This window comes from Streptomyces sp. ISL-10 (genome assembly GCF_018614575.1).
GTDB lineage: Bacteria > Actinomycetota > Actinomycetes > Streptomycetales > Streptomycetaceae > Streptomyces.
Window position 1 is genome coordinate 1 of sequence record NZ_JAGGOJ010000017.1, and the last position, 228,021, is coordinate 228,021.

Below are 228,021 nucleotides of genomic sequence, written 5' to 3' on the forward strand. Positions count from 1 at the left end.
CGCCCGAGAACACCCCGTCGGGTGCCCGTTCAGTCGGCCGCCCGCAGATGCACGATGTCGCCCGCGCTCACCGCGACGCGTTCGCCGTCCTCGGCCACCAGGACCACCCGGCCGTCGCCGTCCACCGCCACGGCTTCCCCGGTGACCGAGCGGCCGCCCGGCAGCTCCGCGCGCACGGTGCGGCCCAGGGTCGCCGAGCCCGCCGCGTACGCCTCCTGGACCCCGGACGCGCCGGGATCGCCGCCGGCCGCCCGCCACCGGCCGTACCACTGCTCCAGCGAGCGCAGTACCGCCCGCAGCAGAGGGTCGCGGTCGGTGGACACGGCGTTCGCGAGCGCGAGGGACCCCGCCGTGGGGACGGGCAGCTCTTCGGCGCGCAGGGACACGTTGACGCCGATGCCGAGGACGACCGCGTCGTCCCCGGCGCGCTCGGCGAGGATGCCGCCGGCCTTGCGCTCCTCGCCGTCGACGGTGACCAGGAGGTCGTTGGGCCATTTGAGGGACATGTCGGTGCCCGCGGCCCGTGCGAGGCCGGTCGCGGCGGCGACCCCCGCGAGCAGCGGGAGCCAGCCCCAGCGCTCGACGGGGACCTCGTCGCCGGGGCGCAGGAGTACGGAGAAGAACAGACCCGACCGCGGCGGCGCGATCCAGCTGCGGTCCAGTCGGCCGCGGCCCGCAGTCTGCTCCTCGGCGACGAGCACCGCTCCCTCCGGCAGCGACGCGGCCCGCCCCGCGAGGTCGGAGTTGGTCGAGCCGGTGGCGGCGACCACGTCGAGCGAGGTCCACAGGGAGCCGGGGACCAGCAGGGCGCGGCGCAGCGCGGGGATGTTCAGCGGGGGGCGGCCGAGGTCGGACCAGGGGCTTGCGGGCGCACCGTCAGGCGCATTGTCTGGCGTCATGCAAGCCAGGTTAGGTGTGGTAAACACCGCACTGCCGAACGGTATCCACGCCGATACGCTACGAGTCAGTAGCAACGGAACCCACTCATCGACTTCCGTTACCGTCCCCGTGATCAGCCAGGGAGCCGCATCCCGATGTCCGAGCCGGAACAGAACGACATCCACACCACCGCGGGAAAGATCGCCGATCTTCAGCGCCGTATCGACGAGGCGACGCATGCCGGCTCCGCACGTGCCGTGGAAAAGCAGCATGCCAAGGGCAAGTTGACCGCCCGCGAGCGGATCGATCTGCTGCTGGACGAGGACTCGTTCGTGGAGCTGGACGAGTTCGCGCGCCACCGTTCGACCAACTTCGGCCTGGAGAAGACCCGCCCGTACGGCGACGGCGTCGTCACCGGTTACGGCACGGTCGACGGCCGGCCCGTCGCGGTCTTCTCGCAGGACTTCACCGTCTTCGGCGGTGCTCTCGGCGAGGTGTTCGGGCAGAAGATCATCAAGGTGATGGACTTCGCCCTGAAGACCGGCTGCCCGGTCATCGGCATCAACGACTCCGGCGGCGCACGCATCCAGGAGGGCGTCAGCGCGCTCGGCATGTACGGCGAGATCTTCCGCCGCAACACGCACGCGTCGGGCGTCATCCCGCAGATCTCGCTCGTCGTGGGCCCGTGTGCGGGCGGCGCCGTCTACTCCCCCGCCATAACCGACTTCACGGTGATGGTGGACCAGACGTCGCACATGTTCATCACCGGCCCCGACGTCATCAAGACGGTCACCGGCGAGGACGTCGGCTTCGAGGAGCTCGGCGGCGCGCGCACGCACAACACCACCTCCGGTGTCGCGCACCACATGTCGGGCGACGAGAAGGACGCGATCGAGTACATCAAGTCCCTGCTGTCGTACCTGCCGTCGAACAATCTCTCCGAGCCGCCGGCGTTCCCCGAGACCGCCGACACGGCCGTCACCGAAGAGGACCGGGAGCTGGACACGCTCATCCCGGACTCGGCGAACCAGCCGTACGACATCCGCACGGTGATCGAGCACGTGCTGGACGAGGGTGAGTTCCTGGAGACGCAGTCCCTGTTCGCACCGAACATCGTCACCGGCTTCGGCCGGGTGGAGGGCTTCCCGGTCGGCATCGTGGCCAACCAGCCGATGCAGTTCGCCGGCTGCCTGGACATCAACGCCTCGGAGAAGGCGGCCCGTTTCGTGCGCACCTGCGACGCGTTCAACGTGCCGGTGCTGACCTTCGTGGACGTGCCGGGCTTCCTGCCGGGCGTGGACCAGGAGTACGGCGGCATCATCCGGCGCGGCGCGAAGCTGATCTACGCGTACGCCGAGGCCACCGTCCCGCTGATCACGGTCATCACGCGCAAGGCGTTCGGCGGCGCGTACGACGTCATGGGCTCCAAGCACCTGGGTGCGGACCTCAACCTCGCCTGGCCGACCTCGCAGATCGCGGTCATGGGCGCGCAGGGCGCGGTGAACATCCTGCACCGGCGCACGATCGCGGCGGCGGAGGACCAGGAGGGGACGCGGGCGCGGCTCATCCAGGAGTACGAGGACACGCTGCTGAACCCGTACACGGCCGCCGAACGCGGCTACATCGACGCCGTGATCATGCCCTCGGAGACGCGGGCCCAGGTCGTCAAGGGGCTGCGTCAGCTGCGCACGAAGCGGGAGAGCCTGCCGCCGAAGAAGCACGGCAACATCCCCCTCTAGGCCGGACAGGAGTCGTCATGATCAAGGTCGTACGCGGGAACCCGACCCCGGAGGAGCTGGCCGCCGCACTGGCGGTGGTTCAGGCCCGGGCCGCGGCCAGTGCCGAGGCCGCGGCTGCCGGGGCCGCTCTGTCCCCGACGCCGGAGGGCTGGTCGGACCCCGCACGTATCGCACGGGCCAGCAGGCCGCAGCCGGGCCCGCGGTCGTGGGCGCGCAGCTACTGGCCCGTCTGAGGCCCCTGGACAGCAAGGGCCGGGCCCGCGTCGCGGGGGCCCGGCCCTTGCTGGACGGTCTCGCCGAAGGACTCCCCCAGAGCCGGTGGAGGTGCTGCGCGCGGTCTCGGCCCGCTGTACGACCGCTTCGCGGTGAGTCGCGGGCCGTGAGCCGCTGTCCGCGGTGGACGCGGACCACGCAGCGGGCGGTTCTGGAGTGCGCGCGGGCGGGGTGTTCGTGGTCCCGGCGGGGGAGACGGGTTTGAGTACGCGTACTCAGGCGCGGGGCGGCGCGCACCCGCAGGATCGAATGCATGCTCTGGTCCGACCCGAAGAACGAGCCGCCCAAGGAACTGCGCGACATGCAGGCGATGCTCCGCCGCGCGGGGATTCTGCTGGCGCTGGCCATGGTGGTGGGGATGTTCGTGGTGGGCCTGCGGTGAGGGCGCGGCGGGGGCCGCTGCCGGAACCGGGACTCCGGCGAGGACGCTGCGCGGCGCCGCGGCCGCAGGCGCACCCGGCCCCGCTGGGCGCAATCCCACCCACGGCCGCCAGGCCATAGGGGAAGTGTTGAGGCGCGGGGTCCGGGGGCATAGCCCCGCAAGTACGCCGCACCGGCACAGCACCGCCGGGCATCGGCCCACCCGCCACACCGACGTGCGAAGCGCGGGGGCAGAGCTCCTGAAGAGGAGGACCGGCCGGGGACGGAGGTCCCGCGAAACAGCGTGCGGGCGGCCGCCTAACATGGCCGCATGACCTCCCCCGCCCGTCCGCGTCTCGTGCTCGCGTCCGCCTCTCCCGCGCGGCTCAACCTGCTCAAGCAGGCCGGGCTCGATCCGCATGTCATCGTCAGCGGTGTCGACGAGGACGCCCTCAGCGCGCCCACCCCGGCCGAACTCGCGCTGGCGCTCGCCGAGGCCAAGGCCGCCGCGGTCGCCGCGCGGCCCGAGGCCGCCGGTGCGCTGCTCATCGGGTGCGACTCCGTGCTGGAGCTCGACGGCCAGGCGCTCGGCAAGCCCGCCGACGCCGAGGAGGCCACCGCCCGGTGGAAGGCGATGCGCGGCCGTGCGGGTGTGCTGCGGACCGGACACTGCGTCATCGACACGTCCACCGGCCGGCAGGTGTCCGCGACCGCGTCCACGACCGTACGGTTCGCCGAGCCGACGGACGCCGAGATCGCCGCCTACGTCGCGAGCGGCGAACCGCTGCACGTGGCGGGCGCGTTCACGCTCGACGGGCTCTCCGCCCCCTTCGTCGAGTCCATCGAGGGCGACCACAGCAACGTCATCGGCCTCTCCCTGCCACTGCTGCGCAAGCTGTTCGCCGAGCTGGGCATTTCGATCACCGACCTCTGGGTCTGACGATCCTCCGGGTCCGGCGATCTCCGGGTCCGGCGATCTCCGGATCCGACCGCCGGGCCGGCGGTCCCGCAGTCGGTCACGCGGTCGGTCACGCGGTCGGTCACGCCGGCGCGGCCTCCTTCGGGGCCGCCTCCTGCTCCGGAGCGTCGTCGCCGCCGTACGCGATCAGGGACAGCACCAGCAGGCCGAGCACCAGCATCATCCAGGCGAACGCCGGCCAGCCGACCAGGCCCACCGTCAGCGCGCCCAGCACCCCGTGCACGACCGCACAGCCGATCAGCAGGATGCGGGTGAAGCGGCCGGGCGCCCGGTCGCGTATGCCCATCAGGAGCAACAGCGCGCCGCACAGCGCGAGGAACAGCCCCGAGCCGATCCCCATGCCCCAGGTGCCGGCAGCCATCGCGTCCGGGTCGAGACCGTCCAGCGACATGCTCTGCGCCTCGACGAAGCGGGCCATGATCCCGTTGATCACGACGATGCCGACGGCCTCCACCAGCAGGACGATCGCAGCCACGACGGCCACCGGTCTGCGCACCATGGCGCCCCCAACCCTCAGTTACCGGACGTACGTACGACAGCGCGAACGCTACTGACCAGTAAACGCAGGGACAAGAGGCGTGACACTCTCCGTCACGCGGCAAAGTTTCATTGGGCCATTCGTAGGGACTCCACAAAGAAACCCATTCGGCCGCTGCGTCCTCGAACAGAGACCTTGGCCACACCAGGGGGCTACTGTGCGGGGGAGGAACCCGTCGTACCGTGGTGCGACAAGGGATTTCGCGTGTCCGCGAGCCTCGAATCACGCTCCGTGTGGGCAAGCTCACCATTGGGGACGGGTCGAAAGGCCGTGTCGGCAGTCCCTAAACTCAGCTTGTTTCAAGGAGGGAGCCATCGTGCGCAAGGTGCTCATCGCCAACCGTGGCGAAATCGCTGTCCGCGTTGCCCGAGCCTGCCGGGACGCCGGGATCGCGAGCGTAGCCGTCTACGCCGATCCGGACCGGGACGCTCTGCATGTCCGGGCGGCCGACGAAGCGTTCGCCCTGGGCGGTGACACTCCGGCCGCCAGTTACCTGGACATGGCCAAGGTGCTGCAGGCCGCGGCTGATTCGGGAGCGGACGCCGTCCACCCCGGCTACGGCTTCCTGTCCGAGAACGCGGAGTTCGCCCAGGCCGTGATCGACGCGGGGCTGACCTGGATCGGTCCGCCGCCGCAGGCGATCCGCGATCTGGGTGACAAGGTCGCCGCCCGTCATATCGCCCAGCGCGCCGGCGCCCCGCTGGTCGCAGGCACGCCCGACCCGGTCTCCGGGGCGGACGAGGTCGTCGCGTTCGCGCAGGAACACGGTCTGCCGATCGCCATCAAGGCCGCGTTCGGTGGTGGCGGCCGTGGTCTGAAGGTCGCCCGCACGCTGGAAGAGGTCCCGGAGCTCTACGACTCCGCCGTCCGCGAGGCCGTCGCCGCCTTCGGCCGCGGCGAGTGCTTCGTCGAGCGCTACCTGGACAAGCCGCGTCACGTGGAGACCCAGTGCCTGGCCGACTCGCACGGCAACGTCGTGGTGGTCTCCACGCGTGACTGCTCGCTGCAGCGCCGCCACCAGAAGCTGGTGGAGGAGGCCCCGGCGCCGTTCCTGACGGCCCAGCAGAACGCCGAGCTGTACCGCGCGTCGAAGGCCATCCTCAAGGAGGCGGGCTACGTCGGCGCGGGCACGGTCGAGTTCCTCGTCGGTGTCGACGGCACGATCTCCTTCCTCGAGGTCAACACCCGTCTCCAGGTCGAGCATCCGGTCACCGAAGAGGTCACCGGCATCGACCTGGTGCGCGAGATGTTCCGTATCGCCGACGGCGAGAAGCTGGGCTACGACGACCCGGCCGTGCGCGGTCACTCGTTCGAGTTCCGGATCAACGGCGAGGACCCGGGCCGCGGCTTCCTGCCCGCGCCCGGCACCGTCACCACCTTCCGCCCGCCGACCGGCCCGGGTGTCCGCCTGGACGCGGGCGTCGAGTCCGGCTCCGTCATCGGCCCGGCGTGGGATTCCCTGCTCGCCAAGCTGATCGTCACCGGCGCCACCCGTGAGCAGGCGCTGCAGCGCGCGGCGCGTGCGCTGGCGGAGTTCGAGATCGAGGGCATGGCGACCGCCGTTCCGTTCCACCGCGCGGTCGTGGCCGACCCGGCGTTCACCGCCGACCCGTTCAGGGTCCACACGCGCTGGATCGAGACCGAGTTCGTCAACGAGATCAAGCCGTTCGCCGTCCCGGCGGAGGCCGAGGAGGACGAGGCCGGCCGCGAGACGATCGTCGTCGAGGTCGGCGGCAAGCGCCTGGAGGTCTCGCTGCCCTCCTCGCTGGGCATGACGCTGGCCCGCACGGGTCTGGCGGCGGGCGCGAAGCCGAAGCGCCGGGCGGCGAAGAAGTCCGCGTCGGCCGCCTCGGGCGACACGCTCACCTCGCCGATGCAGGGCACGATCGTCAAGGTCGCCGTCGAGGAGGGCCAGGAGGTCACGGAGGGCGACCTGATCGTCGTCCTCGAGGCGATGAAGATGGAGCAGCCGCTGAACGCGCACCGCTCCGGCACCGTCAAGGGCCTCGCGGCGGAGGTCGGCGCGTCGCTGACCTCCGGCGCCGTCATCTGCGAGATCAAGGACTGACGCAGGACGTCAGCATGTGGGGCCCGTCCCCGGTCCGCCGACGCGGACCGGGGACGGGCCCCACATACATGTCCACGTCACGGCGGGCCGCCGATCCGGCAATGGCATCCTTGAACCGGGGCGGACTCCGGAAGGACGAGGCGATGGCAACCAGTACGGTCGGCACGACCGCGGATACGACAGCGGGCGCGCCCGCACCGCGGCCCATGCGGGCCGATGCCCGCCGCAACTACGAACGTCTGCTCACCGAGGCGCGCGCCGTCTTCGCAGAACACGGCACCGACGCGTCGCTGGAGGAGATCGCCCGCCGATCGGGGGTGGGCATCGGCACCCTGTACCGGCACTTCCCCAACCGCCACGCGATGATGAGCGCGGTCTTCCAGGAGGCGCTGGCGGACCTGTTGGCACGCTCCCGCGAACTGGTCGGCGCCGAGCAGCCCTGCGGGGCGCTCGTGGAGTGGCTGCGCGCCCTCATCACACATGCGGGTGAGTACCGGGGCCTGGCCCGCGCGCTCATGTCGGCGGCAGCGGACAGGGAATCGGCGCTGGCGGCGTGCAGCGTCCCCCTGCGCGAGGCGGGGATGCGGCTGCTGGCACGGGCGCAGAAGAGCGGCGCGGTGCGGGCGGACGTGTCGATCGGCGACCTGATGCAACTGACGAACGCGATCGCGCTGGCGGCGGAGGAAAGCCCGGAGGACGGGGAGCTGGCGGACCGCCTGCTGACGCTGACGCTACGGGGACTGAAGGCGGACCCGGCGACTGCCCAGAGCGGGTGAGCCGCGCGGCGGCCATACCCGAGCCGACCACAACGGGCCGCAGAATCCGAGGCGGACCTGAACCGGGACCGACGACCACCCCGAGCGGGTGAGCCGCGCGGTGACCATGCCTAGCCGACCACAACGGACCGCCGGACCCGAGGCCGACCCGAACCAGGACCGACGACTGCCCCGAGCCCGTGAGCCGCGCGGTGACCATGCCTAGCCGACCACAACGGGCCGCGGGACCCGAGGCCGACCCGAACCAGGCCCCGACGACCACCCCGAGCCCGTGAGCCGCGCGGGCGACCCCAGGTCGGTCCGCAGCGCTGCTGTCGGCGTGTTGCCGTGATCAGGACGACGCCGGAGGCGGTCCCCGCCTGCTGGCTCTGTCTCCGGTGGTCCGGAGCGCCTGGGCGGCACGCCCGGCGGTGGCGCGCCGCATCGGTGAGCGGGCCGACGCGCACACCACGGAGGGTGGGACGCCACCGAAGCGCGAGCAAGGCCGGGCAAGGAGTCCTGACCGACAGCCGGCGTCGTGGGCGCGGCGAGGAGGCGTTGCGGACCATGGCCGCGTCGTCGTGGGCGGCGGCCCTTGGCTTCGTGACGACGGCCCGGCGTCGTGTGCGGCGACCAGGCATCGTGACCGATGGTCAGGCGTGATGGCCAATGGCCCGGCATCGTGGCCGCCGCGTCGGGCGCCCGTGATCAGGCGACGTAACCCATGGCCTGTGGCCGTGATCGGGCGTCAGCCACTGTTCGTGGCGCAGTAACGACCGGCTCATGATCCGAAAGCCGCGATCCGGTCGTCGGGCCGCGCCAGCGGCCTCAGCGGCGGCGGAGGTCCGCAACCCGGGGTGAACGGTCCTGGAGCTGCTCCGGGGCCAGCGCGCCGCCCGCACTGCGCAGCGGGGCGCGGGTGCGGCGCTGGCCGGGGAGAGGGGGAACCTCGTGGCGGGCGGGAGCCGACGCCGCGGCCGTCGCCCCCGCCACGGTGATCTGTACGCCCTGGTCCGCCAGTGCCTGCAGCTCCGTCGCCGCCCGGTCGTCATGAGGCGGAGGCTCGTCCGTCACCAGTCGGGTGATCACGTCCGTCGGCACGGTCTGGAACATCGTGTCGGTGCCGAGCTTGGTGTGGTCGGCCAGCACGACGACCTCCGCGGCGGCCTGCACCAGCGCCCGGTCCACGCTCGCCGAGAGCATGTTGGACGTGGACAGCCCTCGCTCGGCGGTGAGCCCGCTCCCCGAGAGAAAGGCGCGCGAGACGCGCAGTCCCTGGAGCGACTGCTCGGCCCCGCTGCCCACCAGGGCGTAGTTGGAGCCGCGCAACGTCCCGCCGGTCATGACGACTTCGACCCGGTTGGCATGGGCGAGCGCCTGCGCCACCAGCAGCGAGTTGGTGACCACGGTCAGCCCGGGGACGCGGGCGAGCCGGCGTGCCAGCTCCTGCGTCGTGGTCCCGGCGCCCACCACGATGGCCTCGCCCTCTTCGACGAGTCCGGCGGCGAGGTCGGCGATGGCCGTCTTCTCGGCGGTCGCGGACAAAGATTTCTGCGGGAAGCCGGACTCGCGGGTGAAGCCGCCCGGCAGTACCGCACCGCCGTGCCGGCGGTCGAGGAGTCCTTCTGCCTCCAGTGCCCGCACGTCCCGCCGTACGGTCACTTCGGAGGTCTGGACGACGCGGGCGAGCTCCCGGAGCGACACGGCTCCGTTGGCGCGCACCATTTCGAGGATCAACTGACGACGTTCTGCAGCGAACACGAAACTGACAGTAACCCCACCGCCCGTCAGTTTTCAGCTCTATGCGCCGGATAGCGGAAATTGCGCATTTGAGAGGCCACCAAGTGGTATAGGCGGCCTCTCAGTTGATCGCTCGCTGCGCGGAGTGCCGGGGTTCGCCGGGTTTCGTCCCTCCGCCGGGCACCGTCAGCTCTCGGCGGTCGCCTTGCGGGTGTGCAACTGGCGTGCCACCTCCGCGATCGAGCCCGACAGAGACGGGTACACGGTGAAAGCGTTTGCGATCTGTTCCACCGTCAGGTTGTTGTCGACGGCGATCGAGATGGGGTGGATCAGTTCCGAGGCGCGCGGTGAGACGACGACACCGCCGACCACGATGCCCGTGCCCGGCCGACAGAAGATCTTGACGAAGCCGTCCCTGATGCCCTGCATCTTGGCGCGCGGGTTGCGCAGCAGGGGCAGTTTGACGACGCGGGCGTCGATCCTGCCTCCGTCCACGTCCGCCTGCGAGTAACCGACGGTCGCGATCTCGGGGTCGGTGAAGACGTTCGAGGAGACGGTCTTCAGGTTCAGCGGGGCGACCGCGTCGCCCAGGAAGTGGTACATCGCGATACGGCCCTGCATCGCGGCCACCGAGGCGAGCGCGAAGATGCCGGTGACGTCACCGGCCGCGTAGACGCCGGGAGCGGAGGTGCGCGAGACCTTGTCGGTCCAGATGTGGCCGGAGTCCTTGAGCCGTACGCCGGCCTCCTCCAGGCCCATGCCCGCGGTGTTCGGGATCGCGCCGACCGCCATCAGGCAGTGCGTGCCGGAGATGACCCGGCCGTCGGAGAGCGTGACCTCGACCCGGTCGCCGACCCGCTTGGCGGACTCGGCGCGGGAGCGGGCCATGACGTTCATGCCCCGGCGGCGGAAGACCTCCTCCAGGACCGCCGCGGCGTCCGGGTCCTCGCCCGGCAGGACGCGATCACGGGAGGAGACGAGCGTGACGCGCGAGCCGAGTGCCTGGTAGGCGCCGGCGAACTCCGCGCCGGTGACACCGGAACCGACCACGATGAGCTCCTCGGGGAGCTCGTTCAGGTCGTACACCTGCGTCCAGTTCAGGATGCGCTCGCCGTCGGGCAGGGCGTCGGGGATCTCGCGCGGGTGACCGCCGGTCGCGATCAGGACGGCGTCCGCGACGAGCGTCTCCTCGCTGCCGTCGGCGGCGCGCACGACCACCTTGCGGGAGCCGTCCATCGCCTGCTGCCCGTCGAGGCGGCCGCGGCCGCGCATGACGCGCGCGCCGGCGCGGGTGACGGAGGCGGTGATGTCGTGCGACTGGGCGAGCGCGAGACGCTTGACACGCCGGTTGACCTTGCCGAGGTCGACGCCGACGACACGGGCCGCCTGCTCGATGTGCGGGGTGTCGTCGGCCACGATGATGCCCAGCTCCTCGTAGGAGGAGTCGAAGGTCGTCATGACCTCGGCGGTGGCGATCAGGGTCTTCGAGGGCACGCAGTCGGTCAGCACCGACGCCCCGCCCAGACCGTCGCAGTCGACGACGGTCACCTCCGCACCCAGCTGGGCGGCGACGAGCGCCGCCTCATAGCCGCCGGGTCCGCCACCGATGATCACGATCCGGGTCACGAAAAAGTCCGCCTCGCATTGTCGGTCCCGGCCCGCCTGCCCGCTCTGCCGGGGGTCCGGGGCTCTCCCCGGGGAATGCAGTACGTACTTCATTGTCCCGCACCGCGTCCCGGTTCTCGCCCCGGGGGCGGTATACGGCCGCGACCACGACACTTGCCCTCCTCGGGGCGTCCGCCGGTCGTCGCGCACGCCCTGACATGTCGGCCGCTCCGGCGCGCGCTCCCGTACCCTCGACCCCATGTCGCTCTACGCCGCGTACGCCGGCAACCTCGACGCGCGGCTGATGACCCGCCGCGCACCGCACTCGCCGCTGCGCGGCACCGGCTGGCTCAACGGCTGGCGGCTGACCTTCGGCGGCGAGCAGATGGGCTGGGAGGGAGCGCTCGCCACGATCGTGGAGGCACCGCGGTCCCAGGTCTTCGTCGCGCTGTACGACATCGCGCCGATGGACGAGGACTCGATGGACCGCTGGGAGGGTGTCGGCCTCGACATCTACCGGCGCATGCGGGTGCGGGTGCACACGCTGGACGGCGAGGAGGCGGCCTGGGTGTATGTGCTGAACGCGTACGAGGGCGGGCTGCCGTCCGCCCGCTACCTGGGCGAGATCGCGGACGCGGCGGAGTCGGCGGGGGCACCCCACGACTATGTGATGGAGCTCCGCAAGCGCCCCTGCTGAGGTCCGGACCCGGCCTCGGAGAGCACCTTCCGGCACACCTCGGTGTCCGCGCGGTGACGATGCGCTCATTCGTCGGAAACGACAAGGCAACGATCCGAAGACCGTGTGCTGCGTCATCTACGCGCGTAGGGATTGTCGGGTTACCCTCATCGGCGTGAACGCTTCTGTGAATCCGGACCTCGTCGGCGTCCTCGCCGACCCCCATGCCGCGGCCGACGCCGCCGCCGCGCGGCTGCGCGAGCTGACCGGCACCGAGACCCATGACGTGGCGCTCGTGATGGGCTCCGGCTGGGCCCCCGCGGTCGACGCGCTCGGCGCGCCCGAGGCCGAGTTCCCCGTCACCGAGCTGCCCGGCTTCCCGCCGCCGGCGGTCGAGGGCCACGGCGGCAAGATCCGCTCGTACCGCATCGGCGACAAGCGCGCGCTGGTCTTCCTGGGCCGTACGCACTTCTACGAGGGCCGTGGCGTCGCCGCCGTCTCGCACGGCGTGCGCACCGCCGTCGCCGCCGGCTGCAAGACCGTCGTGCTGACGAACGGCTGCGGCGGTCTGCGCGAAGGCATGCGCCCGGGTCAGCCGGTGCTGATCAGCGACCACATCAACCTCACCGCCACGTCGCCCATCATCGGCGCCAACTTCGTGGACCTGACGGACCTGTACTCGCCGCGGCTGCGGGCGCTGTGCAAGGAGGTGGACGAGTCGCTGGAGGAGGGCGTGTACGTCCAGTTCCCCGGCCCGCACTACGAGACCCCGGCCGAGATCAACATGGTCCGCGTGATGGGCGGCGACCTCGTCGGCATGTCCACGGTCCTCGAGGCGATCGCCGCACGCGAGGCGGGCGCCGAGGTGCTGGGCATCTCCCTGGTGACGAACCTGGCGGCGGGCCTGACGGGCGAGCCGCTGAACCACGAGGAGGTCCTGCAGGCCGGTCGGGACTCGGCGGCGCGGATGGGCGAGCTGCTGACGCGGGTGCTGGACCGCATCTGAGCCGGTGCGCACGGGGGCGGGGCTGTTTCTACTCGGGGCGCCGCCCCGGCCCCTTGGCGCTGTGCCCGGGGGTACGAGCCCCGGACCCCGTACCGCGCTTGGCGCGGGGGCCTCAGTCTTCCCTCGGGCTTCGCCGGGGCCCGGAGGGGCCGGTCTCCGGCTCACCAAGCCCCGCCCAGCCGGGCTAGCGCCAACGGGCCCGTCGCCGACTCATCAAGCCCCGACCGGGCCCCCCGGGGCTGTCCCGGCCCCGCTGGGGGCACCCCCCTCGGCCGCCAGGCCCTAGGGGGAGATTGAGGCGCAGGGTTCGGGGCCGGGCCCCGACGAGCGCGCCGCGCCGGAGCCCAGCCGCGAATGGGCTGAGAAATCCAGCCCCGGTGGGGGCGCCTCCCACGGCCGCCAGGTCGTAGGGGGAGAACGAAGCGCGGGGCCCGGGGCAGCGCCCCGCAAGCCCGCCCCGCGGCTCCCGGCTTCGCCGGCGTACGAAGCACGGGGCTCGGGGCTCGGGGCGAAGCCTCGACGGGGCCCACGGGGGGCAGCGCCCCCGGTGGAGGCAGCGGCGCGCAGGAGCGGAAAAGCATCGCGCGCCGGTGCCCGGCGCGCACACTCGACGTACTCACACACGAGAGGCGGACCAACCGTGCAGCAGGACCTCATCGCGCGGGCCCAGGCGTGGCTCGCGGAGGACCCGGACAGCGAGACCCGGGACGAGCTCGGCAAGCTCATCGAGGCGCGCGACCTCGCCGAGCTGGCGGACCGGTTCGGCGGGACGCTGCAGTTCGGGACCGCCGGGCTGCGGGGGGAGCTGGGGGCCGGGCCCATGCGCATGAACCGGGTCGTCGTCATCCGGGCCGCCGCCGGGCTCGCCGCGTACCTCAAGGCCAAGGGCCAGGACGACGGTCTCGTCGTCATCGGCTACGACGCCCGCTACAAGTCCGCCGACTTCGCGCGCGACACCGCCGCCGTCATGGTCGCCGCCGGTCTGCGCGCCGCCGTGCTGCCGCGGCCCCTGCCCACGCCCGTCCTGGCCTTCGCCATAAGGAAGCTGGGCGCGGTCGCGGGCGTCGAGGTCACGGCGAGCCACAATCCGCCGCGGGACAACGGCTACAAGGTCTACCTCGGCGACGGCTCGCAGATCGTGCCGCCCGCGGACGCCGAGATCGCCGCCGAGATCGGCGCGATCGCGAGCATCGACGACGTACCGCGTGCCGAGGACGGCTGGGAGACCCTTGGCGACGAGGTCGTCAAGGCGTACCTGGAACGTACGGACGCGGTCCTCACCGCCGCCTCGCCGCGTACGGCCCGTGTCGTCTACACGGCCATGCACGGCGTCGGCAAGGACGTGGTGCTCCAGGCGTTCGCACGGGCCGGCTTCCCCGCGCCCGCGCTCGTCGAGGCACAGGCTGAGCCCGACCCCGCGTTCCCCACTGTCTCGTTCCCCAATCCGGAGGAGCCCGGCGCCATGGATCTCGCCTTCGAGACGGCCCGCCGGGTGCGTCCGGACGTCGTCATCGCCAACGACCCGGACGCGGACCGCTGCGCGGTCGCCGTCCCCGACGACTCCGCCGAAGCCGGCTGGCGCATGCTCCGCGGCGACGAGGTCGGCGCACTGCTCGCCGAGCATCTCGTCCACAAGGGAGCCACCGGGGTCTTCGCCGAGTCGATCGTGTCCTCGTCCCTGCTGGGGCGCATCGCCCGGGCGGCGGGGCTCGGCCACGAGGAGACCCTGACCGGTTTCAAGTGGATCGCGCGGGTCGACGGTCTGCGCTACGGCTACGAGGAGGCGCTCGGCTACTGCGTCGACCCAGGCGGTGTGCGCGACAAGGACGGCATCACAGCCGCGCTCCTCGTCGCCGAACTGGTCTCCGAGCTCAAGGAGCAGGGCCGTACGCTCGACGACCTGCTCGACGATCTCGCCGTCGCGCACGGCCTGCACGCCACCGACCAGCTCTCGGTGCGGGTCGAGGACCTGGGCGTCATCGCGAACGCAATGCGCGCGCTGCGCGAGCGGCCGCCGGTGATGCTGGCGGGCCTGCGGGTCACGAGCGCCGAGGACCTGACGCGGGGCACGGACACGCTGCCGCCCACGGACGGGCTGCGCTATTACCTCGACGGCGAGTTCACCGCCCGCGTGATCGTCCGGCCGAGCGGCACCGAGCCGAAGCTCAAGTGCTACCTGGAGGTCGTGGTCCCGGTCGCCGACGCGAGCGAGCTGGCCACGGCCCGGGAGCGTGCGGCCGGGGTGCTCGCGGACATCAAGCGCGACCTCTCGTCCGCGGCGGGCATCTGACAGCTCGGCGCGCCGGACTCGACGGCCCGCGGTCCGGCCGATGCCGGGGCAGCCGCACGACGAGGGCGTGGGGCCGCCCCGGTACAGGCCGAGGCGGCCGACCCGGCAGGGCCGGCACTGGTACAGGCCGGGCCTCGCGCCCCGTCAAGGTCGACCCCGGCACAAGCCGACCCCGACGGCCCGCAGGCGCTCCGACACAGGCCGTCCCCAGCGGCCCGGTGACCTCTCCGGGGCCCGTCAGGCCGGCACCGGCACAAGCCGACCCCCACGGCCGGCAGGTCAGCCCCGGTACAGGCCGAGCGCCGGGGTCGGTTCCGGTACAGATCAGACCCGGCGAACCGTCGGGCCGCCCCAGTACAGACCGGACCCGGCGAACCGTCAGGCCGCCCCGGTACACGCCGGATCCGGCGGCCGGCAGGCCGCCCCGGCACAGGCCGGCTCACATGGCCCGGCGGCCCCTCCGGGCCCCCGTGCCCGTCAGGCCAGGGCGAGCACCAGGACCAGCAGCACCGCGCCCGCGGCCACCGGCGCGAGCACCTCGTACGCCCAGCGCACCTGGGGCTCGCCCTGTGCGGACGAGCGCGGGGCCAGGTGTTCGGCCATGTCGCGCAGGTCCGCGATCGTCTGGTCCGCCGGCGCCATCCGCGTCTGTGAGTCGGTGACGTCCGCCGTCACCGACGTGGCGCCGTGCGGGTCGTCCGTCGCGCTGTGCATCTGCCGCCGGGCGGCCCGCTTGCGCTGGCGCAGGGAGACGGGGATGGCCCACAGCTGGTACTTCGTGCCCTCGGTGGTGAAGAGCTCGCTGGAGTACCCGGCCCGCACGTCCGCGACGGCGCCCCACGGCAGCGTGATCGTCCGGAACGGGTTCCTGATCCTCAGCCGCTCCTCGTTCACGAACACCGCGGGACGCATGCTGAAGGCGACGATCAAAGGCACCACGAGCAGTGCGGCCGCCAGCGCAAGCCACGGCGTGCGGCCCTCGCCGCGCACGAGCGCGTCCACGACCATCCAGGCGATGAGCGCGAGCAGCAGTCCACCGCCCGCCATCCCGGCGGGCGACCGGAAGACACGGTCGGCGTAGGAGGAGTCGGCCGGCTGCTGGGGGCTCGTCATGGGTCCGATTCTGCCGTACGCCCGGAACCGGTCGCCGGGACCGGTCCCCCGCCGGGACCGCCACGCGATCCTTCTGTGACCTCTCCGGGGGCCGCACCCCCCTGTACAGGTCGCTACGCGCGTAGATATGCTCATCTGGTGACCATGCCCACCATTGCACCAGCATTCGCTGACGTGACCGCGTCCGACAGCACGCTGCGCCGCTTCCTGCACGGGCTGCCCGGCGTCGACGCCGTCGGCCTGGAAGCGCGAGCCGCGTCCCTCGGCACCCGTTCGATCAAGACCACGGCGAAGGCGTACGCCATCGACCTGGCCATCTCGATGATCGACCTGACGACGCTCGAAGGCGCGGACACCCCGGGCAAGGTCCGGGCGCTCGCCGCCAAGGCCGTCCATCCCGACCCGACCGACCGCACGACCCCGCGCACCGCCGCGGTCTGCGTGTACCCCGACATGGTGGCGACCGCCAAGGCCGCCGTCGCGGGCTCCGGCGTCAAGGTCGCCTCCGTCGCGACGGCCTTCCCGGCCGGCCGTGCCGCCCTCGACATCAAGCTCGCGGACGTCCGTGACGCCGTGGCCGCCGGCGCCGACGAGGTCGACATGGTGATCGACCGCGGCGCCTTCCTGTCCGGCAGGTACCTCCAGGTCTTCGAGGAGATCCGGGCCGTCAAGGAGGCGTCCGGCGACGCCCGGCTGAAGGTCATTTTCGAGACCGGCGAGCTCTCCACGTACGACAACATCCGCCGCGCCTCCTGGCTCGGCATGATCGCCGGCGCGGACTTCATCAAGACCTCGACCGGCAAGGTCGCGGTCAACGCCACCCCGGCGAACACCCTGCTGATGCTCGAAGCCGTCCGCGACTTCCGGGAGCAGACTGGGGTACAGGTGGGCGTGAAACCCGCCGGCGGCATCCGCACCAGCAAGGACGCGATCAAGTTCCTCGTGCTGGTGAACGAGACGGTGGGCGAGGACTGGCTGACCAACCACTGGTTCCGCTTCGGCGCCTCCAGCCTGCTGAACGACCTGCTGATGCAGCGCCAGAAGCTGGCGACCGGCCGCTACTCCGGCCCCGACTACGTGACGGTGGACTGATCATCATGGCTTCCGCATTCGAGTACGCACCCGCCCCCGAGTCACGGTCGATCGTCGACATCGCGCCCTCGTACGGCCTGTTCATCGACGGCGAGTTCACCGACGCCGCCGACGGCAAGGTGTTCAAGACCGTCTCGCCCGCCAGCGAGGAGGTCCTCGCCGAGGTCGCACAGGCCGGCACCGAGGACGTCGACCGCGCGGTGAAGGCCGCCCGCAAGGCGTTCGAGAAGTGGTCGGCGCTGCCCGGCTCCGAGCGCGCCAAGTACCTGTTCCGGATCGCGCGGATCATCCAGGAGCGCAGCCGCGAGCTGGCCGTCCTGGAGACGCTGGACAACGGCAAGCCGATCAAGGAGACCCGCGACGCGGACCTCCCGCTGGTCGCGGCGCACTTCTTCTACTACGCGGGCTGGGCCGACAAGCTCGACCACGCCGGCTACGGGGCGAACCCGCAGCCGCTCGGAGTCGCCGGCCAGGTCATCCCGTGGAACTTCCCGCTGCTGATGCTGGCCTGGAAGATCGCCCCCGCCCTCGCCACCGGCAACACGGTCGTACTGAAGCCCGCCGAGACGACCCCGCTCTCCGCCCTGTTCTTCGCGGACATCTGCCGCCAGGCCGGCCTGCCCAAGGGCGTCGTCAACATCCTCCCGGGTTACGGGGACACCGGCGCCGCGCTCGTGGAGCACCCCGGCGTCGACAAGGTCGCCTTCACCGGCTCGACCGCGGTCGGCAAGGCCATCGCCCGCCAGGTCGCCGGGACGCGGAAGAAAGTCACCCTGGAGCTGGGCGGCAAGGGCGCCAACATCGTCTTCGACGACGCCCCCATCGACCAGGCCGTCGAGGGCATCGTCAACGGCATCTTCTTCAACCAGGGCCAGGTCTGCTGCGCGGGCTCGCGCCTGCTGGTCCAGGAGTCGGTCCAGGACGAGCTCCTGGAGTCGCTCAAGCGCCGGCTGTCCACGCTGCGCCTCGGCGACCCGCTCGACAAGAACACCGACATCGGCGCGATCAACTCCGAGGAGCAGCTGACCCGGATCACCACGCTCGTCGAGGCGGGCGAGGCGGAGGGCGCCGAGCGCTGGTCGCCCGCCTGCGACCTCCCGACGTCCGGGTACTGGTTCGCGCCGACGCTGTTCACGAACGTCACGCAGGCGCACACCATCGCACGCGACGAGATCTTCGGCCCGGTGCTGTCCGTGCTGACGTTCCGTACGCCGGACGAGGCGGTCGCCAAGGCGAACAACAGCCAGTACGGCCTGTCCGCCGGCATCTGGACGGAGAAGGGCTCCCGCATCCTCGCGGTGGCGAACAAGCTCCGCGCGGGTGTCGTGTGGGCCAACACGTTCAACAAGTTCGACCCGACCTCGCCCTTCGGCGGCTACAAGGAGTCGGGCTTCGGCCGCGAGGGCGGCCGCCACGGTCTGGAGGCCTACCTCGATGTCTGATCAGACGCGCCTGAGTGTCTTCAAGACCTACAAGCTGTACGTGGGCGGCAAGTTCCCGCGTTCCGAGAGCGGCCGGGTGTACGAGGTGACGGACTCCAAGGGCAAGTGGCTGGCCAACGCACCGCTGTCGTCCCGCAAGGACGCGCGTGACGCGGTCGTCGCGGCCCGAAAGGCGTTCGGCGGCTGGTCGGGCGCGACGGCGTACAACCGCGGCCAGATCCTCTACCGCGTCGCCGAGATGCTGGAGGGCCGCAAGAGCCAGTTCGTGCACGAGGTCGCGGACGCGGAGGGTCTGTCCAAGTCCAAGGCCGCCGGCGTGGTCGAGGCCACGATCGACCGCTGGGTCTGGTACGCGGGCTGGACGGACAAGATCGCCCAGATCGTGGGCGGGGCGAACCCGGTCGCGGGCCCGTTCTTCAACCTCTCCACCCCGGAGCCGACCGGTGTCGTCACGGTCCTCGCGCCGCAGGAGTCGTCCTTCCTGGGGCTGGTCTCGGTCGTCGCCCCCGTGATCGCGACCGGCAACACCGCGGTCGTCGTCGCGTCCGAGAAGGCCCCGCTCCCGGCCCTGTCGCTGGGCGAGGTGCTGGCCACCTCCGACCTGCCGGGCGGCGTGGTGAACGTGCTGTCCGGGCGTACGGCGGAGATCGCCGCCCCGCTCGCCGCGCACCAGGACGTCAACGGCATCGATCTGACCGGCGCCGACGGGGTGCTGGCTAAGGAGCTGGAGATCGCGGCTGCGGACAACCTCAAGCGGGTTCTTCGTCCACAGGCTGTGGACAACGACTGGCCGGCCGACCCCGGCACCCACCGCCTGACGGCCTTCCTGGAGACCAAGACGGTCTGGCATCCCACCGGCTCGCTCGGCGCCTCGGGTTCGGCCTACTGACACCCACAAGCCGAAGCCCCTGCCTCTCCGTCCGGAGGCAGGGGCTTCTTCACGGGCGCTACGGCAGCAGCGCGCCGGTGACCGGGCCGGCCACCGGCAGGTCCTCCAGCGCCTGTCCCTTGGTGATGTTGTCCGTCACCATCGCGGTGCTGACCGGCTCGAAGTCGGCGACCTGGGTACCCACCGAGTTGCCGAGCGGGTCCACGCCGGTGTTCGCCAACGGGTGGAGCTGCATGCTCTTGAGCCGGCTGACGCCGTCCACGGACCGGGCGACCGTATCGGTCACGGTCTCCAGCGGAGCGGCAGCGAGCACCGAGCCCGGACCGGCGACGGGCTGCGCACCGACGAAACCGTCGGCCGGCACCGCCGGCGCGGCCTGCGCGGCCGCCGAGCCCGCGCCCAGTGCCGCACCCGCCGCGGCAACGGTCAGCCCGGCGCGCAGAAGCGTGTGGCGCCGGTGGGAAGAAGCTGCATGACGAGCCATGAATTCCTGCCTGTTCGAGTAATCGTGAGCGCACGGACAGTAGTTGAGATGTGAGACGGGCAACCACCCCGCCTCCTGGGGGTCCCCCGGGCGGATCGATGCCTCACACTTGTCTCCCGTGAGTTCCCAACCCATCCCGACCCGCGTGGTGCTGATCGCGGGCCCCTCCGGTTCCGGAAAATCGTCCCTCGCGGCCCGCACCGGGCTGCCGGTCCTGCATCTGGACGACTTCTACAAAGAGGGCAACGACCCGACGCTGCCCCGGGTGACGGGCAGTTCCGACATCGACTGGGACTCACCTGCGTCGTGGGACGCCGACGCCGCGGTCGCCGCCATAGCGGAGCTGTGCGCCACCGGCCGCACGAACGTCCCCGTGTACGACATCTCGGCGAGCGCGCGCGTAGGCCGCGAGACGTTCGAAACGGCCCGCACCCCGCTGTTCGTGGCCGAGGGCATCTTCGCGGCCGACATCGTCCGCCGCTGCCAGGAGCTCGGCGTACTGGCCGACGCCCTGTGCCTGCGCGGCCGCCCCGCGACGACGTTCCGCCGCCGCCTCGTGCGTGACCTGCGCGAGGGCCGCAAGTCGGTCCCGTTCCTGCTGCGCCGCGGCTGGCGCCTGATGCGCGCGGAACGCGGGATCGTGGCCCGTCAGACCAGCCTGGGCGCGCACCCGTGCGGCAAGTCCGAGGCCCTGGGGCGTCTCGCGGACGCGGCGGCCGGCCGCTGCCGTATGCCCGTGGCACGCCAGCCGGCCTGACGCGGTTCCCGCCCGCGGACATGGGAGTGGGGCCGGACAGAACCCCCCGATCTGTCCGGCCCCACTCCGTTTTCCCCCGTGGATCCCCGTGTCCCCCGCGGATCCGTCCCGCCGTCTCCCCCGAAACAGCGGCCCCGTTCCCCCGTGTCCCCCGTGCCTTCAGGCCACCAGCTCGCCGAAGGACTCCTCCTCGTCACGGCCGAAGCTGAGGACCTCGTCCTCGCGCAGCCGGCGGAGCGACCGCCAGATGCTCGACTTCACCGTGCCGACACTGATGTCCAGGATCTCCGCGATCTCCGGGTCCGTGCGGCCCTCGTAGTAGCGCAGGACCAGCATCGTCCGCTGGAGTTCGGGAAGCCTGGCGAGCGCCTGCCACAGGACCGCGCGCAGCTCCGTGCCCCGCATCGCGTCGGTGTCGCCGACTGTCTCCGGCAGCTCCTCCGTCGGGTACTCGTTGAGCTTGCGCCGGCGCCAGGCGCTGATGTGCAGATTGGTCATGGTGCGGCGCAGATAGCCGCCGACCGCCGCCTTGTCGCTGATCCTGTCCCAGGCGCGGTACGTCGAGAACAGCGCGCTCTGCAGCAGGTCCTCGGCCTCGTACCGGTCGCCGGTCAGGTGGTAGGCGGTGGCGTACAGAGAGGCGCGGCGTTCCTGGACGTAGGCGGTGAACGCGGCTTCCGCGGACCCCGACTCCGGCAGGTTCGACCGCTCCCCCGTTGCCTCTCCGTACGCCGTTCCCCCGTCAGTCACGGCCACCATGTACGTCGCCTTGTGCTGACGCCCGGCGCCGCGAACGCACCCCCGCCCTCCCCCATGCTCCGGGCTTCGCCCGAGAAGGGAGGTGCCCCCAGCCGCGCCGGACTTCTCCGCGCTCCGTACGACGTCGTGGAGACGCGTGACAACTGCGCTTGAGGTGGTGCTGTGCAGTGCGTTCATCTCGCGCCCCCCGTCGAGTGGAGTCTGCTTCGTTCCGTGTGACAAGAAGCTTGCCCGGGCTCTTTCATCGCGGTGTCCGCCGACTGTCACAGGCGCGTCACAGAGGCCGGGGACAATGGTGATGGTCCAAGGAGTCGAACGTTGACGACCGCATGGGCCAGAATGGGCCCGTGCCTTTCCTGTTGCTGATCGAGGACGACGACGCCATCCGCACGGCCCTCGAACTCTCCCTGTCCCGCCAGGGCCACCGTGTGGCCACCGCGGCGACGGGAGAAGACGGCCTGCAGCTGCTGCGCGAGCAGCGGCCGGACCTGATCGTGCTGGATGTGATGCTGCCCGGTATCGACGGCTTCGAGGTGTGCCGCCGCATCAGGCGCACCGATCAGCTGCCGATCATCCTGCTGACCGCCCGCAGCGACGACATCGACGTGGTCGTCGGGCTGGAGTCCGGTGCCGACGACTATGTGGTCAAACCGGTGCAGGGGCGGGTGCTGGACGCCCGTATCCGCGCCGTACTGCGCCGCGGCGAGCGGGAGTCCACCGACTCGGCGACCTTCGGCTCCCTGGTGATCGACCGCTCCGCGATGACGGTCACCAAGAACGGCGGCGATCTGCAGCTCACGCCGACCGAGCTGCGACTGCTGCTGGAGCTGAGCCGCCGGCCGGGACAGGCGCTGTCCCGCCAGCAACTGCTGCGCCTGGTGTGGGAGCACGACTACCTCGGCGACTCGCGTCTGGTGGACGCGTGTGTGCAGCGGCTGCGGGCGAAGGTCGAGGACGTGCCGTCCTCACCGACCCTGATCCGTACGGTGCGTGGCGTCGGCTACCGGCTGGACGCTCCCCAGTGACCCACGGGCTTGGCGCGTGCGCGCCGGACGGGACCGTTCGGTGAGCGGTGGTACGGGCAAGGGCACGGCGGACGGCGCGGACGGCGCGGACGGCGCGGACCGTATCGGGGGCGGCGCGCGGCGCGGGCCGCTCGCCGGACTGCGGCTGACGAGTCTGCGGCTGCGCCTCGTGGTCGTCTTCGCGCTGGTCGCGCTGACCGCGGCGGTCTCCGCCTCCGGCATCGCGTACTGGCTCAACCGCGAGGCGGTGCTCACCCGCACCCAGGAAGCGGCGCTCGGCGACTTCCGGCAGGAGATGCAGAACCGCGCGGCGGCGCTGCCGCTGCGGCCCACCCAGGCCGAACTGCAGAAGACCGCCGAGCAGATGGCGAGCGGCGGCGACCACAGCGTGGTGCTGATCGCCGAGCGCGCCGAGGGCAAGCCGATCACCGGGGTGTCCGACCGCGACGAGTTCACGCTGGCGGACGTGCCGCGGTCGCTTCAGGACGCGGTGAACGACCGGCAGGACGTCGGCGCCGGCAACTCCGATCCGTACCACCTGTACTGGCAGCGCACCGAGCGCCGGGGCGAGCCGTATCTCGTCGGCGGTACGCGGATCACCGGCGGCGGGCCGACCGGCTATCTGTTCACCTCGCTCGACCAGGAGCGGCAGGACCTCAACTCCCTGGCCTGGTCGCTCGGCATCGCCACACTGCTGGCCCTCATCGGCTCGGCGCTGCTCGCCCAGGCCGCCGCCACGACCGTGCTCAAGCCGGTGCACCGGCTGGGCGAGGCGGCCAGGCGGCTCGGCGAGGGCAAGCTCGACACCCGGCTGCGGGTCTCGGGTACGGACGAACTCGCCGAGCTGGCACGGACGTTCAACAAGACGGCCGCTTCGCTGGAGAAGAAGGTCGCGGACATGAGCGCGCGGGAGGAGTCGAGCCGGCGGTTCGTCGCCGACATGTCCCACGAGCTGCGCACCCCGTTGACCGCGCTGACCGCCGTCACGGAGGTGCTCGAGGACGAGGCCGACAGCCTCGATCCGATGATCGCCCCGGCCGTGAACCTCGTGGTGAGCGAGACGCGGCGGCTGTACGACCTCGTGGAGAACCTGATGGAGGTCACCCGCTTCGACGCGGGCACCGCGAGGCTCGTGCTCGACACGGTGGACGTGGCCGACCAGGTCACCGCGTGCATCGACGCCCGTGCCTGGCTGGACGCGGTCGAACTGGACGCCGAGCGCGGGATCATGGCCCGCCTGGACCCCCGCCGGCTCGATGTGATCCTGGCCAATCTGATCGGCAACGCCCTCAAGCACGGCGGCTCCCCGGTACGGGTGTCCGTGCGGCTGGGCGACAACGATCTGATCATCGAGGTGCGGGACCACGGGCCCGGCATCCCCGAGGACGTCCTGCCGCACGTCTTCGACCGGTTCTACAAGGCCAGCGCCTCGCGGCCGCGCTCCGAGGGAAGCGGTCTCGGTCTGTCGATCGCCGTCGAGAACGCCCATATCCACGGCGGCGACATCACAGCGGCCAACTCCCCGGACGGGGAAGGCGCCGTCTTCGTCCTGCGCCTGCCCCGTGACGCGTCCGAGAGCGCGGACTGCGAGGCGGCCCGGGCGGACGACGCGGACAGCGAAAACGGCGGCCATGGTGTCGGCCGCGAGCGGGGAGAGGGGGACGCGCAGTGATACTCCCCGGAACATCGGCGGCCCGCCGACCGGCGGCCGCACTGGCCGCTCTGGCCGCTCTGGCCGGCGCCCTCGCGCTCGCGGGCTGCGGGATCAGGCCCACACAGGTGCCCGTGGACGCCGGCCCCGCGCCCTCGCGTGTGCCGTGCGAGGTGTCCGGCGTCGACGTCGCCCCGCAGGCGGGGCGTACGGGCGTCCCGGTCCGCGTGTATCTGGTGTGCGCCTCACAGCTGGTGTCGGTCGACCGCACGGCGGGGACGACGGAGGAGAAGGCCCCGGCCGACCGCGTCGCGACCGCGCAGGCGCTGCTCGACGAGCTCCAGCGGGAGCCGTCGGCCCCCGAGCACGAGGCGGGCTTCTCCACGTATGTACGCGGGCCGCTGCTGCTGAACGCCGGACGGCGCGACGACCCGGCCGGGGCGCTGCGCCTGAGCCGCCAGCCGGAGGACCTGCCGCCGGCCGCACTGGCACAGATCGTGTGCACCCTGCTGGAGAACGGGGCGACGGCGGACGGCTCGGTGCTGCTGGGCGGCCCGGGCGACTACGCCCCGCGCGCCTACACCTGCCCGGACGCGACGAAGGAGCGCCCCGACGCGGTGGTCCCGACAGCGGGCCCGCCGGGCCCGCCGCACTGAGCCTGGGTTCGGCGGCAGGCGGCATACGGCCGGTTTCGCCGGGGCCTGCGCACCGAGCCTGCGGGTTCGGGGACGCGACACCACGGGCTCATCTCTTCGGGTCGCCTCACGGGGTCGGTGCCCATACGTCCGGCGGAAGCGGGGTCGCGTGCCGCTCGGCTCCGAGCAGGGGCGGGACGGCCCGGTCTTCGAGGGGCGCGGGGCGCGGCCCCGGCGGGGCACGCTCACCGCGCGCCTCGCGCGCCTCGCGCGGCCGGTGCCGCACACCCCGCGCAAACGCGCGGCGTTCCGCCCGGGTCCGGGTGACGGCGGCGGTCCTTCCGACGGGGGCGGAACCGTTTCGCGGGGAGGCGGCGTCTTGGGGGGCGTGCAGCGTCAAGGCCTGGGCGGCAGTGCCGCCATCCTCTTCCGTGCGACGGGGCTCGTACTCCTCCTCGCCCATCTGCTGCTCGTCGCTTGGCTGACATTGCGCCCACGCGACGTGCTGTGGGTGACGGCGGCGAATCTCGAACCGTTCGCCGGGATCCAGGCAGCCCTGGCGCTGGGGCCGCTGGAGGCCGCCCGGCACATCGGCGAGGGGCTGCTCCTGCTGTCGCCGCTCGGCGTGCTCCTGCCCATGGCCGGCGGCCGGCTGGCGGTCTCCCCGTGGGCCTCGCTGACCCGTACGGTCGCCGCCGGAGTGCTGCTGTCGCTCGGCATCGAGCTGCTCCAGACCGGCGTGCCCGGCCAGATCGTCGACATCGACTCGATCATGCTCAACACCTGCGGCGTCGCGCTCGCCCACCTCGCCGTCGTCCCCGCGGGCCGTGCCCGGCTGCGCCGCAGGATGCTGCACCCGGGCGGCCGGTCGGCTCTGCGCGGGGGCGGCCGTGGTCACGAGCCTCGGACCATGCTCCGGGACGAGGGTTCTCAGGGGGCGACCCCGACGATTCCCAGGGTCGGGATCGCCCCGTAGAGCGACGCTTCACCCGCATTCGCGGCGCGACCATGGAGGCATCGGGAGCACACATCCAAAGGCTCCCCGACCGCTCTCGTGAAGGAGCCCACCATGGCCGCACTTGCCCGCCCCCGTGACTGGGGGCACCTCCCACGCCGGAGGCGCGAGGGGAGCGTGCTCGGCGGAGTGTGCGCAGCGCTGGCCCGGCGTTTCGGCACCTCTGCGACGACCATGCGCGTGATCTTCGTCGTCTCGTGCCTGCTGCCCGGGCCGCAGGTCCTGCTCTACCTGGCGCTGTGGCTGCTGCTGCCGTCGGAGAAGCCCGCCACCGCCGCCTGGTGAACGGGCCCCCGGGCACCAGAACCCTCGCGGCTCCACTACACGCACAGTGGGGCGCACCCCCAGTTCGGGTGTGCGCCCCACGCGGGTGCGGCCATCGCGGCACGTCGGCCGGGACGTCGGCACGGGCTCGTCAGCCCGCGAGTCCGCCAGGGAGTCCGCCGAGCAAGCCGCCGCGGAGCTCGCCCGTCTTCAGGCCGCCGAGCAGGCCGGTGACCGGCGCCGTGGCGTCCTTGGACGACAGCACCTTGCCGGCCGTGCCCTGGACGGCTCCGGGCAGCGCGGCGGCGGAGTTCTTCAGCGCCGCCTGGCCGCCGGCGAGGGCCTGCGGGGCACCCGTCGGGAGCTTGCCGGCGGCTTCCTGGACCGGGGCGAGGTGGGAGACGGGGCCGAGCGCACCGGTCGCGTCGGGCAGCGCGGGCGCGGCGGATGCGGTGCCGGCGGCGGCAGCGGCGAAGGCGGCGCCGAGGGCGGCGACACCGAGGGTCTTTGCGGATTGCTTCATCGCAGACAAATCCTTGGGGACGACAATTGTGAGCGGCTCCGCAAGCTAGTCAGCTTCGCACAGGCGCCGCAAACACCGCGAAGCGGCCGGAAATTGACGCTCCCGGCCGCTTGGGTGTACGCGTGTCGCCGTGTACGGCGGGCGTTCAGTTCCCGGTCGTCGCGGTCTGCCGGAACAGCCATTCGGACTTCAGCTCGGCATAGCCGGGCTTGATCACATCATTGATCATCGCCAGTCGTTCATCGAAAGGGATGAATGCCGACTTCATCGCATTGACGGTGAACCACTGCATGTCGTCGAGCGTGTATCCGAACGCCTCGTTCAGCAGCTCGAATTCACGACTCATGCTGGTGCCGCTCATCAGCCGGTTGTCGGTGTTGACCGTGGCCCTGAAGTGGAGTCTGCGCAGCAGGCCGATGGGGTGGGCGGCGTAGGAGTCGGCCGCGCCGGTCTGCAGGTTGGACGTAGGACACATCTCCAAGGGGATGCGCTTGTCCCGGACGTACGCGGCGAGCCGGCCCAGCTTCACGGATCCGTCGTCGGCCACCTCGATGTCGTCGATGATGCGCACCCCGTGGCCGAGGCGGTCGGCTCCGCACCACTGGAGCGCCTGCCAGATCGAGGGCAGCCCGAAGGCCTCGCCGGCGTGGATCGTGAAGTGGTTGTTCTCGCGCTTGAGGTACTCGAAGGCGTCCAGGTGACGGGTGGGCGGGAAGCCCGCCTCGGCTCCGGCGATGTCGAAACCGACGACGCCGGCGTCGCGGTAACGGTTGGCCAGTTCGGCGATCTCCAGGGCGCGGGCGGCGTGCCGCATCGCGGTCAGCAGCGCGCCGACGCGGATGCGGTGACCGCTCTCCCTGGCACGGCGCTCCCCTTCGCGGAAGCCGTCGTTGACCGCCTCGACGACCTCTTCGAGGGTGAGCCCGCGCTCCAGGTGCTGCTCGGGGGCGTAGCGGACCTCGGCGTAGACGACGCCGTCCTCCGCCAGGTCCTCGGCGCATTCGGCGGCCACGCGGAAGAGCGCGTCGCGGGTCTGCATGACGGCGCAGGTGTGCGCGAACGTCTCCAGATACCGTTCCAGGGACCCGGAGTCGGCGGCCTCGCGGAACCAGATGCCGAGCTTGTCGGGCTCGGCCTCGGGCAGGGTCTCGTAGCCGATGTCACGGGCGAGTTCGATGATCGTGCCGGGACGCAGACCGCCGTCGAGGTGGTCGTGGAGCAGCACCTTCGGGGCGCGGCGGATCTGGTCCCCGGTGGGCGAATTGAGGGTCTGGCTCGTCATCTGCGCACTCTAGCCCCTACGCGCGTAGAGCGCGCCCCCCGGCGAGCCCTGTCGATACGTAACAGTGACCGTGCGTACGGGTGGAGTACACCTGGCCTTCTGAGACTGTTGGGCCATGGCACACCACGCAGTGCCCCGGTGGCGGGGGCGTCCGGCCGGACCGGGCGGAGGACCGACGGTCCTAGGTGACACCGCCGTTGGACGGGCGGAGCGCACCGGGCGGACAGTGGCGCAGGCCCGGCTCGGCCGCCTGCCCGGGCGCCTCGGCACCGTCGGCGGCGCGGACGCGGCGGTGGCGGGGGTGGTCCTGCTGCTCCCCGACGGCGAGCCGGAATCGGAACGCCGGGCGTCGGCGCTGTCGTACGCGGCGGCGCTCCCGCTGGGCCGCGCGCTGGCGCGCGCGGGGCGTTCGGAGGGGCTGCTCGTGCACTGGGTGCGCTACCGCTCGCGCGGCTGGAACGGCCCGGACGCGTGCCTCGCCGCGGATGCGAAGTGGGCGGTGGAGGAAGTCGTACGCCGCTACGGCGATGTTGCGGTGTGCCTGGCCGGGCACGGCATGGGCGGCCGGGCGGCCCTGCACGCGGCGGGCCACCCGGCGGTCGACTCGGTGCTGGCGATGGCGCCCTGGCTGCCCGAGGACGACGTGGCGGCGCAGCCGGAGCCGGTGGAGCAGTTGGTGGGCCGGCAGGTGCTGATCGTGCACGGCACGAACGACCGCACGACGGACCCGGAGCTGTCGTACCGCCTGGCGGAGCGCGCGAAGAAGTCGAACCGGGACACGTGCCGCTTCGAGGTCCACTCGGACGGGCATGCGCTGCGGCAGCACCAGGAGGAAGTCCTGGCGCTGGCGGCGGACTTCGTGCGGGGCTCACTGTTCACGGGGACGTACGCGCGCCCTGTGGCGGACGCGATGGCGGCTCCGCCGCCGCTGGGCCTGCGGATGCCGCTCGCGGCGGGCTTCGGCCGCGCCCTGCGCGCGTAGCCGGCCCCGGGTCCGTTGCGCCCCCGAGCCCCGGCGGGGGTGGGGGCCGGGGCCTCCGGAAGCGGGGTACCCGGACCGCTTTCCCGTACCTGCGCTACGCCAGCAGGTTGCCCCGGCGGGAGAGGAGGAAGCGTTTGAAGGCTGCGACCGGGAGTGTGTCCGGGTGGCCGTCGAGCCAGGCCAGGCCGATTTCGCGGACCGCCTTCGGTGCCGTGACCGTCAGTTCGACGACGCCGGGGCGGGCGACGGCCGGGGGCGGCAGCAGGGCCACTCCCAGGCCCGCCGCCACCAGGCCGCGCAGGGTCTCCGCCTCCTCGCCCTCGAACGCCACGCGCGGTGTGAAGCCTGCCTCCGCGCACAGGTCGTCGGTGATGCGGCGCAGGCCGTAGCCCGGTTCGAGGGTGACGAAGGTTTCGTCCGCGGCCTCGGCGAGGCGCACGCGTTTGCGCGAGGCCAGGCGGTGGTCGTCGGGGACGACCAGCAGCAGGCGCTGTTCGTCGAGGCGGCGCGCCACCAGGTCGGGCGCGTCCGGGACCGGCGAGGTCAGGCAGAGGTCGAGTTCGCCGGCCCGGAGCCGTTCGATCATGGCCTCGCCGTAGTTCTGGACCAGGGTGAAGCGGATCCCGGGATGGTCGGCGCGGAAGGCGCGGATCAGGCCTGGCACCGTCTCGGAGCCCATTGTGTGGAGGAAGCCGAAGGCGACCTTGCCCGCCCGCGGGTCTGCGTCGGCCCGGACCGACTCGGCCGCCCGCTCGATCTCGGACAGCGCCCGTTCCACCGAGGTGAGGAAGGCGCGGCCGGCCGGGGTGAGGGACACCGTACGGCCCTTGCGGGCGAACAGCGTGACGCCGAGGTCCTGTTCGAGCCGGACCATGGCGCGCGAGAGGGTCGACTGCGGCACGCCCATCTCCTGAGCGGCACGGGTCACATGCTCCTGCCGCGCGACTCCCGCGAAGTACGCGAGCCGTGGCGCGAGCAGCAGCGCGATGTCTTCTTCGTAACTGGCCTGTGACAGGCGTGCCCCTGAGCTGCGTTCATGCGCCATGGGAACGATTATCCCCCTTTCATGCATTGGACGCATGAAAAACGGCGGCCTAACTTCGACATATGCCTCCTGCCAGTACCAAGGCGCCCACCACCGTGGGCGCCGCCCCGCCGTCCCCCGATCTCCGACTCGCCCCCGGCGCTCCCGGCTACCGCCGCATGAGCTTCGCTCTCTTCGCCGCGGGCATGGCGACCTTCGCTCTCCTGTACTCCACGCAGGCGCTGCTGCCCGCCGTCTCCGCCGATTTCGGCGTGAGCGCGAGCGCCGCCAGCTGGACGGTGTCCGCGGCGACGGGTGCGCTGGCCCTGTGCGTACTGCCGCTGAGCGCGGTGTCCGAGCGTTTCGGGCGGCGCAGGGTCATGACCGTGTCGCTCGCGGTGGCGGTCGTGCTGGGTCTGCTGGTGCCCCTCGCGCCGAACCTTCAGTGGCTGGTGGCGCTGCGCGCCCTGCAGGGCGCGGCTCTGGCGGGGCTGCCCGCCTCCGCGATGGCGTACCTCGCGGAGGAGGTCAGGCCCAAGGCGCTGGTGGCGGCGATCGGCCTGTTCGTCGCGGGCAACAGCATCGGCGGCATGAGCGGCCGCATCCTCACCGGCTGGGTCGCGCAGGTCGCGGGCTGGCGCGTGGGGCTCGCCGCGGTCGGTGTGATGGCGCTGGCGTGCGCGCTTGTCTTCCGGGCGCTGCTCCCCCGCGCCCGGCACTTCACGCCCGGTTCGCTGAACCCCCTCGCCCTGGCGAGGACCGTCCGCGGCCATCTGTCCGACCCGCTGCTGCTGCGGCTGTACGCGATAGGCGCGCTGTTCATGACCGTCTTCGGCGCGGTCTACACGGTGATCGGCTACCGCTTGGTGGAGGCGCCGTTCGACCTGCCCCAGGGCGTGATCGGTTCCATCTTCCTGGTCTACCTCGTCGGCACGGTCTCGTCCGCCGCCGCGGGGAAGCTGGTCGCCCGGCTGGGCAGGCGCGGCGCGCTGTACCTCGCGGTCACCACGACGGCCACGGGTCTGCTGCTCTCGCTCGCCGGCTCGCTGGCCGCCGTGCTGCTCGGCCTGGTCCTGATCACCGCCGGGTTCTTCGCGGGGCACGCCGTCGCGTCGTCCTCGGTGAGCCGTACGGCGAAGACGGGCCGGGCCCAGGCGTCGGCGCTGTACCAGTCGGCGTACTACCTGGGCAGCAGCGCGGGTGGCACGCTCGGCGCGGTGGCCTTCCACGCCGGCGGCTGGTCCGGCACGGTCGCGCTCGGCCTGCTGGCGGTGCTCGGCGTCGTGTCGGTCACGCTGTACGGGACGCATGCGGCCCGCGTCCACGACCGGCGCGTCGCGGCAGCCGCGTAACGGCGCGCGCCCTTCAGCGAATACGTCCTGAATACGTCCTCCTTCGGTGCAACTGACGCTCCCCTTCGCGTGTCTCAACCGGCAGACCGTCCCACCGGAAGGCACTCGAAGGGGAGTTGGGGGACATGAGGCGTATAACAGGACGTACGGCAGTGGTGCTGGGCCTGACCGGCATGCTGATCCCGGTCACCGCGGTGCTCGGCGCCGCACCCGCGCAGGCGGCGTCGTGCACGACGTCGACGGGCCCGTACCAGAGGCAGGTGGAGAAGTTCCTCGGCCGCCCGGTCGACGGGCGCCAGTCGGCGGCCGACTGCGCGGCCACCCGCTCCTTCCAGGCCAAGCACGCCATCACGCCGACCATCGGCTACGCGGGCCCGATCACCTGGCGCACGATGAGCACGATGCTCGCCCAGCGGGCCGCCGGGAAGAACCCGAACAAGTCCGGCACATGCCCGGTGAACAAGGGGCGGATCGCCTGCGTCGACCTGACCAGGCAGCTCAGCTGGATCCAGGACGGCAGGACGCTCAAGTACGGCCCGGTGCCCGTGCGCACCGGAAAGAACGGCACAGAGACCCGCACCGGCGCCAAGAAGATCTACTGGCGCAACATCAACCACTGGTCGACGATCTACCACGTGCGGATGCCGTACGCGCAGTTCTTCGACGGCGGACAGGCCTTCCACTCCACGACGAAGTCCATGTGGAACCCGCCCGGGTCCGGCGGCTGCGTGAACATACGCGCCGCGGACGCGAAGGCATACTGGAACCTGTTGAAGAACGGCGACGACGTCTATGTGTACGGGCGCAAGCCCGGCACGTGAGCCCGTCGGTCACACGCGCCCCAGGGCCCCACGGAAGCGGCCCGGTGGTTCCCCGATCTCCCGGCCCGGGCCTGATTGTCAGTGGGCTGCGGTAGCTTTCGAACCGCCGGTGCCGATGGGTGACAGGGACGGACCCGATGAGTGACCTCGCAACGAAGCAGGATCTCGACGCACAGCTGGAGCGGCATCGCCGGGAGCTCACCGGCTACTGCTACCGCATGCTGGGCTCGTCCTTCGAGGCCGAGGACGCGGTCCAGGACACGATGATCCGCGCCTGGCGGAACATCGAGAAGTTCGAGGGGCGCTCCTCGCTGCGCTCCTGGCTGTACCGCATCGCGACGAATGTGTGCCTGGACATGCTGAACGCGGGCAATCGCCGGGCACGCCCGATGGACCTGACGGACCCGACCCCGGTCGCCCGGGCGCAGCTCAACGCCCGGCCGGAGGTCACCTGGCTGGAACCGGTGCCGGACGGGCGGGTGCTGCCGTCGGTCGTGGACCCGGCGGAGACGGCCGTGGAGCGGGAGACGATCCGGCTGGCATTCGTCGCCGCGTTGCAGCATCTGCCGCCGAAGCAGCGTGCGGTGCTGATCCTGCGCGAGGTGCTGGCCTGGAAGGCGAGCGAGGTGGCCGAGCTGCTGGGCACGACGGTGGCTTCGGTGAACAGCGCCCTCCAGCGCGCCCGCGCGACGCTCGCCGAGCAGGAGCCAACGGCCTCGGACGCGGCCGACCCGCTCGACGAGGAGCAGCAGGACCTGCTCAACCGCTATGTCGCGGCCTTCGAGGGATACGACATGAAGGCCCTCACGGCGCTGCTGCGCGAGGACGCGACGATGTCCATGCCGCCGTACGACCTGTGGCTGCGCGGCCACGACGACATCGTGGGCTGGATGCTCGGCGTCGGCGAGGTCTGCCGCGGCTCCCGGCTGGTCCCGACGGTGGCCAACGGCGCCCCGGCGTTCGCGCACTACCACCCGAGCCAGGAGGGCGAGGGCTATGAGCCGTGGGCCCTGATCGTCCTGGAGCTGCGGGACGGCAAGGTCGGCGGGATGGACTTCTTCCTGGACACCAAGCGCTGGTTCCCGCTGTTCGACCTGCCGGCACGGCTGGACGCGTCCGGGACGCCGATGACCGACGAGTAACTTTCTCCGCACCGCCGGTGCCGCCCCGGCGGACGGCCCACCCCTCGGCTCGCGACCCCTCCACCTGGGGACGCGAGCCGATCACTTAAGATCATTTTCAGGACTGTTGATACCGGGGGTGTGACAGCCATTGCGTAATGAAGCGCGACACGGATCCATCGCCACCAGAGTGCCTGACCAGTACTCCAGGCGAATGGACGCGAAATCGCACACTGCGTGCAGCTGCGAGTGCGCCCTGCTGCAGGGCGTGGTGAACGATGTACAGGGGTTTGCAAAACTGACGGAGCGTGAGCGGCAGTCGGCGTGAGTTCTCGGCTGGAGGCCGGGCTGATGGCTCACCTCCACCACGAGTTGCTGTGCCCCTCGGGACATTGTCCCGAGGACACCTCACCAACGACCAAGAGCAGTCGCACTGTGCCGGGTTGTCGACGTGGGCCGGCCCGCGCCGACCGCGGCTGGTCCTGCCGGACCCCGACTTCGAGCGGGCACTCGACGCGGCTCTGCCGCACCGCGAGGTCCACCGCTCCGGCGTGCTGCTGCGCCCCCCGCTGGACGAGGGCACCCCAGGCCGCGAGGCCGGTGACCGTGGCGGTGACGGAGGTGAGGCGATCGTGTCCTGGGACGGTGTACGGGTACGCGTGCCGGCCCGTTCGCTCGGGGAACAGGGCCCGCTCGCCCCGGGGGCCACGGTGAGCCATCGCGTCTCCCCCGCCCGGCCCGCGCTGTCGCCCGGCTTCTTCTACGCCATGGGCAGCCGGGAACCGCGCCTCGACGCCGAACTCCTCCGGGTCTACGTCCACATCACCGCACCCGAGCACGCCCCTGGGCTCTGGGGAGCCGTGCTCGGCGCCCTGGAGGACGCCGGAGCGCACTACCACGCCAAGGTGCTGTCGAGCCCTGACGAGTACCCCCGGCGCGATGCCCTCGTCGTCTATCTGGGCAGCGAGTCCTGGGACGCCTGCCACACCGTCGCCGGCGCCGTCCGGGGCGCACCCGGCACGGGCGAGGACGTGTCGGTGTTCGCCCACCGGCTGGGCCCAGGTGCCGCCGTCGCCTGGGAGCCCGACGATCCGCGGCCGGGTGCGGGCGGGCTGAGCTTCGGCCGGCACCGGGCGGCGGCCCTGGCCGAGGCCGCCGTACGGCTGTCCGGCGGCGGAGACATGACGGCTGCCGCGCAGGCGTTCACCGAGGCCGGTGCCGACCCGCTGGCCCCGTACCGGAACGCGGGCTCTCCCGAGCTTCCGGGACGCTGAACCGGCGCCTGGCCTCCCGGTTCGCTTCCCTCGGCCCCGCCCGTCCCGCCTGCGGGCACCGTGGCCGGGGCCGGACGCATCACATCCCCCACATCATGCGGAAGGGCACACCATGCACCACCCCCCAGCGGACGGCACGCCTCTCGCTGCTGTCGACGTACGGCAGTTGCGGAAGGAGTTCGGCGGCAAGGCCGCTGTGGACGGCATCGACCTCACCGTCCCGGCGGGCAGCTTCTACGGGCTCGTCGGCCCCAACGGCGCCGGCAAGACGACCAGTCTGTCGATGATCACCGGTCTGCTGCGACCGGACTCGGGGACCGTGACGGTCGCCGGCCACGACGTCTGGCGGGACCCGTACGAGGCCAAGCACCGGATCGGCATCCTGCCCGACGGGCTGCGTCTGTTCGAGCGGCTGTCCGGCCGCGAACTGCTGCGCTACACAGGGCGTCTGCGGCAGCTGCCAGCGCATCAGACCGAGGAGCGGGCCGAGGAGTTGCTGGAGGTCCTCGGGCTCACCGAGGCCGCCGGCAAGATGGTCGTCGACTACTCGACCGGCATGCGCAAGAAGATCGGGCTTGCCGCGGCCCTGCTGCACAATCCGCCGGTGCTGTTCCTCGACGAGCCGTTCGAGAGCGTGGATCCCGTCTCCGCCGAGACGATCCGTGAGGTGCTGCGGCAGTACACGGGCACCGGTTCAACGGTGATCTTCTCCAGCCATGTGATGGAGCTCGTGTCCGCGCTGTGCAGCCATGTCGCTGTCATGGCCGCGGGCCGGGTCGTCGCCGACGGGACGCTGGACGAGGTGCGCGCCGGGCGGACGCTCGGCGAGCGGTTCATGGAGCTGGTGGGGTCCCCCGCCACAAAGGCGAAGGGAGGCAGCCTCGCATGGTTGGGGTCTTCGTCGGGCTGAAAGTCGCCCTGCTGCGCAGCAGTCTGCGGCGCAGCAGGTCCCGGGCCGTCGGCTTCGTCGTCGGGACGACCGCGGCCGTCGTCGGCGCCTCCTGGACGTCCGTGCACCTTGCCGGGGCGCGCCCGGCGAACGAAGCGGCCGATCTCACGGTGCTCGCCTTCACCGGCCTCGCCGTGGCATGGCTCGCGCTGCCGCTGTCCTTCGGCGGGGGCGGTGACGAGAGCGCCGACCCGACGCGGCTCGTGGTCCTCCCCGTACGCCCTCGGGCACTGATCACCGGTGCCACCGCCGCCGCGCTCGTCGGCCCGGGGCCGCTGTGCTCACTGATCCTCATCGTGGGCGCGGCGGCCGGTGCCGCCCGTGCCACCGGAGGGTCCTCGGCCGCGGCAGGGGCGGCCGTGGTGGCCTCCGCCCTGATGCTGCTGCTGTGCGTGATCGGTTCACGTGCCGTACTGGCCTCCTTCGCACGGGCGTTGACCGGGCGGCGCGGCAAGGACGCGGCGGCTCTGGGCGGCGTTCTGACGGCGGTCGGCGGCTATGCGGCGTATCTGCTGCTGAGCACGGCCGGTTCCGGTCCACAGCTGCCGTCCTTCGTGGTGCGCGTGCTCCGCTGGACGCCGCCGGGCTGGATCGCGGACTGCATCCGAGCCGCCGCCGAGGGGCGTGCGGAAGTCGTGCTGGCGGAGACGGCGGCGGCCGTCGCGCTGACGGCGCTGCTGATGGTCTGGTGGCACAGGTCGCTGAACCGGCTGATGACCACCGTGGACGCGTCGACGGCCCAGGCCGTCCGGGAGCGCGGCGCGCGCTCGGGGACCACGGCCCGGCTGTTGACGTCGAGCCGCACGCTGCTGATCGCCCATCACCAGTTCACGTCGTTCCTGCGCGCGCCGCGGCACCGGATGACGCTGATCGCCGCGCTGGCGTACGCGCTGCTGTTCCCTGTGGTGTGCGTGCCCGTCGGGGCGAAAAGCCCCTACGTGGCCGTCGGCGGTGCCTGGGTGTTCGGACTGACCGCCCCGGGCGTGCTGTTCGCGATGGACGGGTCGGCGATCTGGAGCAACATCGCCACGTTGCGTACGCGTGCGCAGGCCCGTGCCGAACTCGCGGGCAGGATGCTGCCGCAGATGGCGCTGATCGTGCCGTGGGTCACCGCGACGGCCGTGGTCGTCGCGCTGCTCACCGGGCGGGGCGATCAGCTCGCGGCGGCCCTGGGGCTGACGTTCGCGCTGCTGGGGCTGACGTTCGCGATCGGCATGGTCGTCAGCGTCTACTGGCCCTACCCGTACCCGGAGGACCCCTTCGAGGTGAGCGCGCCCGGGCAGAACGGCGGCTATCACACGGCCAACTTCGTGGGCACCCTCCTCGGCCTGCTCGCCGTCTCCCCGTTCGTCGTCGGTGCGGTCGTGCTGGAGGGGTCGCCGCATTCCTGGCTGCTGCTGCCGCTGGGTACGGCGTACGGCGGGCTCGCGGTCGTGATCACGTTGCGGTCCATGGCCCGTCGGCTGCATGCGCGGGCGCCGGAGGTCCTCACCGCGCTGCGGGCCTCCTGACCCGCGCCCTGTCCATAAGGCCCTGCCCGGCCGTGCCCGCGCGGCCGGGTCCGACGACCCGAGGAACACGTCACGATGGGTGCACGGGTGGCGAGCGGGGCGATGGATGTCGCGTCGCTGATCGGTTTCCTGCTCTATCTCTTCTGTCTGGTCGGTCCCGTCGCCCAGTTGGCCGGCGAGGTGGGCGGTCTGCAGGCGGGCGTGGCCGCGGTGCGCCGTATCCACGAGGTGCTCGATCTGGAGACGGAGGACGAGGCCTACGGCCCCGGGCGGGGACCGGAGGCCGACCCGGCCGCGATGGGGGCGGCGCTCGCCTTCGACGACGTGGTCTTGCCGCTACCGCGAGGACGGTCCCGCTGTCCTGGACGGGGCCTCGTTCGAGGTGCCGTCCGGCGGGCTGACCGCGGTGGTCGGCCCTTCCGGCGCCGGCAAGAGCACCCTGTTCGCCCTGCTGGAGCGGTTCTACGACGCCGAGCACGGCAGCGTCCGCGTCGACGGGCACGATGTGCGCGACTGGGACCCGGCGGAGCTGCGCCGGACCATCGGCTACGTGGAGCAGGACGCGCCCGCCCTCGCGGGCAGCCTGCGCGACAACCTCCTGTTCGCGGCCCCCGGTGCCACCGACGCCGACGTGGAACGGGTGCTCCACCAGGTCGGCCTGCGGACGCTGGTCGACAACCTGCCGGAGGGCCTGGACACCCGCGTGGGCCATCGCGGGAGCGCGCTGTCGGGCGGCCAGCGCCAGCGGGTCGCGATCGCCCGCGCCCTGCTGCGCAGGCCACGGCTGCCGCTGCTCGACGAGGCGACGTCCCAGCTCGACGCCCTGAGCGAGGCCGAGTTGAGGGACGTCGTGTCCCGGATCGCACGGTCCACCACCGTGCTGGTGGTGGCACACCGGCTGTCCACCGTGGTCGGGGCGCGCCGCATACTCGTCATGGAGAACGGCCGCGTCCGGGCGGCCGGCTCGCACGCCGACCTCCTGCGCGACGACGGTCTGTACCGCCGCCTGGCGGCGACGCAGGGCCTCGCTCCGGAGGCGGGCCGCGCACCGCACCGGTGAGCCGCCCATCAGGAGATCTCCCGCACACGGGCCGGCGCGACGGCGCACAGCCCGGCCCGCGAGCCCGGCGGGATCCGAAAGAGAGGGCCTAGGGCCCGGCACGCACAGTGGACTCCCCCAGCCCGGCCGACCCGGACAGCCCGACGAGGCCGAGCAGGGCGACGAGGTCGGGCGGGGCGTTCCGCAGGCTGATGCGGGCGCCGTGGCGGCGGGCGGTGAGCTGGAGGCGGGCGAGCGCGTCGACGACGGCGAGCGAGGTCTGGGCGAGCCCGCCGACGTCGCACACCACCTCGGCCCGGCAGCGCCGCGCCGCACCGTCTCCCGCCGCCGTGTCCGGGTCCGGCGCAGTGTCCGCCACCGCTCCGCTGCCGGCCGGCGACAGGTCGTCGTCCCACGTCGTTCCGGGGCACGCCGCCGTTGTGCCGGCGTCCCTCAGCAGGGCGCTCAACTCCTCGCACAGGCGTGGCGCATCGCCGGGGGCGACCCTCCCGGCGATGCGTATGACGATCGGCTGCATGGCGTCCACATGGGGATGACCGCCGCCGCGGCGGGAAGTCATCGCCGCGGGCGCGGACGTGCCCGCGGCGCGCGTCGGCCCCGGCTCAGGCGATGCGGTCGAGCACGATCGGGGCGGCGGTGAACGCCGTGCCCGCCGGGGCCACGTCGTACGCGCCCTCAAGGGACTTCAGCGCATAGTCGAACTTCTCCGGGGTGTCCGTGTGCAGCGTCAGCAGCGGCTGCCCGGCGGTCACCGTGTCGCCCGGCTTGGCGTGCATCTCGATGCCCGCGCCCGCCTGGACCGGGTCCTCCTTGCGGGCGCGCCCCGCGCCCAGACGCCAGGCGGCGATGCCGATGTCGTACGCGTCGAGGCGGCTCAGGACGCCCGAGGACGGTGCCGTGACGACGTGCTGCTCGCGGGCGACCGGCAGGGTGGCGTCCGGGTCGCCGCCCTGGGCCGCGATCATCCGGCGCCACACGTCCATCGCGGAGCCGTCGGCCAGCGCCTTCGCGGGGTCGGCGTCCTTGATGCCGGCCGCGTCGAGCATCTCGCGGGCGAGCGCCAGGGTGAGCTCGACGACGTCGGCGGGGCCGCCGCCGGCCAGGACCTCGACGGACTCGCGGACCTCGAGCGCGTTGCCCGCCGTAAGACCCAACGGTGTGGACATGTCGGTGAGCAGGGCGACGGTCCGCACACCGCTGTCGGTGCCCAACGCGACCATGGTGGAGGCCAGTTCGCGGGCGTCCTCGATGGTCTTCATGAACGCGCCGGTGCCGACCTTCACGTCCAGGACGAGGGACCCGGTGCCCTCGGCGATCTTCTTGGACATGATCGAGGAGGCGATCAGCGGGATGGCCTCGACGGTGCCGGTGACGTCCCGCAGCGCGTACAGCTTCTTGTCGGCGGGAGCGAGCCCGTCGCCGGCCGCGCAGATCACTGCGCCGGTGGTGTCGAGGACGTGCAGCATCTCCTCGTTGGACAGCAGCGCGCGCCAGCCGGGGATGGACTCCAGCTTGTCGAGCGTGCCGCCGGTGTGGCCGAGGCCGCGGCCGGACAGCTGGGGCACGGCCGCGCCGCAGGCGGCGACCAGCGGCGCGAGCGGCAGCGTGATCTTGTCGCCGACTCCGCCCGTGGAGTGCTTGTCGGCGGTCGGGCGGGTCAGGGAGGAGAAGTCCATGCGCTCGCCGCTGGCGATCATCGCGGCGGTCCAGCGGGCGATCTCCGTGCGGGTCATGCCGTTCAGCAGGATGGCCATCGCCAGGGCCGACATCTGCTCGTCGGCGACCTCACCGCGCGTGTAGGCGTCGATCACCCAGTCGATCTGCTCGTCGCTCAGCTCGCCGCGGTCCCGCTTGGTGCGGATGACGGAGATGACGTCCATGGCATTCCTCCAGAGTCGCTCCACGCACAGAGGGAGCTCTACGCGCATAGAGAAAGGGTAGGGGTGCGGCCCTTCCACTGGAGCGGAAGGGCCGCGGGAGACCGCCCTGTCACGGGCTGCCGGGATGGGCCGGGCGCGGCCCGGGAGAACCCGGCCGGAGATGGCCCGGACCGAAGGCCTGCGGAAGCATCTCGGACAGCGGCAGGACCCCGGCCGGGGTGTCCAACAGCAGGTCCGCCCCGCCGAACTCGTACAGCAACTGCCGGCAGCGGCCGCACGGCACGAGCAGCTCGCCGCGGCCGTCGACGCACGTGAAGTGCGTGAGCCGGCCGCCGCCGGTCGCCTGGAGATGCGAGACGAGCCCGCACTCCGCGCACAGGCCGAGCCCGTACGAGGCGTTCTCGACGTTGCAGCCGGTGACCGTGCGCCCGTCGTCCACCAGGGCCGCCACGCCGACCGGGAAGCCCGAGTACGGGGCGTACGCGTGCGACATGGCTTCGCGCGCCCGGGCCCGCAGGGCCTCCCAGTCGAAGGCAGCAGCGGTCACTTGCCCTGGCCCTTGAAATACGGCTGACCATTCGCCTTGGGCATCCGCAACCGCTGTGCGGAGACGGCCAGCACCAGCAGCGTCGCGACGTACGGAGCGGCGTCGACGAACTGGCTGGGCACCTCGTCGGTGAGCGCGTACCAGGTGAACAGCAGCGCCGAGACGGCCGCGGTGACGACCGCCTGGATGTACTTCTTCTTGTACAGCTGCCAGATGACGACGGCCACCAGCAGGATCGCCAGCAGCAGGAGCATGGCGTGCACGTTCACGGCGCCGCCGCGCAGCTTGAGGCTGTCGGTGAAGCCGAACAGGCCGGCGCCCAGGGCCATGCCGCCGGGCATCCAGTTGCCGAAGATCATGGCGGCGAGACCGATGTAGCCGCGGCCGCCGGTCTGGCCCTCCTGGTAGATGCCGGTGGAGACGATCGCGAGGAAGGCACCGCCGAGACCGGCGAGCGCACCGGAGACGACGACGGCGATGTACTTGTACTTGTAGACGTTGACGCCGAGGGACTCGGCGGCCACCGGGTTCTCACCGCAGGAGCGCAGCCGCAGGCCGAAGGACGTCCGCCACAGCAGCCACCAGGTTCCGGGGATCAGCAGCAGCGCGACGATGGTCAGCAGCGACAGGTTGGTGATCAGGCCGCCCAGCACGCCGCCGAGGTCGGAGACGAAGAACCAGTGCTTGGCCTGCAGATCCCCCAGCCAGTCCGAGAGCCCCGGAACGGTGATGCGGTCGATCGCGTCGATGCGCGGGGACTGCTTGGACGAGCCGCCCTCGGCCTCGTCGAAGGTGAAGTTCGACAGGTAGCGGGTGAGACCGGTGGCCAGGATCGTGATGGCCACACCGGAGACGATGTGGTTCACCTTGAACGTCACCGTCATCACCGCGTGCAGCAGACCGCCGAGCGCACCGCCCGCGATGCCGACCACGACACCGGTCCACGGGCCCCACTGGTAGCCGGCCCAGGCGCCGAACCAGGTGCCGAGGATCATCATTCCTTCGAGGCCGATGTTGATCACACCGGCCCGCTCCGCCCACAGGCCGCCGAGGCCGGCGAGGCCGATCGGCACGGCCAGTTGGAGCGCTCCGGAGATCTGGCCCACGGAGGTGAGGTCGTCGGCGCCGCTGATGACGCGCACCAGGGAGAAGAGGGCCAGGCCGGCCGCGATGATCAGCAGGATGACGGGCAGGCTCAGCTTGCGGCGGCCGCCGCCCTTCCTGGGCGCGGTGCTCGCCATCGAGACCGTGCTCGTGGACTCGCTCATGCCGCAACCTCTTCCTTGTTCTTACGGGCCTGCGCGGCAAGCTCCTCGCCGACCTTCTGCTGCTGACGGCGAAGCCCGTACTGGCGGACGAGTTCGTAGGACACGACGACCGCGATCACGATCAGGCCCTGCATGATCGTGGCGATCTCCTTCGGGTAGCCCTCCAGCCCGAGGCCCTCGGCGGTCTTGTCGAGGAAGGCGAAGAGCAGCGACGCGAAGAGGATGCCGATCGGGTTGTTGCGGCCGAGCAGGGCGATGGAGATGGCGGTGAAGCCGACGCCGACCGGGAAGCTGAGGCTGTAGGTGTGCGTCTGGCCCAGGAGCATCGGCATACCGGCGAGCCCCGCCATGGCACCCGAGATCAGCATCGCGGTGAGGATCATGCGCTTGGAGTCGACGCCGCTCGCCTGGGCGGCGGATTCGCTGGCTCCGGTGGCGCGCAGGTCGAAGCCGAAGCGGGTGCGGTTGAGCACGAACCAGTAGACGATGCCCAGCGCGAAGGCGACGAACGTGAAGCCGTAGATGAAGCCGCCCTCGCCCATGTCGAGGCCGGGGAACCAGCCCGACTCGGCGATCTCACCGGTCGTCAGCTGGTTGGAACCCTCCGGCTGCACGCCGAGGTTCTTCGGCAGGATCATCCAGGCGATCAGGCTGGTGGCGATGGCGTTCAGCATGATCGTGGAGACGACCTCGCTGACACCGCGGGTGGTCTTCAGAACGCCGGCGATACCGGCCCAGAAGGCGCCGACGGCCATGGCGACGAGCACGATCAGCAGGATGTGCAGCGGGCCGGGCAGCTCGACCGCGGCACCGACGGCGGCGGCGAACATGACCGCGAGGCGGTACTGGCCGTCGACGCCGATGTTGAACAGGTTCATCCGGAAGCCGATGGCGACGGCGAGCGAGGCGAGGTAGTAGATGCCGGTCTGATTGATGATCAGCACCTGGACATCGGTGAAATTGATCTGCTCCACCATGAGCGCGTACGGCTCGAAGGGGCTGCGGTCCGACAGGAGCAGCACCACGGAGGTGAGCAGGAAGGCCACGACCAGCGCGAGCACCGGGCCGGCCAGGCCCAGGATCAGCCGGTCCTTGTCGAACTTCTTCATCGGGCCTCACCGTTCTCGGGCTGCTCGGGTGCTTCCAGGTGGCCGGAGGCGGCGCCGGTCATGGCCGAACCCAGCTCCTCGGGGGTGATCGCGGCGGGGTCGGCGTCCGCGACCAGCCGGCCGCGGTACATCACCCGCAGGGTGTCGGAGAGCCCGATGAGCTCGTCCAGGTCGGCGGAGATCAGCAGGACGGCGAGGCCCTCGCGGCGCGCCTCGCGGATCTGGTCCCAGATCTGCGCCTGCGCGCCGACGTCCACGCCGCGGGTGGGATGGGCGGCGATCAGCAGCTTGGGCGTGTGGCTCATCTCGCGGCCGACGATCAGCTTCTGCTGGTTGCCGCCGGACAGGGAGGCAGCGGTGACTTCGATGCCGGGCGTACGCACGTCGTACTCGCGCACGATCCGCTCGGTGTCCTTGCGGGCGGCGGCGAGGTCGAGCAGGCCCCTCCTGCTGTTGGGCGCCTCGGTGACATGGCCGAGGATGCGGTTCTCCCACAGCGGGGACTCCAGCAGGAGTCCGTGCCGGTGGCGGTCCTCGGGGATGTAGCCGATGCCGGCCTCGCGCCGCTTGCGGGTGGGCGCGTGCGAGATGTCGGCGGTGTCGAGGGTGATGACGCCGCCGTCGGGATCGCGCAGACCGATCAGGGCCTCGATCAGCTCGGTCTGGCCGTTGCCCTCGACGCCGGCGATGCCCATGACCTCACCCTTGTGGATGGTGAAGTCGATCCCGCCGAGAACCTCGCGGACGACGCCGTCGGGGTCGGTCGCGGTGAGCCGGAGGCCCTGGACGGCCAGCATCGGGACGTCCGTCACCGTCGACTCGCGGGTCTCCGGTGAGGGCAGCTCGGTGCCGACCATGAGCTCGGCGAGCTGCTTGGTGGTCGTCGTCCTCGGGTCGGCGGTGCCGACGGTGGTGCCGCGGCGGATCACGGTGATCTCGTCGGCGACCGACAGCACCTCGCCCAGCTTGTGCGAGATGAAGATGACGGTCAGGCCCTCGGCCTTGAGCTCGCGCAGGTTGGCGAAGAGCGCGTCGACCTCCTGCGGGACGAGCACGGCGGTCGGCTCGTCGAGGATCAGGGTGCGGGCGCCGCGGTACAGGACCTTGAGGATCTCGACGCGCTGGCGGTCGGCGACGCCGAGCTGCTCGACGAGGACGTCGGGGCGCACGTTCAGGCCGTACGCGTCCGAGATCTCCTTGATCTTGTTGCGGGCCTTGGCGCCGATGCCGTACAGCTTCTCGCCGCCGAGGACGACGTTCTCCAGCACCGTGAGGTTGTCGGCCAGCATGAAGTGCTGGTGGACCATGCCGATGCCGCGGGCGATGGCGTCGGAGGGGCTGGAGAAGGTGACCTGCTCGCCGTCGACGGTGATGGTGCCCTCGTCCGGCTTCTGCATGCCGTAAAGGATCTTCATCAGGGTCGACTTGCCGGCACCGTTCTCACCGACAAGGGCGTGCACGGTGCCCTTGCGGACGGTGATGTCGATGTCGTGGTTGGCGACGACGCCTGGGAAGCGCTTGGTGATGCCGCGCAGTTCTACGGCAGCAGCCATCGGCAATGACTGACTGGACGCGTTGATGACGCACTCTCCTTGGCGGGAAAGGGGGCCCGGGGGCAGGGCGGGAGCTGCTGGCGGGCAGGCGGGTAGGCGGAGCTCGGCGGGCAGGGGTCGGTGGGGCGAAGTTATCGCGCCGGGGAGGGTTCTACGCGCGTAGCAATGCCGAAGAGCGAAAACCGATGGCCATGACTCGGTCCGGGTCCCGCGGCGGCGGCTGTCCGCCGCCGCGAGTCCCGGACCGTGGTCCGACCGACCGGCTGATGCCCGGGGACTACGGAGCCGTCTTGACCTTGATCGTGCCGGCGGTGATGTCGGCCTTGGCCTTGTCGACCGCGGCGATGACGTCGGTCATCCCGGTGAAGGCCGGGTTGGACCGGGCCAGGGCGACGCCGTCGTCCTGGAGGCCGTAGCGGATCTCACCGGTCTGCGGCTTGCCGTCCTGGACCGACTTGATCAGGTTGAACACGGCGCCGGAGACGTTCTTGGTCACCGAGGTCAGGATCCGCTCCTTGTAGGCGGCCAGACCCTTCTGGTTGTACTGGTCGGAGTCGACGCCGATGGCCCACTTACCGGCCTTGGCGGTCGCCTCGATGGAGCCGGCGCCGGCGAGACCGGCGGCGGCGTAGATCACGTCGGCGCCCGCGTCGAGCTGGCCCTGCGCGGCGGCCTTGCCGAGGTCGGGCTTGGAGAAGCCTCCGAAGTCCGGCGGCTGGGTGAGGTACTGGACCTTGACGTTGACGTTCTTGTCGGTGTCCTTGACACCCTGGACGAAGCCCGCCTCGAACTTCTTGATCAGCGGGGTCTCGACACCGCCGATGAAGCCGACGGTCTTGGACTTGGTCACCTTGGCGGCGGCGACGCCGGCCAGGTAGGAGCCCTGCTCCTCGTTGAAGACGAGGTTGGCGATGTTCGGGCCGGTCTTCGAGGTGTCGTCGATGAGGCCGAAGGTGACCTTCGGGAACTTCGGGGCGACCTCGGCGATGGCCGGCGCGTACGCGAAGCCGACGCCGATCACCGGGTTGTTGCCGGCGCGGGCCAGAGCGGTGAGGCGCTGGACCTTGTCGGGGTCACCCTCACCCTCGCTGGGCTCCTGCTCGGTGCCCTTGATGTCGAGTTCCTTCTCGGCCTTCTCCAGACCGGCGAACGCGGCATCGTTGAAGGACTGGTCGCCGCGGCCACCGATGTCGTAGGCGATGGCGGCCTTGCCGCCCTTGTCGTCCGAACCTGCCTGGGACGACGAGTCGCTGCCACACGCGGTGGCAGACAGCGCGAGAGCCGCGGACGCGATGCCCACGGTGGCGATCCTGGTGATCCGGCGCACTGGGGGGCTCCTTAAAACCTGACCGAAAGCGCCACTTCCGGCGCTGGGTTCGCCGCGATCGTAACGCGCGTAGATGTCAGTTAAAGACCCGTTCATCAGTCGTTATCGGATCGTCGCGAACAAGCCATGCATCGGGTACGGCCCGGCGGGGCGGGCCCGTTCGCCTCCGCACCCCGGCGTGTCGTCGGGCGCACATCCGCAGGACGCCTGGTCCGGGCGGTGACGTCAGGGTGCGCCGAGCCCCTCCAGCAACGCCGCGGCGGTGAACAGCTCGACACCGGCCGTGATCGCCTCCTCGTCGACGTCGAAGTCCCCACGGTGCAGGTCGCGGCGGGTGGTGTCACCCGGGACGCGCACTCCCAGCCGTGCCATCGCGCCCGGCACGTGCTCCAGGTACCAGGAGAAGTCCTCGCCGCCGAGGCTCTGCTCGGTGTCCTCGATCGCATACGATCCGCGCCGCGCGGCGTGCGCGTCGCGGAGCAGCTCGGTGACGGCCGGGTCGTTGACGACGGGCGGCACCCCGCGGATGTAGTCGATCTGCGACTTGGCCCGGTGCAGCGTGGCGATCTCGTCGATCGCGGCATGCACCAGATCCGGGGCGGCGCGCCAGCCGGCCAGGTCCAGGCAGCGGACGGTGCCGGACAGCTCGGCCTGCTGGGGGATGACATTGGGCGCGTGACCGGCCGTGATACGCCCCCAGGTGACGGCGAGACCGGAGCGCGAGTCGACGCGGCGGGAGAGCAGCGCCGGGACCTCGATGGCGAGCTTCGCGGCGGCCGTGACCAGGTCCGTCGTCAGATGCGGCCGGGCGGTGTGGCCGCCGGGGCCGTCGAGCGCGACCTCGATCCGGTCGCAGGCCGAGGTGATGGGGCCGGCCCGCAGGCCGATGGAGCCCGCGTCGACCCGGGGGTCGCAGTGGACCGCGATGATCTTGCCGACGCCGTCGAGGACACCGCACTCGATCGCGTCGGCCGCACCGCCGGGCAGCACTTCCTCGGCGGGCTGGAACAGCAGCCGGACCGGCTGGGGCAGCAGGCCCTGCCGGTCGAGCTCGGCGAGCACCAGTCCGGCGCCGAGGACCGTGGTGGTGTGCACGTCGTGGCCGCAGGCATGGGCGCGGTCGGGCACGGTGGAGCGGTAGGGGACGCCGCTCTTGGTGTCGGGGATCGGGAGGGCGTCGATGTCGGCGCGGATCGCCAACAGCGGCCGCCCGGGAGCGGGGGCGGCGCCGATGTCGCAGATGAGCCCGGTGCCCATGGCCAGGACCCGCGGCTTCAGACCGGCCCGCTCAAGGCGGTCCTTGATCGCCGCGGTGGTGCGGAACTCCTGGTTCCCCAGCTCGGGGTGCATATGGAGGTCGCGCCGGAAGGCGATCAGCTCCGTACGCAGCGGCTCGGTGAGCCTGCCGGGCAGTGCGGCGTCGCCCGGCAGCTCACCCGTGGGGGACGCTGCGTCTGCGCCGGGCTGTTCGGCTTCTTCGGACTCGCGGGACATCAACTGGTTCACCCAGTGAAGGGTATGCCCCTCAACGCCTCAACTGCCGTGCGATCAACAAAAGATCAGCCTCATAGGGGAAGAAAACCTGGTCCGAGGCGCATAGTCGATTGTCGTAGTGGGTAAACTCACTCGCCTACTTTGTCAGGTTTACCGGTGTCCACGGTCCCGGGCGCACCCCTTCAAGCGGGCGCAGCCAGCCGGTGCACCCCCCGGGCCGTGCCCGTGACGACGGCCAGGAACCCTTGGGCGCGCGGCGATGCGCTCTCCCTCAGCCACTCCGGCGCGATGTCGCAGACCGCCACCTTGATCCCCGTACCCGCCAGGGCCAGGGGAAGGGTGTGGACGACCGTCGAAGGAAAACTCAGCACCGTTGACCCTATCGGGCCCCTGCGGGCGATCAGCTCCAACGGCAGATCGGGGCGGACCACCTCCAGACCCGTCTCGACGGCGAGCCGGCGCAGCTTGTCGGAGCTCTCCCGGCGGTGGGCGAAGTAGCGGGTGGCACCGTGTGCCCGGGCGAGCGACGCCACCGCGTCCAGGTACTGCTCCAGGTCCACCACGCCCGTCTCCACGAGCGAGGTGCCGACCATGTCGGCCCCCCGGGTGATCGTCGGCGGCCCGAAGCGCTCCCGCGTCCAGACGAAGTCGTTCGACCGGACCGTGATCCCCGGGGGCGGCTCCACGGGCATCGAGGTGAAGACCTCGACGGTGCGGGCCCGGGACGGAGTCAGCCTGCGCCGCGCCATGAAGGTGACCGGCGCGAGCACCAGCTCCCGCGGACCGCGCCGGCCACCGCGCCGGTGCCAGCGCACCAGCTGCTCCCCGCGGGCCACCTGCGCGACGAACTCCATGGTCGCCGTGCCGTCGTCCACCACGGTCAGGTCCTTGCCGCCGACGAGGGTGAGCAGCAGCTGTACGTAACGGGAGAACGGGTCGCCTATCACGATCCGCTCGGCCCTGCGCAGGACGGGGCCGAGCTCGCGAATGGTCCGCAGGGGCGCCCCGGCCCCACCGCGCGCCTCCTGCCAGCGGACGCTGAACCCCTCGCCGCGGGCCAGCTCCGCCATACGGCGCAGCTGGCCCCGCGACATGGGATCGGTGGGCGACAGAACGACCACGGTGAGATCGGCGGCCGGGCTCTGTCCGGACCGGGCGGTGCCCGGCCGGACATGGGCCCACTCCAGCACGTTAAGGAGCTGGACCGGGCTCTCGACGAACGCGAGATTCACTGGTTTCACCTCGTGATCCCGGATGTCACCCGGGCCGTTGCGGGTCGCCGCCCGGTGGGCGGTTTCCATGGGGACTCTCGGTGAGCGGAGGCACCACCGGGGTGGGCGCCTGGGCCGTCACCGGCTGGGGCGCGGCGGTGACCGCGTCGGCCGGCCGCCTCGGCCGGGCCCCCGGCGACGGCCAGGGGCGTCGACCGTCGCCGCCGGTGGGCGGTTTCCGCAGCGCGGGCTGCGGCGGCGGGAGGCGTCGCGCGCCACGGCGGGAATGTTGCGGGTCGCCGCCGAGGGGCGGTTTCCGCAGCGCGGGCTGCGGCTGCCGGGACTGTCGCGCGGTCCGCCCCGGGCGTAGCCGGTGGCCTCCCGCAGACGGTCTCCGCAGCGCTCGACACGGCGGCCGGAGCCGTCACGCGGCACGCCCCAGGCATAGCCGGTCGCCGCCAGTAGGCGGCTTCCCCAGCAGCCACGACAGCAGCCGGAAGCGTTGCCCGCCATACCCCCACCACCAGCCATCGCCGGAGACGGACGGCTTCCGCAGCACAGGCAACGGCAGCCGAGGCCATCGCGCGCCACGCCCCAGGCGCAGCCGGTCGCCGCCAGCAGACGGTCTCCGCAGCGCTCGACACGGCGGCCGCAGGCGTCGCGCGCCGCCCCGCGGCGGCCCGGGCCGCCCGTGGACCGGGGCGGCGGCGGATCGGGCCGCGGGCGGGGGGCGGCGTGTCAGACCGCGGCCGGCTCACGGTCGTCCGCCTCGGCCACGACGCCCGCGACGCGGCGCAGCTTCTTCATCGGCCCGAGCTCGCTCTCGTACACCTTCTTGACGCCGTCGCCGAGCGCCTCCTGCACGACGCGGATGTCGCGGACGAGGCGGGTGAGGCCCTGCGGCTCCACGGAGGCGGCCTGGTCGGAGCCCCACATGGCGCGGTCGAGGGTGATGTGGCGCTCGATGAAGGCAGCGCCCAGGGCGACGGCGGCGAGCGTGGTCTGCAGACCGGTCTCGTGGCCGGAGTAGCCGATCGGCACGTTCGGGTACTCGGCCTGCAGCGTGTTGATGACGCGCAGGTTCAGCTCCTCCGCCTTCGCCGGATACGTCGACGTGGCGTGGCAGAGCAGGATGTTGTCGCTGCCCAGGACCTCGACCGCGTGGCGGATCTGCTTCGGGGTGGACATGCCCGTCGACAGGATGATCGTGCGGCCGGTGGCGCGCAGGGCGCGCAGCAGCTCGTCGTCGGTGAGGGAGGCGGAGGCGACCTTGTGCGCCGGGACGTCGAACTTCTCCAGGAAGGCGACGGCCTCCGTGTCCCACGGGGAGGCGAACCAGTCGATGCCGCGCTTCTTGCAGTGCTCGTCGATCGCGCGGTACTCGTCCTCGCCGAACTCGACCCGGTGGCGGTAGTCGATGTACGTCATACGGCCCCAGGGGGTGTCGCGCTCGATGTCCCACTGGTCGCGCGGCGTGCAGATCTCCGGCGTGCGCTTCTGGAACTTGACCGCGTCGCAGCCCGCGTCGGCGGCCGCGTCGATCAGCTTGAACGCGTTCTCCACGTCACCGTTGTGGTTGATGCCGATCTCACCGGTGACGTAGACGGGGTGACCGGGGCCGGCGATCTTGCTGCCGAGGGTGCGCAGGCGGGTGGTGCTCATGGGGGGTAATTCCTTACTTCTCGGGGGACAGGGGGGTGGTTTCAGGGGTGTGGAGGTGCGCGCCGAGGAGCCAGGCGGCGATCTCGCGGATCGCGCCCTCGCCTCCGGGCGTGGCAGTGACGACACGCGCGGCGGCCCGTACGGAGTCGTGCGCGCTCGCGACGGCCACGGGCCAGCCGACGAGGTGGAAGCACGGGAGGTCATTGACGTCGTTGCCGACGTAGAGCACGCGCTCGGGCGCGATCCCCCGCTCCTCGCACCACTGCTTGAGGGCGATGTCCTTGCGGTCGATGCCGTGCAGGACGGGGACCTGGAGCTTGCGGGCGCGGGCGGCGACGACCGGGTTCTGCTCGGTGGACAGGATCAGCAGTTCCAGTCCCGCCTTGCGCAGGTGGGCGACGCCCAGGCCGTCCCCGCGATGGACGGCGACGATCTCGCGGCCGTCCGCGTCGATGAGGACCCGGTCGTCGGTCTGGGTCCCGTCGAAGTCCAGGACGACCGCGTCGACGTCGCCGCGGGCGGGCAGCGCGGCGGCGTCCAGCAGCGGCGCGAGCGCACGGGCGCGGGCCAGGTCGTGCGGGTCGTCGACCTCCAGGACACGGGCGGGGTCGGTGCGCACCAGCGCGGTGCGGCCGAAGAACCGGTGTCCTGCCTCGCGGAAACCGGCCGCGTTCATCGCGTACGCGGCGCCGGTCTCCAAAAAGTCCTGCGGGCGGTCCTGACGGCGGGGCCGGAAGGACGCGTCGTGGTTGACGCCGTAGCCGGAGCCGGTGGCCGTGGTGGCCTCGACGAGGACGGCGGTGGAGGCGACGGCCTGTTCCGCCGAGGGACCCGCCGCGTCGGCCTCCTCGCTCTCGCGCCACACGAAGCCGTGGAAGGGGGCGACGGTGACCGCGCTGTCAGCGCCGTCCTCGACGACCGCGCGGGCGACGCCCTCGACGTCCTCGCGGGTGACGAACGGGCTGGTGCACTGCACGAGCAGGACCACGTCGACGAGCTCGCCGTGCACGGCCTCGTGCGCGTCCATGGCGTGCAGGACGGCGGACTCGCTGGTGGCGGTGTCACCGGCGATGGCGGCGGGCCGCAGCACGACCTCGGCGCCCGCGCCGCGCGCGGCGGCGGCGATGTCGGCGTCGTCGGTGGAGACGGCGACGTGTGTGATCAGCGGTGCGTCGAGGCAGGCGCGCACGGCGCGGGCGACGAGCGGCACACCGGCGACGTGCGCCAGATTCTTGGCCGGGACGCCCTTCGATCCGCCCCGGGCGGGGATCACGGCGAGAACGGTCATCGGGGCTCCTGAGCAGTGCGGGTGCGGTTCGTCCCGGATCCGGCCGGGCCGGTCGCCGGACGGCGGGTCAGGCGGTGCGCGGGGCGCGTACGGTTCCGCCCCGATCCGCCCCGGCTGAGCACCGGACGGCCGGTCAGGCGGTGCGCGGGCCACGTGGGGTTCGGCCCCGATCCACCCGTGCCGGGTACTGGGCTGTGCGCGGGGCGCGTACGGTTCGGCCCCGATCCACTCCGGCCGAGCACCGGACGGCCGGTCAGGCAGGGCGCCGGACGGTGCGGTGTCGGACGGTGCGGTGTCGGGCGGGCGGCGTCGGCGGGGGTCACAGCTCCCCCATCCGCCGGATGACAGGCGCCACGCGCTGGACGCCGTGGCGGTAGGCGCCGCGCGCGACCTCGCGGACCGCATCGCGCACCACCCGGCGCAGGCCGGTGACCTCCGCCTTCGGGGCGGTGCCGGCCAGGGGCGTGCCGTCGGGGGCGAGGTGGTGGCGGGCGAGGAGTTTCGGCAGGTAGCCGGGCGCCGTGCTCGGCGTGTAGTACGGCGCGATCGGCGCGGGCTCGGGGACGAGCAGCAGCTCAGCCACCCGCGCGCGGGCCGAATCGAAGGCGCTCTCGTAGGAGCCGTCGGCGGCGACTCCCTGACGGGCCAGCCAGGCGGCGTCGGGCACCGGGCGGTGGCCGCCGTCGAGCTGGTCGAAGGAGGTGAGCAGGCCCGAGCCGAGGAAGTGGTGGTTGCCGAGCACCTCGCGCACCCCGAGGTCGCTGAGGATCGCGGTGGGGATGCGCCGGTGCAGCGATTCGAGGGCGGCGGTCGAGGAGACGGTGACCAGCAGGTCGGTGCGGTCCAGGACCTCGCCCATGTTCCCGTACACCAGGCGGAAGTTGGGCGGCAGTCCGCCGGGCAGCCTTTCCGCCAGCTTCTGGTAGGGCAGTTCCTCCAGGTGCGTGGTGTGCTCCCCCGGCTTGGACCGGAGCTTGAGCAGGACCTCCCGTCCCGGGTGCAGCCGGGCGTGCTCGACGAGGCGGCGCAGCAGGTACGTACGGTCGGCGCGGCTGTCGGGCACGGAGGGCTGGGCGGCGAAGACGACGGTGTCGCGGCCCTCCTCCGGCCGGTACGGGTCGCCGCCGAGGAAGGGCAGCGCGGCCTCCGTGACGGCCGAGGCGTCGGCGCCCACACCCTCGTACACGGCGCGGAAACGCTCCGCGTCGTGGCGGGAGTTGGCGAGGACGACATCGGCGCCGTGGCGCAGCAGCAGCCCGTCGGCGAGCTTCTCGTAGACGACGCCGACGTAGCCGGTGACGACGACAGGCCGGCGCGGCAGCCGCAGCGCGGCGAGGCCGTGCAGCACGGCCTGCACACCGCCGCCGACCAGCGCGAGGACGACGATGTCGTACGAGCCCTCCTCGACCGCCCCCAGGAATTCGCTTCCCGTCACCTCGCGCATCGCATCGGCGCGCACGCCCACCTCGGCGAGCTGGCGGGGCGTCGGGGTGGCCCGGCCACGCAGCAGAAAGCCGTTCAGCTCCACGGAGGTGCTCGGGGCGATACGGCGCGCGGTGAGCGCACCCCATTTCCACCGGGTGTCGGAGTCGGCGAGTACGGCTACGCGTACGGCCTCACTGTTGCGAGTTGGCACGTCGAGGACGCTAGAAAGGCATTTCGTTTCACGGCCCAACTCGACTGCAACAACGGGTTAACAGAGCGCCTACGGACGGGGCGACCACGCGGGAAACGGGCTGGTTAACAAAGTCGACGCCCTGCGTTCACCTTCCATCCCTCCGGCGGTCGAGACGAATGCCGCGCGGCGGCCTAGCGTCGCGCGGGTGGTCAAGCTCTCCGTCATCGTGCCGTTCTACAACGTGCAGACATACGCCCCGGACACACTCAAGAGCCTGCAGGCGAACGCCCGCGAGGACTTCGAGTTCCTTCTCGTCGACGACTGTTCGACGGACGGCACTCCGGAGATCCTCGAGCGGGCGGAGCGCTCGGTTTTGGGCGCGGTCCTCATCAGACATGAGCAGAACGGCGGGCTCGCCACCGCCCGCAACACCGGTCTGGACGCCGCGCGCGGGGAGTACGTCACCTTCCTCGACGGCGACGACTGGCTGGCGCCCGGGCACTTCGAGGCACTGCTCGCCGCCCATGAGGGCCTCGGCGTCGACTTCGTCCGCACGGATCATGTGCAGTGCACGGGCCGCGAACGCAAGGTGCACCGGGCACCCGTGGGCCCGCGCGGCGAGGTGCTGCGACCGCGCGACTGGATTCTGCCCGCCGACCGCTCCACCGGCGTCGACTACCCCTACGCCTGGGCCGGGATGTACCACCGCAGGCTCGTCGACCGGGGACTGCTGCATTTCACGCACGGACTGCGCACGGCGGAGGACCGGCCGTGGATCTGGCGGCTGCACCGCGAGGCTGAGACATTCGCGACGATCAGCCGGCTCGGAATCTTCTACCGGCGGGGAATCGCCTCCTCACTGACGCAGATCGGTGACATCCGGCAGCTCGATTTCATCAAGGCATTCGACCAGGTGCTCGATGAAACGGCGAATGATCCGGAGGCCGACCGCCTTCTTCCCAAAGCAGTCCGTACATACTGTGCCGTCATTTCCCACCACTTGGGATCGATCGAAAGGTTCGAGCCCGCCGTGGCAAGGAAATTGCGCGCCATGAGCGCCGCCGCCCTGAAGCGTATGCCGCAGGACGTTCTCAACGAGGCGCTCGACTCCATGGACATCGAACGCGCCTCCCGGCTTCGCCGGGTGCGCCGCCGCCCCGCCCCCCTCACCGTGGAGGCGGCGGCCTGATGCCCACAACCCAGATCTTCTACGCCTCCTCGCTGTACGGAGCGGCGACGGTGGCCGCCGCGATCGACAGCGGCTGCTTCACCCCCGCCGACCGGCGGCTGCTGCTCGTCGCGAACAACGCGACCACGCCCGAGACCACGCCGTCCCTGGACGAGATGCCCGGCTTCGAGCGGCTGCGCGGCCGCTTCGACGGAGTGCTGTCGTGGAACGAGGCCATCTCCCCCTTCCACCCCGGCGGCTGGTCGCCGCGCCAGGACGACATTCCCCTGTGGGAGAGGTACCTGCGGCAGCTGTGGGACCTCGGGGACGACCGCGTCGAGCTGGCGGTCGAGTCGATCCAGGTCGCGCCCGCGCTGGCGATCGCGCAGCTCTTCCCGGACGCCGCGCTCGACGTGTACGCGGACGGTCTGATGAGCTACGGCCCCACCCGCAACAAGATCGACCCGCTGGTCGGCGAGCGGGTACGGCGTCTGTTCCACCTGGACCTGGTGCCGGGACTCGAGCCGCTGCTGCTGGCCGAGTACGGCGCCGAGCCGCGGCTCGTGCCGACCGAGGCGTTCGTCAAGATCGTCGCGGAGCTGTCGGACGTCGTCCCGGACGCCGTCCCCGGTGTCGGCGAGGGACCGGCCCTCCTGCTGGGCCAGTACCTGGCGGCGCTCGGCATCATCACGCCCGCTGAGGAAGAGGCGCAGCACCTGCGCATGCTCAAGGGCGCTGTCGACGTGGGCCATCGGAACGTGGTGTTCAAACCGCACCCGACGGCACCGGCGTCCTGGACGCGGACGCTGGAGCGCGAGGCGGAGGCGCTGGGCGTCGAACTGACCGTCGTGGACCGTCCGCTGCTCGCCGAGGTGCTCTACCGGCAGCTGCGGCCCCGGCTGGTCGTGGGCTGCTTCTCGACGGCGCTGTTCACGGCGGCGACGTTCTTCGGCATTCCCGTCGCCCGGCTGGGCACGGAGCCGCTGCTGGACCGGCTCACTCCGTACCAGAACAGCAACCGGGTGCCGCTGACCGTCGTCGACGCGCTCGTGCCCGACCTGGCGAAGGGCGCCGCCGGCGCTCCGGCCGAGGCGGATGAACGGCTCACGGGTCTGCTGAGCTCGGTGGGCTTCGCGATGCAGCCGCAGATCAGGCCGGACCTGCGCCCGGCGGCGGAACGGTTCCTGAGCACGGCGCTCGACGCGTCGACGGCACGCTACTTCAAGCGCCGCCGCCTGACGGTCCTGGGCCTCCCGGGCGGCCTCCCGGTCCCGCGCCACGCGGCGGTCCGCCGCGTGGTGCGCCGTGCGCGCCGCCTGAAGCGCGCCCTGACCTGAGGGCCGGGCTCCGGTCCCCCTACGCCCGGCGGGCGTAGGGGACCCCACCGAACCCCGCCCCCAAAGCGCCGGCGACGCCGGCTTTTCAGCCTGTCCTGGGGTCCCGGGGGCGAAGCCCACAAGGCCCGTCAACTCGGTCTCGGTTACCGCCGGGGGGCCGCTCGCCGGGCTCGGCGGGCGCGCTGGAGGCCGGCGACCGGGCCTGCTGCGCGGCCCGCACTTCACGCGGCTCGCGGTCGGCACCGACGCCGAGCCGCCGTCCGCCCTGCCCGCCGCGGTGCGGGTCCACCGGATCGGCCCGTACGAGGCATACGGCGAGGGCCTGTTCCTCGTACGACCCGACGGCTACGTGGCTGGGTGGGTGAGGACGCGACCGGGCTGTCCGCGTACCTCGCCCGGGTCACGGGCTGCTGAGCGACAGCTTCACCGCGAAGCCGAGGAACAGCGCGCCCGCCGCGGACGTCGCACCGGCCGAGAGCCGCTTGCGGCGACGGAAGGCCGCGGCGAGCCGCGAACCGCCGAATATCAGGGTCGTCAGGTACAGGAAGCTGCTGAGCTGGAGCAGGGCGCCGAGGACCAGGAAGGAAACGGCCGGGTACGCGTACGACGGGTCCACGAACTGCACGAAGAAGGAAATCAGGAACAGGATCGCCTTCGGGTTGACCAGGCTGATGATCAGGGCGCGGCGGTACGGCTTCTCCGGCGGTCCCGTCGTGGGCGCGGGCTCGGTGCCGTGGGCCGGTGTCCGGCCGCGGGCGCGCCACATCGCCCAGGCCGCCCGGAGCATACCGACGGCCATCCAGGCCAGATAGCCCGCGCCCGCGTACTTGACGATCGTGAACAGCAGCGGGGTGGTCTGGAGCAGCGAGGCCGCGCCCAGCGCGGCCAGCGTCATCAGGATCGCGTCCCCCGTGAAGACGCCGGCGGCCGCCCGGTAGCCCGTGCGGGTGCCCTTGCGGGCGGCGACGGACAGCACGTACAGCGAGTTCGGTCCCGGCAGCAGAATGATCAGGACGAGGCCCGCGAGATAGGTCGGAAGATCGGTCACACCCAGCATGAAGCGGAGTGTCGCACGAGGGTGCGACACTCCGCCTCGGGGTTTCGCATGCCGGAAGATCAGAAGGCGTCTGTGGGCACATACGTGCCCCACACCTCCCGCAGCGCGTTGCACACCTCGCCGACCGTGGCGCGCGCCCTGAGCGCGTCCTTCATCGGGTAGAGCACGTTGTCCGTGCCCTCGGCGGCCTTCTTCAGCGCGGCGAGCGCCTCGTCCACCGCGCCCTGGTCGCGCTCGGCGCGCAGCCTGGCGAGCCGCTCCGCCTGCTGGGCCTCGATCGCCGGGTCGACGCGCAGCGGCTCGTAGGGTTCCTCGGCGTCGAGCGTGAAGCGGTTGACGCCGACGACGACGCGCTCGCCCGAGTCGGTCTCCTGCGCGATGCGGTAGGCGCTGCGCTCGATCTCGTTCTTCTGGAAGCCGCGCTCGATGGCGTTGACCGCGCCGCCCATGTCCTCGACGCGCCGCATGAGGGCCACCGCCGCCGCTTCGACGTCGTCCGTCATCTTCTCGACCACGTAGGAGCCGGCGAACGGGTCGACGGTGGCGGTCACGTCCGTCTCGTACGCGAGGACCTGCTGGGTACGCAGCGCGAGGCGGGCGCTCTTGTCCGTCGGGAGGGCGATGGCCTCGTCGAAGGAGTTGGTGTGCAGCGACTGGGTGCCGCCGAGGACCGCCGCGAGGCCCTGCACGGCGACGCGGACCAGGTTCACCTCCGGCTGCTGGGCGGTGAGCTGCACTCCGGCCGTCTGCGTGTGGAAGCGCAGCATCAGCGATTTGGGGTTCTTCGCGCCGAACTCCTCCTTCATCACCCGCGCCCAGATGCGCCGTGCGGCGCGGAACTTGGCGACCTCTTCGAGGATCGTCGTCCGCGCGACGAAGAAGAACGACAGGCGGGGAGCGAAGTCGTCCACGTCCATGCCGGCGGCGACGGCGGTACGGACGTACTCGATGCCGTCGGCGAGGGTGAACGCGATCTCCTGCGCGGGCGAGGCACCGGCTTCCGCCATGTGGTAGCCGGAGATCGAGATGGTGTTCCACTTCGGGATCTCGGCCTTGCAGTACTTGAAGATGTCCGCGATCAGCCGCAGGGACGGCTTGGGCGGGAAGATGTACGTGCCCCGGGCGATGTACTCCTTCAGCACGTCGTTCTGGATCGTGCCGGTCAGCTTGTCGGCCGGGACGCCCTGCTCCTCGCCGACCAGTTGGTAGAGGAGGAGCAGCAGGGCGGCGGGGGCGTTGATGGTCATCGACGTGGAGACCTTGTCCAGCGGGATCCCGCCGAACAGCACACGCATGTCGTCGATCGAGTCGATGGCGACGCCGACCTTGCCGACCTCGCCGTGCGCGATGGGCGCGTCGGAGTCGTGGCCCATCTGGGTCGGCAGGTCGAAGGCGACGGACAGGCCCATCGTGCCGTGGGCGATGAGCTCCTTGTAGCGGGCGTTGGACTCGACCGCCGTGCCGAAGCCCGCGTACTGGCGCATGGTCCAGGGCCGGCCGGTGTACATCGTCGGGTACACGCCGCGCGTGAAGGGGTAGGCCCCGGGCTCGCCCAGCTTCTCGGCCGGATCCCAGCCCGCCAGGTCCGCCGGTCCGTACACCGGCTCGATGGGCAGTCCCGACTCGGACTCGCGCGCCATATCTCTGTGCCTCCCGCTGAAGCTACTGGCTGGTAACGACCCTTGCGACGGACTGTAGCGGCGAGCGTGCGACGGGTGGAGGGCCGCACGCTGGGACCTTGCTCACAGGTGCTCGCACTCGTCGCCGTCCCCCAACTGTTACCCCCATGATGCGCGAGATCGCGCAACCGGGCGGCGGAGGTATCTGTCTCACCAGGCACAAGGACAAAAGAGGCGATCATGCTCAGGGGGGCGATCATGCTCAGGAAAGACGTTGCGGTCAGACAAGGCGTTGCGGTCAGAACGCTGGCAGCGGCGGCCGCGATGGCCGTGGCCGTGGTGACGGCGGGCTGCACGGCACAGGCCGCCGTCACGGCGCCGAAGGACGACGCCAAGCCGAGTGCGGCACCCACCACCGTCACGCCGTCGGCCTCGGAGACGGCCGCGCCGTCCGAGAAGCCGTCTCCGTCGCCCAGCGCTTCCGTGCCCGCGCCGAAGATCCTCATGGCGCCCGGCGCCAAGGGGGAGCAGGTGCGCGAGCTCCAGGCCAGGCTGGCGCAGATCGGCTGGTTCGACGACAGGCCCACCGGGACGTACGGCCCGGTCACCACCACGGCGGTCAAGGGCTTCCAGGGCAAGCGCGGCCTGCCCTCCACCGGCAGCACCGACGAGGTGACCTGGCAGAAGCTGCTCGGCATGACGACGAAGCCGACCCGCGCCGAGCTGGACGGCAAGGAGGTCGAGAAGCCGAAGGCGAAGCTGGACCCGCGCTGTATGACGGGCCGGGTGATGTGCATCAGCAAGACCACCCGGACCCTGTCCTGGATGATCGACGGCAAGGTCCACTCCACGATGGACGTCCGCTTCGGCTCGCAGTACACGCCGACCCGCGAGGGCGCGTTCGGCGTGGGCTGGAAGTCCCGGCACCACGTGTCGACGATCTACCACACGCCCATGCCGTACGCGATGTTCTTCAGCGGCGGCCAGGCGGTCCACTACTCGTCCGACTTCGCGGCCCGCGGCTACAACGGCGCCTCGCACGGCTGCGTCAACGTCCGGGACAAGGGAAAGATCGCGGCGCTCTTCGACCAGGTGCGCACGGGCGACAAGGTCGTCATCTACTGGTGAGCGGCGGGCCTGCGACAAGCCACGGGCCCGCAATGAGCGGGCTCGGGCTTCGCGGAACCTGGAAGAGGAAGAGAGGGCGCGGGCGGGACCGGGGGAACGTGTCCCGCCCGCGCCATGTGCGCTGAGCCGTAGGTACGGGGGGAACCCCGGCTCTTCGCGCGGCCGATGACCAGTCGGCTCACTTCTTACTGCGCCACGCGGCGAAAAAACGTCACACCGCGTGCGCCAGGAAGGAAAACAGCAGCTCAGGAGAGGTAAATGGCCGGGCTCGCGGAGGCCGTGCCGGATGCCGTCGGCGTCGGCGCCGGGTCCTGCGGGACGAGCGTGAAGGAGATGGGCGGGAGAGGGGCCAGGTCGCCGGAGTCGGCGCCGCTGGTCCCCCCGACGTCCGCGTCGCGGTCGGCGTCGCCCTTGCCGTCTCCGTCACCGGAGCCGTCGTCCTTCTTGTCGCCGCCGCCCTCGCCCCTGCCGCCGCCGTCCTCGCCGTCGAGCAGCCGGTCGCAGAACCGCTGCACGCGCTCGGCACCGTTCGCCTGCTCCTCAAGGCTCTTCTTGCGCTCCGGGGCGATCGTGCCGTTGCGGTAGTCCCGGCACGACTCGACGGCCTTGCGACGCAGCTCGGCGTTCCGCTCCACGTCGCCCGCGCCGGGCGTCGCCAGCCCGCCGTCGCCCGCTCCCGAACCGCCGGGGGTCGCCGTGCCGTCCTGACCCGAGGCCGAGGCAGAGGGGTCGCCGCCGGCCGAAGGCGGCACCGGGGGCGTAGCGGCGCCGGGGGGCGTGGAGGCGCCGTCCGCCCCCGGGCTGCTCGACGTCATCGGGCCGGGTGTCTCGGCCGCCGAAACCGAGGACGCGGGCAGCGGGTGCTCGTCGCCGCTGAAAGGGGTGGGCAGGACGCCGGTGCCGGCCGCGACCGCCACCCCGCCGAGCGCACAGGCGGCCACCGCGGCGGCGATCCCGAAGCGCATGGGGCGGCCGAAGCGCAGCCCGCGGACCGGCACGGCGGGGCGGGTCACGCCTACCGTGCCGAGCACGCCGCCCGCGGGCGCCGCCGCATCGGCCCTGGCCTTGCGGAACGCGGCCATGGCGGCCGCCTCACCGGGCAGCTCGCCGTCGTCGTAGCGATATCCGGGATCGGCGGTGACGCCGTCCAGGACCTCGAAGAGCCGTGCGGCCTGCGTACGGGCGTGTTCGTCGGCGGCTTCGACAGGCTCTCCACGCAGCAGCTTCTCCGCCGCGTCCCTGTCAAGCCACTCGTACCGCTCGTCGGCCATCACATGTCCTTCTGCGTCCGCGAGCGGGAATGCGTCACACCGGCGGGCGCGGTGGCGCCGGGCCGGCGGCCGCGCTGCGGGGGGACTCCGTCGAGATCCGGAGCGGGTCCTTCCTCCGTCGTACCGGCCGGGTGACCATCGCTCATCTGCGGCTTCGACCCGGCTTCGCCCGTGTGGCCGCCCTCGTACAGCAGTTCGGCGAGCCGCTTCAGCCCGCGATGCGCCGCGGTGCGTACGGCGCCGGGGCGCTTGCCGAGCGTCTGCGCGGCGCTCTTCGCGTCGAGCCCTACGACGACCCTCAGGACGACGGCCTCGGCCTGGTCCTGCGGCAGCTGCGCGATCAGCGCCATGGTGCTGTTGGTGGTGATGGACTCCATGGCCTCGTCCGCCGTGTCGGACTCGGCGGGCTTGCCCGTCAGCTCGGTCTCGTCACCGCCGACGGCGGGCCGGCGGCCGCGCATCCGGATGTGGTCCAGCGCACGATTGCGGGCGATACGGGCGGCCCAGCCCCGGAACCGGTCGGCGTCACCGCTGAAGCGGTCGAGATCGCGCGCGATCTGCAGCCACGCCTCGGACGCGACGTCCTCGGCGTCACTCTCACCGACGAGCGTGCGTACATAGCCGATCAACCGCGGATGCACAGCGCGGTACACAGTCCGGAAGGCGTCTTCGTCCCCGTCCTGAGCCGCGAGCACCGCGGCGGTCAACTCCGCGTCGTCCCCCAGCACTACCTCAACCTGTCTGAATTGCAGCTGGTCACCACTGCCGCGCCACCCTGCGCGAACCAGCACGCTACGTCGTCGTCCGGGTGCACGTCCATGCCTAGTACAGGCGGCAACAACCTAACAATGCAGCGCGGTGTGACAGAAACCGCACGCACGGCGCTGAGAGAGGTACGGGGTACCACTGCGACCCCGTCCGAAGCGACGACCGGGGCCTCTCCTGTGGGGGGTGGCGGCCCCGGTCGTCCTTCTTTTCGCCCCTGCCCGGGCCGCGCAACCGGATGAGCGGCGCTCTCGATCCGTAATGGATTCGATACGCAAGGCGGGGCCCGGCGCCCGCCCACCACGGCTCCGCCCCGTGTTCCGGATGCTCGCAGCGGTCCTGCCCGACCCGACAACAGGGTCGCCGCATGACACACGAGTTCGACCGGGCCCCGTCGCAGACGGCGGCCGCGGAGGCCGGGCGCGTGGCGGGTAGTTCGTCCGCGGGGCTTTGCGACCCTCTGGGCGGGCGCGCAACTCGGCGACGCCGGGGCGTGCCTGATGGCCCGGGGCCGTACGAAGGAGGCGCTCGACGCCGTCAGCGTGGCGATACCCGGCGACTGGCTCGGCGGCTGACCGCGCTCGCCGGGCCGCCGGGGCCGCCGACCTCCCTCACCCCTCCTGCGTCTCCGCGGAGTCGGGGCTGTAGGGATCGAATCCGATGAAGTCCAGCGGGTCGTCGTCCGCGTCGTACCCCGGGAAGCCCTCCCACCGGAACCGTCCACGCAGCCACTCCAGCAGCGTGCCGGTCAGCCCCATGGGCAGCGGACCGCCCTGGTCGGCGTGCCGGGGAATCACGATCAGCGGCCAGGCGTCCGGGTCCTCGCCCTCCGTGAGCCAGCAGATCTGGTCGCCGTCGATGGTCGACGCGAACGGCAGGAAGCCGCCCTTCTCCGGCCACACCGGCAGGGGTTGGTACTCGGGGAAGTCCGCCCGCAGCTCGCGGTAGGCGTCCCGGTACCACTGCTCGCCCACGAGTCCGTACCGCCCGGTGTCGAGCGGCGGGGAGAGCCGCAGCCAGTGCAGCAGTTCGCCGCCGCCGTACGTCTCCATGAGCGTCACGTACTCCGCCGGCAGGCGGGTGCCCAACTGCTCGTACACCCACTCCCAGTCGGCATCGCCGAGATACGGCTCCGGGGGCGGCGGCAGCAGCGTCCGCAGCGCGTCCAGGCCGCTGCCCTCCGTGAGGGCGGCCCGGCGGCGTGCGTCCGCCTCAGGGTCCGCGCGCGGCGTGGGCGGCGGCGTCCAGGGCTGTGCGTCCGTGAGGTACGCGGTCCGCGCCGCGACCGCCGGCAGCGGCCCGAGCGTGCCGCCGCCGGGGAGCGGCAATCCCTCGCGCAGCAGCGCGGCCAGGGTCGGCGCGAGTGGCATCCCGTAGCTGTGCCAGGGGCTCGCGGCCTGGTACACGGCGTCCGTGTCGAAGACGACGACCGGCCACTCGTCGGGGTCGGCGGAGACGGATGTGTCCCAGAACAGACGGCTCGTCGACCGCGTCTCCCCCAGCGCGAGCAGCCCGCCCGGATCCGGCCAGAAGACGGGCGGCTCGTGCGACGGGACCGCTTTCGCAACGATGCGGCAGGAACGGTGCGTGGCCCGCAGCCAGGAGCCGTAGTCGAAGCGGTCCTCCTGCACGCACGGGACGTGCAGCCAGACGAACTCCCCGATGTCGAGCGGTCCGTGGGACGCCAGCGTCTTGTAGTCGGCGGGCAGTCGCACCCCGAGCCAGGTCTCGACGGTTTCCCAGTCGACCGGGACGGACCACGCGGGCGGCAGCAGCGCCTGGAGCGAGGAGATGTCCGACACGCGTCAGCCGATCGCGATGCGCGGGTTCGCCGACGGCTTGACCCAGCCCATGAACTGGTCCATCGTCGCGCGCGGCACCGACACACAGCCCGCCGTCGCGCCCTTGCCGTTGATGTGGAGGAAGATGCCGGCTCCACGGCCCGGCACGGCCGGCCAGCGGTTGAAGTTGATGACCAGCGCCTTCGCGTACTGCGTGGGGTAGTTGATCAGGTGCTCGCTGCCGCGCTCGCCGGTCTCGGTGAGCGGGAAGTCCGCGCCCTCGGCCGTGTGCATCTGGTTGTAGAACTTCGACTCCGGGTCCTGGACCCACCAGTGGCTGTCGTTCACCTTGGTGTACGGCATGGCGGTGCCACTGGACTCCACCCCGAAGCCCTCGGTGATCGTGTACGTGCCGGTGGGGGTGGTGTACGTGCTCTGCTTGCGGGTGGCACCGTCGGTCACGCCGTTCGAGCCGACGCGCCCGGCGCTCGTGGAGAACTGCGCCTTCCAGCCGGAGGAGCCCTTCTGCCAGGCGGTGACCGTGGCGTACGAGCCGCTGGCCTTGACGGTGATGACCTGGGTGGCGTTGCCGACGTTCACGGGCACGGGGAAGTCCGGCGCCGAAGGCGCGGTGGACCGATCGTTCGTGGACCCGCTGCCCGAACCGGTCCCGGCGGCCGTCGCCTTGGGGGTCGCGCTGCCCGACGCCTTGGCTGAAGCGGACGCGGATGCGGAAGCCGAGGGCGAGGGGGACGCGGAGGCGGAGGCCGAGACGGACGGACCCGGCGACGCGGACGCGTCCCCCGACTCGTGGTCGCTGTCGGTGGCACCGGGCGCGATGGATGCGGCGGAGCCGGCCGGCTCCTGATCTCCGCACGCGGAAACCAGGGTCATGGCACCGACCACGGCCAGCACGGACGCATACCTACGGGAAGAGCGCAGCACGAAGAAATCCTTGGCTCGTCGGAACAGTGCGGGCGGGGCAGGGCCGCGCACGTCAAGGCGGCAGCTTATACAGGGACCTCGGGCTGATTTCCAGGTGCGGGACATTGCGGACACGGCGGCGACGGCCTCGCTGTCAGAGGCCGGGGTACGTTCCCACCACCTCGTGTCCGGCGACGCGGAGTCCGCGGACGACATCGTCCTCGGGCCGCCCGAGCAGCCGCTCCCCGTGCACGGTGACGGGGCCGGGCGAGGCGATCTCGATCGCGCGCAGCCGGTCGGCGTCGTCGTACTCGAAGAAGACGTAGGACTCGTCGGCGTACATGTCCGTCAGGGCCGCGTCGGCGGCCCGCCGGAACGCGGAGTCGGGCTCTCCCCGAACGGCCCGCACCGAGGCGCGTGACTGCCCGAAGGCCGCACCGGCCACGCCGGTCAGGGGAACGATCTCCATGTCAGCGCACGCCCGCCGGGAGCTCGATCTTCCCGTCGTACGGGCCCTGGTTCTCCTCGCCGACCCGCTGCTCGAAGGCGATGTCCTGCCCGTTGTACGGAGTCAGGAAGCCGAAGTCGAGGCGGTGGCTCTCGATGCGGTACGTCTTCGCGTCCAGGACGAGCACCTCCTCCAGGCCGGAGAGGGTCAACTGCGCGTCCTGCACCGGGACGCCGGCCTCGCGCAGCTGGTCGGCTGTGGGGTCGAACTCGCGCTTCGCCTTCTTCGCCCACGCCCTGCCCTGGACGGCACTCAGCTTCTGCCTGCCGCTCGCGACGCGGAGTTCGACCGTGCCGTCTCCCGCCTCGGTCACCTTCACGTCGCCGCCGGGCGCCTGCGCGTAGATCCGGAACTCGTCGAGGACCGCGACCGGGTCCTCGGCCTTGTTCCGCATCTCGGGGTCGGCGGGGGACACGGCCTTCCAGGCGGCCCCGCCCTCCTTCAGATAGCCCGCGTCGCCGATGACGTACAGCTCCTCGGACTTCTGTTTCCCCTTGCTGCTGGTGCTGACGCCCTGCGAGTGCAGCGTCGCCGTCCCCATGCCGCGCCGGACGGTGCCCCGGTAGGTCGCGGCGCTCTTCTGCCCCTGGAGCATCAGCCCCTCCTCCCCGGTCACGGAGAAGGTCCAGGCGGACTCCGCCGCCATCGCCTTCTCGGCGAGGTCGAGGAAGTCCTCCGCGGACTCGGGCGCCTCGGACGGCTCGGGCGCCGGGGACGACGGCGCCGCCGCCTCCGGGCCCCCTGCCCCGGCCGGCTCCTCCGCCTCCGCACCGCAGGCGGCCAGCGCGAGCGCGAGCGGGAGGACGAGCAGGGCGGCGCGTCTGGGGCGAGTTCGCATGGGCCTTTTCCTTACGTCACGACGGGGCGGCGGGGACTGTACAGCAGCGCCCGGCCCTGATCACCCCGACGGCCATTCCTCGCGCATCGACGCAAACCGCCCCGCTTCCCACGCCGACAGACCGGGGCCTAGTCTGCCGTGGTGCCCCAGTAACCGATCTGCGCCGGCTGCCCATCGCGGTAGAGCACGGTGCAATTCCCACAGGCGCGACCGGGGAACGGCAGCCGATCGGACGTCAAGGCATCGTGCCACTCGGCATAGGTGGGTCGGCCACTGGAGCACCACGCCCGAATCTCCTCCTCGGTCAACGGCCGCATGAAGGGACCCCACTCGTCATGTGTGGGATCTTCGGCATGCGTGGCGGCAACCATGTGGGCCTGGTCCAGCACCGTGCCGGTGCCACCGGTGAGGATGTACTCGATCCAGCCCTTGTCCTCCCAGAGCTCCTGTATGGTCCGGCCCTCGAAACCGTGGCTGTCCTTGGCCAACTCCTCCGCCTGGGCCTGCCGGAACGCCGCCGCCGGATCGCGCTGATACGGGCCCGTCTGCCACCACTCATCGCCGCCCACCCCGATACCTCCTCCTCTTGATCGCTGGCGCAGCCTAGGGGTTCCCACTGACAGCGGGTGGCGTCATGTCGCCCGTGGCGAACAGCGCAGACCTGATCCGACTGTCCCGTGCACCACCCGACTGGGGCCGGGCCGAACGCCTCTCAGTGGCCGACGCGCACGCCATGGGGCTTGCCCTGTCCTGGCCGGAGCGGGTGGCCGCCGCGGACAACGGCCTGCCGGGCGGCTCCACCACCGACCCGGACGCCCGGCTTCTGCTCCTGCCGCCCGCGTTGGGCGACGACGACGTACCCGACGCCGCCGCCGAGCGCCTGACCTCCGCCCTACGGGCCCTGATTGGTGTCGAGGACCCCGAAGCGCTCGCCGCCGCGCTCCTCGGCGGCCAGGGAGCCTCCGGCACCGCGACCAGGACCACGGCAGGGGACGGGGTCCGGATCAACGACGACCCGTACTCCTACCGGAACCCTGCCAACCACGTCGCCCTGCCGCCCGCCCGACCGGCCCGGGTGTCGGCCGCGCCGGCCTTCTGACTGCCACGTCGCCAGCTCGCACCACACGGTCTTGCCGCCGGGCCCCTGCTCCACACCCCACCGCAGGGTCAGCGCGTCGAGCAGCGCCAGACCCCGGCCCGTCTCGTCGTCGGCGGCGGCCTCGCACAGGACGGGCAGGGCACGCGGGTCGGGGTCGGTGACCTCCAGTCGCGTACGGCCCTGTTCGCAGCCCACCCGAACGGTCACGGGTACTCCCTCGCCAAGGTGCCGGACGACGTTGGTCAGTAACTCGCTCGCGCAGAGCTGGAGATCGGCGCAGGGACCGCCCATGTACGCCCGCAGGGCGCTGCGGACCCCGGCAACGGCCTGCGGGGTGGCGAGCAGCTCCAGCGTCAGGGGTGGTCGCATCACGCGGCTCCCTTGCGGAGGGCGGCGACCAGCGCGCGGGCGGTCAGCACGTTGCAGTTGCCGAGCGCGACGAGCGGCCGGTTCGGGTAGCGGGCGGCGAAGGTCGGCAGGTCGACGCCGAGGGACGGCAGCGTGATGCCGTGTGCGGCGAGGGCGGCCCGCAGCTCCTCGGCGCAGGTCTGGGCGTCGGGATGGTCGTGCATGGGGTTCAACCTTCCAGTGCGCTCTGTGACGAATCACTCACACACTGCCCACCAGACGCGTAGCTTGAAAAGTGTTCAGGCTCCCGGCTCTGAACTGCACCGATGGGGGGAGCACTTGGTACGGGCCGGGGAACGCCGGGAACCGGGCGGTAAACGGCACCAGGGAGGGTGGACGATGGGGCAGCGCAAGGACATCGACGGCTCGGCGGGCGTCCCGACCTTCTACGGCAGCGAGTTGCGCTGGAAACGGGAGGAGGCGGGCCTGACCCTCCAGCAACTGGTCGAGGGCAGCTTCTACGGCCCCAGCCACCTCAGCGAGATCGAACGCGGCACGCGCCGGATGCCGGCGGAACTGGCCGAGCACGTGGACACCGTGCTCGGCACGGACGGCTTCTTCAAACGCCGCTGCGAGGACGTGCGGAAGGCGAAGCGGCGGGGTCACGCGAGCTACTTCGAGCGGGTGCTGGAGGCGGAGAAGCACGCCAAGGCAATCGAGGAATGGTGCCCGACGCTGATCCCTGGCCTGCTCCAGACCGACGCTTACGCACGCGCCCTGGTGCAGGCCGCCATGCCGCTAGCGCTGGACGGGGAGGTGGAGGAAAAGGTCAGTGCCCGAATGGCACGGGCCCGCCTCTTCGAGGACAACCACAAGACCCCGATGTACTGGGCGATCCTGTCCGAGGTGCTGCTGCGCCAACCGGTCCTCTCTCCGGAGCAGACAGCCGAACAACTGGAGCACATCGCAGCGCTGGCGCGTCGCCGCCGGATCGTTCCCCAGATCCTTCCGTGGAACTGCGGGCCGCATCCTCTCATGATGGGCATGGCCAAGGTCATGACCTTCCCCGACGCCCCGCCGTTGGTCTACCTGGAGTCGCAGCACAGCGGGGACACCATCGACGATCCGGCCCTCGTGGAGGAGTACCGCAGGTCGTACGATCTGCTCAGGGCCGCCGCACTGCCACCGGAGGCGTCCCTCGCCCTGATCGAAGAAGCGGCTGAGGATGTTCGAAATGGCAAGCAGCAGCAATGACTTGAGAAACGCCGTCTGGCGCAAGAGCACCTACAGCAACGGCGACGGCGGCAACTGCGTAGAAGTCGCCGAGGCTTTCCCTGGCGCCGCCCAGTGGCGCAAGAGCACCTACAGCAACGGCACCGGCGGAGACTGCGTCGAGGTGTGCGACGCCCACACCGGTGTCGTCCCCGTCCGCGACTCCAAGGTCCCGAGCGGCCCGGTCCTCACCGTCCCGGCCCCGGCCTGGACGTCGTTCGTCAGCGCCTTGAAGGACGGGGCCGTCGGAGCTGCGTAAGCCGAGGGCGGGTCAGCCGATGGACTGGAAGAAGGGGCCTTCGGGAGCGAAGTTGCGCAAGCAGACGCCCACGTCCTCGCCCCTCACATACGCCGGCATCCAGTCGCCGAACGACATGGCGTACTCCAGGAACTCCCCTTCGTCGCTCTCGTGGACGAAGACCGACCACGCCTCGGACGCGCCCTTGGGGACCCGGAGGAACATGGTCTCCCCCGATGCGGCCGACCCCCAGGGGAACAGCTCCCCCGGGCCCGTACCCACCGGCTGGGTGGCCATGTCCTCCGGCGGGTGCGCCCAGGCCTCGATGTCCGACCTGATCAGCTGTCCGAGATTTCCGTGCGCCACACCCGGATGTGTGGTGCGCACCTGATTGTTGATCCGCACCGGCCCGTACGCGTCGCAGAACTCACGGAATTCGTCGGGAAACAGGATCCCGAGCTCTCCCTAGAGCCGGTGCCAGAAAGCCGGGTCGGACCAGCCGAACCGAGGCCCTTTCCCCGTATCTGAAGAAGCCGTTCAGGTTCCACCAGTCATCGGACGGGGTGTCCAGGTGTCCAGGTATCACGCGAGGGTTGTCCACTGAAAAAGCCGCGGCCCGCCGTCCCGACCGAAATCGGGACGGCGGGCCGGACGGGGGAAATGATCGCTCCCCCGCCCTTCCAGCTATTCTTCCAACGGCTCGAAGGAGGCTTCAGGCACCTGCCGGGCGATACCGAACGGAGCGAATTCCTCGTCCTTCAGGACTCGGTACAGGAACTCCGATGTCGACATCTCCAGTTCGTGCCAGGGCTCGTCGGTATCCCGACGCGCCACGACCTTCCACGATTCCGGCCTGTCCGACTGTACGAGCCAGTAGAACTCTGCCTCATCAGCCGTGTCCGCCCACTGAATCAGCCTGCCTTCAGGATGGACTCCGTAGGGCTCGTAGAGCCGGCGGGCGGTCGGCCTTCGATCGAAGATGCTGTGCAGCCTTCGCAGGTTGTCGACCACCGCTGAGGACTCGCCTCCGGCGGAAGCCAGCACGGTGACGTATCCGGAGAACTCTCCACGGCCGAAGGTGGCGCACAACTCCTTGAAGTCGCCCGGCAGCTCGACACCCAGAGCTTCCTCCACAACAGTCCAGGAAATCTGGATGTCGCGCGGCTGCCACCCCGTAGCGCCGACGATTCTTTCAACCCAAGGGGTCATTGTCCCTCTTCCCGCTATGGCTGATTGATCAAGGGGTAGTTCAGTCTATACCCCTTATTACCGACAGCGGTCAAGGTGAGACTCGTCGGCACATTTCCACCGTTTCCGTAGTGCGGGATCACACTGTACAGAATCGTCTCACTCCCTTGGATACGCTCGGCTATCTCCTTCTCGATGTCCCGCATTTCCGGCGTATTGACGCGGGCATACAGGGGGACCAGATTCCTGCGGTCCTCACCGTCACCGCCCAGTCGATTTGCCAGGAGATGCCCCCTGTGCATACCGGACTTCATGCCCTTCGGGTTGTCTCCCCAGTCCTCGACGGGCCAGGGCGCCTTGGATCCCCAGATCGCGGTGGCGTCATTGTCGGGGAAGGCAGTCTCTCCGTTGTCCTTCGTGTAGTTGAAGTCTCCCTTGTTGAGGCAGGCATGCATGCCCGTGGCACGCCCCTGGTCGTCCAGAGGCTGATAGAAGACCCAGGTCTGCCCACCGTTGAGACAGCTCGGGGGGAGGTCGCCGGAACCGATGCTCGGATCCGTCTCCACCTCTCCATCAGGGGTGAGGAAACGGCCCTTGTCGTAGTCCTTCATCTGGTACCAGCGGGACTCGGTCTCTCCGAAAATCTCGTCGACCACCGTGTCAACGGCGTCACCGACGGGATCGAAGTCGAACAACAGGCCCGATACGGAGCTGGCCAGGCCCACCGGGTTCCTCTTGCCGGCGAACTTCAGGACGTCCTTCGCGAGGTCCGTGATGGAGAAGTGGCCATCGAATTCGACGAAGCTGGTGGGGTTGCCCCCGGTGAAGGCGTACCGGTTTCCGGTGTACGGGTCCACCCCGAGGTTCATGTCGGCCAGGGCGCCGTTGTACATGTCCCGGGTGGTGAAGCGGTTGAGCCCCGGGTTGTAGTCGCGGAAGCCCATGTCGTAGGTGCCGGACTGGGCGTCCCAGCGCTTGGCGTTGTAGCGGTAGGGGTTGTACGTCTCCTTCGTGGGTTCGTTGGCGTCCGGCTTGTCGATGCCCGTGAATTCGGACTCGTCCTCGGAGCCGTAGGCGGTGTAGCCGTACGTGGCCTTGGTGTTGCCGCTGCTGTCCGTGAGGGTCTCGACGTCGGTGTGGCTGTTGTAGCCGTAGAAGCCGTCCTCGGTCGTGCCGTCGGTGTTGTGCTTGATTTGCGACAGGCGCTCGCCCCACGGGCTGTACTGGTACGACTTGGTCAGCTCGCCGGCGACCCTCTCGTCGAGGACCTCGCCGGAAAGGCCGAGGTACTCGAAGTCGGTGGTCTTGCCGTCCGCCGTCTTCGAGGCGGTGCGGTCCAGCGGGTCGAAGGTGTATGTCGTCGACTTCATCACGCCGGCGTCGTCCGTCTTCTGGGACTCCACGACGTGGTCGAAACCGTCGTACACGCTCCGCTCGATGACCTTGCCGCCGGAGGTGACCGACTCCTGGCGCCCGAACGGGTCGTAGTTGTAGTTGGCCGTGACGCCGGACACCGTCGCGGTCAGCAGCCGGTTGCGGTCGTATTGGTAGCTGGTGCTGGTGCCCTTGACCGTCTGGCTGATGACGTTGGCGTTGTCGTCGTGGACGTAGGTCTCCGTGCCGGCGCCGTTGCCCGTCTTCACCGACTTGGTCAGCCGGTCGGCCGGGTCATAGGTGTAGTCGGTCTTGGAGTCGAGGTACGCCGCGTGGTTGTCGGCGTTCATCTTCTTCACCACGTCCTGCGCCTTGTTGCCGTTGGCGTCGTAGGCGTAGGTGTGCGAGGCAACCAGTGTGGTGCCGTCGGCCTTCTTCTCCGTCGTCGACTTCAGGCCGCCGTCGAGGTAGTAGGTGTGATCGACGGTGTTGCCGTTGGCCTTGGTTTCCTTGAGCTTCTGGCCGCGGTCGGTGTACGTGTACGAGGTGACCTTGGGGTCGGTGTCCGTCGCGGACTTGCCCACCGAGACCGTCTTGACCAGTTCCCGGAGGTCGTACGTGTACTTGGAGAACTGGCTGGGGTGGGTGACCGTCTCCGGCTGGCCGTTGGCGTCGTACGTGTACGACGTGGCCTTCTTCTCCGTGCCCGCCAGCGCCTCCGTCACCTTCTGAACCTGGTTGAGGCTCGTGTAGGCGACCGTGTAGGCGTCGATCCGCGACCCGGACGACGTGTCGTCGATGGACGTCATATTGCCATTGGCGTCGTAGGCGTAGCTGAAGGTCCTCTTCTCGTCGTCGGTCTCGGTGGAGTTGTCACGAACGAGCTTCACACCGTCGGCCATGACGGCACCGGACTGGCTCTGGAACACCTGCAGTCTGGCGGCGTTGCCCTGCTGGAAGTCGTACGAGCCCAGCGAGACCCACGTGCCGCCGTTGGCGTTCTGCGCGATGGTCTTGTCCGTACTGCCCGCGGCGTGCGTGACCTTGTACTTCGCGTCCGCGGCCGCGCTGGTGTTCGTGGGGTACTTCACGTAGACGGCGTAGGTACCGCCCGTCGGGATGTTGAGGGTCCAGGCGAACGAGTCGGTGCCCGTGCCGGCGGCGTGAACCTGGTGGTCGTAGCCGTGTTGGCCTGTGAGGTCTCCCTTCGCCCAGGTTCCCGTGGAGGAGGCGTTCTGAGTGTCGGAGTTGTCGACCAGGACCACGTCCTTGCCCACAGGAACACCGTCGTCGGAGCGGGACTTGAGTTTGCCGTCGGGGTAGTACGACCACGTCATCGTGCGGTTCGACGAACCGCCGGCCGACGTCAGCGTTCTGGCCGTCTGCTGGCCCAGGGCGTTGTAGTCGTATGTGGTGGTGATGCCCCACGGGTCCGTGGAACCCTTCGCCCAGCCGTTGTCGAAGTAGTCGTAGGACGTGGTGTTGCGAACCGTCTGCCCCTCCGAGGGCGGCAGCGTGGTCTTCGCCACCCGGCCCACCGCGTCGTACACGGTCTCGGTGTAGACGTTCGGGTCGTTGTGGCGGGCGTCCGCCGGGTCGTACGGCTGGTACTGCCGCTTGGGCCGGTTCAGCGCGTCGTACTCGGTGCGGGCCGTGAACGCCGTGGTCGTCCCTGCCTCGACCGCCCGGGGTGTGATCACCTTGGTCGTGTTGCCGACCTGGTCGTACTCGTACCGGGTCGTGCGGTAGGTGATGTCCGTGGTGCCACTGCGCGGGACCTTGACCTCGGTCTGCTTGCCGCGCTCGTCGTAGTCGATGAGCGTGGTGTTGTTCTCCGCGTCCGTCGTCGACGTGACCAGCGAGTCCTTGTTGTAGGCCCGCTTCGTGGTCTTGCCGGCGGCGTCCGTGACCGTCGTGACCCGGTGGTTCAGGTCGTAGGCGGTCTTGCTGGTGTAGTCGGTCGTGTCGGCGGTGGCGTTCTTCTTCGGGTCGATGACCTTCGTCGCGTTGCCGACGTTGTCGTACTCGTAGCTGACCTTGTGACCCTCGGAGTTGACGACGGAGGTCAGCTGGTAGATCTCGTCGTAATGGTTCGTCGTGACGTAGTCCGTGGCGTCGGCGGTGGTGGCGACGCCCTTCGGCTCGGTCGTGGTCTTGAGGTTGCCGACCTTGTCGTAGGTGTAGGTCGACTTCCTCTCGCCCGAGGTGGCCGTGTCCTTCGGCCCGGTCGCCGAGACGATCTGGTCCGCCTTGTCATAGACGGCCGAGGACACCGCTCCATTGGGCGCGGTGGACGTCGTGACGTTGTCGTTGGCGTCGTACTCGGGTGCTGTCGTAATGATCACGTCGCCCGACGCCTGGTCCTTGGGGACCGCTCGGACCAGCGGACGACCGAAGGTGTCGTACGTCTGCGTGGTCTTCTTGCCGAGGGCATCGATGACTTCGGTGACCTGGCCGCGCGCGTCGTACACGTAGGACGTGGACTCGTCCAGCGCGTCGGTGATGGTCGCCGGGTAGCCGGTCGGACCGAAGCCGCTGTACGACGTTGGGTTGCCGTTGGCGTCAGTGGCCCTGGTCAGCTGGCCGTAGGAGTTGTACTCGTACGAGGTGGTGTAGTCGCCCGCCGTGGTCGTGGCGACGCCCTTGGGGTCGGTGACCGTCTTCAGATTGCCGAAGCCGTCGTACCCGAACTGCCAGGCACGTCCTTCGGGTGAGGTCTTGCGCCACAGGTCGGCGGAGTAGCCGTCGACGCGGGTCTGATACTCGAACTTGGCCGCGTTGGCCGGGTAGGTGCCGGGCGCGCAGTCCGCGGCGGTCGGCACGCCGGCCTTGTTGTTCTCGGCGTCGCGTGACCAGAGGATGTAGCCGGTCTTCTGGTCGTAGCAGTACGCGGTCTTGGCGCCGTTCGGCTCCTCCATGTAGGTGACATTGTTGTCCGCGTCCCACGACATCTTTGTGGTCTGCGCCTTGGCGTTGGTGGTTTGCACCGGGCGGCCGAAGTCGTCGGTCACGTAGTTGGTGGCGTGCGCCTCGGCGTCGGTGACCTTGGTGTCGGTGAACTTGGTGTTCGTGGCGTTCACGGCGTAGGTGTAGCCCGTGGTGCCCTGCAGACGGTCGGTGATCGTCTTGGTCCACCAGTGGTACTTCGGGTCGTCACCGGCCTGCGGCGCGTAGTACGCCATGTTCGTCGCGTTGCCGCGCGGGTCGGTGGCCTTGACCAGTTTGACGTTCTTGTTCCCCTGCGTGGCGTCGTAGGTGAACTTGAACACCTTCGGCTGCGACGAGCCCACGCCGTCGGTGAACTGTCCGAGCAGGCCCTTGGTGGTGTAGTAGAACTCGATCTTCCGGCCCGAGATGTCCGTCATGGACTTCACGTGGTCGTAGATCTTGGAGTTGTTCAGCGCTCCGGTATCCGTGGTGAGGACTCCGGAGTCATTGACGTACTGGTAGCCGGACTGGCCCTTGGTCCAGTAGTCGACGGTCAGCGTCTGGCGACGGGACGGGTCGGTGATGTACTTGAGGAACTTGGTCGGCTTGTTGTTGGACTTGCGCTCCTCGTACGTGAACGTCTGCGTGTTGCCGTTCTTGTCGATCGCCGACGTCATGTAGCCGTCGCAGCCGAACAGGAAGCGCGTCCCGTCCGGACGCGTCAGCGTCCAGGCGTCCGGGACCGGGTCCTTGGTCGGCTTGCAGTCCAGGCCCGACTTCATCGTGACCTTGTAGTGGACGCCCGCGGGGGCCTTCCAGACGCTGTTGACGCTGTCCCAGCGGAAGACGTGCGTGGTGCCGTCGCCGTCCGGGAGCCGGATCTCCGTCGGGTTCGGGTTGGGGTGGGAGTCCAGCGGAGCACCCAGCCGAATCGGGCCCGCGGCCTGGAACGACCAGCCGTGACCCGCCACTGTATCTGAGGTGTCCAGCGAGTTGTAGGCGAACCGAGCGAACGTGCTCAGGCCCCGGCCCGGGTTGGTGAACGCGTTGTACTGCCAGACGGTGTTGCCGGCGGCCAGGTTGTTCATGACCGTCGACCCGGCGCCGGTGTTCTTCCCGGTGTAGCTGTAGAACTTCTCCATGCCGAGGCTGTTGGAGGTCGGATCCTCGACCGCCACGTTCTGCTTCAGCGACGGGATGCCGCCGGTCCCGGCGGAAAGCCAGCTGCCGTCGGCGATCTTGCGGACGTCCCAGCCGAGCACGTACTCGTTGCGCTTGTTGCCGGAGTCCGAGTTGATCGGGGTGGCGACCTTGGCCTGGATGGTGGCCGACTTGCCCGGCAGCAGGGCCGGGATCGCCGTCTTGAGCTGGTTGCCGCCGGTCGTCACGTCCGTGCCGTCCGGGAGCTTCCAGGTGTAGGACAGCTCCCGCTCACCCGCGGCCCACGCCGAAGCGGTGGTGTTGGTGACCGTGAACTCCACCGTGTACGTGGTGTTCGGCGTCATCCGCGCCGGGGTGGTGGGCGCGTAGTACGTGTCCTCCGTCGTGGAGTCGACGTAGATCACGCGCAGCAGCGGGCGCAGCTGCGGGTCCGGGGCGGCGGAGGACAGGAAGATGGAGCGTTCCTGCGGGCCGGTGGTGGACTCGTCCTTCAGCTTGATCAGGGTGCCCTTGTTGCTGGTGGGCGTCTTGACCCAGCCCTGCGTGAGAGACGTGGCGTCCCACCAGTGGCGGCCCAGGTCGGTGTTGAAGGCCGGCACGTAGTCGGAGACGACCGAGGAGTGGTCACCGCCCGCCGTGGTCCACGCGGTGGTGGAGGTGGCGTTGTTCCAGGTGGCCTGGGTCTCGGTGAAGTCCCTCGTGAGGCCGTGCAGGTTGTACTGGGCCTTGGACGTGGCGACGTCGCGCGAGGTCATCGTGGACCACAGGAAGACCCGGCTCTCCAGCACCGTGGCGGTGGTGGGGATGGTGGTGGTGGGCCACTTGATGACCGCGCGGGTGCGGTCGTAGGTGGCGGAGTTGTTGCCCACCGTCAGCCAGTCCTGACCGACCGTGCCCTGCTCGATCGTGTTCAGGTTCGTCGTCGGCTTCAGCGACGAGAGCGTGGTGTCGGTGACACCGGCGCCGGCCTGGATGAGCCGCATGGTGCGGCCGGCCTTCGGGATGCCCACCACACGCGTCGGGGAGCCCAGCACCTGACCGTCGGCCGTCTTGACCGCGATCTGGTAGTAGTACGACTTGCCGATCTCCGCGCTGCTGGAGTCCGGCGTCGGCACCGCTGTCGTGTCCGTGTAGGTGGTCGCCGCCTTGTCGACCGGTGCCACCAGCGTCGCCGCGGAGGGGGTGAACACCTGCTGCGTGGAGCGGTGCAGTTGGTACTCGACGATGTCCAGGTTCGCGTCACCGGTGGTGTTCTTGTACGCCGCCCAGGACAGCTCCGGACCGGTGCCGTGCACGACGGTCGGCGAGTTCAGCGACGTGCCGACCTTGCCGAAGGTGACCGTCAGACGCGGGATCGTGGACGTCTCACCGCCGTAGTCGTAGTCCCCCGCCTCGTACTGCGGACCGCCCAGCGGCGCCGTCGACGACTCGTCCACGGCCTTGATGACGAAGCCGTAGTTCGGCGAGGTGCCCGAGACCCACTTCTGGACGGTGTCGCCGACCCGGAAGTTGTGCCACTGGTTGTACTCGCCGACGTCCTTGCGGATCTGCGCCGGGTTGACCAGCCGGACCGCATCCGCGATCGTCCGCTTCGTGGAGTCACCGGTGTCGCCGAGGACGATCTTGCCGGTGTTGCCCTTGGCGAAGTCGATCTGCGTGGTGCCGAGCTGACGCCAGCCGGTCGTGCCGGTGGCCTGGTTGACCGTGAAGTTCGCGGTCGGCTCGGCCGAGGTCACCGCGTACGGGGCGGCCGTCGCGCCGTCCGTCTGCACCGGGGTGTGGACCTCGACCTTGTAGTCGGCGGCCTCGGGTACCGGCGGCTGCCAGGTGTACGACTCACCGGTCGCGGTGTTCTTGTTGTACGCGTAGTCGCTCGCGTAGCCGGTGCCGGTGACCCGCGGCCACTCGCCGACGGCGGCCGTGCCGGTGTCACCGTCGTCCATCAGGACCGTGGTCGCCGACTGTTCGCCCACGAAGGTGCTGGTCTTCTCCCACGTCGCCGTGGTCTCCTCCCACGCACCGGTCGCCCGGCGGACCTCCACATCCACATTCGTGGAACCGGAGGTGTGGACCTGGTCGAAGTACATCGACAGCTGAGCCGTGTCGATCTTCGAACCGGCCGGGATCTCGTCCAGCGGGAACTTGATCAGAGAACGGGCGATCCCCGTACTGCTGGTCTTGCCCGCCGACATGTCCCACGTGCTGTTGAAGTTCGTCGTCGGCGCGTCCGAACGGACCATGACGTCCTGCGACTCGGAGGCCGACGGAGCGATGGTGATCGTCGGGTCGATCACGACCGGGTACTGCCGCTCCGGCGCCGCCAGCCACTTCGCGTCCGGCGTGACCGTCAGCCGCCACTGCTTGCCGTGCCGGCTCAGCTCCTGCGACACCTTCGCGCTGTACGACGTGCCGTACGGGGACGCCTTGTCCTTCTTCTCGTCCGTCATGAACGCCGGCGGGATCACCAGCACCGGGTTCGCCGGGTCCTCGCCGAACAGGGCGATCGAACCGTCGCCCCGCTCCTTCGGCTCCAGAGCGCCCGCGTCCAGCGTGAACACGAACTTCACCGTCGCATCCGGGCGTTCCGCGAGGGTGATGTTCTCCTTCACCCGGCCCGCACCCACCTGGTACGACACATCCGCACCGGACGCCAGACCCTTGTAGGTGACCGTGTCGCCCTTCGCGGACGGCGCGACGCCCTTGGCCGCACCCTCCAGACCGAGCGTGACCGCCTGGCCCGCGGCCGTCTCGAAACGCACCAGCCTGGATGCGTCCGAACCGAACCAGCTGCGGCCGGTGTTGGTCGTGTTCGCGAAGTCGAAGCCCTTCGCGTCGCTCGGGCGCACCGTCGTGTCGATCGGCTTCCACGACGAACCCGACCGGTACGACACGGGCTTCGCCGACAGCTCGGCCTCCACCCGCCCGTCCGACATCTGCCAGAACCGCGCCTGCGGCGTACGCCGCTCCGTCAGCTCCTCGACCCGCTTGGCGGGAGGCAGCTTCTCGCCCTTCGGCAGCTTCTCCCGGCTCGGTATCTCGAGCTTTCCACCGACAGGAGGCTTGTCCCCCTTTTCGCCCTCTTCGTCGTCCGAGAACCAGCCCGCTATGGTGTCGACAACACCCTTGCCGTCATCCTTCTCTGGCACAGACGGCGGGGCCGCGTAAGCGACCTGCGGCAGCAGCGTTCCCGCCACCACGGCCGACACCACCAAACAGGAGATGTATCTCCTGTGTGGAACTTTCACGTCAATACCTTTCCGCACTGCGGGGCCGATTCCCCGCAGGCGGAAGGGATCCGCACACGGAAAAGCGGCATGCCGAGTAAGCCCCACCGGAGGTTTCCGATGCAGCCTGAATCCGTGCCGCTCCTCTGCACGTGAGTAGGGATCGGACCAACTCACGAGCGCGGCAGGGGATTATTGATCAGGGAAGTGACGTGGCGTCAAGCCGACGGACATTCAGGGCAACACGCAGGTAGGCCAGTTGCTTCGCCCTCTTTTGTCCATGTGCTCGCGCGGCGTGCCACGCGTGGTGTATAACCGCCCGGTTCGACGTCACCCGATTCAGCCGACTCACCGAAAGCCGGGCCCCGTTCATGTCATCCAAGGAATCCACGGAAAGCGCAGAGCCGACGGGAAAGTCCGACGAGACTCCGGACACGGAAACCGCCGAAGCGGAAACGACCGGCGCGGCGACCGACACTGCGACCGGCGCGGAGAAGACCGACGCAGACGCGAATGAAGAGCGAACGCCGGACACCGGGGCGGCGAACGAGAGCCCGAAGAAGAGCGCCGGCGGCCGGGCAGGAGTGGCGATCGCCGCCGTCCTGCTCCTCGCATGCGGCGGGCTCGTCGGCTACGGCGTGCTCGACACCGAGGAGAAGCCGAAGCCCCCGGCTGTGCCGACCGCCGCGGTGACGTACGAGGTCACGGGCGAGGGTCCGGTCGAGATCTCGTACCTCGCCCGCAGCGAGGACGGCACGGCAACCGTCGTCCGGGATGCCGAGCTTCCGTGGAAGAAGACCGTCCAGGTGCCGCTGGGCAAGCCGCCGACCATCGCCATCGTCCTCGGCGACAAGGGCGGCCAGGCGGCCTGCACGCTCGCGATCCAGGGCAAGCACGTCCAACGAGCCACGGCCATGGGAGAGTTCGGCCGCGCCACCTGCGCGGGCGAGCTGCCCGCCACCGACAACTGATCATCACGCTGGGCAGGGCACGGGCCCTGGTGGATGGCCCCGTCAGCACCCGCTGACCGCTCATGGCAGCCGGCGCGTCACTGGTCGCGGCACGCCGATCACGCACTTCGCGAAGAGGGTTCAAGCAGTTCTGCGTGACTCGATCGAGGTCCCAGCCCACCTCGGGAGGTCTTCGTTGCCGCTTCCGCGACTAGGGCCGGGCGCGCGCCCTGCGGGAGAGCGCCGCGCGCAGCACCCGCCGGCCCTCGGTGGACAGGTCCATGGCGCGGCGCAGACCGGTGCCCCCCTCGGTGGCGGTGAGGATCTCCAGGATCTGGATCTGGCGCCGCCGCTCCCCCGCGACGAGGGGCCCGTCTTCGCCGCCCGACGGGTCGAGGTCCCGGTGGACCTCGAGCGCCAGGGCGGAGCAGGCCTTCGCCCACTCGGCGAGGTGCCCGGCCACCCATTCCGAGGGCGCCGCGCCGATCATGCGCCGTACAGGCGCGGCCGCCTGGTCCGCCGCGGGGGCGGCGTCGAGCGCGGCCCTCGCGTCGGCGAGCCGTTCGGTCCAGCCGTCCTCGCCCGCGGCGATGCCCGACCAGAGAGGGCGCAGCGCATCCGACTCGTCGGCGAGGAGCGGCAGGCAACGGTCCAGACAGGCGAGCCCGCTCGCGGCGAGAGCGCGCTCATCCGCCTCGGCGATCAGTTCCGTCAGGCTATTGGACGTCATTGGGACGCCTCCCATCGCGGACGAAGTCACTTCTCTTACTGCGCCCGCTGGCTCGATAACGTCACTCCGTGGCCAGAACGTTACCGTCTGCTCGCTTTGTTCGCGCACGATTGCGCCACACCTCTGTTACCTTCCCCCCACAGGGAACGCGGCCCGCCTACACGGCAGTTGGCCCAACCCCGCGGACCCGCGGTGTGAGCCCGCACACCCCCGGGCGGACTCACACCGCGGCGGTCAGCCCCGACTGCTCCAGAGCCTTGGTGTGCTGCATGTGCGTCAGCCTTCGGACGAAGAGGATCGCGAGGACCGCCGCCACGATCTCCAACGTGTTGGAGACCAGGAGCTTCTCCGTGGCGCTGATGATCTCCTCCGCGGTCTCGGCCTTCTCGTAGCGCTGTTCCGCGTATCGCGTGCACAGCATGGACGCGACGAAGGCCGCCCACCAGATGTTCACCAGCGTCCGCGGTTCGTGCTCGTCCCCCGCGTAGGGGTCCGTGCGGCTCGCCGTCCACACGTCCGCTGCGATTCCGCGGGGAATCCACAAGCCGGCGAAGGGAATGAACCAGCCACCGATGGCCCAGCCCCGGCCGCGCCTGAGCAGGTCGGGCGCGAAGACGTCGGCGTTGGTACGCACGCGGTGGAACCACACGATGAAGACCACCACGGTCGCGAGGTAGGCGATCACCTGGACGAGGGAAGTCCCCACCATCAGGGCGTCGGCGAGCTCCGCGTCCTCGTCGGAGTAACCGATGAAGTCGGCGGCGGCGATGAAGCCCGCCAGGCGCCGGAGATTGAGGGCGGCCACCATGGCGGCGATGTCGCTGACGGCGACCAGCAGGAGCAGTACGGCCACCGCGCGTCCCAGCCCCACGGGCGACCGCAGCACCACCTGCGGCGCCGAGATCGACATGGCCGGCGGGACCGGCGGTGAGGACGTGTTCGCCTCGGCGACCGGACACCGCTCGCAGTGATCCTCGCCGGCCGTGACCGTCTTCTCCCGGCATCTGGAACAGAGCATGGCTGAGCAACCCCCACGGAACATGATCGAAAGCGACGCCCCTCCCCAGCGGCGTCGCACAGGAAAGCGGCCGACGCGAACGGCGGCCGCCCGCGGAACATATGTCCGCGCGACGGCCGCCGTCCAGCGAGTTCGGCGCTGGTCAGCCCAGCTTCTGAGCCAGCGACTCGAAGGCCGGCCAGCTCCGCGACGGCTGCCGTGGGTCCCACAGTTTCTGTGCCGTCGCCTGGAGCGGGCGGCGGATGCCCGACGCGACCTGGTCCTGGGTCTGGGAGTTCGCGAGGTCGCACCAGACCGCGAAACGGCCGCCCAGGATCTGCGACGAGTACCGCTGCGGCACCGGCTCGCTGCCGCGCAGCACCAGCGGCGTCCACTCCTCGTAGATGCGGCGGCCCGTCGGGTACGTGAACTGATTCGGCTCGCCGAGCACGTAGTAGAGGTACTCGTCGTTGAGATTCACCAGCTTGCGGCCCTCGGCCAGGTACTCGACCGGCGGGCGGGCGCCGATCTCCCTGCCCGTCCAGTACTCGACCTCGATGTTCTTGTCGGCGGTGACCACTCCCCCGGTGAAGAAGCCGTCGTTCCATGCCTTGGGCTGCTTCTTCTGGGCGCGCACCACGGCCGCGCGGTCGTTCAGCCAGCCTTCGGCCAGGTCCTGGACGCCGGCGCCGGCGCCGTACTTCTCGCGGGCGGCCGTCGCCAGCTGGGGGTAGGAGGCGGCGGGGTCACTGACGGTCAGCGCCTGGTACTCGTCGGCCCCTACGTGGAACCACGCGCCGCCGAAGAGATCGGTGTACTCGCGCAGCAGATCGTCGACGATCTTCGCCGACTCGGGCTTCGAGATGTCGATCGCGCCCTGCCGCGGCACGCCCTGCACGTTGCGCAGCTGGAGCTGCGGATGGGCGCGCAGCACGGCGCCCAGGTGTCCGGGCGAGTCGATCTCGCCGAAGACGGTGATGTGGAGCCGGGCCGCCAGCGCCAGGATGCGGCGGACCTCGGCCTTGGTGAGATGGGGATCGGAGACGATCTCGGGGTGCGTGTCGGACTGGATGCGGAAGGCCTGGTCGTCGGAGAAGTGCAGTCCGAGCTGGTTCAGCTTGAGGTCGGCCATCTCGCGCAGCCGGTCCTCGATCCACCCGGCCGTGAAGTGCTTGCGGGCGATGTCGACGTTCAGTCCGCGCTGGGGGCGGTCTGGCCTGTCCCGTACGACGCCTTCGGGCATCGCGCCGCCGGAGCGCACGGCCTGCTTGAGCGTGCGGGTCCCGTAGAAGACGCCGGCCTGGTCGGGGCCGGTGACGCGGACCCGTCCGCCGCTGGTGGTCAGGGTGTACGACTCGGCGGGGCCGCTTCCCGCGAGCGCCAGCTCCACGTCGCCGGAACGGGCCGCGTTCGTCCCCCGGAAGCCGAGCTTCAGCTCCTGGGCGATCAGCCGGCCCTCGTCCGCCAGCTCCTCGCTGCCCTTGGCCACGACGACGGCGCTGTTCGCGGTGCGGCTCCAGCCGGGGCCGCGGGCGGCCTGGTGGTCACGTATGGAGGGGATCGTGGCGGGCGGTTTCGACAGGGCGTAGCTGCGCGTGGGGCTGGGCGAGGGCGTGACGGAAGGGGAGGTGGGCGCGGCCCGGTCGGGGACAGCGCCGGCTGCGGCCGGTCCGTCGTCGGAGCAGCCGGTCGCGGTCACCGACAGGACGGCGAACGCGGCGGCCATCACCCCGGCGACGTGCGTCTTTCGAGAACGACCCATCAAGCGATCCATGATGCACAAACCTCCCGGAAACGGTGAAACCCGATCGAAGCACCCCTATACGCCCACTCTCAGCGTCCACCCCCGGCGTCCATCGCATGAGTCCAAACTCTCCCGTCCGGGTGAAATTCGCGCATCGGTCGGACAGCTCTCGACACACATCGATAGCGTGGCGACCCACCCTTCCCCCTCTTCCCAGCCGTCCCGCTGGCTTCTCGAGGAGTCCGACGCTGTCCAGCGAGTCCCACGCCGGCACCCCTGAACGGCCGCCGACACTCCACCACACCCGGAGCCGGCACCGGAGCCACACCCCCGGCAACGCCCCGAGCCGCGCCCTGAGCGCCCTCGCCCCCTCGCCCATATCGCCCCAGCGCGCCACGCCGCGCGGCCTCGCGCACTTCAACAGCGCACCGGCCGAGGCCGCCGAAGCGATACTGCTCGACTGCTGCGGCAGCCTCCGCTGGGCCCGCCGGGTCGTCGCCCACCGTCCCTACCCGGACCTGGAGGCGCTCCTCGCCGCCTGCGACGAGGCCGGATACGACCTCACCCCCGCCGACGTGCACGAAGCACTGGTCCACGAGGCTTCCGCCGGGCTGCACCCCGACGCGCCCCAGGCTGCGCACACCGCGCTGGCGGCCGCGCACACCGCCTACGAGAGCCGATTCGGACATGCGTTCGTCATCTGCCTCGACCGGTACGGCCCGAACGAACATCTCGATCAACTACTCGCCGGTATCCGCAGCCGGCTGTCCCACGAACCTGACGAAGAACGGTCCGTCTCCGCCGGCGAACTGCGCGCCCTCGCCCGCTCCCGAGTGGCGCGCGCCCTGGCCGACCGGCCGTAATCCGACGTCACAGGGTGGGGGAAATGCGCCGCGTCTAGCCCGTCCGGGCATTTTGGCTGCCTGTTTGATCACACCTGTGGACCCCAGGCGAACGAACCGACAACACGTCGCTACGATGGCCGGGGCCGGTGGACCGTACCCGGCCGGGCCAGACCGACAATCCCAAGCCGGCAGGCCCCAATCCCCGCTCCCGGAGGGTTCTTCCGTGCCGGCTGGAACGCTGTACCGCGGCCGGGAAGGAATGTGGTCCTGGGTGGCTCATCGAGTCACCGGCGTCCTCATCTTCTTCTTCCTGTTCGTACACGTGCTGGACACCGCGCTCGTCCGCGTCTCCCCGGAGGCGTACGACGAGGTCGTCGCCACCTACAAGACGCCGATCGTCGCGCTTCTCGAATACGGCCTCGTCGCCGCGATTCTCTTCCACGCGCTCAACGGCCTGCGTGTCATCGCCGTGGACTTCTGGTCCAAGGGCCCGCGCTACCAGAAGCAGATGCTCTGGTCCGTGATGGCCGTCTGGATTGTCCTGATGGCCGGAGCGCTCTACCCGGTGCTCGGCCACGCCGCTCGTGAACTGTTCGGGAGCTGAGGCGAGAGATGTCCACTGAGGTTTCTTCCCCGATCGGCGAGGTCGAGGGCGGCCGCGTCTACGACGTCGACAACCCGGCCCCGTACATCGAGGCCCCGCGCAAGCGCACCAAGAAGACCCCGAAGGCGACCCGGGGCAACTTCGAGATGGCCGCATGGCTCTTCATGCGCCTCTCGGGCGTCGTCCTCGTCGTCCTGGTCATCGGTCACCTGCTGATCCAGCTCGTGCTCGACGGCGGCGTCTCCAAGATCGGCTTCGCCTTCGTGGCCGGCCGCTGGGCGTCCCCGTTCTGGCAGACCTGGGACCTGCTGATGCTGTGGCTTGCCATGCTCCACGGCGCCAACGGCCTCCGTACCGTCATCAACGACTACGCGGAGCGCGCGAACACGCGTCTGTGGCTCAAGGGCCTGCTGTACACCGCCACGGTGTTCACCATCCTTCTGGGCACGCTGGTGATCTTCACCTTCGACCCGAACATCCGCTAGGCACGGGGCTGAGGTAATCCACTCATGAAGATCCACAAGTACGACACCGTCATCGTCGGCGCCGGTGGCGCGGGCATGCGCGCCGCCATCGAGGCGACGAAGCGCAGCCGCACCGCCGTGCTGACGAAGCTCTACCCGACCCGCTCCCACACGGGCGCCGCGCAGGGCGGCATGGCCGCCGCGCTCGCCAACGTGGAGGAGGACAACTGGGAGTGGCACACCTTCGACACGGTCAAGGGCGGTGACTATCTGGTCGACCAGGACGCCGCCGAGATCCTGGCGAAGGAGGCCATCGACGCCGTCCTCGACCTGGAGAAGATGGGCCTGCCGTTCAACCGGACGCCGAACGGCACCATCGACCAGCGCCGCTTCGGCGGCCACTCCCGCAACCACGGCGAGGCGCCGGTCCGCCGGTCCTGCTACGCCGCGGACCGCACCGGCCACATGATCCTCCAGACGCTGTACCAGAACTGCGTCAAGGAGGGTGTGGAGTTCTTCAACGAGTTCTACGTCCTCGACCAGCTGATCACCGAGGTCGACGGCGTCCGTACGTCCGCCGGTGTGGTCGCCTACGAGCTGGCCACCGGCGAGATCCACGTCTTCCAGGCGAAGGCCGTGATCTACGCCTCCGGCGGCACCGGCAAGTTCTTCAAGGTGACCTCCAACGCGCACACCCTGACCGGTGACGGCCAGGCCGCCTGCTACCGGCGCGGGCTGCCGCTGGAGGACATGGAGTTCTTCCAGTTCCACCCGACGGGCATCTGGCGCATGGGCATCCTGCTGACGGAGGGCGCCCGTGGTGAGGGCGGCATCCTCCGCAACAAGGACGGCGAGCGCTTCATGGAGAAGTACGCGCCCGTCATGAAGGACCTCGCGAGTCGTGATGTCGTCTCGCGCTCCATCTACACGGAGATCCGCGAAGGCCGTGGCTGCGGCCCCGAGGGCGACCACGTCTACCTGGACCTGACCCACCTGCCGCCGGAGCAGCTGGACGCCAAGCTCCCGGACATCACGGAGTTCGCGCGGACCTACCTCGGCATCGAGCCCTACACGGACCCGATCCCGATCCAGCCGACCGCGCACTACGCCATGGGCGGCATCCCGACCAACGTCGAGGGTGAGGTCCTGGCCGACAACACCACCGTCGTCCCCGGCCTGTACGCCGCCGGCGAGGTCGCCTGTGTCTCCGTGCACGGTGCCAACCGCCTCGGCACCAACTCGCTGCTGGACATCAACGTCTTCGGCAAGCGGGCCGGAATCGCCGCCGCCGAGTACTCGGCGAAGGCCGACTACGTCGAGCTGCCCGAGGACCCCGCCTCCTTCGTCCAGGAGCAGGTCGAGCGGCTGCGCAACTCCACCGGCACCGAGCGGGTCTCGGTGCTGCGCCGTGAGCTGCAGGAGACGATGGACGCCAACGTGATGGTGTTCCGCACCGAGCAGACGATCAAGACGGCGGTCGAGAAGATCACCGAGCTGCGCGAGCGCTACCTGAACGTGTCCATCCAGGACAAGGGCAAGCGGTTCAACACGGACCTCCTGGAGGCCATCGAGCTGGGCAACCTGCTCGACCTGGCCGAGGTCATGGCCGTCTCGGCCCTGGCGCGCAAGGAGTCCCGTGGCGGTCACTACCGCGAGGACTTCCCCAACCGCGACGACGTCAACTTCATGCGCCACACCATGGCGTACCGCGAGGTGGGCGACGACGGCTCCGAGACCGTCCGTCTCGACTACAAGCCGGTCGTCCAGACCCGCTACCAGCCGATGGAGCGTAAGTACTGATGGCTACCCCGACCCTGGAGAAGCGGGAAGCCGGCTTCGCCGACTCCCCGTACATCACCGCCACCTTCCGGATCCGCCGCTTCAACCCCGAGGTCTCGGAGCACGCGGTCTGGGAGGACTTCCAGATCGAGATCGACCCCAAGGAGCGCGTCCTCGACGCCCTCCACAAGATCAAGTGGGACGTCGACGGCTCGCTCACCTTCCGCCGCTCGTGCGCGCACGGCATCTGCGGCTCCGACGCGATGCGGATCAACGGCAAGAACAGGCTCGCCTGCAAGACGCTGATCAAGGACATCAACCCTGAGAAGCCCATCACGATCGAGGCCATAAAGGGCCTGACGGTCCTCAAGGACCTGGTCGTGGACATGGAGCCGTTCTTCCAGGCCTACCGCGACGTGATGCCGTTCCTGATCACCAAGGGGAACGAGCCGACGCGTGAGCGTCTGCAGTCCGCCGAGGACCGCGAGCGCTTCGACGACACCACCAAGTGCATCCTGTGCGCCGCGTGCACGTCCTCGTGCCCGGTGTTCTGGAACGACGGCCAGTACTTCGGCCCGGCGGCGATCGTCAACGCGCACCGCTTCATCTTCGATTCGCGTGACGAGGCGGGCGAGCAGCGCCTGGAGATCCTCAACGACAAGGACGGCGTGTGGCGTTGCCGCACCACGTTCAACTGCACGGACGCCTGCCCTCGTGGTATCGAGGTCACCAAGGCGATCCAGGAAGTCAAGCGCGCGCTGATCACACGCCGCTTCTGACGCCACTGTCCTTCATGTGACGTGGTGTCAAGGGCCTCGACTCCCGGCTGTGGAGTCGGGGCCCTGCCCGTATCGCCGTACGGGCTTCACCGACCGGGGGCGGACCTGGCAGGATCGTGGGACGTCTGACGTGACGCAGCAGGAAAGCGGGGACGAGATGACCGAGCCCAATCCGTACAGGGACGGGGAGCCGGAGTACCAGTGGGGACCGACCCAGCCGCCGGGAACGCCGGCGTACGGCTACCCGAACGCGGCGCCGGGCTACGGCTATCCACAGGATCCGACTCCGCCCTACGCCCAGACGCAGCCCGCCGGTGTGCCGGTGCCGGTCACGGGCGGCGTGCCCGCCACGACGGGCGGCCAGCCGCTGGTGTCGATCGGTGACATCACCGTCATGGGCGATTCCATCGTGACGCCCGCGGGGACGATGCCGCTGCGCGGCGCGGTGTGGAACGCGACGGACATGTCGCGCACGGAGGAGAAGATCCCGACGCACGCGATCGTGCTCGCCATCGTCTTCTTCATCTTCTGCCTGCTGGGCCTGCTCTTCCTCCTGATGAAGGAGAAGCAGACGACCGGCTTCATCCAGGTCACGGTGACCAGCGGCGGCAAGCACCACTCGACGATGATCCCGGCCCGCGGCCCGGAGACGTTCCAGCAGGTGATGGGGCAGATCAACTACGCGCGCTCGCTGAGCAGCATGTGATCCCGGGCGGGTGACCGCCCCCATGGCGCGAGGGCACGCCGAATCCGTCTCAACGTCACCGTGTGGGAGACACGGTCGGCGAGCCGGGACAGGCGTGCCTGGCGCCGCCCTCCACACGGGCCCAGGGCCCGGACCGCGGCACCGGCGACGACCGCCTTGACGGGCGGCCGTTCGACGAGGGCGCCGAGAGTGCGGACGGACCAGGGGTGCGGCGGGCGCGGGGACAGCAGCCAGGCGAGACCGCCGACCGCGGTCACGTCACAGGGTTCGCAGCCACCGCCCTCCGCTCGGCCGCCTTCGGCTGCCAGGGCCGCCCACGGGGTGACGGTACGCCGGACTGTCTCGGCGTCGGCGCCGTCGAGAAGACCTCTCGCCGCCTTGTCCCAGCGCCTGGTGGGGGCGGCCGGCGCCGGTGCAGACGCGCGACCAGGGCGGGCCAGGGCCGGTACGCCACAGCCCCGGGTTCCGGGGCGTGGCCGCCCGCCCGTGACGCCGTCCCGCCGGCGAAGGTCACCGTTGCCATGTCCCAACTCCAGGGCCGGCCACTGCCGGTCGTCTACGTGACCAGCGCGTCGCGCATCCGTAGCGTCTGATCACGCACGCCCTCCCGACCGGCAGGGTCCCTCAGACGGCGCTCGCGCCCGCCGGGCGAGCCGCTCCCGCCAGGAAGCCGGTCAGCAGTGCGCTGATCTCGGCAGGCCGCTCCATGCCCGGAAGGTGGCCGGCCCAGGGCAGTTCGAGATGGCGGGCGTTCGGCAGCAGCCCTGGGACACGGGCCGCCGCCCGGCGGAAGTCCGGCAGGTCGTACGCACCGGACACGGCGAGGCAGGGTGACTCGAACGCCGAGAAGTCGGGCAGTTCGGCCACGCTGTTGCCGGACAGGACATAGGGCGCACCCTCGGCCGACACGGCCTTCTCCGCCGCTTTCTGCACCTCGAAGGCGTGGAGCTGCATCCTGTGCACAGCGTCCCTGGCCGCCTCGTCGGCGTCCGGACCGAGCCAGGTGGCCACGTTCAACGCGGCGGCGGCAGCCAGGTCGCCCGCCTCGATGAGCGCGTCCTCCCGTGCGTCGAAAGCGGCCAGTTCGGCGCTCTGCTCCTGACCCGGTAGCGGGGCCGCGCACAGCAGCGCCAGCGCGGTCACCCGCTGCGGGCTGTCGTCGGCCGCCAGCAGGGCGACCCGGCCGCCGAACGAGGAACCGACCAGGGCTGCTTGTTCGATGCCGAGGGCGTCCATCAGCCCCAGGACGTCACCGGCGTCCGTATACGGACGATCGGCCACCGGTGTGGCGCCGTAGCCCCGGAGGTCGCAGCGCACCACGCGGTGCCCGGCGGCCGCGAGCGCCTGGAACTGGGCGTCCCACATCCCGCGGTCGCACACGGATGAGTGGAGCAGGACGACCGGGGCGCCTTCACCGGCCTCGTCGTAAGAGAGCGTCATCCGGCCGAGGTTACGGCCCGGCCCGCTCCACGCGCCCGCCCTTTCCCGCCCGCCCACGCCGGGCCAACTCTGACTTGAACATGTTCAAAGACAGGTCTACAGTCATGCCTGCCAGCTTTTGAACGTGTTCAAGGGAGGGTGGGGCATGGACCTCACTGTTGTCGCGTACGTCGTCTACCTGCTGATCAGCGTCGGGCTCACCGCCTGGGTCGCGCGGACACTCAGCAAGAACGGCCGGATCTTCCTCGCCGACGTGCTCAAGGGGGACGAGAAGCTCGCGGACGCCGTGAACCACCTCCTGGTGGTCGGCTTCTACCTCGTGAACCTCGGCTTCATCGCGCTCTACCTCAGGTCCGCCGACGAGATCACCGAGACCCGCGGTCTCTTCGAGGCCCTGTCGGTCAAGATCGGAGTCGTCCTGCTCGTCCTCGGGGTCATGCACCTCGGCAACGTCTACGTGCTCAACAAGATCCGCCGCCGTCGGGTGATGGAGCGCGAGCAGACCCCGCCTGTCGGACCCCAGGGCTGGACGCCGCAGGCGCCCGTGGGCCCGTGGGCCGCACCCGCCACCCGCCCCACCGGAGCGTGACCCCGATGAGCCTCGCCGTCCGGGCCCTGACGGTCCTCTACGACGCCGACTGCTCCCTGTGCGTGCACCTGCGGAGCTGGCTGCTGCGACAGCCGCAGCTCGTGCCGCTGCGCCTGGTGCCCGCGGGTTCGGCGGAGGCACGGCACAGATACCCGCAGCTCGATCACGCGCGGACCAAGCGCGAGATCACCGTCATCGGCGACCGGGGCCAGATCTACTCGGGCCAGGCCGCGTGGATCGTCTGCCTCTGGGCACTTGCCGAGCACCGGCCGAGGGCCCACTGGCTCGCCACTCCGGCCGGCGCCCCGTTCGTGCGGGTCACGATGCTCGCCGCGGCCAAGTACCGCGAGGCGACCGGGGCGGGGGCGGCAAAGGCCCCGGCGGCCGCGGGGCCGGCCGGAGCCCCCTTGGTCGCGGGGCCGGCGGAGGCCGCTCCCTGCGACGACCGGTGCTCGGTACCCGACTAGGCTCGGGCACCGTGACTGAAGCGAACTCCCCGACCGAAGCGAAGGCCCCCAAGAGCGAGCAGACCCGCACGCTCATCCTCGAAACCGCGCTCCGGCTCTTCCAGGAGCGCGGTTACGACAAGACGACGATGCGGGCCATCGCCAAGGAGGCCGGTGTCTCGGTCGGGAACGCGTACTACTACTTCGGCTCCAAGGAACACCTCGTCCAGGGCTTCTACGACCGGATCGCCGCCGAGCACCAGGCGGCGGTCCGGCCCGTGCTGGACAAGGAGACCGACCTCGAGGCACGGATGGCCGGCGTGCTCACCGCCTGGCTGGACATCGCCGCGCCGTACCACGAGTTCGCGTCCCAGTTCTTCAAGAACGCGGCCGACCCGGAGAGCCCGCTCAGCCCCTTCTCCCCCGAGTCGGAACACGCCCGCGAGGCCGCCATCGACGTCCACCGGGAGGTGCTGGCCGGGTCGAAGTCGAAGGTTGCCGAGGAACTGCGGGAGATCCTCCCGGAGTTGATGTGGCTCTCCCAGATGGGTCTGGTCCTGTACTGGGTCTTCGACCGCTCGGAGAACAGCGAACGCAGCAGGCGCCTCGCCGAACGCGGCGCCCGGCTGACCGCCCGGGGCGTGGCGCTCGCCCGCTTCCGGGTGCTGCGCCCGCTGGTCCGCGAGGTGCACGAGCTGTTCACCGACTTCCTGCCCGGTATGGCGGAGACGGTGGCCGCCCGCAAGAAGGCCTGACGCCTGGCCCGGCACCCGGCCCTGCGGGCGGCGCCTACGCCTGGCGGGAGGCGAGCTGTACGACGGTGATGTCGGACGCGGCCCCCACCCGCACCGGGGGGCCCCACGCGCCCGCGCCGCGACTGACGTACAACTGCGTGTCGCCGTACCGCTCCAGGCCCGCGACGGTCGGATTGGCCAGGCCCGCGAGGAAGTTCCCCGGCCACAGCTGGCCGCCGTGGGTGTGCCCGGACAACTGGAGGTCCACGCCCTGCTCGACGGCGTCGTGGATGACGACGGGCTGGTGTGCGAGGAGCACGGCGGCGCGGGAGCGGTCACGGTCCCCGAGTGCCTTCGCGAAGTCGGGGCCCTGCCCCTCGCTCTCCCCCGCGACGTCGTCGACGCCGGCGAGGTCGAAACCGCCGGCGATCTCGACGCGTTCGTTGCGCAGCGGCCGCAGGCCCAGCTCGCGGACGTGGTCGACCCACTCGTCGGCACCCGAGAAGTACTCGTGGTTGCCCGTCACGAAGAACGCGCCGTGGCGGGAGCGCAGCCCGGCCAGCGGCTCGGCGGCGGACCCGAGGTCGGCGACGCTGCCGTCGACGAGGTCGCCGACGACGGCGACGAGGTCGGGCTGGGTGGCGTTGATCGAGTCGACGATGCGCCGGGTGTGGGCGCGCCCGAGGACCGGCCCGAGGTGGATGTCGCTGACGACGGCGATGCGGTAGCCGTGGGCGGCCCGGGGGAGCTTGGCGAGCGGCACGGTGACGCGCTTGACGCGGGGGCCGCGGAGGACGCCGTACGTGCCGTACCCGACGGTCCCGAGCGCGGCGGTGGCGGCTGCGCCGCCGACGACCCGGGCGACGAACACCCGGCGGGAGAGCGCCGCGCGGGGCGCGTCGGCCCCCGCCGCCTCATCGTCCGCGGGAGCGGTCTCTGCCGCTCCCGGCGAGTCGGCGCTCCCGGTCGCGGCCGACCCGCCGCCGGAGGCGGGTGCGTCCGTACGGGCACCCTCGGCACGGGCGCCGCCGATCTCCGGCGAGCCAACGGTCTTCGTCGCCACGGCCCCGTCGCCGGGCAAGCTCACCTGCTCCACAGGAGCGGCGGCCCGAGCGCCGCCGGACACCGCCGGGACGGCCGTCTCGGTCGCCCCGGCCCCCTCGCCAGCCGCTCCCGGCGAGTCGGCGCTCCCGGTCGCGGCCGACCCGCCGCCGGAGACCGGCGCACCGAAGGCTCCGCCGGAGCCCGGTGCAACGGGCCAGCCGCTGGAGGCAATCGCGGCGCGGCGGTCCAGAACCCGGCGCAGCACAGGGCGCAGCGCCTCACCCGCCGCCAGGGCGAGCACCAGATACAGCAGCACGGCGAGCCAGAGGAACCCCGGCCAGGCCAGCACCTGCTGCACCACGAACGGCGCGCCCGCGCGGCCGGACATCAGGGCACCGACCGACAGCAGCGGCAGCACCCACAGCAGAGTCGTGCCCACCCGGCGGGCGGTCCCGCCGGGTGCGGTCGTGTCGCGCACCAGGCGGCGCCACACGTACCAATGCGCCGTCGCGAGCAGCGCGACGGCCAGAATGATCACGAGCACGACGACAGCCACCATGAACGCGTTTCCCTACCCCTTGTGTGCGCGCTCACGGCGCAATGCCCGCAGACCGCGCAACCCGATGATGCCGATGGCCGTCCCCAGGACAAAGGACGTGATGGCGAGCAGCAGATGGACCCAGAAGTACCCGGTCGGCTCGCCCGCGTCGTCGAAGGCGAGTCCGCTGGCGTCCTGCCACAGGTTTTTGACGAAAGTGATCCAGATGAACCAGCTCCATACCCCGAACGCGAGCAGGAACCAGGACACGGGGCGGCTGAGCTTCATGAGTCAAGTATCACGGGCGTCCGCCGACCGGGCCTCGCGGGGTGCTCTGTCCCGGCATCACTCGCGACGGGCCAGCGGGCCGATCTCCATATTTTCTGCGACGCCCTGTACGTTCTCGTGCGTGTCTGCTCTGTCTGCTGCCTTCAAACCGTTCGCGAGAAGGGCCGCGCTCGCGGTCGTCGCTTCCGCGATGCTGCCCGCCATGACAGCCGTCCCCGCGTCCGCGGCGACGCTCGACGACAAGCCGGGCAGGAGACAGCCCAAGCCGCCGGCCAGCATGTCGACGGTCGGAGGGGCCCAACTGGGCAAGCCGGGCACTCAGGTCAGGCTCGGCGCGGGCGCCCCGGTCCTGCCCAAGGACGTCAGCGGCCGTTCGTGGATCGTGGCGGACGCCGAGAGCGGTGAGGTGCTCGCCGCCCACAACGCGCACTGGCGGCTGCCCCCCGCGTCGACGATGAAGATGCTCTTCGCGGACACGGTGCTGCCCAAGCTGCCCAAGGACATGGTCCACAAGGTGACCGACACCGACCTCGCGGGCGTCGGAGAGGGCAGCAGCCTCGTCGGGGTGAAGGAGGACCAGACCTACACGGTCCACGACCTCTGGCTCGGCGTGTTCCTGCGCTCCGGCAACGACGCGGTGCACGTGCTGGCGGAGATGAACGGCGGCATGTCCCGGACGGTCCAGGACATGCAGGCGCACGCGGAGGAACTGCAGGCACTCGACACACGCGTCGTCTCCCCCGACGGCTACGACGAACCCGGTCAGGTCTCGTCCGCGTACGACCTCACGCTCATCGCCCGCAGCGGCATGCAGAAGAAGGACTTCCGCGAGTACTGCTCCACGGTCCGCGCCGCGTTCCCCGGCGAGCAGAAGGAGGGCAAGAAGCGGGAGACGTTCGAGATCCAGAACACCAACCGCCTGCTCACCGGGGCGGCCGGGATCGAGCCGTACAAGGGCATCGCGGGCGTGAAGAACGGCAACACCACGCACGCCGGCGCGACGTTCACCGGTGTCGCCGAACGCGACGGCCGCGTCCTGCTGGTGACGGTCATGAACCCGGACTCCGAGGAGAGCCAGGCCGTCTACAAGGAGACCGCCCGGCTGCTCGACTGGGGCTTCGCGGCGGCCGGAAAGGTCACGCCGGTCGGTGAGCTGGTGCCGCCGAAGTCCGCCGATGCGCCGTCGTCCGGCGCCGAGCCGGCCAAGAACGGCAAGGGCGCACTCGCGAAGCCCGTGGCCGCCGCCCAGCACGGCTCGGGCGGCAGGGGCATCGCACTCGCCGTCGTGGGCGGTGTGCTCGTGCTCCTGGCCGCGGGGGCGTTCCTGGTCAAGCGCCGTTGGCCGCTTCCCGAGCGGATGCGCCGCCTTCCGCGGTCCTGACCTGCTCGCGTCCGTTGTCCCGCGTCGCCGTCCAGGCGGCGCAGAACAGCAGAAGTTTGGCGGTGAAATCGATCCAGAGCAGGAGTGCGATCGGCACGCCGAAGGCGCCGTACATGCTGCGGGTCGCGACGCCTCTCATATAGCCGCCGAGCAGCAGCTTGAGCAGTTCGAAGCCGACCGCGCCGATGAGACCGGCCACGATCAGCCGGCGGCGCGGCGGCTGCACACCGGGCAGCAGCGTCAGCACATAGAGCAGGATCAGGAAGTCGGCGAGCACGGCGACCGCGAGTGCCGCGATCTGCAGCAGTACGCCGCCGACGCCGCCCCTCTCCAGGCCGAGCCGGTCCGCGCTCCAGCCGACCGCGGTGGAGCCGAGGGCCGAGGCGGCGAGCGAGGCGAGGCCGATGCCGCCGAGCCCGGCGAGCACCCCCGCGTCCTTGACCCTGCGGAGCAGGGGATTGCCCGCGTCCTCGTCGTCGAGCTCCCACACCGCCCGCAGGCACTCCCTCATCGAACCGACCCAGCCGATGCCGGTGAGCAGCAGCAGGGCTCCGGCGACCGCCCCGACCGTGCCCGCGTTGGCGACCAGACCGTTGATGTCGAGCTGGTCGGAGATGCCGGGCACCTGCTCGGACATCCTGCGCTTCAGGGTGTCCAGCGCCTTCTGGTCGAGCAGCGCCGCGGTGATCGCGGCGGCGACGGTGAGGAGGGGGAAGACGGCGAGGAAGCTGAGGAACGTGACGGCCGCGGCCAGCCGCGTCCAGTGCACCCGCTCCAGGGTCTCGTAGCTGCGCCAGGCGTGCGTGCGCATCAGCCGGGCGGCGATCGGGCCGACGACGGGGAGCTTGATCAGCCAGTCCATGACGTACGCGTACCCGGCATCCGCCCGCCGATGACGGCGACCCGCCGCAGCGAACCGGCCGCACGGCGGCGAACCGGCGGCGGTCGGCCGGATGAGGGTCAGGCGGTGGTGGCGCGCTCGTCGATCGGTGAGCCCTGCGCGGGCACGCCGGGAGCACCACCGCCGAAGGCGTAGGTGCGCAGCTTGCGCCACACCCCGTCCGCGCCCTGCTCGTAGAGCGCGAAGGAGGCGCAGGTCCACTCGGCGGCGTAGTCCGCCAGCTCCTCGTACGCCCGGTCCATCGCCTCCTCGGCGATGCCGTGGGCGACGGTGACATGCGGGTGGTAGGGGAACTGCAGCTCGCGCACGAGCGGGCCGGAGGCGTCCCGTACCCGCTGCTGCAGCCAGGAGCAGGCCGAGCCGCCCTCGACGACCTGGACGAAGACGACGGGCGAGAGCGGCCGGAACGTGCCCGTGCCGGACAGGCGCATCCGGAAGGGGCGTCCCGCCGCCGCGACGGCGGAGAGGTGCGCCTCCACCGCGGGCAGCACGGCGGAGTCGACCACGGTGGGCGGCAGAAGCGTGACGTGGGTCGGAATGCCGTGCGCGGCGGGATCCCCGAAGCCCGCGCGCCGCTCCTGGAGCAGGCTGCCGTACGGCTCCGGGACCGCGAGCGAAACGCCGAGCGTTACGGTCCCCACGTCGTTCTCCCTCTGTCTCGGTGCGCGGGCTGCCGGTACAGCCGTGCGCGGGTGTGCAGCGCCAGTGTGGCGGCTGTACCGCCGGTTCGGCCAGAGTCCTTGGACACAGGCCCTCGGACTCTTTGCGTCCCGGCGGGTTCCTGGTATGCGCTGGGTGCGCGTCCGGGCGCGCTCAGTGCTTGGCGGGGATGAACCCCACCCTTTCGTACGTGGTGGCCAGCGTCTCCGCGGCGACCGCGCGGGCCTTCTCCGCGCCCTTGGCCAGGATGGAGTCCAGCGTCTCCGTGTCGTCCAGGTATTCCTGCGTCCGGGTGCGGAACGGTGTGACGAATTCGACCATCACCTCGGCGAGGTCGGTCTTGAGCGCACCGTAGCCCTTGCCCTCGTACTTCCGCTCCAGATCGGCCACAGCCGTACCCGTGAGGGTGGAGTAGATGCTGAGCAGGTTGCTGACGCCCGGCTTCTCGACCGCGTCGAAGCGGATCACGGTGTCGGTGTCGGTGACCGCGCTCCTGACCTTCTTCGCTGTGACCTTCGGGTCGTCGAGCAGGTTGATCAGACCCTTCGGCGTCGACGCCGACTTGCTCATCTTGATCGACGGGTCCTGGAGGTCGTAGATCTTCGCCGTCTCCTTGAGGATGTGCGGCGCGGGGACGGTGAACGTCCGGCCGAAGCGGCCGTTGAAGCGCTCGGCGAGGTCGCGCGTCAGCTCGATGTGCTGGCGCTGGTCCTCACCGACCGGGACCTCGTTGGCCTGGTACAGCAGGATGTCCGCCACCTGGAGGATCGGGTACGTGAACAGGCCGACCGAGGCGCGCTCGGCGCCCTGCTTGGCGGACTTGTCCTTGAACTGCGTCATCCGGGACGCCTCGCCGAAGCCCGTCAGGCAGTTCATGATCCAGGCCAGCTGGGCGTGCTCGGGCACATGGCTCTGCACGAAGAGGGTGCAGCGCTCGGGGTCCAGCCCGGCGGCGAGCAGCTGGGCGGCGGCGAGCCGGGTGTTGGCGCGCAGCTCCGCGGGGTCCTGCGGGACGGTGATCGCGTGCAGGTCCACGACCATGTAGAACGCGTCGTGGGACTCCTGCAGCGCCACCCACTGGCGGACGGCGCCGAGGTAGTTGCCGAGGTGGAACGAGCCGGCGGTGGGCTGGATCCCGGAGAGCACACGAGGTCGACGCTGCATGGCGGAGCCATTCCCCTGCGGGTGGTGGTGGGCGACGGGCGGGCGAACTGAGGCCATGCTCCACATTCTCTCAGGTGCCAAAGCGGTGTCCGGCCGCCGGTGGTCAAACGCGTGCGACCGGGGCGGCCCGGGTACGGGACCCGGGCCGCCCAGGGGGCGGGTGCGACTCGGGGCTAGGCGGCCAGGCCCGGGGCCGGGTACGCCGCCATCAGGTCCGACACCTCCGCGCGGATCGCGGCGAGCGCGCCCTCGTCGCCCTTGGCCGCCGCCGCGACGCCGCGGTCGATCCACTCGGCGACCGCGGCCATGTGCTCCACGCCGAGGCCGCGCGAGGTCAGCGACGGCGTGCCGATGCGGATGCCGGACGGGTCGAAGGGCTTGCGGGGGTCGAAGGGGACGGTGTTGTAGTTGACGACGATCCCGGCCCGGTCGAGAGCCTTCGCCGCGATCTTGCCGGGGACGTCCTTGGAGGTGAGGTCGATCAGGATCAGGTGGTTGTCGGTGCCGCCGGAGACCAGGTCGAAGCCGCGGGCGAGGAGTTCGGCGGCGAGCGCCTTGGCGTTGGCGACGACGGAGTGGGCGTAGTCGCGGAAGGAGGGCCGGGCCGCCTCGTGGAGCGCGACGGCGATCGCCGCGGTGGTCTGGTTGTGCGGGCCGCCCTGGAGGCCGGGGAAGACGGCCTTGTCGATGGCCTTGGCGTGCTCCTCACGGGACATCAGCATGGCGCCGCGCGGCCCGCGCAGGGTCTTGTGGGTCGTGGTGGACACGACGTCGACGTGCGGGACCGGCGAGGGGTGGGCGCCGCCCGCGACGAGGCCCGCGATATGGGCCACGTCGGCGACCAGAACCGCGCCGACCTCCCGGGCGATCTCGGCGAAGGCGGCGAAGTCGATGGTGCGGGGCAGCGCGGTGCCGCCGCAGAAGATGACCTTGGGGCGCTCCGTGAGGGCCAGGTTGCGGACCTGGTCGAAGTCGATCAGCCCGGTGTCGTGGCGTACGCCGTACTGCACGCCGCGGAACCAGGTGCCGGTGGCCGAGACGCCCCAGCCGTGGGTGAGGTGGCCGCCCATCGGCAGGGCCATGCCCATCACGGTGTCGCCGGGCTGGGCGAAGGCGAGGTAGACGGCGAGGTTGGCCGGGGAGCCGGAGTAGGGCTGGACGTTGGCGTGGTCGACGCCGAAGAGGGACTTGGCGCGCGCGACGGCCAGCCGCTCGACCTGGTCGATGTTCTGCTGGCCCTCGTAGTAGCGGCGGCCCGCGTAGCCCTCGCTGTACTTGTTCTGCAGCACGGTGCCGGATGCCTCCAGCACGGCCGCGGAGACGTAGTTCTCGCTGGGGATCAGGCGCAGGGTGTCGGCCTGGAGCCGTTCCTCGGCGCCTACGAGGGCGGCGAGCTCGGGGTCGGTGGCCAGGAGCGCGGGGTGCGGCAGGGGAAGGGGCATGGTGTCCTCCGGGACGGTCCGTGACATCGGTCGTTGTCCCGGGGTGCCCAGGCGATCGACACCACGCGTAACTGCCCCGTACGGCTTCCTCGGGGTCACTTCCCCGTACGCCAGTCGCCGCACGTGCCGACCACCCTAGCGGGCACGCCGACAGCCCGGTGCCCCGTCCGGATGGCGAGCGACGATAGAAACGAGGCACCACCCCGGATCCGGGCACCGTCCAGGGGACGGGGCGCCGCCCCCCGCCGGATGGCCTGTCCTGACGATCGGAGCACCCGTGTCGACCACGACTTCCGCCATCGCCTCCGCCGAGGCGCACAGCGCGCACACCTACCACCCCCTCCCGGTCGTCGTCGCCTCGGCCGACGGCGCCTGGATGACCGATGTCGAGGGGCGCCGGTTCCTCGACATGCTCGCCGGCTACTCGGCCCTCAACTTCGGGCACTGCAACCGTCGGCTGATCAATGCCGCGAAGGCCCAACTGGACCGGCTCACCCTCACCTCCCGCGCCTTCCACCACGACAGGTTCGGGGACTTCTGCGCCCAGCTGGCCGAGCTGTGCGGGATGGAGACGGTGCTGCCGATGAACACCGGCGCGGAGGCGGTGGAGACGGCGGTCAAGACGGCCCGCAAGTGGGGCTACCGGGTCAAGGGCGTCCCGCAGGGCCAGGCGAAGATCATCGTCGCGGCGAACAACTTCCACGGCCGTACGACCACGGTGATCAGTTTCTCGACCGATCACGAGGCGCGCGCGGACTTCGGCCCGTACACGCCCGGCTTCGAGATCGTGCCGTACGGCGACCTGACCGCGCTGGAGGCGGCCATGTCCGCGAACACGGTGGCGGTGCTGCTGGAGCCCATCCAGGGCGAGGCCGGGGTGCTGGTCCCGCCGCGCGGCTACCTCCCCGGCGTGCGCAGGCTCACCCGGGAGCGCGGGGTGCTGTTCGTCGCGGACGAGATCCAGTCGGGTCTGGGCCGGACCGGGAAGACGTTCGCGTGCGAGCACGAGGGGGTGGTGCCGGACATGTACGTGCTGGGCAAGGCGCTCGGCGGGGGTGTCGTGCCGGTGTCGGCGGTGGTGTCGTCCGCCGAGGTCCTCGGCGTGTACCAGCCCGGCGAGCACGGGTCGACGTTCGGCGGCAATCCGCTGGCCTGTGCGGTGGCGCTGGAAGTCCTCGCGATGCTCCGCACGGGCGAGTTCCAGGCGCGGGCGGCCGAGCTGGGCGAACATCTGCACCATGAACTCGGCCAGCTCATGGGCAGCGGCGCCGTGACGGAGGTCCGCGGGCGCGGTCTGTGGGCGGGTGTGGACATCGCACCGGGCCTGGGCACGGGCCGGGAGATCTCGGAGAAGCTGATGGACCGGGGTGTCCTGGCCAAGGACACCCACGGTGCGACGATCCGGCTCGCGCCGCCGCTGGTGATCAGCAAGGAGGACCTGGACTGGGGGCTCGATCAGCTCCGGGCGGTCCTCACGGACTGAACCGCCGTCCCCGGCGCGGCTCCGGGCGGCCCTCACAGGCTGAACCACCGTCCCCGGCGCGGCGTGGCGCACCATCGGTTCCTCCCGCCGCGGAACGGTCGCGCTTGACGCCGCGCCGCGTGCCCGGCCTACTCCAGGGACCGGCACAGGGCGTCCAGCGCCCCTGCCCAGGCGCTGTCCGGCGGTGTCGCGTACCCGACGACAAGTCCCTCGCGGGCGTCCGCAACGGCATCGGCATGGCGGAAGTCCGACAGGCCCGGCACCGCCAGGCCGTGCCATGCCGCCGCGCGGATCGCCTCGGGCTCGCTGCCCTGCGGGAGTTCGAGCACCGCGTGCAGTCCGGCGGCGATCCCGCTGACCCGCACGGCGGGGGCCCGCTCCGCGAGTGCCGCCACCAACTGGTCGCGTCGCCGCCGGTACCGCAGCCGCATCCCGCGGACATGCCGGTCGTAGGCGCCGGACATGATGAACTCCGCCAGCGTGAGCTGGTCCAGCACACCGGAGGCCCACTCCTCGCGGCCCTTGGCCTCCAGCACCTCCCCCACCATGCTCTCCGGCAGCACCATCCACGCCAGCCGCAGTCCGGGGGCCAGTGACTTGCTCGCCGTGCCCATGTAGACGACCCGTTCCGGGTCGAGTCCCTGGAGCGCGCCGACGGGCTGCCGGTCGTAGCGGAACTCGCCGTCGTAGTCGTCCTCGAGAATCACGCCGCCCGTCCTGCGCGCCCAGTCGACCGCCGCCGCACGCCGGTCGGGATGCAGCGGAACGCCCATCGGGAACTGGTGTGCGGGCGTCATCAGCACGGCGCCCACGCCGCGCATCGTGCCCAGCGCCCGGGTGCGGGTGCCGGCCTTGTCGAAAGGCAGCACGGGCGTGCGCAGTCCCTCCCTCGTCAGCAGGTCCCAGTGGAAGTCGAGCCCGTACGAATCGACGGCCACCTCCCGCACCCGACGTCGCCCGAGGACCTTGCCCATCAGCATCAGGCCGTGCACGAAGCCGTTGCAGACGACGACCCGTTCGGGTGCCGCGTACACGCCGCGGGCGCGCGCCAGGTAGTCGGCGAGTGCGGTCCTCAGCTCGATGCGGCCGCGTGGATCGCCGTATCCGAACGCCTCATGCGGCGCGGCGGTCAGCGCCCTGCGCGCGGCCCTGAGCCATTCGGCGCGCGGGAACCGCGCGAGGTCGGGGCTGCCCGGCTTCAGGTCGTGGGCGGGGCCGCCGGACACGGGCCGCGGCCCGACCAGGCTCTCGCGGACGAGCGGTCCGCGCGGCGCGGACCTCCCCCGCGGCCTTCGCCACGCGGGCGCCCCCAGGGCGACGCGGGTGCCCGAGCCCTGCTGCGCCACGAGCCAGCCCTCGGCGACCAGTTCCGCGTAGGCGTCGGCGACGGTGTTGCGGGCGACGCCCAGGTCGGCGGCGAGGGACCGGGACGACGGAAGCCGGGTGCCGGGCGCGAGCCTGCCGGTGCGCACGGCCTCCCTCAGGGCGTCCATGAGGCCGCTGCGCAGCCGGGTCCCGCGCAGTTCCAGATGCAGGTCGGCGCCGAAAGTGGCCCAGGAATCCATCATGGAAGTGGACCATATCGACATGCCACAGGGCCCGTACGGTCGGAGCCATGACGACGAACGACACGTACGCGCCCGAGCACGAGCCCCGCATCGGCGTCGCGGCCCTCCTGCCCGACGTCTACAAGGCCATGATCCGGCTGGACGGGGCCGCCGGGAAGAATCTCGACCCCGTCCTGCTGGAGCTGGTGAAGATCCGCGCCTCGCAGATCAACCACTGCGCGTTCTGCCTCGACATGCACAGCAAGGACGCGCTGGCGGCGGGCGAGTCGGTGGAGCGCATCGTGCAGCTCAGCGCCTGGGAGGAGTCGCGGCACTTCTACACCGAGAAGGAGATCGCGGCGCTCGAACTGACGGAGGCGGTGACGGTGCTGACCGAGGGTTTCGTCCCCGACGAGGTGTACGAGAAGGCCGCGAAGCACTTCGACGAGACCGAACTGGCCCACCTCATCGCCTCCATCGCGGTGATCAACACCTGGAACCGGTTCGCGGTGGCCGGGCGGCTCGTCCCCGGCCACTACACTCCCGGCTCTCTGAAGCACTGAAGGCACGCGAGATGACCGCAACGGCTGGGGCGTTCCGCGCCCTTCACCACGGACGCGAGGCCGGCGATCCGCTCGTCCTGCCGGGGCCGTGGGACGCGGCGAGCGCCCGCGCGTTCGCCGACGCGGGCTTTCCCGCACTCGCGACGCCGAGCGCGGGGGTCTCGGCGTCCCTCGGCCACGAGGACGGCGAGGCCCCGGCGGACGAGATGTTCGCGGCCGTCGCCCGTATCGCACGGGCCGTCGCCATCCCCGTGAGCGCCGATGTCGAGGACGGCTACGGCCTGCCGCCGAAGGAGCTGGTGGCACGGCTGCTGGAGACGGGCGCGGTGGGCTGCAACATCGAGGACTCGGACCGCGCGACGAAGAGCCTCAAGGACCCGCGCCGGCACGCCGACTGGCTGGCGGAGATCCGCGCGGAGGCGGGTGACGCGCTGTTCGTCAACGCCCGCGTCGACACGTTCCTGCGCGCGGTGAGCGACCCGGCAAAGGCCGTCGCCCGCGTCCGGCTGTATGTCGAGGCGGGCGCGGACTGTGTCTACCCGATCGGTGTGCCGTCCGGGCAGCTGCCGCTGCTGCGCGCTGCCACCGAGGCCCCGATCAACGTGTTCGCGCCCGCGTCCGAACCGCCGGTGGCCGAGCTCGGCCGGCTGGGCGCGACCCGGATCACCTTCGGCCCCGGCCTGTATCGCCGCGCGCAGGCGGCAGTGGCGGACATCGCCCGCGAGCTCTACGGGAAAGGGCCTGGGCGGGCAAAGCTCTGAAGAGGCTAACTGCGTTGAGGGACAGGCCTGTCATGAAACGTGATCACCGTATGTCCGGACTGACCAAGCAGGAACAGTCAGTGATCGTGCTGCGCGACGCGGACAGCATCGTCGCCGCGGTCCGCGCCGCGCTGGACGGGGCCGCCCCGGAGGAACGTCCCGGACTCGAGCGGGCCCTGGAGATCGTCGAGGACGCGTCGGCCACGACGTACGAAGACCAGCAGGCCCGCTGGGTGCGCCAGCGTCTCGACGCCGCGGGTGTGACGGGCCCCGCGGACTCGATCCCGGCGATCAAGGCCCTGCGGGAGGCGGCCCCGGGCCTGAGCCTCAAGTCGGCGGTGGACCTGGCCAAGACGACGCGGTCGGCCGAGTCGGCACGCCGCGGCGCCTAGCGGAACACCGCTCGCCTCCCGAGCCCGCGCCGCGGGCGCCGGGCGGGCGGGCCGGGGCGGCCCGCAGCGCCTGCGGCCCGCCCCGGAACCGGCCCGCCCCGGGTGTCACTTCTTCGGCAGCCAGGCCTTCCACGTCGACTCGTTCGCCTTGACCCACTTCTCGGCCGCGGCCTCGGGGGACATCTTGTCCCCGGCGATCATCTGCGCGACCTCGTTCTGCTGCTCGGTCGTCCACGTGAAGTTCTTCAGGAACTCGGCGGCGTCCCCGCCGCTCTTCGCGAAGTCCGCGTTCAGGAACTTCTGCAGCGGGGTGTTGGGGTAGGCGCAGGCGACCTTCTTCGGGTCGGCGTCGCAGCCCTCCTTGTACGCCGGGAGCTTGACCTCGACCAGGTCGACCTCGGCGTTCAGCCACTGCGGCGTCCACCAGTACGTGAGGAAGGGCTTCTTGTCCTTCACGTACTTCTTGATGGCCGTGATCTGCGCCGCCTCGGAACCCGCGTAGTTGGTCTTCAGGTTCAGGTCGAGGTTCTTGATGATCGCGTCGTCATTGGTGACGTAGTCCGGCGAACCCTCCAGGATCTCGCCCTTGCCGCCGCTCTCGGCGGTCGCGAACTCCTTGGCGTACTTGTTGAGGTTCTTCCAGTCCGTCACGTCGGGGTGCGCGTCGGCGAAGTACTTGGGCACGAACCAGCCGATGTGGCCGGTGACACCGAGGTCGCCGCCCTTGACGACGGTCTTCTTGTCCTCGACGTACCGCTTCTCCTCCTTGGGGTGCCCCCAGTCCTCCATGATCGCGTCGATGTCGCCCTTCGAGAGGGCGTCCCAGGCGAGAACCTCACCCATCTGCTGGGACTTGACCGTGTAGCCGAGCTCCTTCTCCAGGATGTACTCGGCGACGGCCGTGTTGGCCTGCGCGCCGACCCAGGAGGGGACGGTCAGCTTCACGGTCTTGTCGCCGTCGGCCGCGTCCTGGCTCTTGCCGGTCTCGGCGGCACTGCACGCGCTGAGCGAGAGGACGCCCAGGGCGCCGACGACGGCGGTGGCGGTACGGAGGGTTCTGGTGCGGTTTCGCATGATGGGGCTCCTGCTGTTGGTGACGGGGACGTCAGTGGTGGTCAGGGGGCGTTCCGGACGGATCAGGGACGCTTGCGGGCCGTGGGCTGCGTGACCCGGTCGAGTACGAGACCGAGGCAGACGATCGCCACACCGGCGGTCATCCCGAGGCCCATCTCGCCGCGGGACAGGCCCTTGACGACGTCGTAGCCGAGCGCTCCGCCGCCGACGAGTGCGCCGACGACGACCACCGCCAGGACCAGCACGACGCCCTGGTTGACGGCGAGCTGGAGAGCCGGCCGGGCGAGCGGCAGCTGGACCTGGAAGAGCTGCTGCCGGGTCGAGGCGCCGAGTGAGCGCGCCGCCTCCATCGCGGCGGGGTCGACCTCGCGCAGGCCCTGTGCGGTGATGCGCACGACGGCGGGCAGCGCGTAGACGACGGCCGCGATGATGGCCGACGCCCGGGTGACGCCGAAGAGCGCCACGACCGGGATGAGGTAGACGAACTGCGGCATCGTCTGCATGGCGTCGAGGACGGGCCTCAACCAGCGTTCCAGCCGCCCGGCACGGGCGCACACGACGCCCGCGAGGACGCCGAGGACCAGCGTGACGACCAGCGCGGCCAGCACCTGGGAGAGCGTGTCGAGGGACTTCGTCCACACGCCGAGCACACCGATCGCCGACATCGCGAGCGTGGCCGTCAGAGCCGTCGCCCAGGTGCCGACGAGCCATGCCAGGCCCGCGACGATCAGCAGGACCGCCCACCAGGGCAGCCAGAACAGGCCGTCCCGCAGCGGGTTGAGGACCCACAGGGTGAACTGCTCCGACCACGTCTCGGTGCCGCCGAGCACCGGGACACCGGAGGAGACGTGGGCGGTGATCCAGCCCTGCGCCTTGTTCACGGGCGTGGAGATGTCGAACGTCCAGGCCTCGGGCCAGGCGGTGCCGACGAGGAACCGCGCCGACACCGCCACGGCGACACCCGCCGCGACCAGGGCCCAGCCCGAGCGGCCGTGCAGCGGTCCTTCGCCCGGCGTGCTGTGACCGATGCGGTCGCCGGCCGCCGCGGTGGTGCGGTCGAGCCAGATCGCGATCAGCACGATCGGGATACCGGCGGCCAGCGCCTTGCCGACGTCGACGGTGGAGAGTGCCGAGTAGACCTCTTCGCCGAGGCCACCCGCGCCGACGAGCGCGGCGATGACGACCATCGACAGCGCCATCATGATCGTCTGGTTGAGACCGAGGAGCATCTGCTGACGGGCGAGCGGCAGCCGGGCCGTCCGCAGCCGCTGCCACGGACTCGCGCCGAGCGAGGCGGACGCCTCAAGTACAGAGGGGTCGGCGCCGCGCAGTCCGAGCGCCGTCAGGCGAGCCATGGGCGGGGCGGCGTAGATGACGGTGCAGAACAGCGCGGCCGGCGTGCCCGTGCCGAAGACCAGCACGAAGGGCAGCAGGTACGCGAAGGCCGGCAGCACCTGCATGGTGTCGAGCACCGGCCGCAGCGCACGGTTGACCCGGTCGGACAGACCGGCCGCCAGACCGATCAGCACACCGAGCAGCGCGGCGACCGCCACGGCGACCACCATCAGCGCGATGGTGAGAAGCGTGGCGTTCCACATGCCCAGCAGTCCGCACAGGGCGAACGCGCCGAAGGCGGTCGCCGCGACCTTGACACCGCTGCGTCCGAGCCCGGCGGCGCGCCAGGCGAGGAGGACGCCGGCGGCGAGCACCCCGACCCAGCCGATCGAACTCAGCAGGTCGTACACGCCGCCGACCGCGTCGGTGGCCGTGTTGGACAGGTGCAGCAGGAAGTACAGGAACAGCGGGTGGGTGTCGCGGTTGTCGATGACCCACCTGTTGGCGTCGTCGAGCGGCCCGGAGATGTCGATGTGCAGGGCGGCCGGCCAGCTGCCGCTGCCCCACAGGGCGATCCCGGCGGGCACCAGCACGACCGCGAGGGCGGCGAGCGCCAGCAGTTTGGCCTTCACGGGGTGGCGCAGGATGTCGCGGAGCGGCTGCCCGGTGATGTTCTTCTTCTCCGCGGCGGGCGCGGACACGGCGGCGGTCATCGAGACCACCGTCCCTCAGTACTTCGGCGACATGTCGTGTGCTGTCGGCGTATCACGCGGCGACCCCCTTGGGGCCGGTCGTGCCCGCCACGACCGCCAGCAGGTCCGCGTGGCCGACGACTCCCAGGCACCGGCCGTCCTCGACGACGCGGGCCGTTTGTCCGGTACGGGCCACGGCTTCGATCGCCTCGAAGACGGTCGCGCCGGGGGCCAGCGCCGGCCCTCCCTCGGCCTCGTCCCCGTCAGCGGGCCGCATGGCGGTGCGCACCGTCATGACCTGCTCGCGCGGCACGTCGCGGACGAAGTCCCGTACGTAGTCGTCGGCGGGGGCGCCCACGATCTCCTCCGGGGTGCCGAGCTGCACGATCCGGCCGTCCCGCATCAGCGCGATGCGGTCGCCGAGCTTCAGCGCCTCGTTCAGGTCGTGCGTGATGAAGACCATCGTGCGGCCCTCCTCACGGTGCAGCCGTACGACCTCCTCCTGCATGTCGCGGCGGATCAGCGGGTCCAGCGCGCTGAACGGCTCGTCGAACAGCAGCACCTCCGGGTCCACGGCGAGCGCACGCGCCAGACCGACACGCTGCTGCTGGCCGCCGGACAGCTGACCGGGCCTGCGGTGTTCCAGGCCCTCCAGACCGACCTTCGCCACGACTTCGGCGGCACGCGAGCGGCGCGCGGCCCTGCCCATGCCCTGGATCTCCAGACCGTAGGCGACGTTGTCGAGCACCGACCGGTGCGGCAGCAGACCGAAGTGCTGGAAGACCATGGAGGCACGGTGGCGGCGCAGTTCGCGCAGCCGCGCGGTGTTCATGGAGAGCACGTCCTCGCCGTCGATGGCGATCGACCCGGAGGTCGGCTCGATCAGCCGGGTCAGACAGCGCACGAGCGTGGACTTGCCGGAGCCGGACAGGCCCATGACGACGAAGACCTCGCCCTTGCGCACGTCGAAGGAGACGTCCCGTACGGCTGCGGTGCAGCCGGTGCGTTCGCGCAGCTCGGCGGGGGGCAGGCCGGCCAGCGCGGGGGCGGCCGGGACCTTTGCGGCCTTCGGGCCGAAGACCTTCCACAGGTCGCGTACGGAGAAGACGGCCGACGCTTCGGCGGGCGCGGCCGCGCCGCCGGAGGCATCGGGCCTCGGGGCGGGCACCTTGGCGGTCGACACCTTCGCGGTCGGCGCCTGGGTGTCCGGCGCCTTGATCTCGGACGCCTCGGTCTTCGACGCCTTGCTCTCGGACGCCTTCGTCGCCGACGCGCTGACGTTAGACGCCTTCGTCTCCGACGCGTTCGAATCTGCCTTCATGGGATCTGCCTTCATGGGATCTGCCTTCATCGGTTCCCGCCCCTCTTGTCGGCCTCCGCGACCAGCAGGTCCGCGCATTTCTCCCCGACCATCAGCACTGTGATCATCGGGTTGACGGCCGTCATCGTCGGGAAGACCGACGCGTCGGCGATGCGGATGCCGTGCAGGCCGCGGATCTTCAAGTCGGGGGTGACGACCGCGAGTTCGTCGCCGTCCGACCCCATCCGACAGGTACCCGCCGGGTGGTAGACGGTGTGCGCGACCTTGCGCGCGTATTCGCTGATGTCCTCGTCGGAGGTGACCTCCGGCCCCGGGCAGACCTCACGCTTCAGCCACCCGGCAAGCGGCTCCTGCTTCGCGATCTCGCGCGCGATCCTGATCCCGTCGACCAGCGTGCGGCCGTCGTAGTCGTCCTCGTCGGTGAAGTACCGGAAGTCGAGGGCGGGCTTGACCTCGGGGTCGGCGCTGGTCAGGTAGAGGCGGCCGCGGCTCTTGGGCTTGGGGATGTTGGGGGTCATCGACACGCCGTGCGCGGGCCGTTCGTAGCCCAGCCGCTCGGGGTTGTCGGTGAAGGGAATCTGGTAGAAGTGGAACATCAGGTCGGGGCCCGCGGACGCGGGGTCCCGCCGCACGAAGAGCCCGGCGTCGCTGTCCATCGCGGAGTTCTCTGGGATGGGCCCGTGGGTCTCCCAGACGATGACCGACTCGGGGTGGTCGAGCAGGTTCTCGCCGACGCCCGGCAGATCGTGCACGACTGGGATCCCGAGCTTCTCCAGGTCGGCGCGCGGCCCGATGCCGGAGTGCAGCAGCAGCCTCGGGGTGTCCACGGCGCCCGCGCACACGAGCACCTCGCGCCGGGCCCGTACGACGTGCTCCTCGCCGTCCTTGGTGCGCACGTGCACGCCGGTGGCCCGGGTACCGTCCAGTTCCAGCCGGAACGCCCAGGTCTCCAGGGCGATGTGCAGGTTCGGCCGGTCGAGGAACGGGTGCAGGTAGGCGACCGACGCGGAGGAGCGCTTGTTGTTCTCCGGGTGGTACGCGAGGTCGAAGAAGCCGACGCCCTCGTGGAACGGCGCCTTGTTGAAGCCCTCTACACGCGGCACGTCGAGCGCGGTCTGCGCGGCGTCGACGAAGTCGCGGGCGATGGCGTTCCGGTCGGCCTCGTCGACGGGGACGATGTTGTTGCGCAGCTTGCCGAAGTACGGGTCCATCGACGCGGCGTCCCAGCCCTCGGCGCCGGCCTCGGCCCACTCGTCCCAGTCGGACGGCAGCGGCTTGAAGGCGATGAGGGTGTTGTGGGACGAGCAGCCGCCGAGCACACGGGCGCGGCTGTGGCGGATGTGCGAGTTTCCGCGGGGCTGCTCGGTGGTCGGGTAGTCGTAGTCGAGTTCGCCGCCGAGGAGGCCCATCCAGCGGCGCAGCGTGAGCACGTCGTCTCGGCCGACGTCGCTGGGGCCGCCCTCGATGACGGCGACGGTGACGTCGGAGTTCTCGGTGAGGCGGGAGGCGATCACGGAGCCGGCGGTCCCGCCGCCGACGACGACGTAGTCGTACACGGTGTGGTGCTCGGTCATGTGCTGCTTTCTCCCGCTCAGCCCGCGAACCAGCGCACGGGGCGCGGAGCGAGGTTCTGGTAGATGTGCTTGGTCTCGCGGTACTCGGCGAGCCCCGTCGGGCCCAGCTCACGGCCGGTGCCCGACTTCCCGAAGCCACCCCATTCGGCCTGCGGCAGGTAGGGGTGGAAGTCGTTGATCCACACGGTGCCGTGGCGCATCCGTCCAGCGACTCGGCGGGCGCGGCCCGCGTCGGCGGTCCACACGGCGCCGGCGAGGCCGAACTCGGTGTCGTTGGCCAAGGTGACGGCCTCGTGCTCCGTGCGGAAGGTCTCGACGGTGAGGACCGGTCCGAAGATCTCCTCACGGACGACCCGCATCCGGCGGTTGCACCGATCGAGGACGGTGGGGCGGTAGAAGTAGCCGGGGCCGTCCGGGCGTTCGCCGCCGGCCCTGAGCACCGCACCCTCCTCCAGCGCGGACGCGACGAAGTCCTGGGTCCTGGCGAGCTGCTGCGCCGAGACGAGCGGACCGCACTCGACACCCTTGTCGGTGCCGCGTCCGAGCCGGATCTTCTCGGCCCGGCGGGCGAGTTCGGCGACGAAGCGTTCGCGCAGCGACTCCTCGACGATGAGGCGGGAGCCGGCGGAGCAGACCTGACCGCTGTGGATGAAGGCGGCGTTGAGCGCCTGGTCGACAGCGGTGTCGAAGCCTTCCTCGGTCGCGCAGGCGTCGGCGAATACGACGTTGGGGTTCTTGCCGCCGAGTTCGAGAGCGACCTTCTTGACGGTGTCGGCGGCGGCGTGGGCGACCTTGGTGCCGCTGACGAGCCCGCCGGTGAAGGACACGAGGTCCACGTCGGGGTGCTCGGCGAGGCGCGCGCCGACGGTGTCGCCGGGGCCGGTGACGAGGTTCGCGGCACCGGGCGGCAGCCCGGCCTCCATCAGCAGCTCCATGAGCGCGACGGTGGTCAGCGGGGTGATCTCGCTGGGCTTGATCACAAAGGTGTTGCCGGCGGCGAGCGCCGGGGCGACCTTCCAGCTGGCCTGGAGCAGAGGGTAGTTCCAGGGCGTGATCAGCGCGCAGACCCCGACGGGTTCGTGCACGACCACGCTGTGGATGTCGTCGGACCCGGCGTCGACGACGCGGCCACCGCTCTCGTTCATGACGAGGTCGGCGAAGTAGACGAAGGCGTCGCGCACGCAGTCGACGTCGGTTCGCCCCTCTTCGAGGGTCTTTCCGGCGTCCTGGCTCTCCAGGCCGGCGATCCTCTCCCGGTCCCGTTCCAGCAGGGCGGCGACGCGCCGCAGGAGGGCGGCGCGTTCGGCGACGGGCGTACGCGGCCAGGTCCCGTCGTCGAAGGCGGCCCGCGCGGCGGCCACGGCGTCGTCGGTGTCGGTGGTGCCGCCTTCCGAGACGACGGCGAACACGCTCGCGTCGACAGGGTCGATGATCTCGCGCGTGGCGCCGGAGACGGCTGAGCGCCATTCCCCGCCCACGTGGATGGTCTGTTGTGCTGTCGACACGTCGTGTTCGGCCTTTCGTTCCCGTTTCGTCCTGCACCGGTCACAACCCGGCGATCTGGCCGCCTGCCCGGGTATCCGAAAACCATGCGCAACGCTTAACGGAAAGTGCTCCGCCTCACACCGGTCGTGCGACGTGGGTCACTCGCACCACCGACCGTGCGACGTGGGTCACTCGAACCGTCCGTGCGACGTGGGTCACTCGAACCGTCCGTGCGACGTGGGTCACTCGCACCGTCCGTGCGACGCGGTGATTCACGCCGACCGTGCGACGTGGGTCGCTCGCCTGCGTTCCCCCGTCCGGCGTCGGCACCCACGCCCAGGACCCGGCTCGGTCCGTTGCGGCAGACCCTTTAGGTTGTGATCATGACCATGACCTTCAGCGAGCCGTTCCTCCGGCTCACCGAGGAGCACTCCGCCTGGGGTGCCGAACAGCTCGAAATCTTCAACGAGTTCCTGCCCGTGGGCGAGTGGAGCGCCGACCTCGGGCAGTGCCTGTACCGGCAGGCGGGTCGTGAGCTGAGGATCTCGCTGCTCGGCACGCTCGACACCGACGAGCAGTCGTGGCTCTGGGCGTGGGCCAACCCCGGATTCGAGGGCACGCCCGTCGCACGCGCCGCCGAGGAGGTGCGGCGTTACGGCCAGGCGAACGGCCTGCGGGAGTTCACCGACGACCTGGTCCGCCTGGCCGGGCACGACGACCCCCGCCGTGCGGCCGAGACCCTGGCCTTCGCCGCCATGGGCGTCCTCGGCGCCACCGGATACATCGGCGTCCAGGCGAACGCCTCCGCCCGCGCCTACCTGGTCCCCGACGACCCCCAGGTGCCCCGCGCCGAACCTGACGCGATCACGCTCCCCCGCGTGCTCCTCACGGGCGCCGCCCTCCTCGGCGGCTCCGCCCGCCAGGTCGTGAGCGGCTACTTCGCGCACCACGGCCTCCCCCACCGCGAGGCTCCCGGCCGGATGAGCGCGGGCCTCCCGGACGGCGGCACGGTCGACGTCCTCTTCGACGACCTCGACCGCATCGCCTCGGTGAGCATCAACACGGGCGACCCGGCCACCACGTGAGCTGAGCGGCCCCGGGCGCCGTGGCCCCGTGCGGTGAGCGGCAGACGATTCATGCGCCGCAACAAACGCGTCGCCGCTTCAGGCCCGGGGGCTGTCTGCTCTCCAGGCGTCGTGCCGTCAGCAGGCAAGGGGCCGCCGTGCTGAGCAGGCTGCCTGCCGCGGCCGAAGCCGCCGGGCGGCGCGCTGCCCCCGTCCGGGAACGGGCACGCCCCCCGGCGGCCGAAGCCGCCGGGGGGCGTGAACCGCTGTGTGCGGCAGGTCAGATGAGGCCGAGCTCGCGGACCGCTGCGCGCTCCTCCTCCAGCTCCTGCACGGACGCGTCGATGCGCGTACGCGAGAAGTCGTTGATCTCCAGGCCCTGGACGATCTCGTACTTGCCGTCCTTGCAGGTGACCGGGAAGGAGGAGATCAGGCCCTCCGGGACGCCGTAGGAGCCGTCCGACGGGATGCCCATGGAGGTCCAGTCGCCCTCGGCGGTGCCGTTCACCCAGGTGTGAACGTGGTCGATGGCGGCGTTCGCGGCCGAGGCGGCCGAGGACGCGCCACGGGCCTCGATGATCGCGGCGCCGCGCTTGGCGACCGTCGGGATGAACGTGTCGGCCAGCCACGCCTCGTCGTTGACGACCTCGGCGGCGTTCTTGCCCGCGATCTCCGCGTGGAAGATGTCCGGGTACTGGGTTGCCGAGTGGTTGCCCCAGATGGTCAGGCGCCTGATGTCGGAGACGGCGGCGCCGGTCTTGGCGGCCAGCTGCGAGATCGCGCGGTTGTGGTCGAGGCGGGTCATCGCGGTGAATCGCTCGGCCGGTACGTCCGGGGCCGCGGCCTGCGCGATGAGCGCGTTGGTGTTGGCCGGGTTGCCGACGACGAGGACCTTGATGTCGTCCGCGGCGTTGTCGTTGATGGCCTTGCCCTGCGGCTTGAAGATGCCGCCGTTGGCGGACAGCAGGTCGCCGCGCTCCATGCCCTTGGTGCGGGGGCGGGCGCCGACGAGGAGGGCGACGTTGGCGCCGTCGAAGGCCACGTTCGGGTCGTCGGTGATGTCGATGCCCTTGAGCAGCGGGAAGGCGCAGTCGTCGAGCTCCATGGCGGTGCCCTCGGCGGCCTTCAGGCCCTGCGGGATCTCCAGCAGGCGCAGCTTGACCGGCACATCCGCGCCGAGCAGGTGGCCGGAGGCGATGCGGAAGAGCAGCGCGTAGCCGATCTGGCCGGCCGCGCCGGTCACGGTGACGTTGACGGGAGTGCGGGTCATGGCGATCTCCGTAAGACAGCTGGCGGTGGGCAACACTGCCCCTCGTGCGGGACGTCTCGTCCACGCCTACCTGAATCTTGACGTGAAGAGAATTCCAGCGGTCAGGCTATCCGACCCGGCCCCGGCCCAATCCTCACCCCCTTGTGGCGCGGCTCACCCGTCCACGCGCCTCACAGGCTGTCCGGCGGGTCCTCGGGGTGCCGGCTACGCGGGGGCGGCTGCTGCGTGCTCGCTGACGCGAGCGTGGTGCCACAGGCGCGGCGACGGCCGCGGCCAGCGGCGACGCCTGCGCATCGGCGACGGCCGCGGCTGTCACTGACGCCGCGCATCGAGCGCCGCCACCGACGGCAGACAGCCGGCCCACGGCCGCTCACAGAGGGCCTGGGGCAGGCCGCGATCGTCGGCGGGAGTGCCCGCCGCATGGCCTCTGCCGCCGACGTCGTGCCGCCCTGCGCTTCGGCGGGCGCCATCGCCAGGCGTCGCCGCCTCGGCGGGCCGCACAACCGGGGCCGCCGGGGCGAGCCGCTTGCGCGAGCGGGACCGCCCACCGCGGCGGAGCCTCCAGCGCACGCCCGCGGCAGGCCGCTGACGCAAATAGGGGCCGCCCGCACGCGGCCGCTGACGCCGACGTGGAATGCGTGCCGCGTGATCGCTGACGCGGGCGTGGTGCCACGACGCGGGCGTGGTGCGCCAGCGCGTCGCCGGACGCCGCCCGTAGGGGCACCTGCGGCTTCGTTGGCGAGCGAGCGCCCTGGCCGCCCTCCGTAGCGGAACGATCACACCGTGGCGGAATGGTCACCTCCGTGCCACAGGCCCCATCCGTCACTTGAACGGATTTGGCGCGTCCATGACCCTTGAAACACGACGGCGCCCGTCCTCCCTCGGGGGAGAGGACGGGCGCCGTTCACGGTTCGTGCCGGCCTGCGGCCGCCGCTATCGCACCGTGAAGTGGACGGCGTCCTCCAGGATGGGGATGTCCAGCCACGGCTCGGGCTGCGTCACCAGCGCGAGCAGCACGATCGCCACGCCCAGCACCCCGTACGTGATCATGTCCGTGAAACGCGAGCGCACCGCGAGCATGCCGACCGAGGGCAGGACGCGCCGCAGTACGGCTCCGGTGATGAGCGCGGCCCCGATGAGGATCGCGCCGACCCGGAACGCCTCGGCGAAGGCGTCGGTGCCGACGATCAGCACGCCGACCGCGGTCATCCCGAGCACGGTGAGCAGTGGCCACTGCCGCGCGGGCGCCGGCGCGTCCCTCGGCGCGGCACGCCCGCCGCCCTCGGGCCGCGCGGTGTCCCGTGTGACGGCCGGAGGCCGCCGTGAGGGCTTCTTCTCGCCGGAGCCGTCGGAATCCGCAGACGCGGCGGCCCCGGAAGCGTCGGATGCGGACGCGTCGGCCCCGGACACAGCGGCCCCGGACACGGCGGACGCGGCGGCCTCGTTCGTCACCGCCCCCGGCTCGGCGGCGCCCGCAGGCGCGACCCGCTCGTCCGCCGTGTCCGCGGCACCGATCTCAGAGGCGTCTCCGTCGGGGACCTCGTTGGTGCGTACGCCCATGGGGTCGGCTCAGCCCTCGGCCTTGGCCGACGCCGCGCGCTCGGCCGCCTCGACCACGTTCACCAGCAGCTGCGCGCGGGTCATCGGGCCCACGCCGCCCGGGTTGGGGGCGACCCAGCCGGCGACCTCGGCCACGCCCGGGTGCACGTCGCCGACGATCTTGCCGTTCTCGTCACGGCTGACGCCCACGTCCAGCACGGCCGCGCCCGGCTTGACGTCCTCGGGCTTGATCAGGTGCGGAACGCCGGCCGCGGCGACGATGATGTCCGCCTGCTTCAGGTGCGCCGACAGGTTCCGCGTACCGGTGTGGCACTGCGTCACCGTGGCGTTCTCCGACTTGCGGGTCAGCACCAGAGGCATCGGCCGGCCGATGGTGATGCCGCGGCCGACGACGACCACGTTCGCGCCCTTGATCTCGACGCCGTGGTGGCGCAGCAACTGGACGATGCCGTACGGCGTGCAGGGCAGCGGGCCCTCGATGCCGAGCACGAGCCGGCCCAGGCTCATCGGGTGCAGACCGTCCGCGTCCTTGGCCGGATCCATGAGTTCCAGCACGCGGTTCGCGTCGATGCCCTTGGGAAGCGGGAGTTGCACGATGTAGCCGGTGCAGTCGGGATTCTCGTTGAGCTCCCGTACCACCGCCTCGATCTCCTCCTGCGTCGCGGTCGCGGGCAACTCGCGCTGGATGGAGGCGATACCGACCTGCGCGCAGTCGCGGTGCTTGCCGTTGACGTACCAGCGGCTGCCCGGGTCGTCCCCGACGAGCAGGGTGCCGAGGCCGGGGGTGGCACCCCTCTCCTTGAGGGCCGCCACGCGGGCGGTCAGATCGGACTTGATCGCGGCTGCGGTGGCCTTGCCATCGAGAATCTGGGCAGTCATGCCCCCATCCTCCCGGATGGACCCGTCCCGGTTCCAATCCGGTCCGCCGCCATCTCGCCCTTCGGGCGAACGGCAGGTTGCACTTGCACAACACATACGGATACCGACTGGACAAAAAGGCGACGGAAATACGACGATGATCCGCGCAGTGCCGCGGGCAGTGCCGGGGGGCAAAACAGTAAATATCGTGCAGTTCCTCCGCTCGGACCGCGCAGTCCCCGCATTTCCAACGGAGGAACCCCGCCATGAGCTTCGGCGACCCGAACAACCCGTACGGCCAGCAGAGCCAGCCGCAGGGCCAGCCCGGCTACGGCTACCCCCAGGCCCCGCCGGTCCAGCCGTACGCCGGTGGCTACCCGACCGGTCCGACCGAGATGCCGGGCGGTGTCAAGGCGGCCCGCGTGATGCTGTTCATCATCGCCGGCTTCCAGGTGATCGGTGCGATCTTCGCCGCGATGGGCGCCATCGGCCTCAACGAGGCCAAGAACGACCCGGCGCTCAAGGACGACCTCCAGTTCCAGCAGATCGCCGACATGTCGGTCGGCGCGGTGTGGGGCATCGCTCTGCTGATCCTGGTGTGGGGTGTGCTCGCCATCTTCCTCGGCGTCAAGTTCGGCAGCGGCGGCAATGGGATCCGCGTCACCGCGATGGTCTTCGGCATCATCACGGCGGTCCTGGGCATCTACCCGTTCGTCGTGGTCGGCCTGGTGCACACCGTGCTCGCCATCCTCATCACCGTCTTCGTCGGCAAGTCCGACGGCGGTGCCTGGTTCAACCGCCAGCGCGCCTGATCCGCGCGGCGCCTCGGGTGCGAAGGCCGTGCACCCCGCTCCGGCGGGGCGCACGGCCTTCGCCCTTTTCTCCCGGCCCTTCGGCCGACGACGGGCGCGGGGCGAAGTCCTGCTGACCTGAGAACGGCGCACGGGGCGAAGTCCTGCGGCCTGAGAAGCGCACGGGTGGCCCGCCGCGGACACTGCCGCGGCGGGCCACCCGTCGATCCGGCGCTCAGGGGTGGAGCGCTCAGTGGAAGAGGCGCTCAGCGGAGGAGGCGCTCAGTGGAAGAAGTGCCGCGTCCCCGTGAAGTACATCGTCACGCCCGCCTTCGTGGCCGCCTCCACGACCAGCTCGTCGCGGACCGAACCGCCCGGCTGGACCACGGCCTTGACGCCAGCGGCGGTCAGGATCTCCAGGCCGTCCGGGAAGGGGAAGAACGCGTCGGACGCCGCGTACGAGCCACGCGCACGCTCCTCGCCCGCGCGCTCGACGGCGAGCTTGGCGGAGTCGACGCGGTTGACCTGGCCCATGCCGACGCCGACCGAGGCGCCGTCCTTGGCGAGCAGGATCGCGTTCGACTTGACCGCGCGGCAGGCCTTCCAGGCGAACGCCAGCTCGGCGAGTTCGTCGGCGGACAGCGCCTCGCCGGTCGCCAGCGTCCAGTTCGCCGGGTCGTCGCCGTCGGCCTGGAGGCGGTCGGTCACCTGGAGCAGCGCACCGCCGTCGATCGGCTTGACCTCGACCGGATTCGCGGGGGCGCCCTCGGCGCGCAGCACACGGACGTTCTTCTTCTTGGCCAGGACCTCGACCGCGCCGTCCTCGTAGCCGGGCGCGACGATGACCTCGGTGAAGATCTCCGCGACCTGCTCGGCCATCGCGACCGAGACCGGGCGGTTGACGGCGATCACGCCGCCGAAGGCGGACAGCGGGTCGCAGGCGTGCGCCTTGCGGTGCGCCTCGGCGACGTCCGCGCCGATCGCGATGCCGCACGGGTTGGCGTGCTTGATGATCGCGACACACGGCTCGTCGTGGTCATAAGCGGCCCGGCGCGCGGCGTCGGTGTCCGTGTAGTTGTTGTACGACATCTCCTTGCCGTGCAGCTGCTCGGCCTGGGCGAGGCCGCCGGTGCCTGAGGTGTAGAGCGCGGCGGGCTGGTGCGGGTTCTCGCCGTAGCGCAGCACGTTCTCGCGCTCCCAGGTGGCGCCCAGGAAGTCGGGGAGGACCGTCTCGTCGGCCGGCGCGTAGGAGGACGCGAACCAGGAGGCGACGGCCACGTCGTACGCGGCGGTGTGCTGGAACGCCTCGGCCGCGAGCCGCTTGCGGGCCGCGAGGTCGAAGCCGCCCTCGCGGACGGCCGCGAGCACGTCCGTGTACCGCGCGGGGCTGGTGACGACGGCCACGGACGGGTGGTTCTTGGCGGCGGCGCGGACCATGGACGGGCCGCCGATGTCGATCTGCTCGACGCACTCGTCGGCGCTCGCGCCGGAGGCGACGGTCTCCTTGAACGGGTACAGGTTCACGACGACGAGTTCGAACGGCTCCACGCCCAGCTCGGCGAGCTGCTCGCGGTGCGCGTCCAGGCGCAGGTCGGCGAGGATGCCCGCGTGCACGCGCGGGTGCAGGGTCTTGACCCGGCCGTCGAGGCACTCGGGGAACCCGGTCAGCTCCTCCACCTTGGTCACGGGGACACCGGCGGCCGCGATCCTGGCAGCGGTGGAGCCGGTGGACACCAGCTCGACGCCCGCCTCGTGCAGCCCGCGGGCAAGCTCCTCAAGACCCGTCTTGTCGTAGACGCTGACCAGTGCGCGACGGATGGGCTTGTTACCCGACTTATTCACCGACATGAACCTTTCGTCCCTCAATGCGGTAGCCGTGCCGGGCGAGTCGCCCCACGACCTCGACGAGCAGCGAACGCTCGACTTCCTTGATGCGCTCGTGCAGAGCGGCTTCGTCGTCCGTGTCCCGGACCTCGACCACGCCCTGGGCGATGATCGGTCCGGTGTCGACGCCGTCGTCGACGAAGTGGACGGTGCATCCGGTGACCTTCGCGCCGTACGCGAGCGCGTCCCGCACTCCGTGGGCACCGGGGAAACTGGGCAGCAGCGCGGGATGCGTGTTGACGATGCGCCCGCCGAACCGCGCGAGGAATTCCTTGCCCACGATTCTCATGAAACCGGCCGAGACGACGAGGTCCGGCTCGTAGGCGGCGGTGGCCTCGGCCAGGGCCGCGTCCCACTCCTCGCGGGTGGCGAATTCCTTCACCTGGCACACGAAGGTCGGCAGCCCGGCACGCTCGGCACGCTCCAGACCGGCGATCCCTGTCCGGTCCGCGCCGACGGCGACGACTTCCGCCCCGAACCCTTCGGGATCTGCGGCGATGGCGTCGAGGAGGGCCTGGAGGTTCGTCCCGGATCCGGAGACCAGGACGACGAGGCGGGCGGCAGCCACGGGGGACTCTTTTCGCGTTGCGGTGCGGCTTTGTGTGGTCGTACAAACGAATCGCAGCCCCGGATACGGGGAACTCTACGAAGGCGCCGACCGTCAGCAACGATACCGGCACTCAGCACGGCCCCCACGGGACGGGGGCGTGGCCGGGAGGTAGCGTCTGGGGACAGAGCACGCGCCCGGGCGCGCTCGACGACGGGCATGACGAGGGGAAGACGTTCACCAGATGCCGGACCGACGCCACCGTACGGACCTCCTGTTGCTGCGGGAGCGCCAGTCCACGGACGACGACAATCCCTTCGCGCCCCCGCCGGAGGGCCGACCGGACCAGCCGTGGCAGCCCCGTCGGCCCGTGAACGACGGCTCCTCCTCCGACGGCGGCTCTTCGGGCTCTTCGGGCTCTTCGGGCTCTTCGGGCTCTTCGCCGGACGATGGATCGGACGGCGCGAACGGTGCCGACGGCGGGAACGGTTCGCACGGTTCCCGCTGGGGCAGCCAGTGGAGCAGCCGCCAGCCGGGGCGCTCCCCGGGCGGCTTCGGCACCCGTCCCGGCGAACGGCGCGGCGACAAGAATGGACCGGAGGGCGGCGGCCCCGGCGGCATGCGCTGGGACCCGACGGACCCGGTCCAGCGCAGGGCGCGGTACGCACTGCTCGGCGGCATGTGGGCGTTCTTCTTCGCGCTGTTCGACTTTCCGGAGATCGCCTTGCTGCTCGGCGCGCTCTCCGTGTACTGGGCGATCAGCTCCCTGCGCGCCAAGCCCCGGCGCACGGCCCCGGAAGTGGCGACGACCGGTGCGCCGACGCCTGCGCCCGCGCAGCCGTCCCAGTCGAACAGGCCGCAGATCACGGCGGCGATGAGCGGCCTGGTGATGGCGGGCATCGCCCTGCTGATCGTGGCCGCGTCGTTCACCGCGCAGCTGGTGTACCGCGACTTCTACACGTGCGTGGACGACGCTCTCACCAAGTCGGGCCAGCTGGCCTGCAACGAGCATCTCCCCGAGCCGCTGCGGGATGTGATGGGCGTGAAGGAGTAGTAGCGCCACAGAGGAACGTGTGACGGCCCGGACCGAGATCGGTCCGGGCCGTCGTGCTCTCCACGTCAGTCCGTGGCCGGGGGGACGCCGACGGATCCGGGCGCGGCCTCGGTCTCCGCCTCAGTCTCAGCCCCCGCCTCGGTTCCGGTGGAAGGCGGGTCGGCGGTCGGCTCCCCGGCGGCCTCGGTTCCGCCGGGACGAGCGGGCGTCTCCCCGGTCGGCGTGGCGCCCTCCGGGGCGCCCGTTCCCGAGGCGCCGGCCGGAGGCTGCGGTGCGCTGCGTGCGCTCCAGGTGTCCGCCGGCAGGAAGTCGTACGCCTCGAAGTCGTCGTCCACGTCCGGGTCCGGGTCCGCGTCCGGGTCCAGGTCCGGGACCGCTGAGAACTCGGGGACCGTCGCCGAGGGCAGCACCGCATCCGGCACGTCCCGCCCTGGAGCGGCGCCTGGCCCCTCGGCCGCGGTGGCCCCCCGTACGCGCCAGGCGCGCAGCGCCACGGCGACCGGGACCGAGACCGCCGACGTCCAGAGCAGCGCCGCTGCGCCCGTGAGCCACCACACCGGCCCGAAGTCCGCCAGCCGCCCCCTGCCGAGCGGGCCGCCCGACGCGGCGGCGACCACGGCCATGAGCACCCCGCAGCCGGCGGAGGCCAGCAGGGCCGTCAGCGCGGTGCCGCCGCACGTCCACGCCTCCTCGCGCTCCCCGTACCTCGGGGCCGCCGCATGGACCGTGCGCCAGGCGACGACCAGGCCGGCGACGAACGGGACCGCGGCCGCCGCCCAGTGCAGGGGCGTTCCGGGGCCGGGGCCGGGCACGGCGGCGAGCAGCGGGAAGTCCGGGAACGCCGGCGTGCCGGTCAGGGCGAGCGGAGTCGCCGTCGCGCCCGTGCCGAGGGCGAATCCGGGGCCGAGCCCGTAGGCCGCGCCCCACACGGCCGCGTTCGGGAGCAGTGCCAGGGCCAGCAGGACCACGGCCAGTCGCCCGGACCAGTCACCGGCGAGGGCGAGCAGGGACGTCTGTGCGGCCGACCCGTGCACGACGAGGGAGACCGTCACCACTACCGCTCCCCCGGCCACCAGAGTCAGCGCACCCATGGCAGCCGCCTGCAGCGCCACCGCGACCCGGCTGCGGGCGAGGGCGACCCTCAGCCCCTGCGGCAGCCCGGCCGGCAGCGGACCGAGCGGGCGTCCGCTCGCCGTCCACACACCGCAGGCGGCGGCCGCGAACGCCAGGAGCGGCAGGTGCACCAGCGCGCTCAGCGGCTCGGCCGCGAGCGGGCCGCCCGCCGCGTAGAGCACGACAGGCGCCCCGACCATCACGTATCCGGTGGTCACCGCCGTCAGCACGCCCGACGGGGACGCCCGGGGCCGCGAGTCGCCGGGCTCCAGCGCATCGCGTGCCGCACGGTGCGCCAGCCACGCCGGCAGCGCGACGAACAGCAGCGGGACGACCCCCATCGGTGCGGGGAGCTGGGAGAGGGTCTCCGTCCGGACGAGTTCCGCCCCGTGCGCGAGCAGCCACAGCGCCGCGGCGGCATGCAACGCCCCGCCAGGGCCGCTGTCGGGGAACGGCGAGCTGATCCACATCACCATCACGAGCACGGTGATCGTGCCGAGGCCGAGGCCGGCCGCGGTCCCACCCCGCACGACTCCGGCGACGATGGCCGCCGACGCGCCACCGTGCACGGCGACCTGAGTGTGCGGCAGGGGCGGGCTGTGATCGGTCAACTGGGTCACGCGGCCATGCTGCCAACGACACGCGCTTTCACCGGGTAACGGGCGAATGACCGTTGTGTCGCTCAAGATACTTTTATGTCATTTTCTGCCGAGTGCAGTGCTGCATGGAGCCCCGCATGACACAGAGCGACGCACAGGCCACGTCCGGGCCCCCTCTCCCTCCGCCCATGGAGCGGCGCAGGCTCCGCGAGGCGAAGTCGCTGACCGAGACGCAGCTCGCCACGACACTCGGCGTCACTCCCGCCACGATCAGGTCCTGGGAAACCGGCCGCACGAACCCCCAGGGCCGTAAGCGCGAGGCGTACACGAAGCTGCTCGCCGCCATCGCAGCGGAACGGTCCCGGACGCCGGCTCCCTCGCCGAAGCAGGCCGTCCCCCAGAAGCAGGCCGCTGGCCGGCCCGTCGACGAAGAGCGGGTTTCCGACGAGCCCGGCCCAGAGGAACAGTTCGCCGACGAGCCGGGCCCAGAGGAGCAGTTCGCCGACGAGCCGGGCCCAGAGGAGCAAGTCGCGGACGAGCCCGCCGACCAGGAGGAAGCGACGTCTGCACCGGCGACGCCGGAGCCGGTGCCCCAGCCGGTGCCGGTGCCGGTCGATCCCGATCCGGCGCCCGTTCCGGCGCCGCTGCCCGAGCCGGTGCCCGAGCCGGTGCCCGAGCCGGTCCGGGCAGGGGACGCCGCGCCGTTGCCGCCCGAGCCCTCGGGCGCCGCCCAGCAGCAGCCGTACTGGGACCCGTACCCGGCCGGCCCCGAGGCGTCGCTGCCCGCCCCGCACGCCGGGTCGGCGCCGGCCGAGGCGTTCGACGCGCTCTACGCGTACGCCGCGCCCGCCCTCGTCCGCCAGACCTACGTGCTCACCGGCCGCCGCCGTCTCTCGCACGAGTCCGTCGAGCGCGCCTTCCAGCTCGCCTGGCAGCGCTGGCCCGAGGTCGCCGTCGACCGGGACCCGACAGGCTGGGTGCGGGCGGCCGCGTACGAGTACGCCATGTCCCCCTGGCAACGACTGCGCCCCGCCCACGTGCACCCCGACGAGCCCCCGGACGACCCGGCCGGTCGCGCCCTGCTGGAGGCGTTGCAGGAACTGCCGCCGGCCTACCGCCGTACCCTCCTGCTCTACGACGGTCTGGGACTCGACCTGCCCGAGACCGCGGCGGAGACCGAGGCGAGCACCCCTGCCACCGCGAACCGCGTCCTGAACGCCCGCGCCGCCGTCGCCGAACGGCTGCCACGGCTCGCCGAGACCACAGTGCTCCAGGAGGAGCTCAGGGCGCTCGCCGACACCGGCCCCGCACCCCGTCTGACGCCCGCCGCGGTGGTGCGTACCGGCTGCGAACGCCGGGCCGAGCTGTGGACCAGGGCGGTCGTCGTGGCGACCACGCTGATCGTCGTGGCGACCGCCCTCGCACTGCTCACCTCGCCCCGGCGGTACGAGCCGCCCCTGCCTCCGACCCAGCAGGTCGAGGGCGTCCCGGCGCCGCACAACGGGCCGCAGCAGCTCAGCGCCGCGGAGAAGAAGCTGCGCGACAAGCTGCGCGCCGAACCGGCCGCGGGGCCGCAGAGGCTGCTGCCCGGTCTCGGCTGAACGCCCCGCCCGAACGTGCCACCTGAACGCGGCACGTGCTGGAACGTGCCGGCGTCCGGACAGAGCCGACCCGGTCGGACGCCGCTTGAAGGACCTGGTCCGGACGGAGCCGGCCCGGTGGAACACGGCTGGAAGGACGTGGTCCGGACAGGCGTGTGGGCCCGCCCCCGGAGATCCGGGAGCGGGCCCACACGGTGTCCGGGAAGGTCAGCCCGCGAGGATGGCGCGCGCGAGCTTGGCCGTCTCGGTCGGCGTCTTGCCGACCTTGACGCCCGCGGCCTCCAGGGCCTCCTTCTTCGCCTGGGCGGTGCCGGAGGAGCCGGAGACGATGGCGCCGGCGTGGCCCATGGTCTTGCCCTCGGGCGCGGTGAAGCCCGCGACGTAGCCGACGACCGGCTTGCTGACGTTGGCCTTGATGAAGTCGGCCGCACGCTCCTCGGCGTCGCCGCCGATCTCGCCGATCATGACGATCAGGTCGGTGTCGGGGTCGGCCTCGAACGCGGCGAGCGCGTCGATGTGCGTCGTACCGATGACCGGGTCGCCACCGATGCCGACGGCGGAGGAGAAGCCGATGTCACGGAGCTCGTACATCATCTGGTAGGTCAGCGTGCCCGACTTGGACACGAGACCGATGCGGCCGGGCTTGGTGATGTCGCCCGGGATGATGCCGGCGTTGGACTGGCCCGGGGTGATGAGACCGGGGCAGTTCGGGCCGATGATGCGGGTCTTGTTGCCCTTGGACTTCGCGTACGCCCAGAAGGCGGCGGAGTCATGGACGGCGATGCCTTCGGTGATGACGACGGCAAGGGGGATCTCGGCGTCGATCGCCTCGACCACGGCGGCCTTGGCGAAGGCCGGGGGCACGAAGAGGACGGAGACGTTCGCGCCCGTCTTCTCCATCGCCTCGGCCACAGTGCCGAAGACCGGGACCTCGGTGCCGTCGAAGTCGACGGACGTGCCGGCCTTGCGCGGGTTCACACCACCGACGATGTTCGTGCCGTCGCCGAGCATGAGCTTGGTGTGCTTCATGCCCGTGGCACCGGTCATGCCCTGGACGATGACCTTGCTGTCCTTGTTCAGGAAGATAGCCATGGTTCTACAGTCCCTCTTCCCTTACTTCGCAGCAGCGGCGAGCTCGGCGGCCTTGTCGGCCGCACCGTCCATGGTGTCCACACGCTGCACGAGCGGGTGGTTGGCGTCGGAGAGGATCTTGCGACCCAGCTCCGCGTTGTTGCCGTCGAGGCGCACGACGAGCGGCTTGGTGACCTCTTCGCCCTTGGAGGCGAGGAGCTGCAGGGCCTGCACGATGCCGTTGGCGACCTCGTCACAGGCGGTGATGCCACCGAAGACGTTGACGAAGACGGACTTGACGTCCGGGTCGCCGAGGATGATCTCGAGACCGTTCGCCATGACCTCGGCGGAGGCGCCGCCGCCGATGTCGAGGAAGTTGGCGGGCTTCACACCGCCGTGGTTCTCACCGGCGTAGGCGACGACGTCGAGGGTCGACATGACCAGACCCGCGCCGTTGCCGATGATGCCGACCTCGCCGTCGAGCTTGACGTAGTTGAGGTTCTTGGCCTTGGCGGCAGCCTCGAGCGGGTTGGCTGCGGCCTTGTCCTCGAGGGCCTCGTGCTCCGGCTGGCGGAAGTCGGCGTTCTCGTCGAGGGACACCTTGCCGTCGAGGGCGATGACCTCACCGCTCGCGACCTTGGCCAGCGGGTTGACCTCGACGAGGAGCGCGTCCTCGGCGATGAAGGTCTTCCACAGGGTCACCAGGACCTCGGCGACCTTCTCGGCGACCTCGGCCGGGAACTGGGCCTGGGCGACGATCTCCCGGGCCTTCTCGATGCTGACGCCCTCGTTGGCGTCGACCGGAACCTTCGCCAGCTTCTCGGGGGTCGTCGCGGCGACCTCCTCGATGTCCATGCCACCGGCGACGGAGGCCATGGCCAGGAAGGTGCGGTTGGTGCGGTCGAGGAGGTACGAGACGTAGTACTCCTCGGCGATCTCCGGAGCGGTCTCCGCGATCATCACCTTGTGGACCGTGTGGCCCTTGATGTCCATCCCGAGGATGTCCGTCGCGCGGGCGACGGCCTCGTCCGGGGTGGCTGCCAGCTTGACGCCGCCGGCCTTGCCGCGGCCACCGACCTTCACCTGCGCCTTGACGACCGACTTGCCGCCCAGCCGCTCGGTGGCCTCGCGCGCCGCCTCAGGCGTGTCGATGACTTCACCGGCCAGCACCGGTACACCGTGCTTGGCGAAGAGGTCCCTCGCCTGGTACTCGAACAGGTCCACGCGCGTCCGTCCCTTTTCTGATGATCGCGGTTCGTTGTCTGCGTGGGCGTGCCGCGAAGGGCAACGTGACTGCTCATGTCACAAGGGAGGCACACACGGTGTCCGTGGGCGCGGCATGTCCGCCTGGCAGGTTATCCCCGCTGGACGCGGGTCCCTAAATCACAGATCACACCTGGGCGGTGATTACGGTCACAGATCGCGACCCGTCGTGTGCTCAGGGGTGCGCGGGGCGGTGGCGGGCAGGAGCGCCCTCCGGCTGGAGAGCCGCTCCCACCGGCCCGGGCACGGCGCCGCGGAGTGCATGCCGGCACCGTGCCCCGGAGCCGGAGTGGCCCGTGGACCGGGCCCCTCCGGGCAGCCGCCGACGAGGCGCCCGGGTGGGCGCCCCGTGCGACGGCCGACCGGAGTGACGGCTGACCGGAGTACGGACGTGCTCAGATGCCGTACGGCACGTAGCTCGGGGTCACATCGGAGACGACGCCCTGCACACCGGTGACGGCGTTGCCCGCGAGGGGCGCGGCGTCGGCGGAGACCTCGCCCGCGACCGCCTGGGTGAACGGCTGCACCTCGGAGACGACACCACCCGCGAACGGGCTCACCTCACCGGTCACGCCGTAGGCCAGATCGGTGGTGCTGCCGCCCACACCCTGGGCGAGCGGCTCCACGTGCTGGACGACGGCGTCGACCAGCGGCTGCACCTCGGAGACGACACCGCCCGCGAACGGGCCCACCTCGCCGGTCACGCCGTACGCGAAGGGCTGCACCTCCTCGGCCACGCCGTAGGCGAACGGCTGCACCTGGTCGGTGAGTCCGTACGCGAACGGGGTCGTGTCGGAGACGACACCCTGGGCGAGGAGTCCCGCGTCGGCGACGGCCTGGTTCGCGACCGGCTGGGCGCCGGCCACGGCGGTGGCGACGATGGGCGGCAGGACGGCCGCGGACGTCTCGTCCACGATCGGGCCGGACGCGGTGACCAGCCCCTGGGCCTGGTACTGGGCCTGGTACTGGGCGTCGGCGAGACCCTGCTCCAGATCGGACACGAACGCGGAGAGCGGTCCGAAGAGGTAGTCGATGTCGGCGTCGACCTGCGGAGCCTGAACCTGCGGGACCTGAACCTGCGGAACCTGAACCTGCGGAACCTCGAACTGCGGAACCTGGACGTCGGCGGTCGGCGCCTGCGGGGTGTCCACGGACGGCGGCTGGACGTCCGGGGCGGAGGGGGTCTCGTACGAGGGGAGCTCGCTGTCGACGTACTGGCGGGCCTGGTCCTGTGCCTCGGACGTCACGTCCGGGACGCCGACCGGCGGCAGCCCGGTCTCCAGCTCGATGCCGACGAGAGGGGTGCCGACCTCGGCCGAGGCGCCATCGGAGCCCCCGTCGGCCGAGACGTCGGCGGCGTCGGTGACACCGGCGACCAGATCCGGGGTGGAGAGCGGCACGGAGACCGACAGCTCGTCGGCGCTCGCCGCGGCGGTGCCGAGAGCCCACATACCGGTGGCCGTGGCGGCCACGGCGATGGAGCGGCGGATGTTCTTGTTCATGCTCGGTTGATCCTTCGAATTCGTTCGGCGGTCCGGAAGCGTTGGAGAGGTTCCGGAGTGGAGGGCAGACCTGCCCACCCCCGCGCGGCAGGTCAGGAGGCGGGGGAAGGCCTGCCCTAGCCGGGGAATTCGGGAATGTCGCGCGGCCTGTCGCGCGTCGGCGGCTCGGCCGCCGGGCAGCCCGGGGCGGACACGAGCGCGTCCCGTGCTCCGTCCGCGAAGGCGGCCGTGTGCTGGTCGCCCGGGCGGGGCGTGTGGTTCTCACCGCTGTGCTGCACGGCGCCGGGCACGGACCCGCACGGTCCGAACGGCTCCGGGGCCGGGTCGGTCCCCGCCGCGTCCGCGGCCGGCACGTCCGGCGACTGCCCGGTCCGCGCAACGCCGTCGTACCCGTCGACCGTGCCGAACCGTCCGTCGGCAGCGGATCGGCCTGGGTGAGCGGCGTCGGCAAGGGCGTCGGCGGTGGCGTCGAGGTTGCCGGACCTGAGTGCGAACGGTTCAGCGTCCGTCATGGACTGCTTGGCTGCGGGGCCGCCGGGGAAGGACCCGCCGCCGGGGACCTCGGGCAGTTCGCCGGGGGCCGGGGGCAGCGCACGGCCCAGGGCACCCGTGAGCTCCTGGCCGGTCTCCACGACGGCCCGCACAGCTTGGCGCACACCGTCCACGGTTTCCTCGGCCGCGCGCCGCACTTCGCGGACCGCGGTGTGCCCCGCCGTGTCCTGCGCGGGCGGCAAGGATGCGACGGCGTCGTCGGCGCCCGAGGGACCCTCGACGCCGGGGCGGACGCCCGTGCCTGCTTCCGCCTCGGCACGCACCTCGACCGGCACCTCGGCGGCATGCGCCTGGCCGCCCCAGAGCAGACCGAGCGTCATGAGCGCCGCGAGCAGCAGGAGTACACGCAGCGCACGCGAACCTGCCACCGTCCGGCGCAGCGCGCACGCGACGGCAGCGGGAGAAAGCGCTGCGGAGATCACGGAGGAAAAACCCTTTTCGGTCGGGGATCGGCATGATGCTCGCACGAGCCTCCCGGGGCGGCGCAAGTCCCCTGTTACTGATGAGTCACCATGCCCCCTGTTGCGCCCGATACACCGTCATGTCCGGGTATGCCCAGACGAACACGGCTGTCACCACCCGCCGCCCGGAGCTCCCGAGCCCAGCAAAGGAACTGCCCGGCCCCAGGCCCTCTCCCCCGGCCGCCCGCACCTGCCCCGACACCCCCTGGCCCGAACACGCCCCCGTCTGCGTGCCCTTGGGCCGGGACGGGCCGTGCGTCAGTCCGCCGTTGGCACCGGCAGTGGGCGCTTCTCTATCGCCGCGGCCATGACGTCCGGAAACAGGTCCGGCGTGCACGCGAAGGCCGGGGCGCCGAGGGCCGCAAGCGCCGCCGCGTGCTCGCGGTCATAGGCCGGAGCGCCCTCGTCGGAGAGCGCGAGCAGTGCGACGAACTGCACTCCCGACGCCTTCATCGCCGCGACCCGCTTGAGCATCTCGTCGCGTATGCCGCCCTCGTAGAGGTCGCTGATGAGCACGACCACCGTGTCCGCGGGCCGGGTGATCTGCGACTGGCAGTACGCGAGGGCCCTGTTGATGTCCGTCCCGCCGCCGAGCTGTGTGCCGAACAGCACATCCACCGGATCGTCGAGCTGGTCGGTCAGATCGACCACGGCGGTGTCGAAGACGACGAGCCGCGTGGTGATGGAGCTCATCGAAGCCAGCACCGCTCCGAACACCGAGGCGTAGACGACGGACGCGGTCATCGACCCGGACTGGTCGATGCAGAGCACGACTTCCTTCTTCACGGACTGGGAGGCCCGCCCGTAGCCGACGAGCCGCTCGGGCACGACGGTGTTGAACTCCGGCAGGTAGTTCTTCAGGTTCGCCCGGATCGTGCGGTCCCAGTCGATGTCGCGGTGCCGCGGCCGGTTGATCCTCGCCGAACGGTCAAGCGCTCCCGTCAGCGTCGACCGCGTACGCGTGGCGAGCTTCTTCTCCAGCTCCGCGACGACCTTGCGCACGACCGCCCGGGCGGTCTCCTTGGTCGTCTCCGGCATCGCCTTGTTGAGGGAGAGCAGCGTGCCGACGAGATGGACGTCCGCCTCCACCGCCTCCAGCATCTCCGGCTCCAGCAGGAGGGTGGACAGACCGAGGCGGTCGATCGCGTCCCGCTGCATGACCTGGACGACGGAACTGGGGAAGTACGTCCGGATGTCACCGAGCCAGCGGGCCACGGACGGCGCGGACGCCCCGAGTCCGGCCGAACGCCCCCCGGAGCGGCCGCCGCTGCCCGTGCGGGCGCCGTAGAGCGAGGTGAGCGCGCCGTCCATCGCGGCATCCGTGCCGGTCAGCGCGCAGCCGGTGCCGTCCGCCTCCTCCCCGCCCAGCACGAGCCGCCACCGGCGCAGCCGCTCGTCATGGCCGGCGTCTGTCGTCGTCCGTGTCATCGGGCCACCCCCGCCAAGTCGTTGTCGTCGATGCCGAGAAGCAGGCGCAGCACGGGCAGGACCGCGTCGGCGCGTGCCTCGTCGAGGCCGTGGCCGAAGCCGGGCAGCGCGGCCTCCTCGGGCGCCGGTCCTGCCGTCGCCGCCGGGCCGCGGCGCACCAGCTCGCCGAGGGTCCGGCGCACACCGGGCTCGTACGCGGAGAACGTGCGGCGCAGCAGCGGCAGCACGTCCGTGAACGCGTCCGCGGGGACGCCGGTCAGCCAGGCGTCGACCAGACCGAGCAGGCGCTCGTCGTGGACGAGCAGCAGCCCTCCCCCGGACGCCCCGCCGACGAAGCCCTCGATCCACGCGGCCGCTTCGGCCGGCTGGGTGGCCGGCGAGAGCGCCAGGGCCATGAGGCGGGCGGCCTCGTCCTCCGCGAGCCGCCCGTCGTCCAGCAGCAGACGCGCCGCGCGCCCGCGTATGACGCCCGGGACCGATTCGCGGTCCGCGAGCTTGCGCAGGACCGTGTGCCAGCGTCCGGTCATCGCGGCGGCGTCGGGGAGCAGTCCGATCGCGGTGTGCACGCCGTCGAGATGTCCGCGCATCTCCGCGGCGCCGTCGGCGTCGAGACCGCTGCAGGCCGGCGGCAGGCCGACGCAGATCCGCTCGGCGAGCCCGGCCGCCACCTCACCGAGCGCGGCGGCGTCCGTGGCCCGCACGTCCCCGTACCGCAGGGAGCGGGCGAGGGCGGGCAGTGCCTGGGCGAGATGGCTCACGTCCGCGTCGAGCGCCGCGCGGTCGGCGAGTGCGGTCATCACCACGGGGAGCGCGTCGGGCAGTTCGGCGAGGAGACACCGCTCGGCGAGCGCCGTGACCTCGCCGAGCGCGGTGGCGGCAAGTGCCTGCGACTCGGCCTTCGCCGTGGCCGCCGACAACACGGTGGTCCCCCATACGCCCGCCTCGGCGACCCTGACGAACAGCTCGGGCTCCCAGCGCAGCCGCCAGGTCTCACGGAACGTGCCGGTGCTCCCCCGCCCGGCCACCGGTTCGCCCCAGCCGACGCCGAGGAGACGCAACCGGTGCAGCAGGCGGCTCTTGCCGCTGTCGCCGTCCTTGCGCAGGTCGAGCTCCAGCTCGCGCTCCAGCGCCTCCGGCTTGAGACGCAGGCTGCGCTGCTGCCTGGCCAGGTCGCGCTGCAGCGGCACGGCCGGGGCGTCGTCCGGCACCTCGCCGAGCACGTCCCCCACGACAAGGCGGTCCCTGACGAGGTCGAGCGGCACGTCGGAGCCGTCGCACATCACGGCCCGTACGGCGTCCGTGGTCTCGCTCAGCCCGGCGAGCGGACGGCCGCGCACGACGGCGAGGGTCTCGGCGAGCCGGACCGCCTCGATGACGTGCGCCGACGACACCATGCGGTCCTCGTCGCGCAGGAGGCCCGCGACCTTGGTCATCCAGCGCTCGACGGGCCGGTCCGGCGCGGTGAACAGATGGCCGTACCAGCCGGGCGAGTCGATGCCCGCGCCGTAGCCGGAGTGCCGGGCGAGACGGCGGTGCGTCCAAGGCACCCAGGTCATCTCGGTCCTGACCTTGGGCAGTCCCTTGAGGAGGGCGCGGTCGGCCGCGACGGTCGTCTTCCGGGCGAGCGCCGGGACGTGCCACGCACCGCAGACGACGGCGACCTCATCCCCGAATTCCTTGCGCGCGGCGCGCAGCCGGGTGCGCATGTACGCCTCGCGGACGAGGTCCCGGTCGTGCCCGCCGTGCCCGTAGGTCTCCCGGAGGGCGGCCATGGCTTCGCCGAGTGCGGCGAACGGCGCATAGGGATCGCTCCCAGCAGAGCCCTCTCCGCGGCCGCGGTGCTCGACGACGTCTTCCCACCAGCGCTCGGGATCGTCGTACCCCGCAGTTTCGGCGAGCATGGCGATGGGGTCGATCCGGACGGACGCCGGCCCGGCCGCGTCCCCCTGCCCTTCAGCGCCCGGCTGGTCCGGGCCGCCTTCGGCGCCGGGCCCGGCCCCGTCGCTCTCCACACATGCGCCCTCCGCACCGGCCCGCTCGGGGGCGGGCCCGGCCGAACCGGCGGGCGCCGTCGGCCAGCTCGCATCGGCGGGGGCCGAATCGGCGGGCGCTGTCGGCCAGCTCCGATCGACGGGGGCCGAACCGGCAGGCGCCGTCCCGGCGGTCGCGTCTGTCGGACCGTCACCGGCCGGATCGGCCAGTGATGTCGGATGGCCCGGATCGGCAGGCCCGGCCGGGTCCGCCGGGTCGTCGGCGTCCACGCCGGTCGGACCGGTGCCGACCGGACCGTCGGGCGGCGCGGCAGCGGCGTCCGGCTCCATCGCCAGCGAATGCGCGGCCGGGAGGTCGATGAAGCGGACGGGCACGTCGTGCGCCAGCGCCCAGCGGATCGCCACCCACTCGGGGCTGAACTCCGCCAGCGGCCAGAACGCCGCCCGGCCCGGGTCGTCCACCGCGTGGGCGAGCAGGGCGACCGGCGGGCGCATCTGCTCGTCGGCGGCAAGCGGCAGCAGCGCGTCGCCCTCGGGCGGGCCCTCGATCAGGACGGCCCGCGGCGACGCCGCGTCCAGCGCGGCGCGGACCGCCCGGGCCGAGCCCGGCCCGTGGTGGCGGACGCCGAGCAGGAGAGGGCCGGTCATGCGCTCACCTCGCGGCAGGCGCGGTAGAAGTCCTTCCAGCCGTCCCGCTCGCGCACCACGGTCTCCAGGTACTCCTGCCAGATCACCCGGTCCGCCGCCGGGTCGCGGACGACCGCACCGAGGATGCCGGCCGCGACGTCCTGGGGGCGCAGCACGCCGTCGCCGAAGTGCGCGGCGAGGGCGAGGCCGCCGGTGACCACGGAGATCGCCTCGGCCGTGGAGAGCGTGCCCGACGGGGACTTGACCTTGGTGCGGCCGTCCGTCGAGACACCGTCGCGCAGCTCGCGGAAGACGGTGACGACGCGGCGGATCTCGTCCAGCCCCTCCGGTACGGCGGGCAGGTCCAGCGAGCGCCCCAGCTGGTCCACGCGGCGGGCGACGATGTCGACCTCGGCGTCCGGTGTCGCGGGCAGCGGCAGCACGACCGTGTTGAACCGCCTGCGCAGGGCGCTGGAGAGGTCGTTGACCCCGCGGTCGCGGTCGTTGGCCGTGGCGATGAGGTTGAACCCGCGCACCGCCTGGACCTCCTGGCCCAGCTCGGGAACCGGCAGGGTCTTCTCGGACAGGATGGTGATGAGGGTGTCCTGCACATCGGCCGGGATGCGGGTCAGCTCCTCGACCCGCGCGGTCATGCCCTCGGACATGGCACGCATGACGGGACTGGGCACGAGCGCGTCGCGGCTGGGCCCGTGGGCGAGCAACTGCGCGTAGTTCCACCCGTACCGGATGGCCTCCTCCGGCGTACCGGCCGTGCCCTGTACGAGCAGGGTGGAGTCGCCGCTGACGGCGGCGGCCAGGTGCTCCGACACCCACGTCTTCGCCGTGCCCGGCACGCCGAGAAGGAGGAGGGCGCGGTCGGTCGCGAGCGTGGTGACGGCGACCTCGACGATCCTGCGCGGCCCCACATACTTGGGTGTGATGACGGTGCCGTCGGCGAGCGTGCCGCCCAGGAGGTAGGTGGCGACGGCCCAGGGCGACAGCCGCCAGTTCACCGGCCGCTGCCGGTCGTCGTGCGCGGCGAGCGCCTTCAGCTCGTCGGCGAAGGCGTCCTCCGCATGCGGCCGCAGGGCCTCGGCTCCGCTGGTGGCCCCGGTTTCGGACACGGTCATGGATCCCCCTCCAGATCGTTCGACCCGTTGTGGGATCCACCGTGCACCATGCCACTGACAATGGACCGTCCTCGCAGGTCGGAGGCCGATTTCCGGGGCCCGGGGGCGAGTTGGGCGCAGGCAGCGCCGGGTCGCCGCCGCGGCGCCCGTTCGGCGCCGGCGCGGCGGTCTACTCGGTGCCGACAGGGGACTCCGCGACGCACCCGCCCGCGGTCGCCAGCCCCTCGCCCTTCTTCTCCGCCAGCACCTTGCCCTTGTACGTGATCTTGCAGGTGACCTCGGCGCCGGTGAGGTCGGCGGCCACCGGCATGACGGCCGCCGGCATGATGCCGCGCAGCGTGACCGTCTTCTTCCACGGCAGCGTGGGCTTGTCGACCGTCTCGGGCTTCGGGTCCATGGCCTTGCCGCCACCCGCGTGGTAACTGATCGAGTCCACGTTCTTGCCCATGACTTCGTAAGTGACCTGGTACTCCTCGTTGACCGCCTTGTCGACGGTGTCGACCGCCTCCGAACAGGCGGTGCCGCCGAAGGCGAGGCCGACAGCGGCGAGGACGGAGAGAGCCGAGCGAGCGGAACGATTCATACCGGTTCCCCTTGGATGTCGTGGGTTCTGGGTGTCCGTACCAAAGCGCAAACAGCCGGTCGGGTCAAAGCCTTTGCCCTGCGCCGATCCGCAGGTCAGGCCGGATTGTCAGTGGTGGCCCGTAGCGTCATGACCATGAATCAGCAGGGGGTGCGCTGGACGTCGGAACAGGTGCTGTCGCTGGCTCCTGACGACGCATCACGCAAAGCGGGGAGCAAACTGTCCGCGGCCGGGCCGTGGTCGGGTGCGGGCTGCGACGGATCGGGCGCGGTGTGGGGCCTGTGCAAGGGCAGCGGCAGCCGGCCCTACCAGACGGTGGTGGACACCACGGGCCCGGCCTGCACATGCAGTTGTCCGAGCCGGAAGTTTCCGTGCAAGCACGCGATCGGGCTGCTGCTCCTGTGGTCCGGGGACGAGCAGGCCGTCCAGGACGATGCCGTTCCGGACTGGGCCGACGCATGGCTGGCCGGGCGCAGGAAGCGGGCCGCGGACAAGGATGCGGGGATGGCGGGCGCGGGTGCTCCGGCGAAGAGCGCCGACCCGGAGGCGGCTCGACGGCGCGCCGAGCGCCGGGCCGGACGGATCACCGCGGGCGCCACGGAGTTGGAGCAGCGGCTGGCCGACCTGCTCCGCGGCGGGCTCGCGTCCGCCGAGCAGTCCGGCTACGGGCTGTGGGAGGAGACGGCCGCGCGAATGGTCGACGCGCAGGCACCGGGGCTGGCCGCACGCGTCCGCGAGCTCGGTGCCATACCCAGTTCAGGCCCCGGCTGGCCGGTGCGGCTGCTGGAGGAGTGCGCTCTGCTCCACCTGCTGGACTCGGCGTGGCTCGGTCGCGAGCGGCTGCCCGAGTCGCTGGCCGCCACTGTGCGCACACGGGTCGGGCTGCCGTCCGCCGCCGAGGGTGACCGGATACGGGACCACTGGCTGATCCTCGCGCAGTACGACTCCTCCGACGGCAAGCTCACCACCCGCCGGATCTGGCTCTACGGGCGCGAGTCGGGCCGTACGGCACTGATCCTCTCCTTCGGAGCAGCGGGCCGGGCACCTCAACTCGCCCTTCCCGTCGGCCTGATGGTGGAGGCGGAGATCACCGCCCATGGCGGCTCCGCCCAGTTGCGGGCGGAGCTGGGCGAGCTGCTCACCGCGCCCGTCCCGATCGTCGCACCGCCGCCCGGCGGCTCCTGCGCCGCGGCCGTCGAGGCGTACGGGAGTGCCCTGCGGGACGACCCGTGGCTGGAGTCCTGGCCGGTCACTCTCTCCGGCGTCATCCCCGTACCGACAGGGGACGGCTGGCAGTTGGCCGACGCGCGCGACGGCCACGAGAGCGGCGCAGGCGACGGCCAGAAGGCGAGGGCGAGCGCCGACGCAGGCGCAGGCCACGAGGCGAGCGCGGGCGCAGGCGCGGACGGCGGCACGGCCGGCCGGGGCGCGCTGCCTCTGGCGGCCTCCGCACTGTCCGGGCCCGGCCTGTGGAAGCTCGTCTCGCTCGCCGGCGGCCGTCCCGTCACCGTTTTCGGCGAGTTCGGCCACCAGGGCTTCGCGCCGCTGGCCGCCTGGCCCGAGGACGTGTCCGAGACGGTCCCGCTCATCTGAAAGGAGAGGCCCCTATGACCGCCACCACCAGTACGTCACCGTGGGAAGAGCTCGTCACCTCGGCCCTTCTCGGCACGGACCGGCGCACGCCTCCGGCCGGTCTCCTGCCTCCGGGCAAGGACGCCCCCGTCGCTCTGCTCGACGCCGCCGCCCTGCACACCGTGCGGCGCAGGGCCGGGCTGCGGCCCGCACCGGCGGACGCCGAGCGGCCGGCGGCCGCTCCGCACGATCTCAGACCCGCGCTGCCGGACGCGGCCAGGCGGCGTCTCGCCCAGCTGCTCGCCGACCGGGGCCCTGCGGCCTCCAGCGGCCGGCGGGGCGCCGCCCCCGATCTGACCGAGCTGCTGCCCCAGTGGCTGGCCGCCGCCAACGAGCACGGCTATCAGGCCCCGCCGTCCCTCCTGCCCGCGCTGCTCGACGCGGCCCGCGGGCGTACGGACCTGCGACAACAGGCGCTGGCGTTCGCCGGGCCGCGCGGACTCTGGCTCGCCCGGCTGAACGCGGAGTGGAAGTTCGCCCTGCGCGGCGGATCCGGCGGCTCGGCGCTGCCCGCCGCCGACGACACCGAGGCTGTGCGACGCCTGTGGGAAGAGGGCCTGTTCGCCGAGCGCGTCGCCCTGCTGTCGTCGGTGCGGGCCCGCGATCCGGAGGCGGCGCTCGCCCTGCTCGGCACGACCTGGCCGACCGAACGGGCCGAGGACCGCCTGATGTTCCTCGACTCGCTGCGGACAGGGCTCTCCGCCTTGGACGAGCCGTTCCTGGAGCAGGCGCTCTCCGACCGCAGCCGTAACGTCCGCGGCACCGCCGCCGAGCTGCTCTCCGGGCTGCCGCACTCCGCCCTCGCCGGGCGCATGGCAGCGCGGGCCGCGTCCTGCGTCGCACTGGACCGGAGCGGCGACGAGGGCGTGATGATCACGGTCGAGGCACCGCACGAGTGCGACGCCGACATGCAGCGCGACGGAATCGTGCCGAACGCACCCTCGGGTCGCGGCGAACGCTCCTGGTGGCTGGGCCAGCTGGTCGAGTCGGCCCCGCTGTCCACCTGGCCGACCAGACTCGGCGGCCGCACGCCGCCGGAGATCGTCGCTCTTCCTGTGTCGGACGACTGGGCCGACGAGCTGCACGCGGCCTGGTGCCGGGCGGCGGTCCGCCAATGCGACCCGGAGTGGTCCCGTGCCCTGCTCGGTGCCCCTGGCACACCGCCGTCGAGCGGCCCCGGCACCACGTCCCTCGGGGAGCGGTCGAAACTGCTCGCGGCGCTTCCGCAGGAGGAGAGGGCCTGCTGGGTGGCGGAGTTCATCGCGGCACACGGCCTGTCGGAGGCGTTCCAGCTACTGGGCGTCTGCGCGGTGCCGTGGGCCGAGCCGCTGGGCCGAGCCGTGGTCGACGCGCTGGACATCGCGCGCGACGCGGGAAGCTACCCCTGGAGCTTCAGCGGCGTGATGGGCCTCGCCGAGCGCTGCCTGTCCCCGTCGGAGGCGCCGCGTCTGGAGGTCCTGACGGCGACCCCGGCAGAGCAGGAGGACGCGTCACCGGGAGCGGGCGGGTACTGGTCGGAGGCGTTCCAGCGCCTGGTCTCGACGCTCCGCCTGCGCGCCACGATGCACGCGGAACTGGAGCGCTAGACGGTTCGATGCCGTGTGCCCCGGGGTGGCCCCGCCCGGGATGGGTGCGGGGGCGGGGTAGGTGCGGTTGCGGGTGGGTGCGGTTGCGGGGCCGGGCCTCCGCCCGGCAGGACCGTTCCCTCCTCTGGCCGTCACCACGGCCGGTGGTCGCGACCCGAGCGGGCGCACGTCCGCGGCCCCGGCTGGGGACGCGCAGGTTCCTGTTCGGGACGTAAGGCGTCGTGAGGAGCAGGGACCGGCCCGGCAGCCGGAAAGCGGTCCTGGATACGAGCCCCGGAGCGGCCCGACGCTGAGGTCCCGGACCAGGCCACCTCCCAGAGCCCGGCCCGCTCCAGGGCGCATCACACGCCCAGCCGCGCCCGAGAAGCCTGGTCGGGCCCCGAGCACGCCGTGCTCACGGGGCGCCGGCAGCGCACGATCGCGCAGCCCGGTCCACGCCCGCTACGCCGCTGCCCGGACGTTCGCGTTGACCCACTCCACGATCGACGCCGTCGTCGCCCCCGGTGTGAAGATCTCCGCCACGCCCTTGTCCTTCAGCGGCGCGATGTCCGCCTCCGGGATGATCCCGCCGCCGAAGACCTTGATGTCCTCCGCGTCGCGCTCCTTCAGGAGCTCGATGACCTTCACGAAGAGTGTGTTGTGCGCGCCCGAGAGGATGGAGAGGCCGATCGCGTCCGCGTCCTCCTGGATCGCCGTGTCCACGATCTGTTCGGGGGTCTGGTGCAGCCCCGTGTAGATGACCTCCATACCGGCGTCACGCAGCGCCCGAGCGATCACCTTCGCACCACGATCGTGTCCGTCGAGACCCGGCTTGGCGACCACCACGCGGATCGGACCCGTCACACCCATCACTGCCTCCACATACCGACTGCGCCGCCTCGGGCACGGGTCCCCGCGCCCGGCGAGCGGAGCGCGGAGAGTGAACGAACGTTATCTGCAGAAGTCCAGCATCCCGCAAGCCGCCGTTTCGCGGTGGACGGCGAGGGGGAAATCACACCTGGGACAATTTTCGCTGAGCGTCGTACCGGCATCAGGCACCGCGCGCACCCCGCGCGGCCCCCGCGGGCACGACCGCAAGGGGAGCCGCCGCAGGTCCACATCAGGTCGCCGCGCCGCCGTGCCGACAGCCGCACGGCACGGTGGCGCGGCACCGCTTTTGCAGCGCGCCCCCACGAGGGCGCACCGGGCCGAGCCGCACCGGGTCGCCGGTCGGGAGGTCGCTGTGAAGGCTTCGGTCCTGCCTCTGCCCTGTGCCCAGGTCGTCACGGATCTCACCGCGCAGTGCCTGAGACGGCTGCGCCACGTGCTCCCCGCCGCTCTCCTGCGCGCCACCGCCCTGGAGATCGCGATCCTGGCGGGCCACCTCGTCCTCTATCCGACCGGCCTCACTCCCGAGCGCCCTCGCCGCAAGCGCACCGCGCCCGCCGCCCACCGGCTGCCCGTGGCGGAGGGGGATGCCGTGCCGACCGTCCTCCTGCACGGGTTCGTCGACAACCGGTCCGTGTTCGTCCTGCTCCGGCGCGCGCTGGCCCGGCACGGTCCGCGGCCGGTCGAATGCCTCAACTACTCCCCTCTCACCTGCGACATCCGGGCCGCCGCGGAGCTGCTCGGCCGCCATGTGGAGGAGATCTGCGCGAGGAGCGGCCGGCGGCAGGTCGACATCGTCGGGCACAGCCTCGGCGGCCTGATCGCCCGGTACTACGTGCAGCGCCTCGGGGGCGACCACCGTGTCCGGACGCTCGTCACGCTCGGCACGCCGCACTCCGGGACCTCGGTCGCACCCCTCGCCGGCGCGCACCCGATCGTGCGGCAGATGCGCCCCGGCTCGTCCGTCATCGAGGAGCTGCGCATGCCCGCGCCCGGCTGCCGTACGCGCTTCGTCAGTTTCTGGAGCGACCTCGACCGGATCATGGTCCCGGTCGAGACGGCCTGTATCGACCATCCCGACCTTCTCGCCCAGAACGTACGAGTGAGCGGAATCGGCCATCTCGCCCTGCCGGTTCACCCCGCCGTCGCGGCCGGGATCCGCGAGGCGCTCGAATCGGGCGCGGCGGCGGCCGGTCCGTCCGACGCCGCGTCCGTCGCCTGAGCGAGGCCGCCGGACGAGAACTGCGAGGCGGCTCCGCAACCGATTTTCACTCGAACATCTCTCGAACGTAGGGCCAAAGCTGTGCCCGCAGTCCTCCGAAAGGCGGCCGAATGCCCGTTTCCTGATTGCGGAGATGCCGCCGAAGATTGTCGCCATCGCAGACCGCCGGGTACAGTCGCGCCACTGCTTCCCCCTGGGGCCCCCTGCAATCCGGTGACCCCAGATGCAGGGTCCTGCTGCCGAGGCGAGAGAGAAGTTGGTGAACGACCAGCACGCCCACGCCGGGTACGGCGGCTACGCCACCGGCAGCTTCGACTCCGACCCGCTCTTCGGCGCCATGCCGGGCAATTACGAGTCAGAGCACAGCGGCCAGTACGACGCGTCCCAGTGGGACACGGGGTCGCAGCAGACCACCGGCTACGACGCCTACGCATCGGCGCAGCAGGCCCAACAGCCGCATTACGACCAGCAGTACGCGCAGTACGACACCACCGGCCAGTGGGACGCGAGCGGCTGGAACCAGAGCGAGCAGACGGGCCAGTACGAGACCGCCGCCGCGACATTCGCGTACGACGCGACCGGCCAGTGGTCCTCCTCGTCCTTCGACACCGGGGCGTACGACGCCACCGCCTGGAACTCGGACACGGCGGCCACGCCGGAAGGTCTCGTACCGCAACAGTTCACGCCGCAGCACGAGTTCGTCCCGGTGGCCGGGTACGACACCGGCTATGCCGACTACCAGAGCACAGAACTTCCCGGCGCGGAACATCCCGGCCAGGACTTCCAGAGGTCGGGCTTCCAGGACACCGAGTACGGGACGGACTTCCCTGCGGGGGACGTTCAGACCCACGACATCCCCGCCCAGGACTTCCCCGGCCCCGCGCACCCCGACTACACCGACGGCCCGGACGCGGGTGCCGCGCCGGAGCACGGGGCGTACGAGGCAGAGCCCGACGGCGAGTACGGCCAGGCTCACGAATACGGTCACGACGGCGAATACGGTCACGACGGCGATTACGGTCACGACGTCGCATACGTCAGCGACCAGGACAATGACGGCGAGTCCGAGCACGACGCGCTGACGCAGACCATGACCTCCGTGCCGGCCGCCCCGGTCACGCCCCGGCCCGTCCGCCGCGCCGGCGGCAGCCGCGGCCGGCGCCGTACGCCCGCCAAGCGCTCCGCACTTCTCACCGTCGCCGTGCCCTCGGCTTGCGTGATGGGCGTCGCCGGTATCGCCGCGGCCTCCGTCGGCACTATCGGCGGCGAGCAGAAGGACGAGCCCAATGTGGCGGCCGCCGACCCGGCCTCGGTCGAACACGTCGCCGCCAACAAAAAGATGGACACGCAGCTGGCCGCGCTCAGCGCCGACGCCCGCGACTTCGGTGACCGAGCCTCCCGCACCCAGGAGCGCATCGATCTCAAGGCCCGCCAGGAGGCGGAGCGGAAGAAGCGCGAGGAGGAGGCGGCACGGCGCGAGGCGCTGCGGCCCAAGTTCGTGCTTCCCGTGAAGCGGGACGGCCTCAGCGCGTACTACGGCCAGTCCGGTGTCAACTGGATGTCCCTGCACACCGGTATCGACTTCCCCGTCCAGTACGGCACCGAGGTCTTGGCCGCCACGGACGGCACCGTGCGCACCCAGTGGAACAGCGCCTACGGCAACATGGCGATCGTGACGGCGGCCGACGGCACGGAGACGTGGTACTGCCACCTGAGCACCACCAGGATCCGCAGTGGCTCCGTGAAGGCGGGCGACGTCATCGCCTACTCCGGCAACTCGGGCAACTCCACCGGCCCGCATCTGCACTTCGAGGTGCGCCCCGGTGGCGGTTCGGCGATCGACCCCCTGCCGTGGCTGCGCGGCCACGGCCTGGACCCGACGTAAGCAGCGCGCACAAGACGGAAAAGCGCAGGAGGCGTGGGCCGCGGCCCACGCCTCCTGCGTTCTCAGAGCTTCTCGACCGGCGCGTACCTCAGCAGCAGTCGCTTCGGCTTCTCGTCCCCGAAGTCGATCGTCGCCTGCGCGTCCGAGCCCGAGCCGGCCACCGCGACGACGGTCCCCAGCCCGAACTGGTCGTGCGTGACCCGGTCCCCCACCGACAGCGCGATCACCGGCTTGTCGTTCGTCCGCCGGGTGGCGAAGCCGGACGCGCCGCCGCGTGACCGCGACGACGACAGCGAGGACGTGATGCCCGACGTCGGTCCGGCCGGCGCGGCCATCGGGCCCGTGCGCCGCCAGTCCACGTGCGCACCCGGGATCTCCTCCAGGAAGCGCGACGGCGGGTTGTACGACGGCTGTCCCCAGGCGCTGCGCATCGACGAGCGGGTCAGGTACAGGCGCTCGCGGGCGCGGGTGATGCCGACGTACGCCAGGCGCCGCTCCTCCTCCAGCTCCTTGGTCTGGCCCAGCGCCCGCATGTGCGGGAAGACGCCGTCCTCCATGCCGGTCAGGAACACGACCGGGAACTCGAGGCCTTTCGCGGTGTGCAGCGTCATCAGCGTGATGACTCCGGTGCCTTCCTCGTCCTCGTCGGGGATCTGGTCGGAGTCGGCGACCAGCGCGACCTGCTCCAGGAACTCGGCGAGCGTCCCCGCGCCCTCCTCCTCCCCGCGCTCCTGCTCGAACTCCAGCGCCACGGCGGCCAGTTCCTGCAGGTTCTCGATGCGCGTCTCGTCCTGCGGGTCGGTGGAGGCCTGCAGCTCGGCGAGATAGCCGGTGCGCTCCAGGACGGCTTCGAGCACGGTGGCCGGTCCGGCGCCGGACTCGGCGATGGTGCGCAGCTCCTCCATCAGCACGTTGAACCGCTTGACCGCGTTCGCCGAGCGGGCCGCCATGCCGTATGCCTCGTCGACGCGGCGCAGCGCCTGCGGGAAGGTGATCTTCTCGCGGAGCGCAAGGGCGTCGATCATCGCCTCGGCACGCTCGCCGATACCGCGCTTGGGGACGTTGAGGATGCGGCGCAGCGGGACGTTGTCCTCGGGGTTGGCGAGGACGCGCAGATAGGCGAGGACGTCCCTGACCTCCTTGCGCTCGTAGAAGCGCACGCCTCCGACGACCTTGTAGGGCAGGCCGACGCGGATGAAGATCTCCTCGAAGACACGGGACTGCGCGTTCGTCCGGTAGAAGACGGCGACGTCGCCCGCCTTCGCCTCGCCGGCGTCGGTGAGGCGGTCGATCTCGTCGGCGACGAACTGGGCCTCGTCGTGCTCGGTGTCCGCGACGTAGCCGGTGATCTGTGCGCCCGCGCCCGCGTTGGTCCACAAGTTCTTGGGGCGGCGGGACTCGTTGCGCTCGATGACCGCGTTGGCCGCGGACAGGATCGTCTGGGTGGAGCGGTAGTTCTGCTCCAGCAGGATCGTCGTCGCGTCCGGGTAGTCCTCCTCGAACTGGAGGATGTTGCGGATGGTCGCGCCGCGGAAGGCGTAGATCGACTGGTCGGCGTCGCCGACGACGCACAGCTCGGCGGGGTCCAGGTCCTCGTACCCCGTGCCCACCAGCTCGCGCACGAGCGTGTACTGAGCGTGGTTGGTGTCCTGGTACTCGTCGACGAGGACGTGCCGGAAGCGGCGCCGGTAGTGCTCGGCGACGTCGGGGAACGCCTGGAGGAGGTGGACGGTGGTCATGATGATGTCGTCGAAGTCCAGCGCGTTGGCCTCGCGCAGCCGCGACTGGTACATCCGGTACGCCTCGGCGAGCGTCTTCTCGAAGCCGTCCTGCGCCTGGTCGGCGAAGGTCTCCTCGTCGATCAGCTCGTTCTTCAGGTTGGAGATCTTGGCACTGAAGGACTTCGGCGGGAACTTCTTGGGGTCCAGATCCAGATCGCGGCAGACCAGCGACATCAGCCGCTTCGAGTCCGCGGCGTCGTAGATCGAGAACGACGACGTGAAGCCGAGCTTCTTCGACTCGCGGCGCAGGATGCGGACGCAGGCGCTGTGGAAGGTCATGACCCACATCGCATGGGCGCGCGGGCCGACCAACTGCTCGACGCGCTCCTTCATCTCGCCGGCGGCCTTGTTGGTGAAGGTGATCGCCAGTATCTGGCCGGGGTGGACGTGCCGCGTGGCCAGGAGATGGGCGATGCGGTGGGTGAGTACGCGCGTCTTGCCCGAGCCGGCGCCGGCGACGATGAGCAGCGGGGAGCCGGTGTGGACGACGGCGGCACGCTGCTGCTCGTTCAGCCCCTCCAGCAGGGCGGCCGCGTCGACGGCAGGGCGGGGCGCGCCGTCGCGGTAGTACCCGTCGCGGGCCGGCGGCACGTCGTAGGCGCCCTGGAAGAGGTCGTCCGGGATCGGCTCCGGAGCGGACTCCTCGGGCGGCGGAGGGGGCTCCTCCCCGTGGGGCTGGAGGTCCGCCAGGAAGCTGTCGTCAAAGAGGCTGCTCATCGCTTATCGAGTCTAGGCGGCCGGACCGACAACCGGGCCCGCATGCCCATACGGGCAGATCACATTCCGTGACCGCGCCTGTCCGGGGCGCCATCGGAGCAGGGGATGAATGCCCGCCTCCGAAAAAGGTCACGAAAATGTATCGGACATATCGAACATCAACCTTCACAGCGCGCGCACGAGTTGGCTAGCGTGCTCGACCAGACGGCCCGTACCCCTCCCGGCGAACCGCGCCGAACGGGCCGACTCCGCCGAATTCGGGCGTCCTGCAAGGACGTTCGGAACCGGGGACCCGAACTATGCACAACCGGGGTGAATCGGACCACTGTGTGATGCGGTCCGTAGGGCATCTTCCGTTCGCCCGAACCCGACAGCTAACCCGGTAGGCGGTCCACGGAAGAAGGAGATGCCGGCCTTGGCGTCGCATCGCAGGATCCGCAGCCGCAGCACGAAAACCTCCCCCGCCGTCGGGTTCACGACGGCCGCCCTCGCCGGCGTCAGCCTCCTGTCGACGCAGAGCGCCACCGCCGCGCCCAGCGACCCGAAGCCCTCCGTCGAAGAGGTGCAGAAGAAGGTCGACGACCTCTACCGGCAGGCCGGCAGCGCGACCCAGGAGTACAACAAGGCGAAAGAGGCCACCGCCGAGAAGCGCCGTGAGGTCGACACCCTGCTCGACCAGGCGGCCACGCGCGCGGAGAAGCTGAACGAGTCGCGCCGTGCCCTCGGCAGCTACGCCGCCGCTCAGTACCGCACCGGCGCGCTCACCCCGAGCGCGGCGCTGCTCTTCGCGGACAGTCCTCAGGCGTACTTCGACCAGACGCAGTTGATGGACCGGATGACCGACCAGCAGCGGACGGCCGTCAGCGACTACGAGACCGAGCGTGCGGCGGCCGCGAAGCAGCGCGCACAGGCGACGAAGCGGCTGGAGTCGCTGACCGACTCCCAGCAGGCCCTGCGCATCAGCAAGCAGAAGGTCCAGGCGAAGCTGGCCGAGGCGCGCACCCTGCTGTCGCAGCTGACCGCCGAGGAGAAGGCCCGGCTGGCGGCGATCGAACGCGAGAAGGAGGAGGAGGCGCGCCGCAAGGCCGAGGCCAAGGCGGAAGCGGAGGCGAGGGCCCGCGCAGAGGCAGAGGCAGAAGCGGAGCGGCAGCGGGAGAGCGAGGAGCCGCCGCCGGAGACGGGCACCGGCACGGGGACGGACGACGGTACGTACGCGGCCAGGGCCGACGAGGTTCTGGCCTTCGCCCGCGCCCAGATCGGCAAGCCGTACGTCTGGGGTGCGACGGGCCCGTCCTCGTACGACTGCTCGGGGCTTACGCAGGCGGCCTGGAAGGCGGCCGGTGTGGATCTGCCGCGCACCACCTGGGACCAGGTGAAGGTGGGGCAGCGCGTCGCGACGGCGGACCTGCTGCCCGGCGATCTCGTGTTCTTCTACGACGACATCAGCCACGTCGGCATCTACATCGGCGACGGCAAGATGATCCACGCGCCGAAGCCGGGCGACAACGTCCGCGAGGAGTCCATCTACTACATGCCGATCTACGGCAGCGTCCGACCGGTCTGACCCCTCCCGCTCCCGCGCCCGCCCGGACGGTCCGCCGTCCGGGCACGCGTGCTCCGGGCGGACGGCGGCTCAGGTCCAGAGCGTCGCGATGAAGATGTTCGCGACCGTCAGACCGCCGACGGCGCCGAAGAGCGCCTTGTCGACCGTCTCCTCGTCCCGCTTGACGTAGACCAGGCCCAGGATCACCACCAGCACCGCCAGCTTGATGCCGATCTTGAGGTTGTTGACCGCCTGGTCGTCAGCCTGGTTGAGGCCCACCAGCGCGACGCCGGTGATCAGCATGGTCAGCGCCCCGTGCAGCATCGCCGGGTTGAAGCGCGCCGTGCCCGCGCCCATCGCCTTCATCTGGGTGAGGAAGCCGCCCAGCAGGGAGGCGATGCCGATGATGTGCAGAGCGACGAAGACATTGATGAGTACGTCCATGGGCCGGAGCCTAATCGTCGCCATACCACCGTCCGGCGGTCGGGGGAGCCCCATCACGGCGATCGGTCGGTGCCGCTCCGCAATACGGCCCGGCACCGGCACCCTGGGGCGAAGAAAGCGGACAGGACTGTCCAGGTTCGCGCACTTGAGGTCCCTGCGCCTCTTGTCCGTGGCCGCTGGGTTTAGCGTCGGCGACCGGTGGCCGACTCCCCACCGCCGTCACGCAGCCGGACGGCATCGGCCGCCACCGCCGAAAGATCCGGCGGCGCGCCGTTTCCCCTGTGCGGAGCGCCGCCGGACCACAGGTACGCAGGAAGTGACGGGTACGTCTCGTGGCAGCGCACCGGAAACCGAAGAAGCATCCGCTCAACGGGCCGGCCGCCCGCATCGAGAGCCACCCTGGCGCTCTCCGGCGCGGCGACGACGCGGAAGTTCGGGTGCCGTGCCCGACGGCGTCGACTCCTGCGCAGGTCCGGCTCATGGATGACCAGGCGCACGCCGCCCGCACCATGTGGAAATTCCTGCACGACTGGTGGACGATGCTGCCGAAGGACCGCAGGTCCCTCGCCGCAGCCGATGCCGCAATACGCCAGGCCCGCAAGGAAGTCGACTGGCTCGGGGTCCTGGCCGCGCAGGCCGCACAGGCGGTACTGAAGACGTACTTCCAGGCCTGGAAGAACTGCTGGGACGGCCGGGCCGACGCCCCCGACTTCAAGGGCTGCTTCCGGTCGGTGATGTCGGTGGACATCCCGCAGGGCCGGGACCCCGACCGGCCGGTCCCGCCCGCCACTTACGCGATTCCGGACGAGGACGCCCGTCCGACGCGGTCCGACATCGATGCGCTCGTCGCCACGTTCAGCGTCAGACCAGGCGCCGGGCCGTCGCCCACCGGGTGAGCTCATGACGGTTGGACAGCTGCAGCTTCCGCAGCACCGCCGAGACATGCGACTCGACCGTCTTCACCGAGATGAACAGCTGCTTGGCGATCTCCTTGTACGCGTACCCGCGCGCGATCAGCCGCAGCACCTCGCGCTCCCGCTGCGTCAGCCGGTCCAGGTCCTCGTCGACCGGCGGCGCGTCCGTCGAGGCGAACGCGTCGAGCACGAAGCCCGCGAGCCGCGGCGAGAACACCGCGTCGCCGTCCTGTACCCGGAAGATCGAGTCGACCAGGTCCGCGCCGGTGATGGTCTTGGTGACATAGCCGCGAGCGCCGCCGCGGATCACACCGATGACGTCCTCGGCGGCGTCCGACACCGACAGCGCCAGGAAGCGCACCGGGTGCTGGGCTGCGGTCATCAGCGGCGCGCAGCGGCGCAGCACCTCCACACCGCCGCCGCCGGGCAGGTGCACATCCAGCAGGACGACCTCCGGCCGGGTCGCCGTGATCACGGTGACCGCCTGGTCGACGTCGGCGGCCTCGCCGACGACCTCGACCCCGGTGCGCTCGGTCTGCCCGATCTCGGCCTGCACACCGGCGCGGAACATCCGGTGGTCGTCGACGAGCACGACCCGCACCCGCCGCTCGACGTTCTCTTCCGCAGACTCGGTCATCCGTCAGCCCTCTCCATCTCGAGCTCCACCTCGGTGCCCCCACCGGGCACCGTGCGCAGCCGTGCCGTGCCGCCGTTGCGCTGCATCCGGCCGATGATCGATTCTCTTACGCCCATTCTGTCGCCGGGAACGGCGTCCAGGTCGAATCCCGGCCCACGGTCCCGCACGGAGACGAAGACCGTGCGCCCCTCGACCTCCGCGTACACCTGGACGGCCCCTCCCGCGCCACCGTACTTGGCGGCGTTGACCATCGCCTCGCGCGCGGCCTGCAACTGTGCGGCCAGCTTGTCGTCGAGCGGGCAGTCGCCGACGACCACGACCTCCAGCGGCACGCCGTGCTTGTCCTCGACCTCGGCGGCGGTCCTCTTGACCGCCTCGGCCAGGGTGTCGGGCTCCTCGTCCTCGTCCTTGCCGTTGCCCTCCGGCTTGTAGAGCCAGTTGCGCAGCTCGCGCTCCTGGGCGCGGGCGAGTCTGCGCACCTCGCCGGGGTCGTCCGCGTTCCGCTGGATGAGGGTGAGGGTGTGCAGGACGGAGTCATGGACGTGCGCGGCGACCTCGGCACGCTCCTGGGCGCGGATGCGCATGGTCCGCTCCTCGGAGAGGTCCTGGGTCATCCGCACCAGCCAGGGTCCGGCGAGCAGCGCGACCCCGGCGATGACGGCGATGGCCGCGGTCAGCACGTTCCCCAGCTGGGCCGCCGAGCCGCGCACCACCATGAACACGGTCAGGCCCATGCCGACGAGCGCCACACCGGCGAGGGCGCGCGCCAGTTGCAGCAGGCGGCGGCGCCGGCTGTCCGTCGAGAGACTGGCCCAGCGGGCACGGCGGGCGTTGTCCGTCTGGCGCCATACCAGCACCACACCGGCACCGATCAGCAGCGTCGGCCACACATAGCGGTTGGCGGTGCCGCCTGTGTCGACATTGGCGACGAAGATGCCGGCGCCGATGAGCAGCGCGACGAGGGCGAACAGCTGGCCCTTGTCGGGCTTGCGCAGCCTGCGGCGGCCGTCGGGCGTGATCTCGAAGACGGAGCGCGGCTCGGCGGCCCGGCCGCCGATGCCGAGCGGGACGACAATCCAGAACACCGCGTACAGCAGGGCGCCGAGGCCGTCCGCCATGAACAGGGCGAGGAAGACCAGGCGCACCCACACGACGGGCAGTCCCAGATGCCCGGCCAGACCGCGCGCCACGCCGCCGAGCATGCGTCCGTCCGCGCTGCGGTACAGCTTGCGGACGGCGGACTCGTCGGTCTCGGGCGGACGGGCGGCGACTGGCATGCCCCGATCGTCACACGGCCCGGCCGGGCCGGGCATCAGGGCCGTCCCTTAATCCGACCCTGAGAACACCCCCCCCTCAGGGGCAATATCAGGGGACGGCCAGGGTCGGGGCGGCTGCCGCCACGGCACCGGGCCCGTCACCATGGAGTCATGACCCAGCCGACCACCGCGCCGACCCAGCCGCCGCAGGAGCCTCTGCCGTCGCCGCCGCGGCTGCGCCGTGATCCGCGCCGTAAGGTCGTAGCCGGTGTGTGCGCGGGGCTGGGCCGGCACTGCGACATAGATCCGGTGATCTTCCGGATAGTGATCGGCGTGCTGTCGGTGACCGGCGGCACAGGTCTGATCTTCTATGGCTTCGCCTGGCTGCTGATCCCGGCCGATGACGAGGAGGAGAACGAGTTCCGCAGGATGCTCTCGGGCCGCGTCGACGGCGCCGCGCTGAGCGCCGTGCTGCTCTCCCTGCTCGGCTGCGGCCTCCTGCTGACGATGCTGGGCAACGGGAACATGCTGGGCTTCGTCACCATGCTGTCGCTGGCGGTGACGGGGGCGGCGGTGTGGTCCCAGCGCCGCACGCACGTCCCGCCCGGCGGGGCGCCCATGGACACGGCCGGGCCGCACGCGGTTCCCGAGGCCCCGCCGGAGACGAAGGCCCCGCCGGTGCCGGACAGTCCGTCCTGGTGGCGCGACCCGATCGTCAAGGACGGTACGACCGGGCCGGTGCCGACCGGTTATCTGTGGGGCCCGGAGTCGGCGCTCGCGGCGGCCGCCGAGGCCGCGCCGCGCCATGGCGGGCGTCGGGCCGCGGTCGTGGTGCCGCAGCCGCGCGGCCCGCGCGGTATCGGCGGCGCCGTGTTCCTGCTGGCTCTCCTCGCGGGCGGCCTGGGCACGGTCCTGAGCTGGGCGAGCCGGCCGCTGGGCACGAGCCTGCAGACAGGTCTCGTCGCCGCGCTTGCGGTGTTCGGCCTCGGCCTGCTGGTGAGCACGCTGCTGGGCCGCACCGGTTTCGGCACGGTGCTGCTGACGATGATGACGGCGACTGCGCTGGCGGGCGCCGCCGCACTGCCGAAGGACATCAGCACGAAGTTCGGCGAGAGGACCTGGACGCCGGCGTCGGCGGCCGCGGTCCAGCCGCGCTACGAGATGGGCTCGGGGAAGGGGACACTCGACCTCTCCGCCCTCGACGTGCCCGCCGGGCAGACGGTGTCGACGAGGGCGGAGATGGGGCTGGGCCATCTCACGGTCGTCGTGCCGAAGGACGCCGCGGTGCGATTGGAGGCCGAGGTCGGCGTCGGTGACATCAGGCTCCCGGGCGACGCGCCGGACGACGTCGACGTCGGCCCGGGGCAGGACCGGCGCAAGACGCTCCCCGGGGCGCCCGGAGCGACGGCGGGCGGGACCCTGGTTCTGGATCTGGAGCTGGGCATCGGACAGGTGGAGGTGACCCGTGCCGCGCGCTGAGTTCCGGCATGAATTCCGTCCCGGCAGGCTGATCGCGGGTCTGTCCGTGCTGACGGCCGCCCTGTTGTACGGAGGGGATGCGGCGGGCGCCTGGCACACCCCTTGGTTCACGGCCTTCCCGGTCGTCTTCGGCGGTCTGTTCCTGGCCGGTGTCGTCGCCGCCCTGCACTACGGGGTCCGTCGCCGCCGTTCCCGCAGAAGCGCGTCGAGGGAGAACACCGAGGCCCCGGCGAGCACCAGCGGCAGCCAGGCCATGAGATAGGCGAGGTCGTTGCCGTAGTAGTAGGGGTCGGTCTGCCAGCTCACGGTCAGCCACAGGCTCAGCGAGATGAGCGCGCCACCGAGAGCGGCCAGGCGGGCCAGGAGGCCGACCAGGGTGCCGAGTCCGACGGCGATCTCACCGATGGCGATGGCGGTACCGAAGGCCTCCGGGTTCTTCAGCGCCAGGTCGACGAGTGCGGGCACGGCGGAGCCGTCGCGCACGGAGCTCATCACCTCGCCGATGGACCCGGTGCCGCTCGCCGCCAGGAACCGGCTGTCGGTGAGTTTGTCGATGCCCGCGTAGATGAAGGTCACGCCGAGGAACAGGCGCAGCGGCAGCAGCGCGTACCGGGTGGCCTGCTCCCTCCAGCCACGCGGCCCGTCGTCGAGCGTCCCGTAGGTCGGTGTCGTCCGGTATGTGTGTGTCATCGCTGGTCCCGCCTTCGATTGACCCGTCAACCGACCATACGTACGGCGAAGCCGTGCCGCTCACCAGGCATGCGGCACGGACTGTGACAGATGGGTGACAAGTCCGCCGCGGGTCAGTCGGTGACCTCGATGAGGCAGCGATTGCTCGCCACCCCGGCGGCCGTCACCACCTGCACGTCGATCTTCCCCGGCTCGACCTCCACGGGTACCGGCACCGTGAGCAGCGTGTCGGCCGGATTGGCGAAGCCGCCGGGCACCGGGATCAGCGGCACGTGCACATGGACCGCGCCGAAGCGGACGACCAGTTTCGCCAGCAGGTCCGGCCGGTCCGCGCCAGGCGGCACGAAGCCGGTGCCGCGGACCTCGATGTCGTCACCGGTGCGGATGGGTCCGTCCAGGTCACCGGCCTCACGGGCCCGGACCACCGACATCACGACGGGCCGGCCGCCCTCCGCGTATTTACCGGCGAGATACGTCGCGGCCGAGAGCGCCACGAGCAGCACGAGCCCCCACGGCAGGTGGGGCAGCCGCTCAGGGGCACGGGCGAGCCCGGTCAGGGCGAGAGCGACGACGGCCGCGTTGATCAGCATGTACTGCGTGTCGGCGAAGGCGGCCCGGCCCGAGTCGTCGCAGAACAGGTCGGCCGCGCGCGGACGGTCGGCGCGCATCTTCTGCAACCGCAGTCCGGCCACGCGTACCGCGACGATCCTGCGCACCCCGACGGCGATCGCGCACACCAGCGCGAGGACGCACAGCAGCCCGCCGCCGGCCGGAACGCCCATGCCCTCGGTGAGCCGGTCGCGCCGGGCACCCGCGGACGCGCCGGCCAGCAGGAACCCGAGATGCAGCACAGCGCCGCAGACGACGAGCAACCAGGCGGCGGCGACGGTACGGGACGTGGACAGGCGATGGTCCTCGCCGGTCAGGGCCGCGAGCAGGCCGCCCCGGTCGCGGTGCGCGTGCGCCGCCCCGGTGAGCGCCCCGGCCACGACGAGCGCGGCGAGCAGCCCGGCCGTACGGGTCGCGGTCCAGCCCGCTCCGATCGCGGTGGCCGTCTGGGTGAGGACGAGCGCCGCGCAGCATCCCCACACGACGGCCAGGCTGCGCAGGCGGACTCTGCCCAGCCGGGACGCGGCCACGGCCTGGTCGAGACCCGCGACGGTGCGGGCGGACTGGGTCAGCTCGTCGGACACCCACTGCCGTGACGCGCCCGGCGAGTGGGCGACGCCCGCGGGAAGCCCTTCCCCGGCCGCCAATTCGTCCCGCTTGGCGAGAAATTCGGCCACCGCTCGCCGATGGCCTTCGCGCGCGCCGTGCGCGCATGTGTCGCACTGTTCCGCTTCCTGCACCGCCACGACCGAACGCCACCTCTCCGCATCGCACAGGCGAACCACCTGGTGATGCATGGGAATTGTGCCGTACGCAAACCGCCGCCATCCCGATGGCCGAGGCCAGAGGGGGTGAACCTGACGGCGCGGGGTTGACCGGGGCTAATGCAGGAGGTCCGGTTCGGCGCGGCTGATCTGCTGCCACAGCGGCTGGAAACTGATCCAGGCGACAAGGTCGCTGCCCAGTCGCTCGCGGGTCGCCAGGGCCTCTCGGCGCCCGAGGGGAACGGCCTTGCCCGCGGCCCGCGCCGCCAGTTGCACCTGGGCACAGCGCTCCATGGAGATGAACCACCAGGCGGCGGCGTCGACGGAGTCGCCGACGGTCAGCAGCCCGTGGTTGCGCAGGACGAGCGCCTTGCGGGAGCCGAGCCCGTCCGCGATCCTGCGCCCCTCGTCCTCGTCGACGCTCACCCCCGTGTACGCGTCGAGGAACGCGTGGTCCTCGTAGAAGGCGCACGCCTCCTGGGTGAGGGGCTCGACCGGATCGCCGAGCGCCGCCAGCGCCCGCCCGTGCACGGTGTGGGTGTGCGCGACGGCGACGACGTCCGGGCGGGTCAGAGACACCTGGGCGTGCACGGTGAACGCGGCCTGGTTGACGCGGTGCCGCCCGACGACGGTCCGGCCCCACCGGTCGGCGAGGACCAGGTCGCCGGCCGAGACATGGGCGAAGGGGACACCGAAGGGATTCACCCAGAAGCAGTCGGTGAACTCCGGGTCACGCGCGGTGAGTTGGCCCGACACCCCGTCCTCGTACCCGAAGCGCCCGAACAGCCGCAGCGCCCCGGCCAGCCGCTCCTTGCGGTACGCGCGCTCCTCTACGACGGACTCGTGCACGGGCGGCATCGCGAACCGCAACTGCTCCACGGGCAAGGGCTCCGGCGTGTGCGTCATGGCCGGAAGGTAACTCCGCAGAGGTCGACTGGCCAGAGCGCCGCACCACTTGGGCAGCGCATACGGCGACGCCGCCGCCCACACGGGGTGGGCGGCGGCGTCACATGCGGCGGCAGGGGAGGCTCACTCCCACTCGATGGTGCCCGGCGGCTTGCTCGTCACGTCGAGCACCACGCGGTTCACATCGGCGACCTCGTTCGTGATGCGGGTGGAGATACGGGCCAGCACCTCATACGGCATCCGCGTCCAGTCGGCCGTCATGGCGTCCTCGGACGAGACGGGGCGCAGGACGATCGGGTGGCCGTAGGTACGGCCGTCGCCCTGGACGCCGACGCTGCGTACGTCGGCGAGCAGCACGACCGGGCACTGCCAGATGTCACGGTCGAGGCCGGCCGCCGTGAGCTCCTCACGGGCGATGGCGTCCGCCTCGCGCAGCAGGTCCAGGCGCTCCTTGGTGACCTCGCCGACGATGCGGATGCCGAGGCCGGGGCCGGGGAACGGCTGGCGCTGGACGATCTCGTCGGGCAGGCCGAGCTCCTGGCCGACCATGCGGACCTCGTCCTTGAACAGCTTGCGCAGCGGCTCGACGAGCTCGAACTCGAGGTCCTCGGGGAGGCCGCCCACATTGTGGTGCGACTTGATGTTGGCGGTGCCGGTGCCGCCGCCGGACTCGACGACGTCCGGATAGAGCGTGCCCTGCACGAGGAACGCGACGTCCTCGCCGCCCGCGGCCTCCGCCACGATCTCGGCCTGCGCCTGCTCGAAGACGCGGATGAACTCCCGGCCGATGATCTTGCGCTTCTCCTCGGGGTCGGAGACACCCTTGAGCGCGTCGAGGAAGCGGGCCTCGGCGTCGACGACCTTGAGCTGCACGCCCGTCGCGGCCACGAAGTCCTTCTCGACCTGCTCGGTCTCGCCCTGGCGCATCAGGCCGTGGTCGACGTAGACGCAGGTGAGCTGGGAACCGATGGCCTTCTGCACGAGAGCGGCGGCGACCGCCGAGTCCACGCCGCCGGACAGACCGCAGATGGCGCGCTTGGTGCCGACCTGCGCGCGGATGGCCGCGACCTGCTCCTCGATGACGTTGCCCGTGGTCCAGCTCGGCTCGATGCCGGCGCCGCGGTAGAGGAAGTGCTCCAGGACCTGCTGGCCGTAGGTGGAGTGCATCACCTCGGGGTGGTGCTGCACGCCGTAGAGCTTCTTCTCGTCGTTCTCGAACGCGGCGACCGGGACCACGTCGGTGGACGCGGTGACGGTGAAGCCCTCCGGGGCGGCCGAGCAGGCGTCGCCGTGCGACATCCACACCGGCTGCTCGTCGGGGGTTCCCTCGAAGAGGGTGGAGCCGGGCTTGGTGACGTGCAGCGGCGTACGGCCGTACTCGCGCGCGCCGGTGTTGTCGACGGTGCCGCCGAGCGTCGTGGCCATCAGCTGGAATCCGTAGCACATGCCGAAGACGGGGACCCCGGCCTCGAAGAGCGCACGGTCCAGGCGCGGGGCGCCCTCCGCGTACACCGACGACGGGCCGCCCGAGAGGATGATCGCCTTCGGGTTCTTGGCCAGCATCTCCGCCACGGGCATCGTGGACGGGACGATCTCGCTGTAGACCCGGGCCTCACGGACGCGGCGGGCGATGAGCTGGGCGTACTGAGCGCCGAAATCGACAACCAGGACGACGTCCGGGTTGGATGCGGGCGCGGCAGCGGTGGACGCTGATGACACTGGCGGCCTTCCGGCGGTGGGAGAGGGTCGGTATTTGTCGATTCTACCGGGACGGCCGGCCATACCTTCGTCTCACCATCCGAACCGGGCTTTGGCCCCGAGCAGGGGCGCGGTCCATACTGTCCGCATGCACAAGCAGCTGACCTTCGTCTTTACCTATGGCACCGGCCCGTCCGGCTGCCATGGTCGTGCTGCTTAGCTTCAGACAGCGACTTCCCAGGCGCCCCGGGCCGACAAGGCCCGGGGCGTCTGCGTTTTGCCCGGGCCGTGCCGATCCGGGGCCCCGACCCAAGGAGAGCCCCCGTGACCGAGGTACTCGACAAGACCGGCGCCCGCACCGACGACGCCGCGAATGTGATCACCGACGCCCGTGAGCGCATCGACGCGCTCGACGACCGGATCATCGGCCTGATCCAGGAGCGCATGGCCGTCTCCGCCGTCATCCAGGACGCCCGGATCGGCTCCGGTGGCCGCCGGGTGAATCTGGCGCGCGAGATGGAGGTGCTCGGCCGCTACAGGGACGCGCTCGGCAAGCCCGGCACGGCGCTCGCGATGACGATGCTGGAGCTGTGCCGGGGCCGTGTCTGAGCCGTGCACGTACGCCTGCGCACCTGCGTTCGGGCGCATCCTCACCCGTACGGCGCGTGACGCGCCCCGCCGGTCTTCGTTGGTCCCGATGTCCGTGCCAGCCAGGGGCGGGCCTCGAAGGAAACCACGCGTGGCTCCGCTGGAGCGTGTGACGCACCCGCAGGTGCGTCGTGGGACCTCGCCCCAGCGCGCGTGACCGGTCGGCAGGGGACAGCAGCCCGGTCACCCCAAGGGCGGTCGGCTCCGGGGACGCCCGGCGCCGACCGCATCCGGTCCGAACCGGTTGCGCCGGCCGCAGCCCGTCCCCCAGATACGAGCACGTCCCCCGCTGCGCAACCACCCTGTCACAGGCCGCCCCCAGGCGCCCCGAGAGCGCGGGACCGACGGCCGCTCGCCCGCGGCGCACCCCGGGCGCCGTGCGCCGGCACCGACGCGAAGGGCCCCGCGGACGCGGGGTCCTTCGCCATGTCGCGCCGCCGGCGTCCTTCGGGACGAACGAGACCTCCACACACCGCAGGCCAATGTTGTGATCCACCTCACATAAAGATTGTGTGAGGCGAGGACAACCATCCTCACTGGTCACAGGTCATGCATGCGTAACAACGGCCTCATGTGTGCGCCCTTTGGCGCGGGGGCCGCGAGAAGCAAGGAGGCCGCTGCACTCGGAGGGGGGTGCAGCGGCCTTCGTCTGTGCCCTGTGGCCCGGGGACTGCCCGGGCCACGGGGCTACTTCTTGGGCGGAACCGCGGGGATCCCGAGGAACGGCAGCTTCAGCGCGCCGAACGCATCAGCCGGGACCGCCGGGGACTTGGGTGCCACCGGTGCGAGCCGCTCATAGGCGTTGCCCTGGGCCGGACGCGGGTCCTCGTCGCCGCTGTTGGGCCAGAACGACATCGCACGCTCCGCCTGGGCCGTGATCGTCAGCGACGGGTTCACCCCCAGGTTCGCCGAGACCGCCGAGCCGTCGACGACCGAGATGCCCGGGTGGCCGTAGAGCCGGTGGTACGGGTCGATCACGCCGTCCTCGGCCGAGGCGCCGATCGGGCAGCCGCCCAGGAAGTGCGCGGTGAGCGGGGTGCCCATCAGTTCGCCGATATTGGAGCCGGCGAAGCCGTTGATCTCCTCCGCGAGCAGGGACGCGGCGCGGGTGGCCTCGGGGATCTGGTTCGGGTTCGGGGCGCCGTGGCCCTGGCGGGCGGTGAGCAGGCCCTTCCCGATGCCGCCGGGCTTGCGGTACGTGGTCAGCGAGTTGTCCAGGGACTGCATCACCAGGCCGATGATCGTCCGCTCCGACCAGCGCCGGTTGGAGAGCGCGCGGACCGCGAGCAAGGGGTGCCGGGCCATGTTGCCGAGCCAGCCGACGACCCGGCCCTTCACCCGGTACGGAACCTGCAGGACCGTCATGCCACCCATGGCGTTGGAGCCGCGGCCGTAGCGGACCGGCTCGATGTGGGTGTTCTCGTCCGGGTGGATCGAGGACGTGATCGCGACACCGCGCGTGAAGTCGACCCGCTCCGCGCCATGGCGCTTGCGGTAGCGGCGGTTGTCGGTCTGGGCGCCGACGAGGGCCTCGGAGTTGGTGCGCGTCAGCTCGCCGAGCCGTGCCGACAGCCGCGGCAGCAGCCCGCTGTCCTTCATCCGGTGCAGCAGGGTCTGTGTGCCGTACGTACCGGCGGCGATGACCACACGGCGGGCCCGGAATGTGCGCCCCTGCCCCTTGCGCCTGTTGTCGCTGGGCAGGGTCTTGACCGCGAAGCCGCCGCTCGCGTCCTCGGTGACCGCGACGACGGACGTCATCGGGTGGACGACCGCGCCCGCCTTCTCGGCGAGGTGGAGGTAGTTCTCGTTGAGGGTGTTCTTCGCGCCGTGCCGGCAGCCCGTCATGCACTCCCCGCACTCGGTGCAGGCCTTGCGCGCGGGGCCGGCTCCGCCGAAGTAGGGGTCCGCGACCTCCTGGCCGGGCCGGGCCTTCACCGAACCGTCGGCGTCCTCGCCGTCTCCGAAGAACACCCCGACGGGGGCCATGTGGAAGGTGTCGCCCACGCCCATCGCCTCGGCGGTCGCCTTCAGATGGACGTCCGAGGGCGTCATGGTCGGGTTGAGCCGCACGCCGAGCATGCGGCGTGCCTGGTCGTAGTACGGCCCCAGCTCGTCCTGCCAGTCCGTGATGTCCTTCCACTGCGGGTCGTTGAAGAAGGGCGCGGGCGGGACGTAGAGCGTGTTGGCGTAGTTCAGCGAGCCGCCGCCGACGCCCGCCCCCGCGAGCACCATGACATTGCCGAGCAGATGGATGCGCTGGATGCCGAACAGGCCGAGTGCGGGGGCCCAGAGGTAGTTGCGCAGGTCCCACGAGTTCTTCGGCAGCGACTCCCGGGTGAACCGGCGGCCGGCCTCCAGGACACCGACGCGGTATCCCTTCTCGGAGAGCCTGAGGGCGGAGACCGAGCCGCCGAAGCCGGAGCCCACGACGATCACGTCGTAGTCGTACGCGTCGCCGTCATCGTCGCCGCCCGCGTCCTGGTTTCGGGCAGGGGGTACCTCGGACATGGCTCTCCTCGTGAAATGTGCGGGCGTACGGGGTACGGGGGGCGGCGCTGGTGGGACTGCGGTCAGCGCAGGCGCAGGGCCTTCATCGCCTTCAGGCTGAAGCTCATGAACGCGGCGTACTTCTCGTCGTCCATGCCGAACGACGGGGCGAGCGGCATCAGCCGCTGCTGGGCGACGGTCTGCGCCTCCGTGTACTTGAGGATGCCCTCGGAGCCGTGCCGCCGGCCGAGCCCGGAGTCCTTCATGCCACCCATGGGTGCCTGGACGCTGCCGTAGGCCGGGGCGTATCCCTCGTTGATGTTCACCGTGCCGGTGCGCAGCTTGGCCGCGACGGCGTGGCCGCGCCGGCCGTCCTTGGTCCACACGCTCGAATTGAGGCCGTAGGCCGTGGCGTTGGCGAGTTCGACGACCTTGTCCTCGTCGGAGAAACGGTAGATCGACACGACCGGGCCGAAAGTCTCCTCGCCGCACACGGCCATGGGCGCGTCCACGCCGTCGAGGATGGTGGGCTCGTAGAAGTACGGGCCGATGTCGGGCCGGGCGACGCCGCCTGCGACGAGCTTCGCGCCCTTGGCAACGGCCTCCTCGACATGGCGGGTGACCGTCTCCAGCTGGCGCGGGCCGACGAGGGAACCCATGTCGGCGCCGTAGGCCAGGGAGTTGCCGAGCCGCATCGCCTTGGTGCGGGCGGCGAAGCGCTCGACGAACGCGTCCGCGATCAACTCGTGCACGTACAAGCGCTCGATCGATATGCACAGCTGGCCCGCGGAGGAGAAGCAGGCGCGGACCGCGCCTGCCGCGGCCTTCTCCACATCGGCGTCGTGCAGCACCAGCATGGCGTTCTTGCCGCCGAGTTCGAGGGAGACGCCGACCAGCCGGGCCGCCGCTCCCTGGGCGACCTCGCGGCCGGTCCGGGTCGATCCGGTGAAGGAGACGTAGTCGGCGTGCCGGACGACCTCGGGGCCGACGACCGGACCCTCGCCGATGACGACCTGGAACACCTCGGCGGGCAGGCCCGCCTCGATCAGCAGGTCACGCGCCCACAGCGCGGTGAGCGCGGTCTCGGTGTCGGGCTTCATGACGACCGCGTTACCGGAGACGAAGGCGGGCAGGGCGTCACCGACGGACAGCTCCAGCGGGTAGTTCCACGGCGCGATCTGACCCACGACACCGCGCGGCTGGCGCAGTTCGGTGGTCTTGGTGAGGACGGGCACGACGCCGGTGTGGTGCTTGGGCCGGAGGTAGGCGGGGGCCTTGCGCCCGTAGTGGCGGGCCGCGACGGCGACCGCCTGCACCTCCTCGTGCGCGTGCAGCCGGGCCTTGCCGGTCTCCAGCTGGATCAGGTCCAGCACTTCGGCCTGGCGCTCCAGGACCAGGTCGTGGAAGCGCAGCAGCACAGCGGCGCGGGCGCGCGCCGGGGTGGCCTCCCACACGCGCTGGGCGGCACGGGCGCGCTCGAAGGCGGCCGCGACGTCGTCAGGAGTGGACTCGGGCAGGTCCGCCAGCTTCTCGCCGGTGAACGGCGCGTGGTTGGCCGTGCGGCCGGAGCCCGCCACACCCTTGGTGAGCTGGGCGACCACTTCGGGAGTGACCACGTCGGCTGCGGTGCGCGCACCGGCCGGCGAGGCGGCGATGGGGTTGGTGCCAAGGGCGGTTGCGGTGGCCTGCGAGTCCGTCATGGGGGCGAGAGTATGCGGCGATCAGCACTTTGGGTACCCACCGGTAACAGCTTTTCACCGGGCCCCCACGATTCCGCCAGTGATCACTGGCGGATAAGCCCTGATCAGGGACTTGCCGTCGTTCGGCGGAGGTGGGGACTGTGATGAAGCCGTTGTGCGGATCTCCGGCGGAGCGGATCCGGACGTCAGTTCGGCGGTGGCCGCCAGCCTCTGAGCATCGTGTCGAACTGCTCGCGGGTCACGGCCCAGTCCTTCGCCGGGCCGGACATGTAGAGGGCGTACTCGGTACCGTCGTCCTCGTAGTACATCTGGTCGATGGCGCGGCGCGGACCGGGGTGCTCCGTTCGCTCGGTCCAGCTGAACTCCCAAAGCGCGGACTGCGTCTGGTCGCGGAAGGTGTTGGGGCGCAGCTTCACCCGGCGGTAGTCCGGCAGCCGCTTCTTCAGCCCCTCCTGCATTTCGAGCATGTGCATATAGGGGTTCTCGAAGTCCGGGGACAGGTCGACGCTGATCCGGATGCGGTGGCGGCCGTTGTCCGGCGTGTAGTCGATCTGGTCGCCGTCCGCCTGCCGCTTCCAGCCTTTCGGCACCCAGAGGCTGAAACCCCGCGGGTCGTCGACGCGCTCCCAGCCGTCCGGAACGTCCGACGCCTTCCCCGGCGCTGTCGCCCGGCTGTCCGTACCCGTGCCCGCGTTCGTCGTGCCGCCTGATTGCGCGTACTTCATCGCGGCGAGCCCCGCGCCTCCGCCGATCACGGCCGCGACGACCACGACGACGGCGAGCGTCCGCAGCCGCGGCCCCCGCCGCGGCCGGGCCGGCGCCGCTGCCCAGTCCCCGGACGGGACCGCGTGGGAGCCCGCCGCGGCCGTGGCCGTACGCGAGTCCGGGGCGCCGCCCCGCGGCAGGTGCTGTGTCACCCGCTGCGTCGCCCGCTGGGCGGGCACCCGCGTCGTCGGGGCAGGGGCAGGAAGGCGGTCCTCCATGGCCTGGACCAGCATCCGCTCGGCCTCGGCCGCCGACGGGCGCGCCGCCGGGTCCTTGTGGAGCAGCGCCCTGATCACGGGCTCGAGACGCCCCGCACTCCGGGGCGGGGCCGGCTCGTCGTCCACCACGGCCTGCATGGTCGCCAGCGGCGACGACCGGCGGAACGGCGACTGCCCCTCCAGCGCCGTGTAGAGCGTCGCGCCGAGCGACCACAGGTCGGACGCCGGTCCGGGGTCATGGCCGCGGACCCGCTCGGGCGCCAGGTAGTCGATCGAGCCGACGATCTCTCCGGTCCGGGTGATCGTCGGGTCACCCTCGATCGCCGCGATCCCGAAGTCCGTGATGAGCGCCCGGCCGTCACTGCCCAACAACACGTTGGCGGGCTTGATGTCCCGGTGGAGGACGCCCGCGGCATGGGCGGCACGCAGGGCGCCCAGAATGTGCAGCCCGATCCGGGCCGCCTCCCGCTCGTCGACGCGGCCGCGCTCCTTGGCGGCGTCGGCGAGCGAGGGGCCGTCCACGTACTGCATGACGATCCAGGGCCGGGCGTCGTGCTCCAGCACGTCATGGACCGTGACGACGCCGGGATGGCTGATGCGCGCCGCCGCCCGGGCCTCCTTCTGGGTCCGGGCGTGCAGAACGGTCCGGTCGGCTTCGGAGACGTACAGACCCGCCGTCAGTTCCTTGACGGCGACTACTCTGTGCAACACCTCGTCATGGGCCCGCCATACCTTGCCCATGCCGCCGCGGCCGATGGTCTCGCTCAGCCGGTACCGCCCGGCGAGCAGCAGACCGGCGCCTGTGTTGTGAGTGTTTTCCACGTATCCCGCCCCGTTCCTTGGAATGACAGGTTACGGAGGGAAGGTACGAACGCGGTACCGAGGCTCGCTCAAGTGACCGCACTGTGATGCGTGGTGAGCTGCCGAGTCGCCACTCTCCGTGACACCGCGGCCGCTTCGGGATGGTTCGGGCGGAACCTGCCTGTGTGCACGGTGCGTTGCGGCCTTCGCCGGTTCAGCGCGTGACGCGGTATGTGGTGGCGGCCTGCCGGTGGATCTCCGTGACCTCCTCGCGCCGATCGGCCGGTCCGATCACCTGGATCACGTGATACCTGTCACCGACGATCAGTGCGAGATTGCGCACGAACACCTCGCGGCCGGTGCTGTCCTGCCAGGTGAACTGGCCCTCCGCCATGGACTGCTGACCCACGTCGATGCGCTTCAGCCCGCTCGCGCCCGCCCAGGACGAGTCACGGAACGGCTGCAGCTCCCGCTCCTTGTCCCGCTGGTAGACCAGCGGATCGTCGCCGTTGGTGCTCACCGGGTCCCGTCCGGGGACCACTATCAGCGTGAAATCGCCGTCCGCGTAGCGCACTTGACCGGCGTCGTTGATGGGACTGCGCCGCCAGTCCTCGGCGACGGCGAGCCGGAAGCCCTCGGGGTCCTCGCGCAGCACATAGCCGTCGGGCAGGTTGGCGGCCGGGGCCGAGGTCTGCGGCTGCTGCGCACCGGGCGTCCCGCTCGGCGAGGGGCCCTTGCCGTCCCCGGGGCCGTCGGGGCTCGGGGCAGCGCCCGCCGTGGGACCGGCACCGCTGTCCGACTGCCCCGGCCCGGACTTGGGCATGAACAGGACCGCGTACGCGACGGCCGCCACCACGGCGAGCAGGATGAGCAGCAGCAGGGTACGGCCGAGCGCCCGCGGCGCACGCGCCTGTGCGCTGTACGCCTGCCGCTCCGGACGCACCTGGTGGTCGCGGCGGGCCCCACGGTCCGGACGTGCGGCTTCCCTGGGCCGCTTGTGCCGGTGCCTGCCATGCGCCACGTCCCGGCCGGCGGACCGGCGCCTGCGCACCAGCTCACCCCGCCGCCGTACGACCGGCAGGCGCGAGGCGTCCACCGGACCCGCCGGGAGCGGCACGACGTCCATTCCCGCCTCCGGCTCGGGCGCGGACCGTACGAGGGAGCGCAGCCAGCCGCGCAGCTCCTCGAAGTCCGGGCGGTCGGTGGGGTCCTGGCGCAGCAGCGATTCGACGACGGGCCGCAGCGCCCCGCACTCCTCGGCGAAGGCGGGCGGCTCCGCGCACACGAGCTGGACCAGTTCGGCGGCGCTCTCCTCGGGGTACGGGGCATGGCCCTGGACGGCCCGGAAGAGCAGCGCGCCGAGCGCCCACAGGTCCGTTGCCGGTCCGACCGGGGCGGCGAGCTGCCAGTTCTCGTGGACCGGTCCCGCCTGCTCGGGCGCCCATCGCTCGGTGACCGCACCGACGACCGCGATCCGCGCCTGCCGCGCCCGCTCGGCGGCCAGCGGGGTGGCCGGACCACGGAAGACGGGGGCGCCGCCGCCCGCGACGACGTCGTCCCAGCGGCCGGAGGCGGCGACTGTGGAGCCCTCCGCGGGGACGGGACGGCGCTGGGCGTCGGCGCGCAGGGCGTCCCCGCCGCCACCGCCGTGGTCCCAGCTGCCGGACGACGAGCCGTCGGCGCGGGCGGCCGGCAGCGCCGGGCGTATCGCGCGGGGGTCGTGGCCGGCCGCGGCCTGGCGTACGCCGTACGGGTCGTTCCGGTACGGGTCGTTCCGAGCTGCGTCCGGGGCGGGGCGGGCAGGGGGCAGGGCGGGCCGGGTGCCGCCGGCGGACAGGGGGCCGGGGCCGTCGCGGCCGGGAGGCGGGCCGTCGTGCCAGGTACCGGCGAGGCGGGCGCGTCCGGGGGCGTCGTCGGTGGGGTCGTCGCGTCCGGGGACGTCGTCGTGGGCGGCGTGGGCGGGGACGTCGTCGGCGGGGACGTCGTGGGCGGCGTGGTCCGCGCCGTCACCCGGGCTGCGGGCCCACCAGTCGGGATCGAGGCCGTCCTGGACGGGACGGTCGCCCTGGTGGCGGCGGTCGTCGCGCCCCTGGTCGTCGTGGACGCGGGCCGCCGCGCGCGCTCCCGCGCGGTAGGCCGCGATGGCGCCGGCTCTGGCGGCCCGTACGTCAGGGACCTGGCCGGTGTCCGCACCGGTCGGGCGGGGCAGCGCGGGGCGGGCGGGCTCCAGGGCCGCGGCTCCGCCGGGTCCGTCGCCCCCCCTCGGCCCGGGCACCGACTCGGGGCCCGTCCGCCCCGGTACATCCACGAAATCGCGACCGGATTCGGTCCCGGAGGCGGGACCGGGTGCGGTCCCGGAGTCCGGCGGCTCGGGGACCGGTGCGTATCCGCACAGCGCTTCCTCGGCCGCGCCGGAGGCCAGGCCGGTGAGCACCACCCGCCCGTCGTCGCAGACGAGAACCGTGCGCACGGTGATGTTCCGGTGGATCCAGCCGTGCGCATGCAGCACGCGCAGGGCGGTGAGGACGTCGGACGCCACCTCGGCCGCGCGGTACGGGCTGAGCGGCTTCTCCGCGAGGAGGGCGGCAAGGGGGCGCGCGGCGACGAACTCACTCACGATCCAGAGGGAGCCGTCCTCGGCGAAGACGTCGAAGACCTGGTCCAGACGGGGGTGGTCGGGGATCTGTGCCGCCGCCTGCGCGGCCTCGACGGCCCGGCGCACGGCCGGGTCCGCGGGCCGCCGGGTCGCCTGCCCCGATATCCGCCGGGGCACCGCGGCGCCTGCGAGGCCGTCGCCGTCCACCACTTCCGCGTCCACGACCTCCGGCAACGGCACCTGCCGCACCAGGACTTCATGGCCGCTGTACGTGTCGAACGCGCGTGTCTCGGCCGACTCGAACTCGTCGGAGGGAGGCAAGGGCAGGCGGTAGCGGTCGGCCAGAACCCTTCCCGCGTAGTCCTCCACGACGCCTCCCCATGTGCGCGTCCCCGGGCCGGCCCGGAAAGCCGCACACAACCGCGCTAAGCCGTCAATTCCGGTCGCTCAACGGCCCCTTGTCGCTGCATACCGTTCGCGACTCCTCACGATACGTGCCCCTGCTCAGTCCTTGGGGCTGAACGTCGCGAACGCCGTCTTGCGCAGCGTCTCGCACTCCTTGCCGTGCCACTCGCTCGCCTTGCAGGTGATCATGATCGAGTAGCCGCGCTTGGCATCGACCTTGAAACCTCTGTTCAGAACGCGTACCCGCAGGCCGCTCTCGGTGCGCTCGAACTGCCAGTCGGCGACGGTCGGGTAGCCGTTGTAGTCGACCTTCCCAATACTGAGGTGCTTGTAGCCGTTGCTCGTGGCGCGCACACCGGCGACCGCAGCGGCCCAGGCCGCGGCCGCGTCGTCCCCGGGGCTGTCGGTGAAGTCGATCTGGACGCGGGGCACCCCGCCGTCGACGCTGAACTTCGCGCCGGAGTTACGGCCCGCTATGCCGGTGAGCCGGAAGTTCTTCGGCATCGCCATGGTGAAGTGGAACTGGTCGTTGGAGACCATCACGTATCCCGCGGGCAGCACGTCACCGCCACCGCCGTCGCCGCCGGACGGCTGACCGCCGGACGCGCCGTTGCTGGCGGCCTGTTCGTCCTTGCCGTCGTCCGTGCCGTCGTCCTTGCCGGTGTCCTCGCCGTTCCCCTGATCCGTGCCCCGGCCGGTGTCCGGACCGGCGTCGCTGCCCCCGGCGGCCTTGCCGTCGCCGCCTGCGGTGGTGCCCGCCGACGCGGCGGTGTCGCCCTTGCCCTTGGCCTTGCCCTGGCTGCCCTTGTCGTCGTCGCCGCCGAACGCGAAGACGAGCACCGTCGACAGCACCGCGAGCACGGCGACGACCGCGATGATCACCAAGGTACGCCGCGGCACCACATCGGTGAGCGGTGCGCGGACGGGCGCGGGCCTGCCGGACGGAGCCGCAAAAGCGGTCCCGACCGACGTCTTGGTCGCGGTCCTCGATCCGGCACGCGTTTGGCCCCTGGACTCGGCCTTGGCGGCCGCTGCGGCGTTGCGCACGGAGCGCAGGGCCCCGCGCAGCCGCTCGGCCGCTGGGTCCTTCGGCTTGGTCTCCGGACGCACCGGGGGAACGGGCGGGATCCGTATGGCCCGTGTCTGTTCCACCGGAGACTCGACCTCGGCGGATCGCACCGGCGCCTCGGGGGCATGGACCACCTGCGTGAGCAGCGCGCGTGCGCCCACGTCGTCGAGCCGCTGGGCCGGGTCCTTCGCGAGCAGCCCGTAGATGACCTCCTCCAGCGGACCCGCGTTCTTGGGCGGGTCGAGCGGCTCGGTCATCACGGCGGTCAGCGTCGCGATCGCCGACCCCTTGTCGTACGGCGGACAGCCCTCGACGCTCGCGTAGAGCAGGCCACCGAGTGACCACAGGTCCGCGGCGGGCCCGGGCTTGTGGCCGCGGGCACGCTCGGGCGAGATGTACGAAGGGGCGCCCACGAGCATGCCGGTCGACGTGATCGACGGGTCGCCCTCGACCTGGGCGATGCCGAAGTCGGTGAGAACGACCCGGCCGTCCTTGCCGATGAGCACGTTCGACGGCTTCACGTCCCGGTGCAGGATGCCCTCACGGTGCGCGGAACGCAGCACGTCGAGAATGGCGAGCCCCACCTCGGCGGCGCGACGGGGCGTCAGAACGCCGTCCTCGCGCACCACCTCGGCGAGGGACTTCCCCTCGACCAGCTCCATGACGATCCACGGGCGGTCGTCCTCGTCGACGACGTCGTAGACGGTGACGGCGTTGTTGTTGCGGATCCGGGCGATGGCCTTTGCCTCGCGCAGCGTACGCGTGATGAGCCGGCGCTTCTCCTCCTCATCGATGGCGTTCGGGAAGCGCAGTTCCTTGACGGCGACGGTGCGGCCGAGCGTCTCGTCGACGGCGCGCCAGACGGTGCCCATGCCGCCCCGCCCGAGGACCCCGCCCAGCCGGTAACGCCCGGCGAGCAACCGCCCCTCGGGCGCACCCGCACCACTGCCCTGTCCGCCGCGCCTGGCGCTTCCCTTGCTCGCTGCAGAGCTCGCCGCACGGCCTGCGCCCCCGCCCACGGCGGCTGCCACGGCACCGGGAGTCTTGCCTGCGGGCGCTGCGCCGGCGCCGGCGCTGCTGTCGGGGCTCCTGCTGTCGACCGCAGCCGGGCCCGCACCGCTCCCGGCGGCGTTGGCCTCGGCCGCGCCGGACGGGGCCGCGTCACCGCTGCCTTCGCCGTCCTTGCTCGTGCCTGCAGCCTTGTCGGCGTCGTCGTCCGCCTCAGCCGTGGAGGCGTCCGCCGGGCTCTGCGCGTCGGTGCCACGGTCCGTGCCGTCGTCCGTGGCCTCGTCCGAGGGGACGGTCGCCTTGCCCGTCCCACCGTCCGCCGGAACGGGGCCGTCGCCGGCGCCGTCCTCGCTCACGCCCGCCGTGGCGTCTTCCACCGTCGGCTTTCCGGCGGCGACTTCGTCGGCGGTGCCCGAGCCCGAGGTCCCGGACTCGCCGTCAGACGCCGCGTCCTCGCGTGCAGGCGCGTCCTTCTTGTCGGACGTGTCCTCCTGAAGGGACGTCACCGTCCCACCACGGGACGCCTCTCCGGTCGCGTGTCCCGCGCCCTCGGGCTTCGAGTCGCCGGTGCCGCCCCCGGCGGCCACGGCGGAGTCCTCGCCCTTGCCGGCGAAGCCGGCCCCCTCGGTCTCTTCCCGCTGGGGCTCCCGCGACTGCTCAGCCTCCGACATGCGTCCCCTCTGCGATCCCTGATCTGCGCCCGCGCCTGCCGCTTCCCGCTCGATGCGGTAACCCGCCCTGGCAGAGCGACCATTGTCCCTCACTCCAGGAACGCAATGTCTCCCGGGTCCATTCACTGAACCTGCGCGACCGCAGGGGTGCGGCCTCCGCCGTACGCTCACTCGCCGTGAAGTCCGCCCCTGCGCTGGTCGGGGCCTTGCGCGCCCCGCCGGCCCCCATGCCCGACGTCCCCTTCCGCCGATCAGGGCTCGGCGAAATCCGGCCGGCACAGAGCGCCGGACCCCCGGCACCCCCGGTGCCCCATCTTCCCGGACGACCGGTCCAGCGGGTCCGAGCACCGCCGCCGACACTTCCGCCCGCCCCCATGCCTTGCGCCCGCCGTTCCCGCCGCCCGGCGGCCCGGCGGACCCCTCTCAGATCGGCACGATGTCCGGCGCCCCCAAGCGCGCCGCGTCGGCCGTCAGGTCGTCCGGCTGGCGCTGAGACTCACGCTCCGCCTCCACCCGCTTCTCGTAGTGCTCGACCTCCTTCTCGACATGAGCCGTCTCCCAACCAAGCACCGGAGCCATCAGCTCCGCACACTCCCGCGCGCAGCGCGTCCCCCGGTCGAAGGTCTCGATCGAGATCCTGGTGCGCCGCGTCAGCACGTCGTCCAGATGGCGTGCACCCTCGTGCGACGCCGCGTAGACGACCTCGGCGCGCAGATAGTCGTCGGCTCCGGTGAGCGGCTCGCCGAGTGACGTGTCCTCGGCGATCAGCGCCAGGAGCTCCTCGGTCAGGGAGCCGTACCGGTTCAACAGGTGCTCCACGCGGACCACATGGAGCCCGGTCCGCGCCGCGATCCTCGCGCGCGCGTTCCACAGGGCGCGGTAGCCCTCGGCGCCGAGAAGGGGGACCTCCTCCGTGACGCACGCGGCAACCCGCTGGTCGAGCGCGTGCACCGCCTCGTCAACGGCGTCCTTCGCCATGACCCGGTACGTCGTGTACTTGCCACCGGCCACGACCACCAGGCCCGGCACCGGATGCGCGACCGTGTGCTCGCGCGACAGCTTGCTCGTCGCGTCGGACTCCCCGGCGAGCAGCGGCCTCAGCCCCGCGTACACCCCCTGGACGTCGTCCCGGGTGAGGGGGACGGCGAGCACCGAATTGACGTGCTCCAGCAGGTAGTCGATGTCCGCGCTCGACGCGGCGGGGTGCGCCTTGTCCAGGTCCCATTCGGTGTCCGTGGTGCCGACGATCCAGTGGCGGCCCCACGGAATGACGAAGAGGACGGACTTCTCGGTCCGCAGGATCAGACCGGTGCTGGAGTGGATGCGGTCCTTCGGCACCACGAGATGGATGCCCTTGGACGCCCGTACATGGAACTGCCCGCGCTCCCCGATCAGCGCCTGTGTGTCGTCCGTCCACACCCCCGTCGCATTGACGATCTGGCGTGCACGAATCTCGTACTCGCCGCCGGCCTCGACGTCGAGCACCCTTGCGCCGACGACCCGCTCGCCCTCCCGCAGGAAGCCGACCACCCGGGCACGGCTGGCCACTTGGGCCCCGTAGCTCGCGGCCGTGCGCACCAGGGTGGTGACAAATCGGGCGTCGTCCATCTGGGCGTCGTAATACTGCAGGGCACCCACGAGGGCGTCCTTCTTCAGCGCGGGTGCCACCCTCAGCGCGTGACGCCGTGACAGATGGCGGTGCACGGGCAGACCGCGCCCGTGGCCCGAGGAGACCGACATCGCGTCGTACAGCGCGACGCCCGATCCCGCGTACCACCGCTCCCAGCCCTTGTGCTGCAGGGGATAGAGGAACGGCACCGGCTTGACCAGGTGCGGGGCAAGCCGCTCCAGCAGCAGCCCGCGCTCCTTGAGCGCTTCCCTGACCAGAGCGAAGTCGAGCATCTCCAGATAACGCAGGCCGCCGTGGATGAGCTTGCTCGACCGGCTCGACGTGCCCGAGGCCCAGTCACGCGCCTCGACGAGCCCGGTCGCCAGGCCCCGTGTCGCCGCGTCCAGCGCGGTGCCCGCTCCGACGACGCCGGCGCCGACCACCAGCACGTCCAGTTCACGCTCGGCCATACCGGCGAGCGCTGCTGCGCGCTCCTCCGGTCCCAGTGTCGCTGTTCTCACTGCTGCCTCCCGTCGCCCCCGTGCGTCCCCTGCGGTCGGGCTCACATCGTCGATTCTGTCCGCACTCGCCGACTTCAGCCACTGCCTGTGGATAACACTCCGTTAGCCACACGCGCACAATCCGGCATAACGGTCATATTTACGCCTAGTCTGACATTGCGCACGCCCGTTCCGCCCACAGGGCTTGCGTCCTCTGTCCCCTCCGGCTATGGGAAGGACGGCCACCGTCATGCCCGCAGATCTCGCTGTCATCGGACTCGGCCACCTCGGTCTGCCCCTCGCCCAGGCCGCCGTGGCAGCCGGCATCGAGACCATCGGCTACGACCCCGACCCGCGCCGTCTCACCGACCCCGCCGCGGGTGTCACCGCCGCCGACGTCCGCCGCATGCTCTCCGCCGGCTTCCGCACGGTCACCGACCGAGCCGAACTGGGGAGGGTGCGCACCGCGGTCATCTGCGCCCCCACGCCCCCCGGCCCGGACGGAGCGCCGGACCTCACGGCGCTCGCCGACGCGGCCCGCGCCCTCGCGTCACGGCTGCGCCCGCACACCACCGTGCTCCTCGAGTCGGCGGTCCAGCCCGGCACGACCGACGAGTTCCTCCGTCCGCTGCTCGAACAGGGCTCGGGCCTGCGCGCCGGGCGGGACTTCCACCTGGCGTACTCCCCCAGCCGCACCGACCCAGGCAACCGCGCCCACGGCTACGCCAACACCCCCAAGGTCATCGGCGGCCTCACCCCCGCCTGCACCGAATCGGCCGCCGCCTTCTACAGCCGGCTCACCGACAAGGTCGTCCGGGCGCGTGGTCTGCGCGAGGCCGAGACCGTCAAGGTCCTGGAGACGAACTTCCGGCACGTCAACATGGCGCTCGTCAACGAGATGGCCGTCCTCTGCCACGGCCTCGGCATCGACCTGTGGGACGTCATCCGCTGCGCCGAGACCAAGCCGTTCGGCTTCCAGGCGTTCCGCCCGGGCCCGGGCGTGGGCGGCCACGGCGTGCCCCTGGACCCCGGCCACCTCCCGCCCACGGGCCGGACCCTGCGCATGGTGGGACTCGCCCAGGACATCAACACCCGGATGCCGCAGTACGTCATCCAGCGCTCCGCCACGCTCCTCAACGAGCACGGCAAGTCGGCCCGCGGCGCCCGCGTGCTGCTCCTCGGGGTCACCTACAAGCCCGACCTCGCCGACCTGACGGGCTCCCCCGCCACCGAGATCGCCCGCCGTCTGATGGACCTCGGCGCGTCCGTCAGCTACCACGACCCCTACATCCCGGACTGGCGCGTGAACGAACTGCCCGTTCCCCGCGCCGACTCCCTCTACGAGGCCGCCGCCAACGCGGACCTGACGGTACTGCTGCAGCACCACCGCACGTACGACCTGCAGGGCCTCGCGGTCAAGGCGCAGCTGCTGCTCGACACACGGGGCGCGACCCCGGCGGGAGCGGCCCACCGCCTGTGAACCGACGGGCCTGGGAGCACGGTCCTGGGAGCACGGGTGTGAGGAACCGGATGCGGGAGGACAGACCCCTGAGGACAGCAGAAGGGCCCGGCACCATCAGGTGCCGGGCCCTTCCTGAAACCGAAGCCGAAGCCGACGCTCAAGCCGCGCCGCCGTGCGGAGGATCAGCGGCTGTGCTGCGAGTCCGCCACCGTGACCTCGACCCGCTGGAACTCCTTGAGCTCGCTGTAGCCGGTCGTCGCCATCGCACGCCGCAGGGCGCCGAAGAAGTTCATCGAGCCGTCGGGGTTGTGCGAGGGGCCGGTCAGGACCTCCTCGGTCGTGCCCACGATGCCGAGATCGACCAGCTTGCCGCGCGGCACGTCCTCGTGGACGGCCTCCATGCCCCAGTGGCGGCCCTTGCCGGGCGCATCCGTCGCGCGCGCGAGCGGAGAGCCGATCATCACCGCGTCCGCGCCGCAGGCGATCGCCTTCGGCAGGTCGCCGGACCAGCCCACACCGCCGTCGGCGATGACGTGGACGTACCGGCCGCCGGACTCGTCCATGTAGTCGCGGCGGGCCGCGGCCACGTCGGCGACCGCGGTCGCCATCGGCACCTGGATGCCCAGCACATTGCGCGTGGTGTGCGCGGCGCCCCCGCCGAAGCCGACCAGCACGCCCGCCGCGCCCGTGCGCATCAGGTGCAGCGCGGCCGTGTACGTGGCGCAGCCGCCGACGATGACCGGGACGTCGAGCTCGTAGATGAACTGCTTGAGGTTCAGCGGCTCGGCGGCACCGGAGACGTGCTCGGCGGAGACCGTCGTACCGCGGATGACGAAGATGTCGACGCCCGCGTCCACGACGGCCTTCGAGAACTGCGCGGTGCGCTGCGGGGAGAGCGCGGCGGCGGTGACGACGCCCGAGTCGCGCACCTCCTTGATGCGCTGCCCGATCAGCTCCTCCTTGATCGGGGCGGCGTAGATGTCCTGCAGCCGGCGCGTGGCGCTCTCCGGGTCCAGCTCGGCGATCTCGTCGAGCAGCGGCTGCGGGTCCTCGTAGCGGGTCCACAGGCCCTCGAGGTTCAGGACGCCGAGACCGCCCATCTCACCGATGCGGATGGCGGTGCGCGGCGAGACGACCGAGTCCATCGGGGCGGCCAGGAAGGGCAGCTCGAAGCGGTAGGCGTCGATCTGCCAGGCGATCGAGACCTCCTTCGGGTCCCGCGTGCGCCGGCTCGGTACGACGGCGATGTCATCGAACGCGTACGCCCGGCGGCCGCGCTTGCCGCGCCCGATCTCGATCTCAGTCACGATGTGTGGCCTTTCCCTCTACGTCTGCGCCTACCAGTATCCCCGACACACACGCCAGGGGCGGCCCCGGTGAATCGGGACCGCCCCTGGCGGACGTACGCGCTACTTCCTGCTGTAGTTCGGTGCCTCGACCGTCATCTGGATGTCGTGCGGGTGGCTCTCCTTGAGACCCGCCGAGGTGATCCGGACGAACCGGCCGCGGTCCTGCAGCTCGGGCACCGTGCGTCCGCCGACGTAGAACATCGACTGGCGCAGGCCGCCGACCAGCTGGTGGACGACCGCGGAGAGCGGACCGCGGTAGGGGACCTGGCCCTCGATGCCCTCGGGAACCAGCTTCTCGTCGGAGGCGACGCCCTCCTGGAAGTAACGGTCCTTGGAGAAGGAGCGCTGCTCGCCACGGGACTGCATGGCGCCCAGGGAGCCCATGCCGCGGTACGACTTGAACTGCTTGCCGTTGATGAACATCAACTCGCCCGGCGACTCCTCGCAGCCGGCGAGCAGCGAGCCCAGCATGACCGTGTCGGCGCCCGCGACCAGGGCCTTGGCGATGTCGCCGCTGTACTGCAGACCTCCGTCGCCGATCACCGGGACACCGGCCGCCTTGGCGGCGAGCGAGGCCTCGTAGATCGCGGTGACCTGGGGTACGCCGATGCCGGCGACCACGCGCGTGGTGCAGATGGAGCCGGGGCCCACGCCGACCTTGATGCCGTCGACGCCCGCGTCGACCAGTGCCTGGGCGCCGTCCCTGGTGGCGATGTTGCCGCCGATGACGTCCACACCGGACGAGTTCGACTTGATCTTGGCGACCATGTCGCCGACCAGCTTGGAGTGGCCGTGCGCGGTGTCCACGACGATGAAGTCGACGCCCACCTCGATCAGCGCCTGGGCGCGCTCGAAGGCGTCGCCCGCGACACCGACGGCCGCGCCGACGAGGAGGCGGCCCTCGCTGTCCTTGGCGGCGTTCGGGTACTTCTCGGCCTTGACGAAGTCCTTGACCGTGATCAGGCCCTTGAGAACGCCCGCGTCGTCGACCAGCGGAAGCTTCTCGATCTTGTGGCGGCGCAGCAGCTCCATGGCGTCCACACCGGAGATCCCGACCTTGCCCGTGACCAGCGGCATCGGGGTCATGACCTCGCGCACCTGGCGCGCACGGTCGGTCTCGAAGGCCATGTCGCGGTTGGTGACGATGCCGAGCAGCTTGCCCGCGGGATCGGTGACCGGCACACCGCTGATGCGGAACTTGGCGCACAGCCGGTCCGCTTCCGCGAGCGTCGCGTCCGGGTGCACGGTGATCGGGTCGGTGACCATGCCGGACTCGGAGCGCTTGACCAGGTCGACCTGGTTGGCCTGGTCGGCGATGGAGAGGTTGCGGTGCAGCACACCGACGCCGCCCTGACGGGCCATGGCGATGGCCATGCGCGCCTCGGTCACCTTGTCCATGGCGGCGGACAGCAGCGGGATGTTCACCCGCACGTTCTTCGAGATGTACGAGGAGGTGTCGATCTGGTCGGGAGCCATGTCGGAGGCACCCGGCAGCAGCAGCACATCGTCGTAGGTCAGCCCGAGTGTCGCGAATTTCTCGGGCACTCCGTCGACGTTGGTCATGACACCTTCCCCAATGGCCTTGATCGGTGCGGATGTCCATGCTAACGGGCTCTGCACCCGTCTCATTCCACGATCAAGATCAGTAAGCAGCTTTGTACGTTCATACGCACGCGGCCGCCGCACGGTTCACTGCTCGGCCAGCGCCCGCAGACGGCTCAGCGCACGGTGCTGGGCGACGCGCACGGCACCCGGCGACATCCCCAGCATCTGTCCCGTCTCCTCCGCCGTCAGCCCGACGGCGACACGCAGAACCAGCAGCTCGCGCTGGTTCTCGGGGAGATTGGCGAGGAGCTTCTTGGCCCACTCGGCGTCGTCGCTGAGCAGCGCCCGCTCCTCGGGTCCGAGGGAGTCGTCGGGCCGCTCGGGCATCTCGTCGGACGGCACGGCCGTCGAGCCGGGGTGCCGCATCGCCGCCCGCTGCAGATCGGCGACCTTGTGCGAGGCGATGGCGAAGACGAAGGCCTCGAAGGGCCTTCCGGTGTCCTTGTAGCGCGGCAGTGCCATCAGCACCGCGACGCACACCTCCTGAGCGAGGTCGTCGGCGAAATGCCGGGCGTCGCCGGGAAGTCTGTTGAGACGGGAACGGCAGAAACGCAGTGCGAGCGGGTGGACGTGCGCGAGCAGGTCGTGCGTGGCCTGCTCGTCGCCGTCGACGGCACGATGGACGAGTGCACCGATGGCCCCCTGGGCGGTCGCCGCCTCGTCGTCACGCATCGGTCCATGGTGCCTTGGCGCCGGAGCCTCCCGGGCACCGCGTCCCATGTTGTGCACCGAAGCGTTATGAGCAGGTGCGCCGGAAGTCATCTCCTGCGCCCTCCCCTCCCGCTCGACCGACTCGTCCCCGAGGAACTCCACACCCTCAAGGATGCGGCATCGCGCGGGAAACGGATGCCCTCGGGCATCCGTCACCCCGTGCCGGGCCACTCAGCGGACCAGGCCCCAGCGGAATCCGAGCGCCACCGCATGCGCCCGGTCCGAGGCGCCGAGCTTCTTGAACAGGCGCCTGGCGTGCGTCTTCACCGTGTCCTCGGACAGGAACAGCTCGCGCCCGATCTCCGCGTTCGACCGGCCGTGACTCATTCCCTCGAGCACCTGGATCTCCCGCGCGGTGAGCGTGGGCGCGGCGCCCATCTCGGCCGAGCGGAGCCGGCGCGGCGCGAGCCGCCATGTCGGGTCGGCGAGCGCCTGCGTGACCGTCGCCCGGAGCTCGGCGCGCGAGGCGTCCTTGTGCAGATAGCCGCGGGCGCCGGCGGCGACCGCGAGTGCGACACCGTCGAGGTCCTCGGCGACGGTGAGCATGATGATCCGGGCGCCCGGGTCGGCGGACAGCAGCCGGCGCACGGTCTCGACGCCGCCCAAACCGGGCATGCGTACGTCCATCAGAATCAGGTCCGAGCGGTCGGCGCCCCACCGGCGGAGCACTTCCTCGCCGTTGGCCGCGGTCGTCACGCGCTCGACGCCGGGCACGGTCGCGACCGCGCGGCGGAGCGCCTCTCGGGCAAGCGGGGAGTCGTCGCAGACGAGGACGGATGTCATGGCCGCCCTCCGCAGCTGATGCGCGTCACCTTGAGCCTCCAGGCTGGGTACGTTTCGTCACCTGAGCGGTTGAACGCTCTCGGACATGTGCCCGACAGCTTGTTCTTTCAACCGCCTCGCCCTCTCAACGACGGTCACTCGAAAGAGTTACGGGTGGGACGAAGCTCTTCGGCACTCTGCGTAAGGGGCCGTGCGCGAACCGCAGCGCCGCAGGTCACCGGAGTTTCTCCGGGGATCCGTGCCCCATTCAGCGGCTTTTCTTCCCATTAGCTGGTGTCTTTGGCTAGATTCGCAATGAGTCATATTTACATCTACTTACACAGCAGATGTACGGTCGTTGGCACAGCGTGGGGTGCCGGAACCGGCACACGCCGGCCGGAGGTCCCGCCCGTTTCCGACTTGTCCTGTATCCACTCAGCACGGTTTCAAGGGGACATGCGCCATGGCAGATTTCTCTCGCCTTCCCGGACCCAACGCCGATCTGTGGGACTGGCAGCTCCTCGCGGCATGCCGCGGGGTCGACAGCTCGCTCTTCTTCCATCCGGAAGGCGAGCGCGGTGCAGCGCGCAGCGCGCGCGAGAACTCGGCGAAAGAGGTCTGCATGAGGTGCCCCGTCCGGGCCGAGTGCGCGGCACACGCACTGGCGGTGCGGGAGCCGTACGGCGTCTGGGGCGGACTGACGGAGGACGAGCGCGAGGAGCTCATGGGCCGCGCACGCCATCGTCTGATCCCTGCGACGAGCGCGGGAGGCGCGGTGGGGGCGTGACGCCCCCATCGCGAACGAAGAAACGTTACTTCATCTGTACGAACGAGACTGAGCGACACCGAGCGACGACGACCACAACTGCCACGGCTACGACGACTGTCTGCGCGAATGACGCGCCTGCTCCCAACGTCTCTGCACCTGCAAGCCGGTCCCGGCCTCAGCCGGGACCGGCTTTCTGCGTCGGCGCGCGGCTGCCCGGCGCACCCCTGGCGTCCGGAGCGGGACGGCTGGGGGCCTGCGGGCCCGCCGGGCCCGGACCGGCGCCGCGCTTCAGCGCCGGGCCATCGGGCCGTCGGGGGCGGTTCAGCCGACAGGCCACCGGGGCCGCCCGGAGCGGTGCCGCGCTTCAACGCGGCACCGCCGCGTACCGGCGGTTCGGGGACGGTTCGGCGGCCGGGCCGCCAGGGCCGCGGTCCGGGGTCACCGCGACCGCCGGGGCAGCCAAAGCCGACCCCGCGCCTCAGCGCCGCGTCACCAGGCCGCCGGGAGCGGCTCAGCCGGCAGGCCAGCGGGCCACCGGGCCGTCGGGGGGCGGTTCAGCCGACAGGCCACCGGGGCCGCCCGGAGCGGTGCCGCGCTTCAACGCGACACCGCCGCGTACCGGCGGTTCGGGGACGGTTCGGCGGCCGGGCCGCCAGGGCCGCGGTCCGGGGTCGCCGCGACCGCCGGGGCAGCCAGGGCCGGGCAGCCCAGAGCCGACGCCGCGCCTCAGCGCTCGGCCGCCAGCGACAGGTGGTCCAGGGTCGCGGCGACCGCTGGGACCTGGGAGAGGTCCGGGAGGGTCAGGGCGACGATCTCGCGGGCGACGGGTGGGTTCACCGCGATCGTCCGCACCCCCTTCGGGCGTACGGACTCCAGCGCCAGCTCCGGCAGCACCGCCACGCCCAGGCCCGCGCCGACCAGTCCGATCACCGCCGGGTAGTCGTCCGTCGCGAAGTCGATCCGCGGCGTGAAGCCGGCCTCCTCGCAGACCTCCACCAGCTGACGGCGACAGCGGGGGCAGCCCGCGATCCACGGCTCGTCGGTGAGGTCGCCGATCGCGACGCTCTCCGCGCCCGCCAGCCGGTGACCCTCGGGCACCAGCCCGATGAGCCGGTCCGTGAGCAGCGGGCGTACGACGAGGTCGTCCCATTCGGCGCCCGCCGTGCCGTAGCGAAAGGCCAGGGCCACGTCGCACTCGCCCTCCCTCAGCATCTCGACGGAGCGCGGCGGCTCGGCGTCGACCAGGGAGACCCTGGTGCCGGGGTGCGCCGCGCGCAGGGCGGCGAGCGCCGTGGGCACCAGCGTGGAGCTGCCGCTCGGGAACGAGACCAGACGGACGCGGCCCGCCCTGAGCCCTGCGATCGCGGCGATCTCCTCCTCGGCGGCGGTGAGCCCGGCGAGGATGCCGGACGCGTGCCGGACGAGCACTTCGCCCGCCTGGGTCAGGCGCATCTCGCGGCCCGTACGGATCAGCAGCGGCGTGCCGGCCGAGCTCTCGAGTGCTTTCATCTGCTGGCTGACCGCGGGCTGGGTGCAGCCCAGTTCGCGCGCGGCGGCGGAGAAGGAACCGGTGGCGGCCACGGCGCGCAGGACACGGAGATGACGGGCTTCGATCACTCCTTGAGCATAAGCCTGCCTTGGGGGTTCAGGGAAAATTCGGCTGGTTGCTTTGGTGAGCGTCGGGTTAGCGTGCCCCGTATGAAGCTTCTGAGTGTGAACGTGGGGCGGCTCAGGTCCGTGGACTACGCCGGCACCGGAACGACCGGGATCGACAAACGTCCGGCCGAGGGGGCCGTCCGGGTGGCGGACCCCGGGCGCAAGGGAGAGGGAGGCAGCGGTGTGGCGGGGGACGCGGTCTCGGACCTGCGCCACCACGGCGGCACCGACCAGGCGGTCTACGCCTTCGCGCGGGAGGACCTGGACCGCTGGGAGAGGGAGCTGGGCAGGCCGCTGGCGAGCGGCTCGTTCGGCGAGAACCTCACCACGAGCGGGCTCGACGTCAACGGCGCGAGGATCGGCGAGCGCTGGCGGATCGGCGACGAGCTGGTGCTGGAGGTGACCAGCGGGCGCGTACCGTGCCGCACCTTCGCGAGCTGGCTCGGTGAGAAGGGGTGGGTCAGGCGCTTCACGCAGGAGGCCGCGCCCGGCGCGTATCTGCGGGTGATCAGACCCGGTGAGGTCCGTGCGGGCGATCCGATCGAGATCGAGCACCGGCCGGAGCACGAGGTCACCGTCTCGCTGTCGTTCCGGGCCGGGACCACCGAGCGCTCCCTGCTGCCGCAGGTGCTCGCGGCGGGCGACGCGCTCCATCCCGAGCAGCTGCGCGAGGCGCGGGAGTACGTGGCCACGTACGAAACAGGGACCGGCGCCTGCTCCCGCACCCGGCAGCTGCCGATCGTCTCGTAGGGGAAATCCCGGAGAAGGCGGGTCAGTTGGCTCGGGGGCCGATGGGGGGCGGTCCCCGATGTGCCCGTCGGCGGCGGCCGGGACGCTGGAGTCATGTCCCGGCTCAGGCGCGTCATCGTCATTCTCACGGCTGTCGCCGTCGCCGCCGTCATGGCGGTCGGCGGCGGGTTCTTCCGGCTGTACTCCGACGCCGAGGTGTCCACCGTCGGCACCTCGTTCAGCCGGGAGATGGCCGTGCCGCCGCTGGCAAAGCCGGCTGTCGCACGGGACGGCACCAAGGTCTTCGATCTGACGATGCAGGCAGGTCAGAAGGAGTTCAGAGCGGGGCAGCAGACCCCGACCTGGGGGTTCAACGGGGACTTCCTCGGCCCGACCCTCCGCGCCTCGCGCGGTGACAAGGTCGAGGTGCGGATACGGAACGCGCTGGGCGAGACCTCCACCGTGCACTGGCACGGCATGCACCTGCCCGCCGCGATGGACGGCGGTCCGCACCAGACGGTGGCGCCGGGCGGGAGTTGGAGCCCGCATTGGACGGTGGACCAGCCGGCCGCGACGCTCTGGTACCACCCGCACCCGCACGGGAGGACCGAGCAGCATGTGCGGCGGGGGCTCGCCGGCATGTTCCTGCTCGACGACGAGCGGGCGGCGAAGCTGCCGCTGCCGAAGAACTACGGCGTCGACGATCTGCCGGTGGTCGTGCAGGACGTCCGCTTCGACGGCGCGGAGTTCGACCACGGGCACAAGATGATGGCCGGCAGCGGCTTCCTCGGCGACCGGACGATGGTCAACGGCACCCTGGAGCCGTACAAGGAGGTGAGCGACGAGCTGATACGGCTGCGTCTGCTCAACGCCTCCACCGCCCGCTTCTACCACTTCGGCTTCGCCGACGACCGGCGCTTCTCGCTCATCGCGTCGGACGGCGGGCTGCTGCCGCAGGCCGTGCCGATGGACCGCATCCGGCTGTCTCCCGGCGAGCGGGCCGAGATGGTGGTGCGGATGCAGCCGGGCGAGCGGGTTGTGCTGCGCAGCCATCCGCAGAGCCTGGGCGACTTCTGGCAGACCCGGTTCAACGGCGGTGACGATTCGTTCGACGTACTGGAGCTGCGTGCCGCGAAGACGCTGCGGCCCTCGCCCGAACTCCCCGGCGCGCTCGGCGAACCGGAGCTGCCGGACGGCGAGGACTCCGTGCGGACACGGTTCTTCGGCCTTCAGCGGTCCGGGATCAACGGCAGGCCGATGTCCATGGACCGGATCGACGAGACCGTCACCCGGGGCACCACCGAGACCTGGGTCCTGCGCAACGACGACGGCATGCCGCACAACTTCCATGTGCACGACGTGCAGTTCCGGGTGCTGGAGGTCGACGGCCGGCAGCCGCCGCCTCATCTGCGCGGCCCGAAGGACACCGTGTTCGTGCCGGGTAACAGGAGCGTGAAGATAGCTGTGCGGTTCACGGGCCCGGCGGACCCGGACACTCCGTACATGTACCACTGCCACCTGCTCTACCACGAGGACGAGGGGATGATGGGCCAGTTCGTGGTCGTCGAGCAGGGACAGCGGGCCGGCGAGGTCCGTGCACCGCACTCACACGCGGGGCACTAACGTGCCGCCTATGACGACTGCACTGATCACGGGAGCGACCGCGGGCATCGGCGCCGCCTTCGCACGGCGCCTGGCGGCCGAGGGACGCAATCTGGTCCTCGTGGCCCGCGACACCGAGCGGCTGCAGGAACAGGCCACCGAGCTGCACGACCGGCACGGCATCGAGGCGGAGGTGCTGACCGCGGACCTGGCCGAGGAGGACGGGATCGCCGCGGTCGAGAAGCGGCTCGCGGACCGCAGGCACCCGGTGGACCTGCTGATCAACAACGCGGGCTTCGGGAACAAGGGGCGCTTCCTGGAAGTGTCCATGGCCGACGAGCTGACGATGCTGAAGGTGCACTGCGAGGCGGTGATGCGGCTGACGGCGGCCGCGGCCGGCCCGATGCGGGAGCGGGGGCGCGGGGGCGTGGTGAACGTGGCCTCGGTGGCGGCGTTCGTGCCGCGCGGTACTTACGGTGCGTCGAAGGCGTGGGTAGTGCAGTTCACGCAGGGCGTGGCGCGGGATCTTGCGGGGTCGGGCGTGCGGCTGATGGCGCTGTGCCCGGGGTTCGTGCGGACGGAGTTCCACGAGCGGGCCGGGATGGGGACGGACAACATCCCGGGCTGGCTGTGGCTGGACGCCGACAGGTTGGTGACGTCGGCGCTGGCGGATCTCGCGAAGGGGAAGTCACTGTCCGTCCCCGATCCGCGCTACAAGGCGCTCATGGGTGTGGTGAAGCTGGCCCCGCGCAACCTGCTCGGAGGGGTGAGTTCGCGAGCGGGCCGCAAGTACGGGCCCCAGTGATCGGTCGACTCCGAAGCCTCGATCCGTGGAAGGTGCTCGATCTCTTTGCGGGCCTGACGGATCGCCGCATCGGCGGCGGACACAGAACGGCGCTCATCGGGCAGCATCGTCCACCAGCCGTGCAGCAGGTTCCCCATCATCCGCGCGGCGTGCGCCTGATCACCATGACGGGACCTGAGCAGGAGTCAGCGCGAGCCGCAGCCTGGCGCAGGACCTGAGCAAAAGTCAGCGCGTTCTTCCTGCTGAGCCTCGGCCTGTACGCGTGGAACAGCAACCCCCACGCCGAGCCGGAGTTCGACCCGCTCGTCGTGACAGGCTCCCTGCTCGCCGTCATACCCCTGATCGTCGCCTTCGTCTCACTTCAGCGGCACTGGAAAGCCGGCCTGACCGCCGGCAGCGTCAAGTGACCCAAGCGACCCCTGAGGAGCCCGAGTTCCACCATGCATCACGCCACTGACAATCGCCCCGCGCTGCTGCTGGCCATGGCGCCGGGAATCGCCGACCGGCTGCTCGCCGACCGCCACCGCGAACGTCTGACCGCGCTCACCCGCACCGACCCGTACCTCGTCGCCCACGACCTGACCTCCCCCTCACCGCGCGTCGCCGCCGCGCTCGCCGAGGCGGAGATGCTGCTCACCTGCTGGGGCGCCCCTTCGCTGACCGCCGAGGTGCTGGCGGCCGCGCCCCGGCTGCGTGCCGTCGTCCACGCCGCGGGCTCGGTCAAGCAGCACATCACCGAGGCGTGCTGGCACCGCGGCATCGCCGTGACCTCGGCGGCGGCCGCGAACGCCCTGCCCGTCGCGGAGTTCACGCTCGCCGCCGTCCTTTTCGCGGGCAAGCGGGCGCTGCGCTGCGCCCACCGGTACGCGCAGCTGCGCGCGGAGCACGACTGGCGCGCCGAGCTCGACGGCGCAGGCAACTACCGCCGTACGGTAGGAGTGGTGGGCGCGTCCCGCATCGGTCGCCGGGTGATCGAGCTGCTGCGCCCCTTCGACCTGCGGGTCCTGCTGTACGACCCGTATGTGGACGAGGCCGGGGCGGCGGCGCTGGGTGTCGAACGCACCGGCCTGGACGACCTCTGCGCCCGCGCCGACGTCGTCACCGTGCACGCTCCGCAGGTGCCGGCCACCCACCATATGATCGGCGCGCGCGAGCTGGCCCGGATGCGGGACGGCGCCACCCTGATCAACACTTCGCGCGGCTCGCTCGTCGACGAGGACGCCCTGCTCCCCGAGCTTCTCGCCGGCCGCCTCGACGCGGTGCTGGACGTGACCGACCCCGAAGTGCCGCCCGCCGACTCACCGTTGTACGACCTGCCGAATGTGCTTCTGACGCCCCACATCGCCGGGTCGCTCGGTGACGAGCTGCACCGGATGGCCGACCAGGCGCTGGACGAGGTGGAGCGGTTCGCGGGCGGTCTCCCGTTCGCCTACCCGGTGCACCCGGCAGCCCTGGGCCATTCCGCCTGACGCGCCTCACACGCCCGGCACGTCTGACGCAGCCCGAAACGCCTGGGCACGCGAGCACCCGAGCAACCGAGCACGCGAAACGCCTCTAAGACCATAAATCACTAAAATGGCCGTATCCCATCCGTCGCGGGAGGTGTCATGAAATTCGTACAGATAATCGATTACAAGACCGACCGGTTCGACGGCGTGAACGCGCTCATGGACCAGTGGGTCGAGAAGACGAAGGGCAAGCGGACCACCTCCCACCTCATCATGGGGAAGGACCGCTCCGAGGGGTCGCACTACGTCGACATCGTCGAGTTCCCTTCGTACGAAGAGGCGATGCGGAACTCCAAGCTGCCCGAGACCGACCGCATCTTCCAGGAGATGGTGGCGCTCTGCGACGGCATGCCGTCGTTCACCGACCTCGACGTGGTCCGTGACGACCAGCTCAACTCGGCGACCGCCCGCCGCTTCTTCCATGAGATCGCCGTCGGCGGGAACCTCGACGCCATCGACGAGATCTTCGCCGCGGACTACATCGACCACGACGTCGCCAGCGAGGAGGAGTCCGAGGTCGGCAGCGACGTCATCCGCCGCGATCTGACGATGTGGCGCGACGCCTTCGACTTCACGTTCGAGCTCGACCGGCAGGTGGCCGACGGCGACGACGTGTGCCTCCTGTGGACCTGGAGCGGCAAGCACAAGGGCGAGTTCCAGGGCATCCCGGCCACGGGAGAGCAGTGCACGATGACGGGCACGACGATCTTCCGCTTCCAGGGCGGGAAGATCCAGGAAGGCTGGTGGCACTTCGACCTCATGCGCCTGATGCGGCAGCTCGGGGCGCTCTGACCAGCGCCCTCCCAGCGGGGCCGAGCGTCCGCCGGCAGGCGAGGAAGCAGGCCCCCGGAAAGGGGAGAAGGCCCCCGTCCCCGCGCACGGCGGGAACGGGGGCCTTCTTCGGCGCGTGTCGCGTCGGTGACTCAGTGGCTGTGGCCGTGACCGTGGCCGTGGCCCGCCTCGGCCTCCTCCTCGGCCGGCTTCTCGACGACCAGGGTCTCGGTCGTGAGCAGCAGGGAGGCGATGGAGGCAGCGTTCTCCAGGGCGGAGCGGGTGACCTTGACCGGGTCGATGACGCCGGCCTTCACCAGGTCGCCGTACTCGCCGGTGGCGGCGTTGAAGCCCTGGCCCGCCTCCAGCTCGGCCACCTTGGAGGTGATGACGTAGCCCTCGAGGCCGGCGTTCTCCGCGATCCAGCGCAGCGGCTCGACGGCGGCGCGGCGGACGACGGCGACACCGGTGGCCTCGTCGCCCTCCTTGCCCAGGTTGCCCTCGAGCACCTTCACGGCGTGGACGAGCGCGGAGCCACCACCGGAGACGATGCCCTCCTCGACCGCGGCGCGGGTCGCGGAGATGGCGTCCTCCAGACGGTGCTTCTTCTCCTTCAGCTCCACCTCGGTGGCGGCGCCGACCTTGATCACGCACACGCCGCCGGCCAGCTTCGCGAGGCGCTCCTGGAGCTTCTCGCGGTCCCAGTCGGAGTCCGTGGTCTCGATCTCGGCCTTGATCTGGTTGACGCGGCCCTGCACGTCCTCGGAGTTGCCGCCACCGTCGACGATGGTGGTGTCGTCCTTGGTGATGGTGACGCGGCGGGCGGAGCCCAGGACGTCCAGACCGGCCTGGTCGAGCTTGAGGCCGACCTCCTCGGCGATGACGGTGGCACCGGTGAGGGTGGCCATGTCGCCGAGCATCGCCTTGCGGCGGTCACCGAAGCCGGGGGCCTTGACGGCCACCGCGTTGAAGGTGCCGCGGATCTTGTTGACGACGAGGGTGGACAGGGCCTCGCCCTCGACGTCCTCGGCGATGATCAGCAGCGGCTTGGAGCCACCCGCCTGGATGACCTTCTCCAGCAGCGGCAGCATGTCCTGGATCGAGGAGATCTTGCCCTGGTGGATCAGGATGTACGGGTCGTCGAGGACGGCCTCCATACGCTCCTGGTCGGTCACCATGTACGGGGACAGGTAGCCCTTGTCGAAGGCCATGCCCTCGGTGAAGTCGAGCTCCAGGCCGAAGGTGTTGGACTCCTCGACGGTGATGACACCGTCCTTGCCGACCTTGTCCATCGCCTCGGCGATGAGCTCGCCGACCTGCTGGTCCTGCGCGGAGAGCGCGGCCACGGCGGCGATGTCGGCCTTGTCCTCGATCGGGCGGGCGGTCGCGAGGAGCTCCTCGGACACGGCCTGGACCGCGGCGTCGATGCCCTTCTTCAGGGCGGCCGGGGAAGCACCGGCGGCGACGTTGCGCAGACCCTCGCGGACCAGCGCCTGGGCCAGCACGGTGGCGGTGGTCGTACCGTCACCCGCGATGTCGTTGGTCTTGGTCGCCACCTCCTTCACCAGCTGGGCGCCCAGGTTCTCGTACGGGTCGTCGACCTCGACCTCGCGGGCGATGGTGACACCGTCGTTGGTGATGGTGGGTGCGCCGAACTTCTTGTCGATGACGACGTTGCGGCCGCGGGGGCCGATCGTCACCTTGACCGTGTCGGCAAGCTTGTTGACGCCGCGCTCGAGGGCGCGACGGGCGTCCTCGTCGAACTTCAGGATCTTCGCCATGGGAGCGATTCAGCCCTCTCGGAAATCGTGTTCAAAAAACCGCGCCCCTCGCCGCCCGGCATCAGCGGGGTGGCCAGGGGCGCGGTTCAGGCAAATCTGCCGGGTGAAGCGGGAATTACTTCTCGACGATCGCGAGCACGTCGCGGGCCGAGAGGACGAGGTACTCCTCGCCGCTGTACTTCACCTCGGTGCCGCCGTACTTGCTGTACAGCACGACATCGCCGACGTTCACGTCGAGCGGAAGACGCTCGCCGTTCTCGAAGCGGCCCGGGCCCACGGCCAGGACGACGCCCTCCTGGGGCTTCTCCTTGGCGGTGTCCGGAATAACCAGGCCAGAAGCCGTGGTCTGCTCGGCGTCGAGCGGCTGGACCACAATGCGGTCCTCGAGCGGCTTGATGGCAACCTTGGAGCTGGTGGTCGTCACGATCCGACCTCCCCCTTCGGAGATCTCACGGGGTTAACTGATCTGAGGTGGCGACCAGGTGGATCCGTCGTCGCGGGTGCCGGACCTGCCCGTCGCTGTGTTGGCACTCTCCCTTGGGGAGTGCCAGGAGCGAGACTATGACTGCGATTAGCACTCGGTCAAGCGGAGTGCCAATGCCGAACCCGCGTGGCGGTCCGATGCCCCTCCGATCGACGCCCCTCCGAACGACGCCAAGCCGGTCTACGCCCGCCCGTTCGATGCCCGTCCGCTGCCCGTCCGGTCGATCCCCGTCCGGTCGATCCCGGTCCGGTCGATCGCGGTCCGGTCGATCCCCGTCCCGTCGATCCCCGTCCGGCGAGCGCCCGCGGCAAGGAGCCGGCGCGCGCGGCTCCCGGCAAGCGGCCCTGCAAGGAGCCGGCGCGCGAGACCCCCGGCAGTCACCCCGGCGAGAAGCCGGCGCGCGCGGCTCACACGTAGTCCTCCAGCTTCGCCACGGCGTACCCCTTGGCGGTCACGGTCTTCATGACCCGCCGGATCATGTCCGGCATGGTGCCCTTCCACTCCCCGCGACCCCGGAAGTGGGTCAGGATGATGTCGCCGGGGTGCAGGTCCCTGTCCCACTCGCGCCACTCCATGTGGTCGGGGAACGCCTCGGACGCCCACAGCGGGACGGCCTCGATCCCGCACGACTTTGCGACGCGCAGCGTGTCCTTGTTGTAGTTGCCGTACGGCGGTCGGAACAGCTTCGGCCGGGTGCCGTACCGCTTCTGCAGCTTGTCCTGCTGACCGCAGATCTCCCGTTTCTGGGCCGAGTAGGACAGGCCGGGCAGGTAGCGGTGGTTGAGGGTGTGGTTGTGCAGCGAAACGCCGCGGTCCCGCATCTTCTCGAAGTAGCCGTAGTCGTCGTCGATCACGTAGTCGCTGAGGAAGGCGCTGTACGGGATCCGGAGATCGGACATCATCCGCAGCAGTTCCGGGTCCTTCTCCGCGCCGTCGTCGATCGTCAGGAAGACGACCTTCTCCTTGGTGGGGACGGTGGTGAAGACCGGCGGCAACTCCTTGCCGCCGTCGACCTCGAAGCCCTTGCGGGTGGTGATTCTCGGCTTGACCGCGGGCGGCGGCGGTGCGGCGAGCGGGGTCTGCTTCAGCCCCCACTTCTTCGCGGCCGCGGCGCGCGCGGCCTGGGCCCGCTTGACCTTCTCGACGTAGGCGGACAGGGCGCCGGCCGGGCCTGCCGCCTGCTCCCGGGCCTCTGGGCCCTGCTGGGCCGACTGCCCCGGCGCGGACTTCGCCGGGCGGCCGGCCCCGCCGTCCCCGGCGGCACAGCCGGAGCCGACGGCGGCCACGACGAGCGCGACCACACCCACTCCGACCCGACACGCTCTCACTTTTCCCTTTTGTCGTACTAGCTGCATGGCGTCGCATCCTGTCAGCGCGGCGCCCGCGCACCAGGCCGACACCGCCTGCGTGCGCGGACCATCCCCCGGCTGGCCCACAATGGCCGGGTGAACGCCTCAGATCCGCTCGCCGCCTTGTCGGCACTGCGCACCGAGGAGGGCAGCGCGCTGCTGGCGTCGCTCGCCTCCTACGACCCCGCCGATGAACTGGCCGTGGCCACCCGGCTGCGCCGCGAGCACCCGGCGGATCTCGTCTCGGCGGCGCTCGGGCAGGCGCGGCTGCGGCAGCGGGCGGCGGCGAAATTCGGCGCGGAGGACGCCGGCCGGATGTTCTTCACCCCCAACGGCGTCGAGCAGTCCACCCGCCGCACGGTTGCCGCCCACCGGGCCGAGCGCTTCGCCGCCCTCGGTGTGCGCAGCGTCGCCGACCTGTGCAGCGGCATCGGCGGGGACGCGATCGCGCTGGCGCGGGCGGGCATTTCCGTCCTCGCCGTGGACCGCGATCCGCCGACGGCCGCGGCCGCGCGGGCCAACGCCGAGGCACTGGGACTCGCGGACCTGATCGAGGTCCGCTGCGCGGACGTGACAGACATCGACACCTCTGGGTACGACGCGGTGTTCGCGGATCCCGCGCGCCGGGGCGGCCGGGGCCGGATCTTCGATCCGGAGGCGTACTCCCCGCCCCTGTCGTGGGCGATCGCCGCGGCCCGCACCCGCCCGTTCGCGGCCCTCAAGATCGCCCCAGGGGTCCCGCACGAGGCCGTCCCCGAGGACGCCGAGGCCGAGTGGATCTCGGACGGCGGGGACGTCAAGGAGGCCGTGCTCTGGTTCGGCACGGCCCCGGGCACGATCCGCGCCACCCTGCTCCCCGGCCCGCACACCCTGACCGGCCGCGGCCTGCCCGACCCCGCCGTCCGCGCGGTCGGCCGCTACCTCTACGAGCCCGACGGCGCGGTGATCCGCGCCCACCTGGTCGCCGAAGTCGCCGAGGACGTCGGCGGAGGCCTGATCGACGCGACGATCGCCTACATCACGTCGGACGAGCTGCGTCCGACGCCGTACGCGACGGCGTACGAGATCACCGACGCGCTGCCCTTCAACGTCAAGAAGCTGAAGGCCCTGCTCAGGGAGCGCGAGGTCGGCAACCTGACGGTGAAGAAGCGTGGCTCGGCGGTCGAACCGGACGAACTGCGCCGCAAGGTCAAGCCCCAGGGGCCGGGCGCCGCAACGGTGTTCATGACGAGGACGGCGGGGGCACCGGCCATGCTGGTGGGGCACCCGGCATAGGGCGGCCCAGCTCATGCTCGTGGGGCACCCGGCACAGGGCGGCCCAGCTCATGCTCGTGGGGCAGCCGGCACAGGGCCGCCCGGGCCATGCTCGTGGGGCAGCCGGCACAGGGCCGCCCGGGCCATGCTCGTGGGTCCCCGGGCAGACGGCCGCCCGGGCCATGCTCGTGGGGCAGTCGGCCTGGGCCCCGGTCGAGGTGGTACCAGCAGACTGGGGCGTCCGCTCAGACGTGGGTGCCGGCCGCCGCCCGGCGCGGCACCAGTCGCAGCGCCCAGCGGTAGTGGCCCACCGCCTTGGCGACGCCGATCAGGCCCGTCAGCCACAGGATCATGCCGAGGCCCATCAGCAGCACCACCTCCGGCACCGTGTTCTCGCCGGGCTCCGCGCCGGCCGGGACCGCGAAGCACGTCCACAGGCCGCCCGCGCACATCAGGAACGACGGCACGAACCAGGTCAGGCTCAGGCCCGGTGAGGTGAAACGCGCATCCCGGGCAGGGTCGCTGTCCAGTGCGCTCCACTCGCGCAGCCGCGCGCGCACCTTTCCGTCGCGGACGAGACCGAAGCCGATCAGCAGACCGGTCGGCACGATGAACGCGGTGCCCAGCAGGAGGAGCACGCCGCCGAACAGGTGGCTGAACACGTCGATCGCCTCGTAGAACACCCGCAGCGCCGCACCGACGCTCACCCAGCCGACCGTGAACCCGCTCACGAGCAGCCACAGCTGGGCCAGTCGCCACACCCCGATGCTCGCCCGATGCAGCTCCCCCATCGCTTTCGCCCGGTCGGCGAGCAGCGACTCGCGGTCGGGCCAGGCCTGTATGCGGGTGGGCGGCGGCGGGGGCGGGAGGGCTGATCCGGTCATGCGGACGAGGTTACCGGGGCCGGTCGGCGGCCTCGGCGGCGCGATCCAGGAGCAGTTGCCTCTCCCGCGCGTTGCGGGCCAGGGAAGCGGCGTGCTCGAACTCCGCCCGCGCCTCCTCGGCGCGGCCCAGCCGGGCCAGCAGGTCACCGCGGACGCTCGGGAGCAAGTGGTAGTCCTTCAGGGCCGGTTCAGCGGCCATCGCGTCCACCAGGGCGAGGCCGGCGGCGGGGCCCTGTGTCATGGAGACGGCGACCGCGCGGTTCAGCTCCACGATCGGGGACGGCATGACACGGACCAACTGCCCGTACAGAGCGGCGATCGTCGCCCAGTCCGTGTCCTCGTAGCGGACCGCCTGCGCGTGACAGCCGGCGATCGCGGCCTGAAGGGCGTACGGGCCCAGGGGGCCGGCACCGGCACGTCCCAGCGACTCGATGCCGCGCCGTATCAGCAGCCGGTTCCACTTGGCGCGGTTCTGGTCGGCGAGCAGCACCGGTTCGCCCGCGGGACCCGTGCGGGTAGGGATGCGGGACGCCTGGAACTCCAACAGCGCCGCCAGTCCGTGCACTTCCGGTTCGTACGGCATCAGGCCGGCGAGGACCCGGGCCAGCCGCAGGGCGTCTTCGCAGAGCGCCGGGCGCACAAGGTCGTCGCCGGCGGTCGCCGCGTACCCCTCGTTGAAGATCAGGTAGATGACGTCGAGCACCGAGCCCAGGCGCTCGGCGCGCTCGGCGCCGTACGGCACCTCGAAGGCCACGCCCGCCTTCGCCAGCGTCCGCTTGGCGCGCACGATGCGCTGGGCGACCGTCGGTTCGGCGGCGAGGAACGCGCGGGCGATCTCCCCGGTCGTCAGCCCGCCCAGCAGCCTGAGCGTGAGCGCGACCCTGGCCTCGGTGGACAGCACCGGATGGCACGCGGTGAAGATCAGCCGCAGCAGGTCGTCGTCGATGTCGTCCGCATCGGCCGGTTCGGGCGGCGGCGGCGCGTCGGTGAGCGTCCGCCCCACCTCGGCCAGCTTGCGGGCGTACGTCTCCTTGCGGCGTACGAGATCGATGGCGCGGTGCTTGGCCGTGGCCATGAGCCAGGCGCCCGGCCTGTCCGGGACACCCGACTCCGGCCACTGCTCCAGCGCGGCGACCAGAGCGTCCTGCGCGATCTCCTCGGCGATGCCCACGTCCCGCACGATGCGGGCCACGCCGGCGATGATGCGCGCCGACTCGATCCTGAAGACCGCTTCGACCGTGTTCGCTGCGCTTGCTGCCGTCACGGCCACCCATCAGAGCAGCCGTGCGGGAGCGGGGCAAGCGCGGCCGGTGTCAGTCCTCGGCGATCTGGCGCAGCTCGCAGGTGATGTCCCATTCCTCCGGGTGGATCTCAAGGAAACGCCTGGTCCACTCCAGGGCCTCGGCCTTGTCCTTGCACTGCATGAGGGCGTAGCCGCCGATGACTTCCTTGGTCTCGGTGAAGGGCCCGTCGGTGTACGACAGCTTGCCGCCGGACCAGGTCACGCGGGTGCCGTCCGAGGTCGCGGTGAGACCGGCCGTGTCGAGCATGACGCCCGCCTTGGTGATCTCCTCCAGCAGCTTGCCCATCCGGTCGGTGAAGTCCTGGGGGAATTCCGCTCCGGACAGCTCGTTCTCGTCGATACGGATCATGGAGAGAAAGCGCGGCATGACGACTCCTCGATGGCATCGGGCGGGGCCGTTCCCCGCCTCTCACCCATGCGTCGAACGGGTCAGGGCCCGATCGACACGGCTCCCGGACTTCTTCCGGAAAATTTTCGGTCTCCAGGACGTCATCGCTGTCCGGGAGATTCTCGGCCGAGCGACTCGAAGCGCCAGCGGTGCACCGGCCGGGTGACGAGGCCGGCATCCGGCTCCGGGAGTTCGGGGAGATCGGCATCGGCGTGCGCCGCCTCCCACCAGGTGACGACCAGCACCCGGTCGCCCGCCGCCCGGAACGTCTCACGGCGCAGCGGCTCGCGCGCGAGCTCCTGGGCGCGGGCCCACTCCAGCAACTGCGCACCGCGGCCCTCGGCGGCGCGGGCCTCCCACATCAGCGCGACGACGGTCATGAGTAGAGGTTGTCCTTGCTGATCTCGTGCACATGGTCGTGGTCCGAACCGTGCCCGTGGTTCCCCGGCACGTGCGGGTCCGTCACCGGCAGCGACGAGTCCGCCGACAGCTCCCAGTCGGAGGCCGGCCGGTTCCTCGCGACCATCTCCGCGCCCAGCGCGGCGACCATCGCGCCGTTGTCCGTGCACAGCTTCGGCCGCGGCACGCGCAGCCGCAGGCCCGCACGCTCACAGCGTTCCTCGGCGAGCGCCCGCAGCCGCGAGTTGGCCGCGACGCCGCCGCCGATCATCAGGTGGTCCACGCCCTCGTCCGTGCAGGCGCGCACGGCCTTGCGGGTGAGCACGTCGACGACCGCCTCCTGGAAGGACGCCGCCACGTCCCGCACCGGCACCTCCTCGCCCGCGGCGCGCTTGGCCTCGATCCACCGGGCGACGGCCGTCTTCAGGCCGGAGAAGGAGAAGTCGTACGCCGGGTCCTTGGCGCCGCTGAGGCCACGTGGGAAGGCGATCGCCGCCGGGTCGCCCTCCTTCGCCAGCCGGTCGATCACCGGGCCGCCGGGGAAGCCTAGGTTCAGTACGCGTGCGATCTTGTCGAACGCCTCGCCGGCCGCGTCGTCGATCGTCGCGCCCATGGGACGGACGTCGGCGGTGATGTCGGGGGCGAGCAACAGCGAGGAGTGGCCGCCGGAGACCAGCAGCGCCATGGTCGGCTCGGGCAGCGGACCGTGTTCGAGCTGGTCGACGCAGATGTGCGACGCGAGGTGGTTCACCCCGTACAGCGGCTTGCCCAGGGCGTACGCGTACGCCTTCGCTGCCGAGACGCCCACCAGCAGCGCGCCCGCGAGCCCGGGGCCGGCCGTGACGGCGATGCCGTCGAGGTCGCGGGCGCTGACCCCCGCCTCCTTCAGGGCGCGTTCGATGGTCGGCACCATCGCCTCCAGGTGCGCGCGCGAGGCGATCTCCGGCACGACGCCGCCGAAACGGGCGTGCGTGTCCACACTGGAGGCCACCGCGTCGGCGAGCAGGGTCGTTCCGCGGACGATGCCGACTCCGGTCTCGTCGCAGGAGGTCTCGATGCCGAGTACGAGCGGTTCGTCAGCCATGGGTGTGAGTCTCAGTTCCTTGTACGGTCGGGGCTGTTCGGTCGGGGCTGTTCGGTCGGGCCTGGCGTCGTGCTCGTACGTCAGGTCTGTACGGTCAGGCGCATGACGAGAGCGTCGATGTTGCCCGGCTGGTAGTAGCCGCGGCGGAATCCAATGGGCTCGAAGCCGAAGCGCTCGTACAGCTTCTGGGCCCGGGTGTTGTCCACGCGCACTTCGAGGAGCACCTCGTGGCATTCGAAGGCGGTGGCGTGCTGCAGGAGGTCGGTCAGCAGCCGGGCGCCGAGCCCGGTGCCCCACTGACCTGGTTCGACGGCGATGGTCTGGACGTCACCGAGACCGCCCGCCGCCGCGAGTCCGGCGTAGCCGACGATCCTGCCGTCGAGCTCGGCGACGACGTAGCGGCGGGTGGCCTGCGGTCCCCGGGAGTGCGCGAGTTCGGACCAGAACATCCCGGCCGACCAGGCGTCTTCCGGGAACAGCTCGTGTTCGAGGTCGAGCACCGGCCGGATGTCCCACCAGCGCATCTCACGCAATTCAGGAGGGCCGCCGCGCAGCGGCGTCGATGAGGGGCGGCGGTCGGGAGACGGGTGGGCGCCGCTCACCTCGGAGTGACCACCTTGTAGTTCTTGGGCACCTGGGCATCGGGACGGCGCAGGTAGAGCGGCAGCGGGTCGAGGAAGTCCTCCCCGGCCGCCAGCCGCTCGGCCGCGAGGGCGGCGAGGGCGCCGGCGCTGACATGCTCGGGTCCGCGGGCGTCCGGAAACGTCTGCGGGTACAGGAGCGCGCCGGCACCGACCGCGGGCAGGGCCGCGACCTGTTCGGCGATGTCGGCGGGCCGGTCGACGGCGGCGTCGCTCACGCGGGTCCGGGCGTTCTCGTAGCGCGCCCAGTAGACCTCTTTGCGGCGGGCATCCGTCGCCACCACGAACGGCTCGTCCAGCCCGGCGGCGTACGCGAGGCCGTCCAGTGTGCACACGCCGTGGACGGGCACACCGAGCGCGGACGCGAAGGTGGTGGCCGTCACCAGCCCGACGCGCAGTCCTGTGTACGGCCCCGGTCCGACGCCGACCACCACTCCCGTGACGGCGTCGAGCTTCACCCCGGCCTCGGCGAGCACGCGGTCGACGGCGGGCAGCAGCAGTTCGCCGTGCCTTCGGGCGTCCACCCGGCTGGACTCGGCGACGACGGCGGACCCGTCGTGGAGAGCGGCGGTGACGGCGGGCGTGGCGGTATCCATGGCGAGCAAGAGCACGCAAACAGCCTACGGCTCCGGCGAGGGAGTCACAGTGCCCCATCGAACGTGATGCCTGCTGCTACCGTCACCACGACCGGGAAAAGACACGACCGGGAAAAGATTCGAAAGGTGGGCACGGTGGCACGGAGCAGCTCGGGACTCGTGGCCGGGCTCACGGCGGCCGCGCTGGCCGTCGTCGGTTTCCTCGCCTATCAGGCGTCGGCGAACGTTCCCGACAGCCTCGGCGCCCCCAAGGCCCCGAGCCCCGCCCCCTCCGCGCAGGCATCCGGCAGCCCGAAGAACGAGTCCAAGGACCCGCTCGCCGTGCCCGCCCACTCCGGCACGGGTGTGCGCGTCGTGTACGCGCTGGGCGACCGGAGGGTGTGGCTGGTCGGCAAGCAGAGCACGCCCCGCACCTTCGAGGTCATGCCCTCGACGGTGAACCCCCAGCCGGGCACCTACACCGTGACGTCCCGTTCCGGGAACGTGCCGGGCTCGGACGGCGTCCCGATCGAGCACGTGGTCCGGTTCGCGAAGGTCGGCGGCGTGTCGATCGGCTTCAGCGCGGCGGTGAACGGCTCCATGGCCAGCCCGGACCCGAACAAGAAGACGGGCGGCGTGCGGATGAAGCGGGCCGACGGGGACGCGATGTGGGTGTTCGCGGCGATCGGCTCGAAGGTGGTCGTGGTCCCGTAGGGCCACCCGTAAGGGACCGGATGTACGAATCCCGGCGCGCCTGACGGACCCGTCGGGCAACTCCGGTCAGGCAACTCGCGTCAGGCGGCGTCTCGTCGCGCGGCGTCGCTCCGCGTCTCGTCCCGGACCGCTGCCCGCGGCGCCTCGCGCGGCGGGGTCGACACGGCACTGGCCGCCGCACAGGACGCCAGCAGATCCCGCATCGACAGGGCCGGTGCGGGCGGTACGGCTGCCGCAGGCGACTGCTGCCGGGTCTGGGGTTCGCGCTCCGATGCCGACATGGACGCCTCCTGGTGGGCTCCGGGGGCGGGCGTGGTTAGGTAAACCTAACCAGGTCTCCCCACCATGTCATCACGCGCGGGACGCCGGGCGCAACATTTTCCCGACGTCTTGTCGGAACGTACGGCGTGACAGGCCCAGGAGCCGAGCCCAGGGGGTGTCCGGCGCCTCGGGGCCGGACTATCCCCCCAAGGCCCTCAGATCGCCCCGATCCCCGCCCAGCGCTCGCCGTACCCGTGCAGCAGCACCTCACGGCGCTCGTCCTCCGTGTCGCCCACCACCCGGTGGATCACCACGTGCAGCCGGTCCTCGGACAGGTCCTCGACCTTGCCCTCGCCCCACTCGACCACCACCACCGACTCCGGCAGCGAGACATCGAGGTCGAGGTCCTCCATCTCGTCGAGCCCGCCGCCCAGGCGGTACGCGTCGACGTGCACCAGCGCCGGGCCGCCCGTCAGGGAGGGGTGGACCCGGGCGATCACGAAGGTGGGGGACGTGACGGCGCCGCGCACCCCGAGCCCCTCGCCCAGGCCGCGCGTCAGCGTCGTCTTGCCTGCGCCGAGCTCTCCTGTGAGCATCACCAGGTCGCCGGGGCGCAGCAGTTTCGCGAGCCTGCGGCCCAGGTCCTGCATCTGCTCCGGGGACTCGATCGAGAGGCGGGCGGACCCGGTGACGGCTGTCTCAGCCGCCGGGCTGTGCGGTGCTTCCAGCGGTGTTTCCATACGTGCCAACGTTAGCGGCTGCCGGGACCGCGCCCGCCCGGGCCAGCAGATCCGCCAGCCGGTCGGTGACGGCCTCGGGGTGCTCCAGCATCACCAGATGGCCCGCGTCCGGCACGATCACCAGCTCGGCCTCCGGCATCAACCCGGCGATCGCCTCACTGTGCGTACTGGGGGTGACCAGGTCCTTGTCACCCGCGAGGACGAGGACCGGCAGGCCCTCGAACACGACCAGCGCCTCGGCCTTGTCGTGCTCGGCGAACGCAGGGTAGAACTCGGCGACCACATCGATCGGCGTCGACTCGATCATCCGTTCCGCGAACCGGGCGACCGCCGGATCGACGTCCCTGGACGAGAACGAGTACCGCTTGATCAGCCCGGCGAACAGGTCCGCCGTCGCCCGCCTGCCCCGTTCGACCAGCTCCGCCTGCGAGCCGAGGGCCCGCAGCACCCCGGGCAGCACCCGGCGCACCGCGTTGACGCCCGCGACCGGCAGGCCGTAACTGACCTCGCCGAGCTTGCCCGACGACGTGCCGATCAGGGCGACGGCGGCCACCCGCTCCCGGACGAGCTCGGGGAAGTGGGCGCCCAGCGCCATCATCGTCATGCCGCCCATGGAGTGGCCGACGAGCACCAGCGGCCCCTCGGGCGCGGCCGCGTCGATGACGGCCTTCAGGTCCCGGCCGAGCTGGTCGATGGAGACCGGCACGCCGCCCTGTCCCGCCTGCCCTGCGCTGCGTGCCGAACGGCCGTGGCTGCGCTGGTCCCAGTACACCGCGCGCACCAGACCGCGCAGCGCAGCGCGCTGGAAGTGCCAGGAGTCCTGGCTGAGGCAGTAGCCGTGGCTGAAGACGACGGTGACGGGAGCGGGCGACTTGCGGCCGAACATCCGGCGGCGACGCGGTGCGGCCACATCCGGATCGACCTCCTCCACCTCGTAGTGGAGCTCGGTGCCGTCGTCCGCGACCGCCGTTCCCGACACGCCGCGCAGCGAGCCGTACGGGCCGGCGGCGTCGAGAGCGAGACGCGCCTTCCGGCGCATGCCGCGGCCCACGGTGAGGCGCTCGATGGCGACGCCCGCCGCGGCGCCAGCCGCGACCACGCCTATGGCGGCACCGGCGATGCCCGCCCTGCGCCAGTTGCCCGTGGCCACCGCGGCGGCGGCCTCGGCCACGTCCCCCGTGCTGGTCTCGCTCACCGTGCCCCTCCTACTCGTCGGCGGTCCGCCCGCTCACGTACTGCTCGTCCTGGGCAACCTCGTTCACATAGACGCGCGGCACCCTGGCACCGATGCGGGTGACGATTTCGTACGCGATCGTGCCCGCCGCCTCGGCCCAGTCCTCGGCGGTCGGCTCGCCCCGGTCGCCCGGACCGAACAGCAGCGCCTCGGCACCCTCCTCGACCATCTGCCCGCCGAGATCGACGACGAACTGGTCCATCGCGACCCGCCCCGCGACCCGCCGCCACTTCCCGCCGACCAACACCGGCCCGCGGCCCGACGCATGACGCGGAATGCCGTCCGCGTAGCCGAGGGGGATCAGGCCGAGCGTCGTCTCGGCGCCGGTGACGTAGTGGTGGCCGTAGCTGACGCCGTGGCCTGCCGGCACCTGCTTGACGAGCGCCACGGACGCGGCGAGCGTCATCACCGGGCGCAGTCCGAAGTCCGCGGGTGTGCCGAGCTCGGGGCTGGGCGAGACGCCGTACATCGCGATACCGGTCCGCACGAGGTCGAAGTGCGCGTCCGGAAGGGTGAGGGTGGCCGGGGAGTTGGCGATGTGCCGCACCTCGGGCTCCACGCCGGCCTTCTCCGCGTGGTCGACCATGTCCCGGAAGACGTCCAGCTGAGCGGCGATCGAGGGGTGGCCGGGCTCGTCGGCACAGGCGAAGTGCGACCACAGTCCGGTGACCTCGACCAGGCCCGCGTCCTCGGCCGCGCGTGCGGCCGCGACCAGTCCGGGCCAGTCGGCGGGCGGACAGCCGTTGCGGCCGAGTCCGGTGTCGGCCTTGAGCTGGACCCGGGCGGGGAGGCCCGCCTCCTCGGCCGCCGCGGTGACCTCCTTCAGCGCCCACAGGCCGCTCACGGACATGTCGAGGTCCGCCTCGATGCCCGCGCGCCAAGGGTCGCCCGGCGTCCACAGCCAGCACATGATCCGGCCGCCGACACCCGCCGCGCGCAGGGCGAGCGCCTCGTGCGGAGTGGCCGTGCCCAGCCAGGTGGCGCCCGCCGCGAGCGCGGCCCGGGCGCAGGGCACCATGCCGTGCCCGTACGCGTCCGACTTCACCACGGCCATCAGGGCGGCACGCGGCGCGCGGGCACGCAGCGCGCGGACGTTGGCGCGCAGGGCCGCGAGATCGATCTCGGCACGGGCCCTCGGCGGGGCGGGGGGCGGCGGTGTCTGGCTCATCGCGCCCAGTGTCTCAGAGCCGTACGCCTCCGACCGTATGTGCGGCGGTCGACTGTGTCACTCGCCGGGCGGCGCCCCGGCCGTCATTCCCTCACATCACGCCAGGCGTCCGGGAGAGTCGCCGCCACTTCGGACGCGGTGATCGGTACGCCCCTCGCGACGCGGAGCCGGGCCGCGAGGCCGTGCAGATAAGCCGCGGCGGAACCCGCGTCGCGGGCGGCGAGCCCTGCGGCGAGCAGCGAACCGGCGAGCCCGGAGAGGACGTCCCCGCTGCCCGCCGTCGCCAGCCAGGGGGTGCCCATGGGATTGACGCGCACCGGGGAGCGTCCGCCGTCCGCGTCGGCGACCAGCGTGGTGGAGCCCTTGAGCAGCACGGTCGCGCCGAAGCGGGCGGCCAGTTCCCGCACGGACGCGAGGCGCGCCGACTCCACCTCCTCGCGCGCCACGCCGAGCAGCGCGGCGGCCTCGCCCGCGTGCGGCGTCATGAGTGTGGGCGCGGCTCGGTCGCGTAGGGCGGCGGCGTCCAGCAGCCGCAGGCCGTCGGCGTCGACGAGCACCGGAACGTCGGAGGCGAGCACCTCCCGTACGGCGGCGGCGTCCTCTCCGATGCCCGGTCCGACGACCCAGGCCTGGACCCGGCCCGCCTTGCCCGGCGGGCCCGCGTGCACCAGGGTCTCCGGGAATCGGGCGATCACCGCGTCCGCCGCCGGTCCCACGTACCGCACGGCGCCGGCGCCTCCGCGCAGGGCTCCCGCCACGGCGAGGACGGCCGCGCCCGGGTAGCGCGCGGACCCGGCGACGATGCCGACGACGCCCCGGCGGTACTTGTCGCTCTCCGCGGCCGGCAGGGGCAACAGGCGTGCCACGTCGGCGTGTTGCAGCGCCTCCAGGTCCGGCACGGACGGCAGGTGCTCCTCGATTCCGATGCCGACCAGCCGGACCGAGCCCGTGTACTCCTTGGCCGGGTCGACGAGCAGTCCGGGCTTGTACGTCCCGAACGTCACCGTCGTGTCGGCGCGCAGCGCCTCGCCCCGCACTTCTCCCGTGTCGGCCTCGATGCCGCTCGGCAGGTCGACGGCGACGACGACGGCGTTCGACCCGCGGGCGGCGCGAGCCACCGGCACGGCGTCCGGCCGCAGGCCGCCGTGGCCGCCGATCCCGGTGATGCCGTCCAGCACGAGGTCGGCGGCGGCGAGCACCTCGAACGGGTCGTCGGCGATCCTGCCGCCCCTGGCGAGCAGGGCGGCGAGTCCCGCCGCATGGGCGCGGTCGGGCGCGAGCAGGACGGCGGTGACCCCCGCGCCGCGCCGTGCGAGGCGCGCCCCGGCGAACAGGGTGTCGCCTCCGTTGTCCCCGCTGCCGACGAGCAGCACGACGCGTGCGCCGTACACCCGGCCCAGCAGATCGGCACAGGCGGCGGCCAGTCCGGCGGCGGCGCGCTGCATGAGCGCGCCCTCGGGCAGGCGGGCCATGAGCTGCGCCTCGGCGTGCCGTACGGTCTCGACGCTGTAGGCAGTACGCATCCCCCGAGTCTGCCTCACACGTCCTGGCCCCGCGCGAGGACGCCGCACCACAAGTGTCCCGATGGAACCCCGAGTTACGCGCACCGACGGCGGCCGGCCCCCGGCGCGGGCACGCCACCGGTCACCCCTCCGCGATCACCACCGCCGACGCCACACCCGCGTCGTGGCTCAGCGACACATGCCACGAGCGCACCCCCAGCTCCGCCGCGCGGGCCGCCACCGTGCCGCGGACGCGCAGGCGGGGACGGCCCGAGTCCTCCACGTACACCTCGGCGTCCGTCCACAGCAGTCCGGCCGGTGCGCCCAGTGCCTTGGCCAGCGCCTCCTTCGCGGCGAACCTCGCCGCCAGGGAGGCGTACCCCCTCCGCTCCCCGCTCGGCAGCAACAACTCGTGTGCCACGAACAGCCGTTCCGCCATGTTCGGCGTCCGCCTCATCGACGCGGCGAACCGGTCGATCTCCGCGACGTCGATCCCCACCCCGATGATCATGCGACGGCGCCTCCCGCTCCCTGCCCGTCCCTCACTCCACCGTCACCGACTTGGCCAGGTTGCGGGGCTGGTCCACTTCATTGCCGCGCGCCGTCGCCAGCTCGCAGGCGAAGACCTGGAGCGGCACCGTCGCCACCATGGGCTGGAGGAGGGTCGGCGTCGCCGGGATCCACACCAGATGGTCCGCGTAGGGCACGACCGACTCGTCGCCCTCCTCCGCGATCACGATGGTCCGCGCTCCCCGGGCCCGGATCTCCTGGATGTTGGACACGATCTTGTCGTGCAGGACCGAACGCCCGCGCGGCGACGGCACCACGACCACCACCGGCAGATCCTTCTCGATCAGGGCGATCGGACCGTGCTTGAGCTCACCCGCCGCGAAGCCCTCCGCGTGCATGTACGCCAGCTCCTTGAGCTTGAGCGCGCCCTCCAGCGCCACCGGATAGCCCACGTGCCGCCCCAGGAACAGCACGGTGTTCTTGTCCGCCAGCGAACGCGCCAGCTCGCGCACCGGCTCCATCGTCTCCAGCACCCGCTCGACCTGGCCGGAGATCTGCGCCAGGTCCCGGACCACGACCCGGATCTCGTCGCCCCACTTGGTGCCGCGCACCTGCCCCAGGTAGAGGGCCACCAGGTAACAGGCCACCAGCTGCGTCAGGAACGCCTTGGTCGAGGCGACCGCCACCTCCGGGCCCGCGTGCGTGTACAGCACGGCGTCCGACTCGCGCGGGATGGTCGACCCGTTCGTGTTGCAGATGGCCAGCACCTTGGCGCCCTGCTCGCGCGCGTGCCGCAGCGCCATCAGGGTGTCCATGGTCTCGCCGGACTGCGAGATGGCGACGACCAGCGTCCGCTGGTCCAGGATCGGGTCCCGGTAACGGAATTCGCTCGCCAGCTCCACCTCGCACGGGATACGGGTCCAGTGCTCGATCGCGTACTTCGCGATCAGGCCCGCGTGGAACGCGGTCCCGCAGGCCACGATGACGACCTTGGTCGCCTCGCGCAGCACGGACACCGGGATGCGCACCTCGTCCAGGCTCAGAGATCCGGCGGCGTCGATGCGGCCCAGCAGCGTGTCGGCGACCGCCTTGGGCTGTTCGGCGATCTCCTTGAGCATGAAGTAGTCGTAGCCGCCCTTCTCGGCCGCGGAGGCGTCCCAGTCCACGTGGTAGGAGCGCACATCCGCGGGCGCGCCGTCGAAGCCGGTGACCGTCACGCCGTCGCGGCGCAGCTCCACCACCTGGTCCTGGCCCAGCTCGATCGCCGACCGTGTATGGGCGATGAAGGCGGCCACGTCGGAGGCGAGGAAGGACTCCCCCTCCCCGACGCCCACCACCAGCGGAGAGTTCCGCCGCGCGCCGACCACCACGTCCGGCTCGTCCGCGTGCACGGCGACCAGGGTGAACGCGCCCTGAAGCTGACGGCACACCAGCCGCATGGCCTCGGCGAGGTCCCCGCACGACGAGAACGACTCCGCGAGCAGATGCGCCACGACCTCGGTGTCGGTCTCCGACGTCAGATCGTGCCCGCGCTCGGCCAACTCGGCCCGCAGCACGGCGAAGTTCTCGATGATGCCGTTGTGCACGACGGCGACCCGGCCCGCGTTGTCCAGGTGGGGGTGCGCATTGGCGTCGGTGGGGCCCCCGTGCGTGGCCCACCTGGTGTGCCCGATTCCGGTGGAGCCGCTCGGCAGCGGCCGCTCCACCAGTTCCTTCTCCAGGTTGACGAGCTTGCCCGCCTTCTTGGCCGCGGCGAGGCCGCCGTCGGCGAGCACGGCGACCCCGGCCGAGTCGTAGCCGCGGTACTCCAGCCGCTTCAGCCCGGCGATGACCACATCAAGCGCCGACTGTCCGCCGACGTAACCCACGATTCCGCACATGGTCCGCAGCCTACGGCGCGGGGCGCGGCTCGGCAGCGAGCCCGCACGCAGCTCGGAACAGGCCCGCACGGCCGACGGCCGGGAGCGTGGGTCCGGCGCAGCGCCCGTCACCCGGCGGGGCCGGCGCTCACACCTTCGCCCGGTACGCCCGCATCGCCAGCGGGCAGAACACCACCGCTATGCCCGCCGCCCACACCAGCGACCACAGCACCGGCTCCGCCACGGGGCCGCCCAGCAGCAGGCCGCGGAACGCGTCCGACAGATGGGTGACCGGGTTGACGTCACTCCACGCCTGGAGCCAGCCCGGCATGGTGTCGACCACGACGAACGCGCTGCTGGTGAACGTGATCGGGAAGATCAGCGTGAAGGCGAACGCCTGCACCTTCTCCGCATCGCCCGCCAGCATCCCGATCAGCACCGCGCTCCAGGACACCGCCGCCGCGAAGACGACCAGCAAAAGGGCGCCGACCAGGAATCCCCCGAAGCCGCCGGTGATCCGGAAGCCCAGTGCCACGCCGAGGCCGATCATGAGCAGCATCGCCCACACATGCTTGGCGAGGTCCGCGGTGATCCGCCCGATCAGCGGCGCGGAGCGGGCTATGGGCAGGCTGCGCAGCCGGTCGAACACCCCTTTGGTCAGGTCGGTGTTGAGCGCCATGGCGGTGTACATCGTCATGAACAGCGTGTTCTGCACGATGATGCCGGGCAGCGCGTATTTCAGATACGCCTCCGGGGAGCCGGCCATCTGCCCGCCGAGGACATAGGTGAACAGGAACACGAACATGATCGGCGTCACGCTGTAGTCCACGAGCTCCAGCGGATTGTGCTTGACCGCCACCAGGCTGCGCCACGCCATCGTGAGGGTCTGCTGGGCCCAGGCCAGCGGCTTCACCCGGCCCGACGCCGTCAGCGTGGCCGTGATCGTCGTGGCCGTCATGCCGGACTCACCGCCTCCGCCCTCGTGCTCTCGTCACCGCCGAGGCCCCCCTGCGCGCCGCCGTCCCCGTCCGGCCCCGGCTCCGGCCCGGAACCGTTCCCGGACTGCGGCTCGGCCTTGTGGCCGGTGAGCGCCAGGAAGACCTCGTCCAGCGAGGACCGCCGCAGCGTCAGCTCCCCCACCGCGATCCCGTCCCGGTCGAGTCTGCGCACGACCGTGGGCATCAGCTCGGGATCCTTCACCGGAGCCGTGACCGACCCGCCCTCGATCCGGGCCCCGTCCCCCGCGGCCTCGGCCACCAGCCGGTGCGCGGCCGGCAGGTCCTGAGCCCGGACCGGACGCAGCTCCAGCACCTGGCCGCCCACCTCGGACTTGAGCCGGTCGGGCGTGCCCTCGGCGATCACCTTCCCCTTGTCGATCACCACGATGTCGTCGGCGAGCACATCCGCCTCGTTCAGATACTGCGTGGTCAGCAGAGCGGTCGCCCCGTCCGCCACGAGGGCGCGGAGCATGTCCCACAGCTCTCCGCGGCTGTGCGGGTCGAGACCGGTCGTCGGCTCGTCGAGAAAGAGGATGCTGGGCCGGCCGACGAGGCTCGCCGCGAGGTCGAGGCGCCGCCGCATGCCGCCGGAGAACGTCTTCACGGCCCGGCCCGCCGCCTCGGTCAGCTGGAACCGGTCCAGCAGCTCGGCGGCCCGCGCCTTCGCCTCGCGTCTCGGCAGCCCGAGCAGACGGCCTATGAGCAGCAGGTTCTCCGTGCCGGTGAGATTCTCGTCCACGGCCGCGTACTGCCCGGTCAATCCGATGAGGGAGCGCACCAGGCCTGCCTCCCGGACGACGTCGTGGCCCGCCACCGTCGCCCGGCCGGCGTCCGGCGTGAGCAGCGTGGCGAAGATCCGCACCGCTGTCGTCTTGCCCGCCCCGTTCGGACCGAGCAGGCCGAGCACCGAGCCGGTGCGGGCCGCGAGATCCACCCCCGCCAGTGCCTCGGTCTCGTTGAACCGCTTGGCCAGGCCCTCCGCCTGAATCGCGTAGGTCATGGGATTCCCCTTGTGACTTGTCACGCCGCGGGCTTCGTGGCCGCCGCGCGTCGGCGCCCACCTCACAGACAACTGTGACGCACACCACTGACATTCCGGCCAGGCCACCTCCCGCCGCGTGACCCACCCCACCCCCCACAACCGCCCCGCAGCCCCGACAATGACCGTGTGATCTCTTCGCTGCCACGAAGCGCCCACCGCCGGGCAGAGCCTGCGTCGACGCCCTACGTCGACCTCACCCGAGCGGAGTGGAGCGCCCTGCGCGAGAAAACGCCGCTGCCGCTGACCGCCGAGGAGGTCGAGCAGCTGCGCGGCCTCGGGGATGTCATCGACCTGGACGAGGTACGGGACGTCTATCTGCCGCTGTCCCGGCTGCTCAATCTCTATGTGCAGGCCACGGCCGAGCTGCGGGGCGCCCTCAACACCTTTCTCGGCGACGCGGGCAACGGGCACGGCGCCCAGCGCGGGACCCCGTTCGTCATAGGCGTCGCCGGCTCGGTCGCCGTCGGCAAGTCCACGGTCGCCCGTCTGCTGCAGGCCCTCCTCGCGCGCTGGCCCGAGCACCCCCGCGTCGAGCTGGTGACGACGGACGGGTTCCTGCTGCCGATGAAGGAGCTCCGGGCCCGCGGGCTGACGTCGCGCAAGGGCTTCCCCGAGTCCTACGACCGCCGTGCCCTGACCCGCTTCGTCGCCGACATCAAGGCCGGGAAGGACGAGGTCACCGCCCCCGTCTACTCGCATCTGATCTACGACATCGTCCCGGACGAGCGGCTGACGGTACGCCGCCCGGACATCCTCATCGTCGAAGGGCTCAACGTCCTCCAGCCCGCCCTGCCCGGCAAGGACGGCCGCACCCGGGTCGGCCTCGCCGACTACTTCGACTTCAGCGTGTACGTCGACGCCCGGGCCGAGGACATCGAGACCTGGTACCTCAACCGCTTCCGCAGGCTGCGCGAGACCGCGTTCCAGAACCCGTTCTCGTACTTCCGGAAGTACACGCAGGTCTCCGAGGAGGAGGCGCTGGACTACGCGCGCACGATGTGGCGCACCATCAACAGGCCCAACTTGCTGGAGAACGTCGCGCCCACCCGGGGGCGCGCCACACTGGTGCTGCGCAAGGGGCCCGACCACAAGGTGCAGCGGCTGTCCCTGCGCAAACTCTAGGAGGAACGGCGTGTTGCACCTGCGGATCATCGCCCCGGCCGACCGGACCGCCGAGGTGGTCTCCGTGCTGGAGAAAACGGTCGGCGCAGCCCATCTCGTGGTGCTCCCGGGCGCGGCCCGCGATCCCCGGGGCGACCTGATCCTGTGCGACGTGGCACGGGAGGCCGGGGACGAGCTCCTGTCGGAGCTGCGGGAGCGCGGCATCGACGATTGCGGCTCCATCGCCGTCGACGACATCGCTCTGTCGCTGTCGGCCCGCGCGGAGAAGGCGGAGAAGGACGCGCCGGGCGAGGGCGCGGACGCGGTCCTGTGGGAACAGCTGTCCGACGCCACGCACGAGGAGTCGACGCTCAGCGTCACCTACCTCGCGTTCCTGAGCCTCGCGATGATGATCGCGGCGTGCGGCGTGGTGCTCGACAACGCGATCCTGATCGTCGGCGCCATGGCGGTCGGCCCCGAGTTCGGACCGCTGGCCGGCTTCTGCACGGCCCTGGTGCGGCGCGCGCCGAAGCTCGCCTGGCGATCGTTCCTCGCGCTGATCGTCGGCTTCGGCGCCGCGATGCTGCTGACCGTGGGATTCAGCTTGCTCATGGACGCGCTGGATTTGTTCTCCGCCTCGAAGCTGGACGCCGAGCGCCCCAACACGGCCTTCATCTACGCCCCCGACGAGTTCTCGCTCGTCGTCGCCGTCCTCGCCGGCTCGGCGGGGATGCTCTCGCTGACCTCCGCCAAGTCGGGCGCGCTGGTCGGCGTCGCCATTTCGGTGACGACCGTCCCGGCGGCGGCGAACGCGGCCGTGGCGTTCGGCTACTCCAAGTACCAGCAGGCATGGGGCTCCACGGAGCAGCTGCTGCTGAACCTGCTCGGCATCGTCCTGGCCGGCACCCTCACGCTGCTGGTGCAGAAGGCACTGTGGCGCGCGAGCCGCAAGGGCGCCCGTACGCAGAGCGAGGGGGCCCGTGCGTAATCCCCGCACGGGCCCCCTCGCGATGCACGGCCTCTAGCCCAGCGCCGACTTCACCACGTCGGCCAGCCGGCCCGCGACGCTCTGCGCCTGCGCGAGGTCCGCGGCCTCGACCATGACCCGCACCAGCGGCTCGGTGCCCGAGGGGCGCAGCAGGACGCGGCCGGTCGCGCCGAGCTCGCGCTCCGCCTCGCCGACCGCCTGGGCCAGCTCGCCGGACGTCTGCACGCGGGACCTGTCGACGTCCCGCACGTTGATGAGCACCTGCGGCAGCCGCTCCATCACGGCCGCGAGCTCGGCCAGCGAACGGCCGGTCGCGGCGACCCGGGCCGCCAGCATCAGGCCGGTCAGCGTGCCGTCGCCGGTGGTGGCGTGGTCCAGGACGATGACGTGCCCCGACTGCTCGCCGCCGAGCGCGTAGCCCCGTGCCTTCATGGCCTCCAGGACGTAGCGGTCGCCGACCGCCGTCTGCACCAGCTCGACGCCCTCGCGCTCCATGGCCAGCTTGAAGCCGAGATTCGACATGACCGTGGCCACGACGGTGTCGCCCCGCAGCGTGCCGGCCTCGCGCATCGCGAGCGAGAGCACGGCGAGGATCTGGTCGCCGTCGACCTCGTTGCCGTCCGCGTCGACGGCGAGGCAGCGGTCCGCGTCGCCGTCGTGGGCGATGCCGAGGTCGGCCCCGTGCTCGACGACGGCGGCCTTGAGCAGGTCCAGATGCGTCGAGCCGCAGCCGTCGTTGATGTTCAGCCCGTCCGGGTCCGCGCCGATGGTGACGACCTGGGCGCCGGCCCGGGCGAACGCCTCGGGGGACACGCGGGAAGCCGCGCCGTGCGCCTCGTCGAGGACGACCTTCAGTCCGTCGAGGCGGTTGGGGAGGACGGCGATGAGGTGGGCGACGTACTTGTCGGAGCCCTCGTCGTAGTCCGTCACCCGGCCCACGCCGGCGCCGGTCGGCCGGTCCCACGGCTCGCCGGTGCGGTGCTGCTCGTAGACCTGCTCGATACGGTCCTCCAGCTCGTCGGCCAGCTTGTGGCCGCCGCGCGCGAAGAACTTGATGCCGTTGTCGGGCATGGCGTTGTGGCTGGCGGAGAGCATCACACCGAGGTCGGCGCCGAGCACACCGGTGAGATGCGCCACCGCCGGGGTCGGCAGCACACCGACACGCAGCACGTCGACGCCCGCGCTGGCGAGACCGGCCACCACGGCCGCCTCCAGGAACTCTCCGGACGCCCGGGGGTCGCGTCCGACCACCGCGGTCGGGCGATGGCCCGCGAAGGTGCCCGCCTCGGCGAGCACGTGTGCCGCCGCGACCGACAGGCCGAGCGCGAGCTCGGCCGTCAGGTCCGCGTTGGCCACACCGCGTACACCGTCCGTTCCGAAGAGTCGTCCCACTGTTGTCCTCCGAAGAAGAAGAAGCTGAATACTCGAGTTCGTTTTACGCCCGGGGTCGTCGGGTCGATGTCCGGGGGTCGATAAACGAACGCCCCGGCGACACGGAGTGCCGCCGGGGCGAACGCGAAGCCGTACAGAAGCTGTACCAGCTCGTACAGGCCAGCCTGCGATTTAGCGCTTGCTGTACTGCGGGGCCTTGCGGGCCTTCTTGAGACCGGCCTTCTTGCGCTCGACCGCACGGTCGTCGCGGGAGAGGAAGCCGGCCTTCTTCAGGGCGCCGCGGTTGTTGTCCACGTCGGCCTCGTTCAGCGCGCGGGCCACACCGAGGCGCAGCGCACCGGCCTGGCCGGACACGCCGCCACCCGAGATGCGGGCGATGACGTCATAGCGGTTGTCGAGCTCGAGCACCTTGAAGGGCTCGTTGACTTCCTGCTGGTGCACCTTGTTGGGGAAGTAGTCCTCAAGGGTGCGACCGTTGATCTTCCACTTGCCGGTGCCCGGAACGATCCGGACGCGGGCGATGGCGTTCTTGCGGCGGCCCAGGCCGGCGGCCGGCTGCGGCTCGCCGAAGCGGGACGCCACGGACTCGGTGGTGTACTCACCCTCGACCGGAGCCTCGGTCTCGGTGGTGTACTGCTCGGGGGACTCGGTCTCCTCGAGCGGCTGCTCAATGGCGGTCTCGGCCACGATTCTCCTCAGATTTCTTTACGTCTTAGGGGGTGGCCGGACTTACTGCGCGACCTGGGTGATCTCGAACGGGACCGGCTGCTGAGCAGCGTGCGGGTGGTTCTCGCCCGCGTAGACCTTCAGCTTCGAGAGCATCTGACGGCCCAGGGTGTTCTTCGGGAGCATGCCCTTGACGGCCTTCTCGATGGCCTTCTCGGGGCTCTTCTCGAGCAGCTCGTCGTAGCGGACGGAGCGCAGACCACCCGGGTAGCCGGAGTGGCGGTACGCCATCTTCTGGGTCCGCTTGTTGCCGGACAGGTGCACCTTCTCGGCGTTGATGACGATGACGAAGTCACCAGCGTCGACGTGGGGCGCGTAGATCGGCTTGTGCTTGCCCCGGAGAAGGGTAGCGGCGGTGGTCGCCAGACGGCCCAGGACGATGTCCTGCGCGTCGATGATGTGCCACTGGCGCGTCACATCGCCGGGCTTGGGGCTGTACGTACGCACGGTCGTAGCCTTCGCTTCTTCAGTGAGTTGGTCCTGACAAGGCCACCCGGACGATCACGACAGCCCTGATCACACGTCGGGGACGCAACCCGAGTGTCGATCGCTGGTCATCGGCCCGGTGGACCGGCGTAAGGGCCCCTCACGTGAGATAGAGCAAGCCAATACGCATAACGAACCAGAAGAATACCCGTGAGGCCCCGCACGGGTCAAAACCGCCGGTGCCGGGCGGACCGAGGGGACAGGAGGGCCCACAGGCCCAGAACGGGCAAAGACGGCAGTGCAGGCGGAGACGTCAGGGCGCTCCCAGTGCCTCGGCCAGGAACCGGGCCTCATTCTCACCCAGCCCCACGGCGATGATCGCAGTCCCTCCCGGCAGCTTGCTCGCGATGAAGAAACTGGCCAGCAGCCTCTTGTCACCCTGGACGAACGCCAGCCGGGCCTTCGGATCGTCCGATTGCAGCCCCTGTCCCGCGATCTTCCCCGTCAGTTCGGCGAACGTCGCACGGTCGGAGTCCTTCAGGGCGACGCGGACGGACCAGCCCTCCGCCCCCGGCGCCTTCTCCTCGTAGGCGGCGACCTCCTTGAACCGGTTGACCGTCATCCCGGGAGCCGTCGAGACGACGACACAGCTCTGACGGTCGTCCGAGGTGAAGGCCCGTCCGGAGGGCGCGGGACTCTGCGGCGGCCACGCGTCAGGATCCGGTGAGCCGGTCGGGCACACGCCCTCGAACTCGTCCTCCACCTCCAGGATGCGCACGGGCTCGTCCGGCACCCCCGCAGCGGCATCCGCACCTGCGTCCCAGGGGCGTACCACCAGGACGACCGCGAGCGCGACGACGGCGACCGCCGCGCCGGTCGCCCACCACAGGCGGGTCCGCGGGGCGGCGGGCGGCGGGGGCCTCAGGCGGGACGTCCGGCCAGGCGCAGGCACCGCCGCCGTCGCCGCGTCCGGGTCGATACGCCGCCGCGCGGCCTCCACCGCCCGCACACGCCCCGCGCGGTACCGCTCGATCGCCTCGATCCACGCCCCGCTCAGCCAGCCCTCGCCGCCGCGGGCGTCCGGGCGCTCGCCCAGCCTGTCCGCGCAGTACGCGAGGATCTCCGCGGGGGCCGGCCGGTCCGCGGGGTCCAGCGCCAGACACGGCAGCACCAGCCCTTCCAGCTCGGTCGGCAGCCCCGACACGTCCAGGTCGCCCGTCGCCGCGCGGACGAGCTGCTCCAGGGCCGGACCCGCGCCGCCATCTCGGTACGGAGCCCGGCCGACGGCGAGACAGAACAGCGTCGCTCCCAGCGAGTACACGTCCGAGGCGGGGGTGGTCTCCTCGCCGCGGGCCTGCTCGGGAGAGGCGTAGGCGACCGTGGCGAGCGCGGTCTGGGTCCGGGTGACGTCATGGGCCTGCGAGATCCCGAAGTCGATCACCCGCGGGCCCTCCACCGGCAGTAGGACGTTCGACGGCTTCACGTCCCGGTGCACCAGGCCTGCCGCGTGGATGGAGACCAGCGCCTCCGCCATCCCGGCCGCCACCCAGTGCAGAGCGCTCGCGTCCAGCGTCCCGCAGCTCTCCACGAGGTCGCGCAGGGAGGGGGCGGGGACGTACTCGGTCGCCATCCACGGCACGGCGGCCGCCGCGTCCGCCGCCACGACGCTCGCGGTGAAGACGCCCTGGACGCGCTGGGCGAGCACGACCTCGCGGGCGAAACGGCGGCGGTCGTCCTTGCTGTCGGTGATCAGTGTCTTCACCGCGACGGTGCGACCGCCGGGCGAACGGGCGAGATAGATGCGGCCCATGCCTCCGCTGGCGAGCTCGTCCAGCACCGTGAACGCCCCGAACCTGACGCCCGGACGGACCGCATCCGCCACACCGTCGCTTTGCATGTCCGCCCCCCGGAGATCACGTCGGCGCTCAACCTACCCACTGCGACGGCACCCTGCACCGGGTCCGGGGCACGCCGCACGACGCCGGCGGCGCGTCAGGAGCGGCCGCAGTCCCGGGGCCGAGGCAACGGCCCCGCCGAGGGGCAGCCGCCCCAGCCGGGAGCCGCTCAGGCCCCCAGAGCTGCGCGGGCTCAGCGTGCCCGCTCCACCCTGCGTTCGTCCCACACCGGCTCTGGCGTCTCGCGCACCACCCCGTCCGAGCCGAACACCAGATACCGGTCGAACGACCGCGCGAACCACCTGTCGTGGGTCACCGCGAGCACCGTGCCCTCGTACGCCTCCAGGCCCGCCTGCAGCGCCTCCGCCGACTCCAGGTCCAGGTTGTCCGTCGGCTCGTCCAGGAGCAGCGCCGTCGTGCCCGCCAGCTCCAGCAGGAGGATCTGGAAACGGGCCTGCTGGCCGCCGGACAGCTTCTCGAAGGGCTGGTCCCCCTGGCGCTCCAGCTCGTAGCGCCGCAGGACCGACATCGCCCCGCCCCGGTCCTTGGCGTGCTCCGTCCACAGAATGTCGACCAGCGTGCGGCCCAGCAGCTCCGGGTGCATGCGGGTGCCTCCCACGCCCGAAGGGCTGTGGGAGAGGGTCTGGGCGAAGTGCCCGGGCACCACCCGCGCCCCCAGCTTCCACTCCCCCGTGTGGGCGACGGTGTCACCCGCCAGCAGCCGCAGGAAGTGCGACTTCCCGGAACCGTTCGAGCCCAGCACCGCCACCCGCTCCCCGTAGAAGACCTCCAGCGAGAAGGGCTTCATCAGGCCGGTCAGCTCCAGGCCGGCGCAGGTCAGCGCCCGCACTCCGGTGCGTCCGCCGCGCAACCGCATCCGGATGTCCTGCTCGCGCGGCGGCTCCGGCGGCGGGCCCGCCTCCTCGAACTTCTTGAAACGGGTCTGCATCGCCCGGTACCGCGACGCCATGTCCGGGCTGCTCGCCGCCTGCTGCCGCAGCCGGTGCACCAGCGCCTTCAGCCGCGCGTGCTCCTCGTCCCAGCGCCGCTTCAGCTCCTCGAAGCGGGCGAACCGCTCCCTGCGCGCCTCGGGGAAGGTGCCGAAGCCGCCGCCGTGGACCCACACGTCCGATCCGGCGGGCCCCGGCTCCACGGACACGATCCGCTCCGCAGCCCGTGCGAGCAGTTCGCGATCGTGGGAGACGAACAGAACCGTCTTGCGGGTCTCCTTCAGCCGGTCCTCCAGCCACCGCTTGCCGGGCACGTCCAGGTAGTTGTCCGGCTCGTCCAGCAGCAGCACCTCGTCCGGGCCGCGCAGCAGCGCCTCCAGCACCAGCCGCTTCTGCTCGCCCCCGGACAGCGTCCGCACCTGGCGCCACTGCGCCTTCTCGTACGGGATGCCCAGCGCCGCCATGGTGCACATGTCCCACACCGTCTCGGCCTCGTACCCGCGTGACTCGGCCCAGTCGCTCAACGCCTGCGCGTACCGCATCTGCGCGGCCTCGTCGTCGACGGTCATGATCGCGTGTTCGGCGGCGTCCACCGCGGCCGCCGCCTGGCGGATCCGCGGCTGGGCCACCGACACCAGCAGGTCGCGGACCGTGCGCTCGTCCCTCCCCCGTAGCCCTTCGGGCCCGGGAGGTGCCCCCATCGAGCCGACGAACTGCGGCATCACACCGAGCCCGCCGCTGACCGTCACCGAGCCGCCGTGCGGCTGCAGCTCCCCTGCGATGATCCGCAGCAGCGTGGTCTTGCCCGCGCCGTTGGCCCCCACGAGCGCGGCGACCGCGCCTTCGCCGACGCGGAAGGACGCATCGCCGAGGAGCACCCGCCCGTCCGGTAGGTAGTACTCCAGGTGCGCGGCTTCTACGTGTCCCATGGGGCGATTCTCACCGCCCGTACCACCCTTGCCCAACAGGTTTAGGATGCGCGGCATGAGCTTTGGGCAGGGGGGACCTCAGTGGGGTTCCGGCGGACAGAACCAGGACCCGTACAACGAGGGTCGATACGGCCAGGATCCGTACGGGCAGGAACCGTTCGGCAGCGGCCGGAGCCAGTACGGCGCGGACTCGGGCACCCCTGACTGGGCCGCCCTCGCGGACGCGTCCGCCGCCCGCGCCCGCCGCAGGCGCTGGCTGATGATCGGCGGCGCAGCTCTCGCCACCGCGGTCATCGCCGGGATCGTCGCGACCGCGATCGTGACGTCGAACAAGGACGGCGGCGACACCGCATCCGACAACGGGGACACGCTGCCCACGGCGCCCACCCTGCCGCAGGACACCACCCAGCCCCAGCCGTCCTTCTCCTCGGTGGCTCCCCTGCCCCCGCCGAATCCGAAGGACTTCATCTCCGACCGCAAGAAGGACACGGCGCCGCTCAGCGCCGAAGGCCTCTTCCCCGGCAAGAAGCTGACGATGGGTGACGGCGACCGCGTCTACACCAAGGGCGCCACGTCCCGTACCGGCAACTGCGCCTCCGTCACCAGCGGCGTCCTCGGCTCGGTGCTGGAGAGGCACGGCTGCGAACAGGTCTTCCGCGCCACCTACCTCAAGGACGGCATCGCGGTCACCGTGGGCGTCGCGACCTTCGAGAACGAGGCAAAGGCCAAGAAGGTCGTCCAGCAGGCAAGGGGCGGCATCGCGCCCCTGCCCGGCGCCGGGGTCCCCACCTTCTGCAAGGGCGGCCCGGTCTGCCGGAACACGTACAACTCCTACGGCCGCTACGCCTACTTCACCATCACGGGCTACACGAAGGCCAAGTCGGTGACGACGGGCGACACCAACGCGTACCGGTCCGGCGACGACATCGGGGAGTTCACGTTCCGCCAGATCGTGCGCCGCGGCGAGGCCCAGGCCTCAGCCGCAGCCACCGCACCCGCCCAGTAGCGAACCGGTCGGCAGGGAGCGCCTGTTGCGCGCCTCCCTGTTCCGGGCGGCCAGCAACTCGTCGGCGGGGTAGCCCACTTCCTCCAGCGTCAGCCCGTGCGGGCGTACGACGTGCACGGCCGAGTCCCGTACGCCCGCCGAGAGCACCTTCGCGGGCCATTCCACCGGCCGGTGGCCGTCGCCCACGAACAGCAGCGCGCCGACGAGCGAACGCACCATGTTGTGGCAGAAGGCATCGGCCTTCACGGTCGCGGTGACGATCCCGGACGCGTCCCGCTGCCAGGACAGCTGCTGCAGGGTACGGATGGTCGTCGCCCCGTCGCGCTTCTTGCAGTACGCGGCGAAGTCGTGTTCCCCGAGCAGCCTCGCGGCCGCGGCGTTCATCGCGTCGACGTCCAAGGGCCAGTCGTGCCACAGGACATGGCCGCGCAGCAGCGGATCGACACCGCCGGGGTTGTCGGTCACGCGGTACGCGTAGCGGCGCCAGATCGCCGAGAACCGCGCGTTGAACCCCGCCGGCGCCTCGGCCGCGCTCCAGATGCGCACGTCCCGCGACAGCCGGCCCGCCAGCCGCTTCAGGAGCTTGTCCCGGTGCTCGGCCCACAGCTCCTCGGGCAGGTCCACGTGCGCCACCTGCCCGCGCGCGTGCACCCCGGCGTCCGTCCGCCCGGCGACCGTCAGCTCATACGTCGTCCGCGACCGCGTCACCGTACGCAGCGCGTCCTCGATCTCGCCCTGCACGGTCCGCTGCCCGCGTGCCTGCTTGGCCCAGCCGGAGAAGTCCTTGCCGTCGTACGAAAGGTCCAGCCGTACCCGGACGAAACCGGGCTCCACCTCATCGCTCACGCGATCCATCCTTATCTGCTGAACGGGCCCGCCCCCCAGTGGGGAGCGGGCCCGTCCGAAGACCTCTTGCCACGAAGCGCGGCTCAGGCCTCCTTGGTCTCCTCGGCCGGAGCCTCGGCGGCCTCGTCGGCGTCGGTCTTCTCGACCTTGGCCTCCTCGGCTTCCTTGACCGCACGCTTGGCGGCGGCCTCGGCCTCGGCGACGGTCGCCTTCTTGGCAATCTCACCCTCGACCAGCTCGATCACAGCCATCGGGGCGTTGTCGCCACGACGGTTGCCGATCTTGGTGATACGGGTGTAGCCACCCGGACGCTCGGCGTAACGCGGAGCGATCTCGGTGAAGAGCGTGTGCACGATGCCCTTGTCCGTGATCGTCTGCAGCACCAGGCGACGGTTGTGGATGTCGCCCTTCTTCGCCTTGGTGATCAGGCGCTCGGCGACGGGACGCAGGCGGCGGGCCTTGGCCTCGGTCGTGGTGATGCGGCCGTGCTCGAACAGCGACTTCGCCAGGTTCGCGAGAAGCAGCTTCTCGTGAGCGGCGCTGCCACCGAAACGGGCTCCCTTGGTGGGACGCGGCATGGGGTTTCTCCTTGTGATCTGCACCGGCCGTGTCAGGTACCGGTGTCAGTTCCCTCCAGGCGGTCGCCGGAGGGTGTGCGGGGAGCCGGGGCTCCCCGCAAGCCTTCTCAGTACTGCTCGGTCTCGACGAACCCGGCGTCCGCGTCGTCGTCGGCGCCGAAGGCGTCGGCGGCGGCGGTCGGGTCGAATCCGGGCGGGCTGTCCTTCAGGGCCAGGCCCATGCCGGCCAGCTTCGCCTTGACCTCGTCGATCGACTTCGCACCGAAGTTGCGGATGTCGAGCAGGTCGGCCTCGGAGCGCGCCACGAGCTCACCCACGGAGTGGATGCCCTCACGCTTGAGGCAGTTGTACGAACGAACGGTGAGCTCGAGCTCCTCGATCGGCAGCGCCAGGTCGGCGGCGAGGGCGGCGTCCGTGGGGGACGGGCCCATGTCGATGCCCTCGGCGTCGATGTTGAGCTCGCGGGCCAGACCGAACAGCTCGACCAGGGTCTTGCCGGCGGACGCCATGGCGTCACGCGGGCGCATGGCCTGCTTGGTCTCGACGTCGACGATCAGCTTGTCGAAGTCGGTGCGCTGCTCGACTCGGGTCGCCTCGACCTTGTAGGTGACCTTGAGCACCGGCGAGTAGATGGAGTCGACCGGAATACGGCCGATCTCCTGGCCCACCTGCTTGTTCTGCACGGCGGAGACGTAGCCGCGACCGCGCTCGACGGTCAGCTCCATCTCCAGCTTGCCCTTGCCGTTCAGCGTGGCGAGCACCAGGTCGGGGTTGTGCACCTCGACACCGGCCGGCGGGGCGATGTCGGCAGCGGTGACCAGGCCGGGACCCTGCTTGCGCAGGTACATCACGACCGGCTCGTCGTGCTCCGAGGAGACGACCAGCTGCTTGATGTTCAGGATGAGGTCGGTGACGTCCTCCTTGACGCCCGGCACGGTGGTGAACTCGTGCAGGACACCGTCGATGCGGATGGACGTGACAGCCGCACCCGGGATCGAGGAAAGGAGCGTGCGACGGAGGCTGTTGCCGAGCGTGTAGCCGAAGCCCGGCTCCAGCGGCTCGATGACGAACCGCGAGCGGTACTCGTCGACAACCTCTTCGGTCAGCGAGGGGCGCTGAGCGATCAGCATGGTGGTGTTCCTTCAGTCGTGGACGCCCGCTATTTGACGTCCTCTGCCACCGGGCGGAGCCCGATGCTGTTACAGCAAGGGTACGGGCGATACGACCCGAAGGGGTCGTACCGCCCGGACACTCAGGTCAAGCGAACGTCAGACGCGACGACGCTTGGGGGGACGGCAGCCGTTGTGCGGCGTGGGGGTGACGTCCTGGATCGAGCCGACCTCGAGGCCGGTGGCCTGGAGGGAACGGATCGCGGTCTCGCGGCCGGAGCCGGGACCCTTGACGAAGACGTCGACCTTGCGCATGCCGTGCTCCTGCGCGCGGCGGGCGGCCGACTCGGCGGCCATCTGCGCGGCGAAGGGGGTGGACTTGCGCGAGCCCTTGAAGCCGACGTGGCCCGCGGAGGCCCACGAGATCACGTTGCCGGTCGGGTCCGTGATGGACACGATCGTGTTGTTGAACGTGCTCTTGATGTGCGCGTGGCCGTGAGCGACGTTCTTCTTTTCCTTGCGGCGCACCTTCTTGGCAGCGCCCTGACGTCCCTTGGGGGGCATGTCTTATCTCCTACGGGAGGTGGTCGGTCCTACAGCGAAGACCGTGGGAACGCGGGGGTCCGGGGGTCGCCCCCCGGATTCCGCAGTGTCCGCTGCGGACTACTTCTTGCCCGGCTTCTTCTTGCCGGCGATTGCGCGACGCGGGCCCTTGCGGGTACGGGCGTTCGTGCTGGTGCGCTGACCGTGGACCGGCAGACCGCGACGGTGGCGCAGACCCTGGTAGCAGCCGATCTCGACCTTGCGGCGGATGTCGGCCTGGATCTCGCGACGGAGGTCACCCTCGGTCTTGAGGTTGACGTCCACGTACTCGCGGATCTTGACCAGGTCCTCTTCGGCCAGGTCACGAACGCGGGTGTTCGGGTTCACACCGGTCGCGGCGAGAGTCGCCTTCGACTGGGTGCGGCCGATACCGAAGACGTAGGTGAGTGCGACCTCCACACGCTTGTCGCGCGGGATGTCAACACCGGAAACGCGTGCCATTCAATGGCTCCTGTGTGTTCGGGGGTCTTCCGCAGTACCGCTCCCGACCGCCGACCTCTCGGATCGAGAGGTGGTACGTCCGGGTCCCCGGCCCCCGCCGGAGGTGTCGTCAGCCAGGTGGCTTGGACGGGCACTGCGTATGTACGAATTCTTACGTCGCGCGAAGAACTGCGAGGTGCAGGTCGGCGTGCGTCAGCCCTGGCGCTGCTTGTGGCGCAGGTTGTCGCAGATGACCATGACCCGGCCGTGACGGCGGATCACCTTGCACTTGTCGCAGATCTTCTTGACGCTCGGCTTGACCTTCATGGGATGTGAGGTTCTCCGGGTCAGTGCCGACACCCCGCGGAAGGGGGTGCGACAAGATCTACTTGTAGCGGTAGACGATCCGCCCACGCGTCAGGTCGTACGGAGAGAGCTCCACCACGACCCGGTCGTCCGGAAGGATACGGATGTAGTGCATCCGCATCTTGCCGGAGATGTGCGCGAGGACCTTGTGACCGTTCTGGAGCTCCACCTTGAACATGGCGTTCGGGAGGGACTCGATCACGGTGCCCTCGATTTCGATGGCACCTTGCTTCTTGGCCACGCTTCGCCCTTCGAATCGGCTACCTTGATCGACTCTCCTCCCCGGGTGCGGACACACGGGTACACGAGAGCCGACGCATCAGTCTACGTCAGGGCCTTCGAAAAGACGAATCCGGCAAGTCTGCCCACCGTAGAAGATCATTAAGCTCTGCTCAGGAGCGGGGCACGGCCGGCCGGCCTCGGCGGCTCCGCAGAACCTCACGCCGAGGGAGGGATCCGGCCGTCAGGCCAGGGGGTCCGCTCGTCAGGCCAGGGGGTCCGGCGCCGCCGTGATGCCCAGTTCGGCCAGCTTCGCCTTGCCGCCGTCGGGGGCGGTCAGCACCAGCGGGCCCTCCTCGGTGAGCGCCACGGAGTGCTCCCAGTGCGAGGACCAGGTGCCGTCGGTCGTGACGACCGTCCAGTCGTCCTCGAGCACATCGGTCAGCGGCGTGCCGAGGGACACCATCGGCTCGATCGCCAGGCAGAAGCCGGGCACCAGCTTGGGGCCGCGGCCGCGCTTGCGGGAGACGTAGTTCAGCAGATGCGGGTCCATGTGCATCTCGGTGCCGATGCCGTGGCCGCCGTACTCCTCGATGATCCCGTACTTGCCGGTCGCGGGGCGGGGCTGACGGCGGATGTACGTCTCGATGGCACGGGAGATGTCGACGAGGCGGTTGCCGTTCTTCATGGCGGCGATGCCGGCCCACATCGACTCCTCGGTCACCCGGGACAGCTCGATGAGCTCCGGAGCGTGACCGCTGCCCACGAACGCCGTGTACGCGGCGTCGCCGTGCCAGCCGTCGATGATGGCGCCGCAGTCGATGGAGATGATGTCGCCGTCCTTCAGGACGGTCTTGTCGTCGGGGATGCCGTGGACGACGACCTCGTTCACCGAGGTGCAGATGGTCGCGGGGAAGCCGCCGTATCCGAGGAAGTTCGACTTGGCGCCGTGGTCGGCGATCACCTTGCGCGCGACCTCGTCCAGGTCCCGTGTCGTGGCGCCCGGCACCGCGGCCTCGCGGGTCGCCGCATGGATGGCGGCGACGACCAGGCCCGCCTCACGCATCTTCGCGATCTGCTCGGGGGTCTTGATCTGCACCATTGCGGCGGGCGCCTTTCTCGGCGGGAATCAGGGGGCTCATCAACAATACGGCCGCGGCGTCCGTCGGACACCGCGGCCGTACACAAGACTGTCCGGATCAGGCCTGGGCGGCCTTGTCCTGCTGCAGCGCCTCCATCGCCCGGGCGGTGACGTCGCTCACCTTGCCCAGCGCGGAGATGGTGACCACCAGGCCCTGGGCCTTGTAGTAGTCGATGATCGGCTCGGTCTGAGTGTGGTAGACCTCGAGCCGCTTGCGCACGGTGTCCTCGGAGTCGTCGTCGCGCTGGTACAGCTCGCCGCCGCACTCGTCGCAGACGCCCTCGGCCTTCGGCGAGGTGTAGGTGACGTGGAAGACGTGCGCGCTGTTGTTGCGGCACACACGGCGCCCGGCGATCCGCTTGACGACCTCGTCCTCGGGGACCTCGAGGTCGAGGACGGCGTCGAGCCCGGCGCCCTCGCCCCGGAGCATCTCGTCCAGCGCCTCGGCCTGACCCACGTTGCGCGGGAAGCCGTCCAGCAGGAAGCCGTTCGCGGCGTCGGGCTGGGACATGCGGTCCTTGGCCATCCCGATGGTCACCTCGTCCGGGACCAGGTTGCCGGCGTCCATGTACGCCTTGGCCTGCTTGCCCAGCTCCGTGCCCTGGGAGATGTTGGCGCGGAAGAGGTCGCCCGTGGAGATGTGCGGGATCGACAGGTTCTTGGCAAGGTACGCGGCCTGCGTTCCCTTCCCGGCACCGGGCGGTCCGACAAGGACGATTCGCATCAGCGGAGGAACCCTTCGTAATTGCGCTGCTGGAGCTGGCTCTCGATCTGCTTCACGGTCTCCAGACCCACACCCACGATGATGAGGATGCTCGTCCCGCCGAACGGGAAGTTCTGGTTCGCGCCGAAGCCTGCCAACGCCATCGTCGGGACAAGAGCGATCAGACCCAGGTACAGCGAGCCCGGCCAAGTGATCCTGTTGAGCACGTAGCTCAGGTACTCGGCAGTAGGACGACCAGCCCGGATACCCGGGATGAAGCCACCATACTTCTTCATATTGTCAGCGACTTCGTCGGAGTTGAACGAGATCGCCACATAGAAGAAGGCGAAGAACACGATCAACAGGAAGTACGTGGCAACGTAGAACGGTTTGCCGTCGACGAAGTGCTGTTGGATCCAGGATCCCCAGGCAGAGCTGCCCCCGCCTGCACTGAATTGGACCACGAGCGTCGGGATGTAGAGCAGCGAGGAGGCGAAGATCACAGGGATGACGCCGGCCTGATTGACCTTCAGCGGGATGTAGGTCGAGGTACCGCCATAGGACCTGCGGCCGATCATCCGCTTCGCATACTGGACCGGAATTCGACGCTGCGCCTGCTCCACGAAGACCACCAGGCCGACCATCACGAAGCCGACCAGCATGACCACGGCGAACTCGATCCAGCCATCGGCGAGCTTGCCCTGCTGCTTGATGGCCCACAGGGCTCCGGGGAAGCCGGCGGCGATCGAGATGAACATCAGGATGGACATGCCGTTGCCGATACCGCGGTCGGTGATGAGCTCACCCAGCCACATGACCGCCGCAGTGCCCGCGGTCATGGTGATCACCATGGTGACGATAACGAAGATCGACTTGTCCGGAACGATTGCGTCGGCCGAGGCGCAGCCCTGGAACAGCGCGCCGCTGCGCGCGGTGGCAACCAGACCGGTGCCCTGGAGCACCGCGAGAGCGACCGTGAGATACCGCGTGTACTGAGTGATCTTCGCCGTGCCGGACTGCCCCTCCTTCTTGAGGGCCTCCAGCCGAGGGATGACCACCGTCAGCAGCTGCAGGATGATGCTCGCTGTGATGTACGGCATGATGCCGAGCGCAAACACCGTGATCTGCAGCAGCGCACCGCCGCTGAACAGGTTGGCCAGGCCGAGGAGGTTGTTGCTCTTCGCGGTCTGATCAACACAAATCTGCACGCTCTGGTAGTCGACACCGGGAATCGGGACGTGAGCCCCAAGCCGGTACAACACGATCATGGCGAGGGTGAAGAGCAATTTCTTGCGCAGGTCGGGCGTCTTGAACGCCCGGGCGAACGCGGTGAGCACGGTGCCTCCTGCGACCCCCGCGTTGCGCGCGAGAGGTAACGGTCGGAAAGAATCAGGGTTACTTGCAACAGGGCATTCTTACGATGGGCACAGACCACCGACAGATGAGCACGGCCACCTTACCCGGGTAGTAGGCAAGCGTGAAACTTCCGGGCGATACCCCCCGTCGGCCTGCCGCACTCGGCCCGCCCCATTGTCCCGGAGCGTACGACTTTCGCCGGGTGCCTGCCCCGACGAAGCGACCCATGACGGCAGTGGATCTTCCGAAGTCCGGACCGGCGGGTTCCCGGCGAGCTGGGGACCGCTCCGGAGCGGATCCGCAAGGGGAAACAACCACGAAGAAGCCGCTCGCGGTCGCCTCGGCGGCCTGCGCTGCGCTCATGCTCGGCCCGTCCGCCGCCGCGGCTGACAGCGGCCCGTCCGGGGCCGCGGTGACCGTCGACGGCCTGGCTGTCACGCCTCCGGCACCGCCACTTTGATGGCGGCAGGCGCGACCTGCACGCTGAAAGCCCGGCGCGGCGTGGGAGACGGCGCACGCCGGGGCCGAAGCCCTCGGCGGCCACAAGACGCTGGACAACTGCAGCGGCTTGCCGTGAGGCAAGCCGACCGAGTAGCCGTGCGGGAGGAACGGGCGGGCTCGTGACTACGCCGCACGACGGCAACCGGCTGACGCCTGACCGGCCGATGCGGGCATACGCCAGGAGCCGCGATCCACTGCCACTCCTCACGACGTGACAGTGGATCGCGGCTCCTCTCTTGTTGCGCATGCAAAAGTCAGGGAAAGCGGAACCGCAGATACCGCGCAATAATATTGATTCGGCTCACGTCACCGGACTCCGGTGGGAATCGACGAGCCGGGATTCTCCCGGCGAAACGTCCCACACTCAAGTCCAGGGGAATGATCGTGGACACCTGGAAGACGCCCATTCCCATCATCGATGACAATCTGGGCGCTTGAATACATCGACAGCGCTGCCACCAGTCGGGAATCGGACACCGTCTCTGTCGCGGACGCCAGCCGACCCGGCGTCGTGCTCCTGGGGCCTTCGACCAGGCCACATGACAAGCACGATCTGCGCACAGTGGAGACCACCGGCCCCGGGTGTCAGTTCATCGCGCGCGAAGACTCGCCCTGCTGGAGGATCACTCGCGCCGGCCTTTCCGGATTCCTGCCCTGCAGCGCACCACCTGATGGCTTCGACCGCGCACCCCCTGCCGTTTCTTTGACAGAGTTCACCTATTCCCCACGCCACATCACAGAAGAACTGGCGACATACCGCGCCCGGTTTCTCGAGCGCCCCCTTCGGGAACGGCATCCGCAATCAACGCATCGCCCGGGAATTCGGAAGAGAAGAAGGCGAAAGTCCCGGCCGCAGCCTGCCCCGGGACGTCCATGTGTGCCAGCAAAGAAGCCTGGCCGGTACCCCCACGGAGGGGGTACCGGCCAGGCTTCTTGAAAGTACTGTCAGCCGCTGCTCAGACGAGCTCGGTGACGGTGCCGCCGGCAGCGGCAATCTTCTCCTTGGCGGAGCCGGAGACGGCGTCGACCGTCACCTGCAGCGCCACGGAGATCTCGCCCTGGCCCAGGACCTTGACGAGGCTGTTCTTGCGCACGGCACCCTTGTCGACCAGGTCGGCGACGGTGACCTCGCCACCCTGCGGGTACAGGGCCGCGAGCTTGTCCAGGTTCACGACCTGGTACTCGGTGCGGAACGGGTTCTTGAAGCCCTTGAGCTTCGGCAGGCGCATGTGGAGGGGCATCTGCCCGCCCTCGAAGCGCTGCGGAACCTGGTAGCGGGCCTTGGTGCCCTTGGTACCACGACCAGCCGTCTTACCCTTCGACGCCTCACCACGACCAACACGGGTCTTGGCGGTCTTGGCGCCGGGGGCGGGACGGAGGTTGTGGACCTTCAGCGGGTTCTGCTCCGCCATGTCAGTCGACCTCCTCGACCGTCACGAGGTGGCGGACGGTGTGCACCATGCCGCGGAACTCGGGGCGGTCCTCCTTGACAACCACGTCGTTGACCCGCTTGAGGCCAAGCGAACGCAGCGTGTCGCGGTGGTTCTGCTTGCTGCCGATGTACGACTTCTTCTGCGTGATCTTGAGGCGAGCCATTACGCACCCGCTCCCGCACGCGCACGCAGCAGAGCCGCGGGAGCGACGTCCTCAAGCGGCAGACCGCGGCGGGCCGCGATCTCCTCGGGACGCTGCAGGCCCTTCAGGGCCGCCACGGTCGCGTGCACGATGTTGATCGCGTTGTCCGAGCCGAGCGACTTCGACAGGATGTCGTGCACGCCCGCGCACTCGAGCACGGCACGCACCGGGCCACCGGCGATAACGCCGGTACCGGGGGAAGCCGGCTTGAGCAGAACGACGCCCGCAGCCTTCTCGCCCTGGATCGGGTGCGGGATGGTGCCCTGGATACGGGGGACCTTGAAGAAGTGCTTCTTGGCCTCCTCAACACCCTTGGCGATGGCGGCCGGCACCTCCTTGGCCTTGCCGTAACCGACGCCGACGGTGCCGTCACCATCGCCCACCACGACCAGCGCGGTGAAGCTGAAGCGACGACCACCCTTCACAACCTTGGCGACGCGGTTGATCGCGACAACGCGCTCAACGTACGCGGTCTTCTCGGCGGCAGCTGCGCCGCCGTCACGGCCCTTCCGGTCCCGCCGCTCGCCGCCACCGGCACCGCTTCCGCGGCGCTGGGGTCCAGCCATTGGAATTACCTCTCTTCGTTTTCCGCTGAGCTACGGAACCGGCTCAGAACTTCAGGCCGGCTTCGCGGGCGGCGTCCGCCAGGGCGGCGATGCGCCCGGCGTACTGGTTGCCACCACGGTCGAACACGACAGCCTCGACGCCGGCGGCCTTGGCACGCTCGGCGACCAGGGCGCCGACCTGCTTGGCCTGCGCGGACTTGTCGCCCTCGCCACCCCGGATGGAGGTGTCCAGGGTCGACGCCGACGCCAGGGTGTGACCCTTGATGTCGTCGATGACCTGGGCGACCATGTGGCGGTTCGAGCGCGTCACGACCAGGCGCGGACGCTCGGCCGTGCCCGAGACCTTCTTGCGGACGCGGATGTGGCGGCGCTTGATGGCAGCAGCCTTGTAGGCCTTGCCCTTAGCGATCTTCACACCGTATGCCATGGCTTACTTACCCGCCTTTCCGACCTTGCGGCGGATGACCTCGCCCGCGTACTTGACGCCCTTGGCCTTGTACGGGTCGGGCTTGCGCAGCTTGCGGATGTTCGCGGCGACCTCGCCGACCTTCTGCTTGTCGATGCCCTCGACCGAGAACTTGGTCGGCGACTCGACCTTGAAGGAGATGCCGTCAGGCGCCTCCACCAGGATCGGGTGGCTGTAGCCGAGCTGGAACTCCAGGTTGGAGCCCTTCGCGGCAACGCGGTAACCGACACCGCTGATCTCGAGCGCCTTGGTGTATCCCTGGGTCACACCGGTGATCATGTTCGCCACCAGCGTGCGGGACAGGCCGTGGAGGGCCTTGTTCTGACGCTCGTCGTTGGGGCGGGTGACGTTCAGAACGCCGTCCTCACCCTTGACGATCTCGATCGGCGCGGCGACGGTGTGCGTGAGGGTGCCCTTGGAACCCTTCACGGTGACCGTGCGGCCATCGATGGTGACGTCCACACCGGCGGGAACCTGGATGGGGAGCTTGCCGATTCGCGACATGAGCTTTTCCTCCGTTCCCGACTACCAGACGTAGGCGAGGACTTCCCCACCCACGCCCTTCTTCTGCGCCTGCTGGCCGGTCAGGAGACCGTGGGACGTGGAGATGATCGCCACGCCCAGGCCGCCGAGAACCTTCGGCAGGTTGGTGGACTTCGCGTAAACACGCAGACCCGGCTTGGAAATGCGCTTGATGCCGGCGATCGAACGCTCACGGTTCGGGCCGAACTTCAGGTCCAGGACGAGGTTCTTGCCGACCTCGGCGTCCTCGACCTTCCAGCCGGTGATGAAACCCTCCTGCTGGAGGATCTCCGCGATGTGCGACTTGATCTTGCTGTGCGGCATCGACACGGAGTCGTGGTATGCCGAGTTCGCGTTCCGCAGACGCGTAAGCATGTCTGCGATCGGATCAGTCATGGTCATGAATTGGCCTTCGGCCTCTCTCGCCGGGGTTTCCTGTATGCGCCATCCCTCTCCCCACTCAGTGGCGGGACGGGTGCGGTGCGGGGACCTACGGCGTAGTAAGTCGGTCAGGGCGGCGGACGCCCAACCCTCCTAGCCTAAGCCATGGAGGAGTGGGCCACCGCCGACCCTTTACTTACCGAGAGACTCCGGTGTTCCCAAGTAGGGAACTACCAGGAGCTCTTGGTCACGCCCGGCAGCTCGCCACGGTGAGCCATCTCACGAAGGCACACGCGGCACAGGCCGAACTTGCGGTAGACGGAGTGCGGACGACCGCAGCGCTGGCAGCGGGTGTACGCGCGCACACCGAACTTGGGCTTGCGGGCGGCCTTGGCAATAAGAGCCTTCTTCGCCATCTCGCTCACGCCTCCTTGAAGGGGAAGCCGAGGTGACGAAGGAGCGCGCGGCCCTCAGCGTCGTTGGTCGCCGTGGTGACCACGGTGATGTCCATACCCCGGACACGGTCGATCTTGTCCTGGTCGATCTCGTGGAACATGACCTGCTCCGTGAGACCGAAGGTGTAGTTGCCACGTCCGTCGAACTGCTTGGGGGACAGACCACGGAAGTCGCGGATGCGCGGGAGCGCGAGCGACAGGGTGCGGTCCAGGAACTCCCACATGCGGTCGCCACGGAGCGTGACGTGGCAGCCGATCGGCTGGCCCTCACGCAGCTTGAACTGCGCGATGGACTTGCGGGCCTTGGTGACGGCCGGCTTCTGACCGGTGATCGTGGTGAGGTCGCGGATGGCGCCCTCGATCAGCTTGGAGTCGCGGGCGGCGTCGCCCACACCCATGTTGACCACGATCTTGACGAGGCCGGGAACCTGCATGACGTTCTCGTACGAGAACTCCTCACGCAGCTTGCCCGCGATCTCCTCGCGGTACTTCGTCTTCAGACGCGGAGTGGTGGTGGTAGCCATCAGATGTCCTCACCCGTCCGCTTGGCAACGCGGATCTTGTTGCCCTCTTCGTCGAAGCGGTAACCGACGCGCGTGACGACCTTGTTGCCGTCCTTCTCCACGACGAGCTGAACATTGCTCACGTGGATGGGGGCCTCGGTCGTGACGATGCCACCGGTCTGCGAACCGCGAGCGGTCTGGCCGGCCTTGGTGTGCTTCTTGACCCGGTTGACACCCTCGACCAGGACGCGGTCCTCGCGGGGGAAGGCCTGAATGACCTTGCCCTGCTTGCCCTTGTCCTTACCGGTGATGACCTGTACCAGGTCGCCCTTCTTGATCTTCATGCTTACAGCACCTCCGGCGCGAGCGAGATGATCTTCATGAACTTCTTCTCGCGCAGCTCACGGCCCACGGGGCCGAAGATACGGGTGCCGCGAGGGTCGCCGTCGTTCTTCAGAATGACGGCGGCGTTCTCGTCGAAGCGGATGTACGAGCCGTCCTGACGGCGGCGCTCCTTGACGGTGCGAACGATGACCGCCTTGACGACGTCACCCTTCTTCACGTTGCCACCGGGGATCGCGTCCTTGACGGTGGCGACGATGACGTCACCGATGCCCGCGTAGCGGCGACCGGAGCCACCGAGAACACGGATGCAAAGGATCTCCTTGGCACCAGTGTTGTCGGCGACACGCAGTCGCGACTCCTGCTGGATCACGTCTATCTCCTGATTGTCTGCCGGTTCCCGGCGGGGGCTCTCCTCTTACGAGGGGAGACCCCCACCGAGCCTGGCGGAACGAACTCGAAGGGTTACCCCTTCAAGCAATTACTTGGCCTTCTCGAGGATCTCGACGATGCGCCAGCGCTTGGTCGCCGACAGCGGACGCGTCTCCATGATGAGGACGCGGTCGCCGACGCCGGCAGCGTTCTGCTCGTCGTGCGCCTTGAGCTTGTTGGTACGGCGGATGACCTTGCCGTACAGCGCGTGCTTCACGCGGTCCTCGACGGCGACGACGACGGTCTTGTCCATCTTGTCGCTGACGACGAGACCCTCACGGGTCTTGCGGAAACCGCGGGCGGTCTTGTCTTCAGTCACATTGCTCTCGCTCATCAGGCGCTCTCCACCGTCTCGATGCCCAGCTCACGCTCACGCATCAGGGTGTAGATCCGGGCGATGTCCTTGCGGACGGCCTTCAGCCGGCCGTGGTTCTCGAGCTGGCCGGTCGCCGCCTGGAAGCGGAGGTTGAACAGCTCTTCCTTGGCCTCGCGAAGCTTTGCAAGAAGCTCCTCGTTGCCCAGCTCGCGCAGCTCGGACGCCTTGGTTCCGGCCGACATCACGCCTCACCTGCCTCGCGCCGAACGATGCGGCACTTCATCGGAAGCTTGTGAGCAGCGCGGGTGAGCGCCTCACGAGCAATCTTCTCGTTCGGGTAGGACAGCTCGAACATCACCCGACCGGGCTTGACGTTCGCGACCCACCACTCAGGGGAACCCTTACCGGAACCCATGCGGGTCTCGGCGGGCTTCTTGGTCAGCGGGCGGTCCGGGTAGATGTTGATCCAGACCTTGCCGCCACGCTTGATGTGGCGGGTCATCGCGATACGAGCCGCCTCGATCTGGCGGTTGGTCACGTACGCCGGGGTGAGGGCCTGGATGCCGTACTCGCCGAACGCAACCTGCGTACCACCCTTGGACATACCGCTGCGCTTCGGGTGGTGCTGCTTGCGGTGCTTGACCCTACGGGGGATCAGCATTTCGGTCAGGCCTCCGTTCCGGTGCTCTCAGCCGGAGCGGCGGCAGCGGCCTCGGCCTTGGGGGCCTCGGCAGCAGCAGCCTGCTGCGGCTTGCGACCGCGACCGCCACGCTCGCCACCGCGGCCACCACGGGCCGGGCGGTCAGCGCCGCCACGGGCCGGGCGGTTGCCGGCGCGGGCAGCGGCGTTGTCGGCGCGGACCTCGGCGATGTTCTTGACGTCGCCCTTGTAGATCCAGACCTTCACACCGATACGGCCGAAGGTCGTCTTGGCCTCGAAGAAGCCGTAGTCGACGTTCGCGCGGAGCGTGTGCAGGGGCACGCGGCCCTCGCGGTAGAACTCCGAGCGGGACATCTCGGCGCCGCCGAGACGGCCGCCGCACTGGATCTTGATGCCCTTGGCGCCGGCCTTCATCGAGCTCTGCATGCTCTTACGCATGGCCCGACGGAAGGAGACGCGGGAGGACAGCTGCTCGGCGACGGCCTGGGCCACCAGCTGAGCGTCCACCTCGGGGTTCTTGACCTCGAGGATGTTCAGCTGAACCTGCTTGCCGGTCAGCTTCTCGAGCTCGCCACGGATACGGTCGGCCTCGGCGCCACGGCGACCGATGACGATGCCCGGGCGGGCGGTGTGGATGTCAACGCGGACGCGGTCGCGGGTGCGCTCGATCTCCACCTTGGAGATACCGGCCCGCTCCATGCCCTTCGTCATCATGCGACGAATGGCGACGTCTTCCTTGACGTAGTCCTTGTACAGCTTGTCGGCGTACCAGCGGGACTTGAAGTCCGTGGTGATGCCGAGCCGGAACCCATGCGGGTTAACCTTCTGGCCCATTACCGGGTTCCTTCCTTGCTGCTGACGACCACGGTGATGTGGCTGGTCCGCTTACGGATCCGGTAGGCACGGCCCTGAGCACGCGGACGGAACCGCTTCAGGGTCGGGCCCTCGTCCACGTACGCCTCGCTGATGACCAGCGAAGAGGCGTCGGTGTGGTCGTAGTTGTGTGCGGCGTTGGCAATGGCGCTGTCCAGCACCTTGCCGACCGGCACGCTCGCGGCCTGCGGGGCGAAACGCAGGACCGCCTGAGCCTCCGTGGCATCCATGCCACGGATGAGGTCCACCACGCGGCGGGCCTTCATGGGCGTGACGCGGATGTACCGCGCCTGGGCCCTGGCTTCCATGGTTGTCCCTTCGGTGTAAGTCATTAGTCGTTCCACCCCGCGCTTAGCGGCGCTTCGACTTCCGGTCGTCCTTGACGTGGCCGCGGAAGGTGCGAGTCGGCGAGAACTCGCCGAGCTTGTGGCCGACCATGGACTCGGTGACGAACACCGGGACGTGGGTCTTGCCGTTGTGCACCGCGATCGTGTGGCCCAGCATGGCCGGGACGATCATCGAGCGACGGGACCAGGTCTTGATGACGTTCTTGGAACCGGCTTCGTTCTGTGCGTCCACCTTCTTGATCAGGTGGTCGTCGACGAAGGGCCCCTTCTTGAGACTGCGCGGCATCTAAACCCGCTCCTAGCGCTTCTTGTTCGTCTTGCGGCGGCGGACGATGTACTTGTTGCTCGCCTTCTTGGGAGAACGAGTACGACCCTCCTTCTGACCCCACGGGGAGACCGGGTGGCGACCACCGGAGGTCTTGCCCTCACCACCACCGTGCGGGTGGTCAACCGGGTTCATCGCCACACCGCGAACGGTCGGGCGAACGCCCAGCCAGCGCTTGCGGCCGGCCTTGCCCCAGTTGATGTTCGACTGCTCGGCGTTGCCGACCTCGCCGATGGTGGCGCGGCAGCGGACGTCGACCAGGCGGATCTCGCCGGACGGCATACGGAGGTGGGCCATCTGGCCCTCCTTCGCCAGCAGCTGCACGGAGGCACCCGCGGAGCGGGCGAACTTCGCGCCGCCGCCGGGCCGCAGCTCGATGGCGTGGATGGTCGTACCGACCGGGATGTTGCGCAGCGCC

207 protein-coding genes, 3 pseudogenes and 2 riboswitches (1 of these 212 only partly in view) are annotated in these 228,021 nt (G+C 71.0%); of the genes and pseudogenes, 73 read left to right on the top strand and 137 right to left on the bottom strand.

What is annotated here, in order from left to right:
- Window positions 1-29: 29 nt before the first annotated feature.
- Window positions 30-899 (bottom strand): biotin--[acetyl-CoA-carboxylase] ligase, encoded by an 870-nt coding sequence (locus J7E88_RS20945; protein ID WP_215183326.1) that lies wholly within the window; start codon window positions 897-899, stop codon window positions 30-32.
- Window positions 900-1,034: 135 nt separating this feature from the next.
- On the opposite strand from J7E88_RS20945, the gene J7E88_RS20950 reads away from it, so the two are divergent.
- From J7E88_RS20950 to J7E88_RS20960, 4 genes are all read left to right on the top strand, one after another.
- The gene (locus J7E88_RS20950; RefSeq protein ID WP_215183328.1) at window positions 1,035-2,618 is read left to right on the top strand and encodes an acyl-CoA carboxylase subunit beta; all 1,584 of its coding nucleotides are present in this window, start codon (window positions 1,035-1,037) and stop codon (window positions 2,616-2,618) included.
- A 17-nt stretch (window positions 2,619-2,635) separates the two neighbouring features.
- The gene (locus J7E88_RS20955) at window positions 2,636-2,851 is read left to right on the top strand and encodes an acyl-CoA carboxylase epsilon subunit (RefSeq protein ID WP_215183330.1); all 216 of its coding nucleotides are present in this window, start codon (window positions 2,636-2,638) and stop codon (window positions 2,849-2,851) included.
- A gap of 293 nt (window positions 2,852-3,144) precedes the next feature.
- Window positions 3,145-3,273 carry a morphogenic membrane protein MmpB gene (mmpB, locus tag J7E88_RS36810; RefSeq protein ID WP_285427573.1) on the top strand — a complete coding sequence of 43 codons (129 nt, stop codon included), beginning with the start codon at window positions 3,145-3,147 and terminating at the stop codon, window positions 3,271-3,273.
- Between the two features lie 309 nt (window positions 3,274-3,582).
- Complete coding sequence (locus J7E88_RS20960) at window positions 3,583-4,191, top strand: nucleoside triphosphate pyrophosphatase (RefSeq protein ID WP_215183332.1); 609 nt, start codon at window positions 3,583-3,585, stop codon at window positions 4,189-4,191.
- A gap of 100 nt (window positions 4,192-4,291) precedes the next feature.
- Here the strand turns inward: J7E88_RS20960 and J7E88_RS20965 are convergent, their stop codons facing one another.
- Complete coding sequence (locus J7E88_RS20965) at window positions 4,292-4,729, bottom strand: hypothetical protein (RefSeq protein WP_215183334.1); 438 nt, start codon at window positions 4,727-4,729, stop codon at window positions 4,292-4,294.
- 355 nt (window positions 4,730-5,084) lie between these two features.
- Here J7E88_RS20965 and J7E88_RS20970 point away from each other — a divergent pair, with 355 nt between their 5' ends.
- Together J7E88_RS20970 and J7E88_RS20975 are read left to right on the top strand one after the other, a co-directional pair.
- Complete coding sequence (locus tag J7E88_RS20970; RefSeq protein ID WP_215183336.1) at window positions 5,085-6,836, top strand: biotin carboxylase N-terminal domain-containing protein; 1,752 nt, start codon at window positions 5,085-5,087, stop codon at window positions 6,834-6,836.
- Window positions 6,837-6,979: 143 nt separating this feature from the next.
- Entirely contained in the window at window positions 6,980-7,612 is a 633-nt protein-coding gene (locus J7E88_RS20975) for a TetR/AcrR family transcriptional regulator (protein ID WP_374196303.1), read from the top strand.
- An 807-nt stretch (window positions 7,613-8,419) separates the two neighbouring features.
- On the opposite strand, the gene J7E88_RS20980 is transcribed toward J7E88_RS20975, so the two are convergent.
- Both J7E88_RS20980 and J7E88_RS20985 read right to left on the bottom strand, forming a co-directional pair.
- Entirely contained in the window at window positions 8,420-9,316 is an 897-nt protein-coding gene (locus tag J7E88_RS20980) for a DeoR/GlpR family DNA-binding transcription regulator (protein WP_251022992.1), read from the bottom strand.
- A 201-nt stretch (window positions 9,317-9,517) separates the two neighbouring features.
- Window positions 9,518-10,957, bottom strand: coding sequence for an NAD(P)H-quinone dehydrogenase (locus J7E88_RS20985; protein WP_215183340.1), 1,440 nt, complete (start codon window positions 10,955-10,957; stop codon window positions 9,518-9,520).
- A gap of 238 nt (window positions 10,958-11,195) precedes the next feature.
- Here J7E88_RS20985 and J7E88_RS20990 point away from each other — a divergent pair, with 238 nt between their 5' ends.
- The 3 genes from J7E88_RS20990 to J7E88_RS21000 all read left to right on the top strand — a co-directional run bounded on the left by J7E88_RS20990 (window position 11,196) and on the right by J7E88_RS21000 (window position 14,908).
- A complete protein-coding gene (locus tag J7E88_RS20990) occupies window positions 11,196-11,633 on the top strand; it encodes a gamma-glutamylcyclotransferase (protein ID WP_215183342.1) in 438 nt (145 codons plus the stop codon).
- Window positions 11,634-11,787: 154 nt separating this feature from the next.
- Complete coding sequence (locus J7E88_RS20995; protein WP_215183344.1) at window positions 11,788-12,618, top strand: purine-nucleoside phosphorylase; 831 nt, start codon at window positions 11,788-11,790, stop codon at window positions 12,616-12,618.
- A gap of 640 nt (window positions 12,619-13,258) precedes the next feature.
- Complete coding sequence (locus J7E88_RS21000) at window positions 13,259-14,908, top strand: phospho-sugar mutase (RefSeq protein ID WP_215183346.1); 1,650 nt, start codon at window positions 13,259-13,261, stop codon at window positions 14,906-14,908.
- A gap of 477 nt (window positions 14,909-15,385) precedes the next feature.
- On the opposite strand, the gene J7E88_RS21005 is transcribed toward J7E88_RS21000, so the two are convergent.
- Complete coding sequence (locus J7E88_RS21005) at window positions 15,386-16,021, bottom strand: PH domain-containing protein (RefSeq protein ID WP_215183348.1); 636 nt, start codon at window positions 16,019-16,021, stop codon at window positions 15,386-15,388.
- Window positions 16,022-16,165: 144 nt separating this feature from the next.
- Between J7E88_RS21005 and deoC the strand changes: the two genes are divergently transcribed.
- The 3 genes from deoC to J7E88_RS21020 are packed head-to-tail and all read left to right on the top strand — an operon-like array spanning window position 16,166 to window position 19,444.
- A complete protein-coding gene (deoC, locus tag J7E88_RS21010; RefSeq protein ID WP_215183730.1) occupies window positions 16,166-17,113 on the top strand; it encodes a deoxyribose-phosphate aldolase in 948 nt (315 codons plus the stop codon).
- 5 nt (window positions 17,114-17,118) lie between these two features.
- Window positions 17,119-18,555 carry an aldehyde dehydrogenase family protein gene (locus J7E88_RS21015; protein WP_215183350.1) on the top strand — a complete coding sequence of 479 codons (1,437 nt, stop codon included), beginning with the start codon at window positions 17,119-17,121 and terminating at the stop codon, window positions 18,553-18,555.
- Window positions 18,548-19,444, top strand: coding sequence for an aldehyde dehydrogenase (locus J7E88_RS21020; protein WP_215183352.1), 897 nt, complete (start codon window positions 18,548-18,550; stop codon window positions 19,442-19,444). The genes J7E88_RS21015 and J7E88_RS21020 overlap by 8 nt, the downstream gene beginning before the upstream one ends.
- A 58-nt stretch (window positions 19,445-19,502) precedes the next feature.
- Here J7E88_RS21020 and J7E88_RS21025 read toward each other — a convergent pair whose 3' ends face one another.
- Entirely contained in the window at window positions 19,503-19,928 is a 426-nt protein-coding gene (locus tag J7E88_RS21025) for a hypothetical protein (protein ID WP_215183354.1), read from the bottom strand.
- 118 nt (window positions 19,929-20,046) lie between these two features.
- Here J7E88_RS21025 and J7E88_RS21030 point away from each other — a divergent pair, with 118 nt between their 5' ends.
- Complete coding sequence (locus J7E88_RS21030) at window positions 20,047-20,685, top strand: uridine kinase (RefSeq protein ID WP_215183356.1); 639 nt, start codon at window positions 20,047-20,049, stop codon at window positions 20,683-20,685.
- Window positions 20,686-20,844: 159 nt separating this feature from the next.
- Here J7E88_RS21030 and J7E88_RS21035 read toward each other — a convergent pair whose 3' ends face one another.
- Complete coding sequence (locus J7E88_RS21035; RefSeq protein WP_215183358.1) at window positions 20,845-21,621, bottom strand: SigE family RNA polymerase sigma factor; 777 nt, start codon at window positions 21,619-21,621, stop codon at window positions 20,845-20,847.
- Window positions 21,622-21,791: 170 nt separating this feature from the next.
- Here J7E88_RS21035 and afsQ1 point away from each other — a divergent pair, with 170 nt between their 5' ends.
- The 5 genes from afsQ1 to J7E88_RS21060 all read left to right on the top strand — a co-directional run bounded on the left by afsQ1 (window position 21,792) and on the right by J7E88_RS21060 (window position 26,055).
- On the top strand, window positions 21,792-22,469 hold the full coding sequence (afsQ1, locus tag J7E88_RS21040) for a two-component system response regulator AfsQ1 (RefSeq protein WP_215183360.1): 678 nt from the start codon (window positions 21,792-21,794) through the stop codon (window positions 22,467-22,469).
- 103 nt (window positions 22,470-22,572) lie between these two features.
- Window positions 22,573-24,141, top strand: coding sequence for a HAMP domain-containing sensor histidine kinase (locus J7E88_RS21045; protein WP_215183732.1), 1,569 nt, complete (start codon window positions 22,573-22,575; stop codon window positions 24,139-24,141).
- Window positions 24,138-24,776: a hypothetical protein gene (locus tag J7E88_RS21050; RefSeq protein ID WP_308307562.1), complete on the top strand. Its 639-nt coding sequence runs from the start codon at window positions 24,138-24,140 to the stop codon at window positions 24,774-24,776. Before J7E88_RS21045 ends, J7E88_RS21050 begins: the two co-directional genes overlap by 4 nt.
- Window positions 24,777-25,143: 367 nt before the next feature.
- On the top strand, window positions 25,144-25,731 hold the full coding sequence (locus J7E88_RS21055) for a VanZ family protein (protein WP_215183362.1): 588 nt from the start codon (window positions 25,144-25,146) through the stop codon (window positions 25,729-25,731).
- A 93-nt stretch (window positions 25,732-25,824) separates the two neighbouring features.
- Window positions 25,825-26,055: a PspC domain-containing protein gene (locus J7E88_RS21060; RefSeq protein ID WP_215183364.1), complete on the top strand. Its 231-nt coding sequence runs from the start codon at window positions 25,825-25,827 to the stop codon at window positions 26,053-26,055.
- Between the two features lie 130 nt (window positions 26,056-26,185).
- Here the strand turns inward: J7E88_RS21060 and J7E88_RS21065 are convergent, their stop codons facing one another.
- Window positions 26,186-26,557, bottom strand: a complete 372-nt coding sequence (locus tag J7E88_RS21065) for an ATP-binding protein (RefSeq protein WP_215183366.1) — start codon at window positions 26,555-26,557, stop codon at window positions 26,186-26,188.
- Between the two features lie 145 nt (window positions 26,558-26,702).
- Window positions 26,703-27,839 (bottom strand): adenosine deaminase, encoded by a 1,137-nt coding sequence (locus J7E88_RS21070; RefSeq protein WP_215183368.1) that lies wholly within the window; start codon window positions 27,837-27,839, stop codon window positions 26,703-26,705.
- A 226-nt stretch (window positions 27,840-28,065) separates the two neighbouring features.
- Here J7E88_RS21070 and J7E88_RS21075 point away from each other — a divergent pair, with 226 nt between their 5' ends.
- A complete protein-coding gene (locus J7E88_RS21075) occupies window positions 28,066-28,821 on the top strand; it encodes an alpha/beta hydrolase (protein WP_374196306.1) in 756 nt (251 codons plus the stop codon).
- Between the two features lie 94 nt (window positions 28,822-28,915).
- Here J7E88_RS21075 and J7E88_RS21080 read toward each other — a convergent pair whose 3' ends face one another.
- Window positions 28,916-29,866, bottom strand: a complete 951-nt coding sequence (locus J7E88_RS21080) for a LysR family transcriptional regulator (RefSeq protein WP_215183372.1) — start codon at window positions 29,864-29,866, stop codon at window positions 28,916-28,918.
- Window positions 29,867-29,928: 62 nt separating this feature from the next.
- Between J7E88_RS21080 and J7E88_RS21085 the strand changes: the two genes are divergently transcribed.
- From J7E88_RS21085 to J7E88_RS21115, 7 genes and pseudogenes are all read left to right on the top strand, one after another.
- Window positions 29,929-31,197, top strand: coding sequence for an MFS transporter (locus J7E88_RS21085; protein ID WP_215183373.1), 1,269 nt, complete (start codon window positions 29,929-29,931; stop codon window positions 31,195-31,197).
- Window positions 31,198-31,370: 173 nt separating this feature from the next.
- Complete coding sequence (locus tag J7E88_RS21090; protein WP_251022996.1) at window positions 31,371-32,018, top strand: L,D-transpeptidase; 648 nt, start codon at window positions 31,371-31,373, stop codon at window positions 32,016-32,018.
- Window positions 32,019-32,155: 137 nt separating this feature from the next.
- Window positions 32,156-33,160 (top strand): sigma-70 family RNA polymerase sigma factor, encoded by a 1,005-nt coding sequence (locus J7E88_RS21095; protein WP_215183377.1) that lies wholly within the window; start codon window positions 32,156-32,158, stop codon window positions 33,158-33,160.
- Between the two features lie 422 nt (window positions 33,161-33,582).
- Window positions 33,583-34,413: a T3SS effector HopA1 family protein gene (locus J7E88_RS21100; RefSeq protein ID WP_215183379.1), complete on the top strand. Its 831-nt coding sequence runs from the start codon at window positions 33,583-33,585 to the stop codon at window positions 34,411-34,413.
- 112 nt (window positions 34,414-34,525) lie between these two features.
- Entirely contained in the window at window positions 34,526-35,323 is a 798-nt protein-coding gene (locus tag J7E88_RS21105; RefSeq protein WP_215183381.1) for an ABC transporter ATP-binding protein, read from the top strand.
- Window positions 35,299-36,873: a transporter gene (locus tag J7E88_RS21110; protein WP_215183383.1), complete on the top strand. Its 1,575-nt coding sequence runs from the start codon at window positions 35,299-35,301 to the stop codon at window positions 36,871-36,873. Before J7E88_RS21105 ends, J7E88_RS21110 begins: the two co-directional genes overlap by 25 nt.
- A gap of 78 nt (window positions 36,874-36,951) precedes the next feature.
- Window positions 36,952-37,933, top strand: a pseudogene (locus tag J7E88_RS21115) (ABC transporter ATP-binding protein); the annotation flags it as partial.
- A gap of 88 nt (window positions 37,934-38,021) precedes the next feature.
- On the opposite strand, the gene J7E88_RS21120 reads toward J7E88_RS21115, so the two are convergent.
- From J7E88_RS21120 to J7E88_RS21175, 12 genes are all read right to left on the bottom strand, one after another.
- Window positions 38,022-38,492, bottom strand: coding sequence for an STAS domain-containing protein (locus J7E88_RS21120; protein ID WP_251022977.1), 471 nt, complete (start codon window positions 38,490-38,492; stop codon window positions 38,022-38,024).
- 43 nt (window positions 38,493-38,535) lie between these two features.
- The gene (locus J7E88_RS21125; protein WP_215183385.1) at window positions 38,536-39,813 is read right to left on the bottom strand and encodes a thymidine phosphorylase; all 1,278 of its coding nucleotides are present in this window, start codon (window positions 39,811-39,813) and stop codon (window positions 38,536-38,538) included.
- A 109-nt stretch (window positions 39,814-39,922) separates the two neighbouring features.
- On the bottom strand, window positions 39,923-40,360 hold the full coding sequence (locus J7E88_RS21130) for a cytidine deaminase (RefSeq protein ID WP_215183387.1): 438 nt from the start codon (window positions 40,358-40,360) through the stop codon (window positions 39,923-39,925).
- Window positions 40,357-41,628, bottom strand: coding sequence for an ABC transporter permease (locus J7E88_RS21135; RefSeq protein WP_215183389.1), 1,272 nt, complete (start codon window positions 41,626-41,628; stop codon window positions 40,357-40,359). Before J7E88_RS21135 ends, J7E88_RS21130 begins: the two co-directional genes overlap by 4 nt.
- A complete protein-coding gene (locus tag J7E88_RS21140) occupies window positions 41,625-42,737 on the bottom strand; it encodes an ABC transporter permease (RefSeq protein ID WP_215183391.1) in 1,113 nt (370 codons plus the stop codon). Before J7E88_RS21140 ends, J7E88_RS21135 begins: the two co-directional genes overlap by 4 nt.
- Complete coding sequence (locus tag J7E88_RS21145) at window positions 42,734-44,290, bottom strand: ABC transporter ATP-binding protein (protein WP_215183393.1); 1,557 nt, start codon at window positions 44,288-44,290, stop codon at window positions 42,734-42,736. Before J7E88_RS21145 ends, J7E88_RS21140 begins: the two co-directional genes overlap by 4 nt.
- 277 nt (window positions 44,291-44,567) lie before the next feature.
- Entirely contained in the window at window positions 44,568-45,617 is a 1,050-nt protein-coding gene (locus tag J7E88_RS21150) for a BMP family protein (RefSeq protein ID WP_215183395.1), read from the bottom strand.
- Between the two features lie 225 nt (window positions 45,618-45,842).
- Window positions 45,843-47,111 carry an amidohydrolase gene (locus tag J7E88_RS21155; protein ID WP_215183736.1) on the bottom strand — a complete coding sequence of 423 codons (1,269 nt, stop codon included), beginning with the start codon at window positions 47,109-47,111 and terminating at the stop codon, window positions 45,843-45,845.
- A gap of 182 nt (window positions 47,112-47,293) precedes the next feature.
- Window positions 47,294-48,343: a hypothetical protein gene (locus tag J7E88_RS21160; RefSeq protein ID WP_215183397.1), complete on the bottom strand. Its 1,050-nt coding sequence runs from the start codon at window positions 48,341-48,343 to the stop codon at window positions 47,294-47,296.
- Window positions 48,344-49,060: 717 nt separating this feature from the next.
- A complete protein-coding gene (locus J7E88_RS21165) occupies window positions 49,061-49,984 on the bottom strand; it encodes an N-acetylneuraminate synthase family protein (protein ID WP_215183399.1) in 924 nt (307 codons plus the stop codon).
- Between the two features lie 13 nt (window positions 49,985-49,997).
- Entirely contained in the window at window positions 49,998-51,272 is a 1,275-nt protein-coding gene (locus J7E88_RS21170) for an acylneuraminate cytidylyltransferase (protein ID WP_215183401.1), read from the bottom strand.
- 319 nt (window positions 51,273-51,591) lie between these two features.
- Window positions 51,592-52,908: a DUF6716 putative glycosyltransferase gene (locus J7E88_RS21175; RefSeq protein ID WP_215183403.1), complete on the bottom strand. Its 1,317-nt coding sequence runs from the start codon at window positions 52,906-52,908 to the stop codon at window positions 51,592-51,594.
- 187 nt (window positions 52,909-53,095) lie between these two features.
- On the opposite strand from J7E88_RS21175, the gene J7E88_RS21180 reads away from it, so the two are divergent.
- Together J7E88_RS21180 and J7E88_RS21185 are read left to right on the top strand one after the other, a co-directional pair.
- Complete coding sequence (locus J7E88_RS21180) at window positions 53,096-54,079, top strand: glycosyltransferase family 2 protein (protein ID WP_215183405.1); 984 nt, start codon at window positions 53,096-53,098, stop codon at window positions 54,077-54,079.
- Window positions 54,079-55,395: an alpha-2,8-polysialyltransferase family protein gene (locus J7E88_RS21185; RefSeq protein WP_215183407.1), complete on the top strand. Its 1,317-nt coding sequence runs from the start codon at window positions 54,079-54,081 to the stop codon at window positions 55,393-55,395. Before J7E88_RS21180 ends, J7E88_RS21185 begins: the two co-directional genes overlap by 1 nt.
- A 400-nt stretch (window positions 55,396-55,795) precedes the next feature.
- Here the strand turns inward: J7E88_RS21185 and leuE are convergent, their stop codons facing one another.
- Together leuE and J7E88_RS21195 are read right to left on the bottom strand one after the other, a co-directional pair.
- Window positions 55,796-56,452 (bottom strand): leucine efflux protein LeuE, encoded by a 657-nt coding sequence (gene leuE / locus J7E88_RS21190; RefSeq protein ID WP_215183410.1) that lies wholly within the window; start codon window positions 56,450-56,452, stop codon window positions 55,796-55,798.
- 59 nt (window positions 56,453-56,511) lie between these two features.
- The gene (locus J7E88_RS21195; RefSeq protein ID WP_215183412.1) at window positions 56,512-58,092 is read right to left on the bottom strand and encodes a methylmalonyl-CoA mutase; all 1,581 of its coding nucleotides are present in this window, start codon (window positions 58,090-58,092) and stop codon (window positions 56,512-56,514) included.
- Window positions 58,093-58,329: 237 nt separating this feature from the next.
- On the opposite strand from J7E88_RS21195, the gene J7E88_RS21200 reads away from it, so the two are divergent.
- Window positions 58,330-59,199: a L,D-transpeptidase family protein gene (locus tag J7E88_RS21200; protein WP_215183414.1), complete on the top strand. Its 870-nt coding sequence runs from the start codon at window positions 58,330-58,332 to the stop codon at window positions 59,197-59,199.
- Window positions 59,200-59,444: 245 nt separating this feature from the next.
- On the opposite strand, the gene J7E88_RS21205 is transcribed toward J7E88_RS21200, so the two are convergent.
- The 4 genes from J7E88_RS21205 to J7E88_RS21220 all read right to left on the bottom strand — a co-directional run bounded on the left by J7E88_RS21205 (window position 59,445) and on the right by J7E88_RS21220 (window position 63,622).
- On the bottom strand, window positions 59,445-60,470 hold the full coding sequence (locus J7E88_RS21205) for a hypothetical protein (RefSeq protein ID WP_215183417.1): 1,026 nt from the start codon (window positions 60,468-60,470) through the stop codon (window positions 59,445-59,447).
- Complete coding sequence (locus J7E88_RS21210; protein ID WP_215183419.1) at window positions 60,470-61,198, bottom strand: RNA polymerase sigma factor; 729 nt, start codon at window positions 61,196-61,198, stop codon at window positions 60,470-60,472. Before J7E88_RS21210 ends, J7E88_RS21205 begins: the two co-directional genes overlap by 1 nt.
- A gap of 648 nt (window positions 61,199-61,846) precedes the next feature.
- On the bottom strand, window positions 61,847-63,037 hold the full coding sequence (locus J7E88_RS21215) for an SMI1/KNR4 family protein (RefSeq protein ID WP_215183421.1): 1,191 nt from the start codon (window positions 63,035-63,037) through the stop codon (window positions 61,847-61,849).
- Window positions 63,038-63,040: 3 nt separating this feature from the next.
- Window positions 63,041-63,622 (bottom strand): L,D-transpeptidase family protein, encoded by a 582-nt coding sequence (locus tag J7E88_RS21220; RefSeq protein WP_308307563.1) that lies wholly within the window; start codon window positions 63,620-63,622, stop codon window positions 63,041-63,043.
- 25 nt (window positions 63,623-63,647) lie between these two features.
- Between J7E88_RS21220 and J7E88_RS37110 the strand changes: the two genes are divergently transcribed.
- Window positions 63,648-63,884, top strand: coding sequence for a hypothetical protein (locus J7E88_RS37110; protein WP_308307564.1), 237 nt, complete (start codon window positions 63,648-63,650; stop codon window positions 63,882-63,884).
- 210 nt (window positions 63,885-64,094) lie between these two features.
- Here the strand turns inward: J7E88_RS37110 and J7E88_RS21225 are convergent, their stop codons facing one another.
- The 3 genes from J7E88_RS21225 to J7E88_RS21235 all read right to left on the bottom strand — a co-directional run bounded on the left by J7E88_RS21225 (window position 64,095) and on the right by J7E88_RS21235 (window position 65,855).
- Window positions 64,095-64,409, bottom strand: a complete 315-nt coding sequence (locus J7E88_RS21225; protein ID WP_215183423.1) for a hypothetical protein — start codon at window positions 64,407-64,409, stop codon at window positions 64,095-64,097.
- 1 nt (window position 64,410) lies between these two features.
- Window positions 64,411-65,286 carry a hypothetical protein gene (locus tag J7E88_RS21230; RefSeq protein WP_215183425.1) on the bottom strand — a complete coding sequence of 292 codons (876 nt, stop codon included), beginning with the start codon at window positions 65,284-65,286 and terminating at the stop codon, window positions 64,411-64,413.
- Window positions 65,287-65,414: 128 nt separating this feature from the next.
- Window positions 65,415-65,855 carry a hypothetical protein gene (locus J7E88_RS21235; RefSeq protein WP_215183427.1) on the bottom strand — a complete coding sequence of 147 codons (441 nt, stop codon included), beginning with the start codon at window positions 65,853-65,855 and terminating at the stop codon, window positions 65,415-65,417.
- Window positions 65,856-65,929: 74 nt separating this feature from the next.
- Here J7E88_RS21235 and J7E88_RS37115 point away from each other — a divergent pair, with 74 nt between their 5' ends.
- Window positions 65,930-66,385 carry a hypothetical protein gene (locus tag J7E88_RS37115; RefSeq protein ID WP_215183769.1) on the top strand — a complete coding sequence of 152 codons (456 nt, stop codon included), beginning with the start codon at window positions 65,930-65,932 and terminating at the stop codon, window positions 66,383-66,385.
- An 81-nt stretch (window positions 66,386-66,466) separates the two neighbouring features.
- Here the strand turns inward: J7E88_RS37115 and J7E88_RS37120 are convergent.
- A pseudogene (locus J7E88_RS37120) lies at window positions 66,467-66,754 on the bottom strand (ATP-binding protein); the annotation flags it as partial.
- Window positions 66,754-66,957, bottom strand: a complete 204-nt coding sequence (locus J7E88_RS21250; protein ID WP_215183429.1) for a hypothetical protein — start codon at window positions 66,955-66,957, stop codon at window positions 66,754-66,756. The pseudogene J7E88_RS37120 and the gene J7E88_RS21250, both read right to left, overlap by 1 nt.
- A 175-nt stretch (window positions 66,958-67,132) precedes the next feature.
- Between J7E88_RS21250 and J7E88_RS21255 the strand changes: the two genes are divergently transcribed.
- Together J7E88_RS21255 and J7E88_RS21260 are read left to right on the top strand one after the other, a co-directional pair.
- Complete coding sequence (locus J7E88_RS21255) at window positions 67,133-67,987, top strand: helix-turn-helix transcriptional regulator (protein ID WP_215183431.1); 855 nt, start codon at window positions 67,133-67,135, stop codon at window positions 67,985-67,987.
- Window positions 67,968-68,264, top strand: a complete 297-nt coding sequence (locus J7E88_RS21260) for a DUF397 domain-containing protein (protein WP_215183433.1) — start codon at window positions 67,968-67,970, stop codon at window positions 68,262-68,264. The genes J7E88_RS21255 and J7E88_RS21260 overlap by 20 nt, the downstream gene beginning before the upstream one ends.
- Window positions 68,265-68,276: 12 nt before the next feature.
- Here J7E88_RS21260 and J7E88_RS21265 read toward each other — a convergent pair whose 3' ends face one another.
- The 3 genes from J7E88_RS21265 to J7E88_RS21275 form a co-directional block, all read right to left on the bottom strand.
- Window positions 68,277-68,696: an SMI1/KNR4 family protein gene (locus J7E88_RS21265; RefSeq protein ID WP_374196307.1), complete on the bottom strand. Its 420-nt coding sequence runs from the start codon at window positions 68,694-68,696 to the stop codon at window positions 68,277-68,279.
- 231 nt (window positions 68,697-68,927) lie between these two features.
- Window positions 68,928-69,452, bottom strand: coding sequence for an SMI1/KNR4 family protein (locus tag J7E88_RS21270; RefSeq protein ID WP_215183437.1), 525 nt, complete (start codon window positions 69,450-69,452; stop codon window positions 68,928-68,930).
- Window positions 69,453-69,466: 14 nt separating this feature from the next.
- On the bottom strand, window positions 69,467-77,134 hold the full coding sequence (locus J7E88_RS21275) for a DNRLRE domain-containing protein (protein ID WP_251023002.1): 7,668 nt from the start codon (window positions 77,132-77,134) through the stop codon (window positions 69,467-69,469).
- Window positions 77,135-78,489: 1,355 nt separating this feature from the next.
- Here J7E88_RS21275 and J7E88_RS36055 point away from each other — a divergent pair.
- Complete coding sequence (locus tag J7E88_RS36055; RefSeq protein WP_251022980.1) at window positions 78,490-79,089, top strand: hypothetical protein; 600 nt, start codon at window positions 78,490-78,492, stop codon at window positions 79,087-79,089.
- Window positions 79,090-79,279: 190 nt separating this feature from the next.
- Here J7E88_RS36055 and J7E88_RS21285 read toward each other — a convergent pair whose 3' ends face one another.
- The 3 genes from J7E88_RS21285 to J7E88_RS21295 all read right to left on the bottom strand — a co-directional run bounded on the left by J7E88_RS21285 (window position 79,280) and on the right by J7E88_RS21295 (window position 82,557).
- The gene (locus J7E88_RS21285; protein ID WP_215183439.1) at window positions 79,280-79,798 is read right to left on the bottom strand and encodes a hypothetical protein; all 519 of its coding nucleotides are present in this window, start codon (window positions 79,796-79,798) and stop codon (window positions 79,280-79,282) included.
- A 220-nt stretch (window positions 79,799-80,018) separates the two neighbouring features.
- On the bottom strand, window positions 80,019-80,816 hold the full coding sequence (locus J7E88_RS21290; RefSeq protein ID WP_251022981.1) for a DUF4328 domain-containing protein: 798 nt from the start codon (window positions 80,814-80,816) through the stop codon (window positions 80,019-80,021).
- Window positions 80,817-80,958: 142 nt separating this feature from the next.
- Window positions 80,959-82,557, bottom strand: coding sequence for a glycoside hydrolase family 20 protein (locus J7E88_RS21295; protein ID WP_215183441.1), 1,599 nt, complete (start codon window positions 82,555-82,557; stop codon window positions 80,959-80,961).
- Between the two features lie 98 nt (window positions 82,558-82,655).
- Here J7E88_RS21295 and J7E88_RS21300 point away from each other — a divergent pair, with 98 nt between their 5' ends.
- From J7E88_RS21300 to J7E88_RS21325, 6 genes are all read left to right on the top strand, one after another.
- Window positions 82,656-83,402 (top strand): 2-oxo-4-hydroxy-4-carboxy-5-ureidoimidazoline decarboxylase, encoded by a 747-nt coding sequence (locus J7E88_RS21300; protein WP_215183443.1) that lies wholly within the window; start codon window positions 82,656-82,658, stop codon window positions 83,400-83,402.
- A gap of 205 nt (window positions 83,403-83,607) precedes the next feature.
- Window positions 83,608-83,988, top strand: coding sequence for a succinate dehydrogenase, cytochrome b556 subunit (sdhC, locus tag J7E88_RS21305; RefSeq protein ID WP_177153346.1), 381 nt, complete (start codon window positions 83,608-83,610; stop codon window positions 83,986-83,988).
- 8 nt (window positions 83,989-83,996) lie between these two features.
- Window positions 83,997-84,473: a succinate dehydrogenase hydrophobic membrane anchor subunit gene (locus tag J7E88_RS21310; RefSeq protein ID WP_215183445.1), complete on the top strand. Its 477-nt coding sequence runs from the start codon at window positions 83,997-83,999 to the stop codon at window positions 84,471-84,473.
- Window positions 84,474-84,497: 24 nt separating this feature from the next.
- Window positions 84,498-86,252, top strand: coding sequence for a succinate dehydrogenase flavoprotein subunit (gene sdhA / locus J7E88_RS21315; RefSeq protein ID WP_215183447.1), 1,755 nt, complete (start codon window positions 84,498-84,500; stop codon window positions 86,250-86,252).
- Window positions 86,252-87,010: a succinate dehydrogenase iron-sulfur subunit gene (locus tag J7E88_RS21320; protein ID WP_159688274.1), complete on the top strand. Its 759-nt coding sequence runs from the start codon at window positions 86,252-86,254 to the stop codon at window positions 87,008-87,010. The genes sdhA and J7E88_RS21320 overlap by 1 nt, the downstream gene beginning before the upstream one ends.
- A 157-nt stretch (window positions 87,011-87,167) precedes the next feature.
- A complete protein-coding gene (locus tag J7E88_RS21325; protein ID WP_215183746.1) occupies window positions 87,168-87,716 on the top strand; it encodes a hypothetical protein in 549 nt (182 codons plus the stop codon).
- Window positions 87,717-88,340: 624 nt separating this feature from the next.
- Here the strand turns inward: J7E88_RS21325 and J7E88_RS21330 are convergent.
- Window positions 88,341-89,156, bottom strand: coding sequence for an alpha/beta fold hydrolase (locus J7E88_RS21330; RefSeq protein ID WP_215183450.1), 816 nt, complete (start codon window positions 89,154-89,156; stop codon window positions 88,341-88,343).
- A 145-nt stretch (window positions 89,157-89,301) separates the two neighbouring features.
- Between J7E88_RS21330 and J7E88_RS21335 the strand changes: the two genes are divergently transcribed.
- The 3 genes from J7E88_RS21335 to J7E88_RS21345 are packed head-to-tail and all read left to right on the top strand — an operon-like array spanning window position 89,302 to window position 90,946.
- A complete protein-coding gene (locus J7E88_RS21335; protein ID WP_215183452.1) occupies window positions 89,302-89,745 on the top strand; it encodes a hypothetical protein in 444 nt (147 codons plus the stop codon).
- A gap of 5 nt (window positions 89,746-89,750) precedes the next feature.
- The gene (locus J7E88_RS21340; RefSeq protein WP_215183454.1) at window positions 89,751-90,212 is read left to right on the top strand and encodes a thiol-disulfide oxidoreductase DCC family protein; all 462 of its coding nucleotides are present in this window, start codon (window positions 89,751-89,753) and stop codon (window positions 90,210-90,212) included.
- 11 nt (window positions 90,213-90,223) lie between these two features.
- Window positions 90,224-90,946: a TetR/AcrR family transcriptional regulator gene (locus J7E88_RS21345; RefSeq protein WP_215183456.1), complete on the top strand. Its 723-nt coding sequence runs from the start codon at window positions 90,224-90,226 to the stop codon at window positions 90,944-90,946.
- Between the two features lie 34 nt (window positions 90,947-90,980).
- Here the strand turns inward: J7E88_RS21345 and J7E88_RS21350 are convergent, their stop codons facing one another.
- Window positions 90,981-92,528, bottom strand: coding sequence for a metallophosphoesterase (locus J7E88_RS21350; protein WP_215183459.1), 1,548 nt, complete (start codon window positions 92,526-92,528; stop codon window positions 90,981-90,983).
- A gap of 12 nt (window positions 92,529-92,540) precedes the next feature.
- Window positions 92,541-92,795, bottom strand: a complete 255-nt coding sequence (locus tag J7E88_RS36060; RefSeq protein WP_251022982.1) for an SCO4848 family membrane protein — start codon at window positions 92,793-92,795, stop codon at window positions 92,541-92,543.
- Here J7E88_RS36060 and J7E88_RS21355 point away from each other — a divergent pair.
- Window positions 92,734-94,176 (top strand): D-alanyl-D-alanine carboxypeptidase, encoded by a 1,443-nt coding sequence (locus J7E88_RS21355; protein ID WP_374196304.1) that lies wholly within the window; start codon window positions 92,734-92,736, stop codon window positions 94,174-94,176. The two genes, J7E88_RS36060 and J7E88_RS21355, sit on opposite strands and share 62 nt — an antisense overlap.
- Here J7E88_RS21355 and J7E88_RS21360 read toward each other — a convergent pair.
- The 4 genes from J7E88_RS21360 to glyA all read right to left on the bottom strand — a co-directional run bounded on the left by J7E88_RS21360 (window position 94,124) and on the right by glyA (window position 98,343).
- Window positions 94,124-95,038: a YihY/virulence factor BrkB family protein gene (locus J7E88_RS21360; RefSeq protein ID WP_215183461.1), complete on the bottom strand. Its 915-nt coding sequence runs from the start codon at window positions 95,036-95,038 to the stop codon at window positions 94,124-94,126. The two genes, J7E88_RS21355 and J7E88_RS21360, sit on opposite strands and share 53 nt — an antisense overlap.
- A 98-nt stretch (window positions 95,039-95,136) precedes the next feature.
- The gene (locus J7E88_RS21365) at window positions 95,137-95,718 is read right to left on the bottom strand and encodes a 2'-5' RNA ligase family protein (protein ID WP_215183463.1); all 582 of its coding nucleotides are present in this window, start codon (window positions 95,716-95,718) and stop codon (window positions 95,137-95,139) included.
- 172 nt (window positions 95,719-95,890) lie between these two features.
- The gene (gene trpS, locus J7E88_RS21370) at window positions 95,891-96,901 is read right to left on the bottom strand and encodes a tryptophan--tRNA ligase (RefSeq protein ID WP_215183750.1); all 1,011 of its coding nucleotides are present in this window, start codon (window positions 96,899-96,901) and stop codon (window positions 95,891-95,893) included.
- 173 nt (window positions 96,902-97,074) lie between these two features.
- The gene (gene glyA / locus J7E88_RS21375; RefSeq protein WP_215183465.1) at window positions 97,075-98,343 is read right to left on the bottom strand and encodes a serine hydroxymethyltransferase; all 1,269 of its coding nucleotides are present in this window, start codon (window positions 98,341-98,343) and stop codon (window positions 97,075-97,077) included.
- 38 nt (window positions 98,344-98,381) lie between these two features.
- Window positions 98,382-98,471: riboswitch (ZMP/ZTP riboswitch) on the bottom strand.
- Between the two features lie 149 nt (window positions 98,472-98,620).
- Between glyA and rocD the strand changes: the two genes are divergently transcribed.
- The gene (gene rocD, locus J7E88_RS21380; RefSeq protein ID WP_215183467.1) at window positions 98,621-99,826 is read left to right on the top strand and encodes an ornithine--oxo-acid transaminase; all 1,206 of its coding nucleotides are present in this window, start codon (window positions 98,621-98,623) and stop codon (window positions 99,824-99,826) included.
- A 128-nt stretch (window positions 99,827-99,954) separates the two neighbouring features.
- Here rocD and J7E88_RS21385 read toward each other — a convergent pair whose 3' ends face one another.
- The gene (locus tag J7E88_RS21385) at window positions 99,955-101,394 is read right to left on the bottom strand and encodes a PLP-dependent aminotransferase family protein (RefSeq protein ID WP_215183469.1); all 1,440 of its coding nucleotides are present in this window, start codon (window positions 101,392-101,394) and stop codon (window positions 99,955-99,957) included.
- Window positions 101,395-101,441: 47 nt separating this feature from the next.
- On the opposite strand from J7E88_RS21385, the gene J7E88_RS21390 reads away from it, so the two are divergent.
- From J7E88_RS21390 to J7E88_RS21400, 3 genes are read left to right on the top strand one after another with little or no spacing between them, the layout of a single operon-like run.
- Complete coding sequence (locus tag J7E88_RS21390; protein WP_215183471.1) at window positions 101,442-101,936, top strand: carboxymuconolactone decarboxylase family protein; 495 nt, start codon at window positions 101,442-101,444, stop codon at window positions 101,934-101,936.
- Between the two features lie 11 nt (window positions 101,937-101,947).
- Window positions 101,948-102,697 (top strand): isocitrate lyase/phosphoenolpyruvate mutase family protein, encoded by a 750-nt coding sequence (locus J7E88_RS21395; protein WP_215183473.1) that lies wholly within the window; start codon window positions 101,948-101,950, stop codon window positions 102,695-102,697.
- Between the two features lie 32 nt (window positions 102,698-102,729).
- Window positions 102,730-103,089 carry a hypothetical protein gene (locus tag J7E88_RS21400; protein ID WP_308307566.1) on the top strand — a complete coding sequence of 120 codons (360 nt, stop codon included), beginning with the start codon at window positions 102,730-102,732 and terminating at the stop codon, window positions 103,087-103,089.
- Window positions 103,090-103,194: 105 nt separating this feature from the next.
- Here J7E88_RS21400 and J7E88_RS21405 read toward each other — a convergent pair whose 3' ends face one another.
- The 5 genes from J7E88_RS21405 to J7E88_RS21425 form a co-directional block, all read right to left on the bottom strand.
- Entirely contained in the window at window positions 103,195-104,163 is a 969-nt protein-coding gene (locus tag J7E88_RS21405; protein WP_215183475.1) for an ABC transporter substrate-binding protein, read from the bottom strand.
- 62 nt (window positions 104,164-104,225) lie between these two features.
- Window positions 104,226-106,211 carry a proline/glycine betaine ABC transporter permease gene (locus J7E88_RS21410; protein WP_215183477.1) on the bottom strand — a complete coding sequence of 662 codons (1,986 nt, stop codon included), beginning with the start codon at window positions 106,209-106,211 and terminating at the stop codon, window positions 104,226-104,228.
- 52 nt (window positions 106,212-106,263) lie between these two features.
- Window positions 106,264-107,373: a glycine betaine/L-proline ABC transporter ATP-binding protein gene (locus J7E88_RS21415; RefSeq protein ID WP_374196308.1), complete on the bottom strand. Its 1,110-nt coding sequence runs from the start codon at window positions 107,371-107,373 to the stop codon at window positions 106,264-106,266.
- A gap of 164 nt (window positions 107,374-107,537) precedes the next feature.
- Window positions 107,538-109,085, bottom strand: a complete 1,548-nt coding sequence (locus J7E88_RS21420) for a GMC family oxidoreductase (protein WP_215183479.1) — start codon at window positions 109,083-109,085, stop codon at window positions 107,538-107,540.
- Window positions 109,086-109,102: 17 nt separating this feature from the next.
- Window positions 109,103-110,590, bottom strand: coding sequence for an aldehyde dehydrogenase family protein (locus J7E88_RS21425; protein WP_215183481.1), 1,488 nt, complete (start codon window positions 110,588-110,590; stop codon window positions 109,103-109,105).
- A gap of 363 nt (window positions 110,591-110,953) precedes the next feature.
- Between J7E88_RS21425 and J7E88_RS21430 the strand changes: the two genes are divergently transcribed.
- On the top strand, window positions 110,954-111,655 hold the full coding sequence (locus J7E88_RS21430) for a DUF6882 domain-containing protein (protein ID WP_215183483.1): 702 nt from the start codon (window positions 110,954-110,956) through the stop codon (window positions 111,653-111,655).
- Between the two features lie 259 nt (window positions 111,656-111,914).
- Here J7E88_RS21430 and J7E88_RS21435 read toward each other — a convergent pair whose 3' ends face one another.
- From J7E88_RS21435 to J7E88_RS21445, 3 genes are all read right to left on the bottom strand, one after another.
- Window positions 111,915-112,904, bottom strand: a complete 990-nt coding sequence (locus tag J7E88_RS21435) for a malate dehydrogenase (RefSeq protein WP_215183485.1) — start codon at window positions 112,902-112,904, stop codon at window positions 111,915-111,917.
- A gap of 933 nt (window positions 112,905-113,837) precedes the next feature.
- Window positions 113,838-114,464: a DUF3017 domain-containing protein gene (locus J7E88_RS21440; protein ID WP_215183487.1), complete on the bottom strand. Its 627-nt coding sequence runs from the start codon at window positions 114,462-114,464 to the stop codon at window positions 113,838-113,840.
- Window positions 114,465-114,473: 9 nt separating this feature from the next.
- Entirely contained in the window at window positions 114,474-115,343 is an 870-nt protein-coding gene (locus tag J7E88_RS21445) for a bifunctional methylenetetrahydrofolate dehydrogenase/methenyltetrahydrofolate cyclohydrolase (protein WP_215183489.1), read from the bottom strand.
- Between the two features lie 245 nt (window positions 115,344-115,588).
- Here J7E88_RS21445 and J7E88_RS21450 point away from each other — a divergent pair, with 245 nt between their 5' ends.
- Complete coding sequence (locus J7E88_RS21450; protein ID WP_215183491.1) at window positions 115,589-116,134, top strand: hypothetical protein; 546 nt, start codon at window positions 115,589-115,591, stop codon at window positions 116,132-116,134.
- Between the two features lie 261 nt (window positions 116,135-116,395).
- On the opposite strand, the gene purH is transcribed toward J7E88_RS21450, so the two are convergent.
- Window positions 116,396-117,961, bottom strand: a complete 1,566-nt coding sequence (gene purH / locus J7E88_RS21455; RefSeq protein ID WP_215183493.1) for a bifunctional phosphoribosylaminoimidazolecarboxamide formyltransferase/IMP cyclohydrolase — start codon at window positions 117,959-117,961, stop codon at window positions 116,396-116,398.
- A complete protein-coding gene (gene purN, locus J7E88_RS21460; protein WP_215183495.1) occupies window positions 117,948-118,565 on the bottom strand; it encodes a phosphoribosylglycinamide formyltransferase in 618 nt (205 codons plus the stop codon). The genes purH and purN overlap by 14 nt, the downstream gene beginning before the upstream one ends.
- A gap of 223 nt (window positions 118,566-118,788) precedes the next feature.
- Between purN and J7E88_RS21465 the strand changes: the two genes are divergently transcribed.
- On the top strand, window positions 118,789-119,598 hold the full coding sequence (locus J7E88_RS21465) for a hypothetical protein (protein WP_215183497.1): 810 nt from the start codon (window positions 118,789-118,791) through the stop codon (window positions 119,596-119,598).
- A gap of 65 nt (window positions 119,599-119,663) precedes the next feature.
- On the opposite strand, the gene J7E88_RS21470 is transcribed toward J7E88_RS21465, so the two are convergent.
- Window positions 119,664-121,331: a DUF6350 family protein gene (locus J7E88_RS21470; protein WP_215183499.1), complete on the bottom strand. Its 1,668-nt coding sequence runs from the start codon at window positions 121,329-121,331 to the stop codon at window positions 119,664-119,666.
- A gap of 116 nt (window positions 121,332-121,447) precedes the next feature.
- Between J7E88_RS21470 and J7E88_RS21475 the strand changes: the two genes are divergently transcribed.
- The gene (locus J7E88_RS21475; RefSeq protein ID WP_215183501.1) at window positions 121,448-122,911 is read left to right on the top strand and encodes a helix-turn-helix domain-containing protein; all 1,464 of its coding nucleotides are present in this window, start codon (window positions 121,448-121,450) and stop codon (window positions 122,909-122,911) included.
- A gap of 207 nt (window positions 122,912-123,118) precedes the next feature.
- On the opposite strand, the gene sucD is transcribed toward J7E88_RS21475, so the two are convergent.
- From sucD to J7E88_RS21515, 8 genes are all read right to left on the bottom strand, one after another.
- Window positions 123,119-124,003 carry a succinate--CoA ligase subunit alpha gene (gene sucD / locus J7E88_RS21480; RefSeq protein WP_215183503.1) on the bottom strand — a complete coding sequence of 295 codons (885 nt, stop codon included), beginning with the start codon at window positions 124,001-124,003 and terminating at the stop codon, window positions 123,119-123,121.
- 21 nt (window positions 124,004-124,024) lie between these two features.
- Window positions 124,025-125,206: an ADP-forming succinate--CoA ligase subunit beta gene (sucC, locus tag J7E88_RS21485; RefSeq protein WP_215183505.1), complete on the bottom strand. Its 1,182-nt coding sequence runs from the start codon at window positions 125,204-125,206 to the stop codon at window positions 124,025-124,027.
- A gap of 434 nt (window positions 125,207-125,640) precedes the next feature.
- The gene (locus tag J7E88_RS21490; protein WP_215183507.1) at window positions 125,641-126,747 is read right to left on the bottom strand and encodes a hypothetical protein; all 1,107 of its coding nucleotides are present in this window, start codon (window positions 126,745-126,747) and stop codon (window positions 125,641-125,643) included.
- Window positions 126,748-126,863: 116 nt separating this feature from the next.
- Complete coding sequence (locus tag J7E88_RS21495) at window positions 126,864-127,721, bottom strand: hypothetical protein (protein WP_215183509.1); 858 nt, start codon at window positions 127,719-127,721, stop codon at window positions 126,864-126,866.
- 297 nt (window positions 127,722-128,018) lie between these two features.
- Window positions 128,019-129,188, bottom strand: coding sequence for a VWA domain-containing protein (locus tag J7E88_RS21500; protein ID WP_215183511.1), 1,170 nt, complete (start codon window positions 129,186-129,188; stop codon window positions 128,019-128,021).
- Window positions 129,185-131,827, bottom strand: a complete 2,643-nt coding sequence (locus J7E88_RS21505) for a DUF5682 family protein (protein ID WP_215183512.1) — start codon at window positions 131,825-131,827, stop codon at window positions 129,185-129,187. Before J7E88_RS21505 ends, J7E88_RS21500 begins: the two co-directional genes overlap by 4 nt.
- A complete protein-coding gene (locus tag J7E88_RS21510; RefSeq protein WP_215183513.1) occupies window positions 131,824-132,936 on the bottom strand; it encodes an AAA family ATPase in 1,113 nt (370 codons plus the stop codon). Before J7E88_RS21510 ends, J7E88_RS21505 begins: the two co-directional genes overlap by 4 nt.
- A 169-nt stretch (window positions 132,937-133,105) precedes the next feature.
- On the bottom strand, window positions 133,106-133,519 hold the full coding sequence (locus J7E88_RS21515) for an MmpS family transport accessory protein (protein ID WP_215183514.1): 414 nt from the start codon (window positions 133,517-133,519) through the stop codon (window positions 133,106-133,108).
- A 135-nt stretch (window positions 133,520-133,654) separates the two neighbouring features.
- Here J7E88_RS21515 and J7E88_RS21520 point away from each other — a divergent pair, with 135 nt between their 5' ends.
- Together J7E88_RS21520 and J7E88_RS21525 are read left to right on the top strand one after the other, a co-directional pair.
- Window positions 133,655-135,112: an SWIM zinc finger family protein gene (locus tag J7E88_RS21520; RefSeq protein WP_215183516.1), complete on the top strand. Its 1,458-nt coding sequence runs from the start codon at window positions 133,655-133,657 to the stop codon at window positions 135,110-135,112.
- A 14-nt stretch (window positions 135,113-135,126) separates the two neighbouring features.
- Window positions 135,127-136,737 carry a DUF5691 domain-containing protein gene (locus tag J7E88_RS21525; RefSeq protein WP_215183518.1) on the top strand — a complete coding sequence of 537 codons (1,611 nt, stop codon included), beginning with the start codon at window positions 135,127-135,129 and terminating at the stop codon, window positions 136,735-136,737.
- Window positions 136,738-137,178: 441 nt separating this feature from the next.
- Here J7E88_RS21525 and J7E88_RS21530 read toward each other — a convergent pair whose 3' ends face one another.
- Window positions 137,179-137,586, bottom strand: coding sequence for a cobalamin B12-binding domain-containing protein (locus J7E88_RS21530; RefSeq protein ID WP_215183520.1), 408 nt, complete (start codon window positions 137,584-137,586; stop codon window positions 137,179-137,181).
- A gap of 436 nt (window positions 137,587-138,022) precedes the next feature.
- On the opposite strand from J7E88_RS21530, the gene J7E88_RS21535 reads away from it, so the two are divergent.
- Both J7E88_RS21535 and J7E88_RS21540 read left to right on the top strand, forming a co-directional pair.
- A complete protein-coding gene (locus J7E88_RS21535) occupies window positions 138,023-138,826 on the top strand; it encodes a triacylglycerol lipase (RefSeq protein ID WP_251023011.1) in 804 nt (267 codons plus the stop codon).
- A 259-nt stretch (window positions 138,827-139,085) separates the two neighbouring features.
- Window positions 139,086-140,711: a M23 family metallopeptidase gene (locus J7E88_RS21540; protein WP_215183522.1), complete on the top strand. Its 1,626-nt coding sequence runs from the start codon at window positions 139,086-139,088 to the stop codon at window positions 140,709-140,711.
- Window positions 140,712-140,773: 62 nt separating this feature from the next.
- Here J7E88_RS21540 and pcrA read toward each other — a convergent pair whose 3' ends face one another.
- A complete protein-coding gene (gene pcrA / locus J7E88_RS21545; protein ID WP_215183524.1) occupies window positions 140,774-143,209 on the bottom strand; it encodes a DNA helicase PcrA in 2,436 nt (811 codons plus the stop codon).
- 239 nt (window positions 143,210-143,448) lie between these two features.
- Window positions 143,449-143,613, top strand: a riboswitch (cyclic di-AMP (ydaO/yuaA leader).
- Window positions 143,614-143,615: 2 nt separating this feature from the next.
- On the opposite strand from pcrA, the gene J7E88_RS21550 reads away from it, so the two are divergent.
- Window positions 143,616-144,773 carry a C40 family peptidase gene (locus tag J7E88_RS21550; RefSeq protein ID WP_215183526.1) on the top strand — a complete coding sequence of 386 codons (1,158 nt, stop codon included), beginning with the start codon at window positions 143,616-143,618 and terminating at the stop codon, window positions 144,771-144,773.
- Between the two features lie 69 nt (window positions 144,774-144,842).
- Here the strand turns inward: J7E88_RS21550 and J7E88_RS21555 are convergent, their stop codons facing one another.
- A complete protein-coding gene (locus J7E88_RS21555; protein ID WP_215183528.1) occupies window positions 144,843-145,196 on the bottom strand; it encodes a hypothetical protein in 354 nt (117 codons plus the stop codon).
- 479 nt (window positions 145,197-145,675) lie between these two features.
- Between J7E88_RS21555 and J7E88_RS21560 the strand changes: the two genes are divergently transcribed.
- The gene (locus J7E88_RS21560; protein WP_374196305.1) at window positions 145,676-146,092 is read left to right on the top strand and encodes a hypothetical protein; all 417 of its coding nucleotides are present in this window, start codon (window positions 145,676-145,678) and stop codon (window positions 146,090-146,092) included.
- On the opposite strand, the gene J7E88_RS21565 is transcribed toward J7E88_RS21560, so the two are convergent.
- Window positions 146,058-146,747 (bottom strand): response regulator transcription factor, encoded by a 690-nt coding sequence (locus tag J7E88_RS21565; protein ID WP_215183530.1) that lies wholly within the window; start codon window positions 146,745-146,747, stop codon window positions 146,058-146,060. The two genes, J7E88_RS21560 and J7E88_RS21565, sit on opposite strands and share 35 nt — an antisense overlap.
- The gene (locus J7E88_RS21570) at window positions 146,744-148,024 is read right to left on the bottom strand and encodes an ATP-binding protein (RefSeq protein ID WP_215183532.1); all 1,281 of its coding nucleotides are present in this window, start codon (window positions 148,022-148,024) and stop codon (window positions 146,744-146,746) included. The genes J7E88_RS21565 and J7E88_RS21570 overlap by 4 nt, the downstream gene beginning before the upstream one ends.
- Window positions 148,025-148,174: 150 nt before the next feature.
- Here J7E88_RS21570 and J7E88_RS21575 point away from each other — a divergent pair, with 150 nt between their 5' ends.
- On the top strand, window positions 148,175-149,482 hold the full coding sequence (locus J7E88_RS21575) for a PspC domain-containing protein (RefSeq protein WP_215183534.1): 1,308 nt from the start codon (window positions 148,175-148,177) through the stop codon (window positions 149,480-149,482).
- A 168-nt stretch (window positions 149,483-149,650) separates the two neighbouring features.
- Here J7E88_RS21575 and J7E88_RS21580 read toward each other — a convergent pair whose 3' ends face one another.
- The 4 genes from J7E88_RS21580 to guaA all read right to left on the bottom strand — a co-directional run bounded on the left by J7E88_RS21580 (window position 149,651) and on the right by guaA (window position 154,170).
- Entirely contained in the window at window positions 149,651-150,172 is a 522-nt protein-coding gene (locus J7E88_RS21580; RefSeq protein ID WP_215183536.1) for a DoxX family protein, read from the bottom strand.
- Window positions 150,173-150,285: 113 nt separating this feature from the next.
- Complete coding sequence (locus J7E88_RS21585; protein WP_215183538.1) at window positions 150,286-151,527, bottom strand: hypothetical protein; 1,242 nt, start codon at window positions 151,525-151,527, stop codon at window positions 150,286-150,288.
- A 135-nt stretch (window positions 151,528-151,662) separates the two neighbouring features.
- Entirely contained in the window at window positions 151,663-152,451 is a 789-nt protein-coding gene (locus J7E88_RS21590; RefSeq protein WP_215183540.1) for a class II aldolase/adducin family protein, read from the bottom strand.
- 123 nt (window positions 152,452-152,574) lie between these two features.
- Entirely contained in the window at window positions 152,575-154,170 is a 1,596-nt protein-coding gene (gene guaA / locus J7E88_RS21595) for a glutamine-hydrolyzing GMP synthase (protein ID WP_215183542.1), read from the bottom strand.
- A 303-nt stretch (window positions 154,171-154,473) separates the two neighbouring features.
- On the opposite strand from guaA, the gene J7E88_RS21600 reads away from it, so the two are divergent.
- On the top strand, window positions 154,474-154,758 hold the full coding sequence (locus tag J7E88_RS21600) for a chorismate mutase (protein WP_215183544.1): 285 nt from the start codon (window positions 154,474-154,476) through the stop codon (window positions 154,756-154,758).
- A gap of 726 nt (window positions 154,759-155,484) precedes the next feature.
- On the opposite strand, the gene J7E88_RS21605 is transcribed toward J7E88_RS21600, so the two are convergent.
- The 6 genes from J7E88_RS21605 to J7E88_RS21630 form a co-directional block, all read right to left on the bottom strand.
- The gene (locus J7E88_RS21605) at window positions 155,485-157,305 is read right to left on the bottom strand and encodes a GMC oxidoreductase (protein WP_251022987.1); all 1,821 of its coding nucleotides are present in this window, start codon (window positions 157,303-157,305) and stop codon (window positions 155,485-155,487) included.
- A gap of 62 nt (window positions 157,306-157,367) precedes the next feature.
- Entirely contained in the window at window positions 157,368-158,984 is a 1,617-nt protein-coding gene (locus J7E88_RS21610; RefSeq protein ID WP_215183546.1) for a succinic semialdehyde dehydrogenase, read from the bottom strand.
- Window positions 158,985-159,169: 185 nt separating this feature from the next.
- The gene (locus J7E88_RS21615; RefSeq protein WP_215183548.1) at window positions 159,170-160,789 is read right to left on the bottom strand and encodes a serine/threonine-protein kinase; all 1,620 of its coding nucleotides are present in this window, start codon (window positions 160,787-160,789) and stop codon (window positions 159,170-159,172) included.
- A 193-nt stretch (window positions 160,790-160,982) separates the two neighbouring features.
- Entirely contained in the window at window positions 160,983-163,733 is a 2,751-nt protein-coding gene (locus tag J7E88_RS21620; protein WP_215183550.1) for a protein kinase, read from the bottom strand.
- Between the two features lie 135 nt (window positions 163,734-163,868).
- Window positions 163,869-166,517 (bottom strand): protein kinase, encoded by a 2,649-nt coding sequence (locus tag J7E88_RS21625; RefSeq protein WP_215183552.1) that lies wholly within the window; start codon window positions 166,515-166,517, stop codon window positions 163,869-163,871.
- Window positions 166,518-166,940: 423 nt separating this feature from the next.
- The gene (locus J7E88_RS21630) at window positions 166,941-168,647 is read right to left on the bottom strand and encodes a glycerol-3-phosphate dehydrogenase/oxidase (RefSeq protein WP_215183554.1); all 1,707 of its coding nucleotides are present in this window, start codon (window positions 168,645-168,647) and stop codon (window positions 166,941-166,943) included.
- 229 nt (window positions 168,648-168,876) lie between these two features.
- Between J7E88_RS21630 and J7E88_RS21635 the strand changes: the two genes are divergently transcribed.
- Complete coding sequence (locus J7E88_RS21635) at window positions 168,877-170,106, top strand: nucleotide sugar dehydrogenase (RefSeq protein WP_215183556.1); 1,230 nt, start codon at window positions 168,877-168,879, stop codon at window positions 170,104-170,106.
- 164 nt (window positions 170,107-170,270) lie between these two features.
- On the opposite strand, the gene J7E88_RS21640 is transcribed toward J7E88_RS21635, so the two are convergent.
- The 4 genes from J7E88_RS21640 to J7E88_RS21655 all read right to left on the bottom strand — a co-directional run bounded on the left by J7E88_RS21640 (window position 170,271) and on the right by J7E88_RS21655 (window position 174,536).
- Window positions 170,271-171,395: a GuaB3 family IMP dehydrogenase-related protein gene (locus J7E88_RS21640; protein ID WP_215183558.1), complete on the bottom strand. Its 1,125-nt coding sequence runs from the start codon at window positions 171,393-171,395 to the stop codon at window positions 170,271-170,273.
- Between the two features lie 102 nt (window positions 171,396-171,497).
- On the bottom strand, window positions 171,498-173,000 hold the full coding sequence (guaB, locus tag J7E88_RS21645) for an IMP dehydrogenase (RefSeq protein ID WP_215183560.1): 1,503 nt from the start codon (window positions 172,998-173,000) through the stop codon (window positions 171,498-171,500).
- Window positions 173,001-173,126: 126 nt separating this feature from the next.
- Entirely contained in the window at window positions 173,127-173,714 is a 588-nt protein-coding gene (locus J7E88_RS21650; protein ID WP_215183563.1) for a sigma-70 family RNA polymerase sigma factor, read from the bottom strand.
- A gap of 210 nt (window positions 173,715-173,924) precedes the next feature.
- Window positions 173,925-174,536, bottom strand: coding sequence for a response regulator transcription factor (locus J7E88_RS21655; RefSeq protein ID WP_003948568.1), 612 nt, complete (start codon window positions 174,534-174,536; stop codon window positions 173,925-173,927).
- Between the two features lie 442 nt (window positions 174,537-174,978).
- On the opposite strand from J7E88_RS21655, the gene J7E88_RS21660 reads away from it, so the two are divergent.
- Window positions 174,979-175,302 (top strand): WhiB family transcriptional regulator, encoded by a 324-nt coding sequence (locus J7E88_RS21660; RefSeq protein ID WP_215183565.1) that lies wholly within the window; start codon window positions 174,979-174,981, stop codon window positions 175,300-175,302.
- Between the two features lie 708 nt (window positions 175,303-176,010).
- Here J7E88_RS21660 and J7E88_RS21665 read toward each other — a convergent pair.
- Complete coding sequence (locus J7E88_RS21665; RefSeq protein ID WP_215183567.1) at window positions 176,011-176,901, bottom strand: LysR family transcriptional regulator; 891 nt, start codon at window positions 176,899-176,901, stop codon at window positions 176,011-176,013.
- Window positions 176,902-176,982: 81 nt separating this feature from the next.
- On the opposite strand from J7E88_RS21665, the gene J7E88_RS21670 reads away from it, so the two are divergent.
- The 6 genes and pseudogenes from J7E88_RS21670 (at window position 176,983) to J7E88_RS21695 (ending at window position 182,376) form a co-directional block, all read left to right on the top strand.
- Window positions 176,983-177,690 (top strand): MOSC domain-containing protein, encoded by a 708-nt coding sequence (locus J7E88_RS21670; protein WP_215183569.1) that lies wholly within the window; start codon window positions 176,983-176,985, stop codon window positions 177,688-177,690.
- Between the two features lie 93 nt (window positions 177,691-177,783).
- Complete coding sequence (locus tag J7E88_RS21675) at window positions 177,784-179,292, top strand: multicopper oxidase family protein (protein ID WP_215183571.1); 1,509 nt, start codon at window positions 177,784-177,786, stop codon at window positions 179,290-179,292.
- 10 nt (window positions 179,293-179,302) lie between these two features.
- A complete protein-coding gene (locus tag J7E88_RS21680; RefSeq protein WP_215183573.1) occupies window positions 179,303-180,076 on the top strand; it encodes an SDR family oxidoreductase in 774 nt (257 codons plus the stop codon).
- Between the two features lie 242 nt (window positions 180,077-180,318).
- A pseudogene (locus J7E88_RS21685) lies at window positions 180,319-180,483 on the top strand (carbohydrate ABC transporter permease); the annotation flags it as partial.
- 33 nt (window positions 180,484-180,516) lie between these two features.
- Complete coding sequence (locus J7E88_RS21690; protein WP_215183575.1) at window positions 180,517-181,545, top strand: hydroxyacid dehydrogenase; 1,029 nt, start codon at window positions 180,517-180,519, stop codon at window positions 181,543-181,545.
- 138 nt (window positions 181,546-181,683) lie between these two features.
- On the top strand, window positions 181,684-182,376 hold the full coding sequence (locus J7E88_RS21695; protein WP_215183577.1) for an ester cyclase: 693 nt from the start codon (window positions 181,684-181,686) through the stop codon (window positions 182,374-182,376).
- Window positions 182,377-182,507: 131 nt separating this feature from the next.
- On the opposite strand, the gene groL is transcribed toward J7E88_RS21695, so the two are convergent.
- The 3 genes from groL to J7E88_RS21710 form a co-directional block, all read right to left on the bottom strand.
- Entirely contained in the window at window positions 182,508-184,136 is a 1,629-nt protein-coding gene (gene groL / locus J7E88_RS21700) for a chaperonin GroEL (protein WP_215183579.1), read from the bottom strand.
- 115 nt (window positions 184,137-184,251) lie between these two features.
- Entirely contained in the window at window positions 184,252-184,560 is a 309-nt protein-coding gene (groES, locus tag J7E88_RS21705) for a co-chaperone GroES (protein ID WP_177148652.1), read from the bottom strand.
- Between the two features lie 467 nt (window positions 184,561-185,027).
- Entirely contained in the window at window positions 185,028-185,975 is a 948-nt protein-coding gene (locus J7E88_RS21710) for a polysaccharide deacetylase family protein (RefSeq protein ID WP_215183581.1), read from the bottom strand.
- Between J7E88_RS21710 and J7E88_RS21715 the strand changes: the two genes are divergently transcribed.
- A complete protein-coding gene (locus tag J7E88_RS21715) occupies window positions 185,970-187,244 on the top strand; it encodes a class I SAM-dependent methyltransferase (protein WP_215183760.1) in 1,275 nt (424 codons plus the stop codon). The two genes, J7E88_RS21710 and J7E88_RS21715, sit on opposite strands and share 6 nt — an antisense overlap.
- A 224-nt stretch (window positions 187,245-187,468) precedes the next feature.
- Here the strand turns inward: J7E88_RS21715 and J7E88_RS21720 are convergent, their stop codons facing one another.
- From J7E88_RS21720 to tsaB, 7 genes are all read right to left on the bottom strand, one after another.
- On the bottom strand, window positions 187,469-188,107 hold the full coding sequence (locus tag J7E88_RS21720; protein WP_215183583.1) for a hypothetical protein: 639 nt from the start codon (window positions 188,105-188,107) through the stop codon (window positions 187,469-187,471).
- A 10-nt stretch (window positions 188,108-188,117) separates the two neighbouring features.
- Window positions 188,118-189,377 (bottom strand): RNA polymerase sigma factor, encoded by a 1,260-nt coding sequence (locus tag J7E88_RS21725; RefSeq protein WP_215183585.1) that lies wholly within the window; start codon window positions 189,375-189,377, stop codon window positions 188,118-188,120.
- A 43-nt stretch (window positions 189,378-189,420) separates the two neighbouring features.
- Complete coding sequence (locus J7E88_RS21730; protein WP_215183587.1) at window positions 189,421-189,777, bottom strand: YciI family protein; 357 nt, start codon at window positions 189,775-189,777, stop codon at window positions 189,421-189,423.
- A gap of 122 nt (window positions 189,778-189,899) precedes the next feature.
- Window positions 189,900-190,178 carry a hypothetical protein gene (locus J7E88_RS21735; protein WP_215183589.1) on the bottom strand — a complete coding sequence of 93 codons (279 nt, stop codon included), beginning with the start codon at window positions 190,176-190,178 and terminating at the stop codon, window positions 189,900-189,902.
- The gene (gene tsaD / locus J7E88_RS21740; RefSeq protein WP_215183597.1) at window positions 190,175-191,281 is read right to left on the bottom strand and encodes a tRNA (adenosine(37)-N6)-threonylcarbamoyltransferase complex transferase subunit TsaD; all 1,107 of its coding nucleotides are present in this window, start codon (window positions 191,279-191,281) and stop codon (window positions 190,175-190,177) included. The genes J7E88_RS21735 and tsaD overlap by 4 nt, the downstream gene beginning before the upstream one ends.
- Window positions 191,282-191,361: 80 nt before the next feature.
- Entirely contained in the window at window positions 191,362-191,805 is a 444-nt protein-coding gene (gene rimI / locus J7E88_RS21745; RefSeq protein WP_215183762.1) for a ribosomal protein S18-alanine N-acetyltransferase, read from the bottom strand.
- Between the two features lie 74 nt (window positions 191,806-191,879).
- Window positions 191,880-192,533, bottom strand: a complete 654-nt coding sequence (gene tsaB / locus J7E88_RS21750) for a tRNA (adenosine(37)-N6)-threonylcarbamoyltransferase complex dimerization subunit type 1 TsaB (RefSeq protein WP_215183599.1) — start codon at window positions 192,531-192,533, stop codon at window positions 191,880-191,882.
- A 144-nt stretch (window positions 192,534-192,677) separates the two neighbouring features.
- Here tsaB and J7E88_RS21755 point away from each other — a divergent pair, with 144 nt between their 5' ends.
- A complete protein-coding gene (locus J7E88_RS21755; protein WP_215183764.1) occupies window positions 192,678-193,211 on the top strand; it encodes a hypothetical protein in 534 nt (177 codons plus the stop codon).
- 80 nt (window positions 193,212-193,291) lie between these two features.
- Here J7E88_RS21755 and J7E88_RS21760 read toward each other — a convergent pair whose 3' ends face one another.
- The 9 genes from J7E88_RS21760 to J7E88_RS21800 form a co-directional block, all read right to left on the bottom strand.
- Window positions 193,292-193,492, bottom strand: a complete 201-nt coding sequence (locus J7E88_RS21760; RefSeq protein ID WP_215183601.1) for a hypothetical protein — start codon at window positions 193,490-193,492, stop codon at window positions 193,292-193,294.
- A gap of 195 nt (window positions 193,493-193,687) precedes the next feature.
- Window positions 193,688-194,200: a tRNA (adenosine(37)-N6)-threonylcarbamoyltransferase complex ATPase subunit type 1 TsaE gene (gene tsaE / locus J7E88_RS21765; RefSeq protein ID WP_215183766.1), complete on the bottom strand. Its 513-nt coding sequence runs from the start codon at window positions 194,198-194,200 to the stop codon at window positions 193,688-193,690.
- The gene (locus tag J7E88_RS21770; RefSeq protein WP_215183603.1) at window positions 194,172-195,407 is read right to left on the bottom strand and encodes an alpha/beta fold hydrolase; all 1,236 of its coding nucleotides are present in this window, start codon (window positions 195,405-195,407) and stop codon (window positions 194,172-194,174) included. Before J7E88_RS21770 ends, tsaE begins: the two co-directional genes overlap by 29 nt.
- Before the next feature lie 10 nt (window positions 195,408-195,417).
- On the bottom strand, window positions 195,418-196,614 hold the full coding sequence (gene alr, locus J7E88_RS21775) for an alanine racemase (RefSeq protein ID WP_215183606.1): 1,197 nt from the start codon (window positions 196,612-196,614) through the stop codon (window positions 195,418-195,420).
- An 83-nt stretch (window positions 196,615-196,697) separates the two neighbouring features.
- Window positions 196,698-198,137: an NAD(P)H-hydrate dehydratase gene (locus tag J7E88_RS21780; protein WP_215183608.1), complete on the bottom strand. Its 1,440-nt coding sequence runs from the start codon at window positions 198,135-198,137 to the stop codon at window positions 196,698-196,700.
- Window positions 198,138-198,258: 121 nt separating this feature from the next.
- Window positions 198,259-198,627 carry a holo-ACP synthase gene (locus tag J7E88_RS21785; RefSeq protein ID WP_215183609.1) on the bottom strand — a complete coding sequence of 123 codons (369 nt, stop codon included), beginning with the start codon at window positions 198,625-198,627 and terminating at the stop codon, window positions 198,259-198,261.
- Window positions 198,628-198,658: 31 nt separating this feature from the next.
- Window positions 198,659-200,506: a glutamine--fructose-6-phosphate transaminase (isomerizing) gene (gene glmS, locus J7E88_RS21790; protein ID WP_215183611.1), complete on the bottom strand. Its 1,848-nt coding sequence runs from the start codon at window positions 200,504-200,506 to the stop codon at window positions 198,659-198,661.
- A 127-nt stretch (window positions 200,507-200,633) separates the two neighbouring features.
- The gene (locus tag J7E88_RS21795) at window positions 200,634-201,443 is read right to left on the bottom strand and encodes an ABC transporter permease (protein ID WP_215183613.1); all 810 of its coding nucleotides are present in this window, start codon (window positions 201,441-201,443) and stop codon (window positions 200,634-200,636) included.
- Window positions 201,440-202,483: an ATP-binding cassette domain-containing protein gene (locus tag J7E88_RS21800; protein ID WP_215183615.1), complete on the bottom strand. Its 1,044-nt coding sequence runs from the start codon at window positions 202,481-202,483 to the stop codon at window positions 201,440-201,442. Before J7E88_RS21800 ends, J7E88_RS21795 begins: the two co-directional genes overlap by 4 nt.
- Before the next feature lie 168 nt (window positions 202,484-202,651).
- On the opposite strand from J7E88_RS21800, the gene coaA reads away from it, so the two are divergent.
- Window positions 202,652-203,647 carry a type I pantothenate kinase gene (coaA, locus tag J7E88_RS21805; protein WP_215183617.1) on the top strand — a complete coding sequence of 332 codons (996 nt, stop codon included), beginning with the start codon at window positions 202,652-202,654 and terminating at the stop codon, window positions 203,645-203,647.
- Between the two features lie 10 nt (window positions 203,648-203,657).
- The gene (locus J7E88_RS21810; RefSeq protein ID WP_215183619.1) at window positions 203,658-204,614 is read left to right on the top strand and encodes a DUF389 domain-containing protein; all 957 of its coding nucleotides are present in this window, start codon (window positions 203,658-203,660) and stop codon (window positions 204,612-204,614) included.
- A gap of 33 nt (window positions 204,615-204,647) precedes the next feature.
- On the opposite strand, the gene glmM is transcribed toward J7E88_RS21810, so the two are convergent.
- The 5 genes from glmM to J7E88_RS21835 form a co-directional block, all read right to left on the bottom strand.
- Window positions 204,648-206,006, bottom strand: coding sequence for a phosphoglucosamine mutase (gene glmM / locus J7E88_RS21815; RefSeq protein WP_215183621.1), 1,359 nt, complete (start codon window positions 206,004-206,006; stop codon window positions 204,648-204,650).
- A gap of 171 nt (window positions 206,007-206,177) precedes the next feature.
- Window positions 206,178-206,693, bottom strand: a complete 516-nt coding sequence (gene rpsI, locus J7E88_RS21820; protein ID WP_215183623.1) for a 30S ribosomal protein S9 — start codon at window positions 206,691-206,693, stop codon at window positions 206,178-206,180.
- Window positions 206,694-206,735: 42 nt separating this feature from the next.
- Window positions 206,736-207,179: a 50S ribosomal protein L13 gene (gene rplM, locus J7E88_RS21825; protein WP_215183625.1), complete on the bottom strand. Its 444-nt coding sequence runs from the start codon at window positions 207,177-207,179 to the stop codon at window positions 206,736-206,738.
- A gap of 292 nt (window positions 207,180-207,471) precedes the next feature.
- Window positions 207,472-209,055 (bottom strand): serine/threonine-protein kinase, encoded by a 1,584-nt coding sequence (locus J7E88_RS21830; RefSeq protein ID WP_215183627.1) that lies wholly within the window; start codon window positions 209,053-209,055, stop codon window positions 207,472-207,474.
- A gap of 191 nt (window positions 209,056-209,246) precedes the next feature.
- Window positions 209,247-210,932, bottom strand: a complete 1,686-nt coding sequence (locus J7E88_RS21835; protein WP_215183629.1) for an ABC-F family ATP-binding cassette domain-containing protein — start codon at window positions 210,930-210,932, stop codon at window positions 209,247-209,249.
- Between the two features lie 55 nt (window positions 210,933-210,987).
- Between J7E88_RS21835 and J7E88_RS21840 the strand changes: the two genes are divergently transcribed.
- Entirely contained in the window at window positions 210,988-211,938 is a 951-nt protein-coding gene (locus tag J7E88_RS21840; RefSeq protein ID WP_215183631.1) for a hypothetical protein, read from the top strand.
- Here J7E88_RS21840 and truA read toward each other — a convergent pair.
- The 27 genes from truA to rplB form a co-directional block, all read right to left on the bottom strand.
- Window positions 211,909-212,784, bottom strand: coding sequence for a tRNA pseudouridine(38-40) synthase TruA (gene truA / locus J7E88_RS21845; RefSeq protein WP_215183633.1), 876 nt, complete (start codon window positions 212,782-212,784; stop codon window positions 211,909-211,911). The genes J7E88_RS21840 and truA overlap by 30 nt on opposite strands.
- Window positions 212,785-212,867: 83 nt before the next feature.
- The gene (gene rplQ / locus J7E88_RS21850) at window positions 212,868-213,362 is read right to left on the bottom strand and encodes a 50S ribosomal protein L17 (RefSeq protein WP_215183635.1); all 495 of its coding nucleotides are present in this window, start codon (window positions 213,360-213,362) and stop codon (window positions 212,868-212,870) included.
- A gap of 107 nt (window positions 213,363-213,469) precedes the next feature.
- On the bottom strand, window positions 213,470-214,492 hold the full coding sequence (locus tag J7E88_RS21855; RefSeq protein WP_003956430.1) for a DNA-directed RNA polymerase subunit alpha: 1,023 nt from the start codon (window positions 214,490-214,492) through the stop codon (window positions 213,470-213,472).
- A gap of 138 nt (window positions 214,493-214,630) precedes the next feature.
- Window positions 214,631-215,035, bottom strand: coding sequence for a 30S ribosomal protein S11 (rpsK, locus tag J7E88_RS21860; protein WP_003948617.1), 405 nt, complete (start codon window positions 215,033-215,035; stop codon window positions 214,631-214,633).
- A 99-nt stretch (window positions 215,036-215,134) separates the two neighbouring features.
- Window positions 215,135-215,515, bottom strand: coding sequence for a 30S ribosomal protein S13 (gene rpsM, locus J7E88_RS21865; RefSeq protein WP_215183637.1), 381 nt, complete (start codon window positions 215,513-215,515; stop codon window positions 215,135-215,137).
- Between the two features lie 192 nt (window positions 215,516-215,707).
- The gene (gene rpmJ / locus J7E88_RS21870) at window positions 215,708-215,821 is read right to left on the bottom strand and encodes a 50S ribosomal protein L36 (RefSeq protein WP_003956441.1); all 114 of its coding nucleotides are present in this window, start codon (window positions 215,819-215,821) and stop codon (window positions 215,708-215,710) included.
- A gap of 58 nt (window positions 215,822-215,879) precedes the next feature.
- A complete protein-coding gene (gene infA, locus J7E88_RS21875; RefSeq protein ID WP_003956442.1) occupies window positions 215,880-216,101 on the bottom strand; it encodes a translation initiation factor IF-1 in 222 nt (73 codons plus the stop codon).
- A 243-nt stretch (window positions 216,102-216,344) separates the two neighbouring features.
- Window positions 216,345-217,181, bottom strand: a complete 837-nt coding sequence (map, locus tag J7E88_RS21880) for a type I methionyl aminopeptidase (protein WP_215183639.1) — start codon at window positions 217,179-217,181, stop codon at window positions 216,345-216,347.
- A 97-nt stretch (window positions 217,182-217,278) separates the two neighbouring features.
- The gene (locus tag J7E88_RS21885) at window positions 217,279-217,944 is read right to left on the bottom strand and encodes an adenylate kinase (protein ID WP_215183641.1); all 666 of its coding nucleotides are present in this window, start codon (window positions 217,942-217,944) and stop codon (window positions 217,279-217,281) included.
- Entirely contained in the window at window positions 217,944-219,260 is a 1,317-nt protein-coding gene (secY, locus tag J7E88_RS21890) for a preprotein translocase subunit SecY (RefSeq protein WP_215183643.1), read from the bottom strand. The genes J7E88_RS21885 and secY overlap by 1 nt, the downstream gene beginning before the upstream one ends.
- Window positions 219,261-220,736: 1,476 nt before the next feature.
- Window positions 220,737-221,192, bottom strand: coding sequence for a 50S ribosomal protein L15 (gene rplO / locus J7E88_RS21895; protein ID WP_177148624.1), 456 nt, complete (start codon window positions 221,190-221,192; stop codon window positions 220,737-220,739).
- A 1-nt stretch (window position 221,193) separates the two neighbouring features.
- A complete protein-coding gene (rpmD, locus tag J7E88_RS21900) occupies window positions 221,194-221,376 on the bottom strand; it encodes a 50S ribosomal protein L30 (protein ID WP_215183645.1) in 183 nt (60 codons plus the stop codon).
- Window positions 221,376-221,981 carry a 30S ribosomal protein S5 gene (rpsE, locus tag J7E88_RS21905; RefSeq protein ID WP_005313527.1) on the bottom strand — a complete coding sequence of 202 codons (606 nt, stop codon included), beginning with the start codon at window positions 221,979-221,981 and terminating at the stop codon, window positions 221,376-221,378. Before rpsE ends, rpmD begins: the two co-directional genes overlap by 1 nt.
- A gap of 43 nt (window positions 221,982-222,024) precedes the next feature.
- Window positions 222,025-222,408, bottom strand: a complete 384-nt coding sequence (rplR, locus tag J7E88_RS21910) for a 50S ribosomal protein L18 (RefSeq protein ID WP_177148623.1) — start codon at window positions 222,406-222,408, stop codon at window positions 222,025-222,027.
- 3 nt (window positions 222,409-222,411) lie between these two features.
- Entirely contained in the window at window positions 222,412-222,951 is a 540-nt protein-coding gene (gene rplF / locus J7E88_RS21915; RefSeq protein ID WP_018847495.1) for a 50S ribosomal protein L6, read from the bottom strand.
- Between the two features lie 21 nt (window positions 222,952-222,972).
- Window positions 222,973-223,371, bottom strand: a complete 399-nt coding sequence (rpsH, locus tag J7E88_RS21920) for a 30S ribosomal protein S8 (RefSeq protein ID WP_215183647.1) — start codon at window positions 223,369-223,371, stop codon at window positions 222,973-222,975.
- A 209-nt stretch (window positions 223,372-223,580) separates the two neighbouring features.
- Window positions 223,581-223,766, bottom strand: coding sequence for a type Z 30S ribosomal protein S14 (locus tag J7E88_RS21925; protein ID WP_003956452.1), 186 nt, complete (start codon window positions 223,764-223,766; stop codon window positions 223,581-223,583).
- A 5-nt stretch (window positions 223,767-223,771) separates the two neighbouring features.
- On the bottom strand, window positions 223,772-224,329 hold the full coding sequence (gene rplE, locus J7E88_RS21930; RefSeq protein WP_215183658.1) for a 50S ribosomal protein L5: 558 nt from the start codon (window positions 224,327-224,329) through the stop codon (window positions 223,772-223,774).
- On the bottom strand, window positions 224,329-224,652 hold the full coding sequence (rplX, locus tag J7E88_RS21935; RefSeq protein ID WP_177148621.1) for a 50S ribosomal protein L24: 324 nt from the start codon (window positions 224,650-224,652) through the stop codon (window positions 224,329-224,331). Before rplX ends, rplE begins: the two co-directional genes overlap by 1 nt.
- A 2-nt stretch (window positions 224,653-224,654) precedes the next feature.
- The gene (rplN, locus tag J7E88_RS21940) at window positions 224,655-225,023 is read right to left on the bottom strand and encodes a 50S ribosomal protein L14 (protein WP_003956455.1); all 369 of its coding nucleotides are present in this window, start codon (window positions 225,021-225,023) and stop codon (window positions 224,655-224,657) included.
- A gap of 108 nt (window positions 225,024-225,131) precedes the next feature.
- A complete protein-coding gene (rpsQ, locus tag J7E88_RS21945) occupies window positions 225,132-225,416 on the bottom strand; it encodes a 30S ribosomal protein S17 (RefSeq protein WP_005313575.1) in 285 nt (94 codons plus the stop codon).
- Window positions 225,416-225,640, bottom strand: a complete 225-nt coding sequence (rpmC, locus tag J7E88_RS21950; protein WP_003974259.1) for a 50S ribosomal protein L29 — start codon at window positions 225,638-225,640, stop codon at window positions 225,416-225,418. The genes rpsQ and rpmC overlap by 1 nt, the downstream gene beginning before the upstream one ends.
- Window positions 225,640-226,059, bottom strand: coding sequence for a 50S ribosomal protein L16 (rplP, locus tag J7E88_RS21955; protein WP_017949658.1), 420 nt, complete (start codon window positions 226,057-226,059; stop codon window positions 225,640-225,642). The genes rpmC and rplP overlap by 1 nt, the downstream gene beginning before the upstream one ends.
- Before the next feature lie 5 nt (window positions 226,060-226,064).
- Complete coding sequence (rpsC, locus tag J7E88_RS21960; protein WP_215183660.1) at window positions 226,065-226,892, bottom strand: 30S ribosomal protein S3; 828 nt, start codon at window positions 226,890-226,892, stop codon at window positions 226,065-226,067.
- Window positions 226,892-227,239, bottom strand: coding sequence for a 50S ribosomal protein L22 (gene rplV / locus J7E88_RS21965; RefSeq protein ID WP_004571827.1), 348 nt, complete (start codon window positions 227,237-227,239; stop codon window positions 226,892-226,894). Before rplV ends, rpsC begins: the two co-directional genes overlap by 1 nt.
- A gap of 43 nt (window positions 227,240-227,282) precedes the next feature.
- Window positions 227,283-227,564, bottom strand: coding sequence for a 30S ribosomal protein S19 (rpsS, locus tag J7E88_RS21970; protein ID WP_215183662.1), 282 nt, complete (start codon window positions 227,562-227,564; stop codon window positions 227,283-227,285).
- A gap of 12 nt (window positions 227,565-227,576) precedes the next feature.
- Window positions 227,577-228,021, bottom strand: the 3' portion of a protein-coding gene (rplB, locus tag J7E88_RS21975; RefSeq protein WP_177148618.1) for a 50S ribosomal protein L2. It continues 392 nt past the right edge of the window; 445 of the gene's 837 nt are visible here — the last part of the coding sequence; the start codon falls outside the window, past its right edge; it ends in the stop codon at window positions 227,577-227,579.

Bases quoted from the DNA above. Each gene is read 5' to 3' on its own strand.
- J7E88_RS21125 (WP_215183385.1), bottom strand. From the start codon at position 39,813: ATGGACGTCATCTCCGTCATCCGCACCAAGCGGGACCGCGGCGAGCTG.
- J7E88_RS36060 (WP_251022982.1), bottom strand. From the start codon at position 92,795: ATGAAGCTCAGCCGCCCCGTGTCCTGGTTCCTGCTCGCGTTCGGGGTA.
- J7E88_RS21695 (WP_215183577.1), top strand. From the start codon at position 181,684: ATGAAATTCGTACAGATAATCGATTACAAGACCGACCGGTTCGACGGC.
- J7E88_RS21035 (WP_215183358.1), bottom strand. From the start codon at position 21,621: ATGAACGCACTGCACAGCACCACCTCAAGCGCAGTTGTCACGCGTCTC.
- J7E88_RS21760 (WP_215183601.1), bottom strand. From the start codon at position 193,492: ATGTCGGCATCGGAGCGCGAACCCCAGACCCGGCAGCAGTCGCCTGCG.
- J7E88_RS21560 (WP_374196305.1), top strand. From the start codon at position 145,676: ATGGATGACCAGGCGCACGCCGCCCGCACCATGTGGAAATTCCTGCAC.
- J7E88_RS21335 (WP_215183452.1), top strand. From the start codon at position 89,302: ATGGACCTCACTGTTGTCGCGTACGTCGTCTACCTGCTGATCAGCGTC.
- J7E88_RS21225 (WP_215183423.1), bottom strand. From the start codon at position 64,409: ATGGAGATCGTTCCCCTGACCGGCGTGGCCGGTGCGGCCTTCGGGCAG.
- J7E88_RS21610 (WP_215183546.1), bottom strand. From the start codon at position 158,984: ATGACGGACTCGCAGGCCACCGCAACCGCCCTTGGCACCAACCCCATC.
- rplE (WP_215183658.1), bottom strand. From the start codon at position 224,329: ATGGCTACCACCACCACTCCGCGTCTGAAGACGAAGTACCGCGAGGAG.
- J7E88_RS21430 (WP_215183483.1), top strand. From the start codon at position 110,954: ATGACCATGACCTTCAGCGAGCCGTTCCTCCGGCTCACCGAGGAGCAC.
- J7E88_RS21385 (WP_215183469.1), bottom strand. From the start codon at position 101,394: ATGATGGATTCCTGGGCCACTTTCGGCGCCGACCTGCATCTGGAACTG.
- J7E88_RS21730 (WP_215183587.1), bottom strand. From the start codon at position 189,777: ATGCCGCGCTTTCTCTCCATGATCCGTATCGACGAGAACGAGCTGTCC.
- J7E88_RS21195 (WP_215183412.1), bottom strand. From the start codon at position 58,092: ATGGCGCGCGAGTCCGAGTCGGGACTGCCCATCGAGCCGGTGTACGGA.
- sucD (WP_215183503.1), bottom strand. From the start codon at position 124,003: ATGGCTATCTTCCTGAACAAGGACAGCAAGGTCATCGTCCAGGGCATG.
- J7E88_RS21400 (WP_308307566.1), top strand. From the start codon at position 102,730: ATGAAACGTGATCACCGTATGTCCGGACTGACCAAGCAGGAACAGTCA.
- J7E88_RS21475 (WP_215183501.1), top strand. From the start codon at position 121,448: ATGACACAGAGCGACGCACAGGCCACGTCCGGGCCCCCTCTCCCTCCG.
- J7E88_RS20980 (WP_251022992.1), bottom strand. From the start codon at position 9,316: ATGGTGCGCGCCAACGGAGCCGTGTCGCTCCGGGAGCTCGCCCGCGTC.
- J7E88_RS21145 (WP_215183393.1), bottom strand. From the start codon at position 44,290: ATGGCTGCTGCCGTAGAACTGCGCGGCATCACCAAGCGCTTCCCAGGC.
- J7E88_RS21275 (WP_251023002.1), bottom strand. From the start codon at position 77,134: ATGGTCCGTTCGGACGCGCCGACGACGAACTTCAACAGCACGTGGGAC.
- J7E88_RS21260 (WP_215183433.1), top strand. From the start codon at position 67,968: ATGGCAAGCAGCAGCAATGACTTGAGAAACGCCGTCTGGCGCAAGAGC.
- J7E88_RS21255 (WP_215183431.1), top strand. From the start codon at position 67,133: ATGGGGCAGCGCAAGGACATCGACGGCTCGGCGGGCGTCCCGACCTTC.
- J7E88_RS21395 (WP_215183473.1), top strand. From the start codon at position 101,948: ATGACCGCAACGGCTGGGGCGTTCCGCGCCCTTCACCACGGACGCGAG.
- J7E88_RS21165 (WP_215183399.1), bottom strand. From the start codon at position 49,984: ATGAGCACCACCCGCCTGCGCACCCTCGGCAGCAAGATCGCCGGCCCC.
- glmS (WP_215183611.1), bottom strand. From the start codon at position 200,506: ATGTGCGGAATCGTGGGTTACGTCGGCGGACAGTCGGCGCTTGATGTG.
- J7E88_RS21060 (WP_215183364.1), top strand. From the start codon at position 25,825: ATGGCCGCACTTGCCCGCCCCCGTGACTGGGGGCACCTCCCACGCCGG.
- J7E88_RS20950 (WP_215183328.1), top strand. From the start codon at position 1,035: ATGTCCGAGCCGGAACAGAACGACATCCACACCACCGCGGGAAAGATC.
- J7E88_RS20955 (WP_215183330.1), top strand. From the start codon at position 2,636: ATGATCAAGGTCGTACGCGGGAACCCGACCCCGGAGGAGCTGGCCGCC.
- J7E88_RS21110 (WP_215183383.1), top strand. From the start codon at position 35,299: ATGGTTGGGGTCTTCGTCGGGCTGAAAGTCGCCCTGCTGCGCAGCAGT.
- J7E88_RS21295 (WP_215183441.1), bottom strand. From the start codon at position 82,557: ATGGGTCGTTCTCGAAAGACGCACGTCGCCGGGGTGATGGCCGCCGCG.
- J7E88_RS21650 (WP_215183563.1), bottom strand. From the start codon at position 173,714: ATGCGTGACGACGAGGCGGCGACCGCCCAGGGGGCCATCGGTGCACTC.
- J7E88_RS21465 (WP_215183497.1), top strand. From the start codon at position 118,789: ATGCCGGACCGACGCCACCGTACGGACCTCCTGTTGCTGCGGGAGCGC.
- J7E88_RS21330 (WP_215183450.1), bottom strand. From the start codon at position 89,156: ATGACGCTCTCTTACGACGAGGCCGGTGAAGGCGCCCCGGTCGTCCTG.
- J7E88_RS21835 (WP_215183629.1), bottom strand. From the start codon at position 210,932: ATGGGACACGTAGAAGCCGCGCACCTGGAGTACTACCTACCGGACGGG.
- J7E88_RS21185 (WP_215183407.1), top strand. From the start codon at position 54,079: ATGCCCACAACCCAGATCTTCTACGCCTCCTCGCTGTACGGAGCGGCG.
- J7E88_RS21435 (WP_215183485.1), bottom strand. From the start codon at position 112,904: ATGACCCGCACTCCCGTCAACGTCACCGTGACCGGCGCGGCCGGCCAG.
- J7E88_RS21515 (WP_215183514.1), bottom strand. From the start codon at position 133,519: ATGAATCGTTCCGCTCGCTCGGCTCTCTCCGTCCTCGCCGCTGTCGGC.
- J7E88_RS21140 (WP_215183391.1), bottom strand. From the start codon at position 42,737: ATGAAGAAGTTCGACAAGGACCGGCTGATCCTGGGCCTGGCCGGCCCG.
- J7E88_RS21020 (WP_215183352.1), top strand. From the start codon at position 18,548: ATGTCTGATCAGACGCGCCTGAGTGTCTTCAAGACCTACAAGCTGTAC.
- J7E88_RS21655 (WP_003948568.1), bottom strand. From the start codon at position 174,536: ATGACATCCGTCCTCGTCTGCGACGACTCCCCGCTTGCCCGAGAGGCG.
- rpmD (WP_215183645.1), bottom strand. From the start codon at position 221,376: ATGGCTCGCCTCAAGATCACGCAGAAGAAGTCGTACATCGGCAGCAAG.
- J7E88_RS20945 (WP_215183326.1), bottom strand. From the start codon at position 899: ATGACGCCAGACAATGCGCCTGACGGTGCGCCCGCAAGCCCCTGGTCC.
- J7E88_RS21785 (WP_215183609.1), bottom strand. From the start codon at position 198,627: ATGATCATCGGGGTGGGGATCGACGTCGCGGAGATCGACCGGTTCGCC.
- J7E88_RS21830 (WP_215183627.1), bottom strand. From the start codon at position 209,055: ATGCAAAGCGACGGTGTGGCGGATGCGGTCCGTCCGGGCGTCAGGTTC.
- rplO (WP_177148624.1), bottom strand. From the start codon at position 221,192: ATGGCGGAGCAGAACCCGCTGAAGGTCCACAACCTCCGTCCCGCCCCC.
- rplF (WP_018847495.1), bottom strand. From the start codon at position 222,951: ATGTCGCGAATCGGCAAGCTCCCCATCCAGGTTCCCGCCGGTGTGGAC.
- pcrA (WP_215183524.1), bottom strand. From the start codon at position 143,209: ATGAGCAGCCTCTTTGACGACAGCTTCCTGGCGGACCTCCAGCCCCAC.
- J7E88_RS21530 (WP_215183520.1), bottom strand. From the start codon at position 137,586: ATGGGTGTGACGGGTCCGATCCGCGTGGTGGTCGCCAAGCCGGGTCTC.
- J7E88_RS21550 (WP_215183526.1), top strand. From the start codon at position 143,616: ATGCCGGCCTTGGCGTCGCATCGCAGGATCCGCAGCCGCAGCACGAAA.
- rpsS (WP_215183662.1), bottom strand. From the start codon at position 227,564: ATGCCGCGCAGTCTCAAGAAGGGGCCCTTCGTCGACGACCACCTGATC.
- rpmC (WP_003974259.1), bottom strand. From the start codon at position 225,640: ATGTCGGCCGGAACCAAGGCGTCCGAGCTGCGCGAGCTGGGCAACGAG.
- alr (WP_215183606.1), bottom strand. From the start codon at position 196,614: ATGAGCCAGACACCGCCGCCCCCCGCCCCGCCGAGGGCCCGTGCCGAG.
- leuE (WP_215183410.1), bottom strand. From the start codon at position 56,452: ATGCTGGGTGTGACCGATCTTCCGACCTATCTCGCGGGCCTCGTCCTG.
- J7E88_RS21580 (WP_215183536.1), bottom strand. From the start codon at position 150,172: ATGACACACACATACCGGACGACACCGACCTACGGGACGCTCGACGAC.
- J7E88_RS21505 (WP_215183512.1), bottom strand. From the start codon at position 131,827: ATGACCGGCCCTCTCCTGCTCGGCGTCCGCCACCACGGGCCGGGCTCG.
- J7E88_RS21405 (WP_215183475.1), bottom strand. From the start codon at position 104,163: ATGCGAAACCGCACCAGAACCCTCCGTACCGCCACCGCCGTCGTCGGC.
- J7E88_RS36055 (WP_251022980.1), top strand. From the start codon at position 78,490: ATGTCATCCAAGGAATCCACGGAAAGCGCAGAGCCGACGGGAAAGTCC.
- J7E88_RS21105 (WP_215183381.1), top strand. From the start codon at position 34,526: ATGCACCACCCCCCAGCGGACGGCACGCCTCTCGCTGCTGTCGACGTA.
- J7E88_RS21710 (WP_215183581.1), bottom strand. From the start codon at position 185,975: ATGCAGCTAGTACGACAAAAGGGAAAAGTGAGAGCGTGTCGGGTCGGA.
- J7E88_RS21025 (WP_215183354.1), bottom strand. From the start codon at position 19,928: ATGGCTCGTCATGCAGCTTCTTCCCACCGGCGCCACACGCTTCTGCGC.
- J7E88_RS21155 (WP_215183736.1), bottom strand. From the start codon at position 47,111: ATGTCCCGCGAGTCCGAAGAAGCCGAACAGCCCGGCGCAGACGCAGCG.
- rpsC (WP_215183660.1), bottom strand. From the start codon at position 226,892: ATGGGCCAGAAGGTTAACCCGCATGGGTTCCGGCTCGGCATCACCACG.
- J7E88_RS21660 (WP_215183565.1), top strand. From the start codon at position 174,979: ATGGCAGATTTCTCTCGCCTTCCCGGACCCAACGCCGATCTGTGGGAC.
- groL (WP_215183579.1), bottom strand. From the start codon at position 184,136: ATGGCGAAGATCCTGAAGTTCGACGAGGACGCCCGTCGCGCCCTCGAG.
- J7E88_RS20965 (WP_215183334.1), bottom strand. From the start codon at position 4,729: ATGGTGCGCAGACCGGTGGCCGTCGTGGCTGCGATCGTCCTGCTGGTG.
- J7E88_RS21855 (WP_003956430.1), bottom strand. From the start codon at position 214,492: ATGCTGATCGCTCAGCGCCCCTCGCTGACCGAAGAGGTTGTCGACGAG.
- J7E88_RS21590 (WP_215183540.1), bottom strand. From the start codon at position 152,451: ATGACGCACACGCCGGAGCCCTTGCCCGTGGAGCAGTTGCGGTTCGCG.
- J7E88_RS21080 (WP_215183372.1), bottom strand. From the start codon at position 29,866: ATGGCGCATGAACGCAGCTCAGGGGCACGCCTGTCACAGGCCAGTTAC.
- purH (WP_215183493.1), bottom strand. From the start codon at position 117,961: ATGTCGGTGAATAAGTCGGGTAACAAGCCCATCCGTCGCGCACTGGTC.
- J7E88_RS21360 (WP_215183461.1), bottom strand. From the start codon at position 95,038: ATGGACTGGCTGATCAAGCTCCCCGTCGTCGGCCCGATCGCCGCCCGG.
- tsaD (WP_215183597.1), bottom strand. From the start codon at position 191,281: ATGGCTGACGAACCGCTCGTACTCGGCATCGAGACCTCCTGCGACGAG.
- J7E88_RS21420 (WP_215183479.1), bottom strand. From the start codon at position 109,085: ATGACCGAGCACCACACCGTGTACGACTACGTCGTCGTCGGCGGCGGG.
- J7E88_RS21310 (WP_215183445.1), top strand. From the start codon at position 83,997: ATGTCCACTGAGGTTTCTTCCCCGATCGGCGAGGTCGAGGGCGGCCGC.
- rplQ (WP_215183635.1), bottom strand. From the start codon at position 213,362: ATGCCGCGTCCCACCAAGGGAGCCCGTTTCGGTGGCAGCGCCGCTCAC.
- J7E88_RS21525 (WP_215183518.1), top strand. From the start codon at position 135,127: ATGACCGCCACCACCAGTACGTCACCGTGGGAAGAGCTCGTCACCTCG.
- J7E88_RS21090 (WP_251022996.1), top strand. From the start codon at position 31,371: ATGCTGATCCCGGTCACCGCGGTGCTCGGCGCCGCACCCGCGCAGGCG.
- J7E88_RS21800 (WP_215183615.1), bottom strand. From the start codon at position 202,483: ATGACCTACGCGATTCAGGCGGAGGGCCTGGCCAAGCGGTTCAACGAG.
- J7E88_RS21925 (WP_003956452.1), bottom strand. From the start codon at position 223,766: ATGGCGAAGAAGGCTCTTATTGCCAAGGCCGCCCGCAAGCCCAAGTTC.
- rpsM (WP_215183637.1), bottom strand. From the start codon at position 215,515: ATGGCACGCGTTTCCGGTGTTGACATCCCGCGCGACAAGCGTGTGGAG.
- J7E88_RS21350 (WP_215183459.1), bottom strand. From the start codon at position 92,528: ATGGTGGCTGTCGTCGTGCTCGTGATCATTCTGGCCGTCGCGCTGCTC.
- J7E88_RS21325 (WP_215183746.1), top strand. From the start codon at position 87,168: ATGACCGAGCCCAATCCGTACAGGGACGGGGAGCCGGAGTACCAGTGG.
- mmpB (WP_285427573.1), top strand. From the start codon at position 3,145: ATGCTCTGGTCCGACCCGAAGAACGAGCCGCCCAAGGAACTGCGCGAC.
- J7E88_RS21390 (WP_215183471.1), top strand. From the start codon at position 101,442: ATGACGACGAACGACACGTACGCGCCCGAGCACGAGCCCCGCATCGGC.
- J7E88_RS21015 (WP_215183350.1), top strand. From the start codon at position 17,119: ATGGCTTCCGCATTCGAGTACGCACCCGCCCCCGAGTCACGGTCGATC.
- J7E88_RS21355 (WP_374196304.1), top strand. From the start codon at position 92,734: ATGAACCAGCTCCATACCCCGAACGCGAGCAGGAACCAGGACACGGGG.
- rplP (WP_017949658.1), bottom strand. From the start codon at position 226,059: ATGCTGATCCCCCGTAGGGTCAAGCACCGCAAGCAGCACCACCCGAAG.
- J7E88_RS21565 (WP_215183530.1), bottom strand. From the start codon at position 146,747: ATGACCGAGTCTGCGGAAGAGAACGTCGAGCGGCGGGTGCGGGTCGTG.
- glyA (WP_215183465.1), bottom strand. From the start codon at position 98,343: ATGCCCCTTCCCCTGCCGCACCCCGCGCTCCTGGCCACCGACCCCGAG.
- J7E88_RS21410 (WP_215183477.1), bottom strand. From the start codon at position 106,211: ATGACCGCCGCCGTGTCCGCGCCCGCCGCGGAGAAGAAGAACATCACC.
- rplV (WP_004571827.1), bottom strand. From the start codon at position 227,239: ATGGAAGCCAGGGCCCAGGCGCGGTACATCCGCGTCACGCCCATGAAG.
- J7E88_RS21840 (WP_215183631.1), top strand. From the start codon at position 210,988: ATGAGCTTTGGGCAGGGGGGACCTCAGTGGGGTTCCGGCGGACAGAAC.
- J7E88_RS21065 (WP_215183366.1), bottom strand. From the start codon at position 26,557: ATGAAGCAATCCGCAAAGACCCTCGGTGTCGCCGCCCTCGGCGCCGCC.
- map (WP_215183639.1), bottom strand. From the start codon at position 217,181: ATGGTGCAGATCAAGACCCCCGAGCAGATCGCGAAGATGCGTGAGGCG.
- J7E88_RS21230 (WP_215183425.1), bottom strand. From the start codon at position 65,286: ATGCGAACTCGCCCCAGACGCGCCGCCCTGCTCGTCCTCCCGCTCGCG.
- J7E88_RS21285 (WP_215183439.1), bottom strand. From the start codon at position 79,798: ATGACGTCCAATAGCCTGACGGAACTGATCGCCGAGGCGGATGAGCGC.
- J7E88_RS21675 (WP_215183571.1), top strand. From the start codon at position 177,784: ATGTCCCGGCTCAGGCGCGTCATCGTCATTCTCACGGCTGTCGCCGTC.
- J7E88_RS21085 (WP_215183373.1), top strand. From the start codon at position 29,929: ATGCCTCCTGCCAGTACCAAGGCGCCCACCACCGTGGGCGCCGCCCCG.
- J7E88_RS21500 (WP_215183511.1), bottom strand. From the start codon at position 129,188: ATGACACGGACGACGACAGACGCCGGCCATGACGAGCGGCTGCGCCGG.
- J7E88_RS21300 (WP_215183443.1), top strand. From the start codon at position 82,656: ATGAGTCCAAACTCTCCCGTCCGGGTGAAATTCGCGCATCGGTCGGAC.
- J7E88_RS21490 (WP_215183507.1), bottom strand. From the start codon at position 126,747: ATGAACAAGAACATCCGCCGCTCCATCGCCGTGGCCGCCACGGCCACC.
- J7E88_RS21555 (WP_215183528.1), bottom strand. From the start codon at position 145,196: ATGGACGTACTCATCAATGTCTTCGTCGCTCTGCACATCATCGGCATC.
- J7E88_RS21170 (WP_215183401.1), bottom strand. From the start codon at position 51,272: ATGACCGTTCTCGCCGTGATCCCCGCCCGGGGCGGATCGAAGGGCGTC.
- J7E88_RS21690 (WP_215183575.1), top strand. From the start codon at position 180,517: ATGCATCACGCCACTGACAATCGCCCCGCGCTGCTGCTGGCCATGGCG.
- J7E88_RS21095 (WP_215183377.1), top strand. From the start codon at position 32,156: ATGAGTGACCTCGCAACGAAGCAGGATCTCGACGCACAGCTGGAGCGG.
- J7E88_RS21340 (WP_215183454.1), top strand. From the start codon at position 89,751: ATGAGCCTCGCCGTCCGGGCCCTGACGGTCCTCTACGACGCCGACTGC.
- rpmJ (WP_003956441.1), bottom strand. From the start codon at position 215,821: ATGAAGGTCAAGCCGAGCGTCAAGAAGATCTGCGACAAGTGCAAGGTG.
- J7E88_RS21570 (WP_215183532.1), bottom strand. From the start codon at position 148,024: ATGCCAGTCGCCGCCCGTCCGCCCGAGACCGACGAGTCCGCCGTCCGC.
- J7E88_RS21635 (WP_215183556.1), top strand. From the start codon at position 168,877: ATGCCCGCAGATCTCGCTGTCATCGGACTCGGCCACCTCGGTCTGCCC.
- J7E88_RS21270 (WP_215183437.1), bottom strand. From the start codon at position 69,452: ATGACCCCTTGGGTTGAAAGAATCGTCGGCGCTACGGGGTGGCAGCCG.
- J7E88_RS21320 (WP_159688274.1), top strand. From the start codon at position 86,252: ATGGCTACCCCGACCCTGGAGAAGCGGGAAGCCGGCTTCGCCGACTCC.
- rplR (WP_177148623.1), bottom strand. From the start codon at position 222,408: ATGGCATACGGTGTGAAGATCGCTAAGGGCAAGGCCTACAAGGCTGCT.
- J7E88_RS21575 (WP_215183534.1), top strand. From the start codon at position 148,175: ATGACCCAGCCGACCACCGCGCCGACCCAGCCGCCGCAGGAGCCTCTG.
- J7E88_RS21290 (WP_251022981.1), bottom strand. From the start codon at position 80,816: ATGCTCTGTTCCAGATGCCGGGAGAAGACGGTCACGGCCGGCGAGGAT.
- J7E88_RS21450 (WP_215183491.1), top strand. From the start codon at position 115,589: ATGAGCTTCGGCGACCCGAACAACCCGTACGGCCAGCAGAGCCAGCCG.
- rplX (WP_177148621.1), bottom strand. From the start codon at position 224,652: ATGAAGATCAAGAAGGGCGACCTGGTACAGGTCATCACCGGTAAGGAC.
- J7E88_RS21605 (WP_251022987.1), bottom strand. From the start codon at position 157,305: ATGTCCGAGGTACCCCCTGCCCGAAACCAGGACGCGGGCGGCGACGAT.
- rpsQ (WP_005313575.1), bottom strand. From the start codon at position 225,416: ATGAGCGAGAGCAATGTGACTGAAGACAAGACCGCCCGCGGTTTCCGC.
- J7E88_RS21625 (WP_215183552.1), bottom strand. From the start codon at position 166,517: ATGTCGGAGGCTGAGCAGTCGCGGGAGCCCCAGCGGGAAGAGACCGAG.
- J7E88_RS20960 (WP_215183332.1), top strand. From the start codon at position 3,583: ATGACCTCCCCCGCCCGTCCGCGTCTCGTGCTCGCGTCCGCCTCTCCC.
- rpsK (WP_003948617.1), bottom strand. From the start codon at position 215,035: ATGCCCCCCAAGGGACGTCAGGGCGCTGCCAAGAAGGTGCGCCGCAAG.
- rimI (WP_215183762.1), bottom strand. From the start codon at position 191,805: ATGCGCTGGTGGGACATCCGGCCGGTGCTCGACCTCGAACACGAGCTG.
- J7E88_RS21735 (WP_215183589.1), bottom strand. From the start codon at position 190,178: ATGACCGTCGTCGCGCTGATGTGGGAGGCCCGCGCCGCCGAGGGCCGC.
- J7E88_RS21795 (WP_215183613.1), bottom strand. From the start codon at position 201,443: ATGACGGCCACGACGATCACGGCCACGCTGACGGCGTCGGGCCGGGTG.
- J7E88_RS21070 (WP_215183368.1), bottom strand. From the start codon at position 27,839: ATGACGAGCCAGACCCTCAATTCGCCCACCGGGGACCAGATCCGCCGC.
- deoC (WP_215183730.1), top strand. From the start codon at position 16,166: ATGCCCACCATTGCACCAGCATTCGCTGACGTGACCGCGTCCGACAGC.
- J7E88_RS20975 (WP_374196303.1), top strand. From the start codon at position 6,980: ATGGCAACCAGTACGGTCGGCACGACCGCGGATACGACAGCGGGCGCG.
- J7E88_RS21510 (WP_215183513.1), bottom strand. From the start codon at position 132,936: ATGACCGTGTCCGAAACCGGGGCCACCAGCGGAGCCGAGGCCCTGCGG.
- J7E88_RS21135 (WP_215183389.1), bottom strand. From the start codon at position 41,628: ATGAGCGAGTCCACGAGCACGGTCTCGATGGCGAGCACCGCGCCCAGG.
- J7E88_RS21250 (WP_215183429.1), bottom strand. From the start codon at position 66,957: ATGCACGACCATCCCGACGCCCAGACCTGCGCCGAGGAGCTGCGGGCC.
- guaB (WP_215183560.1), bottom strand. From the start codon at position 173,000: ATGACCAACGTCGACGGAGTGCCCGAGAAATTCGCGACACTCGGGCTG.
- J7E88_RS21200 (WP_215183414.1), top strand. From the start codon at position 58,330: ATGCTCAGGAAAGACGTTGCGGTCAGACAAGGCGTTGCGGTCAGAACG.
- J7E88_RS21205 (WP_215183417.1), bottom strand. From the start codon at position 60,470: ATGGCCGACGAGCGGTACGAGTGGCTTGACAGGGACGCGGCGGAGAAG.
- J7E88_RS21445 (WP_215183489.1), bottom strand. From the start codon at position 115,343: ATGACTGCCCAGATTCTCGATGGCAAGGCCACCGCAGCCGCGATCAAG.
- J7E88_RS21680 (WP_215183573.1), top strand. From the start codon at position 179,303: ATGACGACTGCACTGATCACGGGAGCGACCGCGGGCATCGGCGCCGCC.
- J7E88_RS21670 (WP_215183569.1), top strand. From the start codon at position 176,983: ATGAAGCTTCTGAGTGTGAACGTGGGGCGGCTCAGGTCCGTGGACTAC.
- J7E88_RS21120 (WP_251022977.1), bottom strand. From the start codon at position 38,492: ATGACTTCCCGCCGCGGCGGCGGTCATCCCCATGTGGACGCCATGCAG.
- J7E88_RS21005 (WP_215183348.1), bottom strand. From the start codon at position 16,021: ATGACGAGCCCCCAGCAGCCGGCCGACTCCTCCTACGCCGACCGTGTC.
- J7E88_RS21885 (WP_215183641.1), bottom strand. From the start codon at position 217,944: ATGCGAATCGTCCTTGTCGGACCGCCCGGTGCCGGGAAGGGAACGCAG.
- J7E88_RS21440 (WP_215183487.1), bottom strand. From the start codon at position 114,464: ATGGGCGTACGCACCAACGAGGTCCCCGACGGAGACGCCTCTGAGATC.
- J7E88_RS21720 (WP_215183583.1), bottom strand. From the start codon at position 188,107: ATGACCGGATCAGCCCTCCCGCCCCCGCCGCCGCCCACCCGCATACAG.
- sdhA (WP_215183447.1), top strand. From the start codon at position 84,498: ATGAAGATCCACAAGTACGACACCGTCATCGTCGGCGCCGGTGGCGCG.
- J7E88_RS21520 (WP_215183516.1), top strand. From the start codon at position 133,655: ATGAATCAGCAGGGGGTGCGCTGGACGTCGGAACAGGTGCTGTCGCTG.
- J7E88_RS21780 (WP_215183608.1), bottom strand. From the start codon at position 198,137: ATGCGTACTGCCTACAGCGTCGAGACCGTACGGCACGCCGAGGCGCAG.
- J7E88_RS20990 (WP_215183342.1), top strand. From the start codon at position 11,196: ATGTCGCTCTACGCCGCGTACGCCGGCAACCTCGACGCGCGGCTGATG.
- rpsE (WP_005313527.1), bottom strand. From the start codon at position 221,981: ATGGCTGGACCCCAGCGCCGCGGAAGCGGTGCCGGTGGCGGCGAGCGG.
- trpS (WP_215183750.1), bottom strand. From the start codon at position 96,901: ATGCAGCGTCGACCTCGTGTGCTCTCCGGGATCCAGCCCACCGCCGGC.
- rpsH (WP_215183647.1), bottom strand. From the start codon at position 223,371: ATGACCATGACTGATCCGATCGCAGACATGCTTACGCGTCTGCGGAAC.